This window comes from Microbulbifer aggregans (assembly GCF_020524005.1).
GTDB classification, from domain to species: domain Bacteria; phylum Pseudomonadota; class Gammaproteobacteria; order Pseudomonadales; family Cellvibrionaceae; genus Microbulbifer; species Microbulbifer aggregans_A.
The window spans coordinates 173,015-403,700 of the sequence record NZ_JAIVKK010000003.1; the positions used below are offsets into that span (position 1 = coordinate 173,015).

Sequence of the window (230,686 nt, forward strand, 5' to 3'; positions counted from 1 at the left end):
CCAAAATTGCCTTCCGCTGGCGCCCCTGGCCATCTGTTCTGGTTCGAGCCAGCTACGCAACCGGTTTCAAAGCCCCCACATTGGTCGACATGAACCAGAGAGGCTCTCAGAGCCAGGAATACCTGTTTGACCCCTGCACCAACAGTAATGCCGACCAACTGCCGGGGTGCCGCGGACGTGCAGACCAGGCACGCATTCAGTACCTGACAGAGTTCGGCGGAAACCCGGCGCTGCAGCCGGAGACATCAGATAACCGCGCGCTCGGTCTCGTGTGGACGCCCGGGGACTTTACGGGCTTCCACGCCAGCCTGGATATCTTTGAAATTCGCCAGAACGATGTCATCGACACCAGCCCGCAATACCTTATCAACCAAAATGCCTACAACGGTTTCTTCTCCGAGCGGGTGCAGCGTGATGCGAAAGGCGATATTACCCGGATTATTGCCACACGATTGAACATCGGTGCCCGCGAAGTTACCGGAATGGACACCAGTTTGCGCTACCAGCATCAGTCCAAATCCCTGGGACTGATCCGCTGGTCGATGAATAGCAGTCATATTTATCGCTATCTTAACCAGCTGGCACCAGGCAGCCCTATTGAAGATCTTGCGGGTACCTTCATTGACGCCGCCAGCGGTGGCACCGGCTCACTGCCCGACTGGAAAGCAAACACCGGCGTATACTGGCAAAAAGGTCGCTGGGAAGGCGGCTATACCGTGCATTTCGTCAGCGCTATGGATGAAAGCTTTACCCTTAATGACAAGCCGGTAAATCGCTCCATCGACAGCTGGACGACCCATGATCTCCAGGTGGCCTATGCGGTACCGGCAGGCATGCGCTTCGCTATCGGCATCGACAACATGCTCGACCAGTCCCCACCCTTTGCCGCTTCCGCCTTCAATGACAATTTTGACGGGCGCACCTACGACCTTACCGGTCGCTACTGGTACACCACTTTCAGCTTCAATATGTAAGCACTCACTGACGCTGCTCCCCTGCCCCGCGCTCAATACTATCTATAAACAATTAATGCTATCTATAAACAAATAGAGTGATTGAGCGCGAGCCTCACCACTACAGCTCCAATGGCACAGACAGCCCACCTCTCCAGGCCAACCAACGCACATTAATTTCGCCTTTTTCGCCCGCAGTGACGTAACAATTAGCCCCTCAGAACCAAAGGCGCAATTTCATTCACCAATCTCCTTGATCGAAGAAAAATTGTTCTAGTGTTGTAGCAAGCCTCTGTTGATAGAAGTACGCAGTTGTCAGGGAGGGTGCGGCCAAATTCGGCGAACATTACCGGTATCAGGAGAGGTATACCATGGACAAAACCCGTCTTTCTCGGGCAATTACGGGCGCAATCGCGGCAGCCGCCGTTACTTCAAGTTTTTCCCCCTTCTCGTTTGCCCAGGACACCCAGGCGCAACTTGAAGAAGTGGCTGTCACCGGTACGCGTATTCAGCGCGCAACAGACGCCAATAGCGCCACCCCCATCAGCGTTTTCGACGCAGCAGCACTGGAGCAATCAGGCCAGACCACACTGGAAGATTTCCTGCAAGATGTTCCATCCATGACCGGTGGCCAACTAGGCTCATCCGTAAACAATGGCAGTGCCGGTCTGGCCACCGTTTCCCTGCGCGGTCTCGGCTCTTCACGCACCTTGATCCTGATGAATGGTCGCAGGCTCAGTTCATCTGGTGGCGCTACCGGTGTAGTCGACCTGAACACCATCCCCACGTCCATTATTGAGCGTGTGGAAATTCTGCGCGACGGCGCGTCAACCATTTATGGTTCCGACGCCATCGCCGGGGTTATTAACATCATCACCAAGAAAAATTTTGAGGGTGCGGAACTGACTGCCGACTACGGCGCTTCCACCCATGGTGATGGCGACGAATATCTTGCTGCGATGACCTTTGGTACCGGAAACGACAAAGGCCACGTAATGCTGAATGCGCAGTACACCAAGCGTCAGGATATCTGGCAGGGTGATCGCCGATTCTCCGAATGTCCTCTAGGCGAAGATGACGGACGCATTGTTTGCTCGGGAAGTCCGACAACTTCACCCGCGCGCTTTTCTCCGGTTTCGACTAATGATCAGTGGATTGTCGACCCCGTTACTGGAAATGTGGAGGAGTTTGACTCCTCTATCTATGGATACAATTTTGCGGCGGCCAGTTATCTGGCAACTCCGCAGGAAGTCGCCTCCATTTACGGGTACGGGAGCTATGAGCTTTGGGACTGGGAAGATTTCACCAGCGTCCGCGGCTTTTCTGAACTCTCGTTTGTCAACCGGCGCTCCGACCAGTTGATGGCAGCCGAAGGTACTTTCTGGGCGCCGGAAGTTCCGGTGACCAACCCCGGTTTTCCTGATGGATTCAGCGAGCCCGTAACCATTGGTCGCCGGCTGGAAGAAACGGGTGGCCGCTCATTTACTCAGGACCTGAATACCTGGCGCGGCGTGGTCGGCCTGGAAGGCGAGCTCTGTAACGAATGGACCTGGGACCTGTCCTACAACTACTCCCGCTGGGTGGACACACAGATCGACCGCGGCCGCGGTAACACCGTTCGCTTTGCCAATCTACTCGACCCGGACCTCTGCGCAGACGATCCAGAATGTGCTGCAGCAGTTGCCGCTACGGGAGAAACCGCGTGGAACCCCTTTGTTAACAACTCTCTGTCTCAAGCCATGCAAGATTACGCATTGGTAACCAGCTCTCCGATCGAGCGCGCGAGATTGCGTAGTTTTCAGGCAAACCTTGTCGGCGACTTCGGCGACTGGAGCCTGACCGGTGAGGCACCTGCGTGGGCCATTGGATATGAAAACCGCTCGGAAAAAACCGAAATTATCCCTGACGGTGCCGCCGAAATTGGCCAAATCTACTTCGTAAACGGTGATTCCTGGGGAGGCAGCTACAACGTTGATGAATTTTACGGTGAAGCGCGCTTACCTGTGCTGGAAGGTCGCCCATGGGCAGAAATACTCGCCTTCGAAGCATCATTCCGTTATTCCGACTACAACACCATTGGCGACGATACAACCTTTGGCGCAGTGATCGAATACGCCCCGCTGGAACAACTTCGCTTCCGTGGCACTTACTCTGAGGGTTTCCGCGCTCCCGGCCTGGATGACCTTTTCGAGACGCCCACGGTTTCTGCGGAAACCTATGCAGATCCTTGTAATGGCTGGAACAGCCAGTTCAACGCTAATGTTCAGGCCAACTGTGCCGCGGACGGCATTGCCGAGGGCACACCTATAGTTTCTCCCCAAGCGACCGGCTTGTTTGGCGGAAACCCCGACCTGGAGGCTGAAAAATCTGAAAGCTACACCCTCGGCGTCGTGTGGACACCCACGTTCACCGACGACATGGGTTTTACTCTCGATTACTTCAATATCAGCATTGACGATGCCATTGGCACCCTTACGACCAATACCATCGTCCAGGGTTGTTATGAAAGCCCCGGGTTCAGCTCACCACTGTGTGACCTGATTACCGGCGCACCCGCAGTTGGTACCAGCCCATCTGCAGGCGCTCCCGAGCGACGCGCTTCTGACCTCACCATCGCGGGCCAGTTGCTCAACAGTCAGAACGTTGCCACGTTCGAAACTTCAGGTGTCGACCTCGGCTTCGACTACAGCATGGACGCAGGCCCTGGGGTGGTCACCGTCAACGCCACCGCGACTTACCTGCACGAATGGAAATATCGCGGCAGCGTCGATGACCCTACCATTGACCTCGCCGGTTTCTATGGTGCTGACCCGGTAACCACAGCAATCGTCGCCTTCCCCGAGTGGAAGCTCTACACCACATTTGGCTACGAATACGACTGCTGGAGCACCTCCACGACGGTCCGGATGTTGGGTGAAGTTGACGATTTCGACCCATCGGCCGCAGCACTTGCCACGCATATCGATGCAACCTGGTACCAGGATGTGAACTTCAATTATTTCCGCTGGGAAAACATCAACATTAGCGGTGGCATTCGCAATGTGTGGAACCAGCAACCCCCCTATGTCACCAACTACGATGACATGAACACCCTGATGAGAAGTTACGACACCGTCGGCCGCTTCTTCTACGGCAGTGTTACTCTGAGCTTCTAGCCCCCACCCGAGCCCTCTCTTCTCAATAGAGAGGGCTCTCTTATCCCGCCCTCCTCCTCACTGATCACTTTTTGCACAAAAGAACATTCCTCCCGTACCTGCCTTTCAGAAAGTTAAGTTTTTTTGTAATTATTTTTGAGGGACATGATCCCTTACGCGTCAAGATACCGTTGGGAAGGAAATGGCCACTTGGGGGTAGCCATTTCCAATGAATGCCACAGACGTGGCGAAACCTAATAAATCCAACGATCTTAGAGAGGATTTACAATGAAAAAGAACCTGCTGTCCGTAGCCGTAGCCGCTACGATCTTGGTTCCAGCTCTGCCGGCCTTCGCGCAAGAGGAAGCTACTCTGGTAGAAGAAGTCGTAGTTACCGGCTCGCGTATCGTTCGTCGCGACTTCGACTCCGCCAGTCCGATCGCTACAATTGATCAAGACGTTTTCAAGTCACAAAACGCGCTGACTGTGGAAAGTGTTCTGAACTCCATGCCGCAGTTCGTTCCGTCCGTTACCAGCACATCGAACAACCCCTCTAACGGCGGCCAGGCGAACGTTGAGCTCCGTGGTCTGGGAACTACCCGAACCCTCGTACTTGTCGACGGCAAGCGCGTGGTACCATCGAACGCTACCGGCGTAGTCGACCTCAACCTGCTCCCTGCCGCTCTGATTGATAACACCGAAATCATTACTGGCGGTGCATCAGCGGCCTATGGTTCTGACGCCGTCGCCGGTGTTGTGAACTTCAAGCTGCGTGAACTCGAAGGTGTTGAAATCGACACCAGCTGGGGCGAGACCGCTGAAGGTGACGGCACTGAAACAACCGTAAACATCTCTGGCGGCACCTTATTCGCCAACGGTCGTGGCCACGTCATGGGCAGCCTGGGCTTAGCCGATCGTAAAGAGGTTATGGCCGGCGACCGCGATTTCGCCAACGTGGCACTGGGATACTCTGGCGGTGAATTCTTCCCGCTCGGATCCGGTACTATTCGTGAAGGCTTCACCTCAGCCAACACCAGCAACCTGGCCAGCCAGGAAGCGATTGACGCCATCTTTGCACAGTACGGCGTCGCCGCTGGTACCGTAACACCGGGCAACACCCTTGCTTACAATACTGACGGCTCCTTGTTTACTTGGGTAACCCCTGAAAACGGCCCGGCAGAGCTGATCAACTTCCGCGGCGATGTAAACGACCCGCTGCAGCCGGCAGTTGCGCCTTATTCATACAACTTCGCACCGGTAAATATGCTGGTTATGCCACTGGAGCGCACTAGCTTCTTCGGCCGTGCAAAGTATGAGCTTAACGACACGACTGAGCTGTACGCACAGGCCATTTACGGCAACTACACCGCCACTCAGGCGCTGGCACCGACTCCGTTGTCCGCAGTTACCATTTCCGCAGACAACCCGTTCATCTCTGACGACCTGAAAGCGGTTCTGGATTCCCGCGCGGATGCCGATGCCCCAATTACCTTCGGCAAGCGTATGGTCGAAGCGGGTGGCCGTGTTTCCGCCAGTGAATATGATACGTTCCAGTTCATCAGTGGTATCAAAGGCCAGTTCGCCAACGACTGGAACTACGACGTATATGCGTCCCTGGGCCAAGTAGATATCAGTGAATCCCAGTCCGGCAACATCTCTCGCGGCAAGTTCGAAGAACTGACCTATGCGGCCGACGGCGGCGCCTCCAAGTGTGAAGGTGGCCTTAACCCGTTCGGCCTTGGTTCTATGAGCCAGTCTTGCGTTGACTACATCACCGTTGATTCCCAGAACAACACCACCGTTGACCAGACCATTTTTGAAGCGACATTCAGCGGACCGGTATTCAGCATGCCGGCTGGTGACGTACACGCCGCATTCGGTGCGTTCTACAAAAAAGATGAGTACGCTTACACCCCGGATGCGACCCTGTCTGCATCTCTGCCCGACGGTCGCCCGGACATTGCTGGCTTCAACGCTCAGCAGGCCGTTGTAGGTGAAACCGACTCTTCCGAGATTTACGTGGAAGCTGCCATCCCGCTGCTCGCCGACGTTCCGGGTGTACACTCTCTGGACCTGGATCTGGGCTATCGCTATGCAGACTATTCAACTGCTGGCGGCGTTAGCTCCTACAAGAGCGAGCTGAAGTTCCGCCCAATCGAAGCGCTGATGCTTCGCGGTACCATGCAGCGTGCGGTTCGCGCTCCCAACATTTCTGAGCTGTTCACGCCTCAGCAGACCAACTTCCCCAGCATCCAAGGTCTGGGCGATCCATGCTCTGTGAACAATGCAGAATTCCGTGGTAGCGATGCACCGAACTCCGGTCAAGTTGAACAGCTCTGTGTTGATCAGGGTATTGCAGCCGGCGCGATGGATGTATACCAGTACACCAACTCCCAGGTTCAAGGCCTGAACGGTGGTAACCCAGACCTCAAAGAGGAAACTGCGGACACCTTCTCCTTCGGTATGGTATTCACCTCGCCGCTGGACGGCCCATACTCAGACATGCAGCTGTCTATTGACCTGTTCAACATTGAGATTGAAGACGCGATTTCCCAAATCTCCGCTTCCACCTCAATTGAGCGTTGTTTCTCTGCCGAGTACAACCCCACTTTCAGCAACGACAATTTCTTCTGTAGCCAGTTCTCCCGTAACTCTTCTGGCGAAATTGTGAATGCTCTCGAGGTTTCCCAAAACCTGGGTGGTATCGCAACTCGCGGTGTCGACATTCAATACGACTGGCGCATCGACGCAGGTCCGGGTAGCCTGAATCTGAACTGGATGGCAACTTACACGCACTCCTACAAAATTCAGGAACTGCCGGGAGACTCCTTCGTAGAGTACGCTGGTACCGCAGGTTACTCCATCGCTTCCAGCTTCCCTGAGTGGAAGTGGAACATGGGCGTGCGTTACGACATTAACGATATTTCCGTTGGTGCTCGCTGGCGTTACATTGACTCCATGCAGGACTTTGGTGTTGAGGACTTCAGCATTCCTGACATGCACTACTATGACCTGAATGCTTCTTACGCATTTAGCGATGGTGCAATGGAAGGTTTGTCTGTTCGCGCGGGTATCCTGAATGCGACCGATGAAACTCCGCATATTTACCCCTCTTACGTTCAGTCAAACACTGATCCGTCCCAGTATGATGTACTGGGTCGCCAGTACTTCCTGGCCCTGAACTATCAATTCTGATTGTTCAGGTAGCGTAAGAAAGAAAAGCGGCGGGTAATCCCCGCCGCTTTTTTATCAGTTGCACCCCCATTTTTTAATTCAGAGCGCATTAATTCCACCGTGGGCTTAACCTCCACACACCTGCATACCCTGATAAATCAGCGGGGTAACATTTCCGCCTTCCTGGCTATTTATTCATCTATCAGTAGAGCAACCTTGGTTCTTATATGGAAAGGCAAATTGATTTTCTCCCACGCCTATCCATCAACATGATTCGACAACTTTCAATTTGATTTCGAACTTACCCGAATCACTCTTCATACTAGTACCGCTAATATCTCTTTCCAGAGTGCCGCTCAAATAGCATTCCCTGTCACTTTTCTATGCCAGGCGCCAATACCGACATTAGGTATTTCTGACAGCTTATATAAAAACCGCCCCTTAGTCACAAAAGCACAAAAGTTAACTAAATGTATCTTTATTGGCATAAAAATCATTAAAACTAAAAAAAAAGAAATAATAATCCAAAAATTTTGAGGTTTGCGTCCAGACACTCGTTATTGGTTTGTTGGGCAGGGAGGTAGCCGTTGGGGCGGTTACCTTGAAGCAAATAAGAATAATTCATCGCTAAACCAATAACCGAGAGGATTTCTAGTGAAAAAGAACCTTTTATCCACAGCCATAGCTGCTGCGATTATCGTTCCCGCTTTGCCTGCTTTTGCGCAGGAAGATGCAGCCACAGTGGAAGAAGTTGTTGTTACCGGTTCGCGTCTGAGAACCAGTCAAACTCAGACCGCGGTCAGTCCGGTGACAGAAATCGATGCAGAGGACTTCACCCTTAACGGCGCCACTACAGTTGAAGATCTGGTCAACCAGTATCCGCAACTGGATATGAATTTTGATAATGTCTCAAACAACCCTTCTACCGGTTACGCCACCGCATCACTGCGTGGCCTCGGCGCTTCACGTACCCTGTCACTGGTGAATGGCCGACGCCTGCCAGGCGGCTATTTTGAAACTACTGACCTCTCCATCGTTCCCGCCGCCGCACTCAAACGCGCTGACGTATTGTCCGGTGGTGCATCCACGGTTTACGGTGCCGATGCCGTGGCCGGCGTGGTCAACTTTGTGCTGAACGACGAATTCGAAGGCACCAGCGTGAATGTCGGCTGGCAGGGCTTCCAGCACGACAACGACAACCTGTACATGCAGAACCTGATGGACGAAGCCGGGTATGATTACCCTACCGGCAGTGACATCGGTGGCGAAAGCTACAATCTCGATGTCATGTTTGGCACCGCATTTGCTGAAGGCAGAGGCCACGTCGTCGGTTGGACAACGTACCGCGAGAATGAAGCCCTGTTTCAGGGTGAGCGCGACTACTCCTCCTGCGCTTTGGGTCACAACGCAGCCGGGGAGTTCTGCGGCGGCTCGGGCACCGCGGATCCGGCCAACTTCTCCCTCGGCGCCGCCGACAGCTGGACTGACGCAGAAGCCTTAGCCTGGGCCGACAACGACGACAACGTCTGGTACAACTCCGATGGCAACGGCGGCTTCACACCAGGCACCAACCTGTACAATTACGCGCCGATCAACTACTACCAGCGCCCGGATGAGCGCTACACCGCCGGCGGTATGGTCAAGTTCGAAGTGAACGAGCACTTCACTCCGTATGCGGAAGCCATGTACCTACAGCGCACCAGCAGCGTGCAGATTGCAGAATCCGGCACCTTCGGCCTCGGCCTGGAGTTTGACTGTGACGACCCGATCATCGGTACCCTGTGTGAAGACACTGGAATCACGGCAGCGGGACACGACGACGTCACTGTCAGCCTGTGGAAACGTAACACAGAGGGTGGCCCGCGTTTCACAGAAAGAGAAACAACAACCTACCGCCTGACATTCGGCGGCAAGGGCGCCATCAACGACAGCTGGGAGTATGACGCCTCTTTCACCTATGGTGAAAGCAATGCCGACAGTAAAGGGACCAACGACTTCCTGTTCTCCCGTATCGAAGACGCCGTCAGGGGCTGCCCCGCAGGCTCCTTTGAAGGCTGCCTTCCCTACGATATCTGGAACGACAACATTACCTCAGAAGCCGCCAGCGCCATGGCCGGCGTCAGCAGCCAGAGCGTAGAAACCTCCAACACCACCCTTAACGCCTTCGCCTCTGGCGACCTCGGTTTCGGTCTTCCTTCCGCCAAGGGTGAAACCATTGGTGTGGTAGCCGGTTTCGAATACCGGGAAGATACCTTCGTACGTGTTTCCGATGAAAACTCGCTGGCGGGGAACTTCGCCGGTTCCGGCGGCGCGGACACCAACCTGGACGAAAGCATCGATGTGACCGAGGTATTCTTTGAGGCCTCCATTCCCTTCATCGTGAATGAAGGCGTGCTGGACAGCTTCGGCGCCGAACTGGGTTACCGCTACTCCGACTACAGCACCTCCGGCGGTGTCAGCACTTATAAAGTCGGCCTGGCTGCGCAGTTTGCCGAAAATTATCGAGTTCGCGGCGGCTGGAACCGCGCAATTCGCGCACCGGGGCTGAACGACCTGTACGAACCGTCCTACATGGCACTGTGGAGTGGCAGCGACCCCTGCGCGGGAGCGGATCCTGAGTTCACTGAAGCGCAATGTGCCCTTACCGGCGTACCCGGGGCACTGTACGGCAGTGTTCCAGAGAACCCCGCTGGCCAGTACAACCAGTACACCGGTGGTAACGCAGAACTGGTTCCGGAAGAAGCCAATACCTACACCCTCGGCTTGGCTGCCACACCAACCGAAAACCTGGAGCTGGCCGTCGACTATTTCAATATCGAAATTGAAGATGCAATCTCCACTATCGGTGCTTCCACCAAGCTCACCGCCTGCGCCGAGAACGGAATCTTCTGTAACGACATCCAGCGTCTGCCCAACGGCGCCTTGTGGCAGGGACAAACAGTCGACAACGCCGGTCTGGTGTTCAACCAAATCGGTAACAACGGCATTCTCCAACGGGAAGGGTTCGACCTGAGCGGTAGCTATATCTTCGGTCTGGCCGATGGCGAAGTGAAAACTTCCATCGTCAGCACTTACATGCTGAAGCACTACAACGAGCCGATCCCGGGCGACAGCGAATCCGCGTATGACTGTGCCGGCGAGATCAATGTCGCCTGTCCTATGGCTACGCCGGAATGGCGCCATGTTGTCAGCAGCCGCTACAGCGCCGACAACTGGAGCGTAGGTATGCGCTGGCGCCTTATCGGTGCAAGTGACTTTGTGCACCAGCTCACTGGCGAACCACTGGGCCGAACGACTGACCCCTTCCTGTCCAGTGGCGGCCGCGGTGTGGAAGCCTACAGCTACGTAGACCTCTCCGCAGCCATCGAGCTGGGCCTCGGTACCTTGACCATGGGTGTCAACAACGTCTGGGACAAGGAGCCGCCACTGGTTAGCAGGAACTTGACGCACAACGGCAACGCCCTGCAAGGTTACGACCAGTCTGGTCGCTACCTGTTCACCAGCTTTACCGCCAACTTCTGATTATCTGAATAATAAGATAACCATTCCATTGAGCGGCGGGCCAAAAGCCCGTCGCTTTTTTATTCTGCTCAGCAAGTACTTTGTTTCCATTCTTGTCGCAAAATATTAAATACGGAATTTCAACTGCCCTGAGCCGCAGGCTGCATATCAAATGCAACTGTCAAACGCGGCAATTTGTCAGTAAATGGTACAGTGCCATGCCATACAAAAGAGGGGAAAAGTGCCAGATGCCCGGGTACTGGCTTTATCACCCGACGCGGAGGTAATTCGAGACCCAAGGATTCCAACGGAGCGCCAAACTGTATCCAGCCAGCATGATTTTCATTTCCCACACACAGAGCCTCAGGTAACGACACATAAAAAGCAGAGCTCATCCAACCCTGGTTGTGAATATGATTGGAGTGACGACCTGCGGAAGCGAGCTGTACGGACCACGAGCCGACTTGACGCACGCTGTTCAGGTTGCGCGACAAAAAAGGATGCTTTTCATCTTGTGGCAGTGTAGCCAGCCATTTATCCACGGCTGACTTTAACGCGAGCCACAATTCATCGAGCACAGGGTCATTGCGGCCAAATAATCGGCCGGCCGTCTGAGATCCTCCACGCACGCTCTGGTTGACAGGTTCTCCCGATACAGAGTGCATCAATTCCAGTTTTTTCTGAAGCGCACCGAACCTGCCGTCGCAGTCTGAACAGACTGATGGAGGCAATATCTCGGTGTAGCCAATCAAGTTTTCGTAGTCGAACAGCCAATATTCTCGCGCATCATTTTGCAGTCGCCAGATCAGTCCGAGATTAGCCCATGATTCCTGGTTTCCAGGCGCCAGTTCCACCGCACGGCTGGCACAGTCACTTGCCAGATCAATATCCTTCCGGCGAAATGCATGCCTTGTATAGGCGTTGAGGAACTCGGTGTTACGGTTCCATTTCGGCGCTATACCAGCATACAGGCGGGATGCCTGATCGACCTCCCCGGTCTTCTCAAGCGCCTCAGCAAAATACCAGGCAAGCACCGGGTTATCCGGTTCAAGTCGACGCAGCGGATATACGACCGCGAGTACTTCTTCTGCACGATTGACGGACAACAACATACGCGCAAACCGCATGTGCAACCCGGTATTTCCCGGCTGCTGCTCTACCGCGAGCCGGAACTTGTCAAAAGGATCTTCCTCTGGAGAAAGACGCCTGCGGTTTTCCCACAAAATATTCGCCAGTGTTTCCTGGCCAGCAACAAAATCGGGATGTTCATTTACCAGTTTGCGGGCTCCGTTGAGCGCTGCGTCCAGCCTACCTGCATCCTGCAAGGTACCATTGACCGCATTCCTAAGTGCCAGAGTATCCATCCCCAGAAGCTTGGCTTTTTCAAATGCGGATAATGCACCCTCAATATCCCCCCCGAGACGCAGGGCCATCCCGAGCTCTGCCCACGCGAAAGCCGGCTCCGGTGCTATTGTTACCGCCCGACGCAAGCAATCGATGGAAGCGTCAAACTTTTGCCTCGATCGGAACAGTTTCCCCTGTTTAATCAGGAATGTGGCGAAATTTTTCCGAACCGTCGCGTTTCCGGGCACCAGTGACAGTGCACGCTCGAATGCGAAACGTGCCTCTTCGGGAAAGCCCCGCTCCCCCAGACACATTCCCAACAGCTGTTGAGTATCTGCCGCACCTGGCAACTCCCTTGCCAGGGTATGTGCGATATCAAAGGCCGCTTCCAATTTTCCGGCCATCAGAAGTTGCATTGCCGCTTGATAGCGACTTGCCTGTACCTGTGAAAGTACTTGATTCACGCTCTTGACTCCTCTCTGGATTCCCGGGACTCATAAATCAGGCCTTTCGCGATACCTCCTCGGCCAAGGTAGAATGCGCCGCTCCTATGCTACTGCTGATATAACAAGCAGCGTGTTTTTAAAAACGCAGGGAATCCGGACATTACTTACAGGCAATCTATGTGCCAGCCAATTTGTCCCCGCTTGATGTGACTCCCAAGGACACCAACGTTCCCCTGCGCACAGGCGCTACACTCTCGCTTGGGACATTTGTCAGCCATTCTGCAACTACACTTCCGGACTTTTGAGATCAAATGGACACACTGACCGCTTTCCTGACCTTACTCTTCGTCATGGACCCACTGGGTAACATCCCGGTGTTCCTTGCCGCACTGAAAAACGTGCCCCCGAAACGCCAGCTTTACGTGATTATGCGGGAACTGATCTTTGCGCTGATCGTACTGCTTGTCTTCCTGTATGGCGGCCGCTTTGTGTTGGCCTGGCTGGGATTGTCACAGGAGGCGATTCGAATTGCTGGGGCAATCATCCTGTTTTTGATCGCGATTCGCATGGTGTTCCCGGTTGAGGGGGGAATCATGGGTGAGCGATTAGAGGGTGAGCCATTTTTCGTTCCCCTGGCAGTACCGCTGGTCGCGGGCCCATCTACCATGGCGATCTTGATGCTGATGACGAACAGCGAAGGAGAGCAGTTGTGGAATTGGACCTTGGCGCTATTGGGAGCCTGGGGGGTTTCCGCGGTCATTCTGCTGGCTTCATCGCCACTGGCGCGCCTACTGGGTAACCGCGGGCTGATTGCTGTCGAACGACTGATGGGAATGGTACTCGTAATGCTCGCCGTTCAACTTTTCCTTGATGGCATCAAGCAAAGCCTGGCCTGACCCTTATTGAAATCACTTTAGGATTCGTGGGGCTGAAACGGGGCCCCACGAGCCAACCTGACTACCCTCAGCGATTTGACTTCATTTAATCGCACAAATCTTACTCTTCCGCTGCCAGGATGATGTCTGGTACGAGTGCGCCTCCCTGCTCGGACATCAATTCGTTCAGATTTCAACCAATGCGACGAATTACGGATAATTTGTCACTTTAGTTACACCCATCCTAATTTTTTATTAAAAACAACAATAATTTAATATTTCGAGGTACTTTTAACGTGTTATCGACCGGCAGGGAGAATGTTTTTCAGACAGACTGTATGAAATTCGGACTTCCAAGATTGGAAACCATGAGTGAACGAATGTCAGTTAAGTTCCATTAAATATTTTGATCCTTTAAAGTCACGCCGCACTTAAATTACAACAAACAGATAAACGAGCATTAAGTGCCCTAAGTACAAAAAGGATGCATTATGATCAAGTCCAAGTTGAGTATCGCAATCGCAGCGTTCAGCGCCGCAGCGGCTACCGGTGTTTCCGCACAAGAAGCGGTACCAGGCCCAACCGTTGAAGAAGTCATCGTTACCGGTTCCCGTATCGCACGTGATCCGCTGTCCACTACTGGCCCAATCACCATCGTTGATTCCGAGGCAATCAGCCGCTCCGGTGTTGGTACTATCGACGAGCTGCTGAACCAGCTGCCGTCCATGGGTACTACCGGCATCAACGCCAACGATAACAATGGCGGTCAGGGTCTGGCATTCGTCGACCTGCGTAACCTGGGCTCCGCCCGTACCTTGGTGCTGGTAAACGGCCGTCGCTTTGTATCTTCTGCATCAGGCGTAAGCTCCGCGGTAGATATGAACAATATTCCGGTCGATATGATCGATCGAATTGAAGTTCTCACCGATGGCGCGTCTGCTGTATACGGCTCCGACGCGGTTGCCGGCGTTATCAACGTGGTCATGAAAGACTCCTTTGAAGGTGTTCGTATCAACGCCCGTACCGGTGTAACCACCGAAGGCGGCGGCGAGAATGGCGAAATCGCTTTCACTTTTGGTAGCGAAGGTGAGCGCGGCAGCTTCGTTGCCAATATCAGCCACAGCCAGCGCGATGAAATCACCTACAACGATCGCGATTGGGCTGGTCTCACCAGTTCCATGTCTCCGAACGGCAATATCCTGACTAATTACGGTAACTTCAGCATTCAGGATGATGGCGTAACACTGGGCGACTATGCCGGTTACGATATCGGCCAGCACATGTGGCTGTCCGGCTCTATGGAGCGCACCTCCATCACGGCGTCTGGCAAATACTCCATTACCGATAGCGTAGAAGCCTTCGGTGAAGCGAGCTTCACCACCAAGACGACCAACCAGCAGCTGGCAGCTCAGCCGATGTACGCTGGTAACGGCTTCAATCTGGACGCAGAAAAACACCTGCCGGCAGAAATTCAAGCACAGCTGCAGACTGCATGGCAGGAGGCTTACGATAAGTGGGTCGAAAATGGCAGCAACCCAGACGATAAAGATTACCCTTACCCGGGTGATACCTGGGCTTACGGTATCGGCGAAGATGGCGTTGACGGGTTCACCGATCTGCGTATCCGCCCGGTAGCCGGCGGCACTCGTGACTCCGAACAGCAAACTGATACCTACCGACTGCTCGGCGGCCTGCGCGGCGACCTGGCTAACGGTTGGAGCTGGGATGCGTTCGCTAGTTACGGTAAAAACAAGGGCGAAAACGTTACTGCAAACTCCTACAACAAAACTAAGTTGAATGAGATTTTCAGTGGCGAAGCTGGCCTGGATTATGACTTTGCCGGTGGCATGAGCCCGGAAATCATCCAGTACTTCAGCTACGACGACCGCGAAGACAATGAGTACGAACTGCTCAACCTCGGCGCGACACTGTCCGGTGATATCACAGCGGTACAGTTCCAGGGCGGCGAACTCGGCTTCGCAGCTGGCGTTGAATACCGTGAAGAATCCGGTGAGTTCAACCCTTCCCCGGAAACTCAAAGCGGTGCAACCTTCGGTAACCAGCAAGATGCTACCGGCGGCGAATACGACGTTGCAGAAGTGTTTGCAGAATTCAACCTGCCGATTCTGTCAGGTGTGAAAGGTGCAGAAGAGCTGACTGCTGACCTGGCTGTACGCTATTCCGACTTCAGTACTTTCGGCGGCGAAAGCACTGGCAAGTTCGGTATGGTTTACGCGCCGATCGAAGATCTGCGTTTCCGGACCAGCCTCTCTACTTCTTTCCGCGCACCGGGCATCTATGAGCTTTACAGCGGTTCAGCCCAGAGCTACGAAACCCTGACCGACCCCTGCAGCACCGGTACCAGCAACCCGTCAGGCAGAGGCGACAACTGTAGCGAAGTCAGCGCTGCTTTCGAACAGGCAGGTAACCAGATCCCGACCAATATCGGCGGTAACCAGGACCTGAAACCGGAAGAAGCGGAAACCTTTACCTTTGGTGTGGTCTGGACTCCGAGCTTCGTAGACGACATGTCCATCACCCTGGACTACTACGACATTAAAGTAGAGAACGCGATCACCTCACCGGATCTGCAGCGTATTCTGGATGACTGCTACCGCGACGGCAGCGCGACGGCCTGTTCTTTCGTATCCCGTGGTAACAGCGGCCAGATCGAAAGACTGGAAGGCGCGAAGATGAACATCGGTCAGATCGACACTCGCGGTGTGGACATCGATATCACTCAGAACTACTACTTCGACGCCGGCCGTCTGGCTCTGCGTGCTCAGGCAACTCGTATGCTCGAGTACACCGAATACAACGAACAGACCGACACCGAATCCGACTACCTCGGCGAGATCGGTATCACTGGCGGTATGTACGTGGACTGGCGCGGTCTGGCGAGCGCCATGTGGTACGGAAATGACTGGGAAGTTGGTGTTGAAGCTCAGTACTTCGACGGCGGCGTAAGCTCCTCACCGTACTCTGTCGACATCGACAGCATGACCTACCTGAACCTGCGCGGTGGCTGGGATGTAAACAGCTCCCTGCGTCTGTCCGCTGGTCTGGACAACGTAACCAATGAGGAGCCGCAAGACACCTCCGGTTACGGTGACTGGAACAGCTTCTACGACTTCCAGGGTCGTTACGTTTGGGCTGGAGCTTCCTACCAGTTCTAAGTTGATTCGCAATCAACAGATGAAAGGGGGCCTTATGGCCCCCTTTTTTTGTGGATAAGTCCAGAATTACTTTCAATCAACAAGGCCAAGTGGGTCTATCCAGGTACACAACTCGAGTTGCATGGCACTCTGGTGGGTTTTCTAGCCATTTGTGACCGTTTCCACCTGCATACAGCAGAATTTTGCGGGGTTTTCATCGCTTTTCCCCCCATTTCATCTCTGCAAATGCCACATTTACCACTATTCCTGTCGTAAGGTGCAGCCTTTGGCAGGTTCATAGCCTGTTTCACCTGTAACCATTCGCCTGATTTAATGTCCGCTGTTAAACTCGGGTACGTTTTACTTATTAAAGCTATAACAACTGGAACCACTGATATGTCGTCAAATACGCATCAGAATAGTGCCGGCTTTTTCGGCCATCCAAAGGGGCTCTCTACCCTCTTCTTTACGGAAATGTGGGAGCGCATGAGTTACTACGGTATGCGCGCCCTACTGGTCCTCTTCATGACTGCAAGCCTGCAGCAGGAAGGGCTGGCGTTTACTGTTGCCGCGTCAACCGCCATCTACGGCCTCTACACTGGTGCGGTCTACTTCCTCGGCCTGCCCGGTGGCTGGATTGCCGACCGACTGTTAGGCGGGCAGAAGACCGTGTGGTACGGCGGCATCATCATTATGTGCGGCCATATCGTGCTGGCCATTCCGAGCGACAGCACGTTCTTTGTCGGCCTGATGCTGGTTGCGTCTGGCACCGGCCTGCTGAAGCCGAATATCAGCGCCCTTGTGGGTCACCTGTACGCTTCCGACGATGTCCGTCGTGACAGTGGCTATGCCCTCTACTACATGGGCATCAACATCGGCTCAGTACTCGGTTATTTCATCTGCGGTTACTTTGGTGAAAATATTGGCTGGCACTGGGGCTTCGGCGCCGCCGCCGTTGGTATGGCCGTGGGCCTGATCCAGTACCGCCTGACTCTGGCAAACCTGGGCGATGCCAGCCTCAACCCAGAAAACCCCCTTTCACCACAGGGCGCCAAACGTGCCTGGCAGGTGATTGGCGCAACCGTTGTCTTGGTTGCCATCGTGGCCGCCCTGGCTCTGAGCGGTAAAATCACCATCAACCCGGTGACCATTGCCCAGTACGTAGCGATTGTCTTTACCCTGACCTTCTTTGCCTACTACGGCTTTATCTACTTCACTGGAAACCTGACCGGCGTAGAAAAGAAACGCATGTGGGCTCTGTTCCTCGTGTGTCTGGCTTCAGCCTGTTTCTGGTCTGGTTTCGAGCAGGCGGGCTCTTCCCTGAACCTGTTCGGCCGTGACTACACCGAGCGCCTGATTGGCAGCTTCGAGATGCCCGCGTCCTGGTTCCAGAGCGCCAACGCCCTGTTCATCATCATCCTGTCCCCCTTCTTCGCTGCTCTTTGGATCAATCTTGCCAAGCGCATGATCACTCCCTCCTACAGCATGAAGTGTGCGATTGGCCTGATCATCATGGCGAGCGGCTTTATCGTGATGTTCTTCGCTGCCCAGTACGCTGCGCAGGGCCTGAAAGTGGCGCCTTACTGGCTGATCACCACCTACTTCCTGCACACTGTCGGCGAGCTTTGCCTGAGCCCGGTGGCCCTGAGTGCGGTGAGCAAGCTTTCTCCGCGCCGTTTTGCCGGCCAGATGATGGGCGTGTTTGTACTTACTTACTCCATTGGCAACATCATTTCCGGCCTGCTGGCGGGTAACTTCGACCCGGAGAATATCCAGGAACTGCCGAACCTTTACCTGCAGATCAGCCTCTTCAGCATCGGTATCGGTATCGTCCTGGTTCTGATTGGTATGAAATCCAAGATCTGGGAACAAGGCGCGGAAGACGATCATATCGAACCGGTTGAACCGGCCGAGGCGCCAGCCAAGACCGTTTAATCCGAGTATTTCTCCGATATGAAAAAGCCGCTGCGGGAGACCGTAGTGGCTTTTTTCGTTGTGAGGCGGCGGAGAACCTGTAGGAGCCTGCTTGCAGGCGAATCTCGCTGCAAGCATGATCGCCTGCAAGCAGGCTCCTACAAGCGCGGTTCAGCCGGTCAATATGGAATAGTTCTGCCAGATAAATCGCAAGCCGATCAAAAGTAGTAGTCCGGCAAAACAGTTCTTGAGCAGTTGCGGCGACAGTCTGTGGGCCAGTAGCGCCCCAAAACGGGCAAACAAGGCACTGGTCAGTACTATGCCCACAAAGGCCGGCCAGTAGATATAACCACTGCTCCATGCCGGCAGCTGAATGTTTCCCCAGCCCTGCACAGCGAAGCTCATAGCCCCCGCAACCGCAATGGGCAATCCACAGGCGGCGGATGTAGCCACCGCCCGCTGCATCACCACGTGGCAACGAGACAGGAAAGGTACCGTCAGTGAGCCCCCACCAATCCCGAAGATGGCCGACGCCCAGCCGATAAGCCCGCCAGCCAGGGACAGCCCCACCTTGCCAGGTACGCGACTGCCATCTGTGGATAACTCCACTTTACGCAGGCCGTCCAGCCACATTTTCAGTGCAATCCCGACCGCAAAAAAGCCAATCAGTAACTGTAACCAGGCACCGCTCAACCAGTCTGCGGTCATACCACCAAGCCAGGAACCGACAAGAATTCCCGGAGCCATGGCCGCGAAGATTTTCCAGTCCACTGCGCGTTTGCCGTGATGGGTACGAATAGAGCTGATGGAGGTAATGATGATCGTGGCCAATGAGGTTCCCACCGCCATGTGGGTGAGAATTTCCGGTGCGATCCCCTGAGCGGTAAATACCAGTACCAGTGCCGGTACAATGATCAGACCACCGCCAACACCGAACAGGCCCGCGATCGTTCCGGCACCAATACCGACAAGGAGGTAAATCAGTAAGACTTCCATTATTGTTCCCGCTCTTTTACTTCCGCCAAATTCAAGACAAAAAAAACGGTGGCCTATAGCCACCGTTCTTCACCGCCTGCAAGCAGGCTGGTTCAACCTGGAGGATTACTCCTCGCCGGTAGCCTCATCCGCTTCCGCCGCTGCGTCTGCGTTGGCTTCCTTGATGGACAGCTTGATACGGCCGCGCTGATCCACGTCCAGTACCTTCACTTTAACCATCTGGCCTTCGCTCAGGTAGTCGGAAACCGCGTTTACACGCTCTTCCGCGATCTGGGAGATGTGTACCAGACCGTCTTTACCCGGCAGGAAGTTTACGAACGCACCGAAGTCCACGATACGAACCACTTTACCTTCGTAGATCGCGCCGATCTCTGCTTCCGCAGTGATCTCTTCGATACGGGTAACTGCAGCTTCCAGGCTCTCACCGTCTTCGCCGAATACTTTTACAGTACCGTCGTCTTCGATATCGATGGAAGCGCCAGTCTCTTCGGTAATGGAGCGAATGGTTGCACCACCCTTGCCGATCACGTCGCGGATCTTGTCCGGATGGATCTTCAGGGTCGCGTAGCGCGGTGCATTCTCGTTTACAACTTCACGGGAAGCGCCGATCACCTTGTTCATTTCCGCCAGGATGTGCAGACGTGCGTGCAGCGCCTGTTCCAGAGCGGTTTCCATGATCTCTTCGGTGATACCTTCGATCTTGATGTCCATCTGCAGCGCGGTCACACCAGAAGCGGTACCGGCTACTTTGAAGTCCATATCGCCCAGGTGGTCTTCGTCACCCAGGATGTCGGTCAGAACCGCGAAGCCGTCGTCTTCTTTCACCAGGCCCATGGCGATACCGGCAACCGGTGCTTTCAGCGGTACACCCGCATCCATCAGCGCCAGGCTGGAACCACATACGGAAGCCATGGAGCTGGAACCGTTGGATTCGGTGATCTCGGAGACCACACGCAGGGTGTACGGGAACTCTTCCGGGTTCGGCAGTACGGCAGCGATACCGCGGCGGGCCAGACGGCCGTGGCCGATTTCGCGACGACCGGTAGCACCTACACGGCCCGCTTCACCTACAGAATAGGGAGGGAAGTTGTAGTGCAGCATAAAGTAGTCTTTACGCTCGCCTTCCAGCGCGTCGATGATCTGTGCATCGCGGGTTGCGCCCAGAGTGGAAACAACCAGAGCCTGGGTTTCACCGCGGGTGAACAGCGCAGAACCGTGACCTTTCGGCAGTACGCCAACTTCTACACTGATCGGGCGTACGGTCTTGGTGTCACGGCCGTCGATACGGGGCTCACCGCGAACCACAGCGCCGCGTACAGTTTTCTTCTCCAGCTTGCCGAAGTAGCTTTTTACAGTGCCTTCGTCCAGCTCTTCAGTAGCCAGGGCTTCCGCGGCTTCGCTGCGCAGTTCGCCCAGACGGGCGGTGCGCTGCTGCTTGTCGGTGATTTTGTAAGCTTCGGCAACTTTCTCGCCAAACTGTGCTTCCAGAGCAGACTTCAGCTCCTCGTTCACCGCTTCTGGCTGCCAGTCCCAGGTGGGCTTGCCCGCTTCGGCTTTCAGTTCTTCACAGACTTTAACAACCGACTGCATTTCCTGGTGGGCAAACAGCACCGCGCCCAGCATGATGTCTTCCGGCAGCTCGGCTGCTTCGGATTCAACCATCAGTACTGCGTCTTTGGTACCGGCTACAACCATGTCCAGCTCGGACTCTTTGAGTGCCGCGTAACCCGGGTTCAGGATATAGCCATCTTTCTCGGTGTAACCCACGCGTGCCGCGCCAATCGGGCCGCCGAAGGGGATGCCAGATACGGACAGTGCCGCAGAAGTACCGATCATGCCTGCGATATCCGGATCAACGTCTTTCTCTGCAGACAGTACGGTGATCATTACCTGGACTTCGTTCATGAAGCCATTGGGGAACAGCGGGCGGATCGGACGGTCGATCAGGCGGGAAGTCAGGGTTTCTTTCTCTGACGGGCGGCCTTCACGCTTGAAAAAACCACCGGGAATCTTGCCGGCCGCATAGGCCTTCTCTTGATAGTGCACGGACAGCGGAAAGAAGCTCTGATCAGGCTTCGCTTCCTTGGCACCGACAACGGTACACAACACCACGGTTTCGCCCATGGTGACCAGCGCTGCGCCGGTAGCCTGGCGCGCGATACGGCCGGTCTCGATGGTGACCTGCTGATTTCCGTACTGGAATGTTTTGGTTACTGGATTCACTAGTATCTTTCCTGTTTCCTTACGGCTGCTGGCCCATTCCAACAGCCCCTACAATGTTCGCCTGCAAGCAGGCTCCTACAGCTTACTAATTCACGTCGTAGGAGCCTGCTTGCAGGCGATTTTGCCGAGCTGAAGCCTTCGGTGGCTATATAGCCAGCTCAGCGCTCCCAGGGGGAAAACTTCTTGCCCCTGAAAATTCTGAATCTAGATAGAAGAATGCCCGCCAGATGGCGGGCATTCTCAGGGTCTTAGCGACGCAGGCCGAGCTTGGCGATCAGCTGTGCGTAACGGCTCAGATCCTTACGCTTCAGGTAGTCCAGCAGCTTACGACGCTGGTTTACCATGCGGATCAAACCACGACGGGAGTGGTGGTCTTGCTTGTGAGAAGCAAAGTGACCCTGAAGCTTGTTGATGTTGGCAGTCAGCAGGGCTACCTGAACTTCCGGAGAACCGGTATCACCTTCAGACTGGCCGTGCTCTTTCAGGATGGCTGCTTTTTCGTTTGCAGACAGTGCCATAACGAATTACCTCGTTCGTAACATGCTTTAAAGATTCGGCTGGCCCGTGCATGTTTACAGACCAGCTACTCGTTGTTTGCGGGTAACCCCGCGTTTGTAGCTCTTTCCGTCATACCCGCGTATGCCGGTATCCAGTTGGATTCCGTACCGGATCGAATCCGGCATGACAAAAACGTCCGGAATGACGTAAAAAAGAACAACTACTTAACCAACCGGCGGGGGGCGACCCGCCCGTCATCAGTAATTTCTCCAACGCCCAGAAATTCACCACTTTCCAGGAAGAGGCGCACCATATCACCTTCATCGCCCAAGCGATAGACCTGCAGATCCATAACGGGCTGCCCCTGACGCAGATAGTAACCGGTGTCATCATTGAGGATCATTTTCGGCAACCCGGACGCCGGAGAGTCCATTGGCAGCAGGTGGTGATCCAGCACTTCCGCCCGGTCTTCGCCGCGTTCTTCGGTCAATTCTTCCAGGGTAATGGCGTCCGCTTCCTCGTAGGGGCCAGCGGCACTACGGTGCAATTTTTCCACAAAGGCGCCGACACCCAGCGCTTTACCGAGATCTTCGGCAAGACTGCGCACATAGGTGCCTTTGGAACAATGCACTTCAATTTCTGCACGCGGGTTGGTGCCCGGTACAAAATTAAGGAGTTCGTAAGAATAGATTTCCACTTTCCGCGGCTCACGCTCTACTTCAATACCCTGGCGAGCCAACTTATACAGAGGCTGACCTTTGTGCTTGAGTGCCGAATACATGGAAGGCACCTGGCTGATGGTGCCACGAAATGCCGCCATGGCGTCACGCACTTGCTGCTCAGTAATGCCGGAAGCATCGCTGGTGGCGATGACATTGCCGTCCGCATCACCGCTCTCGGTGGTCATACCCAGGCAGAACGTACTGCGATAGCGCTTGTCGGCATCCAGCAGGTATTGGGAAAACTTTGTCGCCTCGCCGAAACAGATCGGCAACACGCCGGTAGCCAGCGGATCCAGCGCACCCGTGTGACCAGCGCGATTGGCGAAAAAGAGGCGTTTGGCTTTTTGCAGGGCATCATTGGCAGAGATCCCGGTGGGCTTGTTCAGCAACAGCACACCATCGACCTGCCGGCCCCATTTTGGTCTGCGGCCCATCAGTCGTCTTTGTCTTCGCTTTGGTCGTCGCTGTCGTGGGATTTGCTTTGATCCGCTTTTACTGCCTTGTCGATCAGCGCCGAGAGGTGCTGGCCGCGCACGGAAGTTTCGTCATAGCGGAACTGCAGTCGGGGAATGGTGCGGATCTGGATTTCCTTGGCGAGCTGGGTACGCAGGAAACCTGCGGCCTTGTTCAGCGCAGCCATGGAAATATCGATCTTGCTGCGATCATCTTCGCCAACCAGGGTGACGAAAACCTTGGCAACCGTCAGGTCCCGGCTCACTTCCACATCATTGACGTTGACCATGCCAACACGCGGATCGCGGACTTCGTGCTGGATCAACCGAGCCAGCTCACGACGCATGGCGTCGGCTACCCGGTCTGCACGGTGGAATTCTTTGGCCATTGTTTACCTATTGATAATGGCGGTTCGCCTGCGAGCAGACTCCTACGACGTACTCTGACGTACTCTGTAGGAGTCTGCTTGCAGGCGAACTGGCCCCCGGCCTACGCCGGGGTGACTTAGGATTAAAGCTCGCGAGCTACCTTGACGATATCGTAGACCTCAATCTGGTCTCCCGGCTTGACGTCATTGTAGTCTTTAACGCCGATACCACACTCCATACCGTTGCGGACTTCCTGCACGTCGTCTTTGAAGCGACGCAGGGATTCCAGCTCGCCCTGATAGATCACGACGTTGTCGCGCAGTACACGGATCGGTTTGTTGCGGTACACGGTACCTTCGATGACCATACAGCCCGCGATCGCGCCGAACTTCGGAGAGCGGAACACATCGCGCACCTGGGCAATACCCACGATTTCTTCGCGAACTTCCGGATCCAGCATGCCGGACAGAGCCTGCTTCACTTCGTCCAGCAGGTTGTAGATCACGCTGTAGTAACGGATCTCTACGCTTTCGGTCTCTGCGAGCTTGCGTGCAGCCACGTCGGCACGGGTATTGAAGCCGATGATGATCGCACCGGAAGTCAGCGCCAGGTTCACATCGTTTTCTGCGATACCGCCAACACCGCTGGACACTACATTTACAGAAACTTCTTCGTTGCCGATATCCGCCAGCGAAGCGAGGATTGCCTCGAGAGAACCGCGCACGTCGGCTTTGACCACGACGGGCAGTACTTTCTTCTCGCCGGCTTCCATGTTGGCAAACATGTTTTCCAGCTTGGCCGCCTGCTGGCGCTGCATACGCTCAGTACGCTCTTTGTTTGCACGCTGCTCTGCAACTTCGCGCGCCTTGCGCTCGTCCGCAACAACCAGGAACTCGTCACCAGCATTCGGTGTGGAATCCAGGCCGAGCAGCTCCACCGGAGTGGACGGGCCAGCTTCCTTCACGGATTTGCCCAGTTCGTTGGTCATCGCACGCACACGGCCGTAACTCTGGCCTGCCAGCACGATATCACCGCGCTTGAGCTCACCACTCTGGACCAGCAGCGTGGCAACCACACCGCGGCCTTTTTCAAGGCGGGCTTCGATCACGACTCCACTTGCCGGTACGCCGACTTTCGCTTTCAGCTCCAGCATTTCAGACTGCAGGGAAACGGCTTCCAGCAGGTCGTCGATGCCCTGACCGGTGTGTGCAGAAACCTCGATAAACTGGGTATCACCGCCCCAGTCTTCCGGGATCACATCTTTTGCGGCCAGTTCGTTTTTAACACGATCCGGATCAGCCGCTTCTTTATCGCATTTGTTTATGGCCACAACCAGCGGGACTCCCGCTGCTTTGGCGTGGGCAACCGCTTCTTCAGTCTGCGGCATCACGCCATCATCAGCCGCCACAACCAGAATAACGACGTCGGTAGCCTGCGCGCCACGAGCACGCATAGCGGTAAACGCCGCGTGTCCAGGGGTATCCAGGAAGGCAATTTCGCCCTGGCTGGTTTTAACGCGGTAAGCACCGATGTGCTGGGTAATACCACCAGCTTCACCGGAAGCCACTTTGGTCTTACGGATGTAATCCAGCAGGGAGGTTTTACCGTGGTCAACGTGACCCATTACGGTTACTACCGGTGCACGGGATACCTCTTCGCCTTCGATATCCTGAGACTGCGCGACCAGTTTTTCTTCCAGCTCATTTTCAGAGCGCATTACCACTTTGTGGCCGAGCTCTTCAACGATCAGGGATGCAGTTTCGCGATCCAGGCTCTGGTTGATGGTAACCATTTCGCCCATTTTCATCAGGCGTTTGATCAGTTCGCCGGCCTTGATATTCAACTGCTTGGCAAGATCGCCGACGGTGATCGTCTCGCCCAGTTGCACTTCGTACACTTGCTTTCCTGTCGGCCGTTTAAAGCCGTGTGTGTTCTTGACCTTCACGGCCGCACGGGACAGCGAACGGGTGCTGCGCTTCTCGTCCTCATCGGAATCAAATGCTTCGAGCGCGGCATCGTAGAGTGAGGTCTTACTGGATTTCTTCGGACCGTTCTTACCGCGACGACTGCGACGCTTGCGCGGTTCATCGTCGTCACGTTCGGTCACTACGGCCTCTTCATGCTTGCGGCGCAGGGCGGTCGCAGGCTTGTCGGCCTCAGTAGTGGCTTTCTGCTTGGCAACTTCTGCCTGCTTTTTCTTTTCTTCTTCAACGCGCGCACGCTCAGCTTCTACGCGGGCTTTCTTTTCTTCCAGCTCGGCCGCTTCGCGCTCGTCTTCTTTCTTACGGCGCTCAATAGCGGCGAGGCGCATCGCTTCGATATCGTCAACATAGCTGGAACGAATGGGGGCAGGCTCAGGCTTGGCCTTCTCCTGAACTTTCTCAGGCTCCGGCTTGGCGACTTTCTTCGCCTCTTCCTCAGCTTTAACCGCGGCTTCTGCCTCAGCTTTTGCCTTGGCTTCCGCGTCAGCTTTTGCTTTGGCTTCAGCTTCAGCACGTGCCTTGGCTTCAGCTTCCGCAGCCTGTTGCTCTGCCTGGGCGCGCTCAGCTGCGGCCTTTTCTGCCGCGGCAAGCTCTTCTTCAGCCTGCTTCAGGGCGGTGGTGTCCGGCTCAGCCTGTTCGGCCTGTTCGGCCTCTTCGGCACGCTTGACGTAAGTGCGCTTCTTACGCACTTCCACATTCACGGTCTTACGGCCGGTGCCTGAACCGGTTTTCAACGTGGTTGTGGTTTTACGCTTGAGGGTAATCTTGCGGGGAGCGGCGCTCTCCTCATCCTTGTCGCTGCCGTGGCTGCTTTTCAGGAAGTTGAGCAAGACCTGCTTTTCTTCTGCGGACACTTTTGCATCTGCGGAAGTGTGGGGCAAACCCGCCTCCTGCATCTGCTTGAGCAGACGCTCTTCGGTGGCACCAACCGATTTGGCGAGTTCGCTAACTGTTACTTCGGCCATTCTCTCTCCTAAAAAGTCGCTTAGTAGCGGAGCAGCATCAGTTCATTTTGCTGCTCCGCCCTTCACCTGCACGGCAGGTAATTCGTGGCGCACCAAAGTATTTTGGTGCATTCGATGCCGGACTCTTGCCCGGCACCAGGGCGTCCCGCTTACTGGTCACTGTCGTCGGCGAACCAGGGCTCGCGAGCTTTCATGATCAGTGCGGCTGCACGCTCTTCGTTCATTCCTTCAATATCCAGCAGGTCGTCAACTGCCTGCTCAGCCAGATCTTCCATGGTGGCTACACCACGGCTGGCCAGCTGGAATGCGAGCTGACGCTCCATGCCTTCCATATTCAGCAGGTCTTCCGCCGGCTCAGTTGCATCCAGCTCTTCTTCAGACGCCAGTGCCTGGGTCAGCAGTGCGTCCTTCGCACGGGCACGCAGTTCTTCGGCGATATCTTCGTCGAAGCCTTCAATTGCCAGCATTTCCTCGATGGGCACATAGGCCACTTCCTCGAGGGTGGTGAAACCTTCTTCAACCAGCACACCCGCAACATCTTCATCGATGTCGAGACGCTCCATGAAGGTTTCCATGATGCCGCCGGACTCGGCTTCCTGCTTGGCCTGCCACTCGTCGATACTCATGACGTTGATCTGCCACTGGGTCAGCTCAGACGCCAGGCGTACATTCTGACCGCTGCGGCCAATGGCCATTGCCAGGTTTTCTTCCGCAACCGCTACATCCATAGAGCCGGCATCTTCATCCACCACAATGGACTCGATCTCCGCTGGCGCCATGGCATTGATTACGAATTGCGCAGGATTGTCATCCCACAGCACGATGTCGACACGCTCACCAGACAGCTCGTTAGAAACGGCCTGAACTCGTGCACCGCGCATACCAACACAGGCACCAACCGGGTCGATACGACCGTCGTTGGTGGTTACCGCGATCTTGGCGCGCAGGCCCGGATCGCGCGCTGCGCCGCGAATCTCGATCACCTGCTCGGAAATTTCCGGCACTTCGATGCGGAACAACTCAATCAGCATTTCCGGGCAGGAGCGACTCAGCATCAATTGCGGGCCGCGAGCTTCCGGCTGGATTTCCAGCAGCACCGCACGCACGCGATCACCGAGACGGAAAATTTCGCGGCCGACCAGCTGATCCCTCGGCAAACGCGCTTCGGCGTTGTTGCCCAGGTCTACAGCGATGAAGTCGCGGGTCACCTTCTTGACGGTACCGCTGACCAGCTCACCAACGCGGTCGCGATATTCATCGACGATCTTGGCGCGCTCAGCTTCACGAACCTTCTGCACGATCACCTGCTTGGCGGTCTGCGCAGCGATACGTCCGAACTCAACGTTTTCTACCTGCTCACGGAAAACATCGCCAGCCTTGAGCTCCGGGTCCTTTTCATGGGCTTCTTCAAGCGTGAACTGGGTACCCAGTTCTGCGAGCGTCTCGTCGTCCACGACTTCCCAGCTGCGGAAGGTTTCGTAATCGCCGCTTCTGCGGTCAATGATCACCTCAACCGTGGAATCCTCGTCGTAGCGTTTCTTGGTGGCCGTTGCCAGGGCCGCCTCGATTGCCTGGAAAATAATTTCCCGGTCGACGCCTTTCTCGTTGGAAACCGCTTCGGCTACCAGCAAGATTTCTTTGTTCATGCAGCTGCCTCTTCAAAACGCTACGTGCTGTTTACTCAGTGTTTCAGTGAACTTCCGGATACCGCTGCCGGAAAGCCCTGCAACACTGCCTCTACTAAAACTCAGCCTGACTACACCGGGTTTCACCCCAGATATCAGTCTTCAAACTGGGGAATGATGTTCGCCTTTTCAATACTGTCGATAGGCAACAGATACTCATTCTCGCTGTCTATACGCAGTACCACTTCATCGCCCTCGACGCCGGCAATCAGGCCTCGCCATTTACGCTGGCCATCGAGCGGCATGCGCAGACGCAATTCCACCTGGGCGCCAGTAAAACGACGATAGTGATCCAGCTTATACAACGGCCGGTCCATACCCGGCGAAGAAACTTCCAGGGTGTACTTACTGCTGATGGGGTCTTCGACATCCATCACTGCACTGACCTGACGACTGACTTTCTCACAGTCTTCAACACTGATGCCTCGCTCGGCATCAATAAAGATGCGCAGCATGGCATTGCGGCCATGGGTCTGGTATTCGATACCCCAAAGCTCGCAGTCCAGTGATTCAACCACCGGAGCCAGCAGCTCTTCCAGTATTTCGCGTTTGCTTGCCATATAACCACTTTGGCCCTCGGGCATTGCCGTTTTGTTACCCGGCGTTGCACTGGAGCAGATTCACTGGCGCACTTTAAAAACAAAAAATGGGCAGCGAAGCTAGCCCCACGGTCCGAATGAGAAACCGCGGCGCCGACTCCCGGCCCATTCGGATGGCAACCCCGGAAACCGGCTTGCCGCAGATACGAAAAAGCCCCTAACAGGGGCTTCAACTGCGTGAAGATGACCAGCCGGTCACCTTCACAGAATTTGGTAGCGGGGGCAGGATTTGAACCTACGACCTTCGGGTTATGAGCCCGACGAGCTACCAGGCTGCTCCACCCCGCAACAACATCCTGGGGTTCAACATCCACTCACACCCGAGAGTATAAATGGAAATTTGGTAGCGGGGGCAGGATTTGAACCTACGACCTTCGGGTTATGAGCCCGACGAGCTACCAGGCTGCTCCACCCCGCACCAACAAACCCAGAGACCGAACCTGGTAAGACTTTCGGTCTCTTGCAGTGGGTTGCCCCGACTGCTCAAGAGGCTGCGCATTCTAGGGGGGAGGCCTTGGCGAGTCAAGCCACTTTTGGCATAAATTATCACAAAGGCAGCCCCTGCCCCTGTGAAGCCCCCACGGTCCCTGGCAACGCTTCTTATTATAAGAACGCGGGGCGCTAATGCGCGGGGCTAATTCGCGTCATTTAAACAGTACAAAGATGCACTCCTGCGATTGATAGCAATTCTCATTTTGTTTAACATCACGCCCCAGAATTAAGGCAGTCCACCAAAACCGACGCATCATCCATCAGCGTCCATACCGGCCCGATCTGCCTGCAAGTAACTTCCCTTAAATAAGACAAACTACCTTTTCGAGGAGCCTCGCTGTATGCGCTGCCTGAAAACTTCACTCGCCCTGGCCATCGCGGCCGCCAGCACCGCTGCCATCGCCGATACCGGCACCACTAAAGACCAGCGGATTCAAGAAGAAGTCGTGGTAACAGCCAGCCGCACCGAAAAGCCCCTGAGCGCAATCCCCAATACCGTCACCCTGATCGATAAAGAAGCGCTGACCCAACAGTTGAGTGCGACCAGCGACCTGTCCACCATACTCGGCAACTTGATCCCGAGCTTCGCACCCAGCCGCCAGAAGATGACCAGCTCCGGCGAGAGCCTGCGCGGCCGCAAGCCGCTGTACCTGATCGACGGCGTGCCGCAGTCCAACCCGCTGCGCGACGGTGGACGCGATGGCCACACCATTGACCCGCTGGTCCTGGAGCGCGTAGAAGTCATTCACGGTGCCAACGCAATCCACGGTATGGGCGCATCCGGCGGTATCATCAATCTGGTCACCCGCACCCCGAGTGACGAATTCCAGCAGAGCGTGCGCGTTGAATCCGCCCTGCAGACTGAAGAGGTTGGCGATACCCTCGGCTATAACGGCAGCTACAGCGTTTCCGGAAAAGTAAACGACGTAGATGTACTGGCCAGCCTGACCTACCGCAATACCGGTATCAGCTACGACGCCAACGGGGACATTGTCGGCTTCGACAACACCCAGGGCGACACCATGGATAGCGACACCGTTAACGCCTTCGTCAAAACCGGCTACAGCTGGGACGACCAGCGTGTTCAGCTGACCATCAACCACTTCATGCTGGAAGGCAACAACAACTGGCTGAGTGTCCCGGGGATTATCGCTGAAGGAGTGCCAACCACCGCAGAAAGAGGTGACGTACCCGGTAAATCACCGTCAAATGAAGTCACCACGATCAATCTGCAGTACAGCAACGAAAATGTCTTCGGCCAGAAGCTCCGCGCACAGGTGTTCTCGCAGGACTTCGCCGGTACCTATGGCGCTACCGACAGCGGCACCTTCCAGGACGAAGCCACCTATGGCCCGGGCCTGTTTGACCAGTCGCAGAACAACTCTGAAAAGCGCGGTCTGAAACTCACCCTGATCAAGGATGACATTGCTGGCGCCCCGGTGAGTCTCACCTACGGTGTAGATCTTTTGGAAGATGAAACCTGGCAGCAGCTGATTCTCACTGAGCGTGCATGGGTGCCACCTACTCAGTACAAGAACATCGCTCCCTATGCACAGGCAGAGTTCACTGGTATTGACCGCATGACGATCACGGCCGGTGTACGCCACGAAATTTCTGAATTACAGGTAGACGATTTCACTACCCTGGCATCTTACGGCAGCCAGTCAGTTAAAGGCGGCAATCCGGAGTTCAGCGAAACCCTCGGTAACATCGGCGCCACCTATACGATCTCCGAAGGTCTGCGGGTATACGCGAACTATTCCGAAGGCTTTTCCATGCCCGACGTTGGCCGCGTGCTGCGCGGAATCAACCAACCGGATCAGGACGTAGAAACTTTCCTCGATATGCAACCTATCCTGACTGAAAACCAGGAACTGGGGCTGGAGTTCAGCAGCGACCGCTTCGGTGCGCAGGTCGCGTATTACTCGTCAGACTCGAACTACGGTCAGCGCCTGGCGCTGGGCGACGACGGGATCTACAGCGTGGCTCGCGAAAAGACCGACGTCGACGGCGTAGAATTGCGCGGCCAGTGGTTTGTCACTGAAACCGACACCCTGGAAGCCCGTTACGCCTACACCAAAGGCCGCTACGATGACGATGGCGATGGCAAGGTGGACACCGACCTGGACGGCCGCAATATTGCGCCAAACCGCTTCAACCTGAGCTGGGCCCGCAACTGGACCGATGCTTTCAGCACCCGCCTGCAGGCCAACTGGCTGCTGGATCGCGAGTTTGAAAATGCTGAAGGCGTGACTACACACGAGTTCGATGGCTACACCATCATCGATGCCAGTGCACAACTGAAGGCCCTGAGCGGAGAGTTCTCCCTGGGTATCCAGAACCTGACCAACGAAGACTACTTCACCTACTACTCCCAGACCGCAGGCAATAACGTCCGCAATTTCAAGGGCCTGGGCCGTAGCGTGAACCTTTCTTACTCGAAGGTTTTCTGATTTCTGTTTCATCATGCCCAACGCAGGCCAGTATCCAGGCTGTATGATCGGTATCCTATAGGACCATCAGCTCTGGATTCCGGCCTGCGCCGGAATGACGACTTCACCGAATCATCATGCGTAAAACGTTTTTCATCCTGCACAAGTACGCAGGCCTGATACTGGGCCTGCTGCTGTCATTGATCGGTCTCACCGGCAGCCTGCTGGTGTTCGACCATGCGCTGGATGAAAAGCTCGCGCCGGAAACGGTTACCTTCAAAGCTTCCGAACGCCCCGCCACCTATGCGGAAATCTTTGCCGCAGCCCAGGCCGCGGTACCCGGCAATCCACAACCCACTCGAATGATGACGCCGCGGCAAGCGGGCAGTCCATTTGTGGTCCGGTTTCCCAAGCCGGAGGGTGCCCCAGGACCTGTCGAGGTGAGCGTGTCTCCCACCGATGCCGAGGTGCTTGCGATCCGCGGCTGGGGCGACTTTGCGACGTCAGAGATGACCTGGTTCTATCGCCTGCATTACACCCTGTTAGCGGGCGGCACCGGCAAAACCGTCGTAGGTTTTATGGGGCTATTGCTGATGGTGTTCTGCCTCACAGGACTCGTCCTGTGGTGGCCAAAGAAACCCCGCACGGCAAAATCCCGAAAAGACCGCTGGAAACGCGCCTTTACCATCTCCCGCACCGGCAACCGCTTCCGCTTTTATTTTGACGTGCACAAGGTATTCGGTGTCTATTTTCTGCCACTGCTTCTGATGATCAGTTTTTCCGGTGTCACCCTGGTTTTCCCACAGCAGGTACGCGCCGTTGTCGGCACGCTGTTTACCACCGAACCGCTCGCCGCATTGCCGCAATCCCGCAGCAGCAGTGGCACGGCCCTATCCGCAGATGACGTGGTATCGATTGGTGCTGAGGTATTTCCCGGTGGCGAGCTGAAACGCATCTACCTGCCCCGCAACAGCGCCGACAGCTACGGCCTGTCTTACCGTGCTGCAGGCGAGGTCTGGAACAATTACGGGGCCAGTTTTGTACGTCTCGATCAATATACCGGCGAGGTGTTGATGGTTGAAAACGTCAGCGAAATCCCCCTCGGCAACAAAATCCTGCGCTGGCAGTTCCCTCTGCACAACGGCGACGCCCTGGGGCTTTTCGGGCGCTGGCTGGTACTGCTGGCAGGCTTTGCACCTGCGCTGCTATTTGGCACTGGAATGTATCTGTGGTGGAAAAAGCGCAACCTCAAACAACGCGCCGCCAAGCCGCAAACCGCCGCCATAGATGTCCCCTCCTCCCCCGCTTCGCTATGAACTTCTGACATAGGTCAAAGCTCTACACTGACTATTCGCCTAGTATTCGGGCCACACACTTGAGTACGATTCAAATTCAGGCGCGCTCAAGCCCAACCTTCATCACACAGGAAAGGAGTTCCCGAGTGAAAGCCATTGGCCTGCATCAATACCTGCCGATCGACAACGAAGAGTCGTTGGTTGACCTGCAGATCGACCGCCCCGAACCGGGCCCAAAAGATCTGCTGGTTGCGGTCAAGGCAATTGCTGTAAATCCCGTCGATACCAAGGTTCGGGCGCCAAAGTCCGAGCCCGTCGTGGAAACCACCCCCAAAATTCTCGGCTGGGACGCGGCCGGCGAAGTCATCGCGGTCGGCAGCGAGGTTACCCGTTACAAGGTGGGCGACCAGGTGTTTTACGCCGGCGATATCACCCGCCCGGGCTGCAACAGTGAATTCCAGCTGGTAGACGAGCGTATCGTCGGCAGAATGCCTCGCACTCAGGATTACACCGCGGCTGCGGCGCTGCCGTTGACCAGCCTCACTGCCTGGGAGGCGCTGTTTGAAAGGCTGGGGATTTCCAGCACGGGTGAGGATGCCGGTAAGTCGATCCTGATCATCGGCGGTGCCGGTGGCGTTGGCTCTATCGCCATCCAGCTGGCCCGCACCCTCGCAAAGCTCAACGTGATCGCCACGGCTTCACGCACCAAGTCCAGCATGTGGATAAAACAGATGGGTGCCCAGCATGTGGTAAATCATCGCAACCCTGTGGATAGCGAACTGAGCGATATCGGTATTCCGATGGTGGATTACATTCTGTGCCTGAACGACACTGACCAGCACTTTCCCGCCATGGCCAATGCCATCAAACCACAGGGAAAAATCTGCTCCATCGTCGACAACCGCGAACCGTTAGCACTGAACCTGCTCAAACCAAAAAGCGCGGCGTTTGTGTGGGAGTTTATGTTTACCCGCGCGATGTTCCAGACCGACGATATGATCCGCCAGCAGGAGATTCTGAATAAAATCTCAGACCTGATCGACCTGGAGAAATTGGTCACCACAGTGGGCGATAGTATCGAGCCAATTACCGCGGCCAATTTGCGCTTGGCGCACAAGCAGCTGGAAACGGGGAAGACAATAGGGAAGATTGTGCTTGCGGGGTGGGAGTGACCACCCACTCTATGTAGGAGCCTGCTTGCAGGCGAACATAAATTCGCAGCGCGCTTTCGCCTGCAAGCAGGCTCCTACAGGTCAATGCTAGAGCCAGATCGCATCCCACAAAGGATAATTGCGCAGAGACTTGACCAGCCCTGCCCGTAAAGGATTCGCCACAACATATCGGGCGACGTTCACCAAGTCTTCATCTTTTCTCAAGGCATGATCGTGAAAACCACGCTGCCAGACAGGCCCCTGCCAGACTTCCCGCAAAACCATCGTCGTCAGCGACTTGGCCTTTTGTACTATTTTTGAAAGGTTCCCATCGCCACCAAGTTGCAGTAACCAGTGGATATGGTCCGGCATAACCACATAGCACAATGTCTCAGCCTGGTGGACTTGCATGATGGCATGCACGAATTTTCGGCCGTTTAGGAAGTTTCGAAAGATGAGTTGGCGCTGATGACAGACAGCGGTGACGAGATAGATGCGGTTTGGCTCACCGTCGCGGCCGGTGCGGAGGCGGTTACCTTGGGCATTCCTTGACATGGGGATTCCAGTATTGTCGATAGAGGTTCGCCTGCGAGCAGGCTCCTACCTGCTGCAGGCGAACCGGGTTTTAGAGCTTACCCACCATATTGATAAACACACCCTGGCTATCGTAATCCAGGTCGGTCAGGTCGTCGGAGAAATCGGTAAAGTTGTAGCCGATACCCGCCTTGAAGTTGCGCCCCATCTGGCGGTACAGCGCCAGCAACGCACCACTCTTGCTGTCGCCCGCCTCTGGCAGGTCCAGCATGCGGCCTTCCAGCAGCAGGTCCCACTTGTTCACAAAGTGCCAGTCCGCGCGCAACACATACAGGCTCGCGGTACTGTCAAAGAACTGCGGGTCTTCGCGCTCCATGCTCAACTGGCCGAGGCGGTAGGCGTACTTGGCACCCACAGTCCAGCGCCGGGTCAGGTCGTAGTTGGTATCCACCGAGAAGATATGGCTCTTCTGCACAAATTCCGTGGCGGTGTTGGCCACCAGTACCTGATCCGTGGTCGGCACATTGTAGAAGTAGGTGTACTTCAGCAAGGTGTTCCAGCGATCGTTATCCACAGGACGGTACGCATAGCCCATGACGCCTTCGGTGAACTTGCCATCGTAGAACTCACCCTGTGAACTCTGGCTGTCGGAATAGTTGAGCTTGCCGACCAAACGCCAATCCGGATTGATCTGGAAGCTCAGGGCGTTTTTCAGCAGCCACGTCTTGCGCTCGCTGTCCTGCACCGTTTCCGGGTCAATCAGCATCTGCATATTGTCCACGCGGTATTCCACCGCACTGGACAGGCGCAGAGCGCTGTCATTAAAGCCCATGCTCGCACCCATCGCGCGGCGCTCGGTTTCGGCGCCGGTGCGCGGATCTTCCAGAGTACCGGCTTCGAGGCTGGTACCGTAATTCCACTTGTCACTGGGTGCGAGATCCACGCCCAGCGCGTGGGTCAGGCCTGTGGATACATCGCCGTGGGTATAGCGCTCTTCGCCGTAAATACTCGTGGTATCGGAGAAGCGGCTGCGGAAACCACTGTTCAGGTTGCCCTTGCGCGCGCGCACGCCGGTGTCGGTACGCTCGTTATCCAGGGTGTAGTTGAGGTAGAGATTGGTGCGGTCGGTCACCAGGAAGTCAGTGCCGAGGCTCGCCGCGGTACCCAGGTCGCCGCCGGACAACTCGCTGTCTACGGTCAGGCGCTCGCTCACACGATAGGCACCGCCGAGGCCGACCCGGTTGTTTTCCTCGCGGCTGCCTGACAGCTCTGCGGTGCGCTGCACGAAACCAAAGGCATTCCAGTTGGCACCGGAGTCGTAGCTCGCCTGCACCGCCACATCAGTACGGTCACCCTGCTTCTGGGTAACCGGTACGACCGGTGAGAAGTCTTCGCGGGAATCCGAACGGGCGGCAGTGGCGACACGCCAGTTGTCATTCAAGCGGTATCCCAGCTCCACATCCATCGCCGATGTCTGCAGGCCCTGGACCTGTTCGCTGGTGTCCATTTTCAGGCCAACATCAACGCGCTCGCCAATCGGGACATTTACAGTCGCACCGTACTGCTCAGTTTCCCGCGTCACCAGCTGGCCCGGGGCCGAGAAACCGGCATCGCGCTGCTGGGCATAAACGGTACCGGAACCGCGCACACCTTCGAAGAAGTCGCCAACCTGCAGCGCCGCTTCAAACTTGCTCGCGCCGGACTTGGCATTCGGGTCGAGCGGCTCGACCTGGTCGAGTCCGTTCTGGTTGAAGCTGTAACCGCCATCGAAGGAAGACAGGCTGTCGAGGGTGTTGCCCTGGCTTTCCGCCACTTCCACTTTCACCCAGCTGCCGGCGCTTTTGCGCAGGGTCAGGTCCACACCGTTGAGGGACGACTCGTTGTCTTCCTCGTCCTGCTGGCTGGCACTCACACCGATCTTCACGTGATCACCGGCCCAGTAGTGGGCGCGGCCGCCCACCGCCAGGGTATCGATATCGTCAAAGCCCGGGGTGTATTCATAGCGGGCCACCAGGAACTGCGGATTACCGCTGTAAGCGCCGTCCTGGATGATCAGGTTGTCATTGGCGATCGCCGACAGCGGACGGTTCAGCAATACGCGGCCCTGGATGTAGTCCACGTCGTAGTCGATTACCGGAGTCAGGTTTTTCACGCCCAGCACCAGGCCGGAGTTCTTGTCCCGCACCTCTACCCGCAGGCGTTCGGAGCCGGTGAGGATATCCTGGTGGCGCAGGTAAAACAGCGAGCCGCCGGTACCACGGAATTCATCGCGACCGGCAATAGTGCCGGGCTCCGCGCTGAACGCATCCACCTGGAAGCGCTTATCACCGAAGTCGGTAACGTCGTCGGTTTCAAAGTGGAAATTGGCACCATAAAGCGCGCGGTCGATATGCGCGAGTTCATTGTCGGTGTAAGACGCCTTGAAGTTACCCCACAGGCCGTAATCGTCGTAGTTCGACAGCTTGATGTAGAACTTGCCCGAGGTAGGCGCGTCTTCCACGACGGTGGAGTCGTCACCGAAAGTGGGATAGTAGAGGTCGCTGTCGAGACGGCGGAACAGGGCATCCGGTGTTTTTTCCATAAAGTTGGAAAACAGCTCGTCTACCGGACCTTCCTGGGTGTCTGCACTCGCGCCCAATTCCCAGCCATCACCGAAAGAGCCGCTGGTATAGAACGCCAGGCGACCGTCGTAACTGGCGGAGTTGTCGTAATGGGTTTCATCACCGGTGACCAGCGCTGCCGGACCGTTGGTGGAATCCTTGGCGATGGTGACGTCGGCAATACCCACGGTGAACCAGTCGTCGCGGGTAAACTCGAGATCCCGCAGGAACAGGTCGCCATTGCCCTGGTCGTCGAGTACTGCCACTTCCACGGTATGCAGGCCCTTGGCGAAAATCTCTTCCGCCACGAACTTGCCGTCGCTGCTTACCGGAATTTCGCGGCCCGCCAGCCACACGCTGTGATTTGCCGGAATCTGCTCGCCGTTGACCAGCACCGCATTGCCATCCACCGGGATATTCTGTTCGGCCAGGCGGTTCTCACCGTAACCGACCAGCAGTTCCTGTTCCGTGGTGGTTTCCTGCAATTGCGGCTCGAAGTTATCCACAACCCACAATGTCTGCGGACGAGTTTCGTCGAAGCGCTGCTTCCAGTCGTAAACCCGCACCACATACTGCAATTTCTTCAACGGCGCCTGGTAGGCCTCGAAGTCCGCCTCCCAGCTGCCTTCACCATTCTGGTCCAGGGTGACCACCGCCAGAGGTTCGTCGCGCAGGGACTGCTCTTCCTCGAAGATGCGCACTTCTGCACGGGTAATGTACGACGGATAGTTGGTGTAGCGCTTGAACTGCACCCGGCTGTCCGCCAATTCCGTATCCGGGTCGTCGGCATAACGGATGGTGGTCGGGAACGCGGTGACGTTCAGGCGCGGCTGCATGGCCTGGTTGTCGAAGCGGAACTGGATATTGGCTTTCTGCAGGGCCACGTCAGTACAGCGCTGCAGGTCCGCAGAATTCTTGTACGGATCGTATTCCGGTGCGCCGTCTACGGTAATACGCATCAGGTTCAGCGCGTAGGGGTTGTGTGCTTCGGCTTCGCGCTGGATACGTTCGATTTCCAAGCGATCGCTTTCCGCCAGCACCGCCAGTTCTTCGTACAGCACCTCGACTTCCACGCGGGCGCCGTCCATGTGGATAAATCCAGTCTGCACCACGTCCGGGGATTCCACAAAGCCGCGCCCTTCGAAAGCCACCTGCTCGTCGGTAAGGCCGAGTTGCTGTTGCACCAGCTCCATGGTTTTCCGCGCACGCGCGCGGGACAGGCCCACGTCGTCGCCATAGACCATGGCTTCACGGCGCTCCATGCGCTCGTTGTCACTGTAGCCGACGAAACTCAGGCGCACGCCTTGCTTGCCCGCCACTTCGTCCATCAGCCGCTGCATCTGACCCAGCTGCGCCGCACTGATCTGCGGCTCGCCGCCGCGGATAAAAATTGGCGGGATGGCGCCGGTGGGCGACTCGTGGGTAATGGTGATGGTTTCCGCGGCAGCGGATTCCGGGCACGCCTGCACACCGTCGGAAGCCGTTTCGAGTAAATCGTCGTACCAGAATTCCACTTCCACGCGGCGGTTCAGTGCGCGGCCCTTGGCGGTATCGTTGGCCGCGATCGGCTGGGTCGCGCCCTTGCCGCTGCTGGTTACCATATAGCCGGGCAGGTTCAGCTGGTCCGCCACCGCCAGTGCGGTTCTCCGGGCTTCCGCGCGGGACAGTGCCATCTGGTCGTCATACAGTTCCGCCGGGCCTTCTGGCAATGGCTGGCCGTCGGTATGACCGACGAAATGAATGGTGAGGTTGGGTTTGTCCAGCAGGGTGTTGCGCACCTCGCTGATGCGGCGCACGAAAGCTGCCGGCAGATCCGCCTGGCCCGGTTGCAGGCGCAGGGGCGTTACGAGGTTTTTCAGGCGCGCGCGCTGGTCAGTGCCGGCGGTGTAGTGCAGCTTACACACGGTTTCCTGGCGACAGACCTGTACCCGGTTGAGTTGCAGCGCCTGCGCGCGACGCTGGGCCGCACGCGCTTCCTGGTCCAGCTCGAAATAACGCAGCTGAACCTCAACACGGCGGTTCAGTTCACGCCCTTTCTCGGTGATATTTTCTGACAGCGGCTCGCTGTCACCACGGCCTTCAAACACCACGGCGTCTTCCGGCAACTCCAGTGCAGTCTGGAAATATTCCGCAACCTGCCTGGCGCGCGCTTCGGTAAAGGCCGTTTTATCTTCAATACCCGCCAGCTCGTCTTCGGTCAGCGGATCGCTGTCCGTGTGGCCGATAAATATGAGCTGCATCTCGTGCGCATTGTCGAGTACCGCGAGTTTTTCCCGCAGCTGCTCCAGCAATGCCGGATCGATTTCGTCATCCACAGTGCGGAACAGCAGCGGCGGCAACACGTTTTTTTCCACCACGGCTTCTTCCGGGGCAACAAACGTTTCCGCATCCTGCACCCAGCGACTGGCGGCGCCAGCAATCAATGAGGATTCCGTATTGTTACCCAGGGGACTTTCACTGAAATCCGCAGTGGGTTCGCCGTCGGTAGAAAGGCCCGGAATCAGCTGCCACCAGGCGCTTTCAACTTGGGCTTGCTGTTCGGCTTCTGCGGCAAAAGCCGGGACTACTGGCAACAATGCCAGTGCCAATAAACTATTGCGGAGCTTGCCGGAAAGCTCGGTGGAGCTGGATCCCGGCATGCGCCGGGATGACGGTGAAGTTTGTTCCAGAGTCTTCGTCATACCGGCGCACGCCGGTATCCAGTTTCTGCGGATCGCACGAGTCAACTTTGAAGGATGGAACATCACTGGAATCCTCCCTGGTCGCGATCATTACCTAATGCGCGATCCACACTGCGTTTAAGGCCATCGAGCAATCCGCCCCGGCTGGGCGGCGCGCCACGGCGCCAGAATATTTCGGTTTCGATATTGAGCGGGTAGCAGCAATCCAGCGCCGCCCAGTCGTTTGCAATCTGCGCCTTGATGGCGGCGAGTCGCGCGTCTACCAGTGCTGGATCCTCATTCTCGGCCAGATAGGAGAGACGCAGTACCGATGGGGCATCCTGCAGTTTTTCCAGCAACAGTTCTGTGCGGGATTCCCACTGCGGACGCAGCTCGCTGGTGCCTGGCTCGAATACCGCTTCGGCCAGATCCAGACGCACAACACGGTGCAGGCTGGTACCGAAGTTGAACTCCAGCATCTTGCCTCGGGTAGCACGCTGCACCCGCGGGTTTTCCGTGGTCAGGCGGTAGCCACTGGGCAGGCTGCGGTCGTCCAGTTTCAGTACGAAGTTGGAACCGCGATCCGGATTCGGCACCGCCGCACAGGTGATGTGGAAACGGCCGTGGGCGTCGGTCGTGGCTTTGAGACCATTGGCCGTTACCACCCGCGCACCCGGTACACCGCCCTCACCGGAATCCTGGTAACCGTTCAGGTTCTTGTCGTCGTACACCTTGCCGATCACATCGGTACAGTCGAAGGTCGGATCCGGCACCACGCGCACTGTCGCCGACGCTTCACCGGAGGTCTGCTGGCCGGACAGTTCGTTGAACATGCGCGCGCGGTTGATGTACTCGCCCTCGCCCACACCGGAACCCACGACCAGCAGCAGTTTCAGGGTGTGGGTCTGCTCACCTTCCGCGCGCAGGTGCGGCCACTGCAGCTGCAGGCCGTTCACTTCCGGCTCCACCGGTGCGCCGTCGAGGTTCGCGGAGCCCGCCACATATTTGAAGCCGGCCGGGAAGTAGTCCACCAGCTGCAGGTCCGTGAGCGGCACTGGCAGCGTATTGGTGAACGTAATGGTGTACGGCACCAGCTGGCTGCGGGTCACATTGGTCATGGCCGCGGTCTTGGTCAGCGCCAGCGCGCCTTCCAATTGCGGATCCAGGGCAATGTGGTTGTTAAACAACTGGCTGCTGCCCGGCTGGTTGCTGTCATCCAGATTGATACGCAGGTAATAGTGGGTTTCGTCACCACGCGCATCCACATCGATCACCGGTGGCAGCTCGGAGAGCTGAATTTCACAGTGATTCGCCGTCGCCGGAATCGCATCCGCGGCGCTGCCGAGACACGCGGCCACATCGAAGCTGCCGGTGTCCGCACCGGTTTGCGGCGGGATGATCTGGGACGGGCCGGACACATAGTCGGCGCTCGGCACATCTACTTCCAGCAGGTAGTCCGCATTGACCGCACACTCCGCGCGCGAGAAGTTCACATCAAACTTGTAGTAACCGCCCGGCAGGGTGACCTGGTTCTGCTGCTTGGGATCGTCGAAACACGCATCCGGCAACGGCTGGCCACTGGACGCGCGCAGCATGCGCACGCGCACACCGGCAATCGGCTGACGCATGACCGAATCGTAGATCGCCCCATTCGGGGTAATCGGCAGATTCAGGTTCTGCGGGTTGGCACCGGAGCCGATATAGATATCGCGAATCTGCTGCGGACCATTGGTGAAGTCCGAGCTGGTATTACCCAGTGACGCCGTGGAATCCACCGCATCCGGGGCGAAGTAACGCAGCTCGTAGCTGGCACCGTTCGCGCCGGCACCGTCCATGTTCGGCACCAGGCCGGCGAACTGGAAGTAGCCGTTTTCGTCGCTCTGCCCCGTTTCCAGCAACGCGTTGTTGAAGTACAGCTCCACCGTCCAGTTGGTGAGCAGTCGCTCTTCGCTGTCGGCGGTTTCACTGAAGTTCACATCGTGCCAGAGGTAACCGCTCACGTTCGCGATACCCGGCGTACCACCGATATCGATGGTGACCGTGGCTTCGTTATAGGCCGGCGGATCGTTCCATTTCACCTCGGCGGTATTCACCACGGTGTAACCGATGGCGAGGTTGTCGGCGAGCTTGGCCTGGAAGCGCAGGGTGATGGTTTCACTTGGCTGCAGGTCACCGTAATTGGTGCTGTAGTCCGCGCTGATCACCGAGCCATCTACCATGATGCCGGTGGGCTGGCCGTTCAGGCGCGCGGAGTCGTCCACGTAAGTGAGCACGCCCTCACCGGCGATCAACAGGTCGTCATAGATGGACACCAGACTTGCCGGCACTGCGCTGATATTGGTGACCCGCACCAGGTATTCGAGCACCTTGCCGGCTTCCGCCGCACCGCCACCAACAACCGCAACTTCCTTGGTAATGGACAGCTGCTGCGCATCGCCCACCACCACTTCAGTAGGCTGGGCGCCGTTGCTGCTGTTGCCGTCCGCATCAGTAAGGGTAAGTGGCAGTTCCAGGCTGTATACATTGCCCTGGTTGCTGATCACGGTACCGCGCTCGGTATCCACATTGACCATCACATCAAACACGATGGTGGCGGTCTGTGCAGTAGTGATCACGCCCTCACCCGCTGCCGGCAGCGGCGGTGTCAGGTCGTCACTGCTGATGGCAATACCAGCGATCAGTGGCGACTCGCCGCCATTGTCAGCAACTGCTTCGCCGTTCAGGGTGGTGCTGCCCGCAACATAGGTCGTGTGCTCCGGCACCAGGTCCACAAAGCGCACTTCGCTCGCATCCTTGCCGCCCATATTGGTGACGGTGATGGTGTAGCGCAGTACGTCTTCGGGATCGACGATACCGGCCGTCAGGTTATCCACAGTCAGTGCGACGGTTTTCTGTACCCGCAACAGCGGCACATTACCGACGATATCCAGGGTGGGGTCGTCTGCTACTTCGGTCGCCGGATCGTCGGAGGGTTTTTCATCCAGCGGGGTGTTTGCACCACCTGCGCCGTTTCCGTTTACGAAGCCTTGGTTGGAAATCACCGTGCCATCGTTAACGTCGTTGATGGTGACATCGAAGGTGATGATTGCGGCCAGGCTACCGGATGCATCCGGATCCGCCTGTAGCTCGCCGGCCTCGGCACCGGGGGACTGGATCGCGAGCGTCTGCGCCAGTGGCGTGCTGCCATTCACATCGTCCACTGCCGCACCATTCAGCGTGGTGGAGCCGGCAACGTACGTGGTGTTGGCCGGCACCTGGTCGCGCAGGCTGGCCTCCAGCAGGTTTTCGTTGCCGATGTTTTCCACCCGCAGGGTGTAGCGCAGGGTATCGCCCGGCATCAGGCTGTCGGGTTCGCCGGTGAGATCGTCGGAGGTCTTCTCGACTTTCAGCACTGCGGCCGACTCAATCAGTACCTGGGTCGGATCTTCATCGCCCGCGGTCAGCGGATCGGCGCTGCCATTGATGTTTGGATCATCACTGTCAATCAGCGCCTGACCAGGCAGCTGTACCTGGGCCTGGTTGAGTACCGCAGAGGCACTGTCGATCACCTTGACCAACTGCACCTGGTACACCAGCTGGATTTCCTCACTGCCGCTGCCCGCAGCACCGAGTACCATGTTGCGTACATCCAGCAGGCCACTGCCGTTGGCACCACCGCTGGCACTGGTCGCACTGCTGTCGCTGCCAGTCGGCGCGGTAATCAATTGCAGGGTACCCGGTGCGAAATACGCCGGGCTGTTCAGGCGATCCAGCTCGTCGGTGATCGCGATGTTTTCCACATCCAGATCACTGAGGTTGCGCAGGGTCAGGGTGTACTGGAGTACATCACCGGGCGTGGCAACGGCGGCCGGGCTGTCGCCGGAAGTGATGTTGGCCACCACTTTTTCGAACACCACGCTCGGCACGGCCGCGGTAATGGTGAACACGTCCTCGTGGTCCTCAACGCCCGGTGTGCCATCCGCCGGATCATTGGCGTAGGTGCGCTCGTAGATACGCGCATCCGGGCCGGTGCTGTCCCAGCTGTACCAGCGCTCGGCACCGGCGACATTGTCCAGCGTGGCGCCATCAACGGTATCCGCATCAAGGTAGGCGTCGTAGCCAAACTGCACATGATGATCAGCTGCAATCGCCGCTGCCGCGCCCACGGTAGTGAACGTCAGCGTACAGGCGTCAGCGTCGAAGGCAGTGGTGAAGTCACTGCCCTGGCTCAGGGTCGCTACGGTATTGCCGGCACCGTCGACGACGGTCGCGGCAAAATTCGCCGGTGCGGTTTCGCACATGCCGCCCTGATCAGTATTCGGCAGGAAGTCACGTACGGTGAGATCCCAGGCCGGGCCGGTGCCGCGGTTGTGTACATCTACCAGGAAGCGCGCGGGCAGGCCCGCCTGGATCTGCGCATCACCGGTCTTGGTCAGCACCAGTTCGTAGGGTTCGACGATTTGAATCGCCGCGGAATACTCGCTGACCTCGCCCATGCCACGGCCCGCATTCGGGTCGTCATTGGCGTAGCTGTAGCTGTAACCAGCGCGTGCGGTAAAGGATTTGCCGAACTGGTTCAGGGCGGTATCACGCAGGCGAAGGGTGACATCGATCACCGCGGAATCGCCGGCCTCGACATCAATACCATTGCTCGTGTCTTCGATGGTCAGCACAGTGCCGGCCACCGAACCCTGCGGATTGAACGCGATATTGCCGGAAACCTGCGCAGCGCTGACAAATGCCAGGTCCACCGGATCAATACCGGAGTCCGCCAGATCCATCTGGATCGCGACGTCATTAAGCGTACCCACTGCCGGAATCGTCAGGCGGTAAACGAAGGGCTCGCCGATAGACGCATTCTCACGGGTCGTGGGTTCAACGGCGATCAGCAGCGGCTGGGCATCCGGGGTATTGAACTGCACGCTTACCGCATCGCTCGGTCCGTAGGGCTGGCGGTTATCCAGTACCGCGCCTTCGGGAATATCGCTCTCGGCGAAGGAGTAATACCACTCCAGGTAGGCGTTGTTACTGATCTGCAGACCGGCGCCGATATCGCTATCGGTCACCACCTGGTAAACCACTTCAAAGGTACCGCCCGCAGGAATTTCGTTGCCGAAGTTCCAGATGGCATCACCCGTCGCGCTGTCGAAGGTGGGCTGAACCAGGTTGGCGGTACTGCCGTTGATGCTGACGGTTTGCACACCGCCCTGGCGCATGCCGGCCGGAATAACATCATGCAGCACAATGTCGTACGCCGGTGCAGTACCAGTGTTGGTAATAGTCGCGGTAAAGGTGATGGTTTCTGCCGGTGTCAGTGCCGCGCTGCCGTCAGGCGTCGCCACGAGAGCAAAGGTCAGATCCGGCTGCAACAGGTTCAACGTCTGCTCGGCGAGCAGCGGCGTGCTCGGGCCTGTAGCCGTATCGAACTGGAAGCTGGCTTCATTGCGCAGTGGGGTAGTTGCTGCATTGAGCGGCAACACGTCTCTTTGCACCCGTGTGCGATAGGTAATTACCAGCTCGTCACCGGTGCTGTTCACCAGGGATCCGAGATTCCAGGCTACCTGCCCGGATGCTTCCGCGACCGGCTCCTGGGCCAGGTCGTAGGTCATGCCGTCGGCGGTAATGGAAACGGTATCCACGAACACCATGCCGGTAGGCAGGGTGTCGGTAACCACGGCATTCGGCAAGGTTCCGCGCTGCACACCGAGACGGAGCTCGTAGGTAACCAGGTCACCAATACGCAGCTCGCCGTCATTCAGCGGTGCGGTTTCCTGCAGTACATTTTTCGCCAGGGTAGCGTTGTTGGTGATCGCCAGCGGCGGCAATTGCTCGGGGCCGAGGAAATAGTTGTTCAACGCGGCTGCATCCGGCATATCGGAGCCATCGCGTTCCACATGTTCTGGCACTCCGGCCTGGCTGGTCCACTGTACGCTGGTACTGCCGGTCAGTTCCTGACCAGCCAGCACGCTGTCCAGTACGCGCACGTCGAATTCCAGCGTGCGGGTTTCGCCCTGCGGAATATCAGTATTCGCCACCGCGTTCCAGGTCAAAGTCTGGGCTGCGTTCACACCGTCACCGGTGGTCGCTGGGTCGGCAATGGCGGAGCCGTTAAAAATCGCACTGCCCGGCTCGTAGGCCCAGCCGAGGCTCAGTTCTTCCAATACCGAAAGATCAAAGGCCGCGGAGCCATTGGCGCCCTGCTCGGCGAGTGCCAGGCTGAAGCGGTAGAAATCACCGGCCACCGGTTCGCTATTACCGCTCTGATTGACCGCGCTCTGGGTCAGCCCCAATTCGGGTTCAACCACTGTCACTGTGGCATCACCGCCGCCCATTTCTGTGACAACACCGGCTTCGTTGTAGGTGTAAGTTGCGCTGATATCGTAGCTCTGGCCAGACTGCGCATCGATATGATTTGCCACCCAACCGGTAACCAGGATCTCGCGCACTTCATTCGGCGGGATATCGCCAACGTCGATGGTGAAGGTTTCGCCATCGGCCACGGTAACCGGATTGCCGTCGATGGTGACCGTATCAAGAGCAATGGCGGTATCTCGTCCCCGCACAACATTTTCCACGACCACATCCGCCAGAGCAGATGTCGCGATGGGGCTGGCCGGCACGGTAATGCGATAGCTCACCGGCTCGCCGATCGGTGCGCGGCCGTCGGCAGGCGTCAGCAATTGCAGCGTGAGGTCTTCCGGGTTAGCCACCGGGGTCATCAGGGTGAAGCAGTTATCCACTGCCGATACTGCACAATCCGGCGCTGTACCCAGGTATTCGCGATCCGACACCGCGTCGCTATCGCTGGAGACATAGCGATTGATGTGGAAGCGGTTGTACCACGTATGGCCACTGGAGATGGTACTGTTCAGGCCGACCTGGTAATCGATAGCGATCACGGCATTTTCTGCCACCGCATCCACCAGGGTAAATTCGATTACACCGCTGTTCAGCGTGTAATTAAAAGTCGCAGGCTGACCGGCCACCTGTACCTGGACGTTTGTCAGGGTGCTCTCGTCAAACTCCGGACTAGCAGGATCAATATTCAAGGTATCACTAATAACCACCCCATAGGCTGGTGCGCCACCGGCGTTGAGCGCTTCCAGGCGGAAGTTCATCACTTCATTGGCGATATCGAGCACTGTGTGAGGGCTGTCGACACCAGCGCGGCTATCCGTTTTTACCAGAGCGGTAATATTCGGCTGCACCACCCAGATACTGGCCTGATCCTGGAGCAAAGTCGCGGCGCCGTCATAAGTGAATTCGGCGGTATTTATCCGCTCGACGTCATTGCCATCTGCCGGGAATACGCTCGCATCATCCAGCACCACAGCGGTGTAAACGATGGTCAGCGGCGGTGTAGAGTCGCTCTCTGCGGTCACATCCCCGAGTTCCCATTGCAGGGTGCCAGTGGCGCCCGGCGCAGGTTCATCCGGCGCTTGCGAACAGGTAAACCCTTTCACACCGCAGTCGATGTTATCCACAGAAACCAGCTCAAGGCCTTCCGGCAGTTGATCGGTAACCACCACATTACGGGTAACACCCGGCTGCAAACCGAGGTTGAGGGTGTACTGCACCGTATCGCCGATACGCGCACGATCAGGATCACCCCACGCGGTAGATGCAGCGGTCTTGCTGAAGTCGGTACTGTCCTGGGTGGCTACGGATTCGGAATCTTCACTGCAGTAAATATTCGGTACCGTAGTTACCGGGCAACCCTCGCCGTGACGCTGGTAGTCTTCCTGCCCAACCACCGCGTCATCGAGCGATGACCAATCAACGTAGACCGTGTTGTCGATGGTGCTACCGAATGCAGACAGTACCGTGGTGTTGTAAACCAGAGTCAGAGTTCCACCCGGCAAAATATCCAGGCTGTTGTCGCTGTTCTCGCGCCCCCAAACCAATGCATCGTCACCGCGGGTACCGGGCATCGCATCGGCACCATTGATAGTGGCGCTGTCCAGGCGCAATTGCTCGGGCAACAGGTCGGCAATGTTCACATCGAATGCAGTGGAAACATTAGCCCCGCTGGCATTGCTGATTTCTACGGTGTACACCAGCGTATCGCCACTGACCGCGCTCTCTGCACTGGCGCTTTTGGTTACCGATAGTGCTGGCTCCGCAACGTCAATGGGGCCAACAGAGGCAGACAGTGTGGCCGCTGCATTGAGATAAGTAAGTTCGGCTGTATTGCTCAGTGGGGTGCCAGCGGCTACACCGTCAACATTTTCAATACGCGCGACATAGTAGATACGAATAGCCGGAGCGAACTCATTATTGGCATCCGCACTGGTGTCATCTTCGGTGCGGGTCGCTACCTTGCCGATATCCCAGGTCATGGTGCCAGCACCGTCCGCTGGAAGGTCGCCTGCGAACGCGTCACAGGCCGTATCTGGTGTGAGGTCGTTGATACTCAGGATATCGTCGAACTCACAGCGAATCTCGTAGCCGTGTGCAGCGTTAACCGCCAGCGCATAAGCCTCAGACAGGGTATCTGTTAACTGTACATCTTCAGTTACACCTTCCGGCAAGGTGATATCCAGACGGAAACTGCGGTGGGCACCGATGGTACGGGATTCCGGGGTATCCCCATTTTCCGTAATATCGGCCTTGGCCAGCGTCAGGCCGCCGACTACCAGGGAGTCTTCGGCACTGATTTCGTAGTCATTGAGGTCTTCATTGCGGTTGGCCACATAGCCGACGCGCATGCCGTCGGTATCACCGTCAGCACCGATCACACCGGTGTCGTTCAGCGCAAGGGTGTTCTGCGGCAGCGACTGCCAACGTGCCTCAATGCGGTTGATCAGTTCTTCGTGGGCGGAAACATCTGCGTCGGTATCATTCTCGCCAACGACACGCACCTTGAAGCTGAAGGTAACACTCTCGCCTACCGCAATCGCGTACGGGGCAGCGTGCCGATCCGTTTCTGTGTCGTCGCGGAACTGGAAAATAGGCGCATTGGTATCGCCATCCAGATAATCCACTTCCAGCGAAGCCAGGCCTTCCGCAGAGTTTTCCACATAGCGGTATTTGGTACCGCGCAAGTCGTCCAATACCTGCAGGTTGTAGGCCATTGCGGAAGTCGCGCCATCTTCGTTGTCGGCGTTGGTCGCCGTTACCGTGACGGTGACAATATCGTCCGCATCTGCTTCATCCACAGACAGCACTTTTTCCAGCGTGATACGCGGACCGAGTATATTCAGGGTTATGGGTTCGAAGACCGCCGGCTCCTGCAGAACACCGTTTTGGTCTTCGTAGGTCATCTGCGCCACGCCACCCGGGTTGGTCAGCGGATTGCCGTGGGCGGTGGCCGCGCTGTTTTCCACCCGCGCCACAAACGTAAGTTCGATCGGGAAGAGTCCGTTGTACTCGGGATATTTGGCCGGGTCGTAATCGATCAGGTACTGGCTGCCGTAGCGCCACTCCACCACATTGCCATCACAGGTGGTACCCAGCTTGGGCGTGGTCACACCGTCGCTGGCGCCTGGATTCCACACCGCGTCCGCATCGAGATCCCGCAGATCCACTTCATCCACTTCGACACAGCGCAGACCATCGGGCAGTTCGTCGCGGAAGGTAAGGTTGCGCAATTCAGCCGCGGGGACAGTGCCGATCAGGCGGAAGCGCAATTCCTCACCCACAACCACATTGACGCTTTCGTCTGGGCCGATAACCGGAGTGGAGGGGCTGATGCCCGGGTGCGTGGGTGCACCGGTATCCGTGGTGGAAACGTCCACGACCGCAATAGGCTCCGCCTCAACACTGATAATGCGCATGGTGGCATTGTCGGTACCACAGTGTCCGGTCGCATCGCCGGTGGAACCGTTGACGCAGTAAATACGCGCACCGCCGATGGCCTGATCCTGAAGCGAACCGCGGCCCGACACACTACCATCGCTGGCCGGGTGGTTTTCGTTCCCAATCTGCGGAAGGTTCTGGTTGCCGTATTCCGCGCGCAAGCTGTCGTAGCGGAAAATCGCCGCAGTGTTATTGAAACTCTGGTTCGGCACCACGGTACGGTGCGGGCTGGTGCGATAGAACAGTTGCACGCTGCCACCGGCATCGATCTGCTTCAGCGCATCCGACTCATCATAAGAGAAGGTAATGTAGGCCGGCTCGCCGCCCTGCTTACAGTGGATATCCGCATCCGGATTGGCAGGATCGAATATGTAATCGTTGGCACCCACATTGTTGATGCCCACCAGGCCAATATCGCCTTCCGGTGTGTTGCTCAGACCGTCCTGATCGAACGGCCACACACACATTTGCGAGCTTTCGAGTACGTCAGAAATGACCACGTCGTAGGCGGGTGCCGCTGCGGGGGCGGTGTCCTGTAGGTTTTCTACGGTAATGCGGTAAACGAAATCATCGAACTTACTGCCGTCCACCAATTCCGGCTGCCAATCACAGGCCGCCAGGTTTTCACCAGCACGGCTGAAGTTACATACATCCTTGGTGATATGCAGTTTGGGCTCGGTAACCTGCAGGTCTACCCGCCACTCTTCTTCTGCAGGATAACCGGGCACGCCGGGCCAACCGTTGTAGTTGTGGATAGTTTCCTGGAAGTCATCAAATACCGCGAGGAAGCTGGAACGACCGAAATCCACGCTCGGGTTGGCGTGCACGTTGGGCGCAGTAACTGTGTCCTGGCCATCGTTCAGCAGGCGCGTGGTCATATCCGCGAGGAACCAGTGGTCCTTCACGTCGATAGAATTATTCGCATCCCACGCCAGGTTGTCCTGGGCGAAGAAATTATCCAGCACCGGTGACACGGCGAAGTCCCATGCGAAACTGGCGGCGTTACCACAGTGTGGGGCAGAATCGTCCGGCAGAACGACATCGCTACAGCTCAGTTCGTTGTGGGCGATATAGCCCTGCCCCGCAGGAAGCTCATCGGCAAAGTCGATATTGTCTACGCGAATCAGGGTGAAGCCGGGGGTTTCAAACCCGAACCAGCCACCGCCAAAAACTTCGAAGCGGCAGTCTTCACCGATTAACAATTCAGGATCCGCGCTGTCCACTTCCGTACAGCTACCGGGCACCAGGCGTTTGAGCAGGTTGAAGCCCAATACCCGGGAACGAATACCATCGAGGGTGTAATTGTTGGCCAGCTGCTGCCCGGGCGTGGTACCAGGGTCACCATTCAGGTTGGCCGGTGTCGGCCAGGTCAGTCGGGAATCATCTGACAGGTGAATTTCACCCACCACATCGGCGCGGAAGGTCAGGTCATCATCCACCGCGGTATGGTTACGCTGTACCGCAAAGTCCAGCGGCAGGGTCGCCCCCGGTGCCAGATTGCCAAGGCTAGATCCGCCGCCAGAAGAATCACAACGAAACACTGTCGCAGAGGCGGGAATAAATTCAGGCCGATTCCACAGCGGATGCTCTACTTCGCTTGCCGTCATTTCCCGGCACTGCCCCGGTGCCTGCACAACGTCCATGGCCTCACCGAAGGTGACGTACAGGCTGTAGTTGTCCGCCGTGTGGCCACCACTGTTACGCATTTCCAGCGTCAGCGGTGACGTACCCGTATCCCGCACTATGTACAGCGGGTGGGTCATGTAAACGTCGAGATCTTCTGGATCGGGGGTAACCGAATCGCTGCGAGTCATTGAGCGGTCGGACTCACTACCACAGAAGTGGCCAAAGTCGACCGAAAGCACGTTTTGCTGATCGAGCTCTCGGTTGCTATTCGGATCAGTAGAGCTCACGGAGTCTTCGATCTCGACATCCAGATCCGCTACGACATCGTAAAAATCAGGCTCAGTGGTAACAATGCGGAAGCGCACCACGATCTCATCACCGTGGCGCAGCATATTTTGCTGATCCGCGGTTTCCCCTGTGGAGTTACTCAACAGGCGGAAATGAGGCGCATTGTTCTGCAGCGGATCGCTGTTCTCATTGGTCCATTCGATGATTTCCACCATGCCGTTAAATCCGGCGTTGTAGGTGGCGTCGTGGTTCAAGCCGCGGCGGGTGCGGAGTATTTGCGGTGTGTAAGTGGGATCAACTACATACTCGGCCGGCAGGTCGTTGGTAAAGTCGATATCTTTTACCGATCCACCTGTAAAGTTACGGATAAACAGCGTTACATAGCCGCGGGTACCGAGTGGTTCCGCGCTCGGAAGATCAGTGTCCTGCTGTAGGCCTGCACCATAGATACCAGTGATATGGCGAACAATATCGAGATCCCCAACCGAATGGCTGTTCATATTCGCGGTGACACTGTACGGGCCACCATTGCTCGACGTCTGTAAGATGCCGCCTACCCGGGTGCCGTTATCACTGTTATCACCGTCGACCTCACAACCCCACTGAAAATCACTGACGGTGTTGGTACCGTTTGCACAGGAACTGTTTACCTTGCCGACCAAGTAGATATCGGTCTGGCCACCCGCCGGCACATCCACTACCCCGGCGCCGCCGAAGGGCGCACTCAACTGAAAATCTTCAACCGTATTGTCAGCAGTCATACAGCCAGAAGCCGTGCCTGAACCATTGTTACCTGCAATCGTCAACGCAGCGCCCTGAGACGGACAGGCATGACTGATTGATACGTTGGGATCCGTCATCAAATCGTCCAGGCGCACGTCCTGCATGCCGGCCTGACCGCTATTGCTGATGCGCACACGCCAAACTACGTCATCATTGGTATTACCATAAATGGAGTTAGTCCAGTTAGTCTGGCCTGCATCGACGTTACGGCCGAGCTTCTCAAGCGCGGGAATCGGCTCACGAATGGGCAGCTGGTAGCCGTTATGGCTGACATTTGGGTTATCTATGTACTCAGGTACACGGCCGTTATTGTTGGTCTCGCAGTTGCCGTATTCATAACCGTTCAAAGAAGCTGACAGCGTACGATTGATGTCGACCAGCTCTTCCTGCTGATTAGTGATGGGGTCAAGGTAAAAGCGCAGGGTTTGAGAGCCGCCACGAGATATTTCCAGGTTACCAAGATCCCAGCTCAGGATATCCCCGGCTCCATTGGCCGTTATATCGCCGACATTTTCCGAGCTATTCCTGTAGCTCAGAACATCAGCTACTTCCCCCAGATCCACGGTCAGGGAAATATCGCGTATGGCCTTATCACCGTTGCCCCACCAGTTGGATGTGTTGTTGCTGATCTGCAGGACAATTTCCGCCTGATTACCGCAGAGCTCGCAGTAGCTGCTGCTTTGGAAACTGATGCTGACTGACGGGTTCGGGCAATTTCCAGATTGCGCCAGTGCTCCCTCTGCCATAAACAGAAGTCCAAAGCAGGCCAACATCCAGCCTACAAATGCACCTTTTAGAGAGTTTCGCCCTGCTACTTCAGACTTCATCGCTTTCCGCTGCCAGTCAGTAAAAATTGATTTGCAATCCGCCGCACGCGCGGCAGCACCGGAGGAGAACCGGTCGCGGAACTTTATTGGAAGGAGGGATTGGGCACCGTGAAGCAAGTCAAAATTGCGGCGCCACAAGGGAACTTTTTCTTCGTTTGCCAAACAGTTCTCAGGCAAACCTCAGGTAATTTCTTAAGAAGTGTGAACACGTACACCGCCCCGGGAAAACCGGGGCGGTGTAGGCAGTCACATTACGCGGCTGGCAGGAAGTCTATGGGGTACAGGATGGTGATTGTCGGCACCCCGTCCTTGGCCCCAAAGTTGAAGCGTTTCACCCGCGCAATGATATTGGTATCAAGCGCCGGAGAGTCCATATCACTGCTCTCCACCTTGGCCAGCGATACCGATCCGTCCGGCTCGATGGTGATACGCAGTACCATCTTGCCCTGCAGGGCCGGGTTGTTACGCAGCTCACGATTGTAGATCCGGTACAGCGCTGACTTGTAACGGTCGAAGACAATCTGGATCTCTTCGTCGGTACGGGACGGACCCACACCATCGCTGAGCGGACGCTCTTCGCCGGCGAAGTCACCCTCGGTACCGATACCACTGGAAACCCTCGAGAAACTCACCCCGTCGAGTGCCGTGCCCACGCCACCAGCATTGCGGCTGAGTGCAGCGGTATTGATACCATCAGACCCGGATTTCGCCGCGGCGGTAATAAGTGAACGCTGACTGCGGTTCTCTTTTTTGCCTGCGGTACTCAGCTGGGTCTGCTGTCCCAGACGGTTGTCGAGGTCGTCCTGGATAAGATCCTGGAAGTTGTCCTTGAAGGCCAGAACACCGGCGCGCTCCACCTTCTTGCGAACCTGCTTCTTCTCCACATTGGAAGGCTTGGGTTCTTCCTTCGCTACTTCCTGTTTCGCTTTTTCAGGCTCTTTCTTTTTCTCTTCCGGCTTTTTCACCACCGGCTCCGGTGGTGGCTTGGGCTTGGTTTTCTTTTCCAGTACCAGTTTGGCCAGACGCTCCGGAACTTCGATCACTTCCTCTTCATCGGGCTCTGGCAGCTGCCAGGTATACGCGCCGAAACCGAGGAAGAACGCGATCAGCAAACAGGCGAGGAGGCTGCGACGGAAGCGACGCTCGTCCTCACCATCGGTGTTCCACGGCATGATCGCATTGCGAAATGCTGAAGGCTCCAGCTCCCGAGTCACTTCATACTCGTAGTGAACATCCTCTTCCTGCTGACGGATCTCCCGGAATTCGGCATCCAGATCAAACAGATCATCGTGGCATTCTTCGATCTGATCCTGTACGCGCCTGTGGCGCTCATTCAGCAGGTCGAGATTTGCGTTGTAGATACTGACGGTCTTTTGCAGGCGGTGAATCAGCGCCTTGGACGCGTCTTCCTTGTAGTGTTCCGCCCAGAATAGTTCGCCGGCACCGGCGGCCTCGAGCTTATCGAGGCGGTCGGAGATTTCGTCGAGCAGCTGATGCTTGGCCTCATCCTTGTGCAGGGCCTGCAATTTGCCATCGACCTGGTCCCGCTCGGACTCAAGCGTGTCCAGTCGGCGGCGGACAGCTTCCTGCTGTGCGCTCAGTGCCTGCTTTTGCTGATGAAAATTACTCACAAACTTTCACTAACTCTGAGATGCTTTCTGAATAACCGCCAGGGAAATTCGCGTGTATCCGGCATTGGTGCAGCTGGACATGACTTTCTTCAGTACGTTGAACGGCACGGTTCTATCCGCCAGGATGTTTACTTCCGGCGGTTCGGCCAGTAGCTCCGCCGCCTCGGCAGCGACATCTTCACCGGCCGCAGCCCGCGCGGCTAACGCCGCCTTGGCCTCTTCCAGTTCATCCTCAGCCATGGTCATAGCCTTACCGACCTCTTCGATCATGGCCTGCTGAATCGCCTCGATCACCAGCTCTTCGCTCTGGTACAGGTCTTCGGTCTTCATGACCGATTTGGCTTCGATCAGCACTTCGTCGTGGGTGACCATGAGGGTAACGGTCTCCCGCGGCTTGGACTCCACCACGGAATCCGGCAGGGTGATGACTTTGGGGGCCTCAATGGCTTCGTCGCTGGCGCTGTTGGTCAGCAGGAAGAACACCAGAATGGTGAACACGTCCATCAGCGAGGTCAGGTTCATACCCGGTGTTTTGCGCTTGCGGCTTCGCGCCATGCGCTTCATGCGTCTGCTTTCACGTTTCACGGCGCATCTCCCAGGGAAATATCGGGGAAGAGCTCCATTCGCTCCGGCTTCGCTTCCGGATCGGTTGAGCCTTCGGGAATCACATCAGCTCCACGTACCGCGTCCATCACACCAACGAGGTGCTCGTAGGCCACATCCGGCTCCATAAGCAGAGTGGAATCGGTTTTTTCCGGATAGGACTGTTTGATACGCACCAGGAATTCACGCAGTCGCGCCAGGTCGTAAACCTCTGCGGTAGGCAGTACCGGTGCAGCTTCTGCCGGGTCACCGCCCTCTGCCGCTGCGGCCTCGACCGGTGCATCCGCGGCCTGCTCACCTTCCTGATTCAGGTTGGTAAAGCGGGCGATCACCTTTTCACCGTCGCTGACCTCCAGCGCATCTTTGCGCACCACAACCTCAACGGTGACACTGGGGTTATCCGGTGCACCGCCGCCAGCGCCGCTGGGCATATTGAGTTCCAGGATGGTCACCCGTGAAAAGACCGCGGAAACCAACAGGAACGGCACCAGTACCACCATCAGGTTGAGGAAGGCGGTAATGTCCAGTTCCGGAGCTTCTTTGTTTCTACCGTGACGCCTGCTTCTCATTACACAGATTCCGGCTTGCTGCTCTCGGTGGTTTGCTCCGCATCTGCGGCGTGCGCGGCTTTAGCCTGCTGAGTCTGTACAACGTCACGATTAACCGGTTTGCCTTCAGCAGCTTCTTCCTGCGGCACTTCGCTGCGACGGCGGGTGCTGCTGGAGATGATGTTCAGCGCTTTTACGGAAACCATTTCCAGGCTGTCGACAATCTGGCCGGTCAGGGAGTTAAGGAATGCGTGCACGATCAGCAGTGCGATACCCACCATCAGACCGAAAGCGGTGGTGTTCATCGCCACGGAAATACTCGCAGACAGCAGGTCCGCTTTCTCGGCGGGGTTGGCGTTTGCTACCGCGGTAAAGGCTTCGATAAGACCCATAATAGTACCGAGCAGGCCCAGCAGGGTGGCGATGTTCGAACCCAGAGCAACGTAGGGAGTGCGCTTTTCCAGCTGCGGGATGCTCTCCATGATGCTCTCTTCCATCGCGATTTCGATATCCTCACGACGACGTACGGCGCCCTGACGCTCCAGGCCCATGGCCAGCAGACGACCAACACCAGTGTTGTCCTCTTTGACCAGGTTGCGGGCGCGATCGAAATCGCCAGAATTCAGTACCGGCTGCAACTTGTTCCAGGTTGCACGGTTGGTGTGGCGCTCATAGGCCAGGCGAATGTAGCGCTCGATCGCCACCGCGGCGCCCAGCGCGAATACCACCAGAATGGGGTACATGAACACACCGCCAGTCTGAAAAAACGCGATTACGCTGTTAAAGAAATCCATCACAAGCCCTCTAGGTTTTCTTTGTCGGTTGCGCGGCTGCCCGCTTAACCTCAGTTGTTGCGACCTTTTATGGTCAATCTATGGTTGGTAACTTTCTTGTCTGCGCTGGCCCACAGGGACTCAGCACGAGATTCTGATGGCGAACCCGGCGCTCCGGCTAGTCTTCGGAGAGACTGAGCTGGTAAAACTCGAGTTCGCGCATAAACACTTCTTTGTCCAGTGGCTGCAACGTGGGATCGAGCAGGCTGGAATTCAAACCACTCTCCACACCCACCTCAGAACTTTTCCACGGCACGATGTACAGTGACTTCGGTGCTTCCTTGTTTCCGATAATGGAAATACCAGAGAGCGCCTTCACCTTGTTATCGACTTTCTTTTCACTGCCGGTAGCCGCATCTTCCGCCGCAAAAACCAGTGATACTGACAGGCTCGCGATAATGGCCAGCGATAGTTTCAGCTTCATTTTTTTCAACCGCATCAGTTTGCCCGCCGCTTCAGATCTGCCACCCAAATGGAGACGTTCGCGTCATCCGGCTCATGATTGAGGTAGAGCTGAAATTGTGCGAGTGCACAATTCACATCCTGGAGATAGAGGTCGCAGAGGATGCCGAGATTTTTGATCAGCGGCAGATTGTCCGCGTGCACTGCCAGAGAGTCCGCATAGGTTTTGCGGGCTTCGTCAAATCGGCCCTGGTGGCGGTAGAGTACCGCCAGTTCGTTACTTGCGACCGGATCCAAAGGCGCAGCGCGCAGGGCTTCCAGAAATGCCTCTTCTGCATGCTTCTCGTCGCCGGTACGGAAATAGGCGATCCCCAGGTTTACATAGGGTGCGGAGAGTCGCTGCTCCCGGGCGACAACACTTTGCAGCAGGTCAATGGCTTCTGGATAACGCTCGCCTTGGAGATACTCCACGGCCTGCAAAAAGTCGCGATTCACACCGCCGGAAACCTTGACGCTCAGCGGGTCTACCGGGCGATTGGAGGTTTGCGGGCCACTGGCACAGGCAGCCAGCAGCAATACCGCCGCACATACCGCGGGGCGCAGGAAATTATTCCAACTCATCAGCCCTGATCCTCCTCGGATTCATTTTCCGCGATCACCTCGGATGCTGGCTCAACCACTTCAGGCTCGGGAGTTTGCTCCGCCTCTTCGATCTTTACCGCAGCTTCCTCGATGCCGCCCTCTTCTCCACCCTCTGCTGACGGGTTCACATCTGCAGTCGACTCATCAGCCGGAGCTTCGGCTTCAGCCACCTGCGGCTCACCGTTGTTTGCAGGTGCTTCCACAGTCTTGGCAGCCACGTCAGGGGCAGCCACTTCAGGCTGAACCGGCACCGGCACAATAGTGGTGAGAATATTGCCCGCATCTTCTTTGCGGTCGTAGCGCGAAGGCACCAGGCCGGCGAGCTGCTCGATACTTTTCGCAATCCACTGGTTGTAGATACCCGCAGCCATCAGGTCGATATTTTTCTCGTGTACCGAGATCGCCCTTTCCTCGAACGGGTAAATCTGTTCCTCCAGTGCCAGCTCGTACTCTTCGAGCTCCAGGGCGCTGAGGTTAGTCGGCCGCTCGGATTCTTTGAGCGCGCGACTGAAATGCAGGTAGATTTCACCCAGGTAGAACGTCGCCGCCGCAGTGACATCCGCCACCTGGTAGTCGATCAGGTCCGAGAACGCATTGACCGCAGATTTCATCCGCGTCCGCTTCGCGTTCAGGTTCTGCTCCAGCGGTGCAACCAGGGCAATCTCCCGGAAGGCATCGTATCTGGGTTCCGCCAGCTGCAGCGCGGCGGTACCGGCCAGATAGCGGGTGCGGTCGTTGCGCTCATTGCCGCCACGCAGTTCGATACGCACCATGTCTTCCAGAGTATTGAAGTACGCCTTGCGGTTGCCGCTGTTGTTATAGATATCGGCAATCTTCTGCCGGGTTTCCAGCGCGGGCTCCATCGGGCTCGGGAAGAGTTTCACGTAGCGGTTCAGCACCGCCAGTGCTTTGTCAAAACTCTTCGCGGCACTGTACAGGTCTGCCGCCTGGGTCAGTGCTTCACGGCGTACATCCTCGTCTTCCGACTCCTGCTCAATGCGCTCAAACTCGGCACCGGCAAGCAACAGCTGGCCGCTCTCCTGATATACCACCGCGAGCTTTTTAGTAACTTCTTTTTGCAGCTCGTGCTGCGGGTGGTTGGTACGGAATGCCTTGAGCACGTCCGCTGCGCGCACCCAGTTCTGCAACTGGATCAGCGACGCCGCAGCATCGTACTCCGCGGTGGCAAGAATGCTTGCACCCGGTGCCGCCATACGGATACGCAGGAAATGCTCGGCAGCAGCAGCGTGGTCTTCAGCCTTGCGAGCAACATCGCCCTGCTGGTAGATGGAACCAGCCAGATTGTCGATCAGGTCCGCGCGATCCTTGGCATCAGCCGCGGTAAGCGCCAGCGCTTCGCGATAGCCGGATTCGGCGTCCACGTATGCCGCGGTATCAAACGAGGCGTGTGCCACCAGCAACCAGGCAGAGCGACGGATTTGCTGGTCGGCCGCGGGGAATTTTTCCAACAGCAGGCGGCCGTTCTGAATGGTTTCAGCAAAACTCTTCAGCTTGTACAGGTCATCCACCGCGCCCAACAGAATCTGCGGTGCCTTCCCATGCTCCGGGAAGGTCTCGGCAAAGGTCAGGGACGAGCGGATAATCTCTTTCTGCACCGCGGTTTTCTCGGCGGTACTGCCCTTGGCCAGGTTGTTCTTCAGGTGCTCGCGATAAGCAAATACCGCCGCATAGCCCGCTTCACTGGCATCCTTGTGCGCCTCGTACTGGTAAGCCGTCCGTTCATATTCCTGCGCCGCGTTCATAAAGTCGCGGTTTTCCAGCATCAAGCCAGCCAGCTGATAGTTGATCTCCGGCGCCTTGGGCTTATCCGCGAAGGAGCCGAGATAACGGCGATACCAGTGAATGGCCTCGGCGTAGTGCTCGCCTTTCTTGTCCTTGAGTTTTTTGTTCTGGTAAGCCGCGTGGTAATGACTCGCCAGGTCGATCAGGTTGGTCTGCAGGAATTCCACCGCGGTGGCATATTCCTGAATATCGAATACGGTCCAGTACTCGGCATCCAGCGCATAGGTGTTGGCGAAGTCTTTTTTCGCTTCCAGTACCAGACGCGGGAAACCGCCTTTCTGGTAAATCTCGATCACGCGGATGGAGAAATCGGGAGCCACCTTATGCAGCGGGTTGCGCTCAACAAACGCGGTATAGGCTTTCGCCGCATCCTGATAACGACGTTTGTCCAGGTAGTACTCGCCCAGGTGGCTGTAGACGTAGGACTCGTAATCCCGCGCACCCTTGCGGGTAAAATAATCCACAATGGACTCGGCACCGCCGAGATAGGAGAAGCTCAGGCTGATAACCCGGAAGGTATCTTCGATGTGCTTGCGCTCGGTTTCGTTCGTTTGCTGTTCGAAGTCGTAGCCATCGGCGACCTTGACGTCGAGCATGCGCACGAAATCATCCAGCGCCATCTCATACATATCCTGCTTGAACAGCGCCCAACCGCGCTTGTAAAGCGCCAGCTCATAGAAGCTGGACACTTCCCCAATATCAATTACCCGGCCGTAGGACTCTTCCGCATCCAGGTATTTCTTGCGGGTAAAGTAGTATTCGCCGAGGCGGAAAAACGCTTCGTCCACATGGCGGGATGCGGGATATTTGGCGACCATCTGGCGCAATACCTGCACCGCTGCATCAATTTCCCCGATTTCCTCGTAGGCCCGGGAGAGCTGGTACATCACCTGATCATTGCGTTCGTACTGGGGATATTCAGCCAGCAGTTTTTTGTACAGTTCAATCGCCTCGCGGGCGTTGGCTGCGAGCAACGCATCCGGGTCGTCGCCGGGAAGGCTGCCACCGAGGTCTGGTGCCGCTGACTGGCTGCGATCAATGGCCAGGTTCGAACTGGCACGCGCCTCAAAGTCGGATTCACTCTCACCACTGGAACGCGCGACACCGTCGAGCGCCAGCGGTGCCTGCTGGCTCACCGCAGCGAGCTGTGCCGCTTCCGGTGCGTCCAGCGCTTGCTGACCCGATGCCGGAGCGGACTGCGCACGGCGTGCGGCTTTGTCGGTTGCCGCAGCCACTTCTTCTTCGGAAAGAATACGCGTTGTGCTCGACGCGCCTGCACCGCCGGCTTCCGCGCGGTGGGCCTGCTTGATCTTGAGGTCTGCAATCCGGCGGATGGCTTCCGGCGTCAGTGCGGTTTCCGGTGTTTCCTGCAGGTATTTCTGGTAACTGGCCAGCGCCTTCTCGAGACTGCCGTCAATACGGGTCTCACGGATTTCGATATCCACATTTTTCAGGCTGCCAATGGTGTTACCACTGTTGCTGGCGCAAGCGCTGAGCAACAGTAGTGCGGATGCAGTAGTGGCAAGGCTCAGGGTATTAAAACGGGCACTTAGCACTTTCTTATTCACTGTCTGCGCCCTCGCCATTCTCCACGGGAGCCTCAAGTTCCGGCGGATTATCCACAGGCAGCGGTTCGCCATCGGGGTTCGACGCAGGCTCGGCCTGCTTCAACTGCTCCACCTGTTCCTGATACAACTCAACTTTCTGCGCATCCTGGCGCTGTTCCTGCAGCTCGTTGGCCCGGTCGTAGCTGTCTGCCAGCGCGAAACGCGCCTTGATCTGGTAGCTCTCGAGCTGCGCCCGCTGCTGATCCAGTTCATTAATGGCGAGCTGTTCCAGCATGCGACCCTGGCGCGCCATCAGCTGGTCGATTTTTTCCTGGGCCTGGTTCAGACCACTGCGCAACTGCACAATCTGCTCACCATAACCCTCGTAGCTATGGGTTGCGGCCTGACGGCTGCGCACATAACGCTGGTAGGTTTCCTGCAGGGTGGCGATAACACCGTCCAGTTCGCGCAGGTTTTTGTAGGCTTCGGTCAGGCGGTCATCAAACAGCTTTGAAAGCTTGAAGCGCAACAGGCCTTCCAGGCGCGCGATACGTGCTTCCGTCTCTTCGCTGTTCAGGCTGGGATTGTACGCAAGCAATGCGCGCATTTTTTCCAGCCGCAGGAGCGCGTCGGTTTCCTCGCTCTTGGCCAGCAGTTCTGGCCGGCGATTTACCAGCAGGTTTTCGATACGGCTTGAAAGGCGCTGGCGCTGCTCCAGGCGCATTTTGATGCGCGCATCAATCTGCCGGAACTGCACATCCAGGCCTGGCAGGATCGGCTCGTAATAGGCGCGGCGCAGGGCAATGATTTCGTCAAAGGAGTCGAGACTTTCCAGCCAGGCTTTGTTGCGCTCAAACAGGTCGTTCAGATCCTGGTAGTTGCGCAGAAACTCCTGATAGTCGTTGGAGGCCATTAGGTCGAGCAGGTAATGGGTTTCCGGTGCTCCAGGCAGTTTACGCAGTTCCACCACCCAGTTTTTTACCTGGTTGGCTTCTTTACGACGCAGGGCTTCCAGCAGTTTGCCCTCTCGAATACTCGTGATGGACTGGGACAGCACATCGACCTGCTCACCGAACAGATCCAGGGCCTGGCCATAATTCACTGCCGCGGTGCTGTGCACATCCAGCTTGCCGTAGGCGTAGGGTACCGCCAGCATGGCCTCATGCACGGCCTTGTTGGTTGGCTGGCGCTCTTTCAGCAACTGCCAGGGCACCAGTGCACGGTCGTAGCGGCCCGCGTTCGCCTCTACCCAACCGGCACCCAGCAGCGCCTGATTGGAAAACGGGCCGGAAAGCTGTACCCGGTCAAAATAGGTGCGCGCACGCTCATACTCCTTGGCTTCCATCAATTGGTAGCCAAGCAGCAGATTGGTTTTATCCTGCAGCGCCTGCGCGCCTTCACTGGCACCGGTATTGCGCCCGAGCCCATCCAGCTCCAGCACACCACGTTCGGTGTCGCCCGCTTTCAACAGGGCAATGCCGAGGTTGTACTCCACAAAACCGGAGATCGATTTCTCGCCCTTGAGGTCTCGCAGCAGAGCAATGGCCTCTTCGAATCGGCCCAGTTGCATATAGACCCGGGCGCGCAGGAACTGCTCTTCCGCGCGCACTCTTTCGGGTACACGCCCCTCGATCACTTCCAGCGCCTTCAGGGCGTTGGCGAACTGCTGTTTCTGGTAGTGAATACGCGCGAGCCGGAAAGCCGCTTCATTTTTGATCGCCTGCGATACATTGCCTTTCAGCACGGCCTCGATAGCGCGGCCGGCTTCCCGGTGCATGCGATAGGAAAGCTCGAGATCGCCTACTGCGAACTCCGCCTGACCATAGTGGATATTGAACGGGTCCAGTGCCGGGTCGTCCAGCAGACGGAACTGCTTCAGCTCGGTATCCAGCCCGGTGATCGCATCGAAGTACGCATCCTGGTGTGCGTAAAACAGAGCCTCACCGAAGAACAGATCTTTCAGCTCATCGGTATGCAGTGCGGTGGGGTCGAGCGTTTCTTTCGCCTCCGCGAGAGAGGCCACCCCCATAGGCACGGCGACAACGCACAGCGAAGACAATGCCGACAGGGTTGCGCCGGCAACCGCACGGGCCAGACGGGAAGACATGATTACCAGTCCTTAAAGTTGATCGCGGACTGGGTGCCGGCAATCTGGATTTCAACGAACTTGGGACCTACCGCTTTTTCCACGTTGTAGGTTGCCGTTCCGCGATATTCCTTGCCTGATTTTGACTTGCCAAAGTAGTTGATCACCAGCGGATGCCCACCGGTCTGCACGTTGGCGGTGTGAATACGCTGCACCCCGCCCTGCTGCAGGGCTTCGATTTCCCGGTAGGTGTAGAGGTGGTGAGCAACTACCTGGTTGTCCAGCTTGACCTCTACGGACTCGAGACTGAAATCCTCACTGCCCGCCAGGGAAATAAAGAATGCAGCCTGCGTGTTCGAGGGGAACAGGAGCTTTTCTTCGAGTCGATTCAGCTCAGAGGTGAGGCTAATCACATCTTGCTTGACGTCCTGGATCTGCTCATCGAGCCCGCGGATCTCTTCGCGGCTCACATCCTGAGCGTTGGCCAGTGAAGACAGTGACATCAGCAGTGCTGCTGTCAGCGATATCAGAATTCTGCACATATCCCTTTTCATACCTCCGGCCCGCCCCGTGACTAGAAAAAACACAGCACTGAGGCCACAGCGTGTGCTTAGCGGTGGGATTGTATTGCAACCAAGGCAAAGGGATATGTGAGGCGCTTCAAATCTCGCGCATTGAACTAGAGGTGAATTTTTTCTTTAAATTCAAAGGACAAGGCGTTTTTTCTCGAAGTTGTGACAGGTTTCACGCACTCAATCGAACTACGGCGTGTGACCGGATTCTCAGATATCACAATTAACGAGAACACTGTTCGGTCAGATATTTGTAACAGACCACAAATAGCCCGGAAATAGACCGGGAGTAGTCTACTGATATGCGCTCACCATTTTTGCAGTGCGGACTCATCACTTTTTTTCGCTTCAACCCACTGACCGGCACTGCCACCCGCAGTCAGTTCCTTTTTCCAGAAAGGCGCACGGCTCTTGAGAAAGTCCATGATAAAGGCACAGGCATCCAGCGCCGCCTGCCGGTGTGCCGAGGTGATCCCCACAAAAACAATTTCATCACCCGCGGCCAGCCGGCCATAACGGTGGATAACCCGGACCCGGCCCAGGGGCCAGCGCTCGGCCGCCTCGCGCGCGATCGCGTCCAGGGCAGACTCGGCCATACCCGGGTAGTGCTCCAGTTCCATTACCGCGACAGCAGATCCCGATGATGAAGAGTCAGGTGCGGTTGTTGCTGAGATCGCTGGTGAAAAATCCCGCACATTGCCCACAAAGATCGCGGTTGCACCATCGCTGGTATTTTCCCGGCGCAGCGCGTTGTACTCCGCCCCGGGATCAAAACCTTCCGCCTGAACCACAATCGAAATATCAGTCACGCACTTACCCCCCGGTCACCGGCGGGAAGAAGGCGACTTCATCGCCATCGCGCACCGCAGCATCCCCGTGACTGAGTTCCTGGTTACAGGCCATTTGCAGGCGCTCATTAGCCAGGGCAACCCGCCAGGTATCGCCTTTGCTGGACAGTACCTCGCGCAGCTCACCCAGCGTGGAAACACCGCCGGCTTCCACCTCCAGACTGTCGCAATCCAGCTGCTCCCGCAGCCCGGCAAAAAACAACACCTTGATCACTGCCCCACCTCCGCAGAATCCGCCACCCAGTGGCCCCGCTTACCGCCGGTTTTTTCCTGCAGTTTTGTCGGCCCGATCACCATCGCCGGATCTACCGCCTTGCACATATCGTAAATGGTCAGCGCCGCGACACTGGCCGCAGTCAGTGCTTCCATCTCCACCCCGGTGCGCCCGGCGAGCCGGCAGTAGCTCTGGATTTGCACGCAGTTGTTCGCTTCATCCAATACAAAATCCACTTGTACCTTGGTCAGGGCGAGGGGATGACAGAGGGGGATGAGGTCTGCGGTTTTCTTGGCGGCCTGGATGCCGGCAATACGGGCGGTGGCGAGCACATCGCCTTTCTTGTTGTTGCCGGCCTTGAGCTGGGCAAAAGCTTCCGCGGACATCGCAACGGCGGATTCCGCGCGGGCACTGCGGTCGGTGATGTCTTTATCAGTGACATCCACCATGCTGGCTTCGCCCTGCTGGTTGAGGTGGGTGAGGCTCATAAGGCGCGTATCCCTGTAAATCGATTGGCCGGTAAGTGTACCCAACACCAAGCAGGGCCCGCACCTGCCCTTGCCGGTTTTATTGCAGAGGAATGTTTAACCCTCGGCCCCCGGGGTGGAGAGAGTCAGTAATCAATCACAGACTTCGAGAATCTTCAGGGTGTTGGTGCCACCGTGGGACTGCATCAGGTCGCCGCGAATCAGGATCACCTGGTCACCGACATTGACGATGCCCCGCTCCTTCAAGACATCCAGTGCGCGCTGATTTAGCTCCTTGTCACTTTGATTCCCGGGCTCAAACAGCAGGGAAATCACCCCCCGGTACAGCGCCATGCGCCGCTGCGCGATCGGGTCGTGCGCCAATCCCACGATGGGCAGGCCGGAGCGGATTCGGGAGGCGATCAACGGCGTGTAGCCGGTCTGGGTCATGCACGCGATAGCGGTAACACCGGCCAGATGATTGGCCGCATACATGGCGGAGAGCGAGATAGTCTCGTCGATACGGGAGAAGCCCTGGTGCATGCGGTGGCCGGATTCCTGTGCGGACCTTTCCCGTTCCGCGCCCATACACAGGCGATGCATGGCCTCGACCGCTTCCACCGGATAATCCCCGGCAGCGGTTTCCGCGGAAAGCATCACCGCATCCGTGCCATCCAGTACCGCGTTGGCCACGTCGAACACCTCCGCGCGTGTGGGCAGCGGGGCCTTGATCATGGTTTCCAGCATCTGGGTGGCGGTTATCACGGCGCGATTGAGCTGGCGGGCGCGCTTGATCATGCGCTTCTGCACACCGATCAGAGCGGCATCCCCGATTTCCACCCCGAGATCGCCGCGCGCAACCATCACCGCTTCCGATGCCTCGATAATTTCGTCCAGGGTCGCATCGTTTTCCACCGCCTCGGCGCGCTCCACCTTGGCTACCAGGCCGATATTCCTGCCCGCGTCCCCCAGCAATGCGCGCGCTTCACGCATATCCTCGGCGCTGCGGGGAAAGGAGACCGCGAGGTAATCCACACCGATATCTATCGCCGTTTTGAGATCCGCCTTGTCTTTATCGGTCAGCGCCGCGGCAGAAAGCCCACCGCCCTGCTTGTTGATCCCCTTGTTATTGGAAAGGCTGCCGCCGACCACCACCCGGGTAATTACTTCACTACCGCTAACCTGCTCCACGTCGAGCACCACGCGGCCGTCATCCAGTAACAGCCGGTCGCCGGCCTGCACGTCGTCGATCAGGGACTTGTAATCGCACCCCACCCGCTCAATTGAACCATCGTTACTGCCAAGGGCCATATCGAGCACAAACTGCTGTCCTTCCGCCAGCGAAACCGCACCCTCTTTAAAGCGCGCAATGCGAATCTTCGGCCCCTGCAGATCCCCCAGAGCAGCGACCGCTTTGCCCAAGCGCACAGCGATTTCCCTGACCTGCTGCAAACGGCGGCGATGGTCTTCCGGCGTACCGTGGGAAAAATTCAGCCGCACCACATCGACACCCGCCCTGAGCAGTTTTTCCAGCACCCCGTCCTTGTCACTGGCCGGCCCCAGGGTGGCAACAATCTTGGTGCGGCGAATAGGGTTGGCAATACGCTCGATGGCGGGAATCTGGCTCATAGGGATTCTCTGGTTCAATCGCGCGAGGTTCAATCACGCGTGGTTCAATCGCGCGGCAATATCAGGATTGCGCGGAAGTCATTGACGTTGGTCCTTGTAGGGCCGGTCACGATCAGGTTTTCCAGCTCCGCAAAGAAACTATAGGCATCGTTATTGGCGAGAAAGGCGTGTGGGTCGAGCTGTTGCGCCCGCATCTTCGCCCAGTCAGCAGGGGCAAAATGGGCACCGGCGTTGTCTTCGGAACCGTCGATGCCGTCAGTATCGATGGCAAGCCCGTAAATGCCCGGAGCACCGGCCAGCGCCGTAAACAGCCCCAGCAGGTATTCCACATTACGCCCACCGCGGCCATTTCCGGTTACGGTGACACTGGTTTCGCCGCCGGAAAGAATAAGCAGCGGGCGAGAGATGTCGTTCCGGGCCTGCAAGGCCAGCTGAGCGTGACTCTGCCCCAGCTCCCGCGCCTCGCCCTCCAGGTCATCGCCGAGCACCCGGACCTCCGCGCCAGCGTGCAAAGCCGCGGTATTGGCAGCATCCAGCGCATCCTTTGCCGTAGCCAGCATATTCGCGCTGTCGCGGGCGAACCCGGCATCGCCCTGCCTGGGCGCGTCCATATCACCCTGTAAGTGGCTGCGCACATTGTCATCAATATCGATGTTGTAGCGTTGCAGGATTTCCAGGGCATCGGCGGGGGTGGAGCGGTCGGGCAGCGTGGGGCCGGAGGCGATCAACGTGGGATCGTCCCCGGGCACATCGGAAATCAGGTAGGTCACCACGCGCGCGGGATGCGCGGCGGCGGCGAGGCGCCCGCCTTTGATCGCCGACAGGTGGCGGCGCACGGTATTGATCTCGCGAATCGGCGCACCGCTGCGCAACAGCGCCTTATTGATCGCCTGCTTTTGCGCCAGGGTGAGACCGGGGGCGGGCAGTGTCATCAGCGCGGAACCGCCACCGGAAATCAGCGCGATGACCAGATCCTTCTCGCCCAGTTTATCCACAGCCTCCAACATACGCTTTGCCGCAATTTCGCCCATGTTGTCCGGCATGGGGTGTGAGGCTTCCAGCACTTCGATCTTTTGGCAGGTCGCGCCGTGCTCGTATCGGGTAACCACCAGACCAGACAGGTCGGCATCCGGGTAGTGTTCAAACCAGGCCTGTTCGAACGCTGCCGCCATCGCCGCAGCCGCCTTGCCAGCACCAACAATCACCGTGCGCCCCGCCGGGGGCTCCGGCAACTGCGCCGGCAGTAACTGCTGGGGATGCACTGACGCAACCGCCAGGGATGCCAGCTCCTGCAGCCAGGCCGAGTATTCATCCGCACGCGCGAGTGATTCGATGGACGGCAATGCCCTCATAAGACGCACTCCTGATCTTGTTATCGATTATTTTCAGTATTGCGGCGGGCACCCCCTGCCCGCCTTGCGCCAGCTTACAGAAACGCAAACTTGGCGATAAAAATGGCACTCAGTACATAAAGACTGAGCGAGACCTTCTCATACTCCCCGGTGAACACCTTGAGAATGGTGTAGGTGAGAAAGCCCAGTGCGATACCGTTGGCGATGGAAAACGTCAACGGCATCATGACCACGGTCACAATGGCGGCGATGGTGTCGGTCTGATCCTTCCAGTCGATATGGGCCAGCGTCCCCATCATCAACATGGCCACATAGATCAGCGCACCCGCACTGGCAAAGGCGGGGATCATTGCCGCCAGCGGGGTAAAGAACATCGCCAGCACAAACAGGATGCCGACCACAACCGCGGTTAGCCCGGTGCGCCCGCCCACCGCCACACCCGATGCACTCTCGAGATAACTGGTGACCGGCGGGCAGCCAAACAGCGCACCGATCACACTGGAGGTACTGTCCGCCTTGAGCGCCTTGGGCAGGTTTTCAATCTTACCGTCGTCGTCGATCAGGTTGGCCCGGTGCGCGACCCCCATCAATGTGCCGGCGGTGTCGAACATGTTCACAAACAGGAAGGCCAGGATGACACTGACCATCCCGATATCCAGCGCTCCCTTTATATCCATCGCCAGCCAGGTGGGCGCGAGGCTCGGCGGGGTGGAAACAATCCCCTGATACTCCACCAGCCCAAGCCCCCAGCCGATCAACGTCACCGTCGCCATGCTGATCAATATCGCGCCGAACACATTGCGATGGCTGAGTATCGCGATCATCAGAAAGCAGAGCGCGGCTAATAATGGCTCCGGCTCGCGGAAAGACCCCAGGCTGACCAGCGTCGCTTCATTGGGCACCACGATTCCAGCGGTCTTGAGGCCGATCAGCCCCAGAAACAGGCCGACTCCCGCGCCCATCGCAAACCGCAGGCTGAGGGGAATCGCCCCCAGCAGCCATTCCCGTATCCGCGACAGGCTCAAGATCATGAACAGGATGCCGGACAGGAAGACCGCGCCCAGCGCCACCTGCCAGCTGTAGCCCATATCGCCAACTACCGTATAGGCAAAGAAGGCGTTGAGCCCCATACCCGGCGCCAGGCCAACGGGCCAGTTGGCATAAAGTCCCATCAAAAAACAGGCAATAGCCGCGCCAACACAGGTGGCCACAAAAGAGGCGCCGTGATCCATCCCCGCATTGGCCATCATGTTTGGCGTGACAAAGATGACGTAAGCCATGGTCACGAACGTCGTGATCCCGGCAATAACCTCCTGCTTTACGGAGGAATTGTGTTCACGCAGCCTGAAAAAACGCTGAAAGAAACCGGACTGGTCGTGGTTCACTCGAATCTCCGCTTGTTATTCCACTGGCTCCCCGCCGAATACCGAACCGCTATCCACACTCCCCACAGAAAGGTGCAATTACGCGGCAGTCAGCGAAACCTACAGAACAAAAGTATGCCGCAAATGTTGCGGCAAATATGGAATATCTTAGTTGCTTTACGCGGAAGCCGCGGCACCTGGAAGGACCCGGCAGCAAAAGGGGGAAATATTGAAGCGACAAACCTGGGCCTCTCTGAAGCCGCTATTAAGTTTTATCGCCCGAGCAATCCGGAGAGCAGCCATTACGCGACCATGAGGAGAAGCCTACGCGCCGCCAATCAGAAAGTAGCCATTACACCCAGGCCGGAAAAGTTCACGTTCTCGTACTGGCCAACAAATTCGCGTGACCTGCGCACATGGTACGCAGACCAGGTAAAACGCCCCGTGGCAAAACCGAACCCGAAACGCCAATCGCCTACGCTGGTTTCTTTTTCAACGCTGTGGCTATCCTTGAAGTTATTGCCATCGAGAAAGATATCCCGGGCAATATAGCGCTGCTGCCAATCTGTGAAGAAATACCAGCCAAGGTCCAGCGTGCCACCGGCAAGGCCCGGCGCCTGAGTGAGCGGCGGTAGGCCGTCCAATGAGGCACTGGCATACAGGTCGCGTCCGAAACGCATGCCGACGCCTGCCGCCACTTGCGTGGACACATTGCCGAGGCTGCCACCCAGATTCCCGGACAACTCCCAATCCAATGCGGACTCACCGATGGAATTGATGTAGGCCCACTTGCGACCGCAACTCACCAACAGCGCAGGTTCATCATGCAACTGGTTGTCCCAGCCGTTGACCTTATAAGCGCGGACCAGATCATGGGCCCAGCGCTGCACCCGCTGCGCCCCCGAGGACGGGCCGACAATGCCGGCACTGACATCCAGCCGATCAATCACCTTCAAGTGGCTTTCCGGGCGAAGCTGCGCGGAAGTCACCGACATTCCCAGATACAACCAGCCCGCGTAGGGCCGGTCATCCAGAATCAGCTCCGGGCGCTCGATTTCATAAGGGGTGAAAATGGCCTGGCCAAGAAAATACTGCGCATGCAACTCCCGCCCATCATCCGTCCACGGCAAAAGCCATCGCGACCACTCTGGCGCCGAATCCGGAGAATAGCCAAGCTGCATCCCCTGGGTGTAGTAAGCATCACTGGCACCGTCGAAGGAGTCATTTTCGACTTGAATTGAAAGTGTTCCCGCTAGCGCGGGGACACAGCAGACGACTGCCAGCGAGAGCACCTGCAACGGCAGTCGGAGAAGTGCTTTCCATGCATTTTTATCCATGGAGCGAGCCTAGCCAACCGGCACGAACGTGCCAGAAACTCGCGTAAAGATGGATGCCTAATCACAACAACCCTTGACATAGTGTCCTTTAGACACATACTGTATCGCAGTATCGATTCACAGCCAGGGATAGACCCAGGCGTTTACTTTTCAGCAAGGAGCTTGCTGCTATGTCCAGAGACTATGATTTCGCGGTCTTTATCGGTCGCTTCCAACCTTTCCATTCCGGCCACCTCAAAGTGGTTACAGAAGGCCTCGCAAGGGCCGGCCAGCTGGTGATACTGATTGGCTCGGCGTATCAGCCGCGCAATCCTCGCAACCCCTGGACACATGAGGAAAGGGAGAGTTTTATCCGGTCCTGCCTGACGGAAGAAGACAACAAGCGGCTGATCTGCCTTCCGCTGATGGATGTGCCCTACAACGATGAGCTGTGGGTTCGCAATGTTCAGAACTCCGTCAACGGGATCGTGACCGCTCGCCACTCTATACCCCACAAAGCGCCCAGGATCGCCCTTATCGGGCACCACAAGGATCACACGGGTTTTTACCTGAATTTATTTCCTCAGTGGGAGTCCGTCCCGGTCAATAACCATAAGGCGATCAGCGCGACGCCGATACGGGAAGGACTGCTGGGCGATGACACAGACACTTATCTGCAAGACCTGGTGAAATCCGAGTTAATACCTGCCACAGTGGGAACAGAGCTCGAGCGCTTTATTCACAACGACCCCGCCTACGGTGCCATGCAGGAAGAGATGGCATTTATCAAACGGTATAAATCTGCTTGGTCAGCGGCGCCGTATACACCCACTCATGTCACCGTCGATTCGGTGGTGGTGCAATCAGGGCATATCCTGCTGGTTGAGCGCAGGGCTTTTCCCGGCAAAGGGCTCTGGGCACTGCCTGGTGGCTTCGTTGACCCGAACGAAAAGCTCGTGGATGCGTGCCTGCGAGAGCTGCGGGAGGAAACACGCCTCAAGGTCCCCGCCCCGGTTTTGAAAGGGTCAATAAAACGCCAGGGGGTGTTTGATGACCCACACCGCTCTGCCCGGGGAAGGACAATCACGCACGCTTATTACATTGAGCTGGAGCCCAGCAAGGAACTGCCAAGGGTAAAAGGCGGAGATGATGCGAAACGTGCCCGCTGGTTACCGCTGGCTTCCCTGAATCCACAAGAACTGTTTGAGGATCACTACTACATCATCCAGAATCTGATCGGTGGCGCCTAAAATGTCCCTGCAATGTATTCAGGCACCGGCTGCTAGTATTTATCGTCGTATTAGGGAAGTCATTCATGCCCATGTCGATTTTATCGAATATCGGTCAAAACCCATCCGGTCGGGATTATGTGGTCGGCGACGTGCACGGCCACCTGCAGCAGTTGCAACAGCAACTCACAGAGCTCGGCTTTGATCCGGAGCGAGATCGTCTTTTCTGCCTCGGGGATATTGTCGACCGGGGCCCCGACAGCGCAGCCATGGTCGAGCTGATCGACCAAAAGGTGTATTTCAGTATTCTCGGCAACCATGAAGCGATGATGATCGCTGGGTTTGAAGACCCAGACTCTGTGGCATTACATTCGGCTAACGGCGGCGAGTGGTTCTACGAACTTTCCCAATCGGAACAGAAGAAACTTGTAGAAAAAGTCCGCCAATGGCCCTGGGCAATGGAAATCGCCGTACCCCAGGGTACGGCCGGGCTTATCCACGCGGATGTGCCCAACAGTGACTGGCACACAGTGAAACATCTATTGCAGGAAATCAGCACCAGCTGGGCGTCTGGTGCCTCCCTGTCCGAGCCGCACATTTCCGCTGCAGCACAACCTCTTCTTTGGAACAGAAGCCTGATCAGGCAACTCTATCGTGGGATTGCCGGGTTCGGCGCGGGCAAGCGCGATATCACTGAGTACAAACGCCTCTTCCTCGACCGAGCTGACCGCATGGAAGTACTCGGCGAGCAGCCCGCCTCCCCATTCCAGGTTCCGGGTATCAGCGCGGTATTTATGGGGCACTCGTATGTCCCCTTCGCCATAGAAGTCGGCAATTGCCATTTTCTGGATATTTATCGAGGGGAGCCAGGCGACAAGCTGGGGATCGCCTGCATAAATGCGCCCTCCTGAGATCCGTCTACCTTTAGCGCCATCATAAGGCCGCCTTCCAGCCGCAGCTTTGGCGCGCATAACTACCCAACTTCAACAACCAATAGAAAAGAGGCTTGACACATTAGTGTCTAAGAGACACTATAAGCTCATTAGTGACGAAGAGACACTAAACGCGGTACGGGATAGACCGGTACTTACTCAACTCACGGAGGATTTCCGCGATGCAAAACTACAACCCGATCCTGAATGTCGACAGCTATAAAACCAGCCACTACCTGCAGTACCCCGAAGGTACCCAGTATGTAAGCAGCTATATAGAAAGCCGCGGAGGACAGTTTAAAGAAGCCGTTTTCTTTGGCCTGCAAGCCTTTATCAAGCAGTACCTCATGCAGCCGATAACCGCTGCAGATATCGAAGAAGCTGAAGAGATCTGTACTGCCCACGGGGTGCCATTTCACAAAGAAGGCTGGGAATATATTCTCAATCAGCACGGCGGTTACCTGCCGATTGAAATCCAGGCTGTGCCGGAAGGCACCCTGGTCCCCGTTCAAAACGTGCTCGCCCAGGTCATCAATACCGACCCCGCCTGCTTCTGGCTCACCAGCTATATCGAGACAGCCCTGCTGCGAGCGGTCTGGTACCCTACCACCGTTGCCACCCAGAGCCGTGAAGCCAAAAAGATTATCCAGCGGTATCTGGAAGAAACTGCAGACACGATCGACGGCCTGCCCTTCAAGCTGCACGACTTCGGCGCGCGCGGCGCCAGCAGCACCGAGACAGCAGCCATTGGTGGCCTCGCCCACCTGGTGAACTTCCAGGGCACCGATACCATCAGCGCATTACTCGCCGGGCGTCGCTACTACAACGCGCCTATGGCCGGGTTTTCAATTCCGGCCGCAGAACACAGCACCATGACCAGTTGGGGACGCGACCGCGAGGCCGACGCTTACCGGAATATGCTGACGCAGTTTGGCGGCAATGGCGGCATCGTCGCGGTTGTCAGTGACAGCTACGACCTGTGGAATGCGATTGAAAATATCTGGGGCGGCGAGCTCAAAGAACAGGTTGAAAATGCGGGGGGCACACTGGTTATTCGTCCCGACAGCGGTGACCCTGTTGATATCGTTACCCAAACCGTGGAGCGCCTTATGCGGATTTTCGGTGCGACAATCAACGACAAAGGCTATCGGGTACTGCCCGACTTTATCCGGGTCATTCAGGGAGATGGTGTATCTCTGCACACCATTGAGGGCATTCTCGCCGCAATGAAAGCGCGCAAGCAGAGCGCGGATAACGTTGCCTTTGGCATGGGCGCCGAGCTGCTGCAAAAGGTTAACCGGGACACCATGAAGTTCGCGATGAAGGCCAGCGCAGTACGTGTAAACGGCCTCTGGAGAGATGTGTTTAAAGACCCGATTACCGACACCGGCAAGCGCTCTAAAAAAGGCCGCCTGGCACTGACCACTCGCGGCAATGGCGAATTGCACACCGTTCGCGAGCAGGACCTGGGCAACCGCACAAACTTGCTGCAACCGGTTTTCCGCAATGGCAAGCTGCTGATAGACCAGACGTTCGATACCGTCAGAGCCCTGGCAGGGGTACCCCGCACCGACAGCGCACTGGCCAAGGCGGGGTAATTCATCCACAAACCTCAGGAAAGCCGGACTGACCGGCTTTCCTTTTTTACTTAGAGTTTACTTAAGGGATTAAAGCTCCAGATTACGCACAAACGTATGGCTGCCCGAGTCGTCCCGCATACGATAAAGCGTTGCCGGGCGTCCGGTTTCCGAGCGTTTCTCACCGGTATCAACGAGCAGCTCAGCCTGCTCTATTCGCCGCCGAAATGACTTCTTCTGCAACGGCTTTCCGATGATCACCTCGTGCACGTGTTGCAACTCCGGCAAAGTAAACTTTTCCGGCAGCGCATACGCAGGGACTATGCTGTACAGCGCTTTTTGCACCAACCGTTCATGGGCAAAGCGGATGATTTCCTCGTGGTCGAACGCGAGTTCCAACTTCCCCACCCGATCAAACGGTATCCACCTGGCATCGGCTACGGATTCAATATGGCTCTCGCAGACCTGATGGGCGATAAGCGCGGTATAGCACACCGTTACGGACCAACCCCGCTTGTCCCGGTCTCTACCGCCAAAGGTATAGAGCTGCTCTACATAGGGAGGAATGACGCCGGTCTTCTCTCTTAACTTGCGCACCACGGTGTCTTCGAGAGAGCGGTCTTCGGTCTCCGACACGAACCCGCCCGGCAGCGCCCACTTCCCCATCTCCGGGTGTGCGGAGCGCTTCACCAGCAGAACTTTGAGCTGCCCTTCGTGATAGGTAAACAGAACGGCATCGACGGTTACCAGGGGCGCGTCGAAGGCACGCTTGTCATAGCTGGATAGGAATTCTTGTTCGTTCATGGTTGGTCAAAGTGTCAAATAGCCACTAATCGTAAAGCCCCGGGCCTGTATCTGCAACGGCGCCCTCAAACTGTCCCATTGGTAGTCGGTAAGTGCGTTTGCCGCTTACTGTTGCGTAGACTGCTTCATTTCCCTCGCCCCGCCCAGTAAAATCGCCTTCTTTAAAAATACCCAGTGAATCCCAGCGATACCGGAGCATAACCCCATGGGAAGAGCCTATCAGAACCGCAAAGACTCGATGGCCAAGACCTCGAACATGAAAGCCAGGGTCTACAGCCGCTTTGGCCGCGAAATCTATGTGACCGCCAAGTCTGGAGGTATCGACCCCAACGGCAACCTGGCCCTGCGCAGCCTGATTGAGCGCGCCAAGAAAGAACAGGTCCCCACCCACGTGATCGAAAAGGCCATCGACAAGGCCAAAGGTGGCGCCGGCGAAGACTTCTCACGTGCCCGCTACGAAGGTTTCGGCCCCGGCGGCTGCATGGCGATCATCGAATGCCTGACTGACAACCCCAACCGCACCTTCGGCGATGTGCGCCAGGCCTTCACCAAAACCAAAACCAAGATCGGCACTGAAGGCTCCGTCAGCCACAGCTTTGATCACCTCGCGATCCTCGTGTTCAAACACGACGATGAAGAGGCGGTACTGGAAGCACTGATGGAAGCCGACGTTGATGTTACCGACATCGAAAACGAAGACGGCACACTCTCCGTATTCGCCCCGCATACGGATTACTTCAAGGCCAAGCAAGCGCTGATCGAAGCCTTTGGTGAAATCGACTTTGACGTGGACGAAATCCAGTTCGTGCCCCAAACCTACACCGAGATCACTGGTGACGATGTGGCATTGTTCGAGAAATTTATGAACATGCTGAACGACCTGGAAGATGTGCAGGCGGTATACCACAACGTGGAAAACCCGCAGTAAACATATCGCTGAGACTGGCACTGAGATCAAGGCCTGCCTGTACAGGCTGATCAGGACTGCCGGAGTCGATGGAACAAAAAAGCCCCGCTATGCGGGGCTTTTTTTATCTATCCAGAGTACGTACCGCGCCCGGCAATCAGACCACTTCAAACAGGGCTGCTGCCCCCATACCGCCGCCAACACACATAGTAACCACCACGTATTTCACACCACGGCGCTTGCCCTCGATAAGCGCATGCATGGTCATGCGGTTGCCACTCATACCGTAGGGGTGACCAATGGAAATGGCACCGCCGTTGACGTTGAGGCGGTCGGCGGGGATACCGAGTTGATCACGGCAGTAAATTACCTGAACCGCAAAGGCCTCGTTCAGCTCCCACAGACCGATATCGTCCATTTTCAGGCCGGTGCGTTTGAGCAGTTTGGGAATGGCAAATACGGGACCGATACCCATTTCATCCGGCTCGCAGCCCGCCACTGCCATGCCGCGGTAAATACCGAGAGGCTGCAGGTTGCGCTGCTCCGCCAGCTGGCTGTCCATCATCACCACCGCGGCGGCACCATCGGAAAGTTGTGAGGCATTACCCGCGGTGATCACACCGTTTTCGCGCACGGCTTTCAGCCCGTTGAGCCCTTCAAGCGTGGTCCCGGGGCGATTGCCCTCATCCTTGCCGAGCGTCACCTGCTGCTCGCTGACTTCACCGGTCTCCCGATTGGTAACCAGCATGGTGGCGGTGACCGGAATGATCTCGTCATCAAACTTTCCCGCATCCTGTGCAGCCGCCGTACGGCGCTGGGATTCAAGCGCGTACTCGTCCTGCGCCTCACGGGAGATGTTGTAGCGCTTGGCCACCACTTCAGCGGTATCCAGCATGGGCATGTAGATGGCCGGTGCCGCTGCCACGACATTGGGATCCCCGGCGCGGTACAGGTTCATGTGCTCATTCTGCACCAGGCTGATGGACTCACAGCCACCGGCCACAACGACCGGCGCACCATCGACCACGATCTGTTTGGCTGCGGTAGCGATCGACATCAGACCCGAAGCGCACTGGCGGTCGATGGTCATTCCACTGACGCTGACCGGCAAGCCCGCCGCCATCGACATCTGGCGTGCGACGTTGGTACCCTGACAGCCCTGCTGAAGGGCGACGCCGAAGATGCAGTCGTCCACTTCAGCCGGGTCGATATCAGCGCGCTGTACCGCCGCTTTGATCGCATGGGAAGCCAGGGTCTGGCTTTCGAGATTGTTGAATGCACCGCGATAGGCACGGCCGATGGGCGTGCGTGCGGCAGAAACAATGACGGCTTCTTTCATCTCTGAATTCTCTTTTTGTCCCCGCTCCCTGGCGCACTCAGGCACCGGGAGCGGCTGGATTATTTGAAATTAATGCAGACAGGCATCAGGCCGGCTGTGACTGGGACATCGCCAGGGTCAGGAACTTCTCGGTCTGGCCCGCACCGGAGGCCAATTCTGCCTGGCCACCCTGATCGCAGATTTTGCTCCAGTTTTCGAGCACAGCCTCAGGAGTCTGCTCATCCACTGGAATAAAGGTACCGGGGGTCTCAAACAGGCGGGTGCTCGCGTAACCACCTGCACCCGCGCAGAGGATGAAGCGGTTGGGCGCATTCTTGTGGCACAGGGTAAGGGCGCCGGTGGTAACCGCTTCCGGCGTGAGCATCGCCAGTACCTCTGGTGGCATCAGATCCTCGGTCATGCGCGTACCGGCTGTGGGTGACAGCGCATTGATACGGATGCCGTACTTGGCCCCTTCGAGCACCAGGGTATTCATCAATCCCAATACCGCCATTTTCGCGGCGCCGTAGTTGGACTGACCGAAATTTCCATACATGCCGCTGGAGGAAGTCGTCATGACAATACGGCCGTAATTCTGCTCGCGCATGATGTCCCACACCGCCTTGGTGCAGTTCACCGAGCCCATTACGTGCACGTCCATCACCAACTGGAAATCCGCCAGGTCCATTTTGGCGAACGTTTTATCCCGCAGGATACCGGCGTTGTTGATCAGGATGTCCACCCGCCTCCACTTCGCCATGGCCTGCTGGACCATATCCTGCACTTCTTCGAACTTCGCGACGTTGGCTCCGTGTGCGATGGCCTCACCGCCGCGCGCCTCGATTTCACGCACCACGGCCAGCGCCGCCTCGGAAGAAGCGCCGCTGCCATCGCGGGCTCCGCCGAGATCGTTTACCACAACTTTTGCGCCGCGCTCTGCCAGTGCCAGTGCATGGGATTTACCGAGTCCGTTGCCGGCGCCGGTTACGATGGCCACTTGGCCGTCAAAACGTACACTCATGGTCTTCTCTCTAATTGTTCCTGAATTGTGATTTAGCCACCGCTCCGGCGGCTTTCATTTTTTCGGGAGTCAGCCAGCCATTTGCATGGTGAGCCATTCGGCAACGAGTGCCGGCTTTGCCTCGCCTTCGATTTCCACTGTCACTTCCGTCTTCAGCATGAACTGGCCGGGATTTTTCTCGGTGACATCAAGCAGGCGCGCGTGCGCGCGGATGCGGCTGTCGACTTTCACCGGGGAGATAAAACGCACCTTATCGAACCCGTAATTGATCGCCATAACCATGCCTTCCACCTGCATACTGAACGTTTCAGCAAAATGGGACAGCAGTGACAGGCTCAAAAAACCGTGCGCAATGGTGGAACCGAACGGCGTCTGCGCCGCGCGCTCAGGGTCCACATGGATAAACTGGTGGTCGTGCGTGACTTCCGCAAACAGGTTGATTTGCTCCTGATTGATGGTGAACCAGTCCGTGCTCTCCAGTGTTTTGCCGGAGCTTTCGAGCAGTTCTTTTTGGCTGACCGTATTCATCGTCTCTCCTGTCACCTTCTTATTCTGTTATTCAGGCAGCGCTCTTCGGCGCTGCCACTGTTTTTCAATTCAGAACCACTCCGATTTCATATCGAAGCTGGTGCTGTCAATTTCCCTGACCAGCTTCGACCAGTGGTAAATCTTTGGCAGCTCTGCATGGAAGAAGTACTGCATCGCCTGAAGTTTCCCGCGGTAAAAAGCTTCCTCTTCGGGATGGGGGTTGCGCTGCAGGCCTGCATCGGCCGCAAGTCCCTGGCGCAGCCAGATCCAGGCGATAACGATATGCCCGAATAATTCCAGATAACTAACGGAATTCGAGAACACCAGATCCGGATTTTTGTCCGCAATCGCACCAAACACTGTAGTGGTCGTTTCCTGCAGTTCCACCAAGGCTGCCTGCAGATCGACCGCGAACAGGCTCAACTCTGTGTTACCTGCCAGCTCAATGGTGCCCTGTATCTCCTCCAACACTGCGCGGTAACCGGCAAACTGATTCATCGGCACCTTTCGCCCCAGCAGGTCCAGCGACTGGATACCGGTAGTGCCCTCGTGAATCGGGTTCAGGCGATTGTCGCGGTAGAACATTTCCACCGGGTGTTCATTGATGTAGCCGTGACCGCCCATCACCTGAATAGCGAGACTGTTGGCCTGGGGGCCGTACTCGGAGGGCCAGCTTTTGATGATCGGGGTCAGGAAATCCAGAAGGGTATGCGCCCGCTCCCGCGCTTCGGCAGTCTCTGCCGTTTTCTCGTCGTCGGCGAGCTGGCTGCCGTACAGGCAAAGAGCATAGGCGCCTTCTGCATAGGCCTTCTGTGTCAGTAGCATTCGCCGCACATCGGGGTGCTCGATGATATTGACCGGCGCGGAGTCGGCATCCTTGTTGGCAAGCAGGCGCCCCTGTGGCCGCTCACGGGCGTAGTCGAGTGCGTACTGGTAGCCGGTCAGTGCGGTGAGCGCCGCATTGGTGCCCACCATGATGCGCGCCTCGTTCATCATGTGGAACATGTATAGCAAGCCGCGGTTTTCTTCGCCCACCAGATAGCCGACGGCACCACCGTTTTCGCCGAAGCTGAGTGCAGTGGAGGTATGCCCACGCCCGCCCATTTTGTGAAACAACCCTGCCAGCGCTACGTCATTGCGCTCGCCGATACTGCCGTCGTCGTTGACCAGGAACTTGGGCACGATAAACAGGGAGATGCCCTTCACGCCTTTCGGCGCCCCCTTAACTCGCGCCAGCACCAGGTGCACAATGTTGTCACTGAGCTCATGGTCTCCACCAGAAATGAAGATCTTGTTGCCAGTGATGCGGTAACTCCCATCGGGCTCACACGTGGCAGTAGTGGTGAGATCAGCAAGCCCGGAGCCCGCTCCCGGTTCGGTCATCGCCATGGTGCCCATAAAACGGCCAGCACGCATGGGCTTGACCCACTTTTCGATTTGCTCAGCCGAGCCGTGCGCCTCGATCAGATTGGCATTGGCCGTGGTCAGGGAAATATAAGCGAGTGTGGTACTCGCCACCGCCGCCAGGTGCGACTGCACCGCATTGGCGACAACCAGCGGCAATTGCATACCGCCATCGTCAAAGTCTGTGGCCGGTGCAGCGAGACCAGCCTCGATGACTGCGTCCAGTGCGGGCTTGATTTCCGGCAGCAGGTGCACCCGTTCACCATCAAAGGTGGGTTCGTTGATGTCCACTTTCTGGCGGATCGGAAGGAAATATTTCAGCGCGACATTTTTGCCAGTTTCAATCGCCGCGTCGAAAGTCTCGCGGCTGTGGTCCGCATAACGAGGACGTGTTGTCAGTGCTTCCACGTCGAATAATTCGTAGAGCATAAATGCCAGGTCGCGTTCGCTGAGCGCTTGTGCTGCCATGTTTCACCTTGTTCTTCTGGTCAACGGGTACGGTGCAGGACTTCTATGGGAGCCCGTTGGGTATTGTGTGGCGGCTTGGTAGACTCGGCCATAACCTCCAAGGTCAAGTTCGGCCAGGGTCAGTACAGGGCGGGAAGATGAGCGATACAGCCTACAATGCATTTGGCAGCTTGCTGCGCTTTTGGCGACGGGTGCGCGGCGTCAGCCAGGAGGCACTGGCGCACAGTCTGCAATCTTCCACGCGCCACATCAGCTATCTGGAAAATGGCAAGTCGCGCCCCAGTGAGGCGCTGGTGGATGGTATCGCGACGGCACTTGAGCTTGGTGAACGAGACGGCTGCTACCTGCGCCTCGCTGCCGGTTACCTGGCCAGTGACCGCGAGGTGGATTTCCATGCACCGAGCTACAAGTGGCTGCGCAAGGCGATGCAGCTGTCCTTGAGTGCCATGGACCCATACCCGGCCGTACTGATGGACCGCTACGGCCGGCTACTGATGGTAAACCGCAGCTGGGTGGCCTTTTACCAGCAGTCTGTTGGTCCAGAAGCTCTGGCACGAGTGGAAAACTACTTTGAGTTTATCTTCCGTCTTGCCCCGGAGGGCACACCCCGAAATTCCCGGGAACACACGCTGGCGATGATCCTGATGTACACCCAGCAGGAAGCACTACTCACCAATGACCCGATATATCACGCCATGGTGCGCGAGCTTTCGGCACACCCGGGGGTGCCGAACGACTGGGCCCAGGTAGCCTCTACCCTGGAACCAATGGCCAGTTATCGTATCCAGCAGGAATACCAGGGCAAGGTGATGCCTTTTTTCAACGTCACCCTGACAGTGGGCGCGATGGGGCCAGCGTCCTACGTTTCCGAGCCTCGCCTGGTCATCAATACGCTGTACCCTGAAAACGATGATCTCGACCTGTCCAGGGCACTTTCTGGGGAGTTGTCGCACCCCTTACTGAGTTATTGATCTGCAGTTCAGAAATTCCCGCTGCAGAGGCTGTGAAGGCGCCCAAGCAATTTTCCACCAACCCCTCTGAACCAAACCCTCTGAAATTGGCGATGCTTTATTTCGCGCCACAATGGGCAGTACGCTGCAGGCTTGGTAGAGGAGCGGGAGACCTTGTGATAAAACTGATCGCGGGATAATCGCCAGCGGATCAAAGGTCATGGACGAACTGCACCACCAGCGTTACCGCCCTACGCATCGGCTCTTGCCAATATTCGCCGCTGCGCTACTCACTGCCTGTAGTGTTGATACGCAGGAGGACCCGAAGGAGAGCCAGGTCGTTGCACGCATAGGGCATAGCGCGATCACCCTGGATGAAGTGGATCAAACAATCCGCCTCGAACGGCACGACCTGGCACTTGCCGAGTACCAGCTGCGCTTCAATACGCTGAAATCGATGGTGGATACGAAGCTCGCCGCGCCTGGATCCACGGAGACACCGCCCGTCGTCGACTGGCTGCTCCCCTACCCGCATCCTCCCAGACTGAAAATTAACACCGACGGCCGCTCACTGCGTGGCAACCCCGAGGCGCCAGTCAAACTCGCGGTATTCTGCTCCTACCAGTCCGTACACTGTGCGGCCACCAATCTGGTGTTGCGTGAATTACTGGATCGATATGCCGGCTGGGTGGCCTTAGCGCCCTTCGACTTCCCCATGCGCTACCACCGGCTGGGTGCCCAGGCAGCAGTAGCAGTGCACTGCGCCAGCTTGCAAGACACAGCCTGGAGCTATGCAGACGGCCTCTACACCCGAGCCAAAACACTGGATGAAAAAGTCTTCATTCAACAGGCTTCACAGCTGGGATTTGAGCAGGAAAAATTTAACCGCTGTCTGGAGGAATCCGACCACAGTGACCGGATTGCCGCAGATACGGCGCAGGCCCGAGCCCTGGGTCTGCAGAGCGTGCCGGTGGTCTTTGTAAACGGACTGTATATCAAAGGCCCGCAGTCTCTGGAGCACTATGCCCTGTGGGTTGACCAGGAACTGCAGCGCCTGGGTCACGATCCTTCCAGCCTCCACGCTGATGCCGCACGCTGGCGGCAATCTGCAGAACAGATCACCGAGACCAATTTACAACTGCAACTGACCGGCACCAGCGTCTCCTCACAGCCCGAAAAATCAACCGCGCTTATTCGTATTCACGACGCATCCGTTGGCCGTTTTTCCCCCGGGGACGTACTAATGCCCGGCGTCACCCTCAAGCGAGTGCACGAGCGCTACGTCATCCTGCAGGTCAACAATCAGCTCGAGCGGTTGACTCTGAGCAGTGAAGATTCTGACTACGTGCGCGTGCCCAGGACCGCGACTACCGAGCGCGATGAAGCAACCATGCGGCGCATAGAACAGCCGGACGGTGAATCGCGCAAACTGATCGCAGCTTCCGGGGTATTGCCTCTTGGACAGGCGTGGCTGGAAAAACAACTGCAGAATCGCGCGGACCTGGAACAGAAGTTCGTCCCGGCGGAGCACGTGGTCGATGGGCACAACCTGCTGCGGCTTGAGGGCATCAAGGACAATGAGTTCTTCACCGCGCTCGGCTTCGAGGAGGGCGATGTGGTGGTACGGGTGAATGACAGCTGGGTGCACAGTGGCCAGAACCAGCTCTGGGATGCCCTGACCAGCGGCGAGGTGGTCGATGTAACCTTCATGCGTAACGGGCTGCCGCAACGGGTGCAATATGAAGTTCAGGAAAAAAGCTATTTCGAGCAGGAGAGCGATCCGGGAAATACTGACGATGATGAAGCGTCCGACTGATTCCTCGGCGCGTATTCCCCGAGACGGTCGTTACTCTAATAGAAGCCAGGGCTCCGCGCGGAGCCCTGCTCATTTACCGGGAATTATTTGTCCGGGTTACCAGTCCACATCAAGTCCGCCACGGTGTTCTGTCCGCGAACGCTGGGGTGGAAGCAATCCCCGCCATCAATATCGTCTTTGCCGAAGCTGAAGGTACCCACGTTGCTCTGATCCGCGCCAGAATATTCCGCAACGACTTCCACACCATTCATGCCATTGTAGGCGACGGCTTCTTCCTGCAGCACCTCGTTATACCGGCGCTGCGCCGCTTCGATACCGGCAGAGCGCGTTGCAAACGATTCACCGTTCATGGTGCCCCCGTTCGTCGCTATCCGGCAGATACCAAAGGTAGACCAGACACTTTCGCAATTAACGCGCCAGTTACCGGTCTGCTTGGCGATACCTGCAGCGCGCAGGTCCTGAACTCGCGGCACCGATCCCAATACCACCGTAGAGCCCGTGGGCAGGCCACTCACCAGCTTATCGAGTCCAGCCTGCACCGCACCGCGCCATTCACTCTCGGTCAGGAGTGGATCCGTACAGTTGGCCGGGTCGACACAATCGCGATTGCAGATATCGTTACCGCCGAGCACCACTTCCACATGATCCGCGACCAGCGTATCGGCGAGAATTCGATCCGCCTGTATGCTGAAACTGTCATCGCCTCCACGCATCTGGGCACCAGAACGGGCGGCATTCTTGGTGGCCGCGACATTCGGGTCTATGGCCTTGTATTTGTCGTGAACACTGTTGACCCGGCTCGCCGAACCGTCAAACCAGCTGTGCTCCGGCTGGTCACCACCCAACAGGCAGAAAAAACCACCGGTAAAGAACGTATTACCCGTACAGTCTGCCGCGAAGCCCATGGTGATACTGTCACCGGCGGCAGCGCCTTTAGCAGGTGCCGCCACAGTATTGATGGAGCACAGCGCGGAAGTAAGGGCGAGGGATACAAAAAGACTGGCTTTATGCATAAGAATTTCTCCGATCATCGAATTTATAACTTTATTTTTTTAATGCGGTAAAACAGAGAAATGTTAGACGGTCGTACTAATGCATGCCGGAACAGGCGACGGATTGGGCGCTCAACTCTTCAGGCTGAGATATATTTCTCAGTAATGTCGCCTCAAGCATTTGCAGCTTGAGCATCGCAAATTTTCAGGTCTTCCCCTGAGGCCACGCCTTCGCTGCTATCAACAGTAAAATCGGCACCCGGCACGCCGTCTAACTGCATCGGCCGATTAAAACGGCCAGATCCCACGCAATAAAAAAGCCCCGCATGCGAGGCTTTACGATTAACGCAGTTTGACTGCAGGCGACAGCCTATTCTTATTCTTACCGCAGGGTCCAGCTGCCCTGCAGGTAGTCGAGTACCGACATACGGCCCTGATCGAGGAACTGAACATTCCGCACCTGATAAGGCCCCACTAGTCCCGTTGTTTTAAGCTTGATGTTGTCGATCGGCAGCATCATTTCCCGCTGTCCAGCCTCGAACCATCCAGCTTGATAGGCCAGCATCGCCGGCTGGTAGTCTCCGTTGCCGTCCCTACCGAACACCAGGGCACGCGCCTCATAGCGGCCTGCGTCGTTGACATTCAATGACAGCGTAAGTCCCTTGGGATTGCCATCTATGGTTGAGACTGCCGCCGTTTCGCTATAGATGTCTACCGCAGTAACCGCGACCCGCTCGACAAGCTCGTTGCGCTGATTTTTCAGTGTCGAGTGCACCTCAATACTCCAAAGTTCTCCGGGTACCGAAGGTGCATCAACCTGGATAGGCCAGTCAGCGCTATATGCGTTGCCGCGCAACTGCCCCATCACTGGGTAGCGCTTCCCATTTGGTGCGATCAGGCTGGCTGAAACGGAATCCAGCTTCGCGCTGGTATTTCCTCCCGGCCTGGCATTCAGGGTCAGCCTTCCGGTACGTGAAAATCGTTTAGAAGGTGTCTGCATATCAAGAGCGATGTCGCTGTGCTTGTCGAGCACATAAACAATATATTCGTCATCTGGACGGGCATTGCCGTTAGTCTTCAGCGTAAACCTGCCACGTCCCATATCCTCCGGTACACGCATCACGTGTGCTCGACCGTACAGCGCGGGGAAGTTCTGCCGCAGGCCCTGGGATTTTCGATGCAAGGCAATACTGTCATCGTCTACCCGGCGTCGCTCGGAACCATTGGACAGCGTCATCCCCTGTGGAATTCCATTGTTGGTAATACGGCGGCCTTTATCGACGCGATCCAGCGGAGACACCTGAATAATGGCCTGTTTGGCATCAATCATAAGCTCAGCGCCGCGATTGAGATCTGCGCCATTTATTTTGCGAAAGAATACGCGGCTCTGTTCATTGCTACCGGTATCGACCAGACGCTGCTCTACCCCGGGCTCCACATACTGGGAAAAGTGGATGGATTCCCGGCTTTTATTAAGTATCTCCTGGGCGAACGCATTGGAGGCAAAAACACCGATCAGGACGAAGAATTGTAAGAATATGAATTTCATGGCTTCACCTTAAATATCGTTTCTCAGAATGACGTCAAGATTGAAACACTTGCGTCGGCTCTGGTTGTGGCTCAGAGGTTCTCCGCCACTGGTCCTGGCGTAGTCATAAAACCACAGCTTGCCCGCAGTATTTTGAGAAGAGCAATTAAGGAAGCCATCGGAACAATCGTCCAGCCACTCCTGGGTAATTTCCAGTCCAAGGTTTTGCGTATAGCCGCCACAGTAACTGTCGGAATCCCAGACAGCGGTCTCCACATCGGTGCCCACAATATTCCAGAAGCCGACGGGAAGAGACGGGCGACCCGATGTACCCAACAACCAGTTATCGTTGTAGTAAGTCATCCAGCTGGTCTGCTGCATACGTACCGCATCACTCTGATAGCCGAGCAGCCAACCTACAGAAGCCTCAAAAACATTGCCCGACATAACCGCGTCCGCCAGTGGTGTACCGGCGCTGGAGCCGGCAACAACATTCACCCAGCGCGTATTTTCAATGATGGTTGGGTAACGGCTGTCCCAGGTCGGGTTGGATAGAATCCAGCGCATGACATTGCCCCCATTGGAATGGGTAGTTACCACAAGGTCATCAATGTTCATCGAGTTAATAAAGTTATAGAGCTGCGTTGCCAGGCAACCCGCCGCAGCGTCATCCCACATGTATTCTTCGAATTCGCAATTGACCACCAAAAGGTTGGTGCTTGTGGGCAACCCCTGGCGGATCGACTCCACCATCTCAGAGGTCCAGTAATCATTGTAGGCATCGGTCTGGTTACCGGTGCCGTGTACCAGCGCGATGCCAGTGACGGCGAGTGACGATGCTGGAGCCAATAGTACCGCTAGTAATATGGCGACCAGAGAGAGTTCTCTCATCTTCATGGATGATTCACCTGTTGATTAATTATTTTTTTAACAACGGTGGAATATGAAGCTGCAGTAGAAAAAGAAGTGCTTTGATCGTTTTCTTTCAAATTCCCTCAGATACCAGAAGGACGATTCCGTGATATCTGATTTACCGCGCAATCAATTGGGCACAGTGATGATTTTGTGCCCGGCAGGAATACTAACGCGGGTAGTTGAAGCCGGGAGCGAATAACTGGATTGGTATCTAATTAGTCCTTTATTTGTGCGACAGCGCAAAAAAGCACAGAGGTGACCACTGAGTCCCGGCATGTTCGGCGATCTGGTTTCATTGAGAAGAAAAAGCGATAACACAATTTGGAGATAATCTGACCAATAAGTCAAAAAAATGGGCATTATTTGTCGAGCCAAGTCCCTCCAAAAAAGACGAGCAGAGACTCTGCGAAGCTCCTGATGAAGCTCGGTATCCCGGGATTTTATTGGTTTGATGATAAGGAAAAAGGCCGAAGGCTATGTACCTTCCAGATAGCAGAAAGCCCCGACTAGCGGGGCTTTCTGGATGAGTCCGAACTTCTTCGAACTTTAATGTGGTGCCCAGGGCGGGACTTGAACCATAGAAAAATTATTTATTTTTCAAACAGTTAAATACACAAAACCCAAAAGATACCCCCAAAAGTACCCCCAAATCATGAATGCACATTTACCGCACCAAAAATGTCGCGAAAATCATCGCACATATGATCTATGTCATGACCGGTAGCAAATCTACCCCCTCTCAATGTTTGTGGCCACTCCTGTAGATGGTTTGATGAGTACAACGATCAAAAAGACCAGGAGACTGCTTTTATGCCCCAGCCTGACAAACTCTTACGCCTCCCAGCGGTGCTACAGATTATTCCGGTATCTCGGTCTACTTGGTACAGCTGGATCTCAGATGGTCATGCACCTAAACCAATAAAACTAGGTACGAGAACCTCTGTGTGGAGAGAAAGTGACATTCAAAATTTTATTTATGACCAGAATCAAAAAGGCGCTATTGAAATATAGCTGACAGGAGAAACTCTATGTCACGTCTTTCAAATGAAGAAATAGAGAGAATATTGTCGATCAAAACTTCAATATTTGAAATCCACATGGAACCCGACGAACTTTACGATGAAATGCTAGATTATATAAAAGTATCTTATAAGGCACTTGAAATTGCAGATAAATGCCTCTGGCTTAGAGCTAAAGTCCTAACGGAACAGTACAAACTTGACAAAGCACTAGAAAAACAAAACTCGGGTGAACGTTACGGGTATTTGCGATTCATCTATAGGCTAAAAAAGAACCGGCCGGCGCTAGTATGGGGACATGCAAAGGCGAATCAAAATGGCGAAATTCGCACTAAAGAACTTTCCAGAAAATGGACGGAAAAATACACACTTCGACATTTACCGAAAAACATCAGCAATTTAGATAAAAAGCTATTTCTGGAATATGAATACCAGGCTTTTTTAATACGTAGAAAGATTTCTCGAATAAGCGAAATACGCCGAAACCTTATATACTTCATTAAATCATGTGAAAACGAGCGTAACACGCTAGAAAACGAAATTTAAAGGTCATTATTACATTTTAAAAACTTAGATCTGATACTTGAGATCCATAGTAAACATTACTGATACGTTTATATTCTGCCTGAGAACTGGCTTCCATCCTAGTAATACTAGCTATCTATCGGGTAAACTCATTCACAATCGAAAAGTTTTAGGGATGTAATGGGACAAGCAAACGCTTTGCAAGCTGCAAACAATGAAGTAATGCGAAAGATTGGGCGCAACATGCTCTTGTTTCAACAGATTGAAGGCTTGCTAAAATATTTACTTGCTAACGGGTTTATTGTTGGCACAGTTGAAGACCTCAAGATCAAGAGGGAGTCCCGTTTGGCGGATATCCGACGACGATCAATGGGGCAGCTGGTTGGTGAGTTCGTAGACAGCTGTTATTCTGATCTAAAGGATACTAACACTGAAGAGTTAGTTGATAAGGCGTTTTTCAGTTTCCATTTCAAGGTTGAATGCGAAGCTAAATATTATGATTCCCGAAAGAAAACTCTGGCCGAAATCGTTTCAGAGAGGAATGATCTTATCCATCATTTATTACCAAGATATGATCCAGAGTCTCTTGAAAGCTGTCTTGCAGTTGATGCCGAGTTAGAACAGCAAAGAAACAAGTTACTCCCAGAGTTAACTCACCTTCAGGAATTAGTCGGCGCCCTAAATAAAAGCAGAAAATTATTGTCTGATTTTTTTCAGTCCGAAGATGGACGTAGGTTGTTTGTTGAAGGGTTGCTGCCAGGAGAGAGTAGACTGGACGGTTTCCTTAGAACGATTACGTCAATGGCCTCCAGGCCAGATGGCTGGACTCCATTGGCTAGAGCAGGTCAGCTTATCAATGACCTGCCGACCGAAAGCGTCAAGAAAGTGTGCGAAGAAGTAGGCACGAAAAAACTAGCGAACATAAAAAAGCTGATCCAACTCTCTGCTGCTTTTGAGTTAATGGAAGAAACGACAAAAGGCGGAGTTCAGTGGCTATTTCGCCCCAAGCACTCCTCTGACCCCTAAGACTAAACTGGATTATCTCAGATGGATTAGTTCAGACCAAAATATGTACGCCCAAAAAATTTATGACCTGACGGCAACACCTGCCATCATGAAAAACATATAACTGAAACCACTCTATCTAGCATCAATGAAAAACTCTCACTTACTTCCCCAATTACTAGAAAACCCTTTCTGTTATCACCTCCGCAATTTGTTCACTTCCCGGTAAGATTACTAGGGCCTGCTAAAAACTCTAAATTTGGAATAGGAATTGGACCAATTAATGGTGGGCCAATATTAAACCGGCGCAATTTATCTAATACTGTTTCAGCCTTACAGTTAGCATCTCCAAAAAATTTGTTTTCCCAAAAAAATATCGCTTCAACTCCTCCCAACAAACCTTGAATTTCCGATTCAAACCATTGAATCGAAGAAATGAACTTCCCCCCCCAGGAATGACAATGTGAAAAATGTTTTTACAACCGAAATCGACTAGCTCTCGAAGGATTGAAAGTTCCACCAGATATTGTTGAATCGAAGTCCTTACACTTTCTTCAAAATCGAGAATCCAATCTTTACTCTCGCGACTCCCTGCAATCTTATCTATTAAATTATCAATTTTCTCATAGTCTATTTCAAAGGATCCAGATTTCAGCATATCAATTTTAAAGGTTTTAAGGTCTTTGTAGCCGCAATGGCGATTTTCGCCAGCACCAGCCTGAACGACTACGTAATCTGAGCCATTTGTAACAAAGGTCTCTGCTAGTAAACGACAAACTATGGACTTCCCAACTCCACCACTGGCACCGATCATCCAATGTATATTTTTCATAGGTATTTTTCTCCAGAGTAAATCTGACTCGCGTTTTTCTAAAGCTATAAGTAGACACGAAAATTAGCGATACTTGCACGGGTGAAGGTTCAGTGAACATTTTATAGTCAGAGATATTAACGAGAAAATTCGACTACTAGGTTCGCGAGAGACAGCGTGACCATCCCCTCCCAGTAATAAGAACTGGTATTCAGCCTCATAGCACTGCCACTACTGGAAAGATATTTATCAAGTACATTTTTCGTCAGCTAAGTATTAAGGTTCACACTCAAACGGCTGACGAGAAGGGGTAAATTTACATGCGCTCAATGTGTCGACCGCAGATAACGAGTGGAACAATAACAACTCTACAACATATCGAATCTAAGGATATGTCCAACTCCAGTAATAATTTTAGGATTCACTCAATATGCGATTCAAAGACAGTAACTCACAGTCTCAAGAAATGTCGAACGGTCGCGATATAGGCACCGGCTTAGATAAGCGACAGCAGGAGCTATTACGGATATCCAGAGCAATGGAAAATTTCAACTACAATCGAAACTATTCTGACGTGTACTTGGCAATACACCAACATCTTTTACAAGAACTACCGGGATATCACCTGGCTCAAATCATGGATGCGGCAATTCTACTAATGGAAAAGGGTGAAATCTTGCTCGCCCCACCTTCCGAATCACTCATTATTAATCACGCAGGGCAGCGGCTAACGTACCAACGAAGAATATATGAGAGCGGTTTCCGCTGAATTCAAAGCCTACGCTCTAGCAGCCTTGCAGGCTGAAATTTTGGCATCTATGAGCCATATCACTCTTACGCAATGGCATGTATTGAACTCAACGGACAACGAAATCATTCATGATTTTCCCTTCATGAGCCTTTACCATAACTTGAATTTTGGAAGCTAAGAGCCACTATAGTAGCGCCGAGCACCTTTGGCGCTACTATAGTAGCGCATAAGATGATAGGCGCGGGTAATAGATTAGAGGCGCAAAGCACATAACAAACTTAATACCGAATGCTACTCAATCAATATTAAATCATGACCAATTTTGCAAGATTTTCGCATCAACGCCAGCCGAAACTTCAAACCATCTAGTCAGACCGCAGTGCACATTCCCAACCAGTATCACGTAATTCATTCGATTTCCTAATAACCCGAACCTCAGATTTTGAAATAAAGACTGCCTCGGAAATATATCCCCAGTATGTTCGAAAACCATTTCTGGCTCCAAAATCTGCCTGACACTATATGGGGCTGATCGACACCTGCTCAGATCGCGCGTAAAAGCGTGGGCACCGCTCAGCGAATATCACAGGCCTCACAAAGGATATTGGGGCTCTACGATCTATTCATGCCCCGAACACTGGGCTACTACACAGAGTCTCAGGATTCGGGGTCTGTAGTGGTCTACTAATCCCGGACACCAATTTAGGTGATAAAGTTGCCGCCTGAGGCAGAGGTGCTCAATGAGTAGACAACGCCGATCCTTCTCCCCCGAGTTCGAGCTGGATGCTGCCCGCTTGGTCGTGAAACAAGGATATTCAATATCAGACGCGGCCCGTTCGCTGGATGTTAGTACAACTGCCATCCGCCGCAGGGTAAAGCAGTTAGAGGCCGAGCGTGGCGGCGAGACGCCGGTCAGCACAGCCCTTACCCCGGAGCAGCAGAGAATCCAGGAGCTCGAGGCCCGGGCCAATCGATTGGAACGCGACAAAATACTAAATAAGGCCTCAGCTCTATTGATGTCCGACGAGATGAATCGTACGCACTGAGAAACCGATTAAGTGAGCAGGAGGCCGTGGAACTTGTCTGTGAAGCATTCGAAGTACCTCGATCATACTACTACGAATATAAGAGCAGGCAGGCCTCGATTGATGCGCCTAGGGTTCAACTCCGCGCCAAAGTAAGCGAGATCTTCAAGCTCAGTCGTGGGGCAGATGACAGCCGAACCGTCATGGCGTTGCTCAATGAGCAGGCAATAACTATTGGGCGCTTTAAAGTGCGCAGCTTGATGCCTCACTCACGGCAAAGGCACTGGCCTGGGAGCAGCGAGGCAAACCGAATAGTGTCATGTTCCACTCGGATCAAGGCAGCCAATATGGGAGCCGCTTATTTCGGCAGCGACTGTAGCGCTACCGAATGACTCAGAGTATGAGTCGCCGTGGAAAACGCCGGGACAACGCCCCGATGGAACGGCTGTTCCGCAGCCAGAAAAGCGAGTGGATGCCACCTATCGGTTACAACTCTATTGCTGAGGCAAGTCGAGACATCAGCAATTATCTGATGACTTACTACAACTGGCGGCGTCCCCATCAACACCACGATGGCATACCACCTGCAAAGGCAGAAGAAAAATTTAACTTACTGTCCGGAACCAGTTGACCACAACAAGACGACATCTAGACTAAATGTGCCAAAAATAAAAATGTTAGGGAAAAGCCCATGGAAAGTCTCTTTCGCTTTGTTCTGAAGCGTCCAGCTGATCAAGGAGAGGACGAGCCTGCACGCATCTTGCTCGTTCAAAATACCGATTTCCAAGCTTCGCTTGCCAAAGCACAAGCTCAAAGCTCCGGCCATCGCGATGCGATGAAAAGCGTCGCCAAAACCTACATAGCTTCGTCGTCTTTTGTCGGCGACCAAGACATCGCCGGAATCGGTAAGGCCATTAGGGCCTTGAGCGCCGCACTCGATCAACTGGAAACCCAGGACACGCTGACCAACGCGCAAGTGAGCGATGCCGTGAAGACGGCCTTTGGACAGACCCCCATGGAATTCCGCGGCTCTGGTGTCCTCGACGCTCTCATAACCGCGCTCAAGGACAGTTTAATTGCGATCAAACTCGTGCCCGAGGAGCATCAACGACCAATTCAGCATCTCGCAGATGGTCTTCGCGAGTTAGAGGTGATCGAGAAGCTTGCGGTGGATGGCGCGTTTCCGGCGACCGGCAAGGCCATGCGCGCCTTCCGTCGCAGAACCCTGCAGTTGCCGGGGGAGACCGGTCTAAAGTCGATCCTCTCGACGCGACAGCGCCAGCGCAAACTGGCTGAAGAGCAAAAGACTGAGGACGAAAAGCGGCGCAAGAAGGCAGAAACTAGTCTCAATCTCTATCGGCGCATCATGGCGGCTGTGGACGAGCTGACGGCACTTGGGACTGACAATATTAGGACGACTCCGCAAGAAGACCATGACGGGTTTGTGCTTCCGGACGCAGTGAGCCCAATCAACGTTTTGCTCGAAGACATGGAGATTCGGCGTAGTCTGACCAAACTCGATATCGAGCGTGCCGAGGTGCGGCGGCCCATCGAAGTACGGGGACGAGAGACCGAAAAAGAGATCCCCCAAGAAGTGCGGTTCCAACGCGAGGTCTTGCCAGCTGCTCGGACGCTGCTACGCGGTTCCCCTGCCTTCAAACTTGAGCCTCTAAAAAATATTGGGTTCAGGCTCAAAGAGAGTGCTGGCGAGCGACTGAGCAAGGACACTTTTGAAATCCTGATCGAGCGTAATCTTCGGGTCACCGAGCATCCGCTCGATGAAATCGTTCGCGCGCTTAAAGCGGAGATTGTGGAACTCAGTAGCGAACTCGACACCGGGCTTGGCCGCGCGGTCAACCGCACGTTTAAACGCATCGGCACCAAGATGGTAATGATATCGACACCTCAGGCCAGCGTTTGGAATGAATTGGTAATTGGCAACGTGATGAAGCCTGAGTATTTAGCCTTCCCTGCCGATCTCAGGGTTCCAACGTCTCATGGCGATTTGGCGCCGGCCGGGGTCGCTGATCTGCTTGTCGTCAAACAGCAACTCATGCACTATGAGGGCGCCGATGTCGCCCATATTGAGAATGTGCTGAAGGGCGAGAACAAAGGACGAGAGCATACACGTCGCCGCGAAACCGAAGAGTTTACGTTTGTCGAGACGGAGGTAACCACATCTGAAGAGCGAGAGCTTGAATCGACGACGCGCTTTGAGATGTCTCAGGAAACCAGCAAGACTCTCAAAGAAGACGCTTCCTTGAAAGGCGGGCTGACCCTCTCGGGAAAATATGGGCCGACTGTTGAATTCTCGGCCTCGGCCGAGGCGTCCTTTTCCTCCAGCAAGGAGGAAGCCACCAAATCAGCATCACAGTTTTCACAAGATGTAACCGAACGCACTGCGACTAAAGTCACTGAGCGTGTGTTGGAGCGTGCGTCGCTTAAGGTCACCAACGAAGTTATCGAAAAAAATACCCACGGCATCGATAACACGACCGGAAGCGGGCACATCGCGGGCGTGTATCAATGGGTGAATAAGGTCTATCAAGCGCAGATGTTCAACTACGGCATCCGCATGATGTATGACTTCATGGTACCAGAGCCAGCGGCGTTTTTGATTACAGCGATGCAAAACGCGCATGCCAATGCGCTAGAGCTCGAAAAACCCACACCCTTCACGCTACGCCCCGACCAAATTCACGAAAGTAACTACACAGGTTGGGTACAGCAATATGGTGCCACGGACGTTGTGCCACCACCGGAGCTTTATCTCACCAAATCGCACGACCACAATGCCAATTCCGAAAATGAAGACGTCGAGTTCTCTCATTCGGCTCAGATTGCCATTGATGACGGGTATAGCGCGATCCACGCGACCGTCGGCTGCGTCCGCACAATCTGGGACAAAAAGGCCATTGTTGATGTGATTGTGGGATCGCAGGCGCACCGCTTCCTGGAAGACAATGGCTGGGTGTGGAGCACGTCTCTGAACGACGAAACCGGCAGCCTGCCCATAGCCCTTGTCACCGATTTGGTGGGCGATATGGCGATGGCCATCGAGATAAAGTGTCGTCGCACACACCGCGCCTACAAGGCCTGGCAAATCGATACCCACGCCAAGCTGACCACGGCATTCCGGGCTCGGATGGCAGAATACGAGGAAGAGCTGAAAGCTCTGGAGGTTCAGGCTGGTGTTGAGATTGAGGGCCTCAACCCCTCGCTCAATATGGAGCTCATGAAGGACGAGCTTAAGAAGCACTGCATCTCAATCTTGACCGAACAGCATTTCGACTTGTTTGATGCCATTGATGTGGGCGGTTATGGGGTCGAGCAGGTCGATCTCTTCCAGAATGAAGCGGAAGGACCCTACGTTCGGTTTTTCGAACAAGCCTTTGAGTGGGAACAGATGACCTGGCTCACCTACCCCTATTTCTGGGGGCGGAAAAGTCAATGGCGTGATCGCCTCGCCTACGACGATCCCGATCCGATTTTCAACCAGTTCTTGAAATCGGGCTATTGCCGGGCAGTGGTTCCGGTGCGCCCAGGGTTTGAAGGCGCCATTGATCATTTCATGACCTTTGGCGAAATCTGGAACGGTGGTCCGCTGCCGACGATTTCCAACCCGCACTATTTGCCGATCGCGGAAGAAATCGCCGAGCGCCTTGACCGACCAGGAGAAGAAGTCCCGCAAGGTGATCCATGGACGATCCGCATCCCAACGACGCTAGTCCATCTACGAGCGGACGACAAGCTGCCGGTGTGGACACAGGATCCGGCAACAGGCGAGTGGGTGGCGTCGTGATCTTCCTCAGTTTCGGAAGGTAGCCGCCTATGGGTGATATAGCACGCCACCGCAACATCTATTTCAATACGCGGGATACGATTCCTCGGCGGCTGCTCGATCGCGCTTCGATCCGCCATGAGGACCTGACCTATATCGAGTATGGAAATTTCTTAACCGATGTCTCGCAGTTTCGGGATCCGGTTTGGTACATCATCGCCAAACGCACGATTTGGAAAGAGAATGTCTTGCCGGGCACCGGCGAGATTGCCACGCCAGCACAGATCGCGTTAGCGGCTCTAGGCGGGATCGGCGCCGTAGCGTCTCAATCGCTTGGCAAGTCCAAAATTGCCGCCGCCAATGCAATTGGAGGTGTACTAGGTGCAGCGTTTTCACCGCAGTTTCTAGCAGAGCTATTGGATCTCGACGACTGGCTGAATCAAATGCTTGGAGTTCCTTTGATTGAGCCAGAGGAGCGACGCCGGACAAACGAAGAGTTTGGGTTTGTGGGAGAATTTTTCCGGCATTTCATCGAAGGCATCACCTTAATTGTGTTCTCCGACGAAGCGACCGAGGATCTTCCTGGTACCTGGGGGCAGATTGATCCCATTTCTGCGTCGCGGGTGTCTGAGATCTACACGCGATTTTTTACTCAGTATTACCCACACGAGCACACCGATCAGCCGCCCTATGTCTGGGATGCGAGCAAGCGACCTCAAGTGAAAAAATGGTATGGTGTGAGCCGCCGGCAAAAGACGCTTACAAACGAGAGCGGAATAATGGCGGCGGTAGACAACTCTTATATCCCCTATCTTTCAGATGGGTTGAGCGATCTTGAAGCGGCGTGGCGAAAGCTCAAGCCATCGGAAACTGACGCGCGGCAGATCTTGTTAGTGCGCCTGGGTAAAATCCTGCACGGTGTGGAGGATTGGTTCTTTCATTCTAACGTCGTCGAGCTGAACCGCCTAGTTACCCACACTCCGCAGAAGCAGGACGCAGAAACTAACGAAGCCTTTGTGCGCCGTTTTGTTTTAAATGTGCTTGAGTTAGAAGAACTTAAACGGAAAGCCACTCCACGGAGAGAGCCAGCACCTACCGATAGCGAACGCAAGGTGGAGTTCCAACGGCGCCTCTTTCGGCGTCTACATTACCCTGTGTACGACCCAGGCACGCGAGAACACAGCGGCGGAACCCCCTCGAAGAAGCCCGCGACCTTAAACCTTGAGATGGCTTACCCGGCGTTTCCCTCTCAGCAGGACACAGCCCACACGCTATTGGGGGCTTTGGAAAACCTTGAAGCCAAATTCCACCGCTCGGACTCGGGCTCTGAGGAAGATAGTGGAAAAGGTAACCCGCTGCCGAGCGCAGTTGCCTGCGCGGTGCAAAAATTTATCGCAAGCTCACCTGGGGGTCGGGAACTATACCGCAAGGCCGCCCAAGAGCGTGGTGTCACTGTTCCTCACGACCTCAAAAACGGGGTACAACTCGCTGCCTTTGCAGCAACGGTCGATCGCGAAAAGGCAAAATTGATTGGCAAAGATGTACTCCGGGAATGGATGCCTCTTGTGTTAACGCTGATGTTTGAAGACGAGCGTGAGCGCTTAGCTGCGAACGTCCCACCGCTTCTATGGCCGCTCGCCTCTGGCGCAAAACCGCCGGAACAGGATGATGATGCGGAAATGGACGCTCAGCTGCAACGGCACGAAAAGGCACTCCAATCAACCAAGCAACACAATGGGAAGGTTGAGAGCGGATACAAGGTTGGCATGAGATTCTTACAGGAGTGCGGGATGATTGGCCCCGCTAGCCGACAGGCCATGGACAAGGCCTTTGAGGTCGATGCAGTTTCAGAAAAATCCAACAAATATGCCCCAGGTGCCGGAGGGCTTCTGATGCAGTTTGCGGTGAAGCTTCAGAAAGAGCGGGATGAAAGTGACAAAAAGATCACCGCATTCAACAAAATGGGCCGAATCTTCGACAACATCACGCAAAATGGCGCAAACGACGAAATCATTGGGTCGCATTCCTTGATGTCAAAGGACACGGTGGACGCCTCTCCTTTCTTCGACGATGCGAGGGTGATGGCGAGTGTAGCCTCGCTTTCCGTCCTGCACATATTTCTTGACGAGGTTAGCTCGCCCTCAAAAGGCACCGTGGTCGATTGGCTCAAAGTGTTGCGTCACCTCATCCGATTTCCACGCTCAACGCCAGGATGGGAACAAAAGGCGCTGGCGCATTTCAAAAAGACCGGGAAGCCTCCAAAGTTCAACGATATTCCCGATCTTGAACGCCTCGGCAAAGGCGCGCGAATACCCGCAAGCGCGCTAAAATATCGCAAAGAGAAGGTAAAACAGCGCGCCGTGGATGCTAAAGGTTTGGAAGTCCAATACATTCTGCTGGAACGCATTGTCGCCAATTTTAAGTGAACTGATGCCTCGCCGCATGATCTCGAGATTGAAAGCCGTGCGAACGGCAGATGCTAGATGAAAGTTCAATTAAGTGAGCGTTCTTGATGGTGTTTCCGCTGTAAGACCCCTATGGCCCGACTAAGCTTTTTCCGGTCGAATAGCGTAATTGGTATGTCCGCTTCGTCTTTCAAAGCTTCATTGGCGCCTGTGGGTTCGCTGAAACGAACATGGTCGGCGATGACAATATCTGTCGCAAACAACTCTTTTCAGACTTAGCAAAAATCAGGGAACAGTTGCGTCAACTCCCTTGTCTGCCTGTACTCGCACCAGACAATCCCGTCGTCGCATGGGACGAGTCCGTAAGCGGCCGGTTGATCAGATCGAAACCGGACAAGGTGGTCGCCGGCGAGAGCTGTACGGGGGAGCAGGCGGACAAGGACGACCGGTAATCAGAGTCGCTCATGTAAATCTCAATAAATTGACGGGTAGCCTCCTGTCATCGAGAGGTGGATTGAGGAAACTGCCCGACGTTTAACTGGTCCGGATGTTCTCTTGAGCCCCAAATAAAGTGGTGCAGTTACTTAGTAACCCTCCTTTCCACACCACTTCAGTTATTCTGATAATTACCTCGATTTACATTCCAAAATAGAGAGGTACAAATTGGAACACTATAATCTAACTATCGAATCAGTATTTAACGAGCTCAGCATTAGGTGCCAGCATGTTTGGAACCTGATTCGCCATGGGAAGCTTAAAGTATTTAAAGTGGGACGTCGTATGAGGATTAGTCGAGGGGAAATTAACCATTTCATAGCGAAAAATGTGATTGTTCCTAAAAAGCGCTCATCTAATTCTAGTTCTTCATAATCTGTAAAAACTGTCGTGGTCTACTAATCCCGAACACCAATTTAGGTGGTAAAGTTACCGCCTGAGACAGAGGTGCTCAATGAGTAGACAACGTCGATCCTTCTCCCCCGAGTTCAAGTTGGATACTGCCGGCCTGATCTTTAAGCAACCTAGCCCTCACAAATACAAGAGCGCAACGGTTGAGCGGCCAGATATACCGATTGAACTGGATCGCCAGTTCGATGTGGAAAAACCAGACTAAGTGTGGTGTGGCGATATCACTTATATCTGGTCCGGCTCGCGCTGGTGCTACCTTGCAACGGTCCTAGACTTGTATGCCCGACGGATCGTCGGGTGGGCAATCTCAGAGCAGCCTGACGCCTCACTTACGGCTAAGGCACTGGAAATGGCCTGGGAGCAGCGAGGCAAGCCGATTTGTGTCATGTTCCACTCGGATCAAGGCAGCCAATATGGGAACCACTTATTTCGGCAGCGACTGTGGCGCTACCGAGTGACTCAGAGTATGAGTCGCCGGGAAACTGCTGGGACAACGCCCCGATGGAAAAGCTGTTCCGCAGCCTGAAAAGCGAGTGGATGCAGCCTATCGGTTACAACTCTATTGCTGAGGCAAGTCGAGACATCAGCAATTACCTGATGACTTACTACAACTGGTAGCGTCCCCATCAACACAACGATGGCATACCACCTGCAAAGGCAGAAGAAAGACTTAACTTACTGTCCGGAAACAGTTGACCACTACATGGCTCCAAACACAAGGCTACGACTCAGAGTCCCAGGATTGGGAGGGCACCTACCCCTCCCCTCTCGGACTTTAAAATATCTACCAGCTATGGGGACCATGATGATTATGGTGGTGAAACGTCTGATCCGTACCGTAAGGGTTCCCTGCTACATCAATACCGCCGATACCGCCCTGCATAGGTAGACCAGTTGCGGGATTAATTTGCGGTGTAGCACTCGACTGTGTCGCCTTATACATTCTTCTTCGGCGCTGCGCAGGCTGCCGATATTGAACAGTCGTAGGTTTTTTACCTACAAGGAGTCCCACGACATCAAGGAGGACAACTCCAAACATCAAGGCAGCAAGCGGAGGAAGAAATGTACTCAAACCAGACAGTACCAGCACAATCCCCGCGACACCGCACAATATTGAGAACCAACGAGCTCGGCGAGACTCATTTTTATTGAGCGCGTAGAAACTAAAACAAAGTGACAGGTGAAAACCCAGCAGTAATAAAATGACGTCCATTTCTTCATTCCTCCATTCTGACAATCTGCCCTAAAGACAAACATAACCGAGGGAATCGTACTCGCACAACTGACACCTAGGTAATGGAGATTAATATAACTGCTTAAAGTCCCGCAGACGCAGATTTACCTGCCAGCATTCCTCACTAAATATGCTAAGCCAAAGTGTCAGCGAGGCTTACTAGAGTCGGAAATCCTTTTCACTTTTCTGTCTTCGATATCCTGCAGTAGCTCCTGATACTCTACCTCTAGCCTTTTAGATTCACTTTTACGAAACTCTCTCGCATCGCTCTCCACCTTGGTCAGCACCTTTTCTAACTCAGACATTCCACGCGTCAAAGCGACTAGAAGTGCGTTTAATAGGCGGAAGAATCCACGAATCGCAGCCCATACATTTCTGAAGAAACTCACGCCTCAACCTCACTATCAGCTTTATCCAGGTTCAAGTATGGGCTTGGTTTACCATGTGCTGAAATGTAGAGTTTCTTAATCGCTCGGGTAGCCGCCACGTGAAGCAGCGCCCGCTCGTTAAGGTCGAGCTGTCGCATTTCGACAGGATCATCAGATGAGCTGGTGGCGTATTTGAGCGGTATAACTCCGTCGTTTGCCCCCAGGATAAACACGTAGCGGAACTCCAATCCTTTTACGCGGTGCATCGTAGCTGCCCGTACACCCTCTACATTGCGATTGTCATTCTGCTGCTTCAGTACCAGCGAAGTAATGCCTTCTCGTTTAAGCGCCTCTACAAACTGGTCGCGAATACGTACAGTGCGCGCGGTTATACAGATATCCTGAGAAGCAACCCCTGATTCCGTCAATGCTTTTATCTTCTCGACTAGAGCCGCACTTTCAGAGGAAAAATCCTTATACCCCTGAACATCAGGAACTGCCCCCTGTATCAGAGAGCGGTAATCATTGGAGGTATCATCGTTACCGTCCAGATCGTCTACTGGTATGTTTTCCAATACAGAGGTCGCGAAACGGCGGGTTTGCTCGGTTGTGCGGTAGTTGATTCGCAGCTTACGGCTCCTTCCTACAATACGGATTCCGCATTTTCCCATTACCGCTTTTCTGCGATAGATGCGCTGGTGACCATCCCCTACGACGAAGATGTCGTCCTCCTGCTCTGGCACCAATTGCCTTATAAGAGTCAGGGCTTCGGGGCCCATATCCTGAGCCTCGTCCACGACGACAGAACGGTAAGGAAGATAGACATCAGATGAGGTCAGAATTTCTGCAGCATCCAGCGTTGCATCTTCGAAGGTGCGCAGCCCCTGGCGTTGCAGTCTTGCACGCACTTCCTCAAACACACCCCAAATATCGGCCCGTTGCTTTCTACTTAGTGCTACACCACGGCCAGTGCGACTCGCCTTGAAGTATTCCATCTTGGTGGATACTCGCTGAGGAAGGATGACACGCTCCCACTCCTCTCGGTAGAAGGATTCAGGCAAACCCAGGCTCGCCTCAGAGAGCTGCAGTGCTTCCTTCCAAATCTTCTTATATTCGCTGTCTCGACTTCCATAGCGATTGGAATCCATGTACACGATGTCTGATGGGTATTTCTGCTTCTTTAAGAACTCATTTACCCAGCGGTCTATGTGTTTGACTTCGATCCGCTGCATTTCCTCTGCAGAGCAGATCTTCTTCAGGTTCGCCTCGATATCCGTTGCCAAATTGGCAGTGAATGTTGTGAATAGGATCTTCTCATCTTTGCTCTGAAGTACATTCTTGACGAGCCATTTAGCACGGTGCATCGCCACTACAGTTTTACCGGTACCTGCCCCTCCCAAGACGCGGACGGGCCCATTCCAATTGCGATTGACTAGCCGGGATTGAGATGGATGCAAGAACACACGCCAGCGCTCCAGAGGAGCCTCTAGCATTTCGATGAGCTCCAGTTCATCTTCGACAACATGGAAGCTGCGCTGGCTTTCGGGGCGATCGAGGGCCGCGGCGATATCGTTCGTGTCGATGGCATCGCTACTCTGCCGAATATATTCACGCTCGATTTCCTGCCAAGGGGTTCCAGCCGCTAACAAATAGAGCGCTTCGAAGGCCTCAACCGGCAAGCGATCCTCAATTTGTTCCAACTCTTCTTCAGATCGAACAACCTGTACCAAAGGCAGTAGCTCTGTGGGCACCCCCACCTTGAGACGCTGCTCATCAGAGAGTGCCATCAGATACTGATTTTGCACCGGTTTTGTCACTTCCGGCTGAACTTCCAGCGCAGGTTCTGGTACCGAAGGCTGTTGAGCTTCGACTGTACTCTCGTAGGCAGCTACGGGTTCTGGCTCAGCCGGTTCAGAGATAACCTCGGTACTCGTGGCAAAGATCTGCAGTGACCCCGTATTGGGGTTAATTTCGCACTTATGCCGGCGCGCCCAATCATAGGCGTCGTCGTGTTTATCCACCCATAACAACAGGAACACATTCCCTGTATCAGGTTTCAGGATGATACCGCGGTAGTTCTTGTCGATTCTTACGGACCGGTAGTTGCCATCTTTCGCATCGTTGATGGTCTCGTAGTTGATCCCCGGAGACTGAGGGTCCTGACGGAATTTGGTCACAAATTCCATGACTTTCTTTTGAGCATTCTTTGGAACTTTGCTGAATGCCAGCATGAAGTCCTGAGAAATCGCTACTTTCACCTTACTCATTCTAAATCCCCCACAGGCTCACTTTTCAACCACCTTGTGAGCTTCTCTAAATCTGATTTATCCAAAGTCGTAATTAGTCGCCAGCCGTTTTCAGCAAGCATGGAAGCAAAGTTTTCGTCATCATCAACAAACGCGATTTTTGCGTCCTGCCATGCCCATTCGATCTGCCCAAGCACTTCACCTTCGGCATTTTTCCAGTCAATCCCCGCTTCGGGAGCGCTGATACTTTGAATTGCCAGTGCTTTTGCTTCATCTGGATAGATTGTTAGCTCCAGTACTTCATTCCAGCTTTCGTCGTAACCCGGTTCCGGCTCAGGCTTTTCTTTTGCTCTGCGCCGCTGCAGCAGCTCATCCTGAACCGCGGTAGACCCACTGGATTCAGCCATAAAACAAAAGTCGCGCAGATGCTGAAATAGGTTGGTCGCTGCCCAATACTGTCTCCAGCTCGCTTCGAACTCCTCACCTGTACGTTCCCGGTCATTTATGGATAAGAAGAACGCTGCACTTTTTACCAACTCATCGAACTTTCCTCGCAAAACATAGATGGGAAGGCTGGAAACCAAGCTATTCATTGACACTCTTGCAGGCTTACCCACCCCCAGGGCCGTTTCACCCTCAATGTGCAGGTGAAACCAGGTTGGTGGTACACCGGGCTCTACTTCGCTTTGCAACGCTTGCCGCTGACCGGCGTCTTGGACTGTTGCAAGGTTTAAGGTGCAGAATTGCCGCGACAACGCCATCCAGCGATAGCGCTCTGCGGTATCTCCATAGGCCGCCAGGTAATCGAGAAGCCAGGAAAAGGGACCTTTCTGCAGTTCACCATTCATTCTGAGAAAAGCTGGCTTATCCAGCCTCTCAGCCAATTGATCGAACATGGTCGCAGCCTGGGTATGCCCAGGCTGCAGCAACCAATCAACACAAGAGGTATCCGCCGGTTGCCCCGCCGCAGGGAGGTCTTTCCAGTTAAGGCTCCAAACTACAAAATTGCCGGACCGGATTACCGCCAGACGCTTCTCGCTGTCATCTGCGCACTTGTCGCGGTGGTAAAGGAAACCGTCCAGGTATACCGCAATTGGCTTGATACCAGGGCGGTCTCGTTGTGGCCAGAATACAAAGTCGGGGCGAGTATTGATTGCCACCCCGCTCTCTACACCTAGATTGACCTGAGGCTCAATCTGCCAGGTCATCACATCATCATCGTGCTCGACGGATAGGTTCCAACCGGGCTTACCGTTCACGCGGGTAATCGAAAGGGATGTGCCCGGTCGGGCGGTACCCAACACCTCAATAAAGCGCTTCTCCAGCTCGCTTTCGATCAGCGCATTGAGGTCTACATTATCCAGTCCCTCTACTTCCTTCAGCTTATCAGCGCTTTCTAAAATCCTTTGCAGTAGTTCTTTGGCGGAATCCCGAGAAATGGACTCCAGATTGCGGCTCTCTCGGTACGCATACAGGCAGCGGTAACAGCCATCCTTCTCTGGATCATCATTACAACCGCAACGAACCAGCGTGTCATAGCTGAGCTGTAGCATCTGCAACAAGTTTCCGGGTTCACGCAACAGCTCCTTCAGATATCCGGTACCACCAGGCACTCTGTCCAGAATTACCAGGTAGTGCTTACGCTGACCACTACCACCCATATCCGGTAGAGGCTCTGAATAAGTGGTTATCTGAAGATGACTGACGTCACCCTGGAAAAACTTCTGTAGACCCAGGTGTAGCGCGGCTACCAGGCTTTGCAGGCGCACATCCGAAGACACCACTTCTGCCAGTGGCAGCAGTAACCGCACTGCCTCAGACTCCAGCTCCCGGTATAAGTAAAGCGCACTGTGGAAATCGCTCTCTTTCTCTTCAGCGCCAGGCTTGCTCAAAGGACAGTTAAAGGCGTGGTGCTGCTTCGGGTTTCGGCGCCACTTTTTAACTTTGCCGCAGTGCTTACACAACTTGAATCCTGGGCGCCTGGCAACCTTGCCGGCTACTTCAATCTCCTGACCGTCATCCCCCAGCTTGCCGAAATTCACTTCGCGGAAGGTTGCGCGGCTCAGGAACTCAAAGCCGAAAGGCAAGGTTTCATCATCGATTCGATAGGCTCTTCGAGTGGCAGATGATGGAATATCCACCAGAAGCTGACGGTTAAAAAATACCGGTTCTCGCTGCTCGGAGTCGTCTCCGATTCGACTCTCGCGGTCATTGGCATTTGCGTATACCTGACGCAGCTTGAGCAAAGTCTGCTTCTGGCTCACGTCTCGCCAGTAATCACTGCCACAACGGGGGCATGCGCTGTATTTGTCACCGGCAGCCAGGTTTTCCGCATAGTGACACTGATTACACAGACGCCAGTTTTCTGCTGTAGATACCGCCAAATCGACCTGATCTACCTGAACTTGCCGCTGGAAGCCATAGAAGCGACTCTCAGGTGCAAGCTCACTGAGTGCGGCCTGCGCCGGTCGGGTCAACTCAAAGGTAAATTTTTCGTACGGCTTGCGATCATCGTCATCCTTCTCTTTCTTCTGGGTTTTGCGGAAGATCACAGAGGTGAGCGCAACCCCTTCTTCTGGGAAGGCATAATTCGGTAGCAACCCCTCATCGGTAAAGAAGTTCAGGGTCTGCTTTTGATTGATGGAATAGATCAAGCGGATCAAGGCGCCCCGCTCCTGCTCCATGGTCTCGATTTCTTCCTCGGTCGCCTCATCCTTAGGCTTTTGCCGCAGTTTATCCAGTTGCCGCTTAAGCTCTTTCTGCTGATCTTTCAGGCTTTTGCGCTGATTCATCATGTCAAACAGGCGGTTCAGCAGGCGGTGATTGATATCCGCCTCGCCATCAGCACCAAAGATGAACTTCTTGAGATGCTCCTCTCCATCCTGCTCGAAGCCACCAAATAGTGCTTTGAACTTCTGTAACAGTTCTCCGCGGTTACTCTCGATATAGTGAATCAGGTTATACGGGAAACCCGTTTTAATATCGGTTTCCAGGTTATCCAGAATCGTCTTGAGGTTGCCGGGAATTGCACTGGCATCTATACCCGTTTGCACCCAGTGGTCAAAACAGAACGCAATCAGCTGTCGCTCCATTACCGCCATGGCAGCGAGAAATATCCCTGGGGGTTGCACATCACCCGCCATCATCTCCAGCGGGTCAGCATAGAAGTACAGGTCGTGAGCCTGGCCGTTGGCTACCGCGACGTTTATGGCATTGCCGTCCGTTCGCCCGGCTCGACCGATGCGCTGCAAGTAGTTCGCCTGTGCCGGAGGTACGCTGCAAAGGAGCACACTGGAGAGGTCACCGATATCAATCCCCATCTCCATGGTCGGAGTAGCCGAAAGTAGATTGATATCCCAACGGTCTTTACCGTCCTTGAAAGACTGCTCGATATTGTGGCGAATATCAGAATCCAGCAGGCCGGTATGTTCAGAGGTTACCAGGCGCAATGGTGGCTTTTGAAGTTTGCTGCTATGTGCGCAAAGCTCCATGGCTCCATATTCGCCACTGCACGTTGGCCGCTGACAGGCTACCCCCTGCCACGCATTCCCCTGAGCGGCAGGTACTTGCACCCGATGTCGGCACTTATTACAGCTGAGCTCCGCAAGCTGGGTAACGCAGGCCCATCGATCTGGAAGTAACGACCACACCTGCTCGCCGCGAACTTCATCTTCCTTCAATAACTGTTCGCCAGTTAACGCTTTGAGCACAATTTGATACGCCTGTCGCATTGACGCAGCGGCAAATTCGCGGCCATCTTTCGCAAGGGACTTAAGAAACCAGTGCTCGTACCAGGTGGCATTCTTTTTACCCAGCACAAACTCGAAGTTTTTAGACTGGCGTTCCATGGTGAGGAATGCGGGCGGCGGAGAAGTCTTACCGTATGCCGGCATGTAGCGATAGCGGTTTATCAGGTACTCGTCTCCATTTGCATGGAGATAGCCTTCTAGTACCTGGTGGAAGAATGCTCCTTTGACACGTAAACGCCAAAGCAGACCAAGAATAAACTGCTGAACCTCATCTTCAGTGAGCCCCTGCAATTCCGCAATTTCTTCGGGTAACCGGAGGCTCGCCTCAGCTACCGCGGCAGTAACTGCGCTCATATTGGGCGCCACAGTAGCGTGGCCGGAACGCTCCAAAGTTCTACCGATACGGCTCCCCAGACCAAACTCCCGCAGCACCTCCCAATTCATGCGGCGCTCGACCCATTGATCCGGCAGGTCACTATCTTTTGGTAACCGGCCCTCGGTGCGAAGCTCTTCCCAGTCCTGTAACCATTCCAGGTTAGGGGCCAGGAAAGTCGCGCAGAAGCCAGCATCGCCCAACTGCTCGCGCCAATAGGGCCCCAGCTGCTGTGCCATCTGCGCCAACGGCATATTGTTGAACCGCTGTTGCAACGCCTGCAGCATGCCCTGGCGCATTACCTGGCGCCAGGTGCGGGCGCCAAAGAAGCCCGCGCGGTGAGCGGCGTCCTGTACGGAATCCGAAAAGGCAATCAGCTTGTGGTCATCGTTGTACACACTGCCAAAGAGCTTGCCAATCAGCACACTACTAAGACTGGCAGCGCGGGAACCAACGATAGACAGCCCCGAACTAGCGCCACAACTTGGGCAGCTGTTGTCGAATACGGTACGGGTTTCTTTATTTCGCTCGATTTGCTTGGTCATTTCCGGAATGACCACCCGCACAAATGCGGTACCGGCGCATTCCGGGCAATCCGCCTTATCTTCGGTTACCAGGTGGCCGCAGCTGCTACATAGATTGCGGACCAACTGCTTTTCAGGCTTGTCTTCTGCACTTAACGGCACCAGCACGCAAGTATCCGGTGAACCACCAAAGAATGCGTTATAGATTTTAGGCAGTTCGGCATTCACGCTGGGCTCATTGGGCGCCCTTACCGATACCCACGCCGTGGCGTAACACTCGCGACAATGCACAGCGGGTAAATGCAGAGGTTCTTTTGCATTCGGCAAATCATCAAAGAACTGGAACTTTGGCTCCGCATCCAGGCTAGCGACCAGGCGACGCAGCTCTTTCAGCCACAACTGATAGCGCACCTGTAAAAATGGACCGGTGCCGATATTTTCTGGCTGTGGCGCGTCGGGTGCACGCCAACTGCGGGCGGTGGAGATCAACGCGCACAGGCTATCCAATAGAGCGCGCGCGCCCTCCTCCGTGGTTCGGAAGCTGGCCGCCCAGTTTGCGATTACCGTACGGGTATCGGTTACGGCACGGCAATCTTTCAGCAGCGAGTGAAAGACATTGTGGGATTTGAGCAATTCACCCAACTGGACCTGGGCGCGAGCCCGTTGCTCTTGGTTGCGGCTTGCCAGCCCGGCGGGGGGCGCAGAGAACCAGAGCTGCGCGTGAGCGCTGATAAAGTCATCCACCGAGCTGTAATTGTCGGCGGACATATTCAGAACGGTATCCGCGTCCGGCCGCATCACTTCGGTAGCTTTGTCGGGCAGGAATTCCTCTGCGGCCAAGCGGTCTTCAAGAATCACCGCCTGATCATCCAGCTCGGAGGCAAATACCTTATCGGCGTATTCCACCAAGCGACCGATAGAGTCTTTACTACCGATCGTGGCAGAAGTACCCACACAGGCCATTTCCGGACCTACATCCAACCGGTGACGTAATCGGCGAATCAGGCAGGCGAGGTCAGTCCCCTGGGCACCGTCAAAGGTGTGCAGCTCATCCACCACCAGATAGCGCAAGGCACCGGGAGTGTTGTAACGCCATAGCGGCTGGTCCTTGGGGCGGATCAGCAGGTAGTCGAGCATCTTGTAGTTGGTGAGCAGGATATCCGGCGGCTCTGCACGCAGTGTATCTTTGCAGCGGATGACGTTTTCCGGTCCCATCTCGTCTTCTGGGGAGTCATCATTATCACCGACAAACAGTCCCACACGGACCTTTGCCTTTAATTCCGCGCGATTATGGATCTCTTTGGCAAAGCGCTTGGCCTGGTCGGTGGCCAGGGCATTCATGGGGTAGACGATGATTGTTTTGATACCCGGTGCGCTCGCCTGCGCGCAGTGGTCCAACACCGGCAGCATAAAACACTCGGTTTTACCGGAGCCGGTACCGGTAGCCACGATGGTGGACTGGGGCGAATCGCCGCACAAACGGCGGAAGGCCAGCAACTGGTGCTGGTAAGGGGAAAAGCCGGGGTTAATTTTTACAAAGGGTAATGGCTCATCCGGCCCTGCAGTACGGAATGGCAGCCCCAGGCTTAAGTAAGGCCCCTTGAAAATAGACTCCGGCTCGTCCAACAGATCGTCCATGGCACAACGGCCATTCTCCCGCAGGAAACCAGGGGTTGTGGACGGAAAAGTGGTACGCAAAAACTGGCGCACCGACTGCGCCAGCTCCCCTGCAACCAATGATGGCAGCACGACAGACTCCTTACCGCTGTGCGGACAATGGTGCTAGCAACAATTCCGGAGATTCAGAAACCTCGGCTTGCGTGAACATCAGCCAACCATCTGGCAGATCCTCGGTGTCCGATGAGGCACCTCTGGCAGTCCACACCCCCACTTTCTGCTTTGGCCACGCCAGCTCAAATTCACCAACGACTTCACTATCGGGGTTAACCAGCTCATAACCGCACTCAGGGGCAGGCACCCCCATATCCACCAAACGATGGACGACGGGCAGGATGTTCCGATCTACTAGCGACGCCCAATCGGGTAAACCATAGAGGTGATCACCCAGTACGTTTTGTGCCACGTGGCACTTTAAGCGCTCGATATTATCGAATACACGGAAACCCGCACCGGAAGCAGCTTTGACCACCGCGGTCGGCTCATCCAGTAGAAGTGCAACTGGTTCAGACAGACCCGTCTGGAATCCTTCCGGCCAGGCAAGATCCAAAATGGAAAGGATTTCACCGGTCTCGGTATCTACCAGCTCGTATTCCAGCTCTCCCATCGGCAACTTGCTGTCTTCAAGCCAACTGCGTAGCTCGTCCAGCAGTTGCTGTTCATCTGCGCTTTCAATGCCACCCGGTACGGACGCGGACTGGGCTGATGTAACACTCGCTGTGGTTCCATTGTCTAACGTGTAAAGGCTGTCGAAAAATGCATTGGCGGCATCGGCCAAAAGCTCACGGCGCTTCTCCAGGAACTGTGGATAGTTCTCCACCTTCCACAGCTCACGATCCATTGGGATCCACTGGCTTGCCAACGCACCGGGGGCACGTTTCTCAATTTCCTCGAAGTAGATTTCCGGTGCGCTATCACTGATCTTAATGTTGGTATTTTTAGTAAGGAAACAGAAGTTGGCGACCGAATTGATTTCGGTTTTATCGAAACCGTGCTTCCTCAGCAGAGCGCGGGGGAAGATATGGTGTACTTCCAGAGAACTGCTCTGCCCCAGCAGTCCCTTCTTCAAAGGAATATTGAGCCCCCAGTCCAAAGCCTCACCAACCCGGGTCAGCAAATAGAGCATGGCGTAGAAACGGTTACCTTTACTCCAACCGGTAAAATGCTCTGCTTGGATACGCAGGCCACCGCGCCAAAGCTGTAGTTCATGGATCAGCCCATCCAATCCTTTCTTTGGGTTGGCCAGAATATCTAGGTCTCGCTTCATAATAGATTCGGTAGACCCAGAGTAGCGGCCCCACAGGGCACATTGCACAAACCAGTAGAGCAGCTTGTTGAGCTCCTCCTGGTTGGGCACAGCGCCACCTTGCTCTGTCACAAAGCGGGCCAGCACCGGGAAGCTGTAGTGACCAAACAAAACCCGTTTGTGGTCCAGCCCCAGGCGACCACCAATAACATTCAATAGATAGTCTACCGCCCGGATACTCTGCTTCAGGCTCTCCAGGAACTTCTCGCCGGTAATGCCATCCAGCTCGCTAAAGCGGGAATCACCAGTGGCGATGGCGTTGATATTGCGCAGTAGCCAGTCCAGCTTGAAATCAAAACCCTGTTGCTGCCAGGTATCCAGCGCGGTACGCATTTTGGCGCGGGCTTCCGGCTCCTCGGAGCAGATCTTGGCCAGTGCCAGGTCGCCTTTGGAGAGCTTGGTACCGCCGCTGTTGACCTTGTTGAAGATATCCACCACCACATCGATGGTCTTGTCTTTACCTGTAACTTCCTCGACGTGAACCTCAATATCGCGAATGCCCTGCAACTGGTTGAGGCGTGCAATATAGTCTCCAAGTTTGGCCGCCAGGGTTGGCTCCGCAGAGATCTTGTTGATAAACGGCCCCATATCCCCTTGCAGCAACTCGGTCACGCTAACCCACAGCGGGTTGCCTTTCATTTTGGTAGGCATATAGAAAGACAGCTCTTCGGACTCCATATTGAAATACAGGCCAGTAAAGGACTTGGCATCGCCATCGAAGAACTGTGGTGCCTTACCTCGAATCAATCCGTAGAGGGAGGTCATACGCTGCTGACCGTCCAACAGTAACTTAACCACGCCTGCCGCCAAGCTGTGGTCGCCACGGTGGGTGGCCGTATTGGATTCCGTTGCCCATACCAGCAGGCTGCCCACCGGGTAGCGGTGGTAAAGGGACCATACCAGGCCCCGCACCTGATCGCGGTTCCATACATAGCCGCGCTGGAATTCCGGAAGCGCCATATGGCCGCTGTCGATATGGTCAAGAATTGTGGAAATCTTCATGAGGATTCCTTGTTATATTTTTTAGTTCACTGCTGCTGACGGGCCTCGAAGGCGCGCCAGGCGATTTCGTAGTCTTTTTCCCGATCCGGCTTGATAAACGGTGCCACATATTCGATGGATCGGCGCTGGGGACCACCGGGCAGGGTGTCGTCCATAAAGGTCTTGATCACCTTACTGCCGGCAGGAAGAGCCTTGATATCCTCCCAGCCGAGGGCGATGCCCTCCTTCTTCTCGCCATCAATTAATTTCAAGCAGTAGGAAATACCTGCTCTCAACTCTGCGTTTTGGGGTCTCGAAGGTAATCCGACCCCGACCAATCCCGCATTTCCTGTGAAAACTATACGACCGTTTTGGTCATACCAAGTATTCGATTCGTACTTCTGCAACTGCTGGAACTGTGATCTGTAGATAGAAAGCAATTCGTTCAGATCCATACCCAGCTGCAGAGCCACGAGCACATCGATTTCGACTAGAGCCATCCTACGAGCGTAGTCATCTCTCAAAATGGACTCCAGGCTCCAGCGCCCTCCCATCAGTTCTGCAAAATGGCAATCCCAAAGATTTGCATAATCTCTTGAGATACACACTAGTTTTAACGCCCTTCGAATTATCTCCAAAGAAATACCTGAAGACGAATCAAAAATCGGCATCTGCAACTGAAGTTCCTGACGAAAATTTGCTTTACCAGTTGTTTTCACCCAGAAATCGAAGGGTAAAGAAAAAGCACAACCAGAGAAAAGCACTAGATTAACTGCATCTTTAAAAACCAATGAAGTACACCCATCAATATGAGCAATTTCTCGCGGAGCGATTGTTGAAATTAGAGTTCTGTCTCCACCTTGAGAAAGCATCTTCCGAACGATAAAACGATAATAATCCGTTACTCGCCCGCCATCACTCTCTTCACCAATCCGCCAAGGTACTTTCGGAACTCGTGACATGTACTCATCATACGAGCATGCAGGTACATAGTTAGTACGAGGAAGATAATCATCCGGGAGATCAAGCAAATCTAGTGGAGTGTAATGACTATTATGCGTACATATGGCCTTTGGGGTTTTAAAGAATAGAGTCCCCACAAAAAAGTGAGGTCCAGAAATAACCCACTCTCTAAGACTTTTGGGAAAGCACGTTTCTCGCCTTATGGTCCCATCTTTTTGCTGATTCGTTTCATGCCACATCTCCAGCGGATAAAACTGCCCTTTTAGATCTCCCAGTCTCCTAGGCTGATCAGAAAACCTCTTTAAAACATTGATTAATTGCTGCTCCCGAACACTGGGCAACCGAGCCTCAAGACTGTCAGTTCCAGGCTCATCATATAGCTCAGCGAACAAACTCAACTCATCATCGCCGACAACTACAATCCTACTTGCTCCACCCTTACCAGAGCTTAAATTACTACTAACAGCCCGGGGAGCGGTCTCCCCTCCCAGGTTCTCACCAACACCTGAGACCATGTGATAATCAAACTCACTCTCCTCCCTCCCGGAGTAAGCCAGATCAATTTCCTTAGGGTGTTTAAGATAATCGATCATTTCAAACTTTGGACTTGCAACAACCCCACCGAAAATAGAGCAATGAAAATCCGTTTTATTATTTCCTTGGATATTAAAAAGAGACATAGCTCTAAAATAGGTGAAATTTTTTCTCAGCCTTCTGAAACATGCTCTTCGTAATGCCGCGCCTTTCGGATCATTAAAAACTCCAGACTCATAGAGAAAGGCGGTCACAGATTTTTCATTCCCATTAAACCAAGCTCTCGGGAGAAAGCACTTATGAAGGGTAGCTTGGACACCTCTTAACTCCGGAAAATTCATCATTGAATTCAGGAAATTCTGAGTCCCTTCATTCTGCTGATACTCTTCCACCCACGCTTGCTCTACGTTGGGCACTCGCGAAAAAAGCTCATCTCGTAGAGTATTAAGCCTAGAAGCAGAAAAATTCCGTAATGCGAAAAGTGGCTGGTGATCACCAAGAACCCCACCTTCTTTCCACTCTACTTTTAGCCAGGGTGGGTTTCCCAGCATTAAATCAAACCCACCCGAATCAGAAAAAACATCGGCAAAAACCAGTTCCCAGTGAAAGAAACGCTGAGTTCGAGCGATTCCATCAGCCAACCTAAGCCGCGGAAAGTGTTCAAAAAGCACCTTGAGATTGACCACACCAAACTTATCTACAAACGATTTACCCTCTTCCACTGGCGTAGTCTGTGAAAATAGGTCCTGCACCTCTCCGGCCGGGCCAGCAGTGAAGGTATCTCCAAGCAGCAGGTTTTCTAGGTCAAATAGCCATTCATCACGACTAGGTAGTAGGTGTGCCTGATCAATAGGCCAGAACCAAAGCGCACACCAGTAGTCCATGGCAAGCTTTAGACGGCGAAATGCACTGGCGTTCTGCAGCTTTTCACTCAACAACTCGCCAGAAAGAGCCTCGTCTTTGAAGTTGATACTGGTACGCTGACCGCTGTGCTCAAAGCCGTAGATCTGGTAAGGGTCGGTTGTCTTTTCCCGGAGCTTTTTCAATGATTCGGTGTGTTCGTTCCACAGCTCATCAATCTTTTCACTGAGACGCTGCATACGCTGGATATCGTCTGTAGCAAAAGCCTTGGCAAATGCCTTGCGCCAGTCATTGATCACCTTAATATCCGCCTTGTAGCGGGCCTTGACGACCTTTTCGGTATAATTGGCCATCCCGCTATCCGGCAGTAGGAAATGCCAGATCTGCTGCTCGCCGCGGGCCTCACCCAATGGCACCCGCTTGGGAGCAGTTTTCAGCCAGCTAGCGCCATCACTCGGTTTCAGCATGAGACTGCTTACCGGAAATACCTCACGGCGGGCACCAATTAGCGAGTTACCGCAATTAAGCTGCAAGCCCAGCCAAGGAATAAAGCGATCGGCGGAGAGCGCATTCAGCCAAAGAGAGACTTCCGCAAGTTCCACCGCTATGGGATTCAAATCCACGCCGAACACATTGTTATCGGCAAGGAACATTTTGACTTTCTGCTTTTCCTGCAAGTAACGGCTCTGGGGAATGCGCTCGTTGCGCGCGCTTTGGGCGAGCTCCAGGTATTTGTCTGCCAATTGGTCGATAGCTTCGTTCAAGAAGGCCGCGCTGCCCATGGCGGGCTCGCAGACACGCAGTTCCAGAATACGCTTTGCGCGGGCGTCGTCATCGCGCAGCGGATCCAACTGCTCCTTGAACAGTTCCTTGAGGGCGTACTTCACCAGTGACTGGGTAAGCACCTCGGGTGTGTAGTAACTAGCGGATTTCTCCCGGTCGCGCCCGGCCAATCGGTAGATAAAGGTTCCCTTTCGGTGTACCCGCAGCTCCTTTTGGCCTTGAGCGTTGGTGTCGTAGACCTTTTCGCCATCGTTGTACTGCTCCAGATCCTGCGCATTGACGAAGTAACCGGTATCCAGCTCGTCCGGGGTTTCGCCGGCCTTTTTCACCTCGTAAAGATCTTCGGTAGCGAAGAACCCCCGGTAGCTGAGCAAAGCCTCGTACACCGCGCCCAGCTGGTTAATTCCAAGCTGAGCATAACTGATACGCCCTCGACGTTTGCGGCCCTTGCCCGGGCGGGACAGGGACATAAGTTTGATGACCCGCTGCAGCAGGTGGTTGGGAAAGACTACTTTGTTCAGCAGGCGGGTACGCTCGGGATCGAACAGGTGGCTCTGCAGCGCATAGAGGCTGAAGCCATCTGCTGTAGTCGCCAACAGATCGTCATGGGTATCGGGCTGGTAACCCTTCTGAATCAACCTGAAAAGGGTTTGCAGTGAGTCATTGAAGTAACGGCCGTTCTGCTCCCGCTCGGAGGTCAGCGGCACCATCTCCAACTCACGCAGAGATTCCAGGCTGTAGCCGGAAAGGTATACGGGGTTATCCACAGGGGCATACCCCAACTCCGGGCGCGCCTCGATATAGAACAGGAACAGCAGCCGGTACATATAGCGCAGGCATTCCACGGAGAGCTGATCCGGATCCAGGGCAGATTTACCGGTGTAGCCGATTTCTCTGCGCTGGATCAGCTGCCTGGCTGCCTCGTTACCCAGCAGCTCGATGGATTCGCGCAGGGCGTACTTGAGGTCTTCGGAGACACCGTAGGCGTGTTTGTGCGCATTTTCGTCCAAGGTATCCAGCAAACACTGACCCTGCTCACCCAACAAACTTTCGCGATGGAGAAGGACACTAACGGCTTTGAGTGTTTCTATTTCCCGACGAGTAAACAGTTCCAGCCAATCAAAGCGCAGCAGACGGCCCTGGGCAAACTTGGTACGGTCCAACAGCAGCCACTGGCGTCCGGAAACCAGAATCACCCAGCGCGGCGGGCGTGCTTGGGAAAAAACACTGCCGGCGAGCAAGTGCTGCCAATCTTGCTTTTTCATGGCCTTGGGCAGGGGAGCGGCGTTGAGGCTTTCCAGCTGTTTGGGGTGTACCTCTTCGCTCAGCGGGTCGTCATCGGTGGCGCCGGTGGGTAGTGCTTCCAGTACCCATAGCAGGGGAGCAGCTTGGCCGTCGGTGACCTGAGCCAACAGCGGGACTTCGATATCATCGTCGACGGAATATCGCTGTGGCTTTTGCTCCCAGCCGAATACGGCCAGCAGTTCAGCGGTCCAGCGGCGCTGCAGACGCAGGCGCTCTTCGGGCGTTTTTTCCTGCTCAGCCTCTTTGAAGAACTGCAGCGCATCGCGGCTTAACGTACGCAACTGGTTGTAGGGGGCTCTTGTGCCGGAGGCTTCTAAAGACTGAACGTCCTCGTGTTCAGGCTCGCCTTCCTCAGCCTTACCCGCAGCTGCACTGTCTTCCCGCTCTTTCCAGGCGGTAATTCGCTCCTGGATATCTTTACTAAAGATCTCGCTCAGGTAGTGCTCGGAGTAGAATTCGTTCTCGTTGTTGATTCCGAACCAGGCCATCGTTAAACCTCCCCTTCTTCGACTGCTACGGCTTCATCACCGGTGAGTACGGCGATGACCTGGATGTAGGGCTCTTCTTCCGTGTGACGGGTTTCCGTCAGCCACTGCTGGTACTCCTCAAAAACCCGATCGATGTGTTGCATGCGGTCACGCTTGCGATGCTCACGGATTGCGTCCGGCTGCTGGCCGCCCAGATCCAGCTCCAGCTGGTCCAAGTGCTTGTTGCGCAGGTCATCCAGCTTTTGCAGGTGCCCCCTCAGCTCTTCGTTCTTTTCTGCCTGTACTTCTGTGCGCAGCGTTTTTAGCTGGCCGGTTACATGGGCAATTACCTGGGGCAGCAGCTTCTGCAGCGCTTTGGTATCCCCTTTTACGGCGCGGTTGGGTATGCGCTTACCGGTGAGATCGAACTCCCGCAGGATATCGATCAGCGGCGTCGCCATGGTGACTTTCCCACCCTGTACTAGTACCGCCTCGCTGGATTGGATCAGGGCCTGGCCGCGCTTGTTGGGGAAGCCGCCATGCACGATAAACCAGTGATCCCCAGCCGGTAGCTGGTTAGGTAGGCGGATTACCGGTGCAGTGTGGCGACCGAAGAAATCCTGGGCACGGGTCATCAGCCATTCCATTACCGGGTGTTGGCCCCACAGGTACTGCAGGTTGCTGAACAGCGCATCGTCCAGATCACGCGCGGAGCGGATCATTTCCTGTACTTGATCTCGGTCGTCGGTGAGGAAGAAGCGATCGTCTTCTGGGCGCACTTCTCTAGGCAAGTATTTGAGGCGCTGGCGCAGATCGGAAGGCGCGGTGAAGTCGATTTGCCGGCGGGTGTCGTCGACGTTGTATTGCAGCTGATCGTTGCCCTCGCGGATACAGCGCAACGCGGCCTTGGCGAATTCAAAATCCTTTTCAAACAGGGTGATGCTATCGCCCTTGGAGGCCTCCAGGTCGGCATGACTGGTGACGTTTTCGCTACTGGTGAAGGCTGAGAGTGTGGATTCGGCCGATTCGGTGATATCGGCACCCCCATCGCTGAACAAGCCGGCGAAGATATCACTAATGTCGTCGCTATCCTGGGTATCGTGGGCAGCCTCTACCGCCTCGCCGATTTTGGCTTCTTCCTCGTCAGCACTGAAGGCACCCATAAATTCGGAGGGGTCGCCAATATTGCGTCCGGCCTGGGCATCCTTCTCGGTCAGCACCTCGTAGATTCGCTGGTCGCCCTGTACCTCGGGTTGATCGCTCAGGGTCATCAGGTAGCGGATCTGTGGCGTTTTGGTTTGCCCGTAGCGGTCGATACGACCATTGCGCTGCTGGAACACCATCAATGACCAGGGGATATCGAAATGAATCATCCGGTGGCTGAGGTGATGCAGGTTGATACCTTCGGAAGCCACATCGGAGCAAAGCAGCAGTCGCACGGGGGCGGTGCGATTGTTGAAGTCCTCGACCTTTTTGGCCAAGTCTTTGTCCTGCATGGTGCCCTTGAGCACTTCTATCTGGTTTTTCTTGAGCTTCAGGTCTTTACCCAGATGATGCGCGAGGAAATCCAGGGTTTGCAGGCTCTCGGTGAAGATCACCAGGCGATCATCGGCATTTTTGGGGTTCCAGCCCAGCGATTCATCACCTTCCGGCGCGAGCATACGTAGCAACAACTGGTATTTGGAGAACGCCTGGGGCTTTACCGCACGCAGAGCAGTCTCGATGCCCTCTAGAGAACTGATGTCTTCTTCAATACCGTCCTGATCGCGCTTTTTCTCAAGCTTCTTCAGACGCTGCTCGACGGTAGAGAGGCAGGCAGCAGGGCTGGAAAACAGGGCCTTCATCAGTGTGGTGCGGAATAGTTGTGCACCAGACTTGCCACGCCCATCGAGAGAATTGAATTTGGCATCCTTCAACTCCGAGAACACCGCTTCTTCCGCGACAGAGGCCGTCACCTTGACCGTATCAATATTGCGCTCGGGAAAGTGGGTGCTGAGTTGTGAGGCCACATCCTTTTTGAACCGACGTACGACCAGGCCTTTATCGCGGAAGTCTTCGTGGGCGTAGTCTTTCGGGTTCGCAATCGCCGTCGGGTCTAGCATGTTCACCAGGCTGGCGAAACTCTCTGCCTTTCCGTCGTGGGGCGTGGCCGACAGCATGATCAGAGTATCGGAACGGGTAGAGAGCAGTTCTGCCAGTTTGTGCCGCTGAGAGTTGGTGGAACGACGGGCGACGTTGTGGGCTTCATCGATGATGATGATGTCCCAGTAAGCTTGCTCAAGGTGGTGGCGATACTCCAGGGTGTGCTTGAGCGTATCGATGGAGATGATGGTGCGATCGTAGTAATGGAACGGGTTGTGGTTGGTGGGGATATCGTTGCGTACCCGCTGCAGGCCCACGGAGTCCAGCCGTACCAAAGGGATTGTGAAGCGCTGCCAGAACTCTCGTTGGAACTGGCTCAGCATGGACTTCACCGCCAATACCAAGATGCGCTTGCCGCGGCCGCGACGGATCAATTCTGACACCAGAATACCGGCTTCCAGTGTTTTACCCAGGCCCACAGCGTCAGAGATCATGATGCGCTGACGGGGCTGGCGCAGGGCCTGCAAGGTGGGGTCCAACTGGAATGGCAGCAAGTCCATAGCAGCTTTATGGCCGATATGAACCTTGTTGTCCGCTGGTGGCGTCTGGCGCAGTGCGGTATCAATAAACAGCTGGCCGGCGAGATAGCCATCGGACGTGTCATCCACCAGCTCGGTATGGGCCGGGTCTAAAATTCGCGCATTCTGTTCGATTTTGCTCAGAAACTGTGCTGATCTACCGCGAACCAGCTCCGACTGCCCGATACAGGTCAGGAGGTAACCACCATCACTAGCCCTGTCTACCCGCTGAATCCGCCACTCTGCATCGCGAATTTCAACACGCATGCCCGGGATAAACTGTTGCACCACTTCACATCCTTATTCTCGGAGACTGTTTGAACCGGAAATACTAGGTTCTATTGCATGTTACTGGAAGCTCTTCATGGCTTGGCCGAGGCTATATAAGTGCCACCCCATTGATCTTGCGTTTTGGGCAGCTTCTGCGTCGATAAAAATGCCTTTCTTCTCCTCCGGCCATGCGATCTCCAGCTCTGCGATTACCGCCCCTTGGGAATTGGTCACTTCATAACCGATCTCGGGAACGGTTCTGTTTCCGCGCTGACAGTATTTGAGCAGGCCGTGCACGGCCGTATCTGCAAGGGCGAATGCTTCATCCCAATTGCCAACATGATCTAGTCCCTGATTACGACGGAACTGTTTGATAATCTGAATATCGCTGTATTTAACGTGCATGTGTTCATGATTAGGCTCCTTCTTGTGGCAGTCGGCACACACCACTTTGAGATTCTCAGGGCGATTATCTCGCTTGTTGCCATTATTGTGATGAACATGTACTAGTGACTTGTGATCTGACAAGTCCACACGGCATTCTGTACAGGTGTAATTCGCAGCAGTGCGCTGCCGATCAGACACCACCTTCCAATCATCAGAATAGCCTCCCCCTTGAAGATACTTATTGTGCTTCGGGAGGTGAGAAAACAGTGAGCTATAGGTAGAGAAAAACTCTTCGATACTAAAGTTATTGAAAATACTCCGGTCTCTTGCAGTCGAGAACCCTTTGTAATTCAGTAACTTCAAGCAGTTTTGGCAAACCTTTAGTTCCGACTCTGATTCGACAGATCTACCGGTTGCTCTATCCGTGCCATAGATATCGAATACACCGGATAAATTGTTCGTTACTTTATACCGCTCGAAGCGCTTCCGAGCCTTCATATCATTCAGTGTTGAACAGTCGGCGACATGGAAGCGACTACCGTTTTTGGGGTCTGCTAGTGTTTTCGCGATATCCCATTGGTCAGGGATGTAGAGCAGGACTTGGCGCCCCTGAACGGAAAGCAGACCATTATCGGTATCCAGCTCTTCTAAGCTGATTTCCTTACCTCGCTCCAGCTCAAAATCAAGGTCAAAGTTAGCGTGTGCCATGACCTCGATATCAAACTCAGGTGTAAAATCACCCATCTTTTCGGCTGCTGCTCTCAGAGCAAACAGAACTCCATCCACATCCAGTTTCATTAGTCTGCCGCCAAAATACGCTGGAACTGGATATCCGCATTGGTGATCACACGGAAGCTTACCCGCCTGGAATGCTCTCGATCCTCGTGGCCGGATTCATCATAAATGGCTTTTGAGGAAGAAAGCCCCACCGCGGCAAAGCTGGAATTAATCCACGGTCTGTATTGCTCTACCGCGGGGATATCGTATATGTATTGAAGTACAGCTCTGGTCCGGCCTTGCGACAGCTCCATATTGTTGAAATAAGCATGTTTGGCGGAAGTATTCCGGTTCCAAACGCTGCTCGTGTGACCTTCGATACGTACCTCGCCGACTGACGCTTTATAGGGCGCTAGTACCGCCATATACCTGGGGAAAAAATCATCCAGGATAAGTTTGTACTGTCCATTCAGGTCTGAACGGCCAGTTTCAAATAGAACATCAGGAGATTTAAATGTGAAGGTGAGGGTTTCCTGGTCGATTTCTGCATCCCAGCGTTTGAGATCTTCTTCAAACTCAGTCATTAGGGAGTCAAATATCGCGACCTGATTTTCCTGGTATGCAACGGCAATCTCTTTGATCTTGTCGCGCTCTTTCAGGGCCTCGATCATCAAGGCAATGGCGATCAGCAGGAACACCATCATTAGACCAGCCATCAGGTCGGATACTGAGAGCCAGTGGCTCTCTTCGACCTCATGATCTGACTGGGATACCATGAGTGTCATCAGGCAACTCCCTGTCCGCGCTTAACGACATCGTTCATAGCAATAACCAGACGCTGGTAGTCATCGGTAAACTTGCCACTGATGGTGGTGAGTGACTGCCCCATATGCTGCATTACACGTTGCAGCTCTTGTGACATAGCGTCGTCCAGCAGCTTGATCTGCTTCTGCACGGATTCACCCGTTTGAGATAGTGCATCTTCGGCGGTGGTGCGGAGGCCGTTCATGGTCGATTGGGTGTGGCGAGTTTGCTCATTTGCCAGATCTTCCAGGCTCTTCGCAAGATCGCCCTGCATGCTTTCTAAGCCACTGACAAAGTTGCGACGTACATCCGTGAGTTGGGCAACCAGCTCTTTACCGAGGTTCTCAATCTCACCGGTGGCAGACTTACTCTTCTCACCAACTTCTTGAACCATGTTGCGCATTTCGTTGTTGATATCCGAAATTGCATCCTGAAACTGAACTTTGATTTGTTCGGTTGAATTTGAAACTGCCTGAGAGGACTCAGTCAATGCTGCATTTGTCTGAGAAACGCGGTTATCAAATTCTTCAGCGGAAGACACAATCACGTTCTTCACTTTATCGACACCTTCCTGCATCCCCGAAGCTAGGCGCTCATTAATGGCTTTCGCACCCTCAATGGTCTCGTCAATTTGCTTGCGAATTTCGGGCACAGATTCAACTGCGCGATCACGAATATCCTTGAATGCCTCCAGGTGACGATCAAGCTCGGAAATCTGGTGCTGATTCACCTCCATTACGGAGTGGAGCTCTCCCATTACCTTTGGAATGACCTGCGACTCAGCGCTAATGGAGGCAACGCTAACCTCGGTCTGAGTAATCGCTGTAACACCCTGCTCGTACTGAGCAATCATCTGCTCCAGCTGCACCTGATATTGCTGCTGCCATACCACCAGCTTCTCCACCGACGCATTCAACTGCTTGAAGTTCTCGCCAAACTGTTCAGTGAGGTTATTGTTGAAGTCGCTGATCACTTCCTTCAGGGCATTGATAACCTGCTCAGTAGCAGACTTCGACATCATGTCCGCAAATTCCTGTAGCTTTATCCACAGAGTGTTTCCGAAATGATCAAAATTCACTCGCTGGGCATCCACACTTTCCTTAATCGCCACGAGAGCTTCGGAGCTTTTATCTTGAGAGCTTTGGAGTAATTTGGCACGGTCAGAGGACTCCGACCGCATCAGGCGCAGCTGCCCCATAAGACTGGATTCGTCGCTGTCTGAAATCGCTCCATTGAGTTTGTTGATAGCGTCAACTTGAGCCATCAGAGCCGCGTACATGTCCTTGGAGTCCACTTCTTCTTTACCAGCAACGAGCTGACGTTTAGAGAAGACACCAAATGCTACTAGTGATTTGAACAACAGAGATAGGAAGACCCCTAGAATACTAGTAATAAACGCTGTTTTAAGACCACCGAGCAGCAGGGTAATACTCGCTTGAATGTTTTCGTGATCGAAATTTAGCAGCCCTGATACGATCCCGGTAAACGTACCTAGAATCCCGATAGACGTCAGCAGTGTTGGCACATAGTTCGTGAAGCCCGCTTGCTTGTCTTTTACCTTTAAAAATATGGCTGCAAAGAAAATACCCAGCAGGGTGATAATAAATACGTTTGTAATCGTCGCTGCGGGCAGCTGCTGAAGAGCAGACTCAATGACAGAGGCAAGCATAAAATCACTACCGGTTTGTATATTATTAATGTACGAGTTTTAAGAACCGCAAGCAGAACCGTTTGGTTCTGCTTGATTCAATATCAGTGCAGCCGAATGGTCCCTTTTCCATAAACAGGGGGGCGGCTCCAGAGGTGCGGACAAGCAAATCAGCACTAACCCAGCATGAGAGGCCATATTCTGGCGGCCCTTGATACTCACAGAAGGCCAATGGTCATAATTGGACGACCGCACACCAAAAGAGTGATATTAATCACAAAACTGGCACTTTTCTATACCTGGAGCGCTAGTACCAGTCATATGGAATACGGATTTGATAGGCAGCCTTGAGGATTGAGAGGGCCCACAGGGGGAGTAATCTGATCTCAGCTCTTAACGAAAAAATCGGTCAACTTATGATCAACTTTGGGACTTATTGCTGACTGAGAAGGGATTTCCGCACGCTATCCCCTAAGGGGCGGAATCCGGAGCGGAAGCTGCCATTACTAGGAGATCTATTGGGACCGAGCAGTATGCACTTCCACATCTTCAATGGGCTCTACAGATCTGCAAGCCAGGCACTCACCGGCAACAGAGTTTTCCGCTCCGCATTTCCCCCCTTAGGGGAAACGTGCGGAATGGAAGAATCCGGCTAAAAATCAACCATTAGTTTTCCTGGCAAAGGGGGCAGGCCTGAGAAGTAGCCTTGAAGCCTGTGGGCGGATTGCAGTAGAGAGGAGACTGGTGCCCCCTGACCAGCACTTGGTCAAGTGGCAGGTTAATTTATGAACATACCTAGCGGGCTATCGTGATCCCAAAAGGATTTCCGCACCCTCTCCCCTTAGGGGAGGAGCGCGGAACGGAAACTTCTAATACGAGTGACGATATCAAAATCCTGTGAATGAGCCCGCCGGTTATCCCCTGATTTAATAGCGCCAGCGGGTTTTCAAATCCAGGATTCAGCTGCAATGGAGATTTCCGCTCCGCATTTCCCCCCTTACGGGAAACGTGCGGAGCGGAAGGATTCGGCCACAAATCAGCCATCCTTTTCGATTACCCTGGTCGATAACTTGCCCTCAATTTCTTCAAGTACCCCCTTAGCGACGCATTGCTTAATCCAAACGCTAAAGCCTTTATCGACTTTTGCTGGAAGCTTCTCCCTTACTAGCTCCCTAATACTGGATTTATCGGTTGGTCGTCCAGCTTCCTCATTCGCCCTCACGCTAAAGTAGACAGCGGAGGCATACTTCCCTAGCCCTGCTACTGTCTGGTCCTGTGTAGCGACGCTATCAATTCCTACATCAGAACAAACTAGGGTTTCCACGATGTCGCCATCTGAATCAGTAAACAGCTCCGCTGAGGACAACTCGAAACTCTGAGGCGGGGGTTCCTTTTCGTCTTTAGATTTGGTACCCGTAAGCAGCAATACCGGCGTATCACTACTCTCCCGTTCAACCCGAAACTCTGAATCAGCTGCAGCCCCTAAAACGCTGGATCCTCGTGCTCGATTTTTATCTTTTCGGCCGGAGTGATGAATCAACAATACTGTGGCCTGTGTTTCAGACCGGATTCGATCACACGCTGTCACAAACTGGTTCATATCCTGAGAGCTATTCTCATCCCCACCAAAACACCTCGCTAATGTATCAATAACGACTAAGCCAAACTTTTGTTTATAGTCACTCGAAATACCCTTGATTCTATGGATCAACTCACCAACCATCGCGGAATCAGCAAACGGAACTGCATAATCTAATCGGTAGAGCTCTTTGATGTGTCGCCCATCGTTATATCGGTCGGCCAACGCTTTGATCCTTCGAGGGATTCCGACTCCTCCCTCACCCGCAATGTATAAAACTGGTGCCTGGTTCACTCGGTGACGATTCCATTCCCGACCAAGTGCGATATGAACTGCCCAACACAAAGCCAAAAAGCTTTTATATGACGCCTCCGCTCCGTAAATCACACATAGGCTGTTAGCCTGAATGTAGTTTTTAATTAGATAGCTAAATTGGTCATCGAACCCATCGAATGAGTTCTTAAATGTGAGATTGTTTCGAAAATCTTCTTCACAATACACCTCATCGTTCTCTGAATAATAAGAAGTACTTTTTCGCACGGAAGCAGCCATATGCCGACCTCAAAATAATGAAAACACTTGAGGGTCACTCGACCCCATGAATACTCTTGGGAAAATTATTTGCATCCCGCGAGATTTCATAAGTATTCCTCTATTTGGGTACTTGTTTCTACGGCCCCCCTATACCAAAAAGTTATCGGGAAATTAACGAGCCACGAGCACTTCGAATAGCCGATAAAAACCAGATACGTTCAGAATTTCAAACTTGACAAGCATGTATGAGACTCCAGCTCCCAGTCTGAAAGCAGTGACAGCTGACAGGTAGGCTTTCACCTGCCTGCCAGCCTATTCCAAATTAATATAGCTTGCTCGTCGGCCATTAATATTGAATTAAAATAAAATTTTTTAATTTCCGTAACCTGGACCTTGCTCTCGAATCGAGTGCATATCAATACCAGCCGTTGTAGCTATCATTTCAGTAAAGTAGTAGTAGATATCTATAGGACACGGACAGTAAGCATTCGCTGCCACCTCTCGACCAACAAGAGCTCGGACGTCCCGATCCGAAGATTGGCTATTTAGTATTGGAACGCCATCCAGATAAATTTCATCATCAAAACTATCGTCATTAAACTCTAACTCCAACCTTTGCGAGTAAAATCGAGCGGGCGTCAAAACTTTCCTACCAGGAAGATCATCACTATAACGAGAAATCAGTCTTCTTATTTCTCTAACTGCATTAACTTCCCGCTCATCAAGTAAACCTTCTCTGCCATCTCGCCCAATTTTATTTACATCCTTTAGTAATGGGCTAATCAAATCGATTAGCTCATCAAATTCTTTCTCATTTATATAGTCAGTAGGGATATAGAATGTTAGATCGCCCCTACTGTTCGGTTCTGGTTCACTGATGTAATCGGATGAATTCAAAAAATACCTAAGAAATGGTCTAGACACCCGACCTAAATCCCGCTTTACATCAAAAGCGATCTTCGCGTCAGAGCACGACCAAATTGGGTATGAGAGTGATATTCGCTGAATATTGTCTATCGGCATTGATGAACAGAAGACGTCGAATGTCGACCCCATTAACTCATTCAAAATTCGATTGAACTCACAACTTATATGAGAGCGAGGAAAATACGGTAGTCTTCTCTCAAAATCTTCATATGTCTCAAAGCTATGTGCTTTCGCATACGCTAATCGAACATCTCTTAATTTGATGTGAGGATTGAAATCTACGAGGTTAGAGTGAATATCATCAACTATTGATGCCAGGTGTTGAGTGCTTTGGATGAACATAACATCTCCAGGAATTGCTAGGTAAAAGTTCTGTCAAACGACACCGACAATTCTCCACATTCCCCTAAAAAGCTAAACACTCGCCCTATATTGATAATTTTTCGAAATCCAGAAATTCGATAACCAAATAATATACCCGACAAAACAGATTAAATATTGATCAATCCACAGGCGAATAAACTTGCCTTAATTTTCAAGATGAGATATGAGAATTGCCCCTGGCTTCACTTTAACCCCAGGCATCCCGCTGATAGCACTTCAATTCAGGCTATCGACCTGTGCGTTTAGGTAAAATTGAACTCAACCAGCTCACCAATTAGCTGAATGTTTGGCCGCTCAATCACTATATTTCGATCCTGCCACCAAAGCTCAAAACCTCCGCGTCCATTGCTTGTAATGACACCAAGTAGAAATCTCTGATCAATTATCGCCGCTCCCATAAAGCTCCCATACGCACGGCAATATCCTCAACGAATTACGACACATTCACCTTTATCCACGACATCACTACTCAAACTACTAGTCGCCTCAAATATAAATAGATCGCGAGACTCTATCGTTGCCTCTTGGATGAGGATATTGGCAAGGCGCACGCTGCGATAAAGTAAATTATTGGCGTTGCGAATAGCGAGAAACTCTTCCAAGCTATCGGACAACAAATAATCACGAATTACAGATTCCGGAACACTCAAAATGTCCACACACTGGTTGCTTGCCGAATCGTTAATTATAGAACCTTCCGAGCACTCTGTAGCCTGGCAAAACCGATGTAACGCAAATCCTTTTGGGGGCAGCTGATCTCGGAACCACTTGTCAACCAAACCTGCAGGCACTCCACAAAGGTGGGCGATATCTTCAACCGATAGTCCATACTGAGCTGCCCGAATTTGCATTCTCATTCCAGTAGTTGTAGCCATGCCTTCCACCATTTATATGTAACTCAGCGCAAATCAGGAGATCCATCAATGAGAAAACCTGTCGCACTCCGCGCTGATAAAATTCTGATCTTGCAGGGTAACCCGCGAATTTGAAATCATGCGCTCCAGTACATTGGTTACTAACGCGCCTTGAAGCTGAACTACCCTCCCCAGAATGCAGTACTCTGACGCTTCGATCGACTGCCAGTGACCATTCATGAGGATGTCATAATTTTTTGTATAAGTGCGTCTGACGACACCCACTGAAATTGATCCATTCATAGCAACAATTCCCAAAAAGGTTCCCCAAAATTCACAGAATCCGCGCTGCACTATGATCAACTCGCTGCAATTAACAAATGCTCGATTTGTCACGGATTCAATTTTAAGTATAAAGAATTTAGCACCTGATACATTTCCCACTTGCTTAGCCAATGGGTCTGTTAGGAAAGCTCCCTTGACCACGGGAAAGTCCATGAAGTATTCATCGTCAATGCCAGGAATGTAGGTTCTTCGGGTGTATAGCAACAGCTCCGACTCGGTTACCACTTGCAGCTGGTAAAAATCGGCTGAGCACTGCCTGCCCAAGATGTAATCTTCAGAGCAATGCGCCATTTGGCAGAATTTTGAAAGCGCATAGTCCGAAGGTAACTCAGAACTTTCGTACCATTTATAGACGCTAGTTACAGAGGCCATGCACTCGTCAGCGATCCGGGTTACGTCTAGACCATACATGGCGGCCGCCATGCGTATTCTTTCTCCTACGGTGAAATCCATACCTATTCCTCGGCTCAATCCATATAAAGTAGATTTACGCGACCATCTCGTTTACTGGAGTATTTATACCGGAAGGAGTAGTGCGCATATCAAAATGCGCAACTAATGCATTTAGAGTTTCACCTGACTTAAACGGCGTATATTCTGGTAAATTCCTATTGCCCTGAACAATAAGGTACGATCTAAATCATTGGTTTAGTCGCTAGAGTCTTCCGTGTTTGACAATGCCAAAAAATGATTCTTCTAATGGATTTACAACCACGTATAAACCAACCGCACCAACTTTAGATCCTGCAATCACCGTACTTCTAAATTCTTTTACCTCCTTACCATCGAACGTAGTAAATTCAAAACCAAGTCAAAGAAAATTAGTACAGCCTGCAGGTATGGGCGTAGAACTCAAAAAATCGAGGGTGATCCTCAAAATTCAAGATTAACCCCATGATGAAACGTACGGAATGACTTATTGCTAAACCCGTGTTCGGTGGCATACCCAGCTTAATGGGAATTTTCAATAAATCCGAAATTATAATAAACCGAAATCACTGGATGATCGTATCGTTCTATTCGTTTCGTTTCGATTCCGAAGGATATGGCTAGTTCAGAGGGAGGTACTTACAGAAGATAATACAAGAGGGTTGACACTGCTTTCGAGAACGTCATACTGGCGATAAATATTCAAGATAATCTATACGTGCTAATTATGTTAACTCGACGTTTGAATATCAAAAGATTTCTGCCGTTGCCAGATAGATTGGGATGGAATTATAGAAAGCCCAAAGAAATTTTTGAACGGTGCTAGTGTGTGTGGTTCCCGGGCTGATTTCAGAGGAAATGCGTTACTTCAATCAGTACCGAAGCTTATTTAAGCATTCGAATGCTTGTGCCCACCTCCAAGATTCAATAGTAAAAACTTCTAGACAAAGATTCGTTTTCAATAGGAGTGTTTGGAGAGATTGAACTTTAGGGAAAACCTAATTATCGCGTTAATGAGCCAACAACCTTTTTAGTAGAACCAAGCAGGGTGTTTATCTACCCTCCGCGAGGTGCAGTCAGCGTGGATACCAATGGGAGTTTTCGATGCTCTATCCGCACATGAGCAAGGCACAATAAATTTCTTTATTGCTGAAAATATATCGAACTATCCCAACGATATTTCTTCCATTTTTTATTCAGTTCGATATGTCTTGGCCGGATCAATTGTCGTCAATGCACGCAGGCGTCTATCTAAGGTTTCCGCAAAGAGAGATTTTGTTTTTTTGGGCAGCATCGAATGTTCAATAAGTTTGCGTGCTTTATCGTGTTTTCCAACGAGAGCTTCAATGAATGATAAGGCCGCTTCATACTCCAGCCCCACCTCAGTACAAAGCACCAAAAAGTCGTAGCCCAGAGGGTAACCATATAGATGATCATACTCCCGATCATCTGCGAATAGATCAAGCGCAAGAAAATCAGGCAGGTCATAGACATCTGTATTGATGGCATCATAGATTGGCGTTAGCTCCCCACCTTCATGGGGGAAAATGCTAATATTTTTCAGGTGGAAGTCACTGTTACCGAGGTAATACATCAGAATCAACCGGTGCAGTAAATGCTGAGCAGGTCTTGGACCAAAGTGTTGCATTAAAAAATCTAAGCAGGCTTGATAGGAAAGCCCGTATTTTGCGTCTTCGTCAGTATTGACGATACCCATTGCACCTTGCAGGTCCTCCTGGTGCCGCTTATCCCCGTTGGTTACGTCCCGATCATAGCGTCGGGTGACGTAGCAGTTAGCTACTCCAGTGCGATATGGCACCAAGCCGCAGGCAGCGACACTGGGGTCATGTAGCCTGCAGAGTTCCATGGTCAGGTGCTCCACTTCTGTCAACCGCGGGTAATCTCTGGGAGTGGGTTTCGCAATGTAGGAAGACCCCTCTGCAGCCAACTCCAACTGCCCGTCTATTATCACTAGGCCAATTTTTTGCTGCACTCCGGATATGGAGAACCGCTTGGAACGTAAAACCTTTCTGGCCTCCACTCCAAACTCGCTTTCTTTAATTGGCAGTCTGGGTGAGCCCTTCAAACCAGGGAAAAGGCGCTTAATGCAAACCTTGTGGAAAGGAGGGCCATCAGTTTTTTTCAGTGCCTTCAAGCAAATGTTGCAGTTCATGATTCCGCTCTATAGTTATCGCGCCCGGCAGATCTAATCCATTCCTAATAAGCAGTGCCAGCCGATCACTCTTATTCACCTTGGCGGCGTTACTTTGTTGCTCCAGCAACCACCCTTCTGCCACTAAGTTGTCGAAATAAGCAAAGAGTTCCATGGCGCGATAGGGTTCGCCGATGACGGGAAGGCTGAAACTGACAGGGGGACCATCAGAGGCAACGTGATCAGGCAAATACCGAAAGTTGTACTCCCCTGCTCCATCCCGAGTCAGCAGGGCACAGGCCACTCCATATAGACTTACCGTTGCGGCTTGTGGTCGAAACATAGCTCGAGTCCTGCAACACTGGCCACTTTGAGTATGACATCAAGGGTCGGATTACCCTCCCCCCCTAGAAGAGCCTCCACAGTCTTCCGATGACACCCTGACTTTCTGGCGACCTCAGAAATACTGGCTCCCTGGGTACGAAACGACTCGCGCAGTGTATCTGCAAGCTGCCTCGATGTTCGCACCGGTAGCACTGCCCTCGCCGGTCGCTTTTCCTGCTTACCCAGCCACTGGTCAATGGCCTTCAGCCCAACCATGGTGGTTAAATGAGCTTCAACAGTACTGCCGTAGCCGGCCCTAGCCTTAACGGCCGCGGCAGCACGAGATTTCGCCTTTTCAAGCTGCAGTGGTGATGCCACGGTGGCCCGGAACTTCTTGAGCTGCGCTTCCAGTTCTCGGCGCGTCTTGCTTGGGTTTCTGGACTTTTTTCCACCCTGAGAGCTTTGTTGCTGTCTCATAACTACCACCCTCTTGATACATTCAACACCAATATGGATATTATAATATCCATTTCAAATCATGCAAACTATGCTTGAAGGGCAGATCACATCCAGAGACAAAAGCAGGTAGGCCTCAGTTCAATTTCTGCACAGCCAATGTATATCAACATTGACCATTCCGGCCTAGTAGTTGGGCATAACCATGTTTGGCTTCGTGCTTGTAGAGTGCCATAAATCGGGACAGGTTGGGGGCTCGATCTACCTGGGCGGCCCTTCAGTGGCGGTTGAGCAACCAAAAACTGTTGATTGCCCCCGGCGCATCTGTACCGGTGCTGCCTGTCCTAGCAGAGGCTCATTTTAGGGCGGGCTTGCTGACGGCCCTGTGCGGAATGGTCTCCATCGAGTACTGGCGAAGTCGGTCAGAATTCCATTTAGGTATCCCACGCTCAACTGTGAGGGAATCCTGTTCAGCGGGTCTCGCAGGCATGGGAAAGTTATCCCGGCGGAAAATGAGATATAGTTTTCGTCGACGGCACATATGGAGTGAATAGATTGGCTGTACGGAGATCTGCAGATAACGAACTAAGGTATGGCATTGATGCGCATTCGGGGGAGTTACGCGCTGTCAAAGATGTCCCGAATGGAAAGGCTTGCGATTGTAAGTGTCCTGGGTGTGGGCGCTCTTTAGTCGCCTGCCACCCAGAAAACATAAAGCCCTATTTCCGACACTACGTGGGGAGCGATACGGACGGAAATAGTGAGTGCACTAACCCCAAAGGGGCTAGAGAAACCATCATCCATTTGCTGACCAAGGCCGTACTTCTCAAACTGACCTCTTTTTATCTCCCCGAAAAACTTGTTGGAGTTGGGGAGTATAGGGGCCACTTAATAAAGGACTTTGAAGTTCAGCCCTCAGAGGAATGGATGGTCACCAATGGACGGGAGGAGGACCGCAGCATTCACAGTAGGTTTGTGCCAGACGTCATTTTCGATACGCCTAAAGGGCCTCTAATTATTGAGGTTCTGTATTCCCACAAAGTAGATGATGGTAAACGCCTATTGCTTTCGGAGCTAGGCTTCTATGCTGTTGAGCTCGACGTGAGCAAACTACATCCTGATGAAGTTGGCCTAACTCCAATCACTCAGCGATTGTACGACCCACGATACTGTACCTGGATTTCGTACCCGCTATCGCGGCACGACCAAGCTAACCTTGAAGCTTGGCGAGTGAATGAAACCAAAAGAATCGATGAATTGGCTTTTCAGGAACAAAAAGAGAAGGAGCGGCAAGAGTGCCAGCAGAAAGCGATTGAGCAAAGCAGGCTAGAGCTGATTGAACAAGCCAAAATCCTCAAGGAGAGGAGACGTCGTCAACAAAAGGCCGAAGACAGGGCTGCCTTACAAGATGACTACAAAGAGATTATTAAACGGTACTTCAAAAGTGCTGGAGCCATCTATGACCTCAAACCTATCGGGGCTTCAGAGCAAAACAACATTAAAGTTGCATTGAGAGTACTTTGCTCGGAGTTGGATAATGCATTTCCTGACGGGGCGCCTTTAGATCTAGGGCAACGACTTAGAAATGAAGTGAAACGTCAGGTAAAGGAAAGAAAAGCGTTTATCAAAAATACTCGGCTAGAATCGGCCGCTTCACTATATATCTTTGAGAACATGGACCAGGAATTCGCGGAATTAGTTGCCCTGGATTGGAGGGGTGACACCATTGAGGTTCCGGGGCGCTCAAACGATGGTGTTGCCTACTTGAATCAGAAAATTCCAGAAAAAATTAAGAAATTTCTCCAAGGACATGTCGATCAGTTGGGACTGGTGAAAGCGCGAAGCGACAACTGGCCCTACAAAACGTTGAATCGCACTCCCTTATAAACCTAGAAACACGGCATAAAGTCGACGCTAAAAATCCTACTCCTAATAATCTACCGGCCGGTACCTGAATTTTCTTCGTAAAGCTGCTAATCCTCCATCATTTTTTAGCGCATCAAGATAGTCGGCCCATACCTGCATCATGTGGCGCCGCTGCTCAATATGGGCTGTTCGATTGTATGCCCTACCCAGCGCATCTTGAACGCTATGGGCCAGTTGGTGTTCGATCCACGCTACCGGAAACCCGAGCTCTTCATCCAGGAGTGTACGTGCCATCGCCCGGAATCCATGCGGTGTTATGGCATCATTTTCGTACCCCATAGCCCTGAGGGCGGTACGAACCGCATTTTCTGACATTGGGCGAGATGCGCTCCGCATTGAAGGAAATATGTATCGGCCCGAGCCGGTAAGTTTTTCCAGGTCAGTCAAAATCCTTTTAGACTGACTAGTGAGTGGAATGATGTGCGGCGTTCCCATTTTCATTCGCTCACCCGGAATCTCAATACGGTCGGCCTGCCAGTTAACATCAGCCCACTCCAAGTGCCGGAGCTCCCCTGGACGGCAGAAAAAGAGCGGAGTCAACTTTAATGCAACTTCGACAACGAGCGATCCCTGATATGAATCGATTTTGCGAAGCAAATCAGCCACCTCTTCTGGGTCTGTGATCGCAGCAAAATGCTGAACTTTTGGCTTTTTAAGAGCATTGGATAGTGCGCTAGTCGGGTCGCTTTTGACGAGGCCAGTTATAACGGCAAACTGGAAGATCTGGCTGGCTACACGGCGAGTACGCTGAGCTAGCTCATAGTGTCCGCGCTCTTCTATCCGGCGCAAAGCCTGGAGTACATCTATCGGCTCAATCGTATTGATTGCCCGATGGCCAAGGTAGGGGAAAAGGTCTCGCTCTAATGCCCGCCAGGTGCGACTGCGATGACTGGTTGATTTGTCCGCCATTCGCACGTCAAACCAGTCCTGACCTACCTCCTGGAAACTCGGTCCTGTAGGAACACCAGGTTCAATAGCCTTCCCCGTCTTTTGCAGCATCGGGTCAATATTCTGGCGAAGAAGTGATTTGGCATCATCTCTCGCAAGACGAGCAATCTTGAGGGACACCTCAGGGAACACCCCCAACGCGAGCATTTTCTCGCGGCCCTCGAACCGATACTTCATGCGCCAGTATTTTCGGCCGGTTTTTGTGACCTGCAAATAGAGGTTTTGACCGTCGGATAGCCGATAGTCGCGATCTTTGGGCTCTGCGGTAAGGACTTGTCGGAAGGTGAGAGGCAACGGGGGCTCCGAGGCAGTTTGGGGGTATCGCCAAGAATAGGCGATCGATACCCCCATTTGTACCCCCAAAGTGGACTGGATTGCACCAGATACCCCCAGATTTTGGCGGACGACGCCGGACACCCCCAGAAACGCGAAAGCCCCGCAGGGCGGGGCTTTCAGGACGATTCCGGACGTTACCGGATCTTTGTATGGTGCCCAGGGCGGGACTTGAACCCGCACGGCCCCAGAAGGGCTCCCAGAGCGTCTCAGAGCGCCTAGGGCGCTCCGGCCACCATCCATATGTCTTCAGATACCCACCAAAGTGTCACACCTCAGTGACAGCTTGATTGTTGTAAGGCGCGGATACTGCCGGAGGGTGAGGCTAATTGCCAGCCTCTCGAAGTTGGCTCCAAAGGGTTTTCGTCTCTCTTTTCAGGTCTTGGCTGATGAAAGTATGCCCCCCCAGGTAGCCCGGATTGTAGAACATGTAGTTCAGCCACCCGCGATCAATCGGGTATTTCTGCTCACTGCCCTTTGGCGTATACGTAGAGCTAATCAATACTGCCCGGCTTGCCCCTCTCCCGGGGTACTCAGCGGCGACCTCACGAGTAATTTCTCTTTCTAGGGCCTTAACCAAATCCGGGCCAGCAGAAACAGGCAACGAGATAGCACCGTGAAAATGCGGGCTCACCCGCGGCCTATCTTCGTAATTTTTTTCCCCGAATCGCTTTTCCTTCATACCCTTTGTGTCGTGCGTTACGAGATAGAACAACACAGGAGTGTCAGGATTTCCGATAACCCGCCGCACAGCTTTGACAATTCTGTCTCTTACTGCCGGCCACAGATCCATTTCACCTCCCTCGAATCGGGCCGAGAGCGATGCCTCATACACTGGAGATAGGTTGATATTCAGTTGGTGAGGTATAAACCCTTGCCGACTGAGGATCACCTCATGGGCCGCGAAGATTTGCTGCTTCGGAGAGGAATTTCTCCAAGTTGGTACGTTCTGCTTAGGTAGTAGTAGATCACTATTAACTACCAGAAAACGACGCCTTATGAGCGCAAGCCGCACAGCTATTGGGCTGCGGGTGTATTTGGGGGGGCGACTTTTTCGGGAAATTGTCGGCTTAACCTCAGACGACACGTTAAGAACCTTATATGTAGAAACTGAAAATTGGCCACAAAATAAACAACAACCCCACCCAAATCAAACCTTAATTTTCTAAGGGTATGACAGATGGGGGAGCTATCTGGGCTCTGTTTGGGGTCAATGAAGCTCTACTACCTCATCTTCCTCGATGGACTCGCCACCGCGAAGCAGGACATCCTCCTCTCTCTGTTGAGCTCTGAGTAACCGGCAGTCATCTTCAGTCATTACTCTGAGAGGGAGTATCTCTAGATCCTCTTCTGCGACGGAATCAGAAGTATCAATCTTGACCGAGCTACGCATTGCATCTGCCGTGAGCTTGATGCTGTTCGCGTACGAATTCAGCGCCCGGAAGGCTTGCCTTGCATCCTCTGGGGTATCAATAGCCAGCTTATCCGCTGCCTCATGAAGCTTCTCCCGGAGCCTTTCACAGTGAAGCCTGGTATCAATCAGAATTGCCGCGGCGGTCTCTTGAATGGCCTCATCCTGACTGATCTCCGCCCTTAACTCTCGCCGAGCTTCCGCGATGATCTCCTCGCTTACTACTCCTCTAGAGGCTTTGAAGCGTGAGCACACCCGCTTCACACTGGCAGTAGAGCGGCCGGTACGCTCCCCAATCACGGGATAGGTATACCCAGCCTCCCTCATGGCCACTATTTGGGCTTCTTCCACAGGGGTTAGCTTCTTCAATCAGTTTCCTCGCTTGCTAGGTACTTGTAGAGCGTGCTTACACCAATTTTCAGTTGCTTAGCCACACTCTCTTTCGATTGGCCTTGCTCTATCAGGAGCTTGGCCGTTCGGATGGTTGCAGGATCAACAGGCTTCCGGCCCTTGTACTTCCCTTCGGCTTTCGCCCTCTCGATCCCGATTAGCTGTCTCTCCCGGAGCTGCTCTCGTTCCATCTTTGCGAGCCCAGCCATAACGGTGAGGATCATCTCCCCGGCTGGGCTGGTGACGTCCATGCCACCTAACTGGTCGATAACCAAATGCACACCAGCTGCTTTGAGCTCTTCAGTCACAGCCAGAACTTCCTGTGTGTTCCGCCCAATTCGAGAGACCTCCTTAACTATTAAGGTGTCACCACGCTTGAGGCGGCTCAGGAGCTCCTTGAACTTGGGACGATCCGTTGTTGTGCCTGTGAACTTCTCTTGAACAGCCAGATCGTGAGGGTACTTCTCCGCTAGGTATGCAGACTGCTGGTCGGCGTTCTGCTCTTCTGTGCTCACCCGGGCGTAGATGTACTTAGTCACGGCCATTCTCTATATAAGTTCTTAGACGTTAATAGAATACCCTCTACAAACACCAATAACAACCCTAAATAGAAAGAGAATGCGATTCTCTCTAGGGGATACCCCACAGAGAAGGAAATTCGAAGTTAGTGCCGCATTCAGCCAGAACTATTGAGCGATGGCGGATATTTCATTATCCAAAGAGACTATGTACGATAGGTAATTGAGACGCCCATCTCATAATTAATGTGATCGACTACAAAATAATCTCATTCGAAGCTTAAAAGTAAGCGATCGGCTAAAAATAAATCCAGTCGTTCAACAAGTAAACTCAACGGCTCTTAACAGCTAAAAAATATATTTTGGGGTTTTAAAATGAAAAAAGTAATTGCAGCTATCTCGGTTCTGGGGTTAGTTGGCTGCGCGTCTACCGGGGGTGGGAAAACCTTTCAACTAACAAGTCAATTTGACGCGAACGAAGTCTCCTGGAGCGAAGGTAAAGGGACTGCCACCATCTCTGGGCAATCCTTTGTTCAGACACGCGGTGGGCAGCCACGGACTTGTGCGGGAAGGCCTGTAAACTTAGTACCAGTCTCTGCGTATGCGGAAGAAAGAATTCGCATACTTTATGGCAATACATACCAAGGCTATAACTCTGCATTTACTGGAGTAAAAGCCAAATTTGTCCCTGATGTCTTTGAATTCCGATCAACTATTAGAAATGCCACTTGCGACGCTCAGGGTAATTTTGAATTTTCCGGGATACCTGCTGGTGACTACTTCGTTATCTCCAGCATTACTTGGGTTGTGGACAATCCATTTATTCCGCAAGGTGGCACAATGATGAAAAAAGTTTCCATTGCGGAAGGCGAATCTACCCGAGCAATACTTACACCTTGATCGATTCCCCTGACAAACCAATTGTCCCTATCAGAGGGACAATTGGTAGCACGGTTCTAAGCGATCCACGTCTGTTTATCTCAACCTAGCCCAACCTCTTCGGGTGTTCCCATCCGACGCCCTCAATAACCAGTAACTCTACCGCTTCCTTCATCTGCTCAATTGTCGCAGCTTCATCTAAGTAGTCTTTTGATGAGCCGAGACTAGGCTCATGTCCGACAATACACTGAATGGTAGGTATATCGACGCCAGCCTTCCGAAGATGATTAATAATCACCCTCCGCAAGCCATGGAAGACCTTTTCCTTTCCATACTCATCCATTGGCCTAGACAAAACCTTGTGAGTATTTTTTAAAGCAGTCCAATACCTACTTACCGTGCCGCCCTTTTTTCCACCTTTTTTACTCAACCCTGGCCACATACTCGTATTCCCACTCTTCGCAACCCGGTCTCTATACTCCAATAAACCGTTATTCAGAAGCTCTGAATGCAAAGGAACCCGGCGCATCCCCGCCTTTGTTTTGACACTCCTATCCTCTGTTTTATATATGACGAAATACCAGATACCTGACCCTTCATCCTGATATATATCTTCAACATACAGATGAGCCACTTCATTTTGGCGAGCACCCGAGTAGAGTGCTATTCTTGGTATCCAAAACTCCCAAGCATTCCTAATGAGAGTCTCCGGCAAGTTGAACCATTCCCTAAGATCTCTCGGAGTTGGAGTTGGGTAGCTGCGCGAATCCCTCTCGATTTGTATACTTGCCAGCCAATTCTTACGAATATATTCATTATCTTCCAAAAACCTGAAAAAACCTTTTAGCGTATCAACCCTCTGAGACACAGTTGAAGCAGATATCTTCGGGGCACCTTTGGGAATATCTTTAAGTGGCACACCAGGGAAGCATTTATTGCGGTTTTTGGGCCACGCTAATAAGCCATCGACAATTTGATTGATATGCGCTTTTTCAACCACTGAAGCAGCCGGGTCAACCCCCATAATCTCAAGCACATCCTTAAATTGGGCGTCATATTCCTTCAGCTTACTAAGCTGGGATTCTGTTTTATCTTTCCATTTCAAGGTTCGGATTTTGTGCTCCCGATATTCCCGCCAACACTGAGACAAAAGGGGACTCTCCGGGGGCGTAAAATTATCAACACTACTAGACTTAGCGATAACCTCTACTAGCTCCGGGTACTCAAGCTCAACTTCTTTGTCGAGCCTTCTGAATCTGAGGGTTTCCTCAGCGGCTTTCGATTTATCAAGTTGGTACTTAGCATCAGCCAGCTTTTGCTCTTCCGCCTGAATACAGGTATCAATCGAGGTGATTTTTGAATCCACGTCTCTGATTAACTCTAAGAACTCACCTGAGGGCTCGAACTCCGGATCTCTTAGCAATGCAATCTGCTCAGGGGTTAATCGGCGATCCTGCTCACGGCGCTGCTTAGTGAGCAGACTAATACGCCCTTTGGCCGCCATAGCTTTGCCTTGAAATTTACTCTTTGCACTCATCTCATCAAAAACCTCTTGATAGATGGCCGCCCACCGCCTTGCCCGCTTAATCGCAGTGGCTCGACGGTATGTCTGTAAAGACTTCCGGATGAACTTTCTATTGTTGAAACTGGCTGATAATTGTACAGGAATGGAAATGCGAAAGAGATAGGCGCCGTGGCGGTCTTTGGCGAGATAGGTAGGTGCAGCCACAAATTCCTCCGGATGAATACTCACCGAAGTGTCACACCTTTCAGGGCCTGAAAATGAAAACACCCCCAAGGTTTCCCTTGGGGGTGTCTGAAAACGCTCCTGAGGCGGCCTGTAGGGCTTTCTCAGCGCGTCCTTTTTAAGATGGTGCCCAGGGCGGGACTTGAACCCGCACGCGCATAGCGCACTACCCCCTCAAGATAGCGTGTCTACCAATTCCACCACCTGGGCAAAACTTTTCAGTTTTGATTTAGCCTTTCGGCTTACTGAGGTTGCTCCTCAGTTTGCTCTTCGCTGTCAGCTTCCGGCATTTCAGCCTGAGGAGCTTCTTCAGCAGAAGGAAGTTCACTTGCGGCCGGAGCCTGCTCCTGAACTTCAGGAATATCGCTTTCAGTTGCTGCCGGTGCTTCACCGCGCTGTTCAACTGCTGCCGGGATGCTCGGCAGATCTGCATCTACGTTCGCTTCGTTTTTGTTGCTGGCGAGGATGGCCAGGCCGAAGCTGGTGACGAAGAATACTGTCGCAAAAATTGCTGTCAAGCGGGAAAAGAAATTTCCGCTGCCCTGGCTACCAAAAACGGTCTGGGACGCACCCGAGCCGAAGGAGGCACCAGCTTCTGCACCCTTGCCCTGCTGAATCAGGATCAGGCCAATGATAGCCAAGGCTGTCAGAATGTGAACCACTAAAACCAGTTTTTCCATTGTCCAGAAAACCTGCTGTGTTGGGACGCTGCCCGTTTAAGTTTTTGATCTGCCGCCGCTCAGTCAGCTGCGCAACAGATGCTTACGAATTCTTCTGCTTTTAACGACGCGCCACCAACCAGTGCCCCGTCAATATCCTGCTGCGCAAACAACTCGACTGCGTTATCAGCCTTAACACTGCCCCCGTAAAGGATCTGTGTGCTGACACCAGCTTCACCGAGCTGCTCCCGGATAAACCGGTGTACTTCCTGCGCCTGTTCCGGCGTGGCAGTTTTACCCGTGCCGATCGCCCAAACTGGTTCGTAGGCAACCACCGTATCCTGCCACGGGCTCTCGAGTCCGAGGGAGGTGATCGCGGCGAGTTGCTCGGCAACCACTGCCAGGGTTTTCCCGGCCTCGCGCTGTTCCAGCGATTCACCGATACACAGTACCGGAATCAACCCGCTGGCCTTGGCCGCGGCAAACTTCTCCGCTACCAGCTCATTGCTCTCACCGTACAGGCTACGACGCTCTGAGTGGCCGACAAGTACATAACTTGCACCGCAATCGAGAAGCATCTCCGCAGACACTTCACCGGTAAAGGCACCGCTTACCTGCTCGCTCAGGTTCTGAGCCCCGAGGGCTACACCTTCCCCCACCGCATCGCCTACCAATGACAGATAGGGAAAGGGTGGGCAGATAAGAACCTGCGCGGAGCAATTACTCGACGCGAAACCCTTTTCAAGTTCAGCCAGCAGTTGCCGCGCGAACGCTTGCGTGCCGTGCATTTTCCAATTGGCTGCTACCAGGGGTGTGCGCATCAGTGCTCCTCCAAGGGGCGCAAATCTTAGCGACATTGCCGGCAACATACAACCGGAATTTCGCACTATTTATCGAAATATCAATAACTTCCGATCGCCCGCCAGACCCGGCCTGACAGACGAGCGGAATTCTCTCAGCGGTTGCCGACGCGTTCAACCACCTTGGCAATTCCCGCAGCCAGATGCTCGACCAGGACTGCGTCCTTGCCCTCGACCATAACGCGAATCAGAGGCTCGGTTCCAGATGGGCGCAACAACACTCGCCCATTGTCGGCCAGCTCACGTTCTGCCTCAGCGACCGAGGCCTGCACGTCACCATCTTCAAGGACACCTTCACGGCTTGCAAGACGAACATTGATCATATGCTGCGGCAGCATCTGCATGCGCTGGGTAAGCTGATCGAGTGACTCGCCAAAATCGCTGACGGCCCGCAGGACCTGCAGCGCAGAGATAATCCCGTCGCCAGTGGTGGTGACGTCAGTGCACACAATATGCCCCGAAGACTCACCGCCCAGGGTCCAGCCATTGGCATGCATCATTTCCAGCACATAGCGGTCACCCACTTTGGCCCGGCCAAACGGGATTTTGCGTTCGCGCAGGGCCAGTTCGAAGCCGTAGTTGCTCATCTGGGTGCCGACAACGCCACTGCAGCCGCCGAGGAACTGCTGGCGGTGGATGGCGATCAAAAACAGCAATTGGTCTCCATCGACCAGTGCCCCGTGGCGATCAACAAACATCACCCGGTCGCCATCACCATCAAAAGCAATACCGAGATCCGCACCCTGCTCTACGACCGCTTTCTGCAGTTGCTCCGGTTTGGTAGAGCCGCAATCCAGATTGATATTAAGACCATCCGGCTGGATGCCGATGGCATGAATTTCAGCGCCCAGCTCCCGGAACACTTTCGGTGCAATGTGGTAGGTCGCGCCATTGGAGCAATCGAGAACGATTTTCAGCCCTTCCAGCGAATAGCGCCAGGGGGTACTGGCCTTACAGAATTCAATATACCGGCCAACCGCATCATCAATGCGCCACGCCTTACCGAGATCCTTCGCTGTCGTCATCGGCAGATCCAGCGCTGCCTCGATTTCAAGTTCAACCTGATCAGGCAGCTTGCTGCCGTCGGCACTGAAAAACTTGATGCCATTGTCCTGGTACGGGTTGTGGGAGGCACTGATCACGATACCGGCCTGGGCGTGGAATGTTCGCGTGAGATAGGCAATTGCCGGTGTCGGCATCGGCCCCAGCAACCCCACGTCCACACCGGCGTTGATCAAACCAGCTTCCAGGGCCGCCTCGAACATGTAGCCGGATACGCGGGTGTCTTTACCGATCAGGATACGGCTGCGGCCACCAGAGCGGTTACCCGCGCCAAGTACCTTGCCCGCTGCATAGCCCAGGCGCAGCATGAAATCAGGAGTGATGACCCCCTCTCCAACCTGACCACGGATACCATCGGTACCAAAGTATTTTCTCGTCATGACCACTTCGCCTTAACTCTACGAATTCAATTAACTGTTATTTTAACGTTTCAACCGGGACAGCTCCGGGAGCATCAACCAGTTGCTGCATACGCAATACGTCCACCGTCGCAGCGACATCATGTACACGGATAATATGCGAACCGCGCTGCGCCGACAGCATTGCCAGAGCCAGACTGCCCGGCAGTCGCTCATCTACCTCCCGGTTCAACAGACGACCGACCATGGATTTTCTCGACATGCCAACCAACAGCGGTACATCCGCCGGCGCCAAGTTACTGAGGTGACGCAACAATTCGAGGTTGTGGTCATCGTTTTTACCAAACCCAAAGCCCGGATCCAGCACCACCTGATTCTGCGGGATCCCCGCGGCGATGCACGCGCCCATCCGCTGCATCAAGTACTCCCGTACTTCGGCAACCACATTGCCGTATTCCGGCTGTGCCTGCATCGTGCCGGGCTCCCCCTGCATATGCATCACGCAAACAGGAAGGCCAGCTGCTGCAGCGGCTTCCAGTGCCCCATCCCGCGTCAGCGCCCGCACATCATTAATCAACCCGGCACCAGCAGCTGCTGACTCGCGCATTACTGCGGCAGTGCTTGTATCCACCGAAATCACGACGTCCAGGCGCCGGCTGATCGCCTCAACCATCGGTACAACACGATCCAGCTCCTGCTGCTCAGTAACGGGATCTGCACCAGGGCGCGTGGACTCGCCACCGATATCGATCAGAGTCGCACCTTCTGCGCACATCTGCTCCGCGCGCCGCAGGGCGATATCCAGGTTCAGGTTACCGCCCTGGTAATAGCTACCGCCATCGGAAAAGGAATCCGGTGTGGTATTGAGTATGCCCATCACCTGAGGGGTGGTGAGATCCAGGGTGGTCTTGCCGCAGACTAATTGCATTGGTCGGGTACTACTGAGTTGAATGGAAGTGCCTACCCGGCACGCAAAAGCGGGCTGTTAGCCCGCTCCTGAGGAGATCCCGAACGCAGAAGGGATCCGAAAGTTTATTTGAACCAAATCAGTGGCCGTTAACAGGACCACCTACCGGATTATCGCCATCTTTGGCCGCAGTGGGCTCTTCCGGCTGACCGGTGGAGCCATTGCCATCGCCCGATCCAAAGTCATTGTTATGCCAATCCTTCGGTGGACGCACCTTGCGACGAGCCATAAGGTCGTCAACCTGCTCCGCATCCAGGGTTTCATACTCCATCAGCGCATCTTTCATCGCCTCGAGAATATCCCGGTTGTCTTCCAGCAGCTTGGTCGCACGGGCATAGCAATCATCAATGATTCGACGCACTTCGGCATCAATCTCATTGGAGGTTTTACCGGAAATCGGGTTGCCGTGACCAGGCTGACCGCTTTCGTCTTCACCATAGTGCAGCGGGCCGAGCTTCTCGGACAGACCCCACTTGGTAACCATATTGCGGGCGATATCCGTAGCGCGCTCGATATCATTCGATGCACCGGTAGTCACGCCGTCGATCCCCAGGGTCATCTCTTCTGCGATACGTCCGCCGAACAGGGAGCACAGCTGGGATTCCAGCGCGCGCTTGGACAGGCTGTACTTGTCTTCTTCGGGCAGGAACTGGGTGACACCCAGTGCACGCCCGCGGGGAATAATGGTGACCTTGTGTACCGGATCATGTTCCGGCACCAGACGACCGATAATCGCATGACCGGCTTCGTGGTAAGCAGTATTGGTCTTTTCTTTCTCATTCATGACCATGGACTTGCGCTCGGCACCCATCATGATCTTGTCGCGGGCGCGCTCGAACTCTTCCATGGTAACCATGCGCTTGTTGGCGCGAGCTGCAAACAGCGCCGCTTCGTTGACCAGGTTCGCCAGGTCCGCACCGGAGAAACCGGGCGTACCACGGGCAATGGTCTGGGCATCCACGCGCTCGTCCAGAGGCACCTTGCGCATATGCACTTTCAGGATCTGTTCACGACCACGGATATCCGGCAGGCCGACAAATACCTGGCGGTCGAAACGACCCGGGCGCAGTAATGCGGCATCCAGTACGTCCGGACGGTTGGTTGCGGCGATTACAATCACGCCTTCGTTACCTTCAAAACCATCCATTTCCACCAGCAGCTGGTTCAGAGTCTGCTCGCGTTCGTCGTGACCACCGCCTACGCCAGCGCCACGATGGCGACCGACAGCGTCGATTTCGTCGATAAAGATGATGCAGGGCGCCTGTTTCTTGGCCTGCTCGAACATATCGCGTACCCGCGAGGCACCAACACCCACGAACATTTCCACAAAGTCGGAACCGGAAATAGAGAAGAAAGGCACCTTGGCCTCACCGGCAATTGCCTTGGCCAGCAGGGTTTTACCGGTACCGGGAGGGCCCGCCATCAGTACGCCGCGGGGAATGTTGCCGCCAAGACGCTGGAATTTGGAGGGATCGCGCAGGAATTCGACCAGTTCCTGAACGTCTTCTTTGGCTTCATCGACACCCGCCACATCGGCAAACGTGGTCTTGATCTGGTCTTCACCCAGCAGGCGTGCCTTGCTCTTGCCGAAGGCCATGGGGCCTGAACGGCCGCCAGCACCACCCTGCATCTGGCGCATAAAGAACATAAACACCGCAATGATGATGAGGATCGGGAAGCTCGCTACCAGCAGCTGTTGCCAGATGCTGGGGGATTCCGGCTCGCGACCATTGAACTTCACCCCGCCGCGCACCATCTCATTGGTCAATTCATCATCAATGATCTGGGGCTGAATGGTCTTGAAGTGGCTGCCGTCGGTCTTTTCACCGGTAATCACCAGTCCATCCACCAGCACACTCTTAATCTGGCCGGACTGTACATCCTGCACAAAAGACGAATAGCTGATGGACTCATCCCGGGATTGCGGCTTGAAGTTCTGGAAGACCATCAGCAGCACCGCAGCGATGATCAGCCACAACACCAAATTCTTTGCCATATCGTTCAAAGGGTTTGCCCTCTTGCCATTGCCTTAGCAGGTAAATCCGTTCCACCCAGTATAGGCGGCTCTTAACATCAGTTTCACCGACGCCAAATCGCGCCAGTTTGACCCAGAGGGTCACAATTCAGTTCTTGCATCCTTTTACCACAGCGGACGACTCGGCCCAAATCTGCGGCTTCAGCCCTTGAACCCTCGCGCCACCACATAGACCTCTCGGGAGCGCGGCCGGGATGCACCCGGTTTCCGGGTCACTACGGTCTGGTAATTGCTGCGGAGGTCCCGAATCAAGTCATCAAAGCCCTCGCCCTGGAACACTTTGGCAACAAATGCACCGCCAGGTTTCAGGATCTGGCGGGCCATATCCACGGCCAGCTCGACCAGGTACATGGAAGCGGGCTGGTCAACAGCACGTACTCCACTCATATTGGGGGCCATATCGGAAATCACAAGGTCGGCGCGATCTTCTCCCAGTTTTTCCAGAAGCTCATCAAACACGGCCTCTTCGGTGAAATCGCCCTGCACGAAATCGACACCGGCAAGCGCATCCATCGGCAGGATATCGGATGCCAGAACCCGGCCCTTGTGACCAACAAGTTCCATAGCCACCTGTGACCACCCCCCGGGCGCCGCGCCGAGATCCACCACAGTCATCCCGGGGCGGAACAGGCGGTCCTTTTCCTGCAGCTCGTGCAGTTTATAAGAGGCGCGGGAGCGGTAGCCATCCTTCTGGGATTGCTTGACGTAGGGGTCGTTAAAATGTTCTCGCAGCCAGCGGTGGCTGCTCTTAGATCGGGCCATCAGTTACAATACATCATTAATTGGGTTGGTCACGGGACTCGAGACATCCTTCTGGATGACTATGCAGTACCCGGGTGAGTGTAGCGACTGAGCAGACCGCTCACCTCATTCCGTGATCCGCCTGCTTTGCCGTTCAGCAAGCCCCGTGTTGTATACCAAACCGGAGCCTGCCCAATAATCCTACTGTGAATTCCTGCTGTAAGGATGGAGTATTGTATGCCTTTAACCGCCGACCGTAAAAAAGCCCTGCGCACACTCGGTCATAACCTGAAACCGATTGTGACCATTGGCGACAAAGGCCTCTCCGAGGGAGTCATGGAAGAACTCGAGCGCGCCCTCAATGACCACGAGCTGATCAAGGTCAAATTGGCCGTCAATGAGCGGGATGTTCGTAAGGAGCTGATCGCTGAACTGTGCAAGGCAAGCGGCGCAGAGCTGGTTCAGGAGATCGGCAAAATCGCCCTGATCCTGCGCAAAGCGGAAAAACCCAACGCGCGCCTGTCCAACCTGTTGCGCTGACCCGCTGAGGCCGATAGCGGGCCTGGCCGCCAGGCAATCGCAGTCCTCGCTATTCGGACTGAACATAACGGGTCTTCAGCCTCAGGCTGAAGACCCGTTTTCTTTTAATACTTGAGAGCCAGGTGCTTTTCGTCCGGTGTACGCAGGCGCTTGACCAGCGGGTGATCGAGTTTGCGCAGTTCTGCCAGTACCAGCTGGGCCACTTCCCGCGCCCCGAGTTGATTCAGGTGGGTGTCGTCACGTACACCCACCGGGTAATTCGGGTGTAGGCCCGGCGCTATGTGCATAAAGCGCAATGCGGACGCCTTATCCCCCATCGCCTGGAAGTACTCCCGGGTAACGACTTCCATATCGATGAACAGCACCTTCTCTTTCGCAGCGACTTCGCGCACCAGCGGTGCATAGGGGTGGGTGTGTTTGATCTTGTCTTTACTTTCGAAATAGCGACGAGTGATCGGCGACATCAGTATTGGTTCTGCACCGGCACTCCGCACATCACTGATAAAACGAGACAGGTTGCTTTTGTACTGACCGGGCGCGGTATAGCGGTCCTTTTTTCGCTCTGATTCGTCGTTGTGACCGAACTGGATGAAAACGTAATCACCAGCCTTCAGCTGCTGCATGATGCCTGCCCAGCGCTTTTCTTCAATAAACGTGCGGGTACTGCGGCCATTTTTGGCCCGGTTATCCACCTTGACACTGTCGTCAAAAAAGTAGGCAAACGGCACACCCCAGCCAGTTTCCGGGTAGTCCTTGACCTCTTTGATCGCCATGGTGGAGTCACCAGCCATGAAGACGTTCGTCACCGGCTCAGCTCCCGCCACGGAAGCTGCCAAAAGGCCAGCCGTAAACAACAGGCTCTGTGTAAAAACTCTCATCACCAACTCTCTTTCGAATATCAAATGGACCGTTCGGGCGGTCCAATTTATTTTTCAGGTATGCACTTGATACTTTCAAGATGCCAGCGCTGCCCGTCTTCATTCCGGACCAGCCAACAGTCGCCGCCCCTGGAAACCAGCGTAAAGCTTTTTGGTTTGCCAAGATCCCGGCCGCTCAGCAACCGCTGAGAAGAGTCGGCCAATCGCCCCTGTTCAAGTATCATCAGGCTGCTTTCCCTGAACGCGCTATCGGCAATCGTGACGGGCGCACCATTGTTAGCCTCCACCAGAGCCCGCTGCAATTCCGCGCGAGCCTCCGGGGTCGCACCTGTAATCAGAGCCGGCACTTCCTGTTCATTTGCACTCAGGGAACCGCAAGCGGTCAAGGCAACAGATAACCCCGTTAATGTAACGATCTTCCCAATGTTTTTTTTCAAGACGTTACCTCACATAGATACGGTTTTCGCGCCAGGCGTTTTTGACGACCTTACCATCAGTCGACAGGCGACTGACTGTAGCTGTCCGCGAGACGCTACTCGCGTAAAAGCCGGAACACGATCCACTGTTGATGTAATTCAGAGCCGTGGCAAAGCGGGCCTCACTAACATCTCCCAGCGCATAGCCAAAGTCATCGCCGACCGGGCAACCGGTAATCTCTACACCGGCGTCGCCAGAGCCATTGGGTGTAAAACCATCAGCGTAATCGCCAAACCCTTTGTCATTGACACCCTGGAACTGAATACTGAAATAGGTCGTACCACAGTTGTCTTCGGGGTAGAAACCGTAGGGCTTGCCACAAGTAGTACCACCAATTTGTACGACTTCCACATCAATACCGCGCAGGCTATTGATAATCGATTCACTGGCCGAGCAGGTATTTGAACCGGTAATCACAAATACCCTGGTGAGATCCAGTGTTGGCAGTGGCTCGCCCCCTGCTGCAGAAAAACCGAGGGTTTCATTGTAGAAGGGTGCTGGAACGAGTGCTTCTCCGGTTACCGGATTGGTTTCAGGGTGCTGATCATTGAACTGAAGCGACTCAAATATCCTACCTGCCGTCGCTGTCTCGCCGGCAATCATGTAGGAAAGCTGGCTGGCAATCGCGAGATAGCCACCGCCGTTGTACCTGAGGTCCAGTACCAGTTCATCAATACCCTGACTTTCAAGATACGATACATTCTCCACCAGCGCCTTTTCTGCCGTCGCGATATGGTCATTAAAAAGCATATAACCGACTTTTTGCCCCATAGCGCCGTCGACCACTTTGACATTCTGTACCGGGTCGGAAATCACCACGCCTGCGGTCAGCGTTAGCGATACTTCGGTATTATCGGGATAGCGGAATACAAAGTTATGAGCTTCGCCCTCACCGGAGGGGAATAGACCCGCATTCAGCGCATTCACGCCGGCCTCCGTATTGACGTCGATATCGTATCCGTCAATTTCCAGGATTTCCGCCCCCCTTGGAGGCAGTCCTGCAGCGTCTTCCTGTGCGGTGTAGGCAACCACCGCTTTCCTCGGTGGAGTCGCACTGAGCAAGCTCCATTGCAGACCGTAGCCTACGGATGCGCCAGACTGGGATTGTGCAATCCACTCGTCTGTCGGCACGGCGAAGTGAAACTGGTCTTTCGGCGTACCCGACATGGTCAGCGCGGTGCTTTTCAGCAGGTCAAAATAATCTTCAGTACTGTACCCTTCCGGGTCTCTGTCCTCGATCTCGCTGTACCAGAGATACAGATCGTTACTCCAGCTGCGCAGCCAGTAATTTTCGTCCAGCGTGCTTCCTTTGACATCCGCATAAGTCGCATTGGTAGAAGGGTCGATACCTGTACGAGGTGACTCGCAGCGATTGGCGAACGTCTCTGCAGGAAGGAAAACACCCGCTTCCCAGGTGGTATCGTTGCTATCTCCGCTCCCTATACCATCGCCAATCAGGTTCGACTGGGAAGACGAAGAAGAACCACCGCCGCCACCGCAAGCACTTAATGCGGAGAGACAGAAAACAAAAGCCGGGGTGTAAAACGCACGGAATGTGCCATTGGATATGATTGCTTGCATCTCGGGATCTTTCTTATTAGTGGGTACGCAAGCGTCAAAGAGTACCACTGACGGAACTGCCGGGCGAGCCTGTCACGCCCGGCAGTGGTTCTATCGAAAAGTCCCGCCCCTGATCAAGCCGGAGTCAGCTTGCCCAGTACGGCCTGCAGGCTATCTTTCGCATCACCAAAGAGCATGCGCGAGTTTTCCTTATAGAACAGCGGGTTGGCAACACCGGCATATCCCGAAGCCATGGAGCGCTTGAGCACCACCACTTTGCCAGCCTTCCACACTTCCAGTACCGGCATACCTGCAATCGGAGAGCCGGGCTTTTCCACCGCATCCGGGTTTACGGTGTCATTAGCTCCGATGACCAGAACCAGGTCCGTTTCCGGGAAATCCTCATTGATTTCTTCCATCTCCAGAACGATGTCATAGGGCACATTGGCCTCTGCCAACAGCACATTCATGTGCCCGGGCAAGCGGCCGGCGACCGGGTGGATGCCAAAACGTACCGTCTTGCCAGCCTTGCGCAGCTTTTCGGTGAGATCGCTCACGGCCTGCTGGGCGTGTGCCACGGCCATGCCAAAGCCCGGTACGATCACGATGCTACTGGCATTATTGAGATCATCCGCAAGCTCCTCATGACTGGTGGCAACAGCCTCGCCCTCCACTTCACCATCAGCGGCCGCTTCACCGCCGTCGGAACCGAAACCACCCAGGATGACACTGACAAAGGAACGGTTCATACCTCGGCACATGATGTAGCTGAGGATGGCACCGGAGGAACCTACCAATGCACCGATTACGATCAGCAAGTCATTACTCAGCATGAATCCGGTTGCCGCCGCAGCCCAACCTGAATAGCTGTTGAGCATTGAAATCACTACCGGCATATCCGCACCGCCGATTGCCGCGATCAGGTGGATACCGAGTAGCAGTGCGATGGAAGTCATCACCAGCAGGTTGATGATGGTCGCAGGGCTTACATCAGCGGTAATGAACTGCGCTCCCAGTACTACACAGATGAGGATTGCGATCAGGTTCAGCCAGTGGCGTGCGGGCAGCATCAGCGGCTTGCCAGAGATCAGCCCCTGCAGTTTGCCAAACGCCACAATGGAACCCGTCAGGGTAATGGCACCGATGAACACACCGATATAAATTTCGCTGTTGTGGATAACATGGGCGGCACCTTCCAGATCCACACGGGGATCCAGGTAGCCGCCCCAGCCGATCAGTACCGCAGCCAGGCCCACAAAGCTGTGCAACAGAGCCACCAATTGCGGCATCGCGGTCATTTCAACCTTGCGAGCCAGATGAATCCCGATGGCGGCACCAACCGCCATCGCAATACCCACCAACAGATAGGCCCCGGAAGCAATACCGGCAATTGTGGCAATGATGGCAACCGTCATCCCTACCATGCCGTAAACATTGCCGCGACGCGCGGTTTCGTGACTGGAAAGTCCACCGAGGCTCAGAATGAACATCACCGCGGAGAACAGATAAGCCATGGAAATTACACTATTCATGTCTGTTTCTCCTTAGCGACGGAACATTTTCAGCATACGGTGAGTAACAAAGAACCCACCGAAGATATTGATACTGGCGACTAGGACCGCCACAAAAGCGAGTATCGTTACCAGGAAGGAACCGGTAGCCCCCACCTGCAAGAGCGCACCGATAATCACAATGCCGGAAATGGCATTGGTTACACTCATCAGCGGTGTATGCAGTGAATGGGAAACATTCCAGATCACCTGCCAGCCGATAAAGATGGAGAGTACAAACACGGTAAAGTGCGCAACAAAGTCAGCGGGCGCAGACTTGCCGAGCAACAACAGGAGCAGACCCGCTACCGCCCAGAAGGCCACCAGTGACAGGGGTGACGTTTTTTTCTCAGGCTTTGGTTCCACCTGAATTTGCGGCTCGGGCTTTTTCGCCTGCTGCGGGGCGGCAGACAGTTTCGGTGGGGGCGGCGGCCAGGTAATTTCACCTTCCTTCACCACAGTGGCACCACGGATCGCCTCGTCCTCAAAATTGATGTCGATAGCACCATTTTTTTCGGGTGTCAGATCGGTCAACAGATGACACAGGTTAGTGGCATAGAGGGTTGATGACTGGGTCGCGGCACGGCTCGGCAGGTTGGTGTAACCAAGAATAGTTACCCCGCTCTTCACCACTCGTTCTTCCGCCACGGTGTAATCGCAGTTACCACCCATTTCCGCCGCCAGGTCCACCACGACGGAGCCTTCAGCCATGGAATCCACCATGTCCGCCAGCCAGAGTTTTGGCGCAGGTTTGCCCGGGATCAGCGCAGTGGTGATGACGATATCCACTTCCTTGGCCTGCTCGCGGAACAGGGCCATTTCAGCATCGATAAATTCCTGCGACATCTGCTTGGCGTAACCGCCCGTGCCGGAGCCCTCTTCTTCAATCTCCACAGTGAGGAATTCCGCGCCCATGGACTCGACTTGCTCGCGCACCTCGGCTCGGGTATCAAATGCGCGCACTACCGCGCCCATACTCTTGGCGGTTCCGATTGCGGAAAGACCCGCCACACCGGCGCCAATAATAAGCACTTTCGCCGGAGGAATTTTGCCCGCCGCGGTAATTTGTCCGGTGAAGAATCGGCCGAAATTGTGTGCCGCCTCGATTACCGCACGATAGCCGGCGATATTGGCCATGGAGCTGAGCGCATCCATTTTCTGCGCCCGGGAAATACGCGGAATCGACTCCACCGCGAGGGCATTGATATTTCTGTCGGCGAGTTTCTGCAGCAACTCTGCGTTCTGGGCCGGCTTCAAAAAAGCAACCAGCGTAGCGCCGGTGGGGATCAAATCCAGCTCGTTATCATTCGGGGCCTGTACTTTGAGTACGATACCGGCCCCACTCAGACACTCTTTCGCATCCTGGCAGAGCTTTGCGCCCGCCTGCTCATATTCTGCATCAGGAAAGCTTGCCGCTTCTCCCGCACCTCTCTCAATAACAACGTCAAACCCCAGCGCCTGTAATCGCTTTACGCTGGCTGGCGTTGCCGCTACCCGCGCCTCTCCCGGCGCAGTCTCCTTCGGTATGGCAATAATCACCGTTTTAGCTCCCGTTCATAAATTGTCGTTTTTATAGCACCCCGCAAAACGGAGTGGATAGATACCGCTGACATTTAATCCTGAATTCAGGGTGAATTCGAGCACCCCGGAAAAATAATTCCGCGGAAGCATTAAACACATTTCGGTAAGCCGAAGCATTTAAAGATAAATACCACCAACAACGGAAATAGAGGATTCTTATTACTCGTTTTATTGTTTTTTATCGCAAAATCAGCGACCACAGAAAAACCTAAAATCACACCAAAAGCGCAACCAGACTACCAAAAACCCACGATGGATAGCTAATTATCGCGCCTTCATGTCATTTTTTAGCACCCTTATAGAATCATAGAAAGTCACATATAAGGAATAATTTAATGACCCATTCCGATTAGTTTGCCACCCGAATAACCAATTGATATAGAGATAATTCACTAAAGGAATAGTTATCCAAAAAGTTACCCAAAAAGGTTTTAAACGATACTATTTATTTTCTTTTATTCCCGTATCCAACAGCCCTCAAAATGAATAAAGCGACTCAAACGGTCGCCTTATTTTATGTAATTTAACTACCGGCCATTTATTCGACCCGCGGGAAGAAACCCCACATCCGGTAGGCGCTCCTGAGTTGGCGCGGACAGCAGGAATTGTACAAACTGAATCGCCAGTGTTCGCTCGCGAGTGCGCCTGAGGATGATCAACTGCTGGTTCATGGCCGGATAGAAACGGCTTGGCACACGCATGAACTCCCCCCCGCTGCCGGAAAGCATGGCCTGGCTGTATGGCACCAACCCCATGTCGCCCTCCCCCTGCAACAACATGATCTGTGCGTGGCCTCCGTGGTTGGCATACACCATCCGCTCACGCATTCGTGGCCAGAGCCGTAGTCCCTTCAACATCTTCACTGCTGCATCACCGTCGGGAGCCAGTTGAGGGTCGGCGACGATAACTTTGTGCTTGCCCCGCCCCAAAACCAGAATAAGCTGCCTGGGCGTCAACTCGGCCGCAGGCAAATTGGCCAGCATGGCAATATCGGGAGCTTCGGAACTGCTGGCATCAGCCAGCAACCGGCGACTTACCCACAGGGCCAACTGACCGCGAGCATAAGTCTGAAGGCTCGCAGGCACAGTGAGGCCATCCCGGAAAAGCTGCGCAGGGCGTTCTGCGTCAGCAGAAAGAAAGATGTCGAAATCCGCCCCGGCCCTGATCTGGCTATACAGAAGTCCGGAAGCGCCGGCCGTGATGTGAAGAGTGCAGTGGCAACGCCGTTCAAAGTCTTCGCGTAAGGATTCCAGCGCAGGCACAAAACTGGCGTCTACCGCGAGACGCAGCGCTTTTGGAGAGCGCTCACTACAGGCAGTAAGCAATGAAAAAAACAGAACAAGAAGTAGTGCGACCAGAGGGCCGCAACCGGGCAGGAAAGATAACAGGCGCTGATGGAATATCCTCATGCGCCCGCTCACTCAGTTTTTGGGGTTGGTCAGGTGACCGACAAAATTACACGGTTTGTGCCGCGCATCCAGTTGCTCACGCAGCAGGTTTTCCCAGGCGGTGCGGCACGCACCAGTGGAACCCGGCATGCAACAGATCAGGGTATTATTGGCCAGCCCGGCCAGCGCCCGGGACTGAATGGTGGAGGAACCGATTTCCTCGTAGGAGATTGCGCGGAAAACCTCACCAAACCCCTCGACCTGTTTATCGAACAGGGGCGCCAGTGCTTCCGGCGTGGAATCGCGGCCGCTGAACCCGGTGCCACCGGTGGAAAGGATGACATGGATGTCCGGGTCAGCAATCCAAGCCGAAACCTGAGCCCTCAGGATATATACATCGTCGGGAACAATGGCTTTGTCACTGAGCGTGTGGCCAGCCTCCTGCAACACCTCCGCCAGGTATTGGCCGGAAGTATCATTGGCCTCGGTACGGGTATCTGAAACAGTCAGGACTGCAATATTCAGAGTTTTAAAATCTCCGCCCCCATGGCCAGAGGTTGAAATGGTCGCTTGGTTAGTCATCGTTGTCTCTTCATCTTCACGAAATCCGGCGTCGATCAGCCGTCAAAGCAATCTTTGACGCAGTCTGATTTCAACGCTCAAACAAATTCACAATCTCTACAAACTCTTCCGGCCGATTGGCGTTCATATGCCAGTCGCCACTGGGGGACGGCAGCTGCATGCAACCCAGGTAACCGAATAGCGCTCGCATCGAGGGAATACTGTCTCCCCGGGCCGCGGCTTCCAGGTATTCAGTGCAGCGTAAATTCATCGGCAGCCAGCACGGCAGGAAGTAATCCTCAAAAAAAACCGCCTGCTCAACACACCTGCCCGCCACACACAGAGTTCGTAAATGCGCCGTCCGCAGCAGTGGCATATCTACCGGCACCACCAGTAATGCCTGACAGTCAATGGCGCTTTCCTGCAGGTACATGGCAACCGAATACAGGCCACCCAGGGGACCGGCTGCCTCAAACCGATCCGGTACTGCGCCAGTGCGTGCACCACTGACGACAACAGAGAGAAGCTCGACCCCATCGGGCGCGGTTAAATCCCCCAGCAGCGCTGTGGCCTGTTCCAGCATCGTGCGTCCATTGGGTAATTTTAGCAGCGCCTTATCCCGCCCCATACGGCTGGAGAGTCCTCCTGCCAGGACCACCGGGCAGACTCTGGTAACCTTCGACTCGGCTTCTGGTAGCGCCATCCTTGCGACTCACTCTTTTATATTTATTGACCTGGGTTAGTGGGAGTACCCCAGCGAACGCCGTGCAATCTTTTCAACCCCTCATCCACCCAGCATGGCCAGGTTCCGCGTTTGCCCCACCTGCCCCTGATGCAGCTGGTGACTGGCGGCCTTGCCTGTCATCAACTGCTGAATGTGTGATGCCAGCTGGTCACTGTCACCCCCACGGATCACGTCGAGCAGTTCAATTCCCTGATCGGCAAACAGGCACAGGTGCAGTCGACCCTGGGCCGAAACGCGCAAGCGATTGCAAGTCTGGCAGAAATCTGTCGCGTAGGGGGTAATCAGACCAACCCGTCCCCGATAGTCCGGGTGGCAATACTCGCGCGCGGGGCCGTCGTCCAACGCCCGGGGTACCGGCTGCCAACCAGTAGCCAGCAGGTACGCCTCGATATCATCACCGCGCAGGTGGTTACTAATGAAGTAGTCGCGGTTCTCCCCCGTCTGCATAAGTTCGATAAACCGCAGGGTGACAGGGGTATCCACCAGCCATTCCAGAAACTGTCCGAGGCGCTCGCGGCTGCTCTCGTGATGCAGTACCGCGTTGACTTTGGTTGGCATGCCCAGCGCCAATGCGCGATCTATGCCCTGCAATATGACCGGCAGGCAATCGTGCCCTGTCATACTGGCGAATTCCGCTGGGTCCAGGCTATCAATGCTGACATTGAGTTGAGAGAGACCAGCCCGATGCCAGTCATCAATGACCTTCGGGAGCCTGTAGCCATTGGTGGTAATCGCCACTTTCTGAATACCCGGTGTAACCGCCACCTGCTCGATCACCCAGGGCAATTCACGAAATAAAGTGGGCTCGCCCCCGGTAAGGCGGACCTTGCGCGTCCCCAGGCGGGCAAACGCTCGTACGACCGTGAGCATATCTGCCGCGGTCAATGTCGGATTGAAGTCTGTCTGCCGATATCCTTCCGGCAGGCAGTAACTGCAGCGGAAGTTGCATTGATCGGTCACGGACAGGCGCAGGTAATAGAACCTGCGGCCGTGGTTGTCTGTCAGCATTGAACGCCTTTCCAAGTCGGGAGGCCGGAAGATTTCTCCGCCGGCCCTGGTGGGCATACACTCTTGCCCACGGCCCACAGCGCTTATGGCCCCTATGCCGGCGTTCCCGTACACAGTTGTCACTTAGCGCTGAAGGCTCGGTGTTATTGCCAGATTTTTAAGTCAGCTCTATATCAAGGTAGCTAAATGGTGCGCCCTTTGTGATCTGGTACCGGGAATCCATACCGGAAGTTTAACCCGCGCCGGTGCGCAAATTGGAGCTACCATGCCACAAAGCGCGATAACAAGGCGAGCGCAACCTACCCTTAATCATTCCCCGCCCACTACCGCGACAATCCTGACATATCGACTAGATTGACTCATGTACAAATGGTTCGACCATCAATGGCCGGGCACACAGAAGCGATGCATCGTTATTTTCAGGGAGAGATTCATGCCTTGCGGAAGCCTTCAAATGTGGCGCAACAAACCAGTCGCTACCGGCGCTGTTGTCATCGCAGCCAGCATTCTTTCCCTGCTGGTGCTCTCTGATGAGGCGCTCTCTGATGACAACATCACTCAAACTGCTGGTGGCATGATTCGCGACAGTACTGTCGACCTGAACTTCCGCCCCCGTTACGAGCATGTCCGCGAAGTCAGCTTTCCCAATCATGCGACAGCCGGCACTCTGCGCAGCCGCCTGACCTGGACCAGTGCCAGGTTTCAGGGACTGCAGGTATTGCTGGAAGGCGACAACGTCACCTATATCAGCAGTGAGAAATTCAATAATACGGAAAACGGCAAAACCAATTTCCCGGTGATTGCCGACCCGGACTACAGCGAAATGAATCGTGCCCAGATCAGCTACGCAGCGGAAGACGGTCTGTTTATCGCCGGTCGGCAGCGTATCAACCTGGACGACCAGCGTTTTTTCGGCGGCGTTGGCTGGCGCCAGAACGAACAGACTTACGACGCCTTCCGCGTCGAGTGGGCTTTTAACGACCGGCTCTCCGCAGACTACTTCTACATATGGAACGTCAACCGGATCTTTGGACCTGATGGCAGTGACAGCGACATCACGGGCCCGGTGAATGCACTGACGGTGGACTACAAGTTAAAACCTGGTCACACCCTGAGTGGTTTTTTCTATGGCCTCAACTTCCACGATCAGGAAACGCTTGCAAGCTCGACCCTCGGATTCAAGTGGGCAGTAGACTGCGCCAGCTTTAAGTGGCACCTGCGTGCAGCCGTGCAAAAAGACACTGGAGAAAACCCGCTCGACTATCAGGCCGAATACTACAACGCCGAAATTTCCACCAAGCCGCTCCAGGCTTACAAGTTCACCGCCCTTGCCGGCACAGAATGGCTCACGGGCGACGACGAGTGGGCCTTCCAGACACCGCTCGCCACTCTGCATAAATTCCAGGGCTTTGACGATAAATTCCTCACCACCCCGGTTGATGGTATCCGCGACTTCTATGCCGGCGGCACGGTTACGGTATTTGATATCAAGATCGCCGCCACGCTGCACAAGTTCTACAGCGACCGCAACAGTCTGGACTACGGCAACGAGCTGGATCTGGTAGCAACCTACGCAGTGACAAAGAACCTGGGTCTGCTCGCCAAGTACGCCACCTATGACGCGGATGATTACAGCAGCGATACCGACAAATTCTGGCTGCAATTCGAGCTCAAGTTCTAACCGCGAGCCCAGGTAAATGAGCACCAGGACAGGATCCTCAGCGCAAGCGCTACGCCCTACCGGGGTGCGCAATGTGAAATTCGCGCACCAAAAATGCACCGCACTGTAATCGATATTACTCCTTCATTCTCAGTTACCGCCCTGAATCCCCCGGAATTCCGTTCGCCTTCGAATTGGCACGAAGATTGAATACTACTAATCACAACTCGACATTCTTTTCCCAAGGCAACGGCGCCTGAACTCTTCGATAGAAGAGAGCCGCCGGTGCTGTCATACCCCCACCCCGCTCCCCCTTCTGTCGCGATGTTCAGGCGAACACGGCAGAGATTATGGTTAAGCAAAAAATCGTCGTTATCGGCAATGGCATGGTGGGCCACCACTTTCTGGAACAGCTGGCGAACCGTCCCGAACGGGAGATGTTCGATATCGTCGTGTTCTGCGCAGAACCCCGCCCCGCCTACGACCGGGTACACCTGTCGGAATATTTCAGTGGCCGCACCGCCGATGACCTGGCCATGGGCAAGATCGCACAGTACCGGGAATGGGGCTACGACCTGCGCCTCAACGACGCCGCGATCAATATCGATCGCGCAGCCAAAAGCGTCACCGCGGCCAGCGGTGCAAATGAGACCTACGATCACCTGATTCTCGCCACCGGCTCCTATCCTTTTGTTCCTCCCATTCCGGGTCATGAACACGAAAAGTGTTTTGTTTACCGCACCCTAGAAGACCTAGACAAAATCCAGGCTGCGGCTAAAAACGGGCAGGTAGGTGTAGTCGTAGGCGGTGGCCTGCTTGGTCTGGAGGCCGCCAATGCGCTGAAAAAGCTGGGGCTCGAAGCTCATGTGGTGGAATTTGCCCCGGGGCTGATGTCCGTTCAGCTGGACGAAGGCGGCTCAAAATTACTGCGGGAAAAAATTGAAGAGCTGGGTGTAACGGTTCACACCAGCACGGCCACCGAGCTGATCGAGGAAGTGGCCGGTGGCCGCCTGCGTATGCAGTTCAAAGGCGAAGCGGAGCTGGCTACCGACCTGATCGTATTCTCTGCCGGTATCCGCCCGGAAGACAGCCTGGCGAAATCCGCCGGTATCGAACTGGGCGAGCGCGGCGGCATCGTGGTCGATAACCACTGTCGCACTTCTGACCCGAACATCTTCGCCATCGGCGAATGCGCCCTGTACGACAACCGGATTTTCGGCCTGGTAGCACCCGGCTATAGCATGGCCCGCACTGTGGTTTCACTGCTGTGTGGCGAGGCGGCCGAGTTCAACGGTGCCGATATGAGTACCAAACTGAAGCTGCTGGGTGTGGAAGTTGGCTCCATTGGCGACGCTCACGGCCGCGCCGAAGACTCAGCGGCGATCACGTTTGTGGATGAGCAGAGCGGTGTCTACAAACGCATGATCACCGACCGCGCGGGCAAGAAGTTGCGCGGCGCGGTACTCGTGGGCGATACCTCGGATTACGACACCCTGCTGCAATACCACCTCAACGACATGGATCTGCCCGATCATCCGGAACAGCTGATCCTGCCCGCTCTGGACGGCGCCGCTCCGGCGCTGGGCGCAGACGCCCTGCCGGATACCGCGACCATCTGTTCCTGCCATAACGTGAGCAAGGGCGACATTGTCGGTGCCGTTCAGGGAGGCTGCTGTTCACTCGGCGACGTCAAAGGGGCGACCAAGGCTTCAACCGGGTGTGGGGGCTGCTCGGCACTGCTGAAAAATGTGGTGGATGCGGAGTTGGCCGCACTCGGTATGGAAGTGAATACGGATCTATGCCCGCATTTTCCCTACACCCGCCAGGAAATTTTCCACATGGTGCAGGTGGAGGAGATCAAGACATTCGACGAACTGCTGCACAAGCACGGCAGCGGCAAGGGCTGCGAAATCTGCAAACCGACGGCGGCTTCCATTTTTGCTTCCCTCTGGAACGAACATATCCACAAGAAACCTCACGTTGGCTTGCAGGATACCAATGACACGTTTATGGCCAATATGCAGAAAAACGGTACCTATTCCGTGGTGCCGCGTATTGCCGGTGGTGAGATTACGCCGGACAAGCTGATTGTGCTGGGCCAGGTGGCGAAGAAATATGACCTGTACACAAAGATTACCGGGGGCCAGCGGATCGATCTTTTCGGCGCGCGGCTGGAGGAGTTGCCGGAAATCTGGCGCGAGCTGACGGATGCGGGGTTCGAAACCGGCCACGCGTATGGCAAGTCGCTGCGTACGGTGAAATCCTGCGTGGGCAGCACCTGGTGTCGCTTCGGAGTGCAGGACAGTGTGGGCATGGCGCTGGCGGTGGAGAACCGCTACAAGGGCCTGCGCTCGCCGCACAAGATCAAGATGGCGGTTTCCGGGTGTACCCGTGAGTGTGCCGAGGCGCAGAGTAAGGATATCGGGGTGATTGCCACAGAGAACGGTTGGAATCTGTATGTGTGCGGCAACGGTGGTATGCGCCCGCGCCATGCGGACCTGTTTGCGACGGACCTCGACGATGTCACGCTGATCCGATATATCGATCGCATTCTGATGTTTTATGTGCGCACCGCAGACAAGCTGCAACGCACTTCGGTGTGGCTGGAGAATCTGGAAGGCGGTCTGGAGTACCTGCGCGAGGTGGTGATCGAGGACAAGCTTGGGATCAGCGAGGAGCTGGAACGCCAGATGGGCAATGTGGTCGGCACTTACCAGTGCGAGTGGAAAACCGCAATCAACGACCCGGAGATGCTCAAGCGCTTCCGCCAGTTTGTGAACACCGATGTGAAAGACGAAAAAATCGTATTTGTGGAAGAGCGCAAGCAGCGTCGCCCGGCCACCCGCGAAGAAATCGTCGAAATTGCAGAGCCTGCCTAGCTTTTTCCTAGCTCGGTGGCGGTGGAGCACCAGGCATAAGGTTTCAGGACCGCTGTGAACCCATCCATGGGCGCTGCGGCGCAAACATCCTGTTTGCGACGCTCCTGAAACCTTATGCCCGGCACTCCACCTTCGCATCGAGATTTGACGCTGATTCCCGTAATTTCGGCGTCGTCATGCCGGACTTGATCCGGTACGGAATCCAGCCCCACCCAGGCTGAAAAAGAAAACAGTATTAAGAATTTCACCATCCAACTCTTCCCATACAGATGTGGAGAACCAGAATGAGCAAAGTTGCCATAACCCGCGCCGAATGGCGGCAAGTCTGTCAGCGATCAGATCTTGTCGCCGAATCCGGAGTGTGCGCTCTGTTGGGCGATCGCCAGATTGCCCTTTTTTTTCTTCCCCAACAGGAACCCCAGCTGTACGCCATAGACAATTGGGATCCGATTGCCCAGGCCGGCGTCATTGGTCGCGGCCTTGTGGCGGAGATCGACGGCGAGCTGACTGTCGCCTCTCCTCTGTATAAGCAGCATTACCGACTGTCAGATGGCCAGTGTCTTGAGGAGGCGGATATTCAGCTCGCCGTGTACCCGGTCGCGTTTGAAGGTGACGATGTACTGATTCGACTCGATCAGTAAGCACATACAACATAAGCAGTGCACGATGGCTTTAACAGAATTATTCAGCGCTCGTAAGTCCTGTACCACCTGCCCATACTGCGGCGTGGGCTGTGGGATTGCCGCTACGCGGGAGATTTCGTCTTCCGGCGGCGACGAAGTTATCCACATACAGGGTGACGAGCAGCACCCGGCTAATATGGGCAAGTTGTGTGTAAAGGGGTCATCCCTGGCAGAAACGCTGGGGAATCATGGCCGCCTGTTGCGACCGCGACTGCACGGTAAGGAGTGTGATTGGGAAACGGCACTGGATTTCGCGGTTTCCAGGTTACGTGACACCATCACCGAATATGGCCCCGATTCGGTGGCTTTTTACCTCTCCGGCCAGTTGCTGACGGAGGATTACTACGTTGCCAACAAGCTGGCGAAGGGTTTCATCGGCACCGGCAATGTAGATACCAATTCGCGCCTGTGTATGTCTTCTGCCGTAGCGGCGTACAAGCGCGCACTGGGTGCCGATGCCGTTCCCTGCAACTATGAGGATCTGGACGAGGCGGAGCTGGTTGTTTTGATCGGCTCCAACGCGGCCTGGACTCATCCCATTCTGTTCCAGCGCATGCAGGCCGGGCCTGCGAAACTGGCTGTGGTCGATCCCCGCTGCAGTGCGACCAGTGAGATGGCAGATTTGCACCTGGCCATTGCGCCGGGAAGTGATGCGGCGCTATTCAATGGCCTGCTGCATTATCTCGCCGAGCACGGCGAGCTGGATCACAGCTTTATTGATCAGCATACGGATAACTTTGCCGATGCGCTTTATGCCGCTGCTGAGTGGATTCCATCCCGGGTAGCGGAATACTGCAAAGTGGATCTGGATCGGCTGCTGGATTTTTATGAGCTTTTTCGCTCGACAGAAAAAACCGTAAGCTTTTATTCACAGGGGGTGAATCAGTCCAGTAGCGGTACGGATAAAAACAATTCAATTATCAATTGCCACCTTGCAACTGGCCGCATCGGCAAGTCCGGCTGCGGACCTTTTTCCATCACTGGCCAACCAAACGCCATGGGTGGACGTGAAGTAGGCGGGCTGGCGAATATGCTTGCTGCGCACATGGACTTCACGGGAGACAATATCGATCGCGTGGCTCGGTTCTGGAATGCGACGAATATCGCGCAAAAGCCCGGGCTGAAAGCCGTGGATCTGTTTGAGGCAATCGATTCGGGCAAGGTGAAAGCAGTGTGGATCATGGCGACCAACCCGGCAGTGAGCATGCCGGATGCACGCAAGGTGGCCGCGGCGCTGAGAAAATGTCCGACCGTGATTGTTGCCGACTGCGTACCTGATACCGATACTGCGCGCTGTGCCGACCTGCTGCTACCCGCCACGACCTGGGGAGAGAAATCCGGGACGGTAACCAACTCCGAGCGCCGGATTTCGCGGCAGAAAAATTTTTTAGCAAAGCCCGGTCAGGCACGTCATGACTGGGAAATCATCTGTGAAGTCGGCAGACGGCTAGGTTATGCGGATGCGTTCAACTTCACGAGCCCGGCAGAAATTTTTCGCGAGCACGCGGCGTTGTCGGGGTTCGGAAATGGGACCGGGCAAAGCCGACGCGCCTTCGATATTTCCGCACTGGCCACTATCGGCGACCACGACTACGACTATTTCATTCCGGTGCAATGGCCGGTCAATGCCGATAATCCACAGGGAACTGCGCGACTGTTCACGGACGGAAACTTTTACACCCCCAATGGCCGCGCCCGCTTTATCCCCATCAGTCCGCAGAGGCCGAAGCAGAAAACCGACGACGACTATCCTCTGGTAGTGAACAGTGGTCGCCTGCGCGATCAGTGGCACACCATGACCCGCACAGCACGTGCACGCAAACTGTTGGATCACACCGAGGCCCCCCAAGTACATCTTCATCCACAGGAAGCAACACAGTTTTCGATCTTGGATGGTCAGCTGGTGCGTATGAAAAGCAAAACTGGTCAGTTCGTCGGCCGTGCCAAAGTAACCGCTAATCAGAAGCCCGGCCAACTGTTTGCGCCCATCCACTGGAGCGACAGCCTCGCCCAGGATGCAACGGTCAGCGCCCTCGCCGCTCCGGGAACGGATCCGTTTTCAGGGCAGCCGGAGTTCAAGCAACTGGCAGTTAATATCCAGCCGCTGTACGCCCACAGTTATGCCTGTCTGCTTCTACGTAGCGAAACTGCCGAAGCGTTACACCGCCTTATACTGTCCGGCGACCAGTCAATGCAGAAGACGTTGCTGCACTGGTACCGTGTCCCAGTGGAAGGCGGCTACCGGTTCGAACTGGCCCTGAGTTCACCACCGGACTGGCAGGCGCTCGCCAGCAAGCTGTTTAGCCGGACACACCAACCACTCAATCGCCAACATCTACAGCTAGCTAAAGGTGAGCGCTGGCTTTTCCACAGCGAACAGGTGGACTTACTGCTGTTCACCAGCGCCGAATGGCAATCCCTACCCGATCGTAAAACTCTGGAAAATACCCTGCAGCAACCGTTACCGGACATGCCCGCCAGACTCCTCCACGATGTCCCTGCGGGCGCACAGATGGTGTGCACCTGTTTGCAGGTTTCCCAAAAGGAAATCGAGGCGGCTATCGCCGAAGGCGCTGCAACGGTGGACAAACTTGGTGAGAGGCTGGGCTGTGGTACCAACTGCGGTTCCTGCAAGCCAGAAATCTCAGCTTTGATAACCAGCAACCTCGCCTTAGTAGCCAGCTAATACATTCGCAGTATACCGACAAGCACACAACGCCAGTGAGAAGCCCCATACCCGGTGCTTTGCCGCCCCCCCACTTGCCAAGTACAAAACACTGATCCCAATAACAAGCACCGTGGCGGTGGCGCTACCACGGATAGCCTTGTGAGACACGCCGTGAACCCATCCTTGGGGGCTCTTCTAAAACATCCCTGTTTTAGAAGGTCTCACAAGGCTATCCGTCGTATCCCCACCTTCGCATGTAGCTCTGTGGGCTTATCAGAGGCTTGGCAAAAACTACTCTAGACCGCTATCTTCCTGAGCAGAAAACACAAAATACGGCTATAGCAATGTCAGACACCTGTGCAGAAAACGGCCTTCGCTCGGTCGAAACCGCAAAACAAATGCTGATCGACAGCATCATCCCCATCACGGAAGCCAAAACCATCCCCCTGGGCGAAGCCTGTGGAAAAGTCCTGGCGGAACCGGTTCTCGCGGCCCTCGACCTTCCCCCCTGCGACAACTCGGCCATGGATGGGTATGCCCTGTGTGGCGATTTCGAGCGTTACACCGTCATCGGCAAAAGCCTCGCCGGCCACCCGTTTACCGGCAGCCTCGAGCCCGGCCAGGCCACCCGTATCACCACCGGCGCCGCAGTGCCCAGCGGTGCCGATCGGGTGCAGATGCAGGAAAACTGCACGTTCGACGGCGACCAGCTCTCCCAGAGCCGTGCAGCCGTGCCCGGAGAAAATATCCGTCGCCGGGGCGAGGATGTGCATACCGGCCAGTCTCTGATTCCGGTGGGCAGTAAAATCAAAGTGCCACATATTGCGCTACTCGCCGCCGCAGGCGTCGCCGAAGTGACGGTCCTGCGCCCGATCAAAGCTGCGCTGCTTTCGATTGGCGACGAACTCAAGCCCATCGGCACCCCGGCCTCCGAGCTCGGCGATGGCGATATATACGACAGTAACCGTATCGCGTTGAAGGCTGCATTAGAGCAGCTGGATGTGGAGATCCTCGACCTGGGCTGTTGGCCCGATGAGCCGGGCAAAATCCGCGAGGCGTTTGCCCACGCGCGGGACAATGCCGATTTTGTGCTTACCAGTGGTGGGGTTTCGGTTGGCGAGGCGGATTACACCAAGACAGTGTTGCAGGAACTGGGAGAAATCGGCTTCTGGAAACTGGCGATCAAACCGGGCAAGCCCTTTGCCTTCGGCAAACTCCCTAAAGAAAAAGGTGAAACCCTGTTCTTTGGTTTGCCCGGAAACCCGGTATCCGCGATTGTCACCCTGTACCAACTCGTGATTCCGGCACTGGATAAACTCAGTGGCACTGCCGATGACCAGCGCCAGCCTCCGCTACAGACCCGTGCACGATTGTTAAACGGTATTCGCAAAAAGCCGGGACGGACCGATTTCCAGCGCGGCTTTACCTATTGTGATAATGACGGGATTCAGGTCGTGGAAACACGGGGAGTACAGGGTAGCCATATTCTTTCGGGCTTCGCGCAAGCCAATTGCTTTGTGGTTTTACCCCGTGAAGGTGGAGATTGCGAAACCGGGGACTGGGTTACTGTGGAGCCTTTTAATGCGCCTTTGCGGTGAGTGTAGTCTTGTAGTCCCGGGTAAGAAGGCACTTTGCCTTTGCTTCACGTCTTATGCTTTGATTGAGCTACTTTATATATGTGAAGGAGTAACCTCGTGATTCTTGAAGTGGCAATACTGGATGTTAAACCCGGGCTTCGTGAAGAATTCGAAATAGCATTTGCGCAGGCTCAGAAAATCATTTCATCCATGCCGGGCTATATCAATCACCAACTACAGAAGTGTGTAGAGAAAGAAAACCGCTACATACTTCTGGTTAACTGGGAAAAGCTCGAAGACCATACCGAAGGATTCAGAAAGTCCGCCCAATATCAGGATTGGAAAACCCTGCTTCACCACTTCTATGATCCTTTCCCAGAAGTAGAACATTACTCACTAATCGAGAACTAAGCGCTCAGATGCGAAGACAAAGTGCCGGGCATGAGGTTTCAGGAGCGTCGGCGACAGGGAAGTCGCCGACGCAGCGTACAGGGATGTATTCACAGCGGTCCTGAAACCTCATGCCCGGCACTTTGGCGCCACCAAAGCCCGCCAAGTACGGACCACAAACCCACAATGCTATAATCCGCGGCCAATCAAAGACCGAATCAGATAGAAGTACCATGAGCCGCGCCCGCTACGAGAAATTCAAACAGGTGCTCCGCCAGCGCCAGCACGACATGACCCTGCTCACCGACCAGGTGCACAAAGGCCAGAACATCTCCGCCATGCTGCGCACCGCAGACGCCGTCGGCATCCCCGAGATTCACATGGTACAGCCCAGTTACGGCCACCTGCTGTACCACAACACCGCTGGCGGCAGCGGCCGCTTTACCGGCAACGCCGTCTACCCCGATATTCAGACCGGCATGGCCGAACTCAAAAATCGCGGCATGCACCTCTACGCTGCCCACTGGTCCGACCGCGCCATCGACTTCCGTGACGCCGACTACACCAAACCCTTCGCCCTCATCATGGGCGCCGAAAAACATGGCCTGAGCGACTACGCCGCCGAGCACGCCGACGACCATATAACGATACCCATTATCGGCATGGTGGAAAGCTACAACGTCAGCGTCGCCGCCGCGATCATCCTGCAGGAAGCCATGCACCAGCGCCAGAACGCCGGCATGTATGACAACAAAACACTCGACGAAGAAGACCCGGCAATCAAGGACATCCTGTTCCGCTGGATGCATCCGAAGATGGTGAAGTACTGCGAAAAGCATGGTCTGCCGTTTCCAGATTTGGATGAGGACGGCGATATTATTCCCCCCAAAGATTCCAAGTACCGCCAGCCCAACAAGTAGCGAAAAACTCTGACGCGAAGGGGCTGACGACCGGGAACACCGCGTGAGACCTTCCGCGAGAGGGACCTCGCGGAAGAGCCCCCATGGACGGGTTCACGGCGTGTCTCACGCGGTGTTCCCGGTCGGCAGTACCGCCACACAACTTTCCGATTACCACCCGCAAACACACCAATGCAACATTGCTTTGCCCGCAGCACCCAATTAACCTCTGCAGAATAATTTCAAATCCCCACTCCCAAGGAGGACAATGTGTACACCGAAGAAATCGAATACACCGTCGATGGCGAATCTTTTACCGGTTACCTGGCTTACGATGAAACCATTGAAGGCAAACGACCGGCCATCCTCCTGATTCACGAGTGGTGGGGCCTGAACGACTTTACCCGCGAAGAAGCCGAGCGCCTCGCTGCCGAAGGCTATACCGCCTTCGCCCTGGACATGTATGGAACCGGCGTCGGCGCCGACAACCCCAGTGATGCCGCCGCACTGATGAACAAAACAATCGAAACCGAAGGTGCACCCCTGAAGCGTTTCCAGGCTGCGCTCGACCTCATCAACCAGCATGAAACCGTAGAATCCGGACAGATCGCCGCCCAGGGCTACTGCTTCGGTGGTGCCGTCGCCCTCACCATGGCCCGTCTAGGCCTGCCTCTGAAAGGCGTCGTCAGCTTCCACGGCGCCCTGCAGACCGAAGTCGAAATCAAACCCGGCGATGTCAAGGCGCAACTGCAAGTACATACCGGTGGCAGCGACGACATGATCCCGACCGCAGATGTCGCCAACTTCGTAACTGAAATGCAGACTGCCGGCGTGCACTTTGAACTGTTCAGCTACCCCGGTGTAAAACACGGCTTTACTAATCCGGCCGCCACTGGCCGCGGGGAAAAGTTCGGTATCCCACTCGCTTACAACGAAGAGGCCGCTAACGAAGCCTACGAAAGCGCCCAGAACTTCTACCGAAAAATCTTTGACTACTGAGGCCGATCACCTAGCCTCCACAACAACAGCAACAATACGCCTCTCGCGCTGGCGCCGGCTGTCGCCTTCAGGGCACAATGGCCGGCGCTGAATAAACTGAAGGGGGAAGCGTGCAACCGATCATTTCCGTACGGGGCGTCGGTAAAACCTATGCCGGTGGTTTTACCGCACTCAAATCTGTCGATCTCGATATCAACAAAGGCGAAATTTTTGCCCTCCTCGGCCCCAACGGGGCCGGCAAGACCACCCTAATTAGCATTATCTGTGGCATCGCCAATGCGACTGCTGGCACCGTGAGCGCTGACGGCCACGATATCCAGCGGGATTATCGCGCCGCCCGCAGCAAGATCGGCCTGGTGCCCCAGGAGTTATCCACAGACTCCTTCGAGAGCGTGTGGGCCACAGTGAATTTCAGCCGCGGCCTGTTCGGCAAGGCGCCGAATCCCGCGTATATTGAAAAAATCCTGCGCCAGCTATCCCTGTGGGAAAAGAAAGACAGCCGAATTATGGCGTTGTCCGGTGGGATGAAGCGCCGGGTCATGATTGCCAAGGCGCTTTCCCACGAACCCTCGATCCTGTTCCTGGATGAACCCACTGCCGGCGTCGACGTGGAACTGCGCCGGGATATGTGGGAAATGGTGCGCGGCCTGCGGGAATCCGGTGTCACCATCATCCTCACCACCCACTACATCGAAGAAGCCGAGGAAATGGCCGACCGCATCGGCGTGATCAATCACGGTCAGATCGTGCTGGTGGAAGAAAAAAATACCCTCATGCAGAAACTGGGCAAGAAACAGCTGGCGATCCAACTGCAGGCGCCAATCGCACAACTGCCCGAAGCGCTGAAGGCGTTTGAGCTTGAGATTATCGACGAGGGCAACCAGTTGATCTACACCTTCGACACCCAGCGTGAACACACCGGCATTGCCGAACTGTTACGCGGCCTCAACCAGCAGGGCATCGAATTCAAAGACCTGCATTCCAGCGAAAGTTCACTGGAAGAAATTTTCGTGAACCTGGTGCACCAGAACCAGAGCGAGCGGCAGCAGGCCGGGTGATCAATCAGGAGTAACTATGAATTTTTACGGCATTCGCGCCATCTACAAATTTGAAATGGCGCGCACCTGGCGCACCCTGATGCAGAGTATTGCCTCACCGGTGCTCTCCACATCGCTCTACTTTATTGTGTTCGGCGCAGCGATCGGCTCGCGTATGGGCGATATTGACGGCGTCAGCTACGGTGCTTTCATTATTCCCGGGCTGATCATGCTCTCGCTGCTGTCCGAGAGTATCTCCAACGCATCCTTCGGCATCTTTTTCCCGAAGTTTTCCGGCACTATTTATGAAGTACTTTCCGCACCGGTATCCGCTTTTGAAGTGGTTGCAGGTTACGTGGGCGCCGCGGCCACCAAGTCCGTCGTTCTCGGCCTACTGATTCTGGCGACCGCGCGGTTGTTTGTGGATTATCAGATTGCCCACCCGTTCTGGATGGTGGCCTTCCTGATCCTGACCGCCCTGACCTTCAGCATGTTTGGTTTCATCATCGGCGTGTGGGCAGATGACTTCCAGAAACTGCAGGTGATCCCACTGATGGTCGTTACCCCACTGACCTTTCTCGGTGGCGCTTTTTACTCCATCAATATGTTGCCGGAATTCTGGCAGAAGGTGACCCTGTTCAACCCGGTGGTATACCTGATCAGTGGCTTCCGCTGGGCCTTTTACGGTGTATCGGATGTGAATGTCGGGGTAAGCCTGGGAATGACACTGCTGTTCCTGCTGCTTTGCATGGCGGGTATCTGGTGGATTTTCCGTACCGGCTACAAGATCCGCAGCTAGGTCTGGTCACGGGTAATCATCCATCCAATAAAAAAGGCCCGCCAGCAAAAACTGGCGGGCCTTTTTTATTGAAGCTCAGGAGCCATATGCCCGCATAAATATTCTTACTACTTCAGCCACATGCTTGCGGTTTTCCTCTTTCGACGGTGGCTTGCAACACCCAAGTATGATCTGGAAGTGGCGGCACCCGCCCTGCAACATGCCAAAAAACAGTTCTCCGGCGTGCAGGGTATCTGATACCTGCAACTGTCCCATCGCATCGGCCTGCTCCAGTAGCTGCGACATGGCATTCTGCGTACGCAGTGGGCCTGCCGTATAAAACAGTTGTGCCATAGTCTGGTCCTGAGCACCCACTGCGTTGATCAGGCGCATCAACTGCATCGAGTCCTCTCCGTATATTATTTCCAGAAAGGCTTCGCCGATTTGCTGCAGTAAGCCTTCCACCGGCTCCCCTTCCCGCAGGGTGAACAGCGGCATCGGCATCAGGTTTTCGCACTTGGCCCCAACGGCCGAACTGAACAGGTTTTCCTTATCGGAAAAATGGCTGTACACCGTGAGTTTGGAGACACCAGCCTCTGCTGCCACCGCATCCATACTGGTACCGGCAAACCCGTGCGTGAGAAACAGCGTCTTTGCGGCCTCCAGGATCGCACGGCGTTTGGCCGGATCCTTCGGACGCCCACGACTGCCACTTTGCTCGGTTACCGTTTGTTCAGACATAACTACCCATTTTTCCTTTCCGAGAGTCCTCTCCAGGAATCGTTCCGGGAATCTTTCCTGTGCGCCGTTCCCACGAGCACAACAAGATCCCACACAATTAGTGGACTCACGAGTTCAATATACTTACTATACTGCCCAGTATAGTATTTGTGGCACCGATTCCGGCACTGGCCCGGCACCTTGCCCATTCGCAATACACCAGCAACACAAGAGTACCAGTTTTTCCGCCGATAAACGCAGCGCCAGAGGTATGGGGCACTGCCGGGAAAACATCAACCACAAGGAGTGAGGTACACATGTCCCCTGTGTCAAACCAGTCCCTTTCCCGGCGATTTTGCCATGTCGCGTTCGTACTGGCTGCGCTGGCATTAACCGCTTGCTCTGCCCCGGAAGCCGGCCAGCAGAAACCACCGCGCCCCGCGATCGTTGCCCAACCTACCTTATCCGGCGCGCAATTGGCCGTATACCCGGGCGAGGTCCGACCAAGGCACGAGCCCACACTGGCCTTTCGCATTGGCGGCGAAATCACCGAACGTTTAGTGGAAACCGGTGACCGCGTGATCGCAGGTCAGCCGCTGGCGAAGCTGGACCCGCAAGACCTGCTATTGCAGCGGGACAGCGCCCGCGCGCAACTGGCCGCTGCCGAGGCAGAGCACCGCAACGCCCGCAGTGAACTGACCCGCTATCGCGATCTGCTGAAGCGGAAACTGGTGAGTGAATCCCAATTTGAAACCGTACAAACCCGTTTCGACGCCAGTGCAGCCCAGCTCGCGCACGCCAAATCCCAGCTGGAAGTTGCCGAAAACCAGACAAGCTATACCGTTCTCAAAGCCCCCCGCGACGGCATCATCGCCCGTCGTATGATCGATAGCGGGCAGATCGTCGCCGCGGGCCAGAGTGTCTTTTCCCTCGCCGCCGATGGCGAACGCGAAGTGCGTATCGACCTGCCGGAACAGGATTTTACCCGTTTTGCCGTCGGGCAAGCAGTCACGCTGGAACTCTGGTCCCGCCCGGATACACCGTTCAAGGGCCAGATCCGTGAACTTTCACCGGCAGCCGATCCGAACCTGCGCACGTTTGAAGCGCGGATTGCGTTCAACAACCAACAGATTCAGGCAGAGCTGGGGCAGAGTGCGCGGGTGTATGTGCAGAACCCCCTGGCCAAAGGCAGGCTGAGTGTTCCCATGGCCGCAGTTACTGCAGACAGCGGACAGGCCTATGTCTGGGCACTCAATCCGGAAACCATGGTACTGAAAAAGGTCCTGGTCACAGTGGTGAGCTATGGCGATGAAACGGCCGAAATTCATGGCAGTCTGACACCAGATAGCTGGATCCTCGCTGCCGGCACTCAGCTGGTACAGGACGGTCAGCGTGTGCGCCCGGTGGATCGCCAGAATAGACCCATTGAATTCGGCGCGAACCTGGCTCAAAACTTCTGACGGCAACTGCCGTCCCGCCACTCTCTTTCCTCACTGATTTCAGTCCGGAACTACCGACATGCGATTCAATCTTTCTGAGTGGGCGTTGAACAACCGCCCACTGGTGCTCTACGCCATGATCTTGCTGAGTGTCATCGGCGCTGTCTCCTATACCCAGCTCGGGCAGAGCGAAGATCCACCATTCACGTTCAAGGTGATGGTGATCAATACCCTATGGCCCGGTGCCAGCGCCGAAGAGGTATCGCGCCAGATCACCGAGCGGATCGAAAAGAAGCTGATGGAAACCGGCGAATACGACCGTATCACCTCTTTCTCCCGCCCGGGGCAGTCCCAGGTTATCTTCGCTGCACGCGACAGTATGCGCTCCCATGAAATTCCCGATCTCTGGTATCAGGTACGGAAAAAAGTCGGCGACATTCGCCATACCCTGCCACCGGATATTCACGGGCCATTTTTCAACGATGAGTTCGGCGCGACGTTCGGCAATATCTATGCGCTCAGCGGGCCGGGATTTGACTATGCCTTGATGAAAGATTACGCCGAACGCCTGCAGCTCGCGCTGCAAAGAGTGGACGACGTTGGTAAGGTTGAGCTGATCGGCCTGCAGGACGAAAAAATCTGGGTGGAAATATCCAACACCAAACTGGCCTCCCTGGGCATTCCCCTGGCTGCAGTACAGCAGGCACTGCAGGCGCAAAACAGTGTCGCTGATGCGGGCTTTGTTGAAGCCAGCAGCGACAGGGTACGCATTCGAGTGGGCGGGCAGTTCCGTTCCGTAAACGAAATCCGGGACTTCCCGATCACCGCCGGCGAACGCACCCTGAGCCTGGGTGATATCGCCGAGATTCACCGGGGCTTCAGCGATCCCCCCCAGCCGCGTATGCGCTTTATGGCCGACGATGCCATCGGCATTGCGGTATCCATGAAAAAAGGCGGCGATATTCTGCAGCTTGGGAAAAACCTCGATGCGACGTTTGCCCGCCTTCAGGAGGACCTGCCGCTGGGCCTGTCGCTGCGCAAGGTTTCCGATCAACCCGCCGCAGTGAAACGCGGCGTCGGTGAATTCCTCAAAGTACTCGCGGAAGCCCTCGCCATCGTCATGCTGGTAAGCTTCTTCTCCCTCGGGTTCCGCACCGGGCTGGTGGTGGCCTTATCAATCCCACTGGTTCTGGCCATGACGTTTGCCCTGATGAACCACTTCGACATCGGCCTGCACAAGATATCCCTCGGCGCACTGGTGCTGGCACTGGGACTTATGGTCGACGACGCCATCATTGCCGTGGAAATGATGGCGATCAAAATGGAGCAGGGATTCAGCCGTCTCAAGGCCGCTGGTTTTGCCTGGACGAGTACCGCGTTCCCCATGCTGACCGGCACCCTGATTACCGCTGCCGGTTTCCTGCCAATCGCCACTGCGGAGTCCGGTACCGGGGAATATACTCGCTCCATTTTCCAGGTGGTTACGCTGTCACTGCTGGCCTCCTGGGTTGCCGCGGTGATCTTTGTACCCTTCCTCGGCGACCGCCTGCTGCCGGACTTTTCTGCACAGGGGCATCAAAATACGACGCACGATCCCTATAACAAACCCTTCTACCGACGCTTTCGCGCCCTGCTGGCATGGTGCCTGCACTATCGCAAGACCGTGATTGTCGCCACACTGGCCATTTTTATCGGTGCGATCATGCTGTTCCGGTTTGTCCCGCAGCAGTTCTTCCCGTCATCGGCGCGTCTGGAGCTCATGGTCGACCTGAAGCTCAACGAAGGCGCCTCACTGAATGCCACCGAGCAAGAAGCCAGGCGGCTGGAGGCTTTACTGGCAGAGCACCCGCAAGTTGAGAATTACGTGGCCTATGTGGGTACAGGTTCACCCCGCTTTTATCTGCCACTCGACCAGCAGCTGCCCGCCGCCAGTTTTGCGCAGTTTGTTATCAACACCCCGTCCGTCGAAGCGCGCGAGGCAGTACGGGGCTGGCTGATCACCACGCTGCGTGAACAATTCCCCAGTGTACGCACACGCATCTCGCGCCTGGAAAATGGCCCGCCTGTGGGCTATCCGGTGCAGTTCCGGGTGTCCGGAGAACATATTGCTGAAGTGCGTAATATCGCCCGCGCGGTCGCCGGTATCGTGCGCGAAAACCCGGCCCTGACCAACGTGCACCTGGACTGGGAGGAGCCAAATAAAGTCGTGCGCCTAGAGGTGGATCAGGCGCGCGCCCGCACCTTCGGCATCAGCAGCGCAGAGTTATCCCGCGCCCTCCAGGGATCCCTCTCCGGCACAACCGTCGGGCAGTATCGCGAAGACAATGAGCTGATCGAGGTCGAGGTTCGCGGGGCCGAACAGGAGCGCCAGGCCCTGCGGCAACTGGGCAATCTCGCGGTTCAGACAACGGAAGGCCGCAGTATCCCGCTCAACCAGGTCGCGACGTTGGAATACGGATTTGAAGAAGGGATTATCTGGCACCGCGACAGGCTGCCGACGGTCACTGTACGCGCCGATATTTATGGCAAGCAGCAGCCGGACAGCGTGGTCAAGGAAATATGGCCGCAGCTGGCTCAACTCCGTTCCGCCCTGCCTCCGGGCTACCTGCTGGAGATCGGCGGCAGCGTGGAAGAATCCGCCCGCGGCCAGGCATCGGTCAATGCCGGTATGCCGCTTCTGCTACTGGTGGTATTGACCCTGCTGATGCTGCAACTGCGCAGTTTCTCACTCACCAGCATGGTATTTCTCACCGCGCCACTCGGTATTATCGGCGTCACCCTGTTTCTGCTGATTTTCCGTCAGCCATTCGGGTTCGTGGCCATGCTCGGCACCATCGCGCTTGCCGGGATGATCATGCGCAACTCGGTGATACTGGTCGACCAGATACAACAGGACCGGCTGCAGGGGCTAACCGCCTGGGATGCGATCATTGAATCTACGGTACGGCGCTTCCGTCCCATTGTGCTTACCGCACTCACCGCAGTGCTGGCGATGATCCCGCTGTCCCGCAGCGACTTCTTCGGCCCCATGGCGGTAGCCATTATGGGTGGCTTGATTGTTGCAACAGCGCTTACGCTGCTGTTCCTGCCTGCGCTTTACGCAGCCTGGTTCCGTATTACCGAGGAAGACAAAGACGGAAAGCCGAAAGCGACAGCCGGTAATACGACAGAGAAACGGGGCAGCCGACTGGCAGAGATAGCGGCAGGCTTCACTCAAAGGTTGAAACCGAAGTGACCTTAAGGCTCGAATAAGTCAGGGAAAAAGCAGAAATGAATAGAGACAGGGCCGGCCACGACTAGTGTGGATAACTGGCCCTGTACAAAACAATCGGACTGCCAATCAGGCTTCGCCGCCCTGGTCAAAGTCACGGATCAGTTTTGCCGCAGCCTCACAACCGATCCCTTCGAAATCAAGGGTGAGCTTCTCATCCGGATTGCTGGCCACCAGGGGCTCGATTTCTTCACCACAGAAACTATTTACCATGGTCACAGCCTGACCTACGGTGCCGTCCTTGATTTTCATATCGAAAGTGGCCGCTTCTTCACTGGCGACTGCGCCGGCAGTAAAAGACAATAGCGCGGCAAGCAGAGTGTATTTCATTATTTTTTTCCTTTCTGTCTATTAACAATCAGCGCACCGTCCTGGGCCTAAACGAGACGTACACCAAGCCTACAGACAGTGATTTTCAATAGTCACTCATATCCTCAAACTCTTCCAGTTCCGCAATGAGCTTCAGCAGCCGATCTGTGCGGTCGGTCATGATCCCGTCCACCCCCATGGCGATCAGGCGCCGCATTTCCGCTTCGTCATTGACCGTCCATACTTCCACCCGCACACCATGGGCCTGTGCATCTCTGACCGACGAAGGCGTTACCAGTAAAATACCGTCGTAGTCGGTAGGAATATGCAGCGCCTGGTAGCGCGGACTGAGCAGACGGAATGCTCCCACCTTTGACGCCAGCGCAAACAGGCGCACTTCATCGGAGCCGGCGCCGGTGGCTACATGCGGGCAATCTTCGCGAAAGCGGTCGATCGCCGGTTGATGAAACGACGACACAATCACCTGGTTACTTTTGTTAAATGCCCGCAGCTTGCGGCACAGGGATCTGGCCGCCTCAGGATCCGCGGTTTTCAATTCGATGATCATCGGGTATTTGGGAAAGCGCTGGAACACCTCATCTACCGTCAAAATCCGCTGGGGCTTTTCCCGGTAGGGATAAGTCTCGCCCTCGCCAGGCCAGTTGTAGGCCACATTGAGCTGTTGCAGTTCCGCCAGAGTCAGTGCACTGATGGCCCCCTGACCTTCGGTGGTTCTCTCCACCGTGGGGTCGTGCATCAGGACCAGCTCATCGTCCATCGTTTGATGCACATCCATCTCCAGCACATCAACGTTCATCGCCGCCATCTTTTCCAGGAATTCCAGTGTATTACCCGGATAGAGCCCTTTGCCCGAGTCATCGGCATGGGCAATGACCAAAGGGCGATGAAAACCATTGGCAGGATATTCGGGAAACTGCAGACCGGTATCGACAGCGGGCCGCGCCGCCAGCCAGCGCCAACCGACAAACACCAGGATTGCGGCGAGGATGAAGAGCAATAGTTTTTTCATTGTTTCTGCTACCTGAACCAACCCGACATTTTTCGTATTTTTGTGTGTCGTACCGCTTTCTATTGCTCTCGTATGAGCGCCAACAACCGATCAGGCCGGTTTGTCACAATGCCATCCAATCCCAGCGCTATATAGCGATGCATCGTCTCAATCTCATCCACCGTCCATACCGCAATATGCAGACCGCACCTGCGTGCGGCGCGGATAAACCGGGGCGAATAGACATTCAATCCGAGGTAGCGGCTGGGCAGCTGCATGGCCCGGTACGCAGGTTTCAGCCGGTGCGCCACACCAATGCCCTGGGCGATGAAGAAAGTCAGAGCCTCCCGCATAGTCGATCCGGTGCGCACCAGTGGCTGTAACCGACGAAACGCCTGAATAACCTTGTGGTGAAAAGAGGAAACGATGACCCGCTCACCGCAGCCAGCGCGGTCGATTGCCGAGCTGAGCGCTTCAGCCGCATGCAACTCACGGTTTTTCAGCTCTATGATCATTGGTGTATTTGGGATCGCACTGAATACTTCGTCGATGGTTACGAAGCGCAGAGGTTTCTCGCGATAAGGAAAGGTCTCACCGTCCCGGCTCCAGTGATAAGCCGCATTCAGCTTCTGCAGCTCCTCGAGAGACTTGTCGATGACCAGCCCCTGCCCTTCGGTGGTGCGATCTACGGTCGGGTCATGTATCAGGATCAGGTGACCGTCTGCTGTCAGGTTCAGGTCCATTTCAAGCGCATCCACGCCCAGCGCGACCATCTCCTGCAAGTACAGCAATGTATTGCCCGGATACAGCCCGTTGCCGGATTCATCGCCATGCGCGATAACCATCGGGTAACCATCCGTACGGCGCCAACCACTGCCCACTGCCATTTACTCCGTTAAATTTGGAACGTTGGCATTGTTGATCAGCGCAGAATTTTTTCCAACCGCTCGAGGTCATTTACCACTCGCCAGCTGCCGCCACTCTGCTCGACTTTCTCCTGCCACTGTTGCAGGCGGCCGAGATACTCACTCGGATCCACATTGTCCGTTCTCAGTTTGGTGACATTCAGGGCTACCAGATCGTAACCATCCAGAGACAACGGTATATCCCGGTTGTACCCCTCTTTGATCTCCTCCTTGAGGTCAGAAAAAATCAGGATGGTTTTGCGACCCGGCTGTTTCTCATTGAGGAACTCTACCGCCTGCAGCAGGCCACCCGTAATATCGGTATAGGCGGCAGGCTTCGTATCTTGTACGAAGCGGTCGATGGACTGCTGAAACGCCTGTTTCTGTTTATTGGTTACACTGGGGCGGTCATCAAACGTGACCTTGGCCTGTATGTTTTTTTCACTAAAGCTGCCGGTATTAATACTCGCAACCGCAAAGGTATCTCCCGGATTCAACTTGGCCAGGGTGTAGTTGATCACCTGCTGGGCTTTGCCCAGCTCCTCCGTATAGGTTCCGGAGGTATCAATCAGCATGTACACACCCTGGTTGCGTGCTACCGGCTCACCGCAGCTCGCGATGGCCAACATGGAGATAAGTGTAATCAGGGACAGGAATATTCGGCGCTGAACGTTCATACTGGTGCCTCCCCGGTTTCCTCGGATGGCACGGGTGCTTCAGCGTGTGTGGTGGCAGCCTTCGCGCGCCGATTCAAATAGCCCGCTTCCAGCCAAAGTGGCAGAAAAATCGCGATATCGTAAACACGTACCAGCATGGCGCCGATACGCAAGATTCCGGTGCCACTGAGGCGCAGTACCACCGACAGCAGGCGCAAGAAGAAAGCGGACAGCACGCCGATCACCGTGCGCGCCGAGGCGATAAAGTTCTCCAGCGGAATCGCGACAAACGTCAGCGCAAACGGCAGAATGAACCCCATGCCCATCTGCGCAGCCGTGGTAATCCAGTAAACGCCTCCCGTTGCGTCAACCATCTCGCCCCGCAATTGGGCACTCACCGCCAGGTCTTCCTGCATCAGGATCTCACGCATAAAAGCGAGCCCCGCCTCAACACTGGCGAGGAAAAACAGCAGTACAAAGGCTGCCCACAGCATACGGGTACGCAACTTGTCGTTGAGGGCGCTGATTACTGGGAAAAGGCGTGTTATCCGCAGGCAATCCATTACAAACAGCCCCATGGTGATTTCGACCAGAATGATCACCAGGGCCGAAATATCGGCCACCTTGAAGTTTCCGATATAGCTGGTACCGCCAACCATTTCCGTCATTGGCCGAGCTATCAGGTGGAAATTGATCAGGGCACCGCCTACGGCAATAGCCAGTACGAATGCGGAGATAAAGAACTGGCTAAGAGATGAGGAAGACAACATTCGCTGGGCACGGTCGCTGCTTTGCAGGATTTCCTCGTAGCGCTCCATATGCCCATCAACCACCTTTGCCCGCTGCTGTACGGCGGTCACGGTCTTGTTGACTCGCCCCAGGCTGTTCAGGATCGAACGCCAGGCGGGCATCATGCGCTTCAGCAACTGGTGGCGCTCCCGCGCGGATTCCCGATAGGCTTCCAGCGCCTTGGCTTCCGCTTTGCGCATGGAACCATGGATGGTCTCCAGCACATCCCCGACAACCGGATCCTGCTTGGCCGGTATCTCGGCTACCGCTTTGATGGCCTTGGCCCAGTTGGTAGGCTCCGGTGGCACCTCGGCACTGCGCACATAGTCTTCATCAATAGCAGTTAGCTGCTCGCACAGTTTACGGTGCAGCGCTGGATATTGGGACAGCTCTTTCTTCATCGCGCTTTCGATACGATCGAATTCCCGCTCGATATGCCGCTCGGTCGCCTCACGGCCGGCGGCCAGCAGTACTTCGCGGTTACGCAATTGTAAGCGCCCCTCGGCAGCGGCTACCGCATTGGCCCCGAGTCGCAGCGACTGGTGGAAAAAACGTGCGAGGGCGTAAATACCCTGGTGCACAGGTTTGCGTGCGAGAAACAGCCCGATGAGTGCAATCACAAACCACAACCAAGGCGGCATGCTTTGGAAAACTCCGGTCATGGTACATCTGCCTCCTTGCTGACAAGCAGCAACGTTTTAAGTGTACAGACCTGACATCAGTCCTGAATAAAGGTTGGTTAATTCTGCTGCCTACACTGGGCAGTAATACCTGCATCGTATCAGCAGCTTAAAGTGGGGCTGCTACGGGAGTCCAATTTTTCCTATATACACATAATCGGGCAACGTAATCGAGAGAATATTAGCGAAGTCCGCCTAGTTCAGTGAAAGACCCTCCCAGCCCCAACAAAAAAACAGGATTGTCACACAAGGGAGCTTAGACGCAACGAGGGTGACTCCCTGATGACTGAAGTATCGTAGGAAGGCAGCCTCAACCTGAAGTGCGAGAGATGTAGATCATACCCAAGCGCCGTTCAGTAAATGCCTTACTAAGGCCAATTAACCGGAAAAAACCCCAGTTTTCTTTATTTTTTCATGAACTTCCGGCGCCAAATAGCGGGCATACGTTGCGGTAAGGTGTGCTCGATCCCGAAACTTCATAATGCCATTCTGCACAGCTAGGCAGCTGTCACTTTCACACACCGAATTAGTAAGATCAATCGGGTATACATTATCTGGCAACCCCAATAGCCCCGGATTCCCTGTACCTATGAGTGCTCCAAGTTTGGAATCAAGTTTCTGTCTCTTGTCCACAGAGCATCTTTCCGAATAAGGCCCATATCTATCGACACATAGAACAAAATCAAAATCTGATCTCGGCGTATCACGAACTGCAATAATCGGGATATTAGGAATATCTCCCCAAGCGTCATAAAAACCTTCCGGGATATACTCTGTTACCCCCTCATCGTTTACCCTGGTAGAAGTCAGCAGCGTAAAGACCGCGTCGGGCTTCAACTCATTTATCCTTGCAATCACCTTCCTATTCCACTCAAGGCACACGGATTCCTCACCCAGCGCTAGCAAAGCGCCAGAACGTGTTAAGGGACAATTCCCTTTGGTCATCGCTATGATCTTAACAGTGCGGTCTACTTTAGCGATTTCCTGCAATGCAGGTAACCAATGTAAGGAATGAGACCCTCCGACCAAAACGACTTCATTTGATCCATTCTCATTACCAAAAACACACTCAATGACTTCAGCCATTCCCCAACGCTGGTTACATCCATTTTTATAGCCTTGGGGAACATCAGATTTTGCAATTACTGTCGCGGGTACCACATGCTCGGGAACACCACCATTAAGCAATATTTTTACGTCCTTGCTGGCCGCACCTTTTACCGATATATATTGCCCACCCCACACCCCGACCATAATCACTGCGGGTATCATAACGACTACACAAGATGCCAATGCAGGTACAAAGTTCCCATTCACTACCGAAGACAACCTGAATGGCTTTTCGACAATTGTGTAAGTTAGATATGCTAGAACCCCCGAAACCACAATAATCCCGATCCCCGGTACAACGCCAACTTCCGAATACCCGGTAACCTGCCAATATGCCGTGAGGAGGGGCCAGTGCCAAAGATAAAAAGTAAATGAGAGATTCCCCAACCACTGCATAGAACGGCTATTTAGAAAACCCAAACTTGCAGAATTCCCTGCGGCGACAATAATTCCAGCGGTAGAAATCACCGGTATTAACGCTGGAACACCAGGGAATTGCTCACTTACGGGGATCACCGCGGCAAAGAATACGAAAACAAATACACAGCTATACCCAAGCACTCGAGCGAGATTTTGAGGAATCCTCACCTTAGTGAAGCAGGCCGCCAATATCATGCCTGTCAAGAACTCCCACAATCTCGCCCCCGTATCAAAATATGCTTTTGGCTGATTTTCATAAGTTGCCACCATTGCATAAATAAACGAAGCGACAAACAATACGATCAGAAGTGGCAAAATCGCCTTTTTCTTAAAATTGAGCCTTGAGTCAAATGCGGATAGAAATAACAAAACGATGGGCATCAAGATATAAATCTGCATCTGAACAGACAGCGCCCACATCTGCTGAAAGGGACTCGGAACCTCCCCTTGTGCCAGGTAATCTACACTCGAGCTAGAAAGCCACCAGTTTTCAACAAAAAATATAGCAGCGATAGCCGACCGGATTTGGACGGACCACTTACTTTCCATACCTATCAATAGGTAACCTGCACAGGTAGCTAATATAACCACACTGGCACTTGGCGCTATTCTAGAAAATGTCTTTTTATAATATCCAAGCACATTGCTCCAGGCGACCCGTTCATGTTTGAGCAGCGTTCGGTATATAAAAAAACCGGAAATAACAAAGAAAGCATCTACCCCGCCCGACACCTTCTGGAACCAGATGTGATAAACGGCCACCAGCAATGCCGCAACAACCCTCAACCCTTGAACTTCTCTTAAATACATCGTTACGCCTTAACAACCGGAAATTTATCGGCGTAAAAGTGAAATATACAAATCACATGAACATCCATGTTTTAGACAACCCAATCGCGCATAAGCGACAAAAACACCGTTTCATCCTCACGCACCAATACTGCGTTTTAATGAGACAGGATAAGAACAAAACCTAGTTTAGGTACATTCATTCAGAGGAAATGGCCGCGCACTCTACCAACTGCTTAAGAATATTTCACTTGATAAATGGGCCAGTTGTGATGCAAGTACGGATGCTGACTATTAGGAGATAGGGTATGAGGGGAAATTAATTTTTAAGGTTGAAAATTGCGCCAGCTAGTCCAGTCTTTTACGAAAACGCAGGATCGCAAAGGTCATCATCAACGCAATAAACACAAGCAAAGCCAATAGATCCGGCCAAAGCTCAAAGATCCCAGCCCCTCGCAACATAACCCCTCTAATCAAACGCAGAAAGTGGGTAAGCGGCAGGATCTCTGCGAGCCATTGTGCGGCTTTGGGCATTCCGTCGAAAGGAAACATGAAACCGGAAAGTAGTATCGAGGGCAGAAATACAAAGAACGTCATCTGCATCGCCTGAAACTGCGACTGCGCACGCGTGGAAATAAGTAGTCCCATTGCCAGGTTGGCCAGGATCAGCAATACCGCGGCGATATATACGTCCAGTAGACTGCCGCGAATAGGTACCTGAAACAGTAAGGTACCCAGTAACAGAATCAGGCTGGTCTGGACCAGGCCTATCAGGCCATAGGGCACAACCTTGCCGATCATCAGCTCGGCGCTGCTCACTGGGGTGGCGATCAGCAATTCCATATTACCCCGTTCGCGCTCCCGCACGATCGCCACCGCCGTAAACATCACCATGGTCATCGTGAGGATGATGCCAATCAGCCCCGGGACGATATTGATCGCAGAAACTCGCTGAGGATTGTAAAAGCTGACAACACTCACTGTCCCCTGAGGTAGAGGAATGGACTTCTGCCGGTCGGGAAGCAGGACATTATTTTCCGGCGGTGGTAACGCGATCGGCATCTGCGCCAGTTGCGCTGCCGCACTCTGCACTACCGTATCGCTGCCATCCACCAAAATCTGTACCGCCTGATCCCCCACTGCCAGGCGGCGTTCGTAATCAAACGGGACCGCGACGCCCACACTGATCTCGCCGCGGCGTATTAACTCCATCAGGTCTTCCGGGGTGCGTGCGTCCGCTACCGGATCGATCACCCCCGTGGCCAACATATCCATCACCATCTGCCGCGAGGCACTGGTACCGGCCTCGTCGGCAATGGCCGCGGGCAGGTGTCGCAGGTTCAGGTTGATGGCGTAGCCGAACAGGATCAGCTGCATGATGGGAATACCGATAATCATCGCCAGCGTCATTCGGTCCCGCCGCATTTGGCGGAACTCCTTGATCAGAACGGCATACAGTCGGCGCAGGTTCATCTTCCAGTCTCTCCACCGTCGCGTGCCGGCTGCTTCTGGGTTACCGCGACAAACACGTCTTCCAGGCTGGGCTCGATGGTACTGACCGTACCCCGGATGCCGGCGGATTTCAGGGCGCAGCGGATATCCTCACTACAGTCTCTCTCCGGTTCTCCCAGTACCCGCAGGCTGTTGCCAATCTGGGCAGCACTGATAACACCCGGCACCGAGACGATCGCGCGCTTCGCGCTGCGTTGTTGGTCCGTTTCCACGAGTAATGTGCGGCCTTCCAGCCCGCCGGTCAGTTCGGCCGGGCTGCCATCGGCGACCAGGCGCCCGCGGTCGAGAATCGCAAGCTTGTGGCAGCGCTCCGCTTCATCCATATAGTGGGTAGAGACCAGGATGGTGGTGCCACCATCAGTCAATTCGAACAGCTTCTCCCAGAAGTCACGGCGCGATTCCGGGTCCACCGCGCTGGTGGGCTCGTCGAGAAACAGTAATTCGGGTTTGTGGATAACCGCACCGGCCAGTGCCAGTCGCTGCTTTTGACCACCGCTCATGGTCCCAGCCAGCTGATCGGCACGGCCGGAAAAATGGTATTCCTCAATCAACTCCTCAATCCGCTCGCGCGCTGCGCGGCGCGACATATTCTGCACGGCCGCCAGGAATTCGAGGTTTTCCCGCACGGAAAGATCGGTAAACAGGGAAAATTGCTGAGTCATATAGCCAATATGCTGGCGCAGCGCTTCTGCCTCGGCGGGGATGGAAAAACCCAATACCTCGATCTCCCCCGCAGTCGGGGTGAGCAGGCCGCAGAGCATACGGATGCTGGTGGACTTACCCGAGCCATTGGGCCCCAGGAAGCCATAAATCTTGCGGTGCGCTACGGTAAGGTCGACATCGTCCACTGCTTTCAGGCTGCCGAATGCCTTGCTCAGCCCCCTGGCGCGGATGGCAATATCTGATGTGCTACCCCGCCCGGTCTCGGTCATTTGGATGTACCCGCCGCGGGAAGATCCTGTTCAGCCTCCTCGCGCCTCTGCTCCTGTAAGCCTGCTGACACGTTCTCGGTATCTTCTATGGACGGTACGGTATCCGCACTACCGGCTTCGAGAGCTGGCAATATCTCCTCTGTCACCTCTGGCTCAGGTACTTCGGCTATTCCGGGAAGAAATTCGGCCCTCAACGGCAACCCGGCCGGAAGGTCTACTGCGTTCTTTTGCAGCTGGATTTCTGCGATATAACTGAGGCGCGCCACATCATCTCCGGTAAGAGCGTAATACGGAGTGAAGCTCGGATCATCCCGCACCATCCGCACCCGCCCCGGGTAACCTTTTTCACTACCCGCAAGAAATACCACTGCACGCTGGTTACGCTTGACACCGGCGCGCATGGGCTGGGGAATATACACCCGAGCATAGGGCGTAGCGCCGGTAAGCAAAACGGCCAGTGATGCCCCAATTGGCGCCTCATCCCCCAGTTTGAAGGGGATACTGTCTACCAGGCCGGCCCGTGGCGCACGCACCACAAGCTTTTCCAGAATTACTCTCAGGGCCTCTGTCTGCGCGATGGCCTGCTGCAGGGCCGCCTGCCCCTGCTCAATCTCCTCAATCCGATAGCCTCGCTGCAATTCCAACAGCTGTTCGCGCGCCGCCCGAACCTGTGCCTGGGCACTTTCGGCAGCAGCACGCGCGCCATCGACATCGGATTTAGAGACAAAGTTTTTCCCGCCAAGATCTTTAAACCGGCGGTAATCCGCCTGGCGATCCACCGCTTCGGCCTCCGCTGCGGCGAGACTCGCCTCAGCGCGTTTTATTTCCTCTACCCGCGGCCCGGCCTGTAATTCCGCCAGCGCTGCACGCTGACGCGCAACCTCAGCCTCTGCAGCCTGCAGCTGCGCGCGGGTTTGCCGCGGATCGAGCGCCAGAACCACCTCGCCAGCTGCCACCCGCTGACCTTCGCGCACCCGCACTTCGATGATTTTTTCCGCAGCGGGCGCCGGCAGGGCAATGCGGTCCCATTCCAGGGTGCCCAACGCCGTAGGCTCGTGCTCTCCACATCCTGCCGTCACCAACAGCGCCAGCCCAATTAATAACCAGCGAGCTTCAAAGAGACAATGCAAAAGTTCACCTTTTTATGCATTCACATTCCGGATTGAACACAGTCCACCCGGTAAACCACGACTCGGGTGCAATGCCCTGTAACAACGAGTGTACCTGAACGCCAGACAGCGGCGGAAGCGACAAATATTACCCAATATTCTAAGAACGGGTTTTTCTGAGTTTTTATGCATTAAAAATTCTTTTTCTAAGTCCAAAAAATCATGAACGTCTGTCACCTGAGTTTGCGGCAGACGTATCAATCACTACTACACTCCATACAAATTTCTCAAGTAATGAGATTTTCCACTTAATCCAGCTGATACACCTACTGGCAGAAGATTTAAAACAGCCTCAGTACCAGCCGCTAAGTATGTCCAAAAATGGAATAACCGGGAAAGCTGCTTTTAACGGCAAGCCCGGGGATAGATACATCTTCTTGAGAGCTACACGGGTCAAACATGGGGTTATCTATGCCGATTCTCTTTCTAAGCGATTCGGGCCTTCACGGGGACTTACTGTTTTCACTGATTTCCGAGTCACTACCGGTAGAGTGGGAAAAAGCAGAGTTCGGAAAACAGAAACACTGTCTCAACGTCTATGAAGCGGTCATAGTCGACTGTCTTTCACTGACATCAAAATCCATCCCGAGCGCGGAATTCATCTATCTGAAGAACCTGATTCATCCCAGGGTTCTACTGATCAACTTCCCAGCGGATATGCCCACAGCCCTCAGCCGTCCGCTGGAAGAAAGGAAATTCACGTTTCTCTGTGACAACAGAAGCAGCCAGCAAGACCTGCTTGGCAAGCTTGGGTCTGCCCTACAGAACACCAGAAACAAGGGTGAAGCAACAGGGAAAGGCCGACTTCTCCTCACCAAGCGTGAACAGGAAATTCTGGCACACCTGACCACAGGCGACGCAAACAGCATTATCGCGTCTCGGCTGCACCTGAGCGAACACACCGTAAAAAATCACATGTACAACATATTCCGGAAGATTGGGGTTAAAAATCGGTTACAAGCGAGCAACTGGGCAAAAATGCATTTACAGGCCGAGCGTATATGAAGTTTGCCCTGGTGGCTCTGCTGCTGGTATTAGCGCCCGGCACGGCTCTGGCAGCAGACGACGACATGACGGCACTGGAAGACAGCGCGGCAGGCCCGTCATCAAATGACAGCGGGCGTATAGAAGATGAAATTAGCGGCTTCAATATCGACCAGACCATAACCCGTACTGGTCATGACTTTGCCCGCTTTATGAGTGAATACCGAAATCTCAATTTTCCAGACAGTAACTACAACCTCACGATAGAGGAACGCCCCTCGGCAAGGTGGGGCAACCTGATCTGGATTACTTACAACAACAAAGTTGTTTTCCGGCGCTTTATCAGCCCCAGTACCAACAACATACGCGCACTGGCTGAAGACGCTTCGAGAATGATTCATGAAATGGTGCTGCAGGAAAAGCTCCGCCAGGCATTTACGGACCACTTCGATTTAGGCAAGGACGAACTCTGATGAAACGAACAATAAGTAACGGATTCCTCTGGATACCCGCTCTGGTATTCAGTCTGGCCGCAGGCAACACCTTTGCCAGCGAGCTGGTTTATGAGCCCACCAACCCCAATTTTGGCGGCAACCCGCTGAATGGTACTTACCTGATCTCCAACGCACAGTCGCAGGACGACAACGAAGATCCGGATCAGCTGGACAGCCTGTACGAACAACCCAGCGCGCTGGATCGCTTTACGGATTCACTGGAAACACGGCTGCTCAACCAGCTTCTGACGGATGTGGGGAACGGCAATAGCGGGGAACTGATCACCGATGACTTCATCGTACAGATTGTGGATAACGATGGCGTTCTGACGGTGTTGATCACTGACCGGGAGACTGGGGATACCAGTGAGGTGATTGTGAGTGGGCTGAACCCCACTAACTAATAGCGAAAACCAGTCCACCAAGATGCATCCGGACTGACCCAGAATACTGAATAATTGCGAATAATACTGGAGACAAGCGTGATGCGTATTACAGGTCACAAGATCGCGGCTGTCGCTTTTTCGGTCGCAACCCTCCTGAGCGGCTGTACAGCGGTAAAAAATACCGGTGATGCCCTATTCGGGCCCGGTAAAAGTGAGGCCCAGCTGACCCCCAGGAACAACACCTATAGAGACCTGGTGAGCCTGCCGCAACCGAAAGGCAAAATCCTTGCTGCGGTGTATAACTTCAGAGACCAGACCGGCCAATACAAGCCCTCGCCCGCAAGCAGCTTTTCCACCGCTGTCACCCAGGGGGCAGCATCCATGTTGATGGATGTATTGAATGAATCGGGCTGGTTTATTCCGCTCGAACGCGAAGGACTGCAAAACCTTCTCACGGAACGCAAAATCATACGCGCCGCCCTGGCAAAACCTGACGTGCCGGAAAACAACGTTATGCTGCCATCTCTGGTTGCCGCCAATGTGCTGCTCGAAGGCGGTATTGTTGCCTATGACACCAATATCCGCACCGGCGGCGCCGGCGCCCGTTACTTCGGCATCGGTGCAGACGAGCAATACCGGGTAGACCAGGTAACCGTGAACCTGCGGGCTATCGATATTCGCTCCGGCCGCGTTTTGCACAGCGTATTAACCTCAAAAACCGTTTATTCGAAGGCTATCGGGGCAGATGTTTTCCGCTATGTGAAATTCAAACGCTTGCTGGAAATTGAGGTAGGCACAACCACCAACGAACCCGCGCAGCTGGCCACACTGTCGGCCATGGAATCAGCGGTGATACACCTGATTACCGAGGGCATCGTAAATAACTCCTGGGCGCTGCAAAACCCGGAAGATATCAATAGCCCCGTAATCCAGTACTACCTGAACGAACCAACCACTTTCATGTGAGCACGGGCACTGCCATCCATGTCACCACATAAAACGAGCAACATAACAGGCTGGCTACTGGCTCTGGTATGCGCGCTTTTTCACTTGACGTCAGTTGCCCAGGAGGCAACTCTGGCCGAGGATATTTCCAGCGTTGACGAACTCGACCGGTTGCACGGCTCGGGGGCTGCAAACCTGGCCATCATTGACCAGCAGGGCAATTTAAACCAGGTGTCTGCCCGCCAGTACGGTGTCGTGAATTTTTTGTCCGCGCTGCAGAATGGACAACAGAATGTTTTGTATGTAATTCAGTCCGGTAACCAGAATTCAGCGACGTCCAAGCAACTGGGTGATGTTAATGTCGCGGCCCTGATACAGGTCGGTTATGAAAACCTGATATTGCTCCAGCAAACCGGCTACGGAAACTCGGTGGATATCGCGCAGTACGGCTATCAAAATACAGCCAAGGTCAGTCAGGTTGGCGCCTATAACGAAGTCAGTATTTACCAGAGCGGTAATGGACTACATACGGCGGTAAAACAGACCGGCGCATCGCTGACCACCATTGTGAAACAGTATGACTAACGCAGTATCGCACCATAAACCGAATTACCGGCCCAAACCGGGAAAGTTCTCTCAGGTTATCACCGCGCTATTGGCAGGCTGCCTGGGGGGCTACGCATTGGGTGAGCCGCCAGCCGTTCACGACCAGGACGATCCAGAGGTGCTGCGGGCACTGCAGGAGGCAAGTGCATTAACCGATGATAAGGCGGTAACACTCAAGCAAACCGGCTTTCGCAATACAGCACAATCGCGCCAGGACCAGGAAGCAGACAGTACCCTTGTGCAGTTCCAGGACGGCAACTTGAATGATGCCAATGCATTGCAGGAGTATGGAACGGCCAATACTATTTCCATTTTTCAGGTCGGCACATTCAATGACGCCACCAGCCGCCAGACGGCTTCCGTCGATAGTCAGGCGACAACCCGCCAGGGAGGCTTTCAGAATCGAGCCGCGGTGGACCAGGAACTCGGTATTGGAAATCACGCGCAGATCCTGCAGCGGGGGATACAGAACCGGAGTGCCGTACAGCAATACAACAGCTTCGAATCTCTCGCCTGGCTGGAGCAATTCGGCAATGACAATAAGGCTGCTACAACGCAAAGTGGCTACGGCAACCTGGTGAGTATTGATCAGGCAGGCGATTACAACCAGTCAACAAGTACTCAAACCGGATATACCCATAAAGTCGACAGCCTGCAGAGCGGCTTTGGCAACCAGAGTTCAATCCTCCAGGCCGATTCTTATAACGCTGCCAGCGCTATTCAAACCGGCAGTTTCAATTCCGTAATGATCGAGCAGGCCGGCACCTATGGTGTCGGTGGTAGCCACCATGCCGTTACCACCCAATCAGGTGGCCTGAATGCTATTGGCATACACCAGCAGGGGAACGCCTCGACTGCCATCGTCAGCCAAAGCGGTTATGGCAATAACGTATCGCTCTCTCAATAGAGTCTGATCTCTCACACACCCCTCTAAACGCACCCTAAGGGCGCCTCCCCCCATCTTTTCCGGCGCAAATAGCTCCCTGAAAACGAGAGCCACCTACAGCTTTCGACGCAAACCCCATCAAATCGGCGCGCACTCCTTCCACCCTTTTCCATTTCCAAAACTGGAACCTCTGCGACCACGCAGACCCGTATGCCAATAGTTCCAGCTTCAGACAGGACGCTGGCGTATACATCCCAAAAACGTTCAAAAAATATACTTTTTTCCTAGGGTTTAGTGACTTATCTCCTATAGCGACACCTCAGTACAACGTCAAAACTCAATACCACCAAGGTTAGTTATTGATCAATGTGCTTGTACTTCACACAAGGAAATCGATAGCACCGCCAGATTTTGGATATACGCGCCATCCGCTCTGCCGAGCTCGTCACTTGGCCAGGCGGTAAGCCGTATAACCAGCAGGAATGGTACTGACATCAGTTCCATCATCGATCAGCAAGGGATGCTGATTTTTTAACGTCTGTAGTAAAGGAGCAACTCATGAAGACGTTTACCCCGATCGCCGCAGCTGTACTGTTCGCGGTAAGTGGCGCCGCATTTGCCGGCGGCAACCAATCTTTGCAGCACCAGGGTGGCTTTGGTAACCACGCCGAGTCCTACCAGACTGGTTTTGGCACTTGGTTTAACAAGATCGAGCAGGGCCAATATGGCGATCTCAACCAAGCGTATGCATCACAGGACTTCGAATTCTGGAGCAGAATTTATCAGGATCAATACGGTACCTATAACGGTGCCTATGATTTTCAGGCCGGTGGCGCCTTCAACATAATTCACACCACCCAGGTCGGGGTGTACAACACCTCAGCCACCACCCAAACCTATGAGGTCGAAAGCCGGGCATCCACTGACCAGTTTGGCCACTACAACCTTTCATTCATTAACCAAACCGGTGGTTACGCCAACAGGGCTACGGTACTGCAGGAAGGCGACGGTAATACGCAAAGTACTTCGCAGTTGCTGAGCAGCCATTCAACCGCTACTACCACCCAATATTTCGACGGAAACCATGCCGAGACGATGCAGTGGGGTGAGTATCTCGATTCGAATATTCTGCAAATCGGGCTGTACAACGTTGCCGATGTTTACCAGAGCGGCCTGCTCAACTCTTCCTCTGTAATTCAGGGGGGCATATTCAATATGGCCAGTGTCAACCAGGACGGTATTTACAATATGCAAAGTACCGTTCAGCTCGGTCTGTGTAACGATGCCAGTACGTCACAATATGGTATCGGGCTGCAAGCCTCCACGCTTCAAATCGGCGCAGGTAATGTGGCCGACACTCACCAGGTCGGTCTGTTTGATGTAGCAACCAAATTCCAGCATGGCCTCCACAATACCGCTTATAGCTCTCAGTAGACCCGACAGCAGAAAAGAAGATGAGCAGCATTACCGCTGCTCATCTTACGTTACAACGTCCTTTGTAGTACGCAGTAGAGGAGCAGCGAATGAAGTCCACAATTGTATTGACGGCTGCACTGTTAGCGGTAAGCGCCACTACGCTTGCAGAAGAGAACAGCTCCACTATCTATCAAAGTGGCATCGACAATACTGCAATGGCAGATCAATCCGATGCATATGCACACGGTAATGTCATCGTTCAGGACCAATCTGACGTACACAACAATGCCATAGCTGTTCAGATATCCGAGTTTCAAAGTCATATTTATCAAACGCAGTCTGGCGCACTGAATGATACGTATACGCTACAAAGCGGTGGCTATCACAATGTAAGTCGCACCGAGCAGTCAGGCTATGCCAATAGTGCGAGCACTTTCCAACTGCAAACGCAGTACAGCGAGGCGGTGATTCGCCAAAGTGGCTCACACAACCACGCCGAAATCTACCAAGTGGCAGGTTCCGGAAATATTGCGGTAATTCAGCAAACGGGATCTGTACACAACGCCCATATCGGCCAGTACGCCAGTATTGATTCTGAGGCCCATATCTATCAAAGCGGCACAGGTAACTACGGCAATATTCTGCAGGGTGGCTCAGGCAATATTGCGAGCATGACCCAAAGTGGCTCTATGAACACGGCCTCAATCGAGCAGGGCGGTGTACATAATGAAGCGGATATCATGCAAAGTGGTTATGGTAACCATGCCTACATCACACAGGTTTCCTGGTACAACCATGCCGTGGTCACCCAGGATGGCATGCATAACCGGGCTGACATTCTCCAGTTTGGCGGTGGTGGGCACACGGCTATCGTCACTCAAGTGGGAAGTATGAACAACGCCTGGGTATCACAGTATGGACTTTCCGAAACGGCCATTATCCATCAAGTAGGCTCGGGAAATACTGCGATCATTTCTCAATAAACTAACAATCACCAAAACGGTGCGGTATCACTCCAACCTTCCGCACCGTTTTTAACTCCCCCTCCCCCATTTAAACCTCCAGATACTTCCAACCGCCGACCTGAATTTCGCCAGCTCAAACCTCCCCAAAAAAATCAGAACAGAAAATTTAGAAAAAGTCGTAAAAAATTAATTTTTATTAACCACACCTGCACCAGACGACTCATTCTTTTCTACGATTAAAATATGGCCGCTAGCGCTATTCTTTATAAGACCAGGCGGAATCGCTTGCCGGATTTAAACATCGTCACTGGTGAGCTGTTTGATCTGCGCTACATGCAGAGAAAACCGGGGGTACCCGGATCTCAGTAATCGGGGTGGAAACCGTGCAAAGTCACATGACTGAGTTTTATCAAGGAGACGATCATGAATCGTGAAAGATTCAAATTTCGACAGATACTTTTCATTTCTTCCACTTCGCTTCTGCCATTTCTATTCAGCCAGGGCGCTTTGGCACAGCAAGAGGAACATGTGAGGGATCTGGCCCTAAAACTTCTTGGTAAACATGTCTTTTATGATACGGAGCTGTCCAACCCGAAGGGGAACCAAGGCTGCGTTTCCTGTCATGAACCTTCCGCCGGTGGCACCAGTGCTTTCTCTGATATTAATGCAACCACGGTTGTAGTTCCTGGTGCAAATGGCGGGGTCGGAACGCGCAGAGCGATTACAAATATGTATGCGAGCTTCGTCCCGCCGTTCAGCCCAGACTGCAAACCCAACACCCTGCTCAGCCCGTATTGCGGTGGGAATTTCTGGGATGGACGGTCCGAAGGGAAGATTCCTGATTTTGCAGCCGATGGTACATTTCCCGCGCCGCACCTGGACGCAGAGGTTTTCTACGATATTGAAAGCCCCCAAATTACCGCCTATAGCAAATACTTCGGCCCAACGTCAGATCAGGCCCTGAACCCGATGCCGAGTATTGTCGAGCAGAATGTCGCCGAAGAAGATGTCTGCAAGCGCGTTGCCGCATCTGAGTATCGAACCCTGTTTAAAGTGGCATTTGGCAAGGAGATCGATTGCCGCTACACAGAAGCCAGCCCCTATAAATATCCGGGATTTACGCACTACAACATATCGTTCCGACGACTGATGCTGGCTGTTGGTGCTTTCCAACACAGCTGGGATATCAATTCATTCACTTCCAAGCGAGACTTTGCGCTCAGATCGGAGCTTGCCTGTGTTGAGCCCGGCCATGCAGAGTTCTACGATATGGAGTTCTGTGAAGAGCTCTCCTACGAGATCATGGAGAGCGGTAACGGAAAATCGGAGGCCGGTAAATTTCCGTTACTATTGCTGACAGACGCAGAAAATTTTGGGCATGATATGTTCTATAACGTGCCACACTTTGCCGGCAACCTCGGCGTAAGTAATCCTGACCGGAGCATTCCGGCGGCGGCTTGCGCCTTCTGCCACAGCAACACGCCCACAACCCCCGTATTTACCCCTCCGTTCTTCAGCCTGGGCGACGACGGCTCTGAGCTGTTACAAACCTATGCAGATCACGCATACCACAACATCGGCGTTCCCTATAATCCACAGATCCCTGTTCCAGAGGGTGAAGATTCTGGGCTTAACCGAACGCATATGCCGGCCGTTCCCAACGGTGGTTTCCGCAGCCCCTCACTGAGGAACCTGACAAAAGGGCTTTCGCCTGAATTAAGTAAGGCGTATATGCACAATGGTTTCTTCAAAAGTATTGAGACCGTGGTAAATTTTTACAACACGGCCAGTACAAAGCCAGTATGCCCCACGCCGCTTCTTCCCGAGCTATTAACGGAAGAATACGCATTGGCGAATAACTGCTGGCCGGTGCCAGAATTCACGAATAACCTCACTAGAGGAACCCTGATAGGCGATCTAAACTTGAACGCGGAGGACGAAGCAGCGCTGGTCTCCTACCTAAAAACACTGGACGATCACTACTCCTCAGAGCCCCCGTTCATCTTCGAGCGAAGAGCATTCTTACCGGCTCTGGTTTCCATCGGCGGCAATTACAGACCGAGACCGGCCTCACCGGCGGCAACACTATTCTCTTACGAAGGTGAGTGGCTTATTCGCGAGTGTAACAAGATGTACCTTGGCGACGGGGTTACACCGATCAGCGTATCCGCAGGCAGTGGTTGCAGCATGACAAGTATCCTGCAGGTACTTCAGGGAATCTGGTGATACAAAGCCTGGAATTCAGGTTTTGAATTGACTATTAAAATACTTTCACAGCCCCGCCTTTGCGGGGCTTTTTCATTTCAAAGTCCAATACGCAAATCAACATCTGGTCCGATCCATTAATGGCAAAACATATCGAATTTAAATTAGCCCCACACATCGTTTCAGCTCAAAAATCAGTACTTTACTCCTAGATCTTCACTACTTCCCTCCTATGGAAGAGCGCCAAAAAAGCAGCGAGACTCTATATACGACGGAACATTATTCACGACCCAATGCAGTTACAGGGAAGTTTTCACATGATCCGAGCTATTACGCGAAAAAAACTCAACGTTATCGCGCAACCCTCACTCTCTCCCTATCCTGAACACATTCATCACAATTGCATTTTCACTACCCGTGAACTAAGCCGTGCACCCCATATGGTACTGGTCTAGTGCCATCCAATATCGGCGTGACTTTGCTGATATTCCTTCGACGTCCGAAACCCAATGCAGTAATGGAGACACTCATGAAGACGTTAACCCCGATCGCAGCAGCCCTTCTACTCAGCGCCAGTGGCGCCGCGTTTGCCGGCGGTAACTATGCGGAACAAACCCAGAGCGGCGTAGGCAACAGTGCCACCGCAACCCAGGCTGGATTCTTTACCATCAACAACGGAATCCTTCAGAATCAATCCGGCTTCTTCAACAATGCACACGCGACTCAGTCTGCAGAATATGGCAGCCTGATCAACCAGCAGCAAAGTGACGCATTTAACTACTCATCCGTGCAGCAAAGCTTCGGTGCGGGCAATATGGCCATCACTGGCCAAAGTGGCTGGTTCAACAAAGCCCACATTTCACAGACGGCCCAACTCGGTAGTACCGCACTGGTTCAGCAATCCGGCCTCGGTAACAACGGATCAATCTATCAGGTACTCGGCGTGGGCAATGATGCAATGCTCACTCAGTCGGGCGCATTCAACCACGGCAGTATTTCACAGGTGCTGAGCATTGGGTCGAGTGCTACCGGCACCCAGGATGGCCTGGCCAACAGTATGCATGCCACCCAGGCCGGATATAGCAACGTCCTGACTATGCTGCAGGCCAATGGCGGCTTTAACAGCATGGATGTGGAGCAGGTGGGCATTGTGAACATCGCTGCTGTTTCACAGTTCGGCTGGGCGAACAAGGCGCATGTCGGCCAGTATGGGCTGCTTAACAACGTTATGGTGTCCCAGAACGGGCTGCTCAACTACACCAATGTGCACCAGCTTGGCATTGGGCACGATGCATTCGTTGGCCAGAACGGCGCCTTTAACAAGGCCCTGGTTTCACAAACCGGTCTTCTCGAGACTTCAGTGCAGTCACAGGTTGGTATCGGCCACACAGCGGTTGTGGTGCAATAAGTACCCGGCTGAAAAAAAAAGGGCGGCCATCTGGCCGCCCTTTTTTAATTGCTGCCGAACACCGGCTCAGAGATGCTCTACCGCATCAATCTCGTACTCCACCGAACCGGATGGGGTATTCACTACCACGATGTCTCCAACCTCTTTACCGATCAATGCACGGGCAATCGGTGAATTCACAGAAATCTTGTGGTTTTTCACATCCGCTTCGTCATCGCCGACGATCTTGTAAGTCACTTCCGCATCGTTTTCCATATGGATAATCGTCACGGTGGTACCGAAAATCACTTTGTCGGTCGGCTCAATCGCTTTGACGTCGATAACCTGTGCCATGGAAAGCTTGGCTTCGATATCCTGGATGCGACCTTCGATAAAACCCTGTTTTTCCCGAGCAGCGTGATATTCGGCGTTTTCTTTCAGGTCGCCGTGTTCACGGGCTTCGGCAATCGCCTGCACTACAGCCGGGCGCTGTACTTTTTTCAGGTCTTCCAGTTCTGCGCGCAGGGTCTCTGCGCCTTCAACGGTCATTGGTACGCGGTTCAAGGGAACCTCCAGAATCTCAGTGTTTTTTATCAGTGTTTCTTCAACGAAAAAGCTCTGCCATCAGGCAGAGCTTTATGAATAAGCCACCCCGGGAGGTGGCCGGCAACAAGTTCTCTATCAGCCCTGCAGGCGCACGACGCGCTGGTGCAGATCCTGCAGTCGACGAACCTTCAGTGGTTCTGCATTTTCCATCGCCATAGCCATAGCGCGAGCTGCGGCCAGGGTGGTGGTGTAGCAGACCTGATGATTTTCGGCGCTGCGACGAATATCGGCAGAGTCACGAATCGCCTGACGGCCTTCGGTGGTATTCACCACCAGTGCAATCTCGTCGTTCTTGATCATATCGACGATATGCGGCCGGCCTTCGCTCATCTTGTTCACCGTTGTAACGGTAATGTCGGCATCTTTCAAGACCTTGGCGGTACCGCGGGTTGCCACAAGCTCGAAACCAAGCTTGGAGAGCTCGCGTGCTACGTCCACCACACCGGGCTTGTCCACATCACGCACGGAAATGAACACTTTCCCGGATTCCGGCAGTGCATCGCCGGCGCCCAGCAGGCTCTTGTCAAAAGCTTCAGCGAAGGTTTCGCCCACACCCATGACCTCACCGGTGGATTTCATTTCCGGGCCGAGGATCGGGTCGACTTTCGGGAACTTGTTGAACGGGAATACCGATTCCTTAACGGAGTAGTAGTCCGGCACAATTTCCGCGGTAAAACCCTGATCCGCCAGGCTCACACCGGCCTGGCAACGCGCAGCGATTTTCGCCAGCGAGGTGCCTATGCATTTGGAGACAAACGGTACAGTACGGGAAGCGCGCGGGTTCACCTCGATCACGTAGATCTCGCCGTCCTGGTAGGCCAGCTGGGTGTTCATCAGGCCCACGACGCCCAGTTCACGCGCCATGGCTTTCACCTGTTCGCGCATTTTGTCCTGTACGTCTGCAGGCAGGCTGTACGGCGGCAGGGAGCACGCGGAGTCACCGGAGTGTACGCCGCACTGCTCGATGTGCTGCATGATCGCACCGATCACCACATCCTTACCGTCGGAAACTGCGTCGATGTCCACTTCGATGGCGGAGTGCAGGAAGTGATCCAGCAGTACCGGTGCCTCGTCAGAGACTTCCACCGCTTCTTTCATGTAGGTCTTGAGTTCGTCTTCTTTGTAAACGATCTCCATCGCGCGGCCACCCAGTACGTAGGAAGGACGTACAACCAGCGGGTAACCCACTTCTTTGGCACGCTGAATGGCTTCAAACTCGGAACGCACGATGGCGTTCTGAGGCTGCCTGAGGCCAAGGCGCATAATCATCTGCTGGAAGCGCTCGCGGTCTTCCGCACGGTCGATCTGTTCCGGGGTGGTACCGATGATCGGCACACCTTCGGCCGCCAGGAAACGCGCCAGATTCAGCGGAGTCTGGCCACCGAACTGTACGATGACGCCTTCCGGTTTTTCCTTGCGTACGATTTCCAGCACATCTTCCAGAGTTACGGGCTCGAAGTAGAGGCGGTCGGAAGTGTCGTAGTCGGTGGAAACGGTCTCCGGGTTACAGTTGACCATGATGGTCTCGTAACCGTCTTCGCGCATCGCCAGTGCCGCGTGTACGCAGCAGTAGTCAAACTCGATACCCTGGCCAATGCGGTTCGGGCCACCACCCAGAACCATGATTTTCTTCTTGTCAGAAGGCTCGGACTCACACTCTTCATCGTACGTGGAGTACATGTAAGCGGTGCTCGTGGCGAACTCGGCCGCACAGGTATCCACACGCTTGTATGAAGGGAATACGCCCATCTTGTGGCGGAATTCGCGCACAGTCTTCTGGCTCACGCCGAGCAGGTCTGCCAGGCGCTTGTCGGAGAAGCCCTTGCGCTTGAGGAAGCGCATGGTCTTGGCGTCGAGCGCGGAAGTCGGCATGTACTTCAGCGGCTCTTCGATATCCATCAGTTCCTTGATCTGCACCAGGAACCAGGGGTCGATGCCGGAGAGTTCATACACTTCGTCAACGCTCATGCCCATGCGGAAGGCATCGCCCACGTACCAGATACGCTCGGCGCCGGCCACAGACAGCTCGCGGCGCAGGCGCTCTACAGAGCCCACTTCCGCTGCATCCAGTTTCGGCTCGAAACCGAAGGAGCCCACTTCCAGGCCGCGCAGGGCTTTCTGCAGGGATTCCTGGAAGTTACGTCCAATCGCCATAACCTCACCCACAGACTTCATCTGGGTGGTCAGGCGCGCATCGGCTTCACCGAACTTCTCGAAGGTGAAGCGCGGAATCTTGGTAACAACGTAGTCGATGGACGGCTCGAAGGACGCCGGGGTTGCACCGCCAGTGATGTCGTTCTGCAGCTCATCCAGGGTGTAACCCACTGCCAGCTTGGCCGCGACCTTGGCGATCGGGAAGCCGGTAGCCTTGGAGGCCAGTGCAGAAGAGCGGGATACCCGCGGGTTCATTTCGATCACGACCATGCGGCCGGTCTTCGGATCCATACCGAACTGCACGTTGGAACCACCGGTTTCCACGCCGATCTCACGCAATACCGCGATGGATGCATTACGCATCAGCTGGTATTCCTTGTCGGTCAGGGTCTGTGCCGGCGCCACGGTAATGGAGTCACCGGTGTGCACGCCCATCGGGTCGAAGTTCTCGATGGCACAGACGATGATGCAGTTGTCGTTCTTATCGCGAACCACCTCCATCTCGTACTCTTTCCAGCCGAGCAGGGATTCGTCGATCAGCAGTTCGTTAGTGGGGGACAGGTCGAGGCCGCGTTTGCAGATTTCCTCGAACTCCGGCCAGTTGTAGGCCACACCACCACCGGAGCCACCCATGGTGAAAGACGGGCGGATAATCACCGGGAAACCGAACTCTTCCGGTACCTTCTTCGCCTCTTCCATGGAGTGCACGATCTTCGCGCGCGGAGTCTCCAGGCCGATGGCTTTCATCGCCTTGTCGAACAGGTCGCGGTCTTCCGCTTTCTCGATCGCGTTCTTGTCCGCGCCGATCAGCTCACAGCCAAATTCTTTCAGTACGCCATGCTTGTCCAGCGCCAGGGCGCAGTTCAGCGCCGTCTGACCGCCCATGGTGGGCAGGATCGCATCGGGGCGTTCTTTTTCAATGATCTTGGCTACGGTCTTCCATTCCACCGGCTCAATGTAGGTCGCATCGGCCATGGATGGATCTGTCATGATGGTGGCGGGGTTGGAGTTCACCAGGATTACCCGGTACCCCTCTTCGCGCAGTGCCTTACAGGCCTGGGCACCGGAGTAGTCGAATTCACAGGCCTGGCCGATAACGATGGGGCCGGCACCGATGATCAGAATACTTTTAATGTCTGTGCGTTTTGGCATCTTTCTTCCGTTTCACGCCGGAGTTAACCGGCGGATAAAATTCTGGTCTTTACCGTAGGAGCCTGCTTGCAGGCGAATGATTCGGTTCGCCTGCAAGCAGGCTCCTACGCGGGAGAGAGCTTCGCTTAGCGACGCGCTTCCATCATTTCGATGAATTGATCGAACAGCGGCGCCACATCGTGCGGGCCAGGGCTCGCTTCCGGGTGTCCCTGGAAGCTGAACGCTGGTTTGTCCTTCAGGCGAATGCCTTGCAGGGTGCCGTCAAACAGCGACTTGTGGGTAACTTCCACATTCTCCGGCAGGGACGCTTCATCCACTGCGAAACCGTGGTTCTGCGCGGTGATCATCACCTTGCTGCTACCGAGGTCCTGCACTGGGTGGTTGCCACCGTGGTGGCCGAATTTCATCTTCGCAGTCTTGGCGCCTACCGCCAGGCCCAGAAGCTGGTGGCCCAGGCAGATACCGTATACCGGCAAACCGGTACCGAGGATTTCCTTGATCGCCGCAATCGCGTAGTCGCAGGGCTCGGGGTCGCCGGGGCCGTTGGACAGGAATACGCCATCCGGATTCATTGCCAGCACTTCAGAAGCCGGAGTTTCCGCCGGTACTACAGTGATGCTGCAGCCACGATCCACCAGCATGCGCAGGATATTGCGCTTCACGCCGAAATCGTAGGCCACGACTTTGTGAGGCTGTGCCGCCGGCGCGGGCTTGTGCCCCTGGCCCAGCTCCCAGGTGCCTTCATTGAAGTCGTACTTCTCTTTGGTGGAAACGACCTTGGCCAGATCCATGCCCTTGAGGCCGGCAAATTCGCGGGCCTTGGCCAGTGCGGCTTCCTTGTCGATGTTCTCACCGGCAACAATGCAGCCGCTCTGGGCGCCTTTATCGCGCAGGATGCGGGTCAGGCGGCGGGTATCGATGTCGGCAATGCCGACGATATTGCGTGCCTTGAGGTAGTCTTCCAGCGACTGCTCGCTACGGAAGCTGCTGGCCAGCAGCGGCAGGTCGCGGATAACCAGACCGGCAGCCCAGATGTCAGAGCACTCTTCGTCTTCACTGTTGGTGCCAGTGTTGCCGATATGTGGATAAGTCAGGGTAACGATCTGGCGGGCATATGACGGGTCAGTCAGGATTTCCTGATACCCGGTCATGGAGGTGTTGAAAACCACCTCGCCAACGGTTGAACCTTCAGCACCAATGGCTCGGCCGTGAAATTCACTGCCATCGGCGAGCACCAGCAAAGCCGGGGTAGTGCTGGGCATCAGGGATTCCGGCGTGGGAACAGCGTTGTTCAATTCAATCTCCAGTCGTCAGAACGGCTCTCGGGCGGGGTGAGTGCACAGCCTGGGCTGCGGTTGCACCTGTAACTTTTTACCGGGTGCCTCTTATAAAAAAGCGAGATGAAACTTCTGCTTCATCTCGCTTCTTATAAAATTCTTCACGCGCGGTTCTCAAAGCTAACAAGCAAAGGCTTCCTGGGTTAACCAATCTCGGATCGGCCTAGGGGCTCTCACTGTTTGGCCGGCAATTGCCGCCGGCACTAAAAACGGGGCGGGAAAGCCACGGGCCCTGCATCTATGGCCATTGCGTTAACCTCAAATTAGTTACGCAAAATTGGCGCGGGCGACTACGGTGGGACCTTTCCAAGCCGGGCGCAGATTCTACGGGAAAACGGCCGCGACCGCCAGTATAAATATGCGTCAACTACGCAATCAGGGGCGACCCTCCAGACTCACCTGACGGCTGAGTCGAAACAGGCTGTTACCGACCTTCAGTTCTGCCCGATCCAGGCGGGTCTTGTTAAGCTGAAGCGCCATGCTGGCACCGCTGCCGGCAAACTCGATCATCCCCCCAAGCACGGCAAAGCGGGATTCATCACTGATCGTGAGCACCGGGAAAAATTCCAGTGCGGTGACCACTTCAGCCAGGTGCACATGGTCCATACCGCCCATGACGACGATCTGGCAGCTACGGGCGCGCATTATTTCACCCTTGCTAATTTTCTCGACGGCCACCATCCGCCCCTGGATACGTCGGTGCTGCATACGCTCGATCAGTAGCGCGGCCACTTCAACTTCGCCCATCAGGCAAATTCGAAACGGTGCGCCAGTGCCATTGAACACCTCAATGGGCCATTGCACGTGATGCGCAAAGTGGACGATGTAGTCCACCATCACCTGGCGGCCGGTGTCGGTATCGGAAACCTGCCCGGCAAGCGCTTTTGCGGGCAAGATGAGGAAACACAGGAATAACAGGGAAGCACCCATGAGGCACCCGATTTGTCCGGATGCGGCCTGGCGCGGATTGGGATTTGGGAATCTGAATATAGACATGTCTGGCGGTTACCAACTGCTGGGCCCCGCGCCGATAACGCTTTCCGTTACCGGGACGAGGCCCAACAAGATTAGTACCGCTACCGCCGAGCCACCAATGGCTTAACGGCAGGTGTGCGCCAAATTAAAAGCATCGCCCCTTGCGGATTCAACGCCACCTCGATCGCTCTGTGGCGGTGTCGCTACCGGGTGCGGTCTTGCGAGACACGAGCTAGGCGCCCCCCCTTAACACATCCATGGGGGCTCTTCCGCGAGGTGGCCCAGCCGCTCCATGTATTCGCGGCGCCTTCGGCCCCTCTCGCGGAAGGTCTCGCAAGACCGCACCCGGTACCAACACCTTCGCCCACAACCACATCAGTCATATGAGCAGTATGGCGACTCGAACAGGCGTTACTCGCTCTGCTCAACACCACCAACAGTAGGATGCCATTTCAGCGCCTTCTCGATCGCCATAATCATGGAGCCGGCCACATCCTTGCGCGTGGCGCTTTCGATCCCTTCGAGGCCCGGAGAGGAGTTCACTTCCAGCAGCAGCGGCCCTTTTTTGGAACGGATGATATCCACTCCCGCCACTTTCAGCCCCAGCACCTTGGCCGCCTTGATCGCCAGCTTGCGCTCTTCCGGCAGAATCTTCACTACCGACGCCGTGCCACCCTGATGGATATTGGCACGGAACTCACCCGGTGCCGCTTCGCGCTGGATTGCGGCAAATACTTTGCCATCCACCACAAACAGGCGCAGATCCTTGCCCTGGGCCTCGCGAATAAACTCCTGCACCAGCAAGTTCACTTTCAGGGATTTGAACGCATTGATCACGGATTCCGCCGCTTTACGCGTTTCCGCCAATACCACCCCACGGCCCTGGGTACCTTCCAGCAGCTTCACGATCAGCGGCGCGCCGCCCACCATTTCAATCAGCTCATTGGTATCCATCGGCGAGTTTGCAAAACCCGAGATCGGAATATTCAGCCCGCCTTCCTGCAGCAGCTGCAGAGAGTAGAGCTTGTCCCGCGACTGGCTGATCGACTGGGAACCGTTCAGTGCATATACCCCCATGCTTTCAAAGTGGCGGGTCAGCGCGCAGCCATAAAACGTCTGGCTGGGGCGAATCCGCGGAATGACCGCATCCAGATTGTTGAGAATGCGCCCGTCGCGGTAATGCACCTCCGGCTCCGCGGCATCCAGTTTCATATAGCACTGGCGAATGTTCAGGAACGTCATACGGTGGCCGCGCTCGGCCCCGGCTTCCATGATGCGCTGATTGCTGTACAGATCCGGGTTGGAAGCCAGTACGCCGATACGCAGGCCGGTACCAGCGATATGGTGCTCATCCCGGTAGTATTCTTCGAGCTGGCTGGGCGGCATTTCCCCAAGACAGAAACTCTCAGACGGATCCACCAGCATACGCCCCATCATCGCCTCACGGCCGAGCAGCATGCGGTAGCCCATGGAGTCGCGATTGGTCAGCGTGAGCTCGATATCCCAGACGCTGCCACCGATACTCAGGCCGGTCTTGATCACGATACGCTTTTCCGAGTCGCCGGATGAACTCCGCACCGTACGGCGATCCAGTACCCGCGCCTCGCAACGCACCCGCGGGCGACGCAGGTTCTGCAGCGGGTGCGCCTCAAAACTTACCCACGGCTCACCATTGCGAGTGAATGTCTGGATGTTATAGGCGTGCAGACAGGATGTCTTAGCGCCTGAGTCCACACGCGCCTTGATCGCAGGAATGCCAAGACCGGGGAATGCGCACCACTCCTCACTGCCAACAATGATTTTTTTGTCCAACCTGAACTCCTGAAGAAAAAATGGCGTTTCTTATTTGAGCGCCAGTACGTCGCGCATATCGTAATGTCCCGCTGCGCGACCATTTAACCAAACCGCCGCGCGTACTGCGCCGCGGGCAAACGCCAGACGACTGCTCGCCTTGTGGGTAATTTCCACTCGCTCGCCGTCGGCAAAAAATGACACCGTGTGCTCACCAACCACATCGCCGCCGCGCACCGTCGCAAAGCCGATCGTTTCACGCGCTCGCGCTCCAGTCTGGCCTTCGCGGCCGTAAACTGCCACCTTGGCAAGGTCCCGTCCCAGTGTATCGGCCACGACTTCGCCCATGCTGAGTGCGGTGCCAGAGGGCGCATCGACCTTATGGCGGTGGTGCGCTTCGACAATTTCAATATCCACGTCGTCGCCCAGTACGCGCGCGGCCGTTTCGAGCAGGTTAAAGCACAGGTTTACGCCGGTCGAAAAATTGGAGGCGAAGCACAGTGGCGTCTTGTCCGCCGCACTCAACATCTCGGTCTTCTCCTCAGGCGTGAAACCGGTAGTACCGATCACAATGGCCTTGCCGTGTTCGGCACAGTAGGCCGCGTTTTCGATCGTCGCCTGGGGTGCGGTGAAATCGATCAGCACATCAAAGTCGGATTGCTCAAGGCTATCGACAATCGCGATGCCATTGCGGCCAAGGCCGGCCACTTCGCCGGCATCCGCTCCGACCAGGCTCGATCCCGGACGCACGATCGCCGCCGACAACTCGGCCTTCCCAGTCTCCTGGGCCTGCTTCAGGGCCTCCGCCAGAGCCCGCCCCATACGCCCGCCAAAACCGGTTACTGCCACTTTTACTGTCATCGCACTTCCTCCTGATTCCGGCGACTGAATACGGTTGATCACCGCACGGGAGCCCTGGCGGCCACTTGGCGGCGAAAGGCGCGGATTCTACATCGTATCCGTTACAGGAGAATACTCGGTCCTTGCGGATTTACCGGAATTGTCCCGCAGTGCGAATGACTGGCCGGTGCTTCTTGCGCCAGCGGATCCGTCGTCTAGGCTTTCAGTATCAAGTTGATTGGAGCGCCAAGCATGCACGCCGAAGCCCGCGAACCATTCTGGTCCTCTTTCTCTGCCGCGCTGTGCGCCCTCCTCCTGTTTAGCATCGTTTCCACTGGAAATGCGGCCGAAAGTGAGGAATTAAGCGACGACTTCTGGGAAAAATATGCCGACATCAATGACTGGGTCAGCCTGCGACTGAAGCTCACCCCGGAGCAGGAAGACAAGGCCGTGCCGATTCTCGAGAAGAACTTTGAGCGCAAGATCGCCGTACTGAAGGAATACGGCTTTGAGCCCGATAAAAAGCCGGACCTGAGCGAACAGCAGAAGGAAGAGATCGATGCGAAGTTCATCGCGATCCGTGCAGCCACACGGGCGGAGCTGGTCAAAATACTCAATCCGGAACAGCTGGCCGAACTGAAAAAGATCCAGCAGGAGTTCCACGAGGGGTTCCGCAAAAAGCTCCTGGACAAGTGATATAAAAAAACCCGGGAAAATCCCGGGTTTTTTATCGCTTCAATTCACAGCCAACGCTTTCAGAATCAGAGCTTCATATCACCAAAGAAGTTCTTCACCCCTTCAAACCAGCCGGTCTGACGCGGTGAATTTTTCTTTTCACTCAGGGTACCGGCAAACTCTTCCAGCAGCTCTTTCTGCTTGGAAGTCAGGTTAACCGGGGTCTCCACCACGACACGACACAGCAGGTCGCCGGGAGCACCGCCGCGTACCGGGGTTACGCCCTTGCCGCGCAGGCGGAACAGCTTGCCAGTCTGGCTCTCCGCCGGGATCTTGAGTTTGACCTTGCCGTCGAGGGTCGGCACTTCCATCTCGCCACCGAGCGCCGCGGTCACGAAACTGATCGGTACTTCGCAATACAGGTTCTTGCCGTCGCGCTGGAACAGGTCGTGCTCGCGCACCATCACCTGCACGTACAGGTCACCGGCAGGCCCGCCGTCCGGTCCGGCTTCACCTTCGCCGGCGAGACGAATACGGTCACCAGTGTCTACGCCCGGCGGCACCTTGACCGACAGGGTCTTGGTTTCCTCTACGCGGCCACGGCCGTGACAGCTGGTGCAGGGATCACTGATGACAGTGCCGCGCCCACGACAGTTGGGGCAGGCCTGCTGTACAGAGAAGAAGCCCTGCTGCATGCGCACCTGACCGGCGCCACCACAGGTACCACAGGTTTGCGGCTGGGAGCCGGCCTTGGCGCCGGAACCGTGGCAGGTGCCGCAGTTGGCCAGGGTCGGTACCTTGATCTTGACCGTGGTGCCGCGCACCGCGTCTTCCAGATCCAGCTCCAGGTCATAGCGCAGGTCGGAACCGCGCTGTGGTCCACGGCGGCCGCCACCGGCACCGCCACCAAAGATATCGCCAAACACATCACCGAAGATATCGGAGAAGCCGCCGAAGCCACCGGCACCACCGTGCCCAGCCTGCCCGTCGACACCCGCATGGCCAAACTGGTCGTATGCTGCGCGTTTCTGTGCGTCAGAAAGGACTTCGTAGGCCTCGTTGGCTTCCTTGAATTTGTTCTCCGCCTCTTTGTCGTCTGGGTTGCGGTCCGGGTGGAACTTCATGGCTACCCGACGGTAGGCTTTTTTCAGTTCTTTTTCGTCCGCGCCCTTGGCTACACCGAGGACTTCGTAGTAATCGCGTTTGGACATAACTCTGTGTGTTCTATTTAAACTGCATAAGGCGCGAGAGCCGTATCAAACCCCCGCGCCTTTTTATATCACCCTGTAGGAGCCTGCTTGCAGGCGAATGAAGCGCCTGTGGCGGTTCGCCTGCAAGCAGGCTCCTACGGGGTTAGATTGCAAGCAAGCGCTTACTTGTCTTCTTTCTTGTCTTCTTTGACTTCTTCGAACTCAGCGTCCACTGCGTCGTCACCACCGGACTGGGCCTGTTCGGCCTGTTCCGCTGCCGCTTCACCGGCCTGGGCCTGCTCCGCGTACATCTTCTGAGCTACCGGGCCAGAGGCTTCGGTCAGCTTGGTGGTGGCGGCTTCCATGGCGGCCTTGTCGTTGCCTTTCACGGCTTCTTCCGCTTCCGCCAGGGCTGCGTCGATCGCGGACTTTTCTTCCGCAGTCGCCTTGTCACCGGCTTCTTCCAGAGTCTTCTTGGTGGCAGAGATCAGGCCGTCGAGGGTGTTGCGGGTGGTTACCAGCTCCTCGAACTGCTTGTCCGCTTCGGCGTTGGCCTCGGCGTCCTGAACCATTTTTTCGATCTCGTCATCGGACAGACCGGAAGAGGCCTTGATCACGATGGACTGCTCTTTACCAGTCGCCTTGTCTTTGGCGTGCACGTGCAGGATACCGTTGGCATCGATATCGAAGGTCACTTCGATCTGCGGCATGCCGCGCGGCGCCGGCGGGATGTCGGCCAGGTCGAAACGACCCAGGGACTTGTTCTGTGCCGCCTGCTTGCGCTCACCCTGTACCACGTGAATGGTCACAGCGGTCTGGTTGTCGTCCGCGGTGGAGAACACCTGGGACTTTTTGGTCGGGATGGTGGTGTTCTTGTCGATCAGCGGAGTCGCAACGCCACCCATGGTTTCGATACCCAGGGTCAGCGGAGTTACGTCCAGCAGCAGTACGTCTTTCACGTCACCGCCCAGAACCGCACCCTGAATCGCTGCACCAACGGCGACCGCTTCGTCCGGGTTCACGTCTTTACGCGGCTCTTTGCCGAAGAACTCGGTTACTTTCTGCTGTACCAGCGGCATACGGGTCTGGCCGCCCACCAGAATCACTTCGTCGATACCGGAAGCAGACAGGTCTGCGTCCTGCAGGGCAATTTTTACCGGCTCCAGGGAGCGGGTTACCAGGTCTTCCACCAGGCTTTCGAGCTTGGCGCGAGTCAGTTTTACAACCAGGTGCTTCGGACCAGTGGCGTCTGCGGTGATGTACGGCAGGTTCACTTCGGTCTGCTGGCTGGAGGACAGCTCGATCTTGGCTTTCTCGCCCGCTTCTTTCAGGCGCTGCATGGCCAGGGGATCGCCTTTCAGGTCGATGCCCTGCTCTTTCTTGAACTGCTCGGCCAGGTAGTCGATCAGGCGCAGGTCGAAGTCTTCACCACCGAGGAAGGTGTCACCGTTGGTGGACAGTACTTCAAACTGCTTCTCGCCATCGACGTCGGCGATTTCAATGATGGAGATATCGAAGGTACCACCACCCAGGTCGTATACCGCGATGGTGCGGTCACCACCAGCCTTGTCCATGCCGTAAGCCAGCGCAGCCGCGGTCGGCTCGTTGATGATGCGCTTTACGTCCAGACCGGCGATGCGGCCGGCGTCTTTGGTGGCCTGGCGCTGGGAGTCGTTGAAGTAGGCCGGTACGGTGATGACTGCGGCGTCCACTTTCTCACCGAGGAAGTCTTCCGCGGTTTTCTTCATCTTTTTCAGCACTTCGGCAGAGATCTGCGGCGGTGCTTTCTTGTCGCCCTTCGCTTCTACCCAGGCGTCGCCGTTGTCGGCTTCAACGATGGAGTAAGGCACCATTTTGATGTCTTTCTGCACAACGTCGTCTTTGAACTTGCGGCCGATCAGGCGCTTTACCGCAAACAGGGTGTTGGTCGGGTTGGTCACCGCCTGACGCTTGGCGGACTGGCCTACCAGTACTTCGCTGTCGTCAGTGAATGCAACGATGGAAGGCGTAGTACGATCGCCTTCAGCGTTCTCGATTACACGTGCCTTGTCGCCGTCCAGTACCGCCACACAGCTGTTGGTGGTACCCAGGTCGATGCCGATGATTTTTCCCATTGGTTCTATTCCTCACTTTACCGCGCGCCGGAATCTGTCCTGGCTGCGCACGTTTGTATTCGGTTGCTGCTTATATTGGTGCCGCCGTTTGGTTTTCAAGGGCAGTACCTACAAATCTCGTTTCTATAGCGGCACAGGGAAGTGCCGCTCGCAAAACAACGCTTGTCGTTGATTTGCGGGAGCCCGGTGCGGACATGTGCCGCAGCGGGTGTCTTTGCTGCAATTCATGGATGAATTGCAGCAAACTGAATCATGGCGCCTTGCTGACGACGACCATCGCCGGACGTACCAGGCGGCCGTTCAGGCGATAACCTTTCTGGAACACCTCCAGCACGGTATTCGGCTCGACGTCGCCGTTGGGTACCTGAGCCATGGCCTGGTGCAGTTCGGGGTCGAAGGGCTCGCCTGCCGGGTCGATCACTTCCACGCCGGACTTGGTCAGGGTGTCGATAAAAGACTTCTGGGTCAGCTCGATACCTTCCACAACCGCTTTGTGCGCTTCGTGTTCGCTGTCGATGGTGGCAATGGCTCGCTCAAGGTTGTCCACTACCGGCAGCAGATCCTTGATCAGTTTCTCAACGCCAAATTTGTGGGCCTTTTCCACATCCTGCTGGGCGCGGCGACGTGCGTTCTGCACATCTGCCTGGGCGCGCAGCACCATGTCTTTGTGCTCAGCCAGCTGCTGGTGCAGGGACGCGATCTCCGCTTCCTGCGCACTCTCGCCCGCCAATTCCTCATGCAGAGCTTCTTCCGCGGCGTGCTGCTCTTCAGCACTCGGGCTCTCTACTTCTGCGGCCTGCTCGCCGGTCTCGATCTGCTCTTCTTCGCTGCGCTCTTTGGCCACTGCTGTCTCCGTCTGTGTCCGTGGGCTACTGCCAATAAAGTCGAATTAGTTGATCCAGAGCCCGCAGGGCGCTGGATCTGGTGATGCTCAGCTATATGGGGGCGGCCCTGCGCACTTCAAGTAACAACCGCCATTACCGCTTCACATGTGCTCCTGAAGGCAGGGTAATGTGCCCCTGCCAGCTCCGCGATTCGCCAACCGGGGCACATTCAGCCCCGCAGTTATTGAAAGCCCGGCGCCAAATACTGTATAAACAACCACTACTCGAATGGCCATAGAAGCTATTTTCTTATGTTGCTGCATCTGTCTATCAGCCAGTTCACCCTGGTCGACCAGCTGGAGCTGGAATTCGGTCCTGGCACCAGCACCCTTACCGGGGAGACCGGCGCCGGTAAATCCATCACCCTGGATGCGCTCGGACTCGCCCTCGGCGACCGTGGCAATGCGGAGCTCGTGCGCGCCGGTGCCACTCGCGCGGACATTCACGCTACCTTCGATGTCAGCGCTCACCAGGAAGCGCGCGACTGGCTCGAAGAGCAGGAGATGGACGCCGGCCGCGAAGTAATCCTGCGCCGCACCATCAGTGCCGACGGGCGCTCACGGGCCTATATCAACGGCCAGCCGGTAACCCTGCTGCAGCTGCGTACCCTGGGCGAACAACTGATCGATATCCACAGCCAGCACGAGCACCAGTCGCTGCTGAAGAAGGAAACCCATCGTCGCCTGCTGGACGAGTATGCCCACGCCGAGGCGCTGGGCGCCGAAGTGCGTATTCACTTCAAGACCTGGCAGGACCAGTACCGCCGCTACCGCAAGCTGGCAGACAGTGCCGAAGAAACCCAGGCCCGCCGCCACCTGCTGGAGTACCAGCTGGAAGAGCTGGACCAGTTGGCACTGAGACCCGGCGAGCTTGAAGAGCTGGAAAGCGAACAGCGCCAGTTGGCCAACGCCGGCGATATCCTGAGTGGCAGCTACCAACTGGCGGCACTGCTGAATGGCGGTGAGGGCGATATCGCAGAACAGATGCATCGCGCCCTGCAACTGGTCAGTGCCATGCCGGAGCAGAGCCCGGCGCTGGTCGAGGTAGCGCAGATGCTCGACAGCGCGCGCATCCAGATCGACGAAGCCGCGGGAACCCTGTCGCGCCATATTGACCGCTTTGAAATGGACCCGGAACGCCTGGCTGAGGTGGAAGAGCGCCTGTCCGCGATCTATTCCATCGCCCGCAAGCACCGGGTACAACCGGATCAACTGCCCGAGCTGCAGCAGCAGTGGCAACAGGAGGTGGATGAAATCGGCGCGCCTGACGCGCTCGACAAGCTGGCCGCCGAATGTGAACGACTGGAACAGCAGTTCCGCAAAAGCGCCGCCAAACTGACAAAGCAGCGTACTGCGGCCGCCCGGAAACTCGCAGACGCGGTGAACGCCCAGCTGGCGGACCTGGCCATGCCCCATGCCCGCGTAGAGTTGGCACTTACTGCGCTGGAGAAGCCCACGGCTACTGGACTTGAAGAAGTGGAAATACTGATTTCCACCAACCCCGGACAGCCCCCGCGCGCGCTGGGCAAGATTGCCTCCGGTGGCGAACTGTCCCGGGTCAGCCTGGCGATCCAGGTGGTTACCGCGCAAACCTCCCGCACCCCCACTCTCGTGTTCGATGAAGTGGATGTGGGCATCGGCGGCGCCACCGGCGATGTTGTTGGTCGCCTTTTGCGGCAACTGGGGGAGCGCGGCCAGGTCATCTGCGTCACTCACCTCGCCCAGGTCGCGGCCCGTGCCCACCGCCAGTACCTGGTGGAGAAGCACAGCGATGGCGAAGCAGCGTTCGTCGCATTGCGTGAACTCAAGGACGCAGAGCGCAGCACGGAAGTTGCCCGCATGCTGGGCGGCGAACCTACGCCACAGTCTCTGGCCCACGCCGAGGAAATGCTGAGCCGTGCCTGAGCGGTCACAGAAAAACCACCTGTAATACCTGCTACAGACCGAAATTGACCGAAAGCGGCAGTAGATTCACTTTATACTGCCGCGCCTTCGTTCAGGATCCCGGGGCTACACTCCCGGAAAGCAGTTAATTCGGTTACAGCATGCAAATTACCATCTTCAACACCCCCATCCTCACGCCCGCCCTGCGCCTGGTCGCACGACTGCTGCTGAAGCTGCACGGCTGGAAAGTCGTAGCCGACGAGCGCGCACTCAAGCTGAAAAAGTACGTACTTCTGGCAGCGCCGCACACCTCCAACTGGGACGGCTACTTTTTCATACTCGCGGCGCTTAAGCTGAAGGTGAACCCGCAGTGGATGGGCAAAGACAAGCTGTTCAAATTTCCCCTCGGCCATACCATGCGCTGGTTTGGCGGTATCGCGGTGGATCGCAGTAAAGCCAACAACCTGGTGGAAGCCACGGTAAACCAGTACAACGAGCGTGAAGAGCTGGTGATCGCGGTACCGCCAGAGGGCACCCGCGGCCGCGCCGAGCGCTGGAAAACCGGCTTTTACCACATTGCCCGCGGTGCCGCAGTGCCGGTGGTGTGTGGTTTTATCGACTTTTCCAAGAAGGAAGCGGGCCTGGGGCCGGTGATGGAGATGGGTGAGAACCTGGCCAAAGAGCTGGCGCGGTTTGGGGCTTTTTATGCCAGCAAGGTCGGCAAGTACCCGGATGACTACACTGCACCAATTTAAACGATTGCACGTAGCTCGTTATCGCGCACTAATACTGAAAACGAAAAAGGGTGGCCGAGGCCACCCTTTTTTGATCACTGAATAATCAGCTTTCTTTCTTCTTCACATAAAGCACCAGGCTGTGCCCGGTCAGCTCATAGCCGTGTTCTTCGGCGATCTGGTGCTGAAGCTCTTCGATCTTCTCATTGTGGAACTCGATAACCTTGCCGGAATCGGTGCACACCATATGATCGTGGTGGTCGCCACGGTCCAGCTCGAACACCGAGTGGCCACCATCAAAGTTGTGGCGCATCACCAGGCCCGCACTTTCAAACTGGGTCAGCACCCGGTAGACGGTAGCCAGTCCCACATCTTCTCCCGCCTCCAGCAGCATCTTGTACACATCTTCCGCACTCAGGTGCTGCTCGTTGGCGCTTTCCAGCAGCTGCAGGATTTTGACTCGCGGTAGGGTGACTTTGAGGCCTGCTTTACGCAGTTCCTGATTTTCATTCGACATGGGTAATTACTTTCCGGGTGTATGCTCGTATTCATTGGTCCGCGCCTGTCGGCTGGCGGACAGTTCGGGTATTATCCACGCACAGTGAAGGCAGCGGAACCCCACTTTTCAATCAGGCCACCGCGGCTGATTGGTCACAAAACGCTCTGAAAGGGGAAACTTGGCCGGATCTTCGGCACCTTTCGCGGGGGGCGCTGTCCTAGGGAGCGCTGAGCTGACGGTTCCTGCAAGCCCGACGACGGTGTCGGCGGGCAAGTACAGAAGCTACGCTGTTCCGGACAATGTTGGATCGAAATAAAAATTCAAGATGGAGCAATCAATGCCATCAGTTGTAAGAATTCTCGCTATCGCCGGCCTTGTTGGCCTGATCGGCGGCTGTGGCCTGTTAAAATTCCCCGGCGTACACCGTATCGAGGTACAACAGGGCAATATCATTACCCAGGAAATGGTGGATCAACTGAAGCCGGGCATGACCCGTCGCCAGGTACGCTTCGTACTGGGTACTCCCCTGGTTGAAGATACCTTCAACCCAAACCGCTGGGACTACATCAATCGCGTGCGCAGCCCCAAGGGTGAAGAGACCCAGAAGCGCTTTACCGTGTACTTCAACGGTGAACTGCTGATTGCCACCAGCGGTGACTGGCAACCCGCCGGCTGGCCGCGCTAAGGCGTAAACTATTCGGCCCCGCTCTCCCGGGCCTGCCGCTTCGCTTTTTCTGCCCGCTGCTTGCGCGCCTCTTTGGGGTCTGCGATCAGCGGGCGGTATACCTCCACCCTGTCTCCCGGCTGCAAAACATACTCCGACGCCACAGCCAGCCCCTTGGTCCCCAGCGCCTGCCCGAAAATGCCAAGCTTGACCGTTTGCGGATCGACCTCCGGATACTCCTTGGGGATACCCGACAGCGCCAGCGCCTGCAGCGCGGTAGTACCCGGCTCCACCAGCATACTGATCAGGCGCTGTTCGTGTGGCAATGCATACACCACTTCCACGGCAATGGTTTTCTGGTTGGTCATGAAGCAACTCCATAAATCTGCTTGGCCCGCTCGCACATGGCGTCCACCATCTGGTTGGCAATGCCACTGAACAGTTTGCCCGCGGCGGCACCAATGAGACGGTTCCTGGCACTGAAACTCAGGGCAAACGCCACTTTGCAGGCGTTATCTGCCAATGGCGTAAACGTCCAGGCGCCATTGAACTCGCTAAACGGGCCGTCTACCAGGGTCAGGTCCATGCGCGCCGGGCGCTGCAAGCTATTGCGGGTGATAAAGCTCTGGCTTATCCCTGCGCGCGCCAGATCCAGCCGCGCTTCCAGTGTGTGTTCATCCTGCTGAAGGATTTCAGCGCCGCGGCATCCGGGCAGGAACTGGGGGTAGCTCGCCACGTCGTTTACCAGGTCGAACATTTGTTCCGCGCTGAACATCACCAGCGCGCTACGTTCAATTTTTGTCATTGATCAAACCTTGCCCGACTTGAGCGCTTTTATTGCCTATCCTGTGTGGCAAAAGGCCATTTTGGACAGCGACGCTACTCAAGGCGGGTAATTCCTGCAACAATCGGTCTATTACTGACGGAGCGGCCACGCCGCCCGATCAGCGCACTCTGGCGACAAGAATAACAGGCAAGTGAGAAAAATATGTCCGCTCCAAGAGAACATTTTGGTTCCCGTATCGGGTTCATCCTGGCTGCAGCCGGCTCCGCAGTGGGTATCGGCAACCTCGTTTCGTTCCCCGTGGCGGCCACCAAGAGTGGCGGCGGCGCATTCCTCCTCGTGTATGCCCTGTTTGTGTTTCTGATCTGCCTCCCGGTGATGATGGCCGAGCTGGCACTGGGCCGTAAGTCCGACAAAGACCCGGTAGGTGCCTACCGCCAGCTCTCCGGTGGCTCGCGCCTGTGGCGTATCCCCGGCTGGATGGCGCTGTTTACGCCCTTCATGATCGCAGTCTTCTATATGGTGGTAACCGTCTGGGTCCTGGGCTACCTGGTGGAGATCTTTAAGGGCAACCTGACCGGGCTGACCACTGAGGCGCACTTCGGCGCCTTTATTAATTCCAAAGCCGTGTTTGTCTATCTCGTCGCTCTGATGCTCATCATCAACGGCGTGCTCGCCATGGGCGTTAGAGATGGTATCGAACGGGCCGCCAAGACCCTGATGCCAATCCTGTTTGTCATGCTGGTGGTACTGGTGCTGTTCGTACTGACCCGTGAGAATGCAGTACTCGGGCTCAAGTACTACCTGATCCCGGACTTCGCCAAGATCTCTCCGGAAGTGATCAGCAAAGCGATGGCACAGGCGTTCTTCTCCCTGTCCCTCGGTATGGGCATCATGATTACCTACGGCTCTTATATGAAGAAACGGGATTCGATCCCCGGCTCCGCCAAGGCCGTCGCCCTGACCGATACCCTGGTTGCCTTTACTGCGGGCCTGCTGATCCTGCCCAGCATCTTCCACTTCAACCCGCAGATCGACCCGGCAACGCTCAGTGACTCCTCGGCCGGCATGATCTTCCTGTTCCTGCCCAAAATCTTCCTGTCGCTGCAGGACAGCATTGGGTACATTGGCGCCAGCATCGTGGCCGCCACCTTCTTCTTCCTGGTGTTTGTGGCCGCACTGACTTCGCTGGTGTCCATCATCGAAGTTCCCGTGGCGACCCTGCGCGACGAGCGCGGCATGAGCCGCAAAAAGGCGATCTATACCATTGCCGCGATCCAGTTTATTCTGGCCGCCGCCTGCGCCATGTCCTTTGGTATGGCCGCGCCGTTGACGGAGCTCGTCAGTATCGGTGGCGCCAACAAATCCTTCTTCGACTTGGTAGAAATCGTGTTTTACGACACCATACTGCCCCTCAACGGTTTCCTGGTCTGTATCTTCGTGATTTACAAATGGAAGAAGGCCAACTTCGACCGGGAGCTTCAGGAAGGTGACAGCAGCTTCGCCGGCTCGCTGTCGCAAAAATATGTAAACTTCGCCCTCGGAACCTTTATCCCGGCGATCCTGCTGGTGGTATTCATCAACACCGTGCTGTTGAAGTTCTTCAATACCAGCCTGCTGAATCTTATTTAAGTTGTATCTATGGCAAAAAAGAAAAAGGCACCGGCCTCAAACACCATCGCGCTCAACAAGAAAGCGAAACACGATTATTTTATCGAGGAGAAGTTTGAGGCTGGCCTGGAACTGCAGGGCTGGGAAGTCAAATCCTGCCGCGAAGGCAAGGCCCAGCTCACCGACAGCTATGTACTGTTCAAGGACGGTCAGGCCTGGCTGCTGGGTTCCCGCATCCAGCCGTTGGCCAGTGCCTCCACACATTTTGTGACCGAGCCTGACCGCACCCGTCGCCTGCTGTTGAACAAGCGCGAGATCGCCAAGCTGGTGGCCGCGGTCAACCAGAAGGGTTACGCCTGCGTGTGTACCGCGCTCTACTGGAAACAACACCTGATCAAGTGCGAGATCGCGCTGGCCAAGGGTAAAGCCTCACACGACAAGCGCGAGACCGAGAAAGAGCGGGACTGGAACCGCGAGAAACAACGCCTGGTGCGCACTGACCACCGCTGATAGCGGATCAGAACCCCACCGTAGGAGCCTGCTTGCAATTTGCCTGCAAGCAGGCTCCTACAAGGCAAACCAATACAGAAGAATAACGACGAGATTTAGCATGAGTGCTCCGCGAGGACAGTTCAGTTCCAACTTCGGCTTCCTGATGGCCGCCGCCGGCTCTGCCGTCGGCCTCGGTAATATCTGGGGCTTCCCCACCAACGTGGCCGCCAATGGCGGTGCCGCTTTTGTGGTCGTCTACCTGCTGCTGGCCTTTATGCTCGCCTACCCGGTGCTGATGGCCGAGCTCTCCATCGGCCGCTACGCCCGACGCAATATGGTGCAGGCCCTGCGCGGTATCGCCACCGGCCCGGTCAGCCGCGGCGTGGGTACCATTGCCGGCTTTGGCGGTATTCTGGTGGCCTCACTGATTCTCAGTTTCTACGCCATTGTGGCCGGCTGGATGGTTGCCCACCTGGCCGATCCCTTCGCCAACCTGTTCGGCGCCAGCGAGACCGCAGCGTGGCTGACCGGCGACAGCACCGCGCGCAACTTTACCTTCACCGCGATTTTCAGCGGCCTCACCATGCTGATTATTGCCAGTGGTGTGGAGAAAGGGATCGAGCGCTGGTCCACCCTGCTGATGCCGGCGCTGATTATCCTGCTGTTGATGCTGATTGCTTACGTGCTGTTCCAGCCCGGCGCCATGAAGGGCCTCGAGGCCTATCTGATCCCGGACTTCAGCAAGCTGTCACCACAGCTGCTGCTCTCCGCCATGGGCCAGGCCTTCTTCTCCCTGTCTCTCGGTGTCGGCACCATGCTGATCTACGGTTCCTACCTGAGCAAACAGGAAAGCCTGCCGCGCCTCGGCGCCCTGGTAACCCTGATCGACGTGGGTATCGCGTTTACCGCCGGCCTGCTGATCCTGCCCGCCATGTATGTCGCCCAGGAAGCCGGCACCCAGATCTACTCCGAAGCCGGAGAACTGATCGCCGGTCCCGGCCTGATCCTGCAGGTACTGCCCGCCATGTTCGAAACCATGGGCACCTCTGGGCACTTCGTTGCCATCGCGTTTTTCGCGCTGATGGTCATCGCCTCCCTGACCTCGTCCATTTCGATGCTGGAAGTGCCGGTCGCGTTCACCATCGAAAACCTCGGTATGAAGCGCCGCCCGGCCACCCTGATGATGGGCCTGGTCATTTTTGCCATCAGCACGGTGATCATCTTCAATTTCGAAGCCCTGTTTGGCCTGGTGATCTCCATCGCCACCGAATACGGCCAGCCGCTGCTCGGCGTGGTGCTGTGTGTCTTCGCCGGCTGGATCTGGAATCGCGACCAGCTACTTATGGAACTGAAGGAAGGCCACCCGGATATCGAGCAGACCGTGTTCTGGAAGATCTGGCCCTGGTATGTACGCATCGCGTGCCCGCTGCTGATCCTGGCCGCATTCGCCCAGACCGTGCTCTGATTTGTCGCGGCCGCAGTTACCCTGCGGCCGCCTCTCCCCCTCCCCACACCTGCCCCCTTCCGCGTTCATTTCCCGACCTGCTATCCGCCCCCTTGCCCGGTAAACGCGCATTTCTGCCCGCCGCGGATTATCATTGGCGCGATCTTTCCGCTGTACAACAGAACCCATTAGTCCATGCCATCCAAACGCCCCCCGTTCCGCACTGCCACCAGCAGCCGTAAACCCGTGCCACCAAAGCGCGGCGGTAAACCGTCCACGAGCACGCCGACGGTCACCATCGACGCCCTCAGCCACGAAGTGCGCGGTATCGCGCGGCTACAGGGCAAGACCCTGTTTGTGGATAACGCCCTGCCCGGGGAGACCGTCAAGGTCCGCTACCTGGCCAACCGCGCCAAGTTCGACGACGCCGTGGCCACAGAGATCCTGGAAAGCGCGCCGGAACGGCAGGAGCCGCCCTGCCCGCACTTCGAACTCTGTGGCGGCTGCGCCCTGCAACATATGCAGCCAGACGCGCAGATCGCCGCCAAGGAAAAAATCCTGCTGGACCAGCTGCAGCGCTTTGCCAATGCCAGCCCGGAGGAAGTCCTACCGCCGCTGACCGCAGACAGCTTCGGCTACCGCCGCAAGGCCCGCATCGGCGTGCGCTTCGGTCGAGAAAAAGGCCGTCGTGGACAGTTACTGTTTGGCTTCCGGGAAAAGCGTTCCAACGACCTCACCGATATCCAGCAATGCCCGGTGATGCCCGCCGAATTTTCCGCGCAGATACCGCAGCTGCGGCAATTGCTCGAAGACTGTGACCAGGGCCGGCATATCTCCCATATCGAGGTAGCCATAGGCGAAGACACCGTCGCACTGGTGGTACGCCACCTGCAGCCACTGCCGGAGCAGGACCTCGCCCGGCTGATTCAGTTCGTGCGTGAACGCAACTGGCACCTCTACCTGCAGGCAGAAGACACCGCCGAGAAAATCTACCCGGCAGACGGCCCCGCGCGCCTGCAATACCAGCTGCCCGAGTTCGACCTCACCCTGCAGTTCCACCCGCAGGACTTCGTACAGGTGAACTTCGACATCAACCGCCAGATGGTGCACCGCGCGGTCGAACTGCTGGAAGTACAGCCAGAAGATCGCGTACTCGACCTCTTCTGCGGCCTCGGCAACTTCACCCTGCCGCTGGCCAAGCGCGCAAAGGAAGTCATTGGTGTCGAGGGCGCCACCGAGCTGACCGCGCGCGCGCGGGAAAACGCCGAACTCAACCAGATCGAAAACGTACGCTTCCAGGGCGCCGACCTCACCGCAGACTTCTCCAACAGCCCCTGGGCCCGCGGCGGCTTCGACAAAGTGCTGCTGGACCCGCCCCGCACCGGCGCGCTGGAAGTGGTGCGCAACATCGCCCGCTTCAACCCCCAGCGCATCGTCTACGTGTCCTGCAACCCGGCTACCCTGGCGCGGGACACCGCGGAACTTATCCAGCGCGGCTATCGTCTAAGCAAAGCAGGAGTGATGGATATGTTCCCCCACACTACCCATGTGGAATCCATCGCCCTGTTTGAACGCGGGTAACCAAAGGGTCATAAATTTGTACCGCCACCCTATGGTGGCCACAGACCTTGAGGTATACTCCGCGTCACGCAAATGCGTTTCAGTGACCAGCTTGCAGACACTGCTCGCTGCGCCGATTCTGGGGATGACTTGGATTCGACGTTGGTTGCGAAACCATGGGTGCATGCCGTGAGGGTAGCGAATCACGTAAATCCAAAGCTGCATTTTATTAGTTGCCAACGACGACAACTACGGTGCCCAACTGGCTGCGTAAGCAGCCCGTGAAGCACTAACTAAGGGTTCGCCCCTTAGCGGCCTTCAGCAAGGTTCCAGTACCGCGCTGCTGGCTGTCATACAGAACTGGATCGTCCTGAAGCGTGCCTGACGTGGATGGCCTAAAACTTTTTCAGGCTCGCTCTTAACGTCCTGCCCGCTGGGCTGTAAAGAGCTAAATCAATAGGCGGATCTAAGCATGTAGAGCCTCTGGCAGAGTGCTGACGGACGCGGGTTCGACTCCCGCCATCTCCACCAAATTAAAAAGGCCCGTTACCGCAAGGTAACGGGCCTTTTTAATTTGGCGAGCTGTCGCGAGCGGAATGCTACAGCGCCGGGTTCGATCGATGCGCGCATGCGCATCAAGACAGCCGCAGGCTGCCCCGCAGGGGTGAGGAGCGCAGCGACGAATCACTCCCGCCATCACGGGCTGACAGAGCCCAACTACATTCTCTGACGAAGTTACTCGCAAAAGCAGCAGGCACACTAGGAAAAATTGCCCAGCCTTGCCTAACTTTATATCTCTGCCATCACAGTTATCGTTCCAGCGTCAAAAGTTTACTCTGACTCCAATATTCAAACGCTCAACAAGCGGAGAAATTCATCGACGGAGCAATATTCAGCCAATTTTCGATATTATATCTTCATCCAGAAAGTTTAGCGCCGCATCAAGACTACCCTTTTCCTCCACAAGGTAGATGAGTTCAAGAACAGACTCCCTTACAATTCTTACAGCCATATCCATGCCTCCACCGTCTTCAAAATTCTTAAAGACTTTTTTAACGGACCCAGGTGCAGACTGGACATCCTTCTGGATAATCCCTTGATGCACAATGATACTCCGCAGGCTGTATAAACACTTAGCAAAACTAAAAGTAGTTTCTGGCTTTATTTTTTTCGCCAACAATGAAGAACAGCGCACGGCCAACCTATAATTCAACTCATCTTTCACACCGTGTAGCACGGAAGACTCTAAAGAAATGGTTAAGTCGATAACTTTATCCTCAAAGTGCTTTCTCTGATAAGACATGTTATAACGCCTCACCGCAGTCTCTAGAGACGATAAACTGCCTTTCTCCTGAAGAATTTTAATTTTCCTGCACAATCCTTTAGCTGCACTAATCAAACTGTCGGTAATAACCAGCTTGCGCCCACCCCACGGCTCAGAGATTGACTCATCAATGATTCCACCACCTCCACCCATAAAACCGATATACCTGGGTAGATGCATGCACCCAGCGGCACCTACACTCCCATCCGCTAGGAGCCTTAAGGCTGTAATGAATCCACCTGCTGAACTTTTTATTTCAGGCAATTCTTTAGTAAGGTCATTTACTTCACCACATAATGCGATTTTGGCATCACCCAGTGAATGAAGGTCGTGGAAGCGGCTCCAGCGTACAAGAGAATCCCAATATTCAAATGCCATATCGTCGTCGACCTTCTTCAAAGTCAGACGATCATCGATACAAATAGGAAATTCTAAGGATTCAAAGGTGACATTGTGGATAGGTATAATAATGTCTTCAGTTATAACCTCTCCCGCCCAACTTTCCCTGTAATCTAGATAGTTTTTCGTTAATGCTTCCTCCTCAAACTCAACCACACCCGAGGAATCAAGAGCAGCGGCCACCGGAAAGCCTAGCTTTATAATCAGCCAACTTCTGGCCTGTTCAAATGTAGGGTTTTCTATAGCATTCCCATCACCGTCACTCATTTTCAGTGGAGGCATCACTTCTAGATCAAAATGTAGCTTAGCGCACCGCTCTAATTCTTGCGCATATCCGGCAGCCCTCTGTTCATCTATGGCCGTCTGCACAGGAAGATTAAACTTCCTTGCCTTCCGCTCTTCGAAGGAAATTACGCTTTCACCTAATATTATTCGAACCCTATCACGGTCAGATGGCGCGTCATTGGGAGGTTTTTTTTGCATCGCTTCGATTAAAGCCTTCGAATACTCTAAAAAGCTCGCTAGCAACTTATCTTCTATTTCATTACTCAATACACTATCCCCGCGCTACCCTTTTTCTCCATAGCTTTCGTGTACGAGGCCGCGCATCAACATCCCTGCAGCCCTATGCGACTTTCGTTCTTCAGGATCCTCGCTAGATTACTCCCCTCAGGTCGAACACTATATAAATCACAGCCTCATCTAGGGTAGGAGCAACGCCTCACGGCATTAATTAAATTTTGATCGCCCAGCCCCACAATTCATCGAAATTGTTCCGTTCAGACCTACCCTGATAACCCATGCTAATCGCAAGCTCGATATGAGTCACCAGCACCATTCATTGGAACTCAGACTCACGCTAATCTCGCCATTACAGATCGCCTAGTGACTCAGATGAATCTATATACTCCTGTAAGTATCTAATCTAGGAGTCGCCGGCGAAGATACCATGTTACCCCGCTGGGCATTCAGACAGATGCCTCAACAGAAAAGGAACGGTCGTTGTTCACAGAGCCCAAAATCTTCGAACGCAAAACGTGGATTCATTTAGCACGTACTGTTTCCGCTTAATTCAGCTGCCACTAACTCCCAAATTCATCCCGCTGCTCAACCAGAAAATCAATCAAAGCCCGAATCTTCGACGGCATCTGCGCTCTCGAAGGCACATACAAAAAGAACCCCGGAAAAGGCCTGCACCAGCTTTCCAGCACCCGTACCAGCGAACCATCGGCAAGATACTGCTGTACACAAAGATCCAAGTGCTGCACCAGCCCCACACCATGTATGGCAGCACGCAGCATACTTTCGTCATCATTGAACACCCCATTGCCCTTCGGCTCGAAAACCAGTGTGCGCCTGTCAGTATCGGGCGACGTGAAGGACCAGCGGTCGATGACACCACTGGAAGTAAAACGAAAAGCGAGACAGTTGTGCTGCAGCAAGTCATCGGGCGTTTCTGGAGTGCCGTGCTTGGCGAAATACTCCGGGGAGCCGACGATCGCCATCGACATCGGCGGTGTTACCGGCACAGCCACCATATGCTCCGCGAGACTTTCCCCCAGGCGAATACCTGCGTCCATGCCACTGGAAATGATATTGGAAAGGCCATCATCCAGGACCAATTCCAACTTTAACTTGGGGTAGCGCGCCAGGAAGGTTTCCATCTTTGGCTCCAGCAATAACCTGGCTGCCACCCGCGACGTATTGATCCGTATTACCCCGGACGGCTCTGCCTGCGACTCCCCCACCTCAGCGACAGCCCGGTCGACAGACTCGATGGCCGGGGTGAGAACGTCAAACAGTCGCTGCCCTTCTTCGGTAAGCGACATGCTGCGCGTACTGCGATTCAGCAGCCGCACATTCAGCTGCTGCTCCAGCGATTTCAGGTGCTGCGACAGGGCTGCGCGTGATACCTCCCCCTCCTCCGCCGCCTTAGTAATGCTGCTGTGACGCGCTATACGAACAAACCACACTAGAGACGGATACAGCGAGGGATCGATGGCCATATTGTTAACCTGTACTTAACACTGATTTAATTTTTAGCACGTTTTTCCGAATAAGGCCCGCCATTAATATTTCCCCGGTCTGAGCACAGCGGCTCAGAAAATTACTGAGACCGAAGCTACCAACATGAAGGGCACCGTCATGAAAAGCACCAGCATGAAAAGCATCAGCATCAAGAACCTCAATGGCCAGGGCGTCACTATCGCTGCCAACGTGTACTTCCCTGCCGACTTTGATGAAAGCCAGCAGTACGCCGCAGTCGTGGTATCCCACCCGGGCGGTGGTGTTAAGGAACAGACTGCGGGCCTTTATGCCGAGCGACTGGCAGAGCGCGGCCTGGTCACGGTTGCTTACGACGCTTCTTACCAGGGAGCGAGCACCGGTACCCCGCGTCAGCTGGAGAACCCCTACATCCGCACTGAGGATGTCAGCGCGGTGATCGACTACCTGACCACATTGTCATACGTCGACAACAACCGCATCGGCGCCATGGGTGTCTGTGCTGGCGGCGGCTATTCCGCCAATGCCGCGATCACCGACCGCCGTATCAAATCCCTCGCCACCGTCAGCGCGGTAAACATCGGCCAGATGTTCCGCAATGGCTGGGAGAACAACGTCAAGGATGCCGACGCACTGCCGTATGTTGTGGCGGGCTCCGAAGCGCGCACCAGCGACGCCAACAGCGATGAACTGGGCACCCTGCCCCTGGCCCCGATGAAGGAAGAGGATGCGCCCAATGAAGAGCTGCGCCAGGCCTGGGAGTACTACCACACCGATCGCTGCCAGCACCCGAATGCACCCGGCTTTATGACCGCTCGCAGCCTGAACCAGATCATCACCTATGACGCCTACAACCTGGCGGAGGCCTTCCTGACGCAACCGGTGCTGACCGTTGCCGGCGACCAGGCGGGAAGCAAATGGATGAGTGATGACCTGATCGCCCGCGCAGCCAGCAGCGACAAGACCATGCATGTTGTGAAAGGCGCGAACCACATGTCGCTGTACGACGTGCCCGAGTATGTGGACGAAGCAGTATCCGTACTGACTCCGTTCTTTGCGCGCACGCTGAAGTAACTGAGTTCAAAGGCAATAAATTTCGGGGCACATTCTGTGTGTGCCCCGATAAAAAATTCGAGGTGATGTAAATGAGTAAGGTAAACATCCAACACGTGAAGTATCAAAACCTGGGATGGCAGTCAGCGGCTGATCTCTACCTGCCACCAGATTTTGATGAAACGAAACAATATCCGGCCATTGTCAGCACGCATCCGATCGGAAGCTGCAAGGAGCAAACCTCCGGCAATATCTATGCGAAAGCACTGGCGGAAGCGGGATTTATTGCCCTGGCGTTTGATGCCAGCTTTCAGGGCGAAAGTGGCGGTTCACCGAGATTTATCGAGGCCCCGTCGATTCGCACATCCGATATCCGCTTTGCGATCGATTACCTGGTGACTCTGCCCTATGTGGATCCAGAGCGTATCGGCGCCATCGGGGTTTGCGGCGGAGGCGGCTACACGATTCACGCGGCGATTACCGATCACCGTAACAAGGCGCTGACCTCCATTACCGGCGTGAACTTTGGGCGTCTGATTCGCGAAGGGTTTAGTGAATTCGATCCGGTGTCTGCCCTGCAGGCGATGGGCAAGCAGCGCACCGCCGAAGCACAGGGTGCAGAGCGCCACGTGATTGACTACCTGCCAGCTTCGGTAGAAGAAGGCAGGGCGAATGGCATCACCGACAGGGATGTGCTGGAAGCAACGGATTACTACAAGACCACGCGCGGCCAAAAGCCGAACGGGGCGACCTCTGGCCTGTTTTCATTTAACAGCGCCGCCATGGGCTGGGATGCATTCCTCAACGCGGAAAGCCTGTTAACGCAGCCGCTGCTTGTAGTCACCGGTGATAAGCCCGGTGCTTTCGGTGCCTATCGGGATAGCTGGGAAATCTTCGGACGCGCCGGTTCGAAAGACAAGCAGATCTTCGTGGCGGAGGGCTACTCCCATTACGACCTTTACGACCTTTACGACCTTTACGACCAGCCTGAGCCTGTGGAACTGGCTATGGCCGAGATACTGCCCTTCTTCCAGCGGCACCTCTAATCCCGAGCACCGCCTTGAAGTGAGTCGGGCTCACCGCGAGCAGGCAGCATAACTTATCCACAGCCTTCAATAGCCTCCGGCGCCCTCCTCAGTTTAGGAGCGGCGCCTTTTATGTAACACCGGATGTAACACTAACCGGGGTATAACACCCGAAGTACCCGCCGCATAAGGCCTGCGAACACGGGTTCGATCAGTTCAAGGCTGAAAGCTAACTCCTTTTCCCCCTCGTGTACCGGTGTCTGCCCTAGTGACTTCTACTGCTCTTGTTGCCACGGTTTGCGAGCAAGCAAGACCACCAGCGCAACAGCGGCAAAGAGCCACCACAGGTAGCGAACCACAAGCTGGTAGAACGGCTCGCCGAGCACGCCATTCTCGTCGGCAAGCAATACGGTGTATTGCACCCCTTCGGGAAAGCCGCTGAGGTAATTTTCCAAAGAGGGGGAAAAGCGGAAAATCAGAAAGCTCGCCGGATCATCGGGCAGCATGATGATCGCGGTAAACAGCTTTAGCAGTAGCAATAGCACGGTGATGACCAACAGGGCCAGCGGTAGCTTAAGGTTTGTTAAGGCCATGCTTGTTCCTCATCCTGTTGAGCTTGTCCATTATCAAGTTTCCCGGGCAGGTGTACCCCATCCCGGGGAGATACTCCTTATGGCCACCGAGTTTCCTTACCTTCGTGAAATGCCCTCGCAACGTCTTGGTTAGCCTGTTGGCCGCGGAGATATGCGAATTGGATAAAGTGTCATCAAAGTCCCACCACTGCTCATTGAAATCCCCCATTAGCAAGATGCCGATTTTGCCGGTGTTGGCGCCGGAGACATGTGAGCCTTTGTGGTAGATCTTCCGCCCTTCATAAATGGTCCCATTCGGGTGTATCAGGTAGTGGTAACCTACATCGTCCCAGCCGCGATCCTGAATATGCTTAGCTTCAATCGCCCTAGGGTCTTTCTCGCCAGAGTTTCCCGAGTGGTGCAAGACAATACTGTCGAAGTCCCAATCGGAGACCAGCTGACTGACCTTTGGAATCTTCAAGCCCCATTGGGAGCGCTCAACCACACTATGCTTTTTATTGATCGCATTCCTGGTCTGCATCTCCTTAGATGTTGGAGACATAAAATTTCCTTATTTAAGCGATTTTTTTTTGCACTATCGTCACAACTGAGCTTTTCAGTACCCGATTCGGAACCGCGCTATTTTATACACATATTCATACCCTTTTCAGCGCCGCACCGCCCAACGTCAATGTTTCCAGAACTCTCGACGATCAGTAATCTCACACTTTTCAAGATCTAACAGTCGTCAGAGAATGGCTACGCCAAGCAACGCCATGTTTGACCTACGCGTAGGTTAAACAGCTCGGTTAAAAGATATTCCTGCCAAAACTTTACTCTGCCCCAACTTTCTCTAACAGAATTTTCGAAGCAATAGGCGGGAACTTCAACAGACCTGTATATCCAATCTTCACAACCAATGAAAGATATCTACTCTTAAATTAATTATTCGTTGCAAGCTCAGGAAAGTACAAAAAATCTGAAATATGTGCAGGCAACAGCAAACAGATTCCCCGGACAAAGTCAGCCAATAGCGCGTGACGTTGCTTTTTTCCGATCTAGCTACAGAAACCACAGGAGCCCAATCGCGATGAATCGGAGGATTTTTAAACCTGTTGCACGGGTATTGACAGCGACGGTGCTTTTAACTGGCGCATTGTTTACCGGAACTGTGGATGCGCAGGACAAGAAACCCAATATCCTGGTCATTTGGGGCGACGATATCGGTCACGACAATGTCAGCGCCTATCACCGAGGCATGCTGGATTACAACACACCCAATATCGACCGTATCGCGAAGGAAGGTGCGCTCTTTACCGACCACTATGCGCAGCAATCGTGCACCGCTGGCAGGGCCTCCTTCGCGCTTGGGCAAAATCCGTTCCGCACAGGTCTTTTGACGATTGGTATGCCGGGCGTTGACCATGGCGTACGCATCGAAGACCCGACCCTTGGTGAGCTGCTGAAAAACTATGGTTATCAAACAGGACAATTTGGTAAGAATCATCTCGGCGACCTGAACAAGTATTTACCGACGGTGCGTGGCTTCGACAGGTTCTACGGCAATCTTTACCATTTGAATGCCGAGGAAGAGCCTGAAAACTACGACTACCCCAAGGAATTTAACGGCAAGAGCTTTCGTGAACAGTTCGGCCCACGCGGGATGCTGGATTGTGTGGCGACCGACAAGGTCGACACAACCGTGGAACCACGCTGGGGCAAAGTCGGCAAGCAGAAATGCATCGACACGGGCCCGCTCACCGTCGAGCGCATGAAGACCGTTGAGAAAGAGGTTACCGCCAAGGCGCTCGAATGGATGGAAGCTGCGGTAAAAGCGAACAAGGCGTCGGGTGGTGAGAAGCCCTTTTTCATGTGGTTCAACTCGACACGCGGCCACGTCTGGGTACACCTGAGCAAGGAGCAGTATCATAAGACCGGCAAGGGCGTTTTCCCTGACGCTATAGATGAACTCGACTGGGAGACCGGCCAACTGCTCGACAAGCTCGATGAACTGGGTGTAGCCGACAACACCATCGTGCTGTGGTCCACCGATAACGGCGCTGAGATTTTTACCGGTCCGGACATGGGCGGCATGCACGCCTTCCGGGGCGAGAAAGGCCTGACCACCGAGGGCGGCTTCCGTGTTCCGCAACTTATCCGCTGGCCCGGGCATATCAAGCCGGGCACCATCTTCAACGGCATTACCTCGCACATCGACTGGATGCCGACCCTGCTGGCGGCGGCCAACGGTGGTAAAGACTCCGGCATCCAGGAAGCGCTGAAGAAAGGCGGCTTCAAGGCCGACGGCAAAACCTTCAAGGCGCATCTCGACGGCTACAACCTGCTGCCCTACCTGACCGGGAAAGCGGAGGACAGCCCGCGTGACAGAATTTACTACTTCGACGCGGACGGCGGTCTCAATGCCGTTCGCTGGAATCAGTGGAAAATTACCTTCACCGATATGTCGGGTAATCTCTCGACGGCCTACCATAACCATACAAGTTGGCCGTACATCACCAATCTACGCCTCGACCCCTACGAGCGCTGGCAGGACCAGGCGGATATGTATATCCACTGGTTTGGCAAGCGCATGTACCTGATGGGGCCCGCGCAGACACTGGTGAAAGAGGAACTCGAGTCCCTGAAGGAATTCCCGCCGGCCCGTGGCTCTAGCCTCAGCCTCGGCGACCTGCTGGATAAAATCCAGTACGCGCCACCGGGTCAATGAGACCAGAACACGTAGGGTAAACCGGATATGCCCGCTCGATGACACGATAAGAGTAAGGACGCAACAAGACATGAAGCTTACGCCAGTGTGTATGGCAGTCGCCCTCGCGATCTCCTCTACCAACCTTTGGGCTGCCGGCGAAACAACAAAGGGGTTCTCCTACGACAAGGAACGACTCCCTGGTTCCAAACCCTGGACTTCTCAGCCGCTTCAAAATGATCCCGCCGAATTTCAGTTCGTCGTCATCGGCGACCGTACCGGAGGCGCCAATCAGGAAGGCACCTTCAAACTCGCGATCAACCAGCTCAATCTGCTATTGCCCGAGTTTGTCATTAATGTCGGTGACCTGATCGAGGGATACAGTGACGACAAGGCGGAACTGAATGCCGAGTGGGATGAAGTGGACAAGCTGTTGGGCAAGCTCAAAATGCCGTTCGTCCGCACGCCAGGTAACCATGACATCGCGAACAAAACCGCGCAGCAGGTCTGGAAGGATCGGCACGGCGCCACCTACTACCACTTCGTCTACAAGGACGTGTTGTTCATGGTTCTTGATAGCGAGGACCCGCCCCGAGCAGCGCCCGAAGGGATGAAGGAAAAGCTGGACCTGTACAACAGGCTGCAGGTCGAAGACCCGGCCAAGGCCAGGGAAATGCTGGCTGAATTTATGTCTGACGAGGCGGTGGTCGCCGCTCTCGGCAAGCCCGTCGAGTTTGGCGAAAAGCAAGTGGCGTGGATCAAAAAGACTCTCGCCGACAATCCGGACGTGCGCTGGACCTTCCTGTTCCTCCATGAGCCAGCCTGGGAGAATGCGTCCGCTAGCTTCAAGGCGATCCAGGGAATGCTCGATACTCGCAAGCACACCTTTCTCGCCGGCCACCTGCATTACTACGACTACGATTTGCTGGATGGTTCCGAGCACATCACGATGGGCCCCGCCGGAGCCTCTTTCCACCAGGAAGGGCCCGGTAACGTGGATCACATCATGTGGATAACCATGACCGAGGACGGCCCCCAGATCGGTAATATCGCCCTCAAGGGAATCTTTGATCGCAAAGGACTCGACCCAGAGTTGTTTGGTGCCTATGACCGCAAGGGCGCGGATGACAAAGAGAAGCCCAAAAAGCAAGAATGATTTGAACCGGCCAATAACAAGAACGCACTAACCGAAAGCCACCACCAGGGTCTCCTCCGCCTTATCGCATTCCCCAAAAAAGCTAAAGTGGAATGCAAAGCAGCAGATTATTACGAGGATCGCACCATGATATTGGTTGAGTTTCTGGTGGTGCTCATCTTTATCTACATCGGCGCCCGGATTGGCGGAATCGGGATTGGCCTGGCAGGTGGGGCTGGCGTTATCGCGCTCGCACTGCTGGGTGTTCCCACCAAAGAAGCATTTATCCCCGTTGACGTGATCCTGATCATCATGGCGGTGATCACTGCCATTGCGGCGATGCAAATTGCTGGTGGTATGGATTGGCTCGTGAAGATTGCTGAAAACTTCCTGCGCAAACACCCCAGCCGAATCACCTATTACGCGCCTTTGGTTACCTACCTGATGACACTCATGGCGGGCACCGGGCACACGGCATTTTCCACCTTACCGGTCATCGCCCAGGTGGCTAAGGAACAGGGCGTACGCCCTTCACGGCCACTTTCCATCGCCGTGATTGCCTCGCAAATTGCCATTACCGCTTCGCCGATCTCCGCGGCTGTAGTCGCCTTTGCTGCCATGCTCGCACCCTATG

At 54.8% G+C, this 230,686-nt stretch carries 159 protein-coding genes, 3 tRNA genes, 1 other RNA gene, 3 pseudogenes and 1 riboswitch (2 of these 167 cut by a window edge); of the genes and pseudogenes, 63 read left to right on the plus strand and 103 right to left on the minus strand.

Features of this window, described 5'->3' with window-relative positions:
• The 4 genes from LC093_RS05800 to LC093_RS05815 form a co-directional block, all read left to right on the plus strand.
• Nucleotides 1-974: the final stretch of a TonB-dependent receptor gene (locus LC093_RS05800; RefSeq protein ID WP_226663141.1), read on the plus strand. Its footprint begins 1,918 nt before the window's first position; only the last 974 of its 2,892 coding nucleotides appear in the window; the start codon falls outside the window, past its left edge; its stop codon occupies nt 972-974.
• A 350-nt stretch (nt 975-1,324) separates the two neighbouring features.
• Nucleotides 1,325-4,108, plus strand: coding sequence for a TonB-dependent receptor plug domain-containing protein (locus LC093_RS05805; RefSeq protein ID WP_226663142.1), 2,784 nt, complete (start codon nt 1,325-1,327; stop codon nt 4,106-4,108).
• A 267-nt stretch (nt 4,109-4,375) separates the two neighbouring features.
• Nucleotides 4,376-7,282 (plus strand): TonB-dependent receptor plug domain-containing protein, encoded by a 2,907-nt coding sequence (locus LC093_RS05810; RefSeq protein WP_226663143.1) that lies wholly within the window; start codon nt 4,376-4,378, stop codon nt 7,280-7,282.
• Nucleotides 7,283-7,915: 633 nt separating this feature from the next.
• A complete protein-coding gene (locus LC093_RS05815) occupies nt 7,916-10,783 on the plus strand; it encodes a TonB-dependent receptor domain-containing protein (RefSeq protein WP_226663144.1) in 2,868 nt (955 codons plus the stop codon).
• A 119-nt stretch (nt 10,784-10,902) separates the two neighbouring features.
• On the opposite strand, the gene LC093_RS05820 is transcribed toward LC093_RS05815, so the two are convergent.
• Nucleotides 10,903-12,570, minus strand: a complete 1,668-nt coding sequence (locus tag LC093_RS05820; protein ID WP_226663145.1) for a putative 2OG-Fe(II) oxygenase — start codon at nt 12,568-12,570, stop codon at nt 10,903-10,905.
• 293 nt (nt 12,571-12,863) lie between these two features.
• Between LC093_RS05820 and LC093_RS05825 the strand changes: the two genes are divergently transcribed.
• The 3 genes from LC093_RS05825 (at nt 12,864) to LC093_RS05835 (ending at nt 18,517) form a co-directional block, all read left to right on the plus strand.
• Nucleotides 12,864-13,448 (plus strand): MarC family protein, encoded by a 585-nt coding sequence (locus LC093_RS05825; RefSeq protein ID WP_226663146.1) that lies wholly within the window; start codon nt 12,864-12,866, stop codon nt 13,446-13,448.
• A 470-nt stretch (nt 13,449-13,918) separates the two neighbouring features.
• A complete protein-coding gene (locus LC093_RS05830) occupies nt 13,919-16,603 on the plus strand; it encodes a TonB-dependent receptor plug domain-containing protein (RefSeq protein WP_226663150.1) in 2,685 nt (894 codons plus the stop codon).
• 375 nt (nt 16,604-16,978) lie between these two features.
• Entirely contained in the window at nt 16,979-18,517 is a 1,539-nt protein-coding gene (locus tag LC093_RS05835) for a peptide MFS transporter (RefSeq protein ID WP_226663152.1), read from the plus strand.
• Nucleotides 18,518-18,667: 150 nt separating this feature from the next.
• On the opposite strand, the gene LC093_RS05840 is transcribed toward LC093_RS05835, so the two are convergent.
• The 10 genes from LC093_RS05840 to LC093_RS05885 form a co-directional block, all read right to left on the minus strand.
• Complete coding sequence (locus tag LC093_RS05840; RefSeq protein WP_226663154.1) at nt 18,668-19,492, minus strand: sulfite exporter TauE/SafE family protein; 825 nt, start codon at nt 19,490-19,492, stop codon at nt 18,668-18,670.
• 105 nt (nt 19,493-19,597) lie between these two features.
• Nucleotides 19,598-21,715: a polyribonucleotide nucleotidyltransferase gene (gene pnp / locus LC093_RS05845; protein ID WP_226663155.1), complete on the minus strand. Its 2,118-nt coding sequence runs from the start codon at nt 21,713-21,715 to the stop codon at nt 19,598-19,600.
• Between the two features lie 248 nt (nt 21,716-21,963).
• Nucleotides 21,964-22,233 carry a 30S ribosomal protein S15 gene (gene rpsO / locus LC093_RS05850; RefSeq protein WP_161859315.1) on the minus strand — a complete coding sequence of 90 codons (270 nt, stop codon included), beginning with the start codon at nt 22,231-22,233 and terminating at the stop codon, nt 21,964-21,966.
• A gap of 200 nt (nt 22,234-22,433) precedes the next feature.
• The gene (truB, locus tag LC093_RS05855) at nt 22,434-23,369 is read right to left on the minus strand and encodes a tRNA pseudouridine(55) synthase TruB (RefSeq protein WP_226663156.1); all 936 of its coding nucleotides are present in this window, start codon (nt 23,367-23,369) and stop codon (nt 22,434-22,436) included.
• On the minus strand, nt 23,369-23,776 hold the full coding sequence (gene rbfA / locus LC093_RS05860; RefSeq protein ID WP_226663158.1) for a 30S ribosome-binding factor RbfA: 408 nt from the start codon (nt 23,774-23,776) through the stop codon (nt 23,369-23,371). The genes truB and rbfA overlap by 1 nt, the downstream gene beginning before the upstream one ends.
• A gap of 122 nt (nt 23,777-23,898) precedes the next feature.
• Nucleotides 23,899-26,703: a translation initiation factor IF-2 gene (gene infB, locus LC093_RS05865; RefSeq protein WP_226663160.1), complete on the minus strand. Its 2,805-nt coding sequence runs from the start codon at nt 26,701-26,703 to the stop codon at nt 23,899-23,901.
• Between the two features lie 149 nt (nt 26,704-26,852).
• The gene (gene nusA, locus LC093_RS05870) at nt 26,853-28,349 is read right to left on the minus strand and encodes a transcription termination factor NusA (protein ID WP_226663162.1); all 1,497 of its coding nucleotides are present in this window, start codon (nt 28,347-28,349) and stop codon (nt 26,853-26,855) included.
• A gap of 134 nt (nt 28,350-28,483) precedes the next feature.
• Nucleotides 28,484-28,948, minus strand: a complete 465-nt coding sequence (gene rimP, locus LC093_RS05875; RefSeq protein WP_226663164.1) for a ribosome maturation factor RimP — start codon at nt 28,946-28,948, stop codon at nt 28,484-28,486.
• A gap of 250 nt (nt 28,949-29,198) precedes the next feature.
• Nucleotides 29,199-29,275: transfer RNA gene (locus LC093_RS05880), tRNA-Met, on the minus strand.
• A gap of 53 nt (nt 29,276-29,328) precedes the next feature.
• Nucleotides 29,329-29,405, minus strand: a tRNA-Met gene (locus LC093_RS05885).
• A 415-nt stretch (nt 29,406-29,820) separates the two neighbouring features.
• Here LC093_RS05885 and LC093_RS05890 point away from each other — a divergent pair.
• From LC093_RS05890 to LC093_RS05900, 3 genes are all read left to right on the plus strand, one after another.
• A complete protein-coding gene (locus tag LC093_RS05890; RefSeq protein WP_226663166.1) occupies nt 29,821-31,932 on the plus strand; it encodes a TonB-dependent receptor in 2,112 nt (703 codons plus the stop codon).
• A 116-nt stretch (nt 31,933-32,048) separates the two neighbouring features.
• Nucleotides 32,049-33,227, plus strand: a complete 1,179-nt coding sequence (locus LC093_RS05895; protein WP_226663168.1) for a PepSY-associated TM helix domain-containing protein — start codon at nt 32,049-32,051, stop codon at nt 33,225-33,227.
• A gap of 125 nt (nt 33,228-33,352) precedes the next feature.
• On the plus strand, nt 33,353-34,378 hold the full coding sequence (locus LC093_RS05900; protein WP_226663170.1) for a zinc-binding alcohol dehydrogenase family protein: 1,026 nt from the start codon (nt 33,353-33,355) through the stop codon (nt 34,376-34,378).
• Between the two features lie 87 nt (nt 34,379-34,465).
• Here LC093_RS05900 and LC093_RS05905 read toward each other — a convergent pair whose 3' ends face one another.
• The 19 genes from LC093_RS05905 to LC093_RS05995 all read right to left on the minus strand — a co-directional run bounded on the left by LC093_RS05905 (nt 34,466) and on the right by LC093_RS05995 (nt 71,330).
• Nucleotides 34,466-34,912, minus strand: a complete 447-nt coding sequence (locus LC093_RS05905) for an REP-associated tyrosine transposase (protein WP_226663173.1) — start codon at nt 34,910-34,912, stop codon at nt 34,466-34,468.
• 70 nt (nt 34,913-34,982) lie between these two features.
• Nucleotides 34,983-40,172: an OmpA family protein gene (locus LC093_RS05910; RefSeq protein ID WP_226663175.1), complete on the minus strand. Its 5,190-nt coding sequence runs from the start codon at nt 40,170-40,172 to the stop codon at nt 34,983-34,985.
• A 62-nt stretch (nt 40,173-40,234) separates the two neighbouring features.
• A complete protein-coding gene (locus tag LC093_RS05915) occupies nt 40,235-53,452 on the minus strand; it encodes a DUF11 domain-containing protein (RefSeq protein ID WP_226663178.1) in 13,218 nt (4,405 codons plus the stop codon).
• A 251-nt stretch (nt 53,453-53,703) separates the two neighbouring features.
• Entirely contained in the window at nt 53,704-55,083 is a 1,380-nt protein-coding gene (locus tag LC093_RS05920; RefSeq protein ID WP_226663181.1) for an AgmX/PglI C-terminal domain-containing protein, read from the minus strand.
• Nucleotides 55,084-55,092: 9 nt separating this feature from the next.
• Nucleotides 55,093-55,668, minus strand: a complete 576-nt coding sequence (locus LC093_RS05925) for an ExbD/TolR family protein (RefSeq protein WP_226663182.1) — start codon at nt 55,666-55,668, stop codon at nt 55,093-55,095.
• Entirely contained in the window at nt 55,665-56,255 is a 591-nt protein-coding gene (locus tag LC093_RS05930) for an ExbD/TolR family protein (RefSeq protein WP_226663184.1), read from the minus strand. The genes LC093_RS05925 and LC093_RS05930 overlap by 4 nt, the downstream gene beginning before the upstream one ends.
• Nucleotides 56,255-57,028: a MotA/TolQ/ExbB proton channel family protein gene (locus tag LC093_RS05935; protein ID WP_226663186.1), complete on the minus strand. Its 774-nt coding sequence runs from the start codon at nt 57,026-57,028 to the stop codon at nt 56,255-56,257. Before LC093_RS05935 ends, LC093_RS05930 begins: the two co-directional genes overlap by 1 nt.
• Nucleotides 57,029-57,185: 157 nt before the next feature.
• Entirely contained in the window at nt 57,186-57,491 is a 306-nt protein-coding gene (locus LC093_RS05940) for a hypothetical protein (RefSeq protein ID WP_226663187.1), read from the minus strand.
• A gap of 14 nt (nt 57,492-57,505) precedes the next feature.
• Nucleotides 57,506-58,090: a tetratricopeptide repeat protein gene (locus tag LC093_RS05945; RefSeq protein WP_226663189.1), complete on the minus strand. Its 585-nt coding sequence runs from the start codon at nt 58,088-58,090 to the stop codon at nt 57,506-57,508.
• Nucleotides 58,090-61,482 carry a tetratricopeptide repeat protein gene (locus tag LC093_RS05950; RefSeq protein WP_226663191.1) on the minus strand — a complete coding sequence of 1,131 codons (3,393 nt, stop codon included), beginning with the start codon at nt 61,480-61,482 and terminating at the stop codon, nt 58,090-58,092. The genes LC093_RS05945 and LC093_RS05950 overlap by 1 nt, the downstream gene beginning before the upstream one ends.
• Nucleotides 61,475-63,568 (minus strand): tetratricopeptide repeat protein, encoded by a 2,094-nt coding sequence (locus LC093_RS05955; protein WP_226663193.1) that lies wholly within the window; start codon nt 63,566-63,568, stop codon nt 61,475-61,477. The genes LC093_RS05950 and LC093_RS05955 overlap by 8 nt, the downstream gene beginning before the upstream one ends.
• A 2-nt stretch (nt 63,569-63,570) precedes the next feature.
• Nucleotides 63,571-64,089: a hypothetical protein gene (locus tag LC093_RS05960; RefSeq protein WP_226663195.1), complete on the minus strand. Its 519-nt coding sequence runs from the start codon at nt 64,087-64,089 to the stop codon at nt 63,571-63,573.
• Between the two features lie 338 nt (nt 64,090-64,427).
• A complete protein-coding gene (locus LC093_RS05965; protein WP_226663197.1) occupies nt 64,428-64,928 on the minus strand; it encodes a molybdenum cofactor biosynthesis protein MoaE in 501 nt (166 codons plus the stop codon).
• 4 nt (nt 64,929-64,932) lie between these two features.
• The gene (gene moaD, locus LC093_RS05970) at nt 64,933-65,181 is read right to left on the minus strand and encodes a molybdopterin converting factor subunit 1 (protein WP_226663199.1); all 249 of its coding nucleotides are present in this window, start codon (nt 65,179-65,181) and stop codon (nt 64,933-64,935) included.
• Complete coding sequence (gene moaC / locus LC093_RS05975) at nt 65,178-65,669, minus strand: cyclic pyranopterin monophosphate synthase MoaC (protein WP_226663201.1); 492 nt, start codon at nt 65,667-65,669, stop codon at nt 65,178-65,180. Before moaC ends, moaD begins: the two co-directional genes overlap by 4 nt.
• A 132-nt stretch (nt 65,670-65,801) precedes the next feature.
• Nucleotides 65,802-67,277 (minus strand): pyruvate kinase, encoded by a 1,476-nt coding sequence (pyk, locus tag LC093_RS05980; protein ID WP_226663202.1) that lies wholly within the window; start codon nt 67,275-67,277, stop codon nt 65,802-65,804.
• A gap of 44 nt (nt 67,278-67,321) precedes the next feature.
• Entirely contained in the window at nt 67,322-68,629 is a 1,308-nt protein-coding gene (locus LC093_RS05985) for a glycerate kinase (protein ID WP_226663205.1), read from the minus strand.
• 74 nt (nt 68,630-68,703) lie between these two features.
• Nucleotides 68,704-70,014 (minus strand): NCS2 family permease, encoded by a 1,311-nt coding sequence (locus tag LC093_RS05990; RefSeq protein WP_226663206.1) that lies wholly within the window; start codon nt 70,012-70,014, stop codon nt 68,704-68,706.
• 317 nt (nt 70,015-70,331) lie between these two features.
• Nucleotides 70,332-71,330, minus strand: coding sequence for a lipid A deacylase LpxR family protein (locus LC093_RS05995; RefSeq protein WP_226663208.1), 999 nt, complete (start codon nt 71,328-71,330; stop codon nt 70,332-70,334).
• 170 nt (nt 71,331-71,500) lie between these two features.
• Here LC093_RS05995 and LC093_RS06000 point away from each other — a divergent pair, with 170 nt between their 5' ends.
• From LC093_RS06000 to LC093_RS06010, 3 genes are all read left to right on the plus strand, one after another.
• A complete protein-coding gene (locus LC093_RS06000; protein ID WP_226663210.1) occupies nt 71,501-72,559 on the plus strand; it encodes a bifunctional nicotinamide-nucleotide adenylyltransferase/Nudix hydroxylase in 1,059 nt (352 codons plus the stop codon).
• Nucleotides 72,560-72,624: 65 nt separating this feature from the next.
• Nucleotides 72,625-73,449, plus strand: a complete 825-nt coding sequence (locus tag LC093_RS06005; RefSeq protein ID WP_226663211.1) for a metallophosphoesterase — start codon at nt 72,625-72,627, stop codon at nt 73,447-73,449.
• 203 nt (nt 73,450-73,652) lie between these two features.
• Nucleotides 73,653-75,068, plus strand: a complete 1,416-nt coding sequence (locus LC093_RS06010; RefSeq protein WP_226663212.1) for a nicotinate phosphoribosyltransferase — start codon at nt 73,653-73,655, stop codon at nt 75,066-75,068.
• Nucleotides 75,069-75,137: 69 nt separating this feature from the next.
• On the opposite strand, the gene LC093_RS06015 is transcribed toward LC093_RS06010, so the two are convergent.
• Nucleotides 75,138-75,851 carry an NUDIX hydrolase gene (locus tag LC093_RS06015; protein ID WP_226663213.1) on the minus strand — a complete coding sequence of 238 codons (714 nt, stop codon included), beginning with the start codon at nt 75,849-75,851 and terminating at the stop codon, nt 75,138-75,140.
• Between the two features lie 205 nt (nt 75,852-76,056).
• Here LC093_RS06015 and LC093_RS06020 point away from each other — a divergent pair, with 205 nt between their 5' ends.
• Complete coding sequence (locus tag LC093_RS06020; RefSeq protein ID WP_226663214.1) at nt 76,057-76,779, plus strand: YebC/PmpR family DNA-binding transcriptional regulator; 723 nt, start codon at nt 76,057-76,059, stop codon at nt 76,777-76,779.
• 136 nt (nt 76,780-76,915) lie between these two features.
• Here LC093_RS06020 and LC093_RS06025 read toward each other — a convergent pair whose 3' ends face one another.
• The 4 genes from LC093_RS06025 to LC093_RS06040 form a co-directional block, all read right to left on the minus strand.
• Nucleotides 76,916-78,097, minus strand: coding sequence for an acetyl-CoA C-acyltransferase (locus LC093_RS06025; RefSeq protein ID WP_226663215.1), 1,182 nt, complete (start codon nt 78,095-78,097; stop codon nt 76,916-76,918).
• A gap of 85 nt (nt 78,098-78,182) precedes the next feature.
• Complete coding sequence (locus tag LC093_RS06030) at nt 78,183-79,097, minus strand: SDR family NAD(P)-dependent oxidoreductase (protein WP_226663217.1); 915 nt, start codon at nt 79,095-79,097, stop codon at nt 78,183-78,185.
• Between the two features lie 69 nt (nt 79,098-79,166).
• Complete coding sequence (locus tag LC093_RS06035; RefSeq protein WP_226663219.1) at nt 79,167-79,625, minus strand: MaoC family dehydratase; 459 nt, start codon at nt 79,623-79,625, stop codon at nt 79,167-79,169.
• A 69-nt stretch (nt 79,626-79,694) separates the two neighbouring features.
• Entirely contained in the window at nt 79,695-81,497 is a 1,803-nt protein-coding gene (locus LC093_RS06040; RefSeq protein WP_226663221.1) for an acyl-CoA dehydrogenase, read from the minus strand.
• Nucleotides 81,498-81,634: 137 nt separating this feature from the next.
• Between LC093_RS06040 and LC093_RS06045 the strand changes: the two genes are divergently transcribed.
• Both LC093_RS06045 and LC093_RS06050 read left to right on the plus strand, forming a co-directional pair.
• Nucleotides 81,635-82,468: a helix-turn-helix domain-containing protein gene (locus tag LC093_RS06045; protein WP_226663223.1), complete on the plus strand. Its 834-nt coding sequence runs from the start codon at nt 81,635-81,637 to the stop codon at nt 82,466-82,468.
• A gap of 199 nt (nt 82,469-82,667) precedes the next feature.
• Complete coding sequence (locus LC093_RS06050) at nt 82,668-84,263, plus strand: thioredoxin domain-containing protein (RefSeq protein ID WP_226663225.1); 1,596 nt, start codon at nt 82,668-82,670, stop codon at nt 84,261-84,263.
• An 83-nt stretch (nt 84,264-84,346) separates the two neighbouring features.
• Here LC093_RS06050 and LC093_RS06055 read toward each other — a convergent pair whose 3' ends face one another.
• The 3 genes from LC093_RS06055 to LC093_RS06065 all read right to left on the minus strand — a co-directional run bounded on the left by LC093_RS06055 (nt 84,347) and on the right by LC093_RS06065 (nt 87,680).
• Complete coding sequence (locus LC093_RS06055) at nt 84,347-85,276, minus strand: SGNH/GDSL hydrolase family protein (protein WP_226663227.1); 930 nt, start codon at nt 85,274-85,276, stop codon at nt 84,347-84,349.
• Between the two features lie 361 nt (nt 85,277-85,637).
• Nucleotides 85,638-86,804 (minus strand): DUF4785 domain-containing protein, encoded by a 1,167-nt coding sequence (locus LC093_RS06060; RefSeq protein ID WP_226663229.1) that lies wholly within the window; start codon nt 86,802-86,804, stop codon nt 85,638-85,640.
• 9 nt (nt 86,805-86,813) lie between these two features.
• Entirely contained in the window at nt 86,814-87,680 is an 867-nt protein-coding gene (locus LC093_RS06065; RefSeq protein WP_226663230.1) for a hypothetical protein, read from the minus strand.
• 828 nt (nt 87,681-88,508) lie between these two features.
• On the opposite strand from LC093_RS06065, the gene LC093_RS20520 reads away from it, so the two are divergent.
• The 3 genes from LC093_RS20520 to LC093_RS06080 all read left to right on the plus strand — a co-directional run bounded on the left by LC093_RS20520 (nt 88,509) and on the right by LC093_RS06080 (nt 90,268).
• Complete coding sequence (locus tag LC093_RS20520; protein WP_226663232.1) at nt 88,509-88,709, plus strand: AlpA family phage regulatory protein; 201 nt, start codon at nt 88,509-88,511, stop codon at nt 88,707-88,709.
• Between the two features lie 17 nt (nt 88,710-88,726).
• A complete protein-coding gene (mobI, locus tag LC093_RS06075; protein ID WP_226663233.1) occupies nt 88,727-89,263 on the plus strand; it encodes a conjugative transfer protein MobI(A/C) in 537 nt (178 codons plus the stop codon).
• A gap of 159 nt (nt 89,264-89,422) precedes the next feature.
• Nucleotides 89,423-90,268 (plus strand): hypothetical protein, encoded by an 846-nt coding sequence (locus LC093_RS06080; protein ID WP_226663235.1) that lies wholly within the window; start codon nt 89,423-89,425, stop codon nt 90,266-90,268.
• 295 nt (nt 90,269-90,563) lie between these two features.
• Here the strand turns inward: LC093_RS06080 and LC093_RS06085 are convergent, their stop codons facing one another.
• Nucleotides 90,564-91,079 (minus strand): hypothetical protein, encoded by a 516-nt coding sequence (locus LC093_RS06085; RefSeq protein ID WP_226663237.1) that lies wholly within the window; start codon nt 91,077-91,079, stop codon nt 90,564-90,566.
• Nucleotides 91,080-92,549: 1,470 nt separating this feature from the next.
• Here LC093_RS06085 and LC093_RS06090 point away from each other — a divergent pair.
• The 5 genes and pseudogenes from LC093_RS06090 to LC093_RS06110 all read left to right on the plus strand — a co-directional run.
• Nucleotides 92,550-93,465: pseudogene (locus LC093_RS06090) on the plus strand (transposase).
• Between the two features lie 60 nt (nt 93,466-93,525).
• Nucleotides 93,526-96,636, plus strand: a complete 3,111-nt coding sequence (locus tag LC093_RS06095; protein ID WP_226663238.1) for a hypothetical protein — start codon at nt 93,526-93,528, stop codon at nt 96,634-96,636.
• A 29-nt stretch (nt 96,637-96,665) separates the two neighbouring features.
• The gene (locus LC093_RS06100) at nt 96,666-99,041 is read left to right on the plus strand and encodes a hypothetical protein (protein WP_226663239.1); all 2,376 of its coding nucleotides are present in this window, start codon (nt 96,666-96,668) and stop codon (nt 99,039-99,041) included.
• Nucleotides 99,042-99,683: 642 nt separating this feature from the next.
• The gene (locus LC093_RS20525) at nt 99,684-99,890 is read left to right on the plus strand and encodes a helix-turn-helix domain-containing protein (RefSeq protein ID WP_226663240.1); all 207 of its coding nucleotides are present in this window, start codon (nt 99,684-99,686) and stop codon (nt 99,888-99,890) included.
• A gap of 127 nt (nt 99,891-100,017) precedes the next feature.
• Nucleotides 100,018-100,622, plus strand: a pseudogene (locus LC093_RS06110) (IS3 family transposase); the annotation flags it as partial.
• A gap of 88 nt (nt 100,623-100,710) precedes the next feature.
• On the opposite strand, the gene LC093_RS06115 reads toward LC093_RS06110, so the two are convergent.
• The 16 genes from LC093_RS06115 to LC093_RS06190 all read right to left on the minus strand — a co-directional run bounded on the left by LC093_RS06115 (nt 100,711) and on the right by LC093_RS06190 (nt 131,788).
• Nucleotides 100,711-101,139 (minus strand): hypothetical protein, encoded by a 429-nt coding sequence (locus LC093_RS06115; protein WP_226663243.1) that lies wholly within the window; start codon nt 101,137-101,139, stop codon nt 100,711-100,713.
• A gap of 406 nt (nt 101,140-101,545) precedes the next feature.
• Nucleotides 101,546-103,795 carry a UvrD-helicase domain-containing protein gene (locus LC093_RS06120; protein WP_226663245.1) on the minus strand — a complete coding sequence of 750 codons (2,250 nt, stop codon included), beginning with the start codon at nt 103,793-103,795 and terminating at the stop codon, nt 101,546-101,548.
• Nucleotides 103,792-110,169 (minus strand): DEAD/DEAH box helicase, encoded by a 6,378-nt coding sequence (locus LC093_RS06125; RefSeq protein WP_226663247.1) that lies wholly within the window; start codon nt 110,167-110,169, stop codon nt 103,792-103,794. The genes LC093_RS06120 and LC093_RS06125 overlap by 4 nt, the downstream gene beginning before the upstream one ends.
• Before the next feature lie 10 nt (nt 110,170-110,179).
• A complete protein-coding gene (locus LC093_RS06130) occupies nt 110,180-112,405 on the minus strand; it encodes a DUF262 domain-containing protein (protein ID WP_226663250.1) in 2,226 nt (741 codons plus the stop codon).
• Between the two features lie 26 nt (nt 112,406-112,431).
• Nucleotides 112,432-117,318 carry a hypothetical protein gene (locus tag LC093_RS06135; protein WP_226663252.1) on the minus strand — a complete coding sequence of 1,629 codons (4,887 nt, stop codon included), beginning with the start codon at nt 117,316-117,318 and terminating at the stop codon, nt 112,432-112,434.
• Nucleotides 117,319-117,320: 2 nt separating this feature from the next.
• Nucleotides 117,321-120,245, minus strand: coding sequence for a DEAD/DEAH box helicase (locus LC093_RS06140; protein WP_226663255.1), 2,925 nt, complete (start codon nt 120,243-120,245; stop codon nt 117,321-117,323).
• A 60-nt stretch (nt 120,246-120,305) separates the two neighbouring features.
• Nucleotides 120,306-121,412: an HNH endonuclease gene (locus LC093_RS06145; protein WP_226663256.1), complete on the minus strand. Its 1,107-nt coding sequence runs from the start codon at nt 121,410-121,412 to the stop codon at nt 120,306-120,308.
• Nucleotides 121,412-122,116, minus strand: coding sequence for a flagellar motor protein MotB (locus LC093_RS06150; RefSeq protein ID WP_226663258.1), 705 nt, complete (start codon nt 122,114-122,116; stop codon nt 121,412-121,414). Before LC093_RS06150 ends, LC093_RS06145 begins: the two co-directional genes overlap by 1 nt.
• On the minus strand, nt 122,116-123,804 hold the full coding sequence (locus LC093_RS06155) for a MotA/TolQ/ExbB proton channel family protein (RefSeq protein WP_226663260.1): 1,689 nt from the start codon (nt 123,802-123,804) through the stop codon (nt 122,116-122,118). The genes LC093_RS06150 and LC093_RS06155 overlap by 1 nt, the downstream gene beginning before the upstream one ends.
• Nucleotides 123,805-124,819: 1,015 nt before the next feature.
• The gene (locus tag LC093_RS06160; protein WP_226663262.1) at nt 124,820-125,914 is read right to left on the minus strand and encodes an AAA family ATPase; all 1,095 of its coding nucleotides are present in this window, start codon (nt 125,912-125,914) and stop codon (nt 124,820-124,822) included.
• A gap of 354 nt (nt 125,915-126,268) precedes the next feature.
• Entirely contained in the window at nt 126,269-127,165 is an 897-nt protein-coding gene (locus LC093_RS06165; protein WP_226663264.1) for a hypothetical protein, read from the minus strand.
• A 467-nt stretch (nt 127,166-127,632) separates the two neighbouring features.
• On the minus strand, nt 127,633-128,082 hold the full coding sequence (locus LC093_RS06170; RefSeq protein ID WP_226663266.1) for a hypothetical protein: 450 nt from the start codon (nt 128,080-128,082) through the stop codon (nt 127,633-127,635).
• Nucleotides 128,083-128,127: 45 nt separating this feature from the next.
• Nucleotides 128,128-128,859, minus strand: a complete 732-nt coding sequence (locus tag LC093_RS06175; RefSeq protein ID WP_226663269.1) for a hypothetical protein — start codon at nt 128,857-128,859, stop codon at nt 128,128-128,130.
• A 1,168-nt stretch (nt 128,860-130,027) separates the two neighbouring features.
• Nucleotides 130,028-131,008 (minus strand): HipA domain-containing protein, encoded by a 981-nt coding sequence (locus LC093_RS06180; protein ID WP_226663271.1) that lies wholly within the window; start codon nt 131,006-131,008, stop codon nt 130,028-130,030.
• Complete coding sequence (locus tag LC093_RS06185) at nt 130,968-131,330, minus strand: HipA N-terminal domain-containing protein (RefSeq protein ID WP_226663272.1); 363 nt, start codon at nt 131,328-131,330, stop codon at nt 130,968-130,970. The genes LC093_RS06180 and LC093_RS06185 overlap by 41 nt, the downstream gene beginning before the upstream one ends.
• On the minus strand, nt 131,303-131,788 hold the full coding sequence (locus LC093_RS06190) for a hypothetical protein (protein ID WP_226663274.1): 486 nt from the start codon (nt 131,786-131,788) through the stop codon (nt 131,303-131,305). Before LC093_RS06190 ends, LC093_RS06185 begins: the two co-directional genes overlap by 28 nt.
• A gap of 714 nt (nt 131,789-132,502) precedes the next feature.
• Here LC093_RS06190 and LC093_RS06195 point away from each other — a divergent pair.
• Nucleotides 132,503-133,654, plus strand: a complete 1,152-nt coding sequence (locus LC093_RS06195) for a hypothetical protein (RefSeq protein ID WP_226663276.1) — start codon at nt 132,503-132,505, stop codon at nt 133,652-133,654.
• A 42-nt stretch (nt 133,655-133,696) separates the two neighbouring features.
• On the opposite strand, the gene LC093_RS06200 is transcribed toward LC093_RS06195, so the two are convergent.
• The 4 genes from LC093_RS06200 to LC093_RS06215 form a co-directional block, all read right to left on the minus strand.
• The gene (locus LC093_RS06200; RefSeq protein ID WP_226663277.1) at nt 133,697-134,935 is read right to left on the minus strand and encodes a tyrosine-type recombinase/integrase; all 1,239 of its coding nucleotides are present in this window, start codon (nt 134,933-134,935) and stop codon (nt 133,697-133,699) included.
• A 364-nt stretch (nt 134,936-135,299) separates the two neighbouring features.
• A complete protein-coding gene (locus LC093_RS06205; protein ID WP_226663279.1) occupies nt 135,300-135,767 on the minus strand; it encodes a hypothetical protein in 468 nt (155 codons plus the stop codon).
• 417 nt (nt 135,768-136,184) lie between these two features.
• Nucleotides 136,185-136,754 (minus strand): hypothetical protein, encoded by a 570-nt coding sequence (locus tag LC093_RS06210; RefSeq protein WP_226663281.1) that lies wholly within the window; start codon nt 136,752-136,754, stop codon nt 136,185-136,187.
• Nucleotides 136,751-137,314: a recombinase family protein gene (locus tag LC093_RS06215; RefSeq protein WP_226663282.1), complete on the minus strand. Its 564-nt coding sequence runs from the start codon at nt 137,312-137,314 to the stop codon at nt 136,751-136,753. Before LC093_RS06215 ends, LC093_RS06210 begins: the two co-directional genes overlap by 4 nt.
• A gap of 354 nt (nt 137,315-137,668) precedes the next feature.
• Here LC093_RS06215 and LC093_RS06220 point away from each other — a divergent pair, with 354 nt between their 5' ends.
• Nucleotides 137,669-138,193: a hypothetical protein gene (locus LC093_RS06220; protein ID WP_226663284.1), complete on the plus strand. Its 525-nt coding sequence runs from the start codon at nt 137,669-137,671 to the stop codon at nt 138,191-138,193.
• Between the two features lie 85 nt (nt 138,194-138,278).
• Here the strand turns inward: LC093_RS06220 and LC093_RS20435 are convergent, their stop codons facing one another.
• The 8 genes from LC093_RS20435 to rlmE all read right to left on the minus strand — a co-directional run bounded on the left by LC093_RS20435 (nt 138,279) and on the right by rlmE (nt 146,623).
• Nucleotides 138,279-139,901: a DUF6538 domain-containing protein gene (locus tag LC093_RS20435; protein WP_226663285.1), complete on the minus strand. Its 1,623-nt coding sequence runs from the start codon at nt 139,899-139,901 to the stop codon at nt 138,279-138,281.
• A 142-nt stretch (nt 139,902-140,043) separates the two neighbouring features.
• Nucleotides 140,044-140,129 (minus strand) — tRNA-Leu (locus tag LC093_RS06230).
• A 32-nt stretch (nt 140,130-140,161) separates the two neighbouring features.
• Nucleotides 140,162-140,599, minus strand: coding sequence for a preprotein translocase subunit SecG (gene secG / locus LC093_RS06235; RefSeq protein ID WP_226663287.1), 438 nt, complete (start codon nt 140,597-140,599; stop codon nt 140,162-140,164).
• 59 nt (nt 140,600-140,658) lie between these two features.
• The gene (tpiA, locus tag LC093_RS06240) at nt 140,659-141,399 is read right to left on the minus strand and encodes a triose-phosphate isomerase (RefSeq protein WP_226663288.1); all 741 of its coding nucleotides are present in this window, start codon (nt 141,397-141,399) and stop codon (nt 140,659-140,661) included.
• Nucleotides 141,400-141,533: 134 nt separating this feature from the next.
• Complete coding sequence (gene glmM / locus LC093_RS06245) at nt 141,534-142,880, minus strand: phosphoglucosamine mutase (RefSeq protein WP_226663290.1); 1,347 nt, start codon at nt 142,878-142,880, stop codon at nt 141,534-141,536.
• Between the two features lie 37 nt (nt 142,881-142,917).
• The gene (gene folP / locus LC093_RS06250; protein WP_226663292.1) at nt 142,918-143,787 is read right to left on the minus strand and encodes a dihydropteroate synthase; all 870 of its coding nucleotides are present in this window, start codon (nt 143,785-143,787) and stop codon (nt 142,918-142,920) included.
• Between the two features lie 118 nt (nt 143,788-143,905).
• Nucleotides 143,906-145,822, minus strand: coding sequence for an ATP-dependent zinc metalloprotease FtsH (ftsH, locus tag LC093_RS06255; RefSeq protein WP_226663293.1), 1,917 nt, complete (start codon nt 145,820-145,822; stop codon nt 143,906-143,908).
• Nucleotides 145,823-146,002: 180 nt separating this feature from the next.
• Nucleotides 146,003-146,623: a 23S rRNA (uridine(2552)-2'-O)-methyltransferase RlmE gene (gene rlmE, locus LC093_RS06260; RefSeq protein WP_226663295.1), complete on the minus strand. Its 621-nt coding sequence runs from the start codon at nt 146,621-146,623 to the stop codon at nt 146,003-146,005.
• 216 nt (nt 146,624-146,839) lie between these two features.
• Between rlmE and yhbY the strand changes: the two genes are divergently transcribed.
• On the plus strand, nt 146,840-147,142 hold the full coding sequence (yhbY, locus tag LC093_RS06265; protein ID WP_226663297.1) for a ribosome assembly RNA-binding protein YhbY: 303 nt from the start codon (nt 146,840-146,842) through the stop codon (nt 147,140-147,142).
• A 104-nt stretch (nt 147,143-147,246) separates the two neighbouring features.
• Here yhbY and LC093_RS06270 read toward each other — a convergent pair whose 3' ends face one another.
• From LC093_RS06270 to moaA, 9 genes are all read right to left on the minus strand, one after another.
• The gene (locus tag LC093_RS06270) at nt 147,247-148,020 is read right to left on the minus strand and encodes a rhamnogalacturonan acetylesterase (RefSeq protein ID WP_226663298.1); all 774 of its coding nucleotides are present in this window, start codon (nt 148,018-148,020) and stop codon (nt 147,247-147,249) included.
• 47 nt (nt 148,021-148,067) lie between these two features.
• Nucleotides 148,068-148,457 carry a hypothetical protein gene (locus tag LC093_RS06275; protein ID WP_226663300.1) on the minus strand — a complete coding sequence of 130 codons (390 nt, stop codon included), beginning with the start codon at nt 148,455-148,457 and terminating at the stop codon, nt 148,068-148,070.
• A 4-nt stretch (nt 148,458-148,461) separates the two neighbouring features.
• Entirely contained in the window at nt 148,462-150,078 is a 1,617-nt protein-coding gene (locus LC093_RS06280; RefSeq protein ID WP_226663301.1) for a S41 family peptidase, read from the minus strand.
• 113 nt (nt 150,079-150,191) lie between these two features.
• Nucleotides 150,192-151,589, minus strand: a complete 1,398-nt coding sequence (gene pntB / locus LC093_RS06285; protein ID WP_226663303.1) for a Re/Si-specific NAD(P)(+) transhydrogenase subunit beta — start codon at nt 151,587-151,589, stop codon at nt 150,192-150,194.
• Between the two features lie 12 nt (nt 151,590-151,601).
• A complete protein-coding gene (locus tag LC093_RS06290; protein ID WP_226663305.1) occupies nt 151,602-153,146 on the minus strand; it encodes a Re/Si-specific NAD(P)(+) transhydrogenase subunit alpha in 1,545 nt (514 codons plus the stop codon).
• Between the two features lie 569 nt (nt 153,147-153,715).
• On the minus strand, nt 153,716-154,597 hold the full coding sequence (gene modA, locus LC093_RS06295) for a molybdate ABC transporter substrate-binding protein (protein WP_226663306.1): 882 nt from the start codon (nt 154,595-154,597) through the stop codon (nt 153,716-153,718).
• 12 nt (nt 154,598-154,609) lie between these two features.
• Entirely contained in the window at nt 154,610-155,158 is a 549-nt protein-coding gene (gene moaB / locus LC093_RS06300) for a molybdenum cofactor biosynthesis protein B (RefSeq protein WP_226663308.1), read from the minus strand.
• Between the two features lie 70 nt (nt 155,159-155,228).
• Nucleotides 155,229-155,840 (minus strand): molybdenum cofactor guanylyltransferase, encoded by a 612-nt coding sequence (locus tag LC093_RS06305; RefSeq protein WP_226663311.1) that lies wholly within the window; start codon nt 155,838-155,840, stop codon nt 155,229-155,231.
• Nucleotides 155,841-155,921: 81 nt separating this feature from the next.
• Complete coding sequence (gene moaA / locus LC093_RS06310; RefSeq protein WP_226663312.1) at nt 155,922-156,890, minus strand: GTP 3',8-cyclase MoaA; 969 nt, start codon at nt 156,888-156,890, stop codon at nt 155,922-155,924.
• Nucleotides 156,879-157,045, minus strand: a riboswitch (molybdenum cofactor riboswitch). Its footprint overlaps the gene before it by 12 nt.
• Before the next feature lie 299 nt (nt 157,046-157,344).
• On the opposite strand from moaA, the gene LC093_RS06315 reads away from it, so the two are divergent.
• The 10 genes from LC093_RS06315 (at nt 157,345) to LC093_RS06360 (ending at nt 170,481) form a co-directional block, all read left to right on the plus strand.
• Complete coding sequence (locus LC093_RS06315) at nt 157,345-158,571, plus strand: alginate export family protein (protein ID WP_226663314.1); 1,227 nt, start codon at nt 157,345-157,347, stop codon at nt 158,569-158,571.
• Nucleotides 158,572-158,900: 329 nt separating this feature from the next.
• Nucleotides 158,901-161,429, plus strand: coding sequence for a nitrite reductase large subunit NirB (gene nirB, locus LC093_RS06320; RefSeq protein WP_226663316.1), 2,529 nt, complete (start codon nt 158,901-158,903; stop codon nt 161,427-161,429).
• A 284-nt stretch (nt 161,430-161,713) separates the two neighbouring features.
• Nucleotides 161,714-162,070 (plus strand): nitrite reductase small subunit NirD, encoded by a 357-nt coding sequence (gene nirD, locus LC093_RS06325; protein WP_226663318.1) that lies wholly within the window; start codon nt 161,714-161,716, stop codon nt 162,068-162,070.
• A gap of 25 nt (nt 162,071-162,095) precedes the next feature.
• The gene (locus LC093_RS06330) at nt 162,096-164,798 is read left to right on the plus strand and encodes a nitrate reductase (RefSeq protein WP_226663319.1); all 2,703 of its coding nucleotides are present in this window, start codon (nt 162,096-162,098) and stop codon (nt 164,796-164,798) included.
• Between the two features lie 326 nt (nt 164,799-165,124).
• Complete coding sequence (glp, locus tag LC093_RS06335) at nt 165,125-166,378, plus strand: gephyrin-like molybdotransferase Glp (protein ID WP_226663321.1); 1,254 nt, start codon at nt 165,125-165,127, stop codon at nt 166,376-166,378.
• A 96-nt stretch (nt 166,379-166,474) separates the two neighbouring features.
• Nucleotides 166,475-166,768, plus strand: coding sequence for an antibiotic biosynthesis monooxygenase family protein (locus LC093_RS06340; RefSeq protein ID WP_226663323.1), 294 nt, complete (start codon nt 166,475-166,477; stop codon nt 166,766-166,768).
• A 212-nt stretch (nt 166,769-166,980) separates the two neighbouring features.
• A complete protein-coding gene (gene trmH, locus LC093_RS06345; RefSeq protein ID WP_226663325.1) occupies nt 166,981-167,667 on the plus strand; it encodes a tRNA (guanosine(18)-2'-O)-methyltransferase TrmH in 687 nt (228 codons plus the stop codon).
• Nucleotides 167,668-167,916: 249 nt separating this feature from the next.
• Nucleotides 167,917-168,645, plus strand: coding sequence for a dienelactone hydrolase family protein (locus LC093_RS06350; protein WP_226663327.1), 729 nt, complete (start codon nt 167,917-167,919; stop codon nt 168,643-168,645).
• A gap of 110 nt (nt 168,646-168,755) precedes the next feature.
• A complete protein-coding gene (locus LC093_RS06355; RefSeq protein WP_226663329.1) occupies nt 168,756-169,703 on the plus strand; it encodes an ABC transporter ATP-binding protein in 948 nt (315 codons plus the stop codon).
• 16 nt (nt 169,704-169,719) lie between these two features.
• Nucleotides 169,720-170,481: an ABC transporter permease gene (locus tag LC093_RS06360; protein ID WP_226663336.1), complete on the plus strand. Its 762-nt coding sequence runs from the start codon at nt 169,720-169,722 to the stop codon at nt 170,479-170,481.
• A gap of 75 nt (nt 170,482-170,556) precedes the next feature.
• Here the strand turns inward: LC093_RS06360 and LC093_RS06365 are convergent, their stop codons facing one another.
• The gene (locus tag LC093_RS06365) at nt 170,557-171,201 is read right to left on the minus strand and encodes a TetR/AcrR family transcriptional regulator (protein WP_226663338.1); all 645 of its coding nucleotides are present in this window, start codon (nt 171,199-171,201) and stop codon (nt 170,557-170,559) included.
• Between the two features lie 296 nt (nt 171,202-171,497).
• Between LC093_RS06365 and LC093_RS06370 the strand changes: the two genes are divergently transcribed.
• Both LC093_RS06370 and LC093_RS06375 read left to right on the plus strand, forming a co-directional pair.
• A complete protein-coding gene (locus tag LC093_RS06370; protein ID WP_226663340.1) occupies nt 171,498-172,640 on the plus strand; it encodes an efflux RND transporter periplasmic adaptor subunit in 1,143 nt (380 codons plus the stop codon).
• Between the two features lie 58 nt (nt 172,641-172,698).
• A complete protein-coding gene (locus LC093_RS06375; protein WP_226663342.1) occupies nt 172,699-175,854 on the plus strand; it encodes an efflux RND transporter permease subunit in 3,156 nt (1,051 codons plus the stop codon).
• 105 nt (nt 175,855-175,959) lie between these two features.
• On the opposite strand, the gene LC093_RS06380 is transcribed toward LC093_RS06375, so the two are convergent.
• From LC093_RS06380 to LC093_RS06420, 9 genes are all read right to left on the minus strand, one after another.
• Nucleotides 175,960-176,220: a hypothetical protein gene (locus tag LC093_RS06380; protein WP_226663343.1), complete on the minus strand. Its 261-nt coding sequence runs from the start codon at nt 176,218-176,220 to the stop codon at nt 175,960-175,962.
• Nucleotides 176,221-176,305: 85 nt separating this feature from the next.
• A complete protein-coding gene (locus tag LC093_RS06385; RefSeq protein WP_226663345.1) occupies nt 176,306-177,229 on the minus strand; it encodes a glycerophosphodiester phosphodiesterase in 924 nt (307 codons plus the stop codon).
• 59 nt (nt 177,230-177,288) lie between these two features.
• The gene (locus LC093_RS06390; RefSeq protein ID WP_226663347.1) at nt 177,289-178,089 is read right to left on the minus strand and encodes a glycerophosphodiester phosphodiesterase; all 801 of its coding nucleotides are present in this window, start codon (nt 178,087-178,089) and stop codon (nt 177,289-177,291) included.
• A 41-nt stretch (nt 178,090-178,130) separates the two neighbouring features.
• Nucleotides 178,131-178,790 (minus strand): VWA domain-containing protein, encoded by a 660-nt coding sequence (locus LC093_RS06395; RefSeq protein ID WP_226663349.1) that lies wholly within the window; start codon nt 178,788-178,790, stop codon nt 178,131-178,133.
• Nucleotides 178,787-180,220, minus strand: a complete 1,434-nt coding sequence (locus tag LC093_RS06400) for a hypothetical protein (RefSeq protein ID WP_226663351.1) — start codon at nt 180,218-180,220, stop codon at nt 178,787-178,789. Before LC093_RS06400 ends, LC093_RS06395 begins: the two co-directional genes overlap by 4 nt.
• Before the next feature lie 396 nt (nt 180,221-180,616).
• Nucleotides 180,617-182,578, minus strand: coding sequence for an acyltransferase family protein (locus LC093_RS06405; protein ID WP_226663353.1), 1,962 nt, complete (start codon nt 182,576-182,578; stop codon nt 180,617-180,619).
• A 327-nt stretch (nt 182,579-182,905) separates the two neighbouring features.
• Nucleotides 182,906-184,030, minus strand: coding sequence for an ABC transporter permease (locus LC093_RS06410; RefSeq protein WP_226663355.1), 1,125 nt, complete (start codon nt 184,028-184,030; stop codon nt 182,906-182,908).
• Nucleotides 184,027-185,001 (minus strand): ABC transporter ATP-binding protein, encoded by a 975-nt coding sequence (locus LC093_RS06415; RefSeq protein ID WP_226663357.1) that lies wholly within the window; start codon nt 184,999-185,001, stop codon nt 184,027-184,029. Before LC093_RS06415 ends, LC093_RS06410 begins: the two co-directional genes overlap by 4 nt.
• Nucleotides 184,998-186,131 (minus strand): HlyD family secretion protein, encoded by a 1,134-nt coding sequence (locus tag LC093_RS06420; RefSeq protein ID WP_226663359.1) that lies wholly within the window; start codon nt 186,129-186,131, stop codon nt 184,998-185,000. Before LC093_RS06420 ends, LC093_RS06415 begins: the two co-directional genes overlap by 4 nt.
• 450 nt (nt 186,132-186,581) lie before the next feature.
• Here LC093_RS06420 and LC093_RS06425 point away from each other — a divergent pair, with 450 nt between their 5' ends.
• The 10 genes from LC093_RS06425 to LC093_RS06470 all read left to right on the plus strand — a co-directional run bounded on the left by LC093_RS06425 (nt 186,582) and on the right by LC093_RS06470 (nt 196,465).
• Nucleotides 186,582-187,175 (plus strand): response regulator transcription factor, encoded by a 594-nt coding sequence (locus LC093_RS06425; RefSeq protein WP_226663360.1) that lies wholly within the window; start codon nt 186,582-186,584, stop codon nt 187,173-187,175.
• Nucleotides 187,172-187,627, plus strand: coding sequence for a curli production assembly/transport protein CsgE (locus LC093_RS06430; RefSeq protein ID WP_226663362.1), 456 nt, complete (start codon nt 187,172-187,174; stop codon nt 187,625-187,627). Before LC093_RS06425 ends, LC093_RS06430 begins: the two co-directional genes overlap by 4 nt.
• Entirely contained in the window at nt 187,627-188,052 is a 426-nt protein-coding gene (locus tag LC093_RS06435) for a curli assembly protein CsgF (protein ID WP_226663364.1), read from the plus strand. The genes LC093_RS06430 and LC093_RS06435 overlap by 1 nt, the downstream gene beginning before the upstream one ends.
• 81 nt (nt 188,053-188,133) lie before the next feature.
• The gene (locus LC093_RS06440) at nt 188,134-189,000 is read left to right on the plus strand and encodes a CsgG/HfaB family protein (RefSeq protein WP_226663819.1); all 867 of its coding nucleotides are present in this window, start codon (nt 188,134-188,136) and stop codon (nt 188,998-189,000) included.
• A gap of 18 nt (nt 189,001-189,018) precedes the next feature.
• Nucleotides 189,019-189,564, plus strand: coding sequence for a hypothetical protein (locus tag LC093_RS06445; RefSeq protein ID WP_226663371.1), 546 nt, complete (start codon nt 189,019-189,021; stop codon nt 189,562-189,564).
• Nucleotides 189,557-190,492 carry a hypothetical protein gene (locus LC093_RS06450; RefSeq protein WP_226663373.1) on the plus strand — a complete coding sequence of 312 codons (936 nt, stop codon included), beginning with the start codon at nt 189,557-189,559 and terminating at the stop codon, nt 190,490-190,492. The genes LC093_RS06445 and LC093_RS06450 overlap by 8 nt, the downstream gene beginning before the upstream one ends.
• 537 nt (nt 190,493-191,029) lie before the next feature.
• On the plus strand, nt 191,030-191,905 hold the full coding sequence (locus LC093_RS06455; RefSeq protein WP_226663374.1) for a hypothetical protein: 876 nt from the start codon (nt 191,030-191,032) through the stop codon (nt 191,903-191,905).
• An 89-nt stretch (nt 191,906-191,994) separates the two neighbouring features.
• Nucleotides 191,995-192,870, plus strand: a complete 876-nt coding sequence (locus tag LC093_RS06460; RefSeq protein WP_226663376.1) for a hypothetical protein — start codon at nt 191,995-191,997, stop codon at nt 192,868-192,870.
• Nucleotides 192,871-193,275: 405 nt separating this feature from the next.
• The gene (locus tag LC093_RS06465; RefSeq protein WP_226663378.1) at nt 193,276-195,078 is read left to right on the plus strand and encodes a cytochrome-c peroxidase; all 1,803 of its coding nucleotides are present in this window, start codon (nt 193,276-193,278) and stop codon (nt 195,076-195,078) included.
• Nucleotides 195,079-195,586: 508 nt separating this feature from the next.
• Nucleotides 195,587-196,465, plus strand: coding sequence for a hypothetical protein (locus LC093_RS06470; RefSeq protein WP_226663380.1), 879 nt, complete (start codon nt 195,587-195,589; stop codon nt 196,463-196,465).
• Between the two features lie 66 nt (nt 196,466-196,531).
• Here the strand turns inward: LC093_RS06470 and greA are convergent, their stop codons facing one another.
• The 7 genes and pseudogenes from greA to dapB form a co-directional block, all read right to left on the minus strand.
• Nucleotides 196,532-197,008, minus strand: a complete 477-nt coding sequence (greA, locus tag LC093_RS06475) for a transcription elongation factor GreA (protein ID WP_226663381.1) — start codon at nt 197,006-197,008, stop codon at nt 196,532-196,534.
• Between the two features lie 117 nt (nt 197,009-197,125).
• Nucleotides 197,126-200,356, minus strand: a complete 3,231-nt coding sequence (gene carB, locus LC093_RS06480) for a carbamoyl-phosphate synthase large subunit (protein WP_226663389.1) — start codon at nt 200,354-200,356, stop codon at nt 197,126-197,128.
• A gap of 125 nt (nt 200,357-200,481) precedes the next feature.
• Nucleotides 200,482-201,618: a glutamine-hydrolyzing carbamoyl-phosphate synthase small subunit gene (carA, locus tag LC093_RS06485; protein ID WP_226663821.1), complete on the minus strand. Its 1,137-nt coding sequence runs from the start codon at nt 201,616-201,618 to the stop codon at nt 200,482-200,484.
• A 450-nt stretch (nt 201,619-202,068) separates the two neighbouring features.
• A complete protein-coding gene (locus LC093_RS06490) occupies nt 202,069-202,623 on the minus strand; it encodes a YfiR family protein (protein WP_226663390.1) in 555 nt (184 codons plus the stop codon).
• A gap of 456 nt (nt 202,624-203,079) precedes the next feature.
• Entirely contained in the window at nt 203,080-203,994 is a 915-nt protein-coding gene (rimK, locus tag LC093_RS06495; RefSeq protein WP_226663822.1) for a 30S ribosomal protein S6--L-glutamate ligase, read from the minus strand.
• 84 nt (nt 203,995-204,078) lie between these two features.
• Nucleotides 204,079-204,480, minus strand: a pseudogene (locus tag LC093_RS06500) (ATP-dependent zinc protease); the annotation flags it as partial.
• Nucleotides 204,481-204,510: 30 nt separating this feature from the next.
• A complete protein-coding gene (gene dapB, locus LC093_RS06505; RefSeq protein WP_226663391.1) occupies nt 204,511-205,320 on the minus strand; it encodes a 4-hydroxy-tetrahydrodipicolinate reductase in 810 nt (269 codons plus the stop codon).
• A gap of 231 nt (nt 205,321-205,551) precedes the next feature.
• Between dapB and LC093_RS06510 the strand changes: the two genes are divergently transcribed.
• Nucleotides 205,552-205,995, plus strand: coding sequence for a hypothetical protein (locus LC093_RS06510; protein WP_226663392.1), 444 nt, complete (start codon nt 205,552-205,554; stop codon nt 205,993-205,995).
• A 65-nt stretch (nt 205,996-206,060) separates the two neighbouring features.
• Here the strand turns inward: LC093_RS06510 and dnaJ are convergent, their stop codons facing one another.
• The 3 genes from dnaJ to grpE form a co-directional block, all read right to left on the minus strand.
• Entirely contained in the window at nt 206,061-207,185 is a 1,125-nt protein-coding gene (dnaJ, locus tag LC093_RS06515) for a molecular chaperone DnaJ (RefSeq protein ID WP_226663393.1), read from the minus strand.
• Between the two features lie 161 nt (nt 207,186-207,346).
• Complete coding sequence (gene dnaK / locus LC093_RS06520; protein ID WP_226663394.1) at nt 207,347-209,278, minus strand: molecular chaperone DnaK; 1,932 nt, start codon at nt 209,276-209,278, stop codon at nt 207,347-207,349.
• A gap of 250 nt (nt 209,279-209,528) precedes the next feature.
• Nucleotides 209,529-210,122, minus strand: coding sequence for a nucleotide exchange factor GrpE (gene grpE / locus LC093_RS06525; RefSeq protein ID WP_226663395.1), 594 nt, complete (start codon nt 210,120-210,122; stop codon nt 209,529-209,531).
• 291 nt (nt 210,123-210,413) lie between these two features.
• Between grpE and recN the strand changes: the two genes are divergently transcribed.
• Both recN and LC093_RS06535 read left to right on the plus strand, forming a co-directional pair.
• Complete coding sequence (gene recN / locus LC093_RS06530; protein ID WP_226663396.1) at nt 210,414-212,066, plus strand: DNA repair protein RecN; 1,653 nt, start codon at nt 210,414-210,416, stop codon at nt 212,064-212,066.
• Nucleotides 212,067-212,206: 140 nt separating this feature from the next.
• Nucleotides 212,207-212,800 carry a 1-acyl-sn-glycerol-3-phosphate acyltransferase gene (locus LC093_RS06535; RefSeq protein WP_226663397.1) on the plus strand — a complete coding sequence of 198 codons (594 nt, stop codon included), beginning with the start codon at nt 212,207-212,209 and terminating at the stop codon, nt 212,798-212,800.
• Between the two features lie 85 nt (nt 212,801-212,885).
• On the opposite strand, the gene fur is transcribed toward LC093_RS06535, so the two are convergent.
• Nucleotides 212,886-213,296 carry a ferric iron uptake transcriptional regulator gene (fur, locus tag LC093_RS06540; RefSeq protein ID WP_226663398.1) on the minus strand — a complete coding sequence of 137 codons (411 nt, stop codon included), beginning with the start codon at nt 213,294-213,296 and terminating at the stop codon, nt 212,886-212,888.
• Nucleotides 213,297-213,615: 319 nt separating this feature from the next.
• On the opposite strand from fur, the gene LC093_RS06545 reads away from it, so the two are divergent.
• A complete protein-coding gene (locus LC093_RS06545) occupies nt 213,616-213,963 on the plus strand; it encodes an outer membrane protein assembly factor BamE (RefSeq protein ID WP_226663400.1) in 348 nt (115 codons plus the stop codon).
• 8 nt (nt 213,964-213,971) lie between these two features.
• Here the strand turns inward: LC093_RS06545 and LC093_RS06550 are convergent, their stop codons facing one another.
• Together LC093_RS06550 and LC093_RS06555 are read right to left on the minus strand one after the other, a co-directional pair.
• Nucleotides 213,972-214,310, minus strand: coding sequence for an RnfH family protein (locus LC093_RS06550; protein ID WP_226663408.1), 339 nt, complete (start codon nt 214,308-214,310; stop codon nt 213,972-213,974).
• Complete coding sequence (locus LC093_RS06555; protein WP_226663410.1) at nt 214,307-214,747, minus strand: type II toxin-antitoxin system RatA family toxin; 441 nt, start codon at nt 214,745-214,747, stop codon at nt 214,307-214,309. Before LC093_RS06555 ends, LC093_RS06550 begins: the two co-directional genes overlap by 4 nt.
• A gap of 183 nt (nt 214,748-214,930) precedes the next feature.
• Between LC093_RS06555 and LC093_RS06560 the strand changes: the two genes are divergently transcribed.
• The 5 genes from LC093_RS06560 to ssrA all read left to right on the plus strand — a co-directional run bounded on the left by LC093_RS06560 (nt 214,931) and on the right by ssrA (nt 220,364).
• The gene (locus tag LC093_RS06560; RefSeq protein WP_226663413.1) at nt 214,931-216,358 is read left to right on the plus strand and encodes a sodium-dependent transporter; all 1,428 of its coding nucleotides are present in this window, start codon (nt 214,931-214,933) and stop codon (nt 216,356-216,358) included.
• A gap of 9 nt (nt 216,359-216,367) precedes the next feature.
• On the plus strand, nt 216,368-216,847 hold the full coding sequence (gene smpB / locus LC093_RS06565) for an SsrA-binding protein SmpB (RefSeq protein ID WP_226663415.1): 480 nt from the start codon (nt 216,368-216,370) through the stop codon (nt 216,845-216,847).
• A gap of 100 nt (nt 216,848-216,947) precedes the next feature.
• Nucleotides 216,948-218,294 carry a sodium-dependent transporter gene (locus LC093_RS06570; protein ID WP_226663416.1) on the plus strand — a complete coding sequence of 449 codons (1,347 nt, stop codon included), beginning with the start codon at nt 216,948-216,950 and terminating at the stop codon, nt 218,292-218,294.
• A gap of 174 nt (nt 218,295-218,468) precedes the next feature.
• On the plus strand, nt 218,469-219,854 hold the full coding sequence (rlmD, locus tag LC093_RS06575; protein ID WP_226663418.1) for a 23S rRNA (uracil(1939)-C(5))-methyltransferase RlmD: 1,386 nt from the start codon (nt 218,469-218,471) through the stop codon (nt 219,852-219,854).
• 120 nt (nt 219,855-219,974) lie between these two features.
• Nucleotides 219,975-220,364, plus strand: a transfer-messenger RNA (tmRNA) gene (ssrA, locus tag LC093_RS06580).
• 361 nt (nt 220,365-220,725) lie between these two features.
• Here ssrA and LC093_RS06585 read toward each other — a convergent pair.
• A complete protein-coding gene (locus LC093_RS06585; protein WP_226663420.1) occupies nt 220,726-222,108 on the minus strand; it encodes a HEPN domain-containing protein in 1,383 nt (460 codons plus the stop codon).
• Nucleotides 222,109-222,638: 530 nt separating this feature from the next.
• A complete protein-coding gene (locus LC093_RS06590; RefSeq protein ID WP_226663422.1) occupies nt 222,639-223,562 on the minus strand; it encodes a LysR family transcriptional regulator in 924 nt (307 codons plus the stop codon).
• Nucleotides 223,563-223,701: 139 nt separating this feature from the next.
• On the opposite strand from LC093_RS06590, the gene LC093_RS06595 reads away from it, so the two are divergent.
• Both LC093_RS06595 and LC093_RS06600 read left to right on the plus strand, forming a co-directional pair.
• Nucleotides 223,702-224,634, plus strand: coding sequence for an alpha/beta hydrolase (locus tag LC093_RS06595; protein WP_226663424.1), 933 nt, complete (start codon nt 223,702-223,704; stop codon nt 224,632-224,634).
• Nucleotides 224,635-224,705: 71 nt separating this feature from the next.
• Complete coding sequence (locus LC093_RS06600; RefSeq protein WP_226663426.1) at nt 224,706-225,659, plus strand: alpha/beta hydrolase; 954 nt, start codon at nt 224,706-224,708, stop codon at nt 225,657-225,659.
• A 254-nt stretch (nt 225,660-225,913) separates the two neighbouring features.
• Here LC093_RS06600 and LC093_RS06605 read toward each other — a convergent pair whose 3' ends face one another.
• Nucleotides 225,914-226,231 carry a hypothetical protein gene (locus LC093_RS06605; RefSeq protein ID WP_226663427.1) on the minus strand — a complete coding sequence of 106 codons (318 nt, stop codon included), beginning with the start codon at nt 226,229-226,231 and terminating at the stop codon, nt 225,914-225,916.
• Complete coding sequence (locus tag LC093_RS06610; protein ID WP_226663429.1) at nt 226,212-226,772, minus strand: N-acetylmuramoyl-L-alanine amidase; 561 nt, start codon at nt 226,770-226,772, stop codon at nt 226,212-226,214. The genes LC093_RS06605 and LC093_RS06610 overlap by 20 nt, the downstream gene beginning before the upstream one ends.
• A gap of 528 nt (nt 226,773-227,300) precedes the next feature.
• Here LC093_RS06610 and LC093_RS06615 point away from each other — a divergent pair.
• The 3 genes from LC093_RS06615 to LC093_RS06625 all read left to right on the plus strand — a co-directional run.
• Nucleotides 227,301-228,938: an arylsulfatase gene (locus LC093_RS06615; RefSeq protein ID WP_226663431.1), complete on the plus strand. Its 1,638-nt coding sequence runs from the start codon at nt 227,301-227,303 to the stop codon at nt 228,936-228,938.
• Nucleotides 228,939-229,008: 70 nt separating this feature from the next.
• On the plus strand, nt 229,009-230,073 hold the full coding sequence (locus tag LC093_RS06620) for a metallophosphoesterase family protein (protein WP_226663433.1): 1,065 nt from the start codon (nt 229,009-229,011) through the stop codon (nt 230,071-230,073).
• A 126-nt stretch (nt 230,074-230,199) separates the two neighbouring features.
• A protein-coding gene (locus LC093_RS06625; protein WP_226663435.1) for an anaerobic C4-dicarboxylate transporter crosses the window boundary here: on the plus strand, nt 230,200-230,686 show its beginning. Its footprint extends 818 nt past the window's final position; only the first 487 of its 1,305 coding nucleotides appear in the window; it begins with the start codon at nt 230,200-230,202; its stop codon lies beyond the right edge, outside the window.

Bases quoted from the DNA above. Each gene is read 5' to 3' on its own strand.
- LC093_RS05805 (WP_226663142.1), top strand. From the start codon at position 1,325: ATGGACAAAACCCGTCTTTCTCGGGCAATTACGGGCGCAATCGCGGCA.
- LC093_RS05810 (WP_226663143.1), top strand. From the start codon at position 4,376: ATGAAAAAGAACCTGCTGTCCGTAGCCGTAGCCGCTACGATCTTGGTT.
- LC093_RS05825 (WP_226663146.1), top strand. From the start codon at position 12,864: ATGGACACACTGACCGCTTTCCTGACCTTACTCTTCGTCATGGACCCA.
- LC093_RS05830 (WP_226663150.1), top strand. From the start codon at position 13,919: ATGATCAAGTCCAAGTTGAGTATCGCAATCGCAGCGTTCAGCGCCGCA.
- LC093_RS05835 (WP_226663152.1), top strand. From the start codon at position 16,979: ATGTCGTCAAATACGCATCAGAATAGTGCCGGCTTTTTCGGCCATCCA.
- LC093_RS05840 (WP_226663154.1), bottom strand. From the start codon at position 19,492: ATGGAAGTCTTACTGATTTACCTCCTTGTCGGTATTGGTGCCGGAACG.
- rpsO (WP_161859315.1), bottom strand. From the start codon at position 22,233: ATGGCACTGTCTGCAAACGAAAAAGCAGCCATCCTGAAAGAGCACGGC.
- truB (WP_226663156.1), bottom strand. From the start codon at position 23,369: ATGGGCCGCAGACCAAAATGGGGCCGGCAGGTCGATGGTGTGCTGTTG.
- rbfA (WP_226663158.1), bottom strand. From the start codon at position 23,776: ATGGCCAAAGAATTCCACCGTGCAGACCGGGTAGCCGACGCCATGCGT.
- infB (WP_226663160.1), bottom strand. From the start codon at position 26,703: ATGGCCGAAGTAACAGTTAGCGAACTCGCCAAATCGGTTGGTGCCACC.
- nusA (WP_226663162.1), bottom strand. From the start codon at position 28,349: ATGAACAAAGAAATCTTGCTGGTAGCCGAAGCGGTTTCCAACGAGAAA.
- rimP (WP_226663164.1), bottom strand. From the start codon at position 28,948: ATGGCAAGCAAACGCGAAATACTGGAAGAGCTGCTGGCTCCGGTGGTT.
- LC093_RS05890 (WP_226663166.1), top strand. From the start codon at position 29,821: ATGCGCTGCCTGAAAACTTCACTCGCCCTGGCCATCGCGGCCGCCAGC.
- LC093_RS05895 (WP_226663168.1), top strand. From the start codon at position 32,049: ATGCGTAAAACGTTTTTCATCCTGCACAAGTACGCAGGCCTGATACTG.
- LC093_RS05905 (WP_226663173.1), bottom strand. From the start codon at position 34,912: ATGTCAAGGAATGCCCAAGGTAACCGCCTCCGCACCGGCCGCGACGGT.
- LC093_RS05910 (WP_226663175.1), bottom strand. From the start codon at position 40,172: ATGACGAAGACTCTGGAACAAACTTCACCGTCATCCCGGCGCATGCCG.
- LC093_RS05915 (WP_226663178.1), bottom strand. From the start codon at position 53,452: ATGAAGTCTGAAGTAGCAGGGCGAAACTCTCTAAAAGGTGCATTTGTA.
- LC093_RS05930 (WP_226663184.1), bottom strand. From the start codon at position 56,255: ATGAGAAGCAGGCGTCACGGTAGAAACAAAGAAGCTCCGGAACTGGAC.
- LC093_RS05935 (WP_226663186.1), bottom strand. From the start codon at position 57,028: ATGGATTTCTTTAACAGCGTAATCGCGTTTTTTCAGACTGGCGGTGTG.
- LC093_RS05940 (WP_226663187.1), bottom strand. From the start codon at position 57,491: ATGAAGCTGAAACTATCGCTGGCCATTATCGCGAGCCTGTCAGTATCA.
- LC093_RS05945 (WP_226663189.1), bottom strand. From the start codon at position 58,090: ATGAGTTGGAATAATTTCCTGCGCCCCGCGGTATGTGCGGCGGTATTG.
- LC093_RS05955 (WP_226663193.1), bottom strand. From the start codon at position 63,568: ATGTCTTCCCGTCTGGCCCGTGCGGTTGCCGGCGCAACCCTGTCGGCA.
- LC093_RS05960 (WP_226663195.1), bottom strand. From the start codon at position 64,089: ATGTGCAGAATTCTGATATCGCTGACAGCAGCACTGCTGATGTCACTG.
- moaC (WP_226663201.1), bottom strand. From the start codon at position 65,669: ATGAGCCTCACCCACCTCAACCAGCAGGGCGAAGCCAGCATGGTGGAT.
- pyk (WP_226663202.1), bottom strand. From the start codon at position 67,277: ATGAGCCAGATTCCCGCCATCGAGCGTATTGCCAACCCTATTCGCCGC.
- LC093_RS05985 (WP_226663205.1), bottom strand. From the start codon at position 68,629: ATGAGGGCATTGCCGTCCATCGAATCACTCGCGCGTGCGGATGAATAC.
- LC093_RS05995 (WP_226663208.1), bottom strand. From the start codon at position 71,330: ATGGATAAAAATGCATGGAAAGCACTTCTCCGACTGCCGTTGCAGGTG.
- LC093_RS06000 (WP_226663210.1), top strand. From the start codon at position 71,501: ATGTCCAGAGACTATGATTTCGCGGTCTTTATCGGTCGCTTCCAACCT.
- LC093_RS06005 (WP_226663211.1), top strand. From the start codon at position 72,625: ATGCCCATGTCGATTTTATCGAATATCGGTCAAAACCCATCCGGTCGG.
- LC093_RS06010 (WP_226663212.1), top strand. From the start codon at position 73,653: ATGCAAAACTACAACCCGATCCTGAATGTCGACAGCTATAAAACCAGC.
- LC093_RS06015 (WP_226663213.1), bottom strand. From the start codon at position 75,851: ATGAACGAACAAGAATTCCTATCCAGCTATGACAAGCGTGCCTTCGAC.
- LC093_RS06020 (WP_226663214.1), top strand. From the start codon at position 76,057: ATGGGAAGAGCCTATCAGAACCGCAAAGACTCGATGGCCAAGACCTCG.
- LC093_RS06025 (WP_226663215.1), bottom strand. From the start codon at position 78,097: ATGAAAGAAGCCGTCATTGTTTCTGCCGCACGCACGCCCATCGGCCGT.
- LC093_RS06030 (WP_226663217.1), bottom strand. From the start codon at position 79,097: ATGAGTGTACGTTTTGACGGCCAAGTGGCCATCGTAACCGGCGCCGGC.
- LC093_RS06035 (WP_226663219.1), bottom strand. From the start codon at position 79,625: ATGAATACGGTCAGCCAAAAAGAACTGCTCGAAAGCTCCGGCAAAACA.
- LC093_RS06040 (WP_226663221.1), bottom strand. From the start codon at position 81,497: ATGGCAGCACAAGCGCTCAGCGAACGCGACCTGGCATTTATGCTCTAC.
- LC093_RS06045 (WP_226663223.1), top strand. From the start codon at position 81,635: ATGAGCGATACAGCCTACAATGCATTTGGCAGCTTGCTGCGCTTTTGG.
- LC093_RS06050 (WP_226663225.1), top strand. From the start codon at position 82,668: ATGGACGAACTGCACCACCAGCGTTACCGCCCTACGCATCGGCTCTTG.
- LC093_RS06055 (WP_226663227.1), bottom strand. From the start codon at position 85,276: ATGCATAAAGCCAGTCTTTTTGTATCCCTCGCCCTTACTTCCGCGCTG.
- LC093_RS06060 (WP_226663229.1), bottom strand. From the start codon at position 86,804: ATGAAATTCATATTCTTACAATTCTTCGTCCTGATCGGTGTTTTTGCC.
- LC093_RS06065 (WP_226663230.1), bottom strand. From the start codon at position 87,680: ATGAAGATGAGAGAACTCTCTCTGGTCGCCATATTACTAGCGGTACTA.
- LC093_RS20520 (WP_226663232.1), top strand. From the start codon at position 88,509: ATGCCCCAGCCTGACAAACTCTTACGCCTCCCAGCGGTGCTACAGATT.
- mobI (WP_226663233.1), top strand. From the start codon at position 88,727: ATGTCACGTCTTTCAAATGAAGAAATAGAGAGAATATTGTCGATCAAA.
- LC093_RS06080 (WP_226663235.1), top strand. From the start codon at position 89,423: ATGGGACAAGCAAACGCTTTGCAAGCTGCAAACAATGAAGTAATGCGA.
- LC093_RS06085 (WP_226663237.1), bottom strand. From the start codon at position 91,079: ATGAAAAATATACATTGGATGATCGGTGCCAGTGGTGGAGTTGGGAAG.
- LC093_RS06095 (WP_226663238.1), top strand. From the start codon at position 93,526: ATGGAAAGTCTCTTTCGCTTTGTTCTGAAGCGTCCAGCTGATCAAGGA.
- LC093_RS06100 (WP_226663239.1), top strand. From the start codon at position 96,666: ATGGGTGATATAGCACGCCACCGCAACATCTATTTCAATACGCGGGAT.
- LC093_RS06115 (WP_226663243.1), bottom strand. From the start codon at position 101,139: ATGGACGTCATTTTATTACTGCTGGGTTTTCACCTGTCACTTTGTTTT.
- LC093_RS06120 (WP_226663245.1), bottom strand. From the start codon at position 103,795: ATGAGTAAGGTGAAAGTAGCGATTTCTCAGGACTTCATGCTGGCATTC.
- LC093_RS06130 (WP_226663250.1), bottom strand. From the start codon at position 112,405: ATGAAGATTTCCACAATTCTTGACCATATCGACAGCGGCCATATGGCG.
- LC093_RS06135 (WP_226663252.1), bottom strand. From the start codon at position 117,318: ATGGCCTGGTTCGGAATCAACAACGAGAACGAATTCTACTCCGAGCAC.
- LC093_RS06145 (WP_226663256.1), bottom strand. From the start codon at position 121,412: ATGAAACTGGATGTGGATGGAGTTCTGTTTGCTCTGAGAGCAGCAGCC.
- LC093_RS06150 (WP_226663258.1), bottom strand. From the start codon at position 122,116: ATGACACTCATGGTATCCCAGTCAGATCATGAGGTCGAAGAGAGCCAC.
- LC093_RS06155 (WP_226663260.1), bottom strand. From the start codon at position 123,804: ATGCTTGCCTCTGTCATTGAGTCTGCTCTTCAGCAGCTGCCCGCAGCG.
- LC093_RS06160 (WP_226663262.1), bottom strand. From the start codon at position 125,914: ATGGCTGCTTCCGTGCGAAAAAGTACTTCTTATTATTCAGAGAACGAT.
- LC093_RS06165 (WP_226663264.1), bottom strand. From the start codon at position 127,165: ATGTTCATCCAAAGCACTCAACACCTGGCATCAATAGTTGATGATATT.
- LC093_RS06170 (WP_226663266.1), bottom strand. From the start codon at position 128,082: ATGGCTACAACTACTGGAATGAGAATGCAAATTCGGGCAGCTCAGTAT.
- LC093_RS06175 (WP_226663269.1), bottom strand. From the start codon at position 128,859: ATGGATTTCACCGTAGGAGAAAGAATACGCATGGCGGCCGCCATGTAT.
- LC093_RS06180 (WP_226663271.1), bottom strand. From the start codon at position 131,008: ATGAACTGCAACATTTGCTTGAAGGCACTGAAAAAAACTGATGGCCCT.
- LC093_RS06185 (WP_226663272.1), bottom strand. From the start codon at position 131,330: ATGTTTCGACCACAAGCCGCAACGGTAAGTCTATATGGAGTGGCCTGT.
- LC093_RS06190 (WP_226663274.1), bottom strand. From the start codon at position 131,788: ATGAGACAGCAACAAAGCTCTCAGGGTGGAAAAAAGTCCAGAAACCCA.
- LC093_RS06205 (WP_226663279.1), bottom strand. From the start codon at position 135,767: ATGGATCTGTGGCCGGCAGTAAGAGACAGAATTGTCAAAGCTGTGCGG.
- LC093_RS06220 (WP_226663284.1), top strand. From the start codon at position 137,669: ATGAAAAAAGTAATTGCAGCTATCTCGGTTCTGGGGTTAGTTGGCTGC.
- secG (WP_226663287.1), bottom strand. From the start codon at position 140,599: ATGGAAAAACTGGTTTTAGTGGTTCACATTCTGACAGCCTTGGCTATC.
- tpiA (WP_226663288.1), bottom strand. From the start codon at position 141,399: ATGCGCACACCCCTGGTAGCAGCCAATTGGAAAATGCACGGCACGCAA.
- glmM (WP_226663290.1), bottom strand. From the start codon at position 142,880: ATGACGAGAAAATACTTTGGTACCGATGGTATCCGTGGTCAGGTTGGA.
- folP (WP_226663292.1), bottom strand. From the start codon at position 143,787: ATGCAATTAGTCTGCGGCAAGACCACCCTGGATCTCACCACCCCTCAG.
- ftsH (WP_226663293.1), bottom strand. From the start codon at position 145,822: ATGGCAAAGAATTTGGTGTTGTGGCTGATCATCGCTGCGGTGCTGCTG.
- rlmE (WP_226663295.1), bottom strand. From the start codon at position 146,623: ATGGCCCGATCTAAGAGCAGCCACCGCTGGCTGCGAGAACATTTTAAC.
- yhbY (WP_226663297.1), top strand. From the start codon at position 146,840: ATGCCTTTAACCGCCGACCGTAAAAAAGCCCTGCGCACACTCGGTCAT.
- LC093_RS06270 (WP_226663298.1), bottom strand. From the start codon at position 148,020: ATGAGAGTTTTTACACAGAGCCTGTTGTTTACGGCTGGCCTTTTGGCA.
- LC093_RS06280 (WP_226663301.1), bottom strand. From the start codon at position 150,078: ATGCAAGCAATCATATCCAATGGCACATTCCGTGCGTTTTACACCCCG.
- pntB (WP_226663303.1), bottom strand. From the start codon at position 151,589: ATGAATAGTGTAATTTCCATGGCTTATCTGTTCTCCGCGGTGATGTTC.
- modA (WP_226663306.1), bottom strand. From the start codon at position 154,597: ATGAGGATATTCCATCAGCGCCTGTTATCTTTCCTGCCCGGTTGCGGC.
- moaB (WP_226663308.1), bottom strand. From the start codon at position 155,158: ATGACTAACCAAGCGACCATTTCAACCTCTGGCCATGGGGGCGGAGAT.
- LC093_RS06305 (WP_226663311.1), bottom strand. From the start codon at position 155,840: ATGGCGCTACCAGAAGCCGAGTCGAAGGTTACCAGAGTCTGCCCGGTG.
- moaA (WP_226663312.1), bottom strand. From the start codon at position 156,890: ATGCTGACAGACAACCACGGCCGCAGGTTCTATTACCTGCGCCTGTCC.
- LC093_RS06315 (WP_226663314.1), top strand. From the start codon at position 157,345: ATGTGGCGCAACAAACCAGTCGCTACCGGCGCTGTTGTCATCGCAGCC.
- nirB (WP_226663316.1), top strand. From the start codon at position 158,901: ATGGTTAAGCAAAAAATCGTCGTTATCGGCAATGGCATGGTGGGCCAC.
- nirD (WP_226663318.1), top strand. From the start codon at position 161,714: ATGAGCAAAGTTGCCATAACCCGCGCCGAATGGCGGCAAGTCTGTCAG.
- LC093_RS06330 (WP_226663319.1), top strand. From the start codon at position 162,096: ATGGCTTTAACAGAATTATTCAGCGCTCGTAAGTCCTGTACCACCTGC.
- glp (WP_226663321.1), top strand. From the start codon at position 165,125: ATGTCAGACACCTGTGCAGAAAACGGCCTTCGCTCGGTCGAAACCGCA.
- trmH (WP_226663325.1), top strand. From the start codon at position 166,981: ATGAGCCGCGCCCGCTACGAGAAATTCAAACAGGTGCTCCGCCAGCGC.
- LC093_RS06360 (WP_226663336.1), top strand. From the start codon at position 169,720: ATGAATTTTTACGGCATTCGCGCCATCTACAAATTTGAAATGGCGCGC.
- LC093_RS06365 (WP_226663338.1), bottom strand. From the start codon at position 171,201: ATGTCTGAACAAACGGTAACCGAGCAAAGTGGCAGTCGTGGGCGTCCG.
- LC093_RS06370 (WP_226663340.1), top strand. From the start codon at position 171,498: ATGTCCCCTGTGTCAAACCAGTCCCTTTCCCGGCGATTTTGCCATGTC.
- LC093_RS06375 (WP_226663342.1), top strand. From the start codon at position 172,699: ATGCGATTCAATCTTTCTGAGTGGGCGTTGAACAACCGCCCACTGGTG.
- LC093_RS06380 (WP_226663343.1), bottom strand. From the start codon at position 176,220: ATGAAATACACTCTGCTTGCCGCGCTATTGTCTTTTACTGCCGGCGCA.
- LC093_RS06385 (WP_226663345.1), bottom strand. From the start codon at position 177,229: ATGAAAAAACTATTGCTCTTCATCCTCGCCGCAATCCTGGTGTTTGTC.
- LC093_RS06395 (WP_226663349.1), bottom strand. From the start codon at position 178,790: ATGAACGTTCAGCGCCGAATATTCCTGTCCCTGATTACACTTATCTCC.
- LC093_RS06400 (WP_226663351.1), bottom strand. From the start codon at position 180,220: ATGACCGGAGTTTTCCAAAGCATGCCGCCTTGGTTGTGGTTTGTGATT.
- LC093_RS06405 (WP_226663353.1), bottom strand. From the start codon at position 182,578: ATGTATTTAAGAGAAGTTCAAGGGTTGAGGGTTGTTGCGGCATTGCTG.
- LC093_RS06410 (WP_226663355.1), bottom strand. From the start codon at position 184,030: ATGAACCTGCGCCGACTGTATGCCGTTCTGATCAAGGAGTTCCGCCAA.
- LC093_RS06415 (WP_226663357.1), bottom strand. From the start codon at position 185,001: ATGACCGAGACCGGGCGGGGTAGCACATCAGATATTGCCATCCGCGCC.
- LC093_RS06425 (WP_226663360.1), top strand. From the start codon at position 186,582: ATGCCGATTCTCTTTCTAAGCGATTCGGGCCTTCACGGGGACTTACTG.
- LC093_RS06430 (WP_226663362.1), top strand. From the start codon at position 187,172: ATGAAGTTTGCCCTGGTGGCTCTGCTGCTGGTATTAGCGCCCGGCACG.
- LC093_RS06435 (WP_226663364.1), top strand. From the start codon at position 187,627: ATGAAACGAACAATAAGTAACGGATTCCTCTGGATACCCGCTCTGGTA.
- LC093_RS06440 (WP_226663819.1), top strand. From the start codon at position 188,134: ATGCGTATTACAGGTCACAAGATCGCGGCTGTCGCTTTTTCGGTCGCA.
- LC093_RS06445 (WP_226663371.1), top strand. From the start codon at position 189,019: ATGTCACCACATAAAACGAGCAACATAACAGGCTGGCTACTGGCTCTG.
- LC093_RS06450 (WP_226663373.1), top strand. From the start codon at position 189,557: ATGACTAACGCAGTATCGCACCATAAACCGAATTACCGGCCCAAACCG.
- LC093_RS06455 (WP_226663374.1), top strand. From the start codon at position 191,030: ATGAAGACGTTTACCCCGATCGCCGCAGCTGTACTGTTCGCGGTAAGT.
- LC093_RS06460 (WP_226663376.1), top strand. From the start codon at position 191,995: ATGAAGTCCACAATTGTATTGACGGCTGCACTGTTAGCGGTAAGCGCC.
- LC093_RS06465 (WP_226663378.1), top strand. From the start codon at position 193,276: ATGAATCGTGAAAGATTCAAATTTCGACAGATACTTTTCATTTCTTCC.
- LC093_RS06470 (WP_226663380.1), top strand. From the start codon at position 195,587: ATGAAGACGTTAACCCCGATCGCAGCAGCCCTTCTACTCAGCGCCAGT.
- carB (WP_226663389.1), bottom strand. From the start codon at position 200,356: ATGCCAAAACGCACAGACATTAAAAGTATTCTGATCATCGGTGCCGGC.
- carA (WP_226663821.1), bottom strand. From the start codon at position 201,618: ATGCCCAGCACTACCCCGGCTTTGCTGGTGCTCGCCGATGGCAGTGAA.
- LC093_RS06490 (WP_226663390.1), bottom strand. From the start codon at position 202,623: ATGGGTGCTTCCCTGTTATTCCTGTGTTTCCTCATCTTGCCCGCAAAA.
- dapB (WP_226663391.1), bottom strand. From the start codon at position 205,320: ATGACAGTAAAAGTGGCAGTAACCGGTTTTGGCGGGCGTATGGGGCGG.
- LC093_RS06510 (WP_226663392.1), top strand. From the start codon at position 205,552: ATGCACGCCGAAGCCCGCGAACCATTCTGGTCCTCTTTCTCTGCCGCG.
- dnaJ (WP_226663393.1), bottom strand. From the start codon at position 207,185: ATGTCCAAACGCGATTACTACGAAGTCCTCGGTGTAGCCAAGGGCGCG.
- dnaK (WP_226663394.1), bottom strand. From the start codon at position 209,278: ATGGGAAAAATCATCGGCATCGACCTGGGTACCACCAACAGCTGTGTG.
- recN (WP_226663396.1), top strand. From the start codon at position 210,414: ATGTTGCTGCATCTGTCTATCAGCCAGTTCACCCTGGTCGACCAGCTG.
- LC093_RS06535 (WP_226663397.1), top strand. From the start codon at position 212,207: ATGCAAATTACCATCTTCAACACCCCCATCCTCACGCCCGCCCTGCGC.
- fur (WP_226663398.1), bottom strand. From the start codon at position 213,296: ATGTCGAATGAAAATCAGGAACTGCGTAAAGCAGGCCTCAAAGTCACC.
- LC093_RS06545 (WP_226663400.1), top strand. From the start codon at position 213,616: ATGCCATCAGTTGTAAGAATTCTCGCTATCGCCGGCCTTGTTGGCCTG.
- LC093_RS06550 (WP_226663408.1), bottom strand. From the start codon at position 214,310: ATGACCAACCAGAAAACCATTGCCGTGGAAGTGGTGTATGCATTGCCA.
- LC093_RS06555 (WP_226663410.1), bottom strand. From the start codon at position 214,747: ATGACAAAAATTGAACGTAGCGCGCTGGTGATGTTCAGCGCGGAACAA.
- LC093_RS06560 (WP_226663413.1), top strand. From the start codon at position 214,931: ATGTCCGCTCCAAGAGAACATTTTGGTTCCCGTATCGGGTTCATCCTG.
- smpB (WP_226663415.1), top strand. From the start codon at position 216,368: ATGGCAAAAAAGAAAAAGGCACCGGCCTCAAACACCATCGCGCTCAAC.
- LC093_RS06570 (WP_226663416.1), top strand. From the start codon at position 216,948: ATGAGTGCTCCGCGAGGACAGTTCAGTTCCAACTTCGGCTTCCTGATG.
- rlmD (WP_226663418.1), top strand. From the start codon at position 218,469: ATGCCATCCAAACGCCCCCCGTTCCGCACTGCCACCAGCAGCCGTAAA.
- LC093_RS06590 (WP_226663422.1), bottom strand. From the start codon at position 223,562: ATGGCCATCGATCCCTCGCTGTATCCGTCTCTAGTGTGGTTTGTTCGT.
- LC093_RS06595 (WP_226663424.1), top strand. From the start codon at position 223,702: ATGAAAAGCACCAGCATGAAAAGCATCAGCATCAAGAACCTCAATGGC.
- LC093_RS06600 (WP_226663426.1), top strand. From the start codon at position 224,706: ATGAGTAAGGTAAACATCCAACACGTGAAGTATCAAAACCTGGGATGG.
- LC093_RS06605 (WP_226663427.1), bottom strand. From the start codon at position 226,231: ATGGCCTTAACAAACCTTAAGCTACCGCTGGCCCTGTTGGTCATCACC.
- LC093_RS06610 (WP_226663429.1), bottom strand. From the start codon at position 226,772: ATGTCTCCAACATCTAAGGAGATGCAGACCAGGAATGCGATCAATAAA.
- LC093_RS06615 (WP_226663431.1), top strand. From the start codon at position 227,301: ATGAATCGGAGGATTTTTAAACCTGTTGCACGGGTATTGACAGCGACG.
- LC093_RS06620 (WP_226663433.1), top strand. From the start codon at position 229,009: ATGAAGCTTACGCCAGTGTGTATGGCAGTCGCCCTCGCGATCTCCTCT.